This is a genomic window from Streptomyces ortus (assembly GCF_026341275.1).
GTDB classification, from domain to species: Bacteria; Actinomycetota; Actinomycetes; order Streptomycetales; family Streptomycetaceae; genus Streptomyces; species Streptomyces ortus.
Genome location: NZ_JAIFZO010000002.1, coordinates 5,387,828 through 5,618,513, shown reverse-complemented (window position 1 = coordinate 5,618,513; position 230,686 = coordinate 5,387,828). Strand labels below are relative to the sequence as shown.

The 230,686-nt window shown below is 71.6% G+C and carries 187 protein-coding genes, 4 tRNA genes and 5 pseudogenes (2 of these 196 cut by a window edge); 113 read left to right on the top strand and 83 right to left on the bottom strand.

What is annotated here, in order from left to right; all coding sequences use genetic code 11:
* The 3 genes in view from K3769_RS28205 to K3769_RS28195 are tightly spaced (each overlapping or abutting the next) and all read left to right on the top strand, a layout consistent with a single transcriptional unit that may run on beyond the window.
* A protein-coding gene (locus tag K3769_RS28205; protein WP_267029077.1) for a PadR family transcriptional regulator crosses the window boundary here: on the top strand, positions 1–47 show its final stretch. 523 nt of this gene lie to the left of the window's left edge; the window shows 47 of its 570 coding nt (coding positions 524–570); the start codon falls outside the window, past its left edge; the stop codon is at positions 45–47.
* Positions 44–775, top strand: a complete 732-nt coding sequence (locus K3769_RS28200; protein WP_267029076.1) for an ABC transporter ATP-binding protein — start codon at positions 44–46, stop codon at positions 773–775. Before K3769_RS28205 ends, K3769_RS28200 begins: the two co-directional genes overlap by 4 nt.
* Entirely contained in the window at positions 772–2,130 is a 1,359-nt protein-coding gene (locus tag K3769_RS28195) for an ABC transporter permease family protein (protein WP_267029075.1), read from the top strand. The genes K3769_RS28200 and K3769_RS28195 overlap by 4 nt, the downstream gene beginning before the upstream one ends.
* A gap of 72 nt (positions 2,131–2,202) precedes the next feature.
* Here K3769_RS28195 and K3769_RS28190 read toward each other — a convergent pair whose 3' ends face one another.
* Positions 2,203–2,739: an HNH endonuclease gene (locus tag K3769_RS28190; protein ID WP_107016193.1), complete on the bottom strand. Its 537-nt coding sequence runs from the start codon at positions 2,737–2,739 to the stop codon at positions 2,203–2,205.
* 282 nt (positions 2,740–3,021) lie between these two features.
* Here K3769_RS28190 and K3769_RS28185 point away from each other — a divergent pair, with 282 nt between their 5' ends.
* The 16 genes and pseudogenes from K3769_RS28185 (at position 3,022) to K3769_RS28110 (ending at position 24,517) form a co-directional block, all read left to right on the top strand.
* Positions 3,022–4,104, top strand: coding sequence for a mechanosensitive ion channel family protein (locus K3769_RS28185; RefSeq protein ID WP_267029074.1), 1,083 nt, complete (start codon positions 3,022–3,024; stop codon positions 4,102–4,104).
* 69 nt (positions 4,105–4,173) lie between these two features.
* A pseudogene (locus K3769_RS28180) lies at positions 4,174–4,605 on the top strand (DUF397 domain-containing protein); the annotation flags it as partial.
* A 147-nt stretch (positions 4,606–4,752) separates the two neighbouring features.
* Complete coding sequence (locus K3769_RS28175) at positions 4,753–5,883, top strand: glycoside hydrolase family 43 protein (protein ID WP_267029073.1); 1,131 nt, start codon at positions 4,753–4,755, stop codon at positions 5,881–5,883.
* Positions 5,884–6,114: 231 nt separating this feature from the next.
* Entirely contained in the window at positions 6,115–7,338 is a 1,224-nt protein-coding gene (locus K3769_RS28170; RefSeq protein ID WP_267029072.1) for an ROK family transcriptional regulator, read from the top strand.
* A 108-nt stretch (positions 7,339–7,446) separates the two neighbouring features.
* Entirely contained in the window at positions 7,447–8,775 is a 1,329-nt protein-coding gene (locus tag K3769_RS28165) for an ABC transporter substrate-binding protein (protein WP_372515176.1), read from the top strand.
* Between the two features lie 6 nt (positions 8,776–8,781).
* A complete protein-coding gene (locus K3769_RS28160) occupies positions 8,782–9,729 on the top strand; it encodes a carbohydrate ABC transporter permease (protein WP_267029070.1) in 948 nt (315 codons plus the stop codon).
* A gap of 4 nt (positions 9,730–9,733) precedes the next feature.
* Positions 9,734–10,651 (top strand): carbohydrate ABC transporter permease, encoded by a 918-nt coding sequence (locus K3769_RS28155; RefSeq protein WP_267029069.1) that lies wholly within the window; start codon positions 9,734–9,736, stop codon positions 10,649–10,651.
* 2 nt (positions 10,652–10,653) lie between these two features.
* Positions 10,654–11,919 (top strand): 6-phospho-beta-glucosidase, encoded by a 1,266-nt coding sequence (locus K3769_RS28150; RefSeq protein WP_267029068.1) that lies wholly within the window; start codon positions 10,654–10,656, stop codon positions 11,917–11,919.
* A complete protein-coding gene (locus K3769_RS28145; RefSeq protein ID WP_267029067.1) occupies positions 11,910–12,917 on the top strand; it encodes an N-acetylglucosamine kinase in 1,008 nt (335 codons plus the stop codon). The genes K3769_RS28150 and K3769_RS28145 overlap by 10 nt, the downstream gene beginning before the upstream one ends.
* Positions 12,918–13,118: 201 nt before the next feature.
* Complete coding sequence (locus tag K3769_RS28140; protein WP_267029066.1) at positions 13,119–14,588, top strand: GlnX family signal transduction membrane protein; 1,470 nt, start codon at positions 13,119–13,121, stop codon at positions 14,586–14,588.
* 14 nt (positions 14,589–14,602) lie between these two features.
* The gene (locus K3769_RS28135; RefSeq protein WP_267029065.1) at positions 14,603–15,619 is read left to right on the top strand and encodes a glutamate ABC transporter substrate-binding protein; all 1,017 of its coding nucleotides are present in this window, start codon (positions 14,603–14,605) and stop codon (positions 15,617–15,619) included.
* 116 nt (positions 15,620–15,735) lie between these two features.
* Positions 15,736–17,058, top strand: a complete 1,323-nt coding sequence (locus K3769_RS28130; protein WP_267029064.1) for a hypothetical protein — start codon at positions 15,736–15,738, stop codon at positions 17,056–17,058.
* Positions 17,055–19,853, top strand: coding sequence for a serine/threonine-protein kinase (locus K3769_RS28125; protein ID WP_267029063.1), 2,799 nt, complete (start codon positions 17,055–17,057; stop codon positions 19,851–19,853). Before K3769_RS28130 ends, K3769_RS28125 begins: the two co-directional genes overlap by 4 nt.
* Before the next feature lie 3 nt (positions 19,854–19,856).
* Positions 19,857–21,419 carry a PP2C family protein-serine/threonine phosphatase gene (locus K3769_RS28120; RefSeq protein ID WP_267029062.1) on the top strand — a complete coding sequence of 521 codons (1,563 nt, stop codon included), beginning with the start codon at positions 19,857–19,859 and terminating at the stop codon, positions 21,417–21,419.
* Positions 21,420–21,571: 152 nt separating this feature from the next.
* On the top strand, positions 21,572–22,918 hold the full coding sequence (locus tag K3769_RS28115) for a vWA domain-containing protein (protein WP_267029061.1): 1,347 nt from the start codon (positions 21,572–21,574) through the stop codon (positions 22,916–22,918).
* A gap of 168 nt (positions 22,919–23,086) precedes the next feature.
* Positions 23,087–24,517: an FHA domain-containing protein gene (locus tag K3769_RS28110; protein ID WP_267029060.1), complete on the top strand. Its 1,431-nt coding sequence runs from the start codon at positions 23,087–23,089 to the stop codon at positions 24,515–24,517.
* A 379-nt stretch (positions 24,518–24,896) separates the two neighbouring features.
* On the opposite strand, the gene K3769_RS28105 is transcribed toward K3769_RS28110, so the two are convergent.
* The gene (locus K3769_RS28105; protein WP_267029059.1) at positions 24,897–25,892 is read right to left on the bottom strand and encodes a methyltransferase domain-containing protein; all 996 of its coding nucleotides are present in this window, start codon (positions 25,890–25,892) and stop codon (positions 24,897–24,899) included.
* 159 nt (positions 25,893–26,051) lie between these two features.
* Between K3769_RS28105 and K3769_RS28100 the strand changes: the two genes are divergently transcribed.
* From K3769_RS28100 to K3769_RS28085, 4 genes are all read left to right on the top strand, one after another.
* Positions 26,052–26,465 carry a globin gene (locus K3769_RS28100; protein WP_267029058.1) on the top strand — a complete coding sequence of 138 codons (414 nt, stop codon included), beginning with the start codon at positions 26,052–26,054 and terminating at the stop codon, positions 26,463–26,465.
* A gap of 174 nt (positions 26,466–26,639) precedes the next feature.
* Positions 26,640–30,254 (top strand): FtsX-like permease family protein, encoded by a 3,615-nt coding sequence (locus tag K3769_RS28095; protein ID WP_267029057.1) that lies wholly within the window; start codon positions 26,640–26,642, stop codon positions 30,252–30,254.
* Positions 30,247–33,186: an FtsX-like permease family protein gene (locus tag K3769_RS28090; protein ID WP_267029056.1), complete on the top strand. Its 2,940-nt coding sequence runs from the start codon at positions 30,247–30,249 to the stop codon at positions 33,184–33,186. The genes K3769_RS28095 and K3769_RS28090 overlap by 8 nt, the downstream gene beginning before the upstream one ends.
* 150 nt (positions 33,187–33,336) lie before the next feature.
* A complete protein-coding gene (locus K3769_RS28085; RefSeq protein ID WP_267029055.1) occupies positions 33,337–34,341 on the top strand; it encodes an ABC transporter ATP-binding protein in 1,005 nt (334 codons plus the stop codon).
* 94 nt (positions 34,342–34,435) lie between these two features.
* Here K3769_RS28085 and K3769_RS28080 read toward each other — a convergent pair whose 3' ends face one another.
* From K3769_RS28080 to K3769_RS28050, 7 genes are all read right to left on the bottom strand, one after another.
* A complete protein-coding gene (locus K3769_RS28080) occupies positions 34,436–35,173 on the bottom strand; it encodes a DUF8010 domain-containing protein (RefSeq protein ID WP_267029054.1) in 738 nt (245 codons plus the stop codon).
* Positions 35,170–35,598, bottom strand: a complete 429-nt coding sequence (locus tag K3769_RS28075) for an acyl-CoA thioesterase (RefSeq protein ID WP_267029053.1) — start codon at positions 35,596–35,598, stop codon at positions 35,170–35,172. The genes K3769_RS28080 and K3769_RS28075 overlap by 4 nt, the downstream gene beginning before the upstream one ends.
* Positions 35,599–35,603: 5 nt before the next feature.
* Positions 35,604–37,268, bottom strand: a complete 1,665-nt coding sequence (gene ettA / locus K3769_RS28070) for an energy-dependent translational throttle protein EttA (RefSeq protein WP_267029052.1) — start codon at positions 37,266–37,268, stop codon at positions 35,604–35,606.
* 266 nt (positions 37,269–37,534) lie between these two features.
* Positions 37,535–38,950 (bottom strand): Cys-Gln thioester bond-forming surface protein, encoded by a 1,416-nt coding sequence (locus tag K3769_RS28065; protein WP_267029051.1) that lies wholly within the window; start codon positions 38,948–38,950, stop codon positions 37,535–37,537.
* Between the two features lie 274 nt (positions 38,951–39,224).
* The gene (locus K3769_RS28060; protein WP_267029050.1) at positions 39,225–39,794 is read right to left on the bottom strand and encodes a single-stranded DNA-binding protein; all 570 of its coding nucleotides are present in this window, start codon (positions 39,792–39,794) and stop codon (positions 39,225–39,227) included.
* A 243-nt stretch (positions 39,795–40,037) separates the two neighbouring features.
* Positions 40,038–42,002 carry a YfjP family GTPase gene (locus K3769_RS28055; RefSeq protein ID WP_267031584.1) on the bottom strand — a complete coding sequence of 655 codons (1,965 nt, stop codon included), beginning with the start codon at positions 42,000–42,002 and terminating at the stop codon, positions 40,038–40,040.
* Between the two features lie 5 nt (positions 42,003–42,007).
* Positions 42,008–43,615 (bottom strand): dynamin family protein, encoded by a 1,608-nt coding sequence (locus tag K3769_RS28050; RefSeq protein ID WP_267029049.1) that lies wholly within the window; start codon positions 43,613–43,615, stop codon positions 42,008–42,010.
* Positions 43,616–43,926: 311 nt separating this feature from the next.
* On the opposite strand from K3769_RS28050, the gene K3769_RS28045 reads away from it, so the two are divergent.
* The 4 genes from K3769_RS28045 to K3769_RS28030 all read left to right on the top strand — a co-directional run bounded on the left by K3769_RS28045 (position 43,927) and on the right by K3769_RS28030 (position 46,830).
* Positions 43,927–43,999: transfer RNA gene (locus tag K3769_RS28045), tRNA-Arg, on the top strand.
* A gap of 177 nt (positions 44,000–44,176) precedes the next feature.
* Positions 44,177–44,605 carry a VOC family protein gene (locus tag K3769_RS28040; protein ID WP_267029048.1) on the top strand — a complete coding sequence of 143 codons (429 nt, stop codon included), beginning with the start codon at positions 44,177–44,179 and terminating at the stop codon, positions 44,603–44,605.
* A 75-nt stretch (positions 44,606–44,680) separates the two neighbouring features.
* Positions 44,681–46,339 carry a serine/threonine-protein kinase gene (locus K3769_RS28035; protein WP_267029047.1) on the top strand — a complete coding sequence of 553 codons (1,659 nt, stop codon included), beginning with the start codon at positions 44,681–44,683 and terminating at the stop codon, positions 46,337–46,339.
* A gap of 224 nt (positions 46,340–46,563) precedes the next feature.
* The gene (locus K3769_RS28030) at positions 46,564–46,830 is read left to right on the top strand and encodes a chaplin (protein ID WP_267029046.1); all 267 of its coding nucleotides are present in this window, start codon (positions 46,564–46,566) and stop codon (positions 46,828–46,830) included.
* A 122-nt stretch (positions 46,831–46,952) separates the two neighbouring features.
* Here the strand turns inward: K3769_RS28030 and K3769_RS28025 are convergent, their stop codons facing one another.
* From K3769_RS28025 to K3769_RS27995, 7 genes are all read right to left on the bottom strand, one after another.
* On the bottom strand, positions 46,953–47,819 hold the full coding sequence (locus tag K3769_RS28025; RefSeq protein WP_267029045.1) for a tyrosinase family protein: 867 nt from the start codon (positions 47,817–47,819) through the stop codon (positions 46,953–46,955).
* Complete coding sequence (locus K3769_RS28020) at positions 47,803–48,318, bottom strand: tyrosinase family oxidase copper chaperone (protein ID WP_267029044.1); 516 nt, start codon at positions 48,316–48,318, stop codon at positions 47,803–47,805. The genes K3769_RS28025 and K3769_RS28020 overlap by 17 nt, the downstream gene beginning before the upstream one ends.
* A 41-nt stretch (positions 48,319–48,359) precedes the next feature.
* Positions 48,360–48,866: a hypothetical protein gene (locus tag K3769_RS28015; protein ID WP_267029043.1), complete on the bottom strand. Its 507-nt coding sequence runs from the start codon at positions 48,864–48,866 to the stop codon at positions 48,360–48,362.
* Positions 48,867–49,126: 260 nt separating this feature from the next.
* Positions 49,127–49,624, bottom strand: a complete 498-nt coding sequence (locus tag K3769_RS28010; RefSeq protein ID WP_267029042.1) for a DUF5949 family protein — start codon at positions 49,622–49,624, stop codon at positions 49,127–49,129.
* 321 nt (positions 49,625–49,945) lie between these two features.
* Positions 49,946–50,242: a hypothetical protein gene (locus tag K3769_RS28005; RefSeq protein ID WP_267029041.1), complete on the bottom strand. Its 297-nt coding sequence runs from the start codon at positions 50,240–50,242 to the stop codon at positions 49,946–49,948.
* Between the two features lie 285 nt (positions 50,243–50,527).
* Positions 50,528–51,343 (bottom strand): hypothetical protein, encoded by an 816-nt coding sequence (locus K3769_RS28000; protein ID WP_267029040.1) that lies wholly within the window; start codon positions 51,341–51,343, stop codon positions 50,528–50,530.
* A gap of 254 nt (positions 51,344–51,597) precedes the next feature.
* Positions 51,598–51,837, bottom strand: coding sequence for a chaplin (locus tag K3769_RS27995; protein ID WP_267029039.1), 240 nt, complete (start codon positions 51,835–51,837; stop codon positions 51,598–51,600).
* Positions 51,838–52,225: 388 nt separating this feature from the next.
* Here K3769_RS27995 and K3769_RS27990 point away from each other — a divergent pair, with 388 nt between their 5' ends.
* The 9 genes from K3769_RS27990 to K3769_RS27950 all read left to right on the top strand — a co-directional run bounded on the left by K3769_RS27990 (position 52,226) and on the right by K3769_RS27950 (position 63,185).
* Complete coding sequence (locus tag K3769_RS27990; protein ID WP_267029038.1) at positions 52,226–53,347, top strand: DUF3344 domain-containing protein; 1,122 nt, start codon at positions 52,226–52,228, stop codon at positions 53,345–53,347.
* 85 nt (positions 53,348–53,432) lie between these two features.
* Positions 53,433–54,647, top strand: coding sequence for a glycosyltransferase (locus K3769_RS27985; protein ID WP_267029037.1), 1,215 nt, complete (start codon positions 53,433–53,435; stop codon positions 54,645–54,647).
* Positions 54,644–56,137 (top strand): exopolysaccharide biosynthesis polyprenyl glycosylphosphotransferase, encoded by a 1,494-nt coding sequence (locus K3769_RS27980; RefSeq protein WP_267029036.1) that lies wholly within the window; start codon positions 54,644–54,646, stop codon positions 56,135–56,137. The genes K3769_RS27985 and K3769_RS27980 overlap by 4 nt, the downstream gene beginning before the upstream one ends.
* 4 nt (positions 56,138–56,141) lie before the next feature.
* Positions 56,142–57,494 carry an O-antigen ligase family protein gene (locus K3769_RS27975; protein ID WP_372515048.1) on the top strand — a complete coding sequence of 451 codons (1,353 nt, stop codon included), beginning with the start codon at positions 56,142–56,144 and terminating at the stop codon, positions 57,492–57,494.
* A complete protein-coding gene (murJ, locus tag K3769_RS27970; RefSeq protein WP_267029035.1) occupies positions 57,491–59,374 on the top strand; it encodes a murein biosynthesis integral membrane protein MurJ in 1,884 nt (627 codons plus the stop codon). The genes K3769_RS27975 and murJ overlap by 4 nt, the downstream gene beginning before the upstream one ends.
* Positions 59,358–60,194 carry a polysaccharide deacetylase family protein gene (locus K3769_RS27965; protein WP_372515047.1) on the top strand — a complete coding sequence of 279 codons (837 nt, stop codon included), beginning with the start codon at positions 59,358–59,360 and terminating at the stop codon, positions 60,192–60,194. Before murJ ends, K3769_RS27965 begins: the two co-directional genes overlap by 17 nt.
* Positions 60,191–61,327, top strand: coding sequence for a glycosyltransferase (locus tag K3769_RS27960; RefSeq protein WP_267029034.1), 1,137 nt, complete (start codon positions 60,191–60,193; stop codon positions 61,325–61,327). The genes K3769_RS27965 and K3769_RS27960 overlap by 4 nt, the downstream gene beginning before the upstream one ends.
* Entirely contained in the window at positions 61,324–61,980 is a 657-nt protein-coding gene (locus K3769_RS27955; protein WP_267029033.1) for a YveK family protein, read from the top strand. Before K3769_RS27960 ends, K3769_RS27955 begins: the two co-directional genes overlap by 4 nt.
* A gap of 71 nt (positions 61,981–62,051) precedes the next feature.
* Entirely contained in the window at positions 62,052–63,185 is a 1,134-nt protein-coding gene (locus K3769_RS27950; protein WP_267031581.1) for a GNAT family N-acetyltransferase, read from the top strand.
* Between the two features lie 58 nt (positions 63,186–63,243).
* Here K3769_RS27950 and K3769_RS27945 read toward each other — a convergent pair whose 3' ends face one another.
* Complete coding sequence (locus K3769_RS27945) at positions 63,244–64,620, bottom strand: glycoside hydrolase family 26 protein (RefSeq protein WP_267029032.1); 1,377 nt, start codon at positions 64,618–64,620, stop codon at positions 63,244–63,246.
* A 157-nt stretch (positions 64,621–64,777) separates the two neighbouring features.
* Here K3769_RS27945 and K3769_RS27940 point away from each other — a divergent pair, with 157 nt between their 5' ends.
* The gene (locus K3769_RS27940) at positions 64,778–66,079 is read left to right on the top strand and encodes a carboxylate--amine ligase (RefSeq protein WP_267029031.1); all 1,302 of its coding nucleotides are present in this window, start codon (positions 64,778–64,780) and stop codon (positions 66,077–66,079) included.
* Positions 66,079–67,338 carry an NAD(P)-binding domain-containing protein gene (locus tag K3769_RS27935; protein ID WP_267029030.1) on the top strand — a complete coding sequence of 420 codons (1,260 nt, stop codon included), beginning with the start codon at positions 66,079–66,081 and terminating at the stop codon, positions 67,336–67,338. Before K3769_RS27940 ends, K3769_RS27935 begins: the two co-directional genes overlap by 1 nt.
* Before the next feature lie 56 nt (positions 67,339–67,394).
* Here the strand turns inward: K3769_RS27935 and K3769_RS40745 are convergent, their stop codons facing one another.
* The 3 genes from K3769_RS40745 to K3769_RS27915 form a co-directional block, all read right to left on the bottom strand.
* Positions 67,395–68,276, bottom strand: coding sequence for a chaplin (locus K3769_RS40745; RefSeq protein ID WP_282566262.1), 882 nt, complete (start codon positions 68,274–68,276; stop codon positions 67,395–67,397).
* Positions 68,277–68,380: 104 nt separating this feature from the next.
* Positions 68,381–68,638: a chaplin gene (locus tag K3769_RS27920; RefSeq protein WP_282566261.1), complete on the bottom strand. Its 258-nt coding sequence runs from the start codon at positions 68,636–68,638 to the stop codon at positions 68,381–68,383.
* Between the two features lie 261 nt (positions 68,639–68,899).
* Positions 68,900–69,316, bottom strand: coding sequence for a rodlin (locus K3769_RS27915; protein ID WP_267029029.1), 417 nt, complete (start codon positions 69,314–69,316; stop codon positions 68,900–68,902).
* A 252-nt stretch (positions 69,317–69,568) separates the two neighbouring features.
* Here K3769_RS27915 and K3769_RS27910 point away from each other — a divergent pair, with 252 nt between their 5' ends.
* Both K3769_RS27910 and K3769_RS27905 read left to right on the top strand, forming a co-directional pair.
* Positions 69,569–69,982: a rodlin gene (locus tag K3769_RS27910; protein ID WP_267029028.1), complete on the top strand. Its 414-nt coding sequence runs from the start codon at positions 69,569–69,571 to the stop codon at positions 69,980–69,982.
* Between the two features lie 195 nt (positions 69,983–70,177).
* On the top strand, positions 70,178–70,588 hold the full coding sequence (locus tag K3769_RS27905; protein WP_267029027.1) for a rodlin: 411 nt from the start codon (positions 70,178–70,180) through the stop codon (positions 70,586–70,588).
* A gap of 36 nt (positions 70,589–70,624) precedes the next feature.
* Here the strand turns inward: K3769_RS27905 and K3769_RS27900 are convergent, their stop codons facing one another.
* Entirely contained in the window at positions 70,625–72,613 is a 1,989-nt protein-coding gene (locus K3769_RS27900; RefSeq protein WP_267029026.1) for an AMP-dependent synthetase/ligase, read from the bottom strand.
* A 182-nt stretch (positions 72,614–72,795) separates the two neighbouring features.
* Here K3769_RS27900 and K3769_RS27895 point away from each other — a divergent pair, with 182 nt between their 5' ends.
* Positions 72,796–74,421 carry a hypothetical protein gene (locus K3769_RS27895; protein WP_267029025.1) on the top strand — a complete coding sequence of 542 codons (1,626 nt, stop codon included), beginning with the start codon at positions 72,796–72,798 and terminating at the stop codon, positions 74,419–74,421.
* A 503-nt stretch (positions 74,422–74,924) separates the two neighbouring features.
* Here K3769_RS27895 and K3769_RS27890 read toward each other — a convergent pair.
* From K3769_RS27890 to K3769_RS27860, 6 genes are all read right to left on the bottom strand, one after another.
* Positions 74,925–75,815 carry an ABC transporter permease gene (locus K3769_RS27890; RefSeq protein WP_267029024.1) on the bottom strand — a complete coding sequence of 297 codons (891 nt, stop codon included), beginning with the start codon at positions 75,813–75,815 and terminating at the stop codon, positions 74,925–74,927.
* Positions 75,812–78,559, bottom strand: coding sequence for an alpha/beta fold hydrolase (locus tag K3769_RS27885; protein WP_267029023.1), 2,748 nt, complete (start codon positions 78,557–78,559; stop codon positions 75,812–75,814). Before K3769_RS27885 ends, K3769_RS27890 begins: the two co-directional genes overlap by 4 nt.
* A 258-nt stretch (positions 78,560–78,817) precedes the next feature.
* Positions 78,818–80,347 carry a CoA-acylating methylmalonate-semialdehyde dehydrogenase gene (gene mmsA, locus K3769_RS27880; protein WP_267031579.1) on the bottom strand — a complete coding sequence of 510 codons (1,530 nt, stop codon included), beginning with the start codon at positions 80,345–80,347 and terminating at the stop codon, positions 78,818–78,820.
* Between the two features lie 47 nt (positions 80,348–80,394).
* Positions 80,395–82,290, bottom strand: coding sequence for a 3D-(3,5/4)-trihydroxycyclohexane-1,2-dione acylhydrolase (decyclizing) (gene iolD, locus K3769_RS27875; RefSeq protein WP_267029022.1), 1,896 nt, complete (start codon positions 82,288–82,290; stop codon positions 80,395–80,397).
* Between the two features lie 443 nt (positions 82,291–82,733).
* Entirely contained in the window at positions 82,734–83,744 is a 1,011-nt protein-coding gene (gene iolC / locus K3769_RS27865) for a 5-dehydro-2-deoxygluconokinase (RefSeq protein ID WP_267029021.1), read from the bottom strand.
* Positions 83,745–84,011: 267 nt separating this feature from the next.
* A complete protein-coding gene (locus K3769_RS27860) occupies positions 84,012–84,782 on the bottom strand; it encodes an SDR family NAD(P)-dependent oxidoreductase (protein WP_267031578.1) in 771 nt (256 codons plus the stop codon).
* A gap of 193 nt (positions 84,783–84,975) precedes the next feature.
* Between K3769_RS27860 and K3769_RS27855 the strand changes: the two genes are divergently transcribed.
* Together K3769_RS27855 and K3769_RS27850 are read left to right on the top strand one after the other, a co-directional pair.
* Positions 84,976–85,590 carry a TetR/AcrR family transcriptional regulator gene (locus tag K3769_RS27855; RefSeq protein ID WP_267031577.1) on the top strand — a complete coding sequence of 205 codons (615 nt, stop codon included), beginning with the start codon at positions 84,976–84,978 and terminating at the stop codon, positions 85,588–85,590.
* Positions 85,587–86,102: a putative immunity protein gene (locus K3769_RS27850; RefSeq protein ID WP_267029020.1), complete on the top strand. Its 516-nt coding sequence runs from the start codon at positions 85,587–85,589 to the stop codon at positions 86,100–86,102. The genes K3769_RS27855 and K3769_RS27850 overlap by 4 nt, the downstream gene beginning before the upstream one ends.
* A gap of 45 nt (positions 86,103–86,147) precedes the next feature.
* Here the strand turns inward: K3769_RS27850 and K3769_RS27845 are convergent, their stop codons facing one another.
* From K3769_RS27845 to K3769_RS27835, 3 genes are read right to left on the bottom strand one after another with little or no spacing between them, the layout of a single operon-like run.
* Positions 86,148–87,188, bottom strand: a complete 1,041-nt coding sequence (locus tag K3769_RS27845) for an NAD(P)-dependent alcohol dehydrogenase (RefSeq protein ID WP_267029019.1) — start codon at positions 87,186–87,188, stop codon at positions 86,148–86,150.
* Positions 87,189–87,230: 42 nt separating this feature from the next.
* Positions 87,231–88,025 (bottom strand): SDR family NAD(P)-dependent oxidoreductase, encoded by a 795-nt coding sequence (locus K3769_RS27840; RefSeq protein WP_267029018.1) that lies wholly within the window; start codon positions 88,023–88,025, stop codon positions 87,231–87,233.
* A 7-nt stretch (positions 88,026–88,032) separates the two neighbouring features.
* Positions 88,033–88,722 (bottom strand): TetR/AcrR family transcriptional regulator, encoded by a 690-nt coding sequence (locus K3769_RS27835; protein WP_267029017.1) that lies wholly within the window; start codon positions 88,720–88,722, stop codon positions 88,033–88,035.
* A 325-nt stretch (positions 88,723–89,047) separates the two neighbouring features.
* Here K3769_RS27835 and K3769_RS27830 point away from each other — a divergent pair, with 325 nt between their 5' ends.
* Positions 89,048–89,248, top strand: a complete 201-nt coding sequence (locus tag K3769_RS27830; RefSeq protein WP_267029016.1) for a helix-turn-helix transcriptional regulator — start codon at positions 89,048–89,050, stop codon at positions 89,246–89,248.
* A 69-nt stretch (positions 89,249–89,317) separates the two neighbouring features.
* Here the strand turns inward: K3769_RS27830 and K3769_RS27825 are convergent, their stop codons facing one another.
* Positions 89,318–90,346 (bottom strand): zinc-dependent alcohol dehydrogenase family protein, encoded by a 1,029-nt coding sequence (locus K3769_RS27825; RefSeq protein ID WP_267029015.1) that lies wholly within the window; start codon positions 90,344–90,346, stop codon positions 89,318–89,320.
* A gap of 154 nt (positions 90,347–90,500) precedes the next feature.
* Between K3769_RS27825 and K3769_RS27820 the strand changes: the two genes are divergently transcribed.
* Together K3769_RS27820 and K3769_RS27815 are read left to right on the top strand one after the other, a co-directional pair.
* Complete coding sequence (locus K3769_RS27820) at positions 90,501–90,740, top strand: heavy-metal-associated domain-containing protein (protein WP_267029014.1); 240 nt, start codon at positions 90,501–90,503, stop codon at positions 90,738–90,740.
* 86 nt (positions 90,741–90,826) lie between these two features.
* A complete protein-coding gene (locus K3769_RS27815) occupies positions 90,827–93,112 on the top strand; it encodes a heavy metal translocating P-type ATPase (protein WP_267029013.1) in 2,286 nt (761 codons plus the stop codon).
* Between the two features lie 592 nt (positions 93,113–93,704).
* Here the strand turns inward: K3769_RS27815 and K3769_RS27810 are convergent.
* The 3 genes from K3769_RS27810 to K3769_RS27800 form a co-directional block, all read right to left on the bottom strand.
* Positions 93,705–94,994 (bottom strand): citrate synthase, encoded by a 1,290-nt coding sequence (locus K3769_RS27810; protein WP_267029012.1) that lies wholly within the window; start codon positions 94,992–94,994, stop codon positions 93,705–93,707.
* A 596-nt stretch (positions 94,995–95,590) separates the two neighbouring features.
* Positions 95,591–97,855 carry an SF1B family DNA helicase RecD2 gene (gene recD2 / locus K3769_RS27805; RefSeq protein WP_267029011.1) on the bottom strand — a complete coding sequence of 755 codons (2,265 nt, stop codon included), beginning with the start codon at positions 97,853–97,855 and terminating at the stop codon, positions 95,591–95,593.
* Between the two features lie 49 nt (positions 97,856–97,904).
* A complete protein-coding gene (locus K3769_RS27800; protein WP_267029010.1) occupies positions 97,905–98,702 on the bottom strand; it encodes an SAM-dependent methyltransferase in 798 nt (265 codons plus the stop codon).
* Between the two features lie 187 nt (positions 98,703–98,889).
* Between K3769_RS27800 and K3769_RS27795 the strand changes: the two genes are divergently transcribed.
* Entirely contained in the window at positions 98,890–99,558 is a 669-nt protein-coding gene (locus tag K3769_RS27795; RefSeq protein WP_267029009.1) for a Type 1 glutamine amidotransferase-like domain-containing protein, read from the top strand.
* On the opposite strand, the gene K3769_RS27790 is transcribed toward K3769_RS27795, so the two are convergent.
* A complete protein-coding gene (locus K3769_RS27790) occupies positions 99,471–100,238 on the bottom strand; it encodes an ImmA/IrrE family metallo-endopeptidase (RefSeq protein ID WP_267029008.1) in 768 nt (255 codons plus the stop codon). The genes K3769_RS27795 and K3769_RS27790 overlap by 88 nt on opposite strands.
* Before the next feature lie 324 nt (positions 100,239–100,562).
* Between K3769_RS27790 and K3769_RS27785 the strand changes: the two genes are divergently transcribed.
* The 6 genes from K3769_RS27785 to K3769_RS27760 all read left to right on the top strand — a co-directional run bounded on the left by K3769_RS27785 (position 100,563) and on the right by K3769_RS27760 (position 107,182).
* On the top strand, positions 100,563–101,612 hold the full coding sequence (locus K3769_RS27785) for a LacI family DNA-binding transcriptional regulator (RefSeq protein ID WP_267029007.1): 1,050 nt from the start codon (positions 100,563–100,565) through the stop codon (positions 101,610–101,612).
* Positions 101,609–103,180, top strand: coding sequence for a sugar ABC transporter ATP-binding protein (locus K3769_RS27780; RefSeq protein WP_267029006.1), 1,572 nt, complete (start codon positions 101,609–101,611; stop codon positions 103,178–103,180). Before K3769_RS27785 ends, K3769_RS27780 begins: the two co-directional genes overlap by 4 nt.
* Positions 103,170–105,149: an ABC transporter permease/substrate-binding protein gene (locus K3769_RS27775; RefSeq protein ID WP_267029005.1), complete on the top strand. Its 1,980-nt coding sequence runs from the start codon at positions 103,170–103,172 to the stop codon at positions 105,147–105,149. The genes K3769_RS27780 and K3769_RS27775 overlap by 11 nt, the downstream gene beginning before the upstream one ends.
* Positions 105,150–105,187: 38 nt before the next feature.
* Positions 105,188–106,087 carry a ribokinase gene (locus tag K3769_RS27770; protein ID WP_267029004.1) on the top strand — a complete coding sequence of 300 codons (900 nt, stop codon included), beginning with the start codon at positions 105,188–105,190 and terminating at the stop codon, positions 106,085–106,087.
* Positions 106,084–106,476 carry a D-ribose pyranase gene (gene rbsD, locus K3769_RS27765; RefSeq protein WP_267029003.1) on the top strand — a complete coding sequence of 131 codons (393 nt, stop codon included), beginning with the start codon at positions 106,084–106,086 and terminating at the stop codon, positions 106,474–106,476. Before K3769_RS27770 ends, rbsD begins: the two co-directional genes overlap by 4 nt.
* A gap of 166 nt (positions 106,477–106,642) precedes the next feature.
* A complete protein-coding gene (locus tag K3769_RS27760; protein ID WP_267029002.1) occupies positions 106,643–107,182 on the top strand; it encodes an NUDIX hydrolase in 540 nt (179 codons plus the stop codon).
* Positions 107,183–107,185: 3 nt separating this feature from the next.
* On the opposite strand, the gene K3769_RS27755 is transcribed toward K3769_RS27760, so the two are convergent.
* Entirely contained in the window at positions 107,186–108,496 is a 1,311-nt protein-coding gene (locus tag K3769_RS27755; protein ID WP_267029001.1) for an NsdA family TPR-like regulatory protein, read from the bottom strand.
* Between the two features lie 183 nt (positions 108,497–108,679).
* Between K3769_RS27755 and K3769_RS27750 the strand changes: the two genes are divergently transcribed.
* The 5 genes from K3769_RS27750 to K3769_RS27730 all read left to right on the top strand — a co-directional run bounded on the left by K3769_RS27750 (position 108,680) and on the right by K3769_RS27730 (position 111,682).
* A complete protein-coding gene (locus tag K3769_RS27750) occupies positions 108,680–109,093 on the top strand; it encodes an ATP-binding protein (protein ID WP_267029000.1) in 414 nt (137 codons plus the stop codon).
* A complete protein-coding gene (locus tag K3769_RS27745; RefSeq protein WP_267028999.1) occupies positions 109,081–110,193 on the top strand; it encodes a radical SAM protein in 1,113 nt (370 codons plus the stop codon). The genes K3769_RS27750 and K3769_RS27745 overlap by 13 nt, the downstream gene beginning before the upstream one ends.
* A 3-nt stretch (positions 110,194–110,196) precedes the next feature.
* The gene (locus K3769_RS27740) at positions 110,197–110,334 is read left to right on the top strand and encodes a hypothetical protein (protein ID WP_267028998.1); all 138 of its coding nucleotides are present in this window, start codon (positions 110,197–110,199) and stop codon (positions 110,332–110,334) included.
* Between the two features lie 79 nt (positions 110,335–110,413).
* A complete protein-coding gene (locus tag K3769_RS27735; RefSeq protein WP_267028997.1) occupies positions 110,414–111,223 on the top strand; it encodes an aminoglycoside phosphotransferase in 810 nt (269 codons plus the stop codon).
* 147 nt (positions 111,224–111,370) lie between these two features.
* Positions 111,371–111,682: a hypothetical protein gene (locus K3769_RS27730; protein ID WP_267028996.1), complete on the top strand. Its 312-nt coding sequence runs from the start codon at positions 111,371–111,373 to the stop codon at positions 111,680–111,682.
* Between the two features lie 63 nt (positions 111,683–111,745).
* Here the strand turns inward: K3769_RS27730 and K3769_RS27725 are convergent, their stop codons facing one another.
* From K3769_RS27725 to K3769_RS27715, 3 genes are read right to left on the bottom strand one after another with little or no spacing between them, the layout of a single operon-like run.
* A complete protein-coding gene (locus tag K3769_RS27725) occupies positions 111,746–112,543 on the bottom strand; it encodes a sugar phosphate isomerase/epimerase family protein (protein ID WP_267031576.1) in 798 nt (265 codons plus the stop codon).
* Between the two features lie 53 nt (positions 112,544–112,596).
* Positions 112,597–113,775 (bottom strand): dihydrodipicolinate synthase family protein, encoded by a 1,179-nt coding sequence (locus K3769_RS27720; protein ID WP_267028995.1) that lies wholly within the window; start codon positions 113,773–113,775, stop codon positions 112,597–112,599.
* Positions 113,772–114,923 (bottom strand): Gfo/Idh/MocA family protein, encoded by a 1,152-nt coding sequence (locus K3769_RS27715; RefSeq protein WP_267028994.1) that lies wholly within the window; start codon positions 114,921–114,923, stop codon positions 113,772–113,774. Before K3769_RS27715 ends, K3769_RS27720 begins: the two co-directional genes overlap by 4 nt.
* 355 nt (positions 114,924–115,278) lie before the next feature.
* On the opposite strand from K3769_RS27715, the pseudogene K3769_RS27710 reads away from it, so the two are divergent.
* Positions 115,279–116,310: pseudogene (locus tag K3769_RS27710) on the top strand (LacI family DNA-binding transcriptional regulator); the annotation flags it as partial.
* Between the two features lie 357 nt (positions 116,311–116,667).
* Here K3769_RS27710 and K3769_RS27705 read toward each other — a convergent pair.
* Positions 116,668–118,167, bottom strand: a complete 1,500-nt coding sequence (locus K3769_RS27705) for an oxidoreductase (RefSeq protein ID WP_267028992.1) — start codon at positions 118,165–118,167, stop codon at positions 116,668–116,670.
* 163 nt (positions 118,168–118,330) lie between these two features.
* Between K3769_RS27705 and K3769_RS27700 the strand changes: the two genes are divergently transcribed.
* The 4 genes from K3769_RS27700 to K3769_RS27685 all read left to right on the top strand — a co-directional run bounded on the left by K3769_RS27700 (position 118,331) and on the right by K3769_RS27685 (position 123,855).
* Complete coding sequence (locus tag K3769_RS27700) at positions 118,331–119,269, top strand: bifunctional helix-turn-helix transcriptional regulator/GNAT family N-acetyltransferase (RefSeq protein WP_267028991.1); 939 nt, start codon at positions 118,331–118,333, stop codon at positions 119,267–119,269.
* Between the two features lie 171 nt (positions 119,270–119,440).
* Complete coding sequence (locus tag K3769_RS27695) at positions 119,441–120,268, top strand: sugar phosphate isomerase/epimerase family protein (RefSeq protein ID WP_267028990.1); 828 nt, start codon at positions 119,441–119,443, stop codon at positions 120,266–120,268.
* 831 nt (positions 120,269–121,099) lie between these two features.
* The gene (locus tag K3769_RS27690) at positions 121,100–122,929 is read left to right on the top strand and encodes a glycoside hydrolase family 3 protein (RefSeq protein WP_308216407.1); all 1,830 of its coding nucleotides are present in this window, start codon (positions 121,100–121,102) and stop codon (positions 122,927–122,929) included.
* A 269-nt stretch (positions 122,930–123,198) separates the two neighbouring features.
* Positions 123,199–123,855, top strand: coding sequence for a hypothetical protein (locus K3769_RS27685; protein ID WP_267031574.1), 657 nt, complete (start codon positions 123,199–123,201; stop codon positions 123,853–123,855).
* Between the two features lie 41 nt (positions 123,856–123,896).
* Here the strand turns inward: K3769_RS27685 and K3769_RS27680 are convergent, their stop codons facing one another.
* From K3769_RS27680 to K3769_RS27640, 9 genes are all read right to left on the bottom strand, one after another.
* Complete coding sequence (locus K3769_RS27680; protein ID WP_267028989.1) at positions 123,897–125,348, bottom strand: S28 family serine protease; 1,452 nt, start codon at positions 125,346–125,348, stop codon at positions 123,897–123,899.
* 113 nt (positions 125,349–125,461) lie between these two features.
* On the bottom strand, positions 125,462–125,845 hold the full coding sequence (locus tag K3769_RS27675) for a hypothetical protein (RefSeq protein WP_282566259.1): 384 nt from the start codon (positions 125,843–125,845) through the stop codon (positions 125,462–125,464).
* Between the two features lie 130 nt (positions 125,846–125,975).
* Positions 125,976–129,716 (bottom strand): ABC transporter ATP-binding protein, encoded by a 3,741-nt coding sequence (locus K3769_RS27670; RefSeq protein WP_267028987.1) that lies wholly within the window; start codon positions 129,714–129,716, stop codon positions 125,976–125,978.
* Between the two features lie 92 nt (positions 129,717–129,808).
* Entirely contained in the window at positions 129,809–130,888 is a 1,080-nt protein-coding gene (locus K3769_RS27665; protein ID WP_267028986.1) for an esterase-like activity of phytase family protein, read from the bottom strand.
* A 99-nt stretch (positions 130,889–130,987) separates the two neighbouring features.
* A complete protein-coding gene (locus tag K3769_RS27660) occupies positions 130,988–131,836 on the bottom strand; it encodes a calcium-binding protein (RefSeq protein ID WP_267028985.1) in 849 nt (282 codons plus the stop codon).
* Between the two features lie 407 nt (positions 131,837–132,243).
* On the bottom strand, positions 132,244–133,026 hold the full coding sequence (locus K3769_RS27655; protein ID WP_267028984.1) for a M48 family metallopeptidase: 783 nt from the start codon (positions 133,024–133,026) through the stop codon (positions 132,244–132,246).
* 5 nt (positions 133,027–133,031) lie between these two features.
* Positions 133,032–136,589 (bottom strand): type I restriction endonuclease subunit R, encoded by a 3,558-nt coding sequence (locus tag K3769_RS27650; protein WP_267028983.1) that lies wholly within the window; start codon positions 136,587–136,589, stop codon positions 133,032–133,034.
* A gap of 263 nt (positions 136,590–136,852) precedes the next feature.
* Entirely contained in the window at positions 136,853–137,215 is a 363-nt protein-coding gene (locus K3769_RS27645) for a hypothetical protein (RefSeq protein WP_267028982.1), read from the bottom strand.
* Positions 137,212–137,352, bottom strand: coding sequence for a hypothetical protein (locus tag K3769_RS27640; protein WP_267028981.1), 141 nt, complete (start codon positions 137,350–137,352; stop codon positions 137,212–137,214). The genes K3769_RS27645 and K3769_RS27640 overlap by 4 nt, the downstream gene beginning before the upstream one ends.
* 349 nt (positions 137,353–137,701) lie before the next feature.
* Between K3769_RS27640 and K3769_RS27635 the strand changes: the two genes are divergently transcribed.
* Entirely contained in the window at positions 137,702–138,496 is a 795-nt protein-coding gene (locus tag K3769_RS27635) for a helix-turn-helix domain-containing protein (RefSeq protein ID WP_267028980.1), read from the top strand.
* Positions 138,489–138,704 (top strand): annotated as a pseudogene (locus K3769_RS27630) (DUF397 domain-containing protein); the annotation flags it as partial. The gene K3769_RS27635 and the pseudogene K3769_RS27630, both read left to right, overlap by 8 nt.
* Before the next feature lie 195 nt (positions 138,705–138,899).
* Here the strand turns inward: K3769_RS27630 and K3769_RS27625 are convergent.
* From K3769_RS27625 to K3769_RS27610, 4 genes are all read right to left on the bottom strand, one after another.
* Positions 138,900–140,102 carry a restriction endonuclease subunit S domain-containing protein gene (locus K3769_RS27625; RefSeq protein WP_267028979.1) on the bottom strand — a complete coding sequence of 401 codons (1,203 nt, stop codon included), beginning with the start codon at positions 140,100–140,102 and terminating at the stop codon, positions 138,900–138,902.
* Positions 140,092–142,698 carry a type I restriction-modification system subunit M gene (locus K3769_RS27620; protein ID WP_267028978.1) on the bottom strand — a complete coding sequence of 869 codons (2,607 nt, stop codon included), beginning with the start codon at positions 142,696–142,698 and terminating at the stop codon, positions 140,092–140,094. The genes K3769_RS27625 and K3769_RS27620 overlap by 11 nt, the downstream gene beginning before the upstream one ends.
* A gap of 125 nt (positions 142,699–142,823) precedes the next feature.
* Positions 142,824–143,501 carry an RloB family protein gene (locus K3769_RS27615; protein ID WP_267028977.1) on the bottom strand — a complete coding sequence of 226 codons (678 nt, stop codon included), beginning with the start codon at positions 143,499–143,501 and terminating at the stop codon, positions 142,824–142,826.
* Positions 143,501–144,754 (bottom strand): AAA family ATPase, encoded by a 1,254-nt coding sequence (locus K3769_RS27610; protein ID WP_267028976.1) that lies wholly within the window; start codon positions 144,752–144,754, stop codon positions 143,501–143,503. Before K3769_RS27610 ends, K3769_RS27615 begins: the two co-directional genes overlap by 1 nt.
* A 323-nt stretch (positions 144,755–145,077) precedes the next feature.
* Here K3769_RS27610 and K3769_RS27605 point away from each other — a divergent pair, with 323 nt between their 5' ends.
* The 3 genes from K3769_RS27605 to K3769_RS27595 all read left to right on the top strand — a co-directional run bounded on the left by K3769_RS27605 (position 145,078) and on the right by K3769_RS27595 (position 149,978).
* Positions 145,078–147,288 carry an ArnT family glycosyltransferase gene (locus tag K3769_RS27605; protein WP_267028975.1) on the top strand — a complete coding sequence of 737 codons (2,211 nt, stop codon included), beginning with the start codon at positions 145,078–145,080 and terminating at the stop codon, positions 147,286–147,288.
* Between the two features lie 248 nt (positions 147,289–147,536).
* Positions 147,537–148,340, top strand: a complete 804-nt coding sequence (locus K3769_RS27600) for an endonuclease I family protein (RefSeq protein WP_267028974.1) — start codon at positions 147,537–147,539, stop codon at positions 148,338–148,340.
* Between the two features lie 210 nt (positions 148,341–148,550).
* Positions 148,551–149,978, top strand: coding sequence for an FG-GAP and VCBS repeat-containing protein (locus K3769_RS27595; RefSeq protein ID WP_267028973.1), 1,428 nt, complete (start codon positions 148,551–148,553; stop codon positions 149,976–149,978).
* Positions 149,979–150,041: 63 nt separating this feature from the next.
* On the opposite strand, the gene K3769_RS27590 is transcribed toward K3769_RS27595, so the two are convergent.
* Genes K3769_RS27590 through K3769_RS27580 form a run of 3 tightly spaced genes read right to left on the bottom strand, consistent with a single transcriptional unit; the run spans position 150,042 to position 154,164 of the window.
* Positions 150,042–151,730, bottom strand: coding sequence for a thiamine pyrophosphate-binding protein (locus tag K3769_RS27590; protein ID WP_267028972.1), 1,689 nt, complete (start codon positions 151,728–151,730; stop codon positions 150,042–150,044).
* A complete protein-coding gene (gene speB / locus K3769_RS27585; protein ID WP_267028971.1) occupies positions 151,727–152,695 on the bottom strand; it encodes an agmatinase in 969 nt (322 codons plus the stop codon). Before speB ends, K3769_RS27590 begins: the two co-directional genes overlap by 4 nt.
* The gene (locus K3769_RS27580) at positions 152,692–154,164 is read right to left on the bottom strand and encodes a sodium:solute symporter family protein (RefSeq protein WP_267028970.1); all 1,473 of its coding nucleotides are present in this window, start codon (positions 154,162–154,164) and stop codon (positions 152,692–152,694) included. Before K3769_RS27580 ends, speB begins: the two co-directional genes overlap by 4 nt.
* A gap of 111 nt (positions 154,165–154,275) precedes the next feature.
* Between K3769_RS27580 and K3769_RS27575 the strand changes: the two are divergent.
* Positions 154,276–155,840 (top strand): annotated as a pseudogene (locus K3769_RS27575) (PucR family transcriptional regulator).
* 24 nt (positions 155,841–155,864) lie between these two features.
* On the opposite strand, the gene K3769_RS27570 reads toward K3769_RS27575, so the two are convergent.
* Both K3769_RS27570 and K3769_RS27565 read right to left on the bottom strand, forming a co-directional pair.
* The gene (locus K3769_RS27570; protein ID WP_267028969.1) at positions 155,865–156,827 is read right to left on the bottom strand and encodes a hypothetical protein; all 963 of its coding nucleotides are present in this window, start codon (positions 156,825–156,827) and stop codon (positions 155,865–155,867) included.
* A 151-nt stretch (positions 156,828–156,978) separates the two neighbouring features.
* Complete coding sequence (locus tag K3769_RS27565; RefSeq protein ID WP_267028968.1) at positions 156,979–157,416, bottom strand: hypothetical protein; 438 nt, start codon at positions 157,414–157,416, stop codon at positions 156,979–156,981.
* A gap of 108 nt (positions 157,417–157,524) precedes the next feature.
* On the opposite strand from K3769_RS27565, the gene K3769_RS27560 reads away from it, so the two are divergent.
* Both K3769_RS27560 and K3769_RS27555 read left to right on the top strand, forming a co-directional pair.
* Entirely contained in the window at positions 157,525–158,607 is a 1,083-nt protein-coding gene (locus K3769_RS27560) for a helix-turn-helix domain-containing protein (RefSeq protein ID WP_267028967.1), read from the top strand.
* Positions 158,608–158,810: 203 nt separating this feature from the next.
* Positions 158,811–159,608 (top strand): phosphatase, encoded by a 798-nt coding sequence (locus K3769_RS27555; protein WP_267028966.1) that lies wholly within the window; start codon positions 158,811–158,813, stop codon positions 159,606–159,608.
* Between the two features lie 4 nt (positions 159,609–159,612).
* On the opposite strand, the gene K3769_RS27550 is transcribed toward K3769_RS27555, so the two are convergent.
* From K3769_RS27550 to K3769_RS27540, 3 genes are all read right to left on the bottom strand, one after another.
* A complete protein-coding gene (locus K3769_RS27550; RefSeq protein ID WP_267028965.1) occupies positions 159,613–160,494 on the bottom strand; it encodes an acyl-CoA thioesterase in 882 nt (293 codons plus the stop codon).
* Between the two features lie 46 nt (positions 160,495–160,540).
* Positions 160,541–161,698, bottom strand: coding sequence for an acyl-CoA dehydrogenase family protein (locus K3769_RS27545; protein WP_267031573.1), 1,158 nt, complete (start codon positions 161,696–161,698; stop codon positions 160,541–160,543).
* Between the two features lie 128 nt (positions 161,699–161,826).
* Positions 161,827–162,480 (bottom strand): SACE_7040 family transcriptional regulator, encoded by a 654-nt coding sequence (locus tag K3769_RS27540; RefSeq protein ID WP_267028964.1) that lies wholly within the window; start codon positions 162,478–162,480, stop codon positions 161,827–161,829.
* A gap of 92 nt (positions 162,481–162,572) precedes the next feature.
* Between K3769_RS27540 and K3769_RS27535 the strand changes: the two genes are divergently transcribed.
* From K3769_RS27535 to K3769_RS27520, 4 genes are read left to right on the top strand one after another with little or no spacing between them, the layout of a single operon-like run.
* A complete protein-coding gene (locus tag K3769_RS27535) occupies positions 162,573–164,189 on the top strand; it encodes a carboxyl transferase domain-containing protein (RefSeq protein ID WP_267028963.1) in 1,617 nt (538 codons plus the stop codon).
* Positions 164,190–164,232: 43 nt separating this feature from the next.
* Positions 164,233–166,185, top strand: a complete 1,953-nt coding sequence (locus K3769_RS27530) for an acetyl/propionyl/methylcrotonyl-CoA carboxylase subunit alpha (protein WP_267028962.1) — start codon at positions 164,233–164,235, stop codon at positions 166,183–166,185.
* A complete protein-coding gene (locus K3769_RS27525) occupies positions 166,182–167,144 on the top strand; it encodes a hydroxymethylglutaryl-CoA lyase (RefSeq protein ID WP_267028961.1) in 963 nt (320 codons plus the stop codon). Before K3769_RS27530 ends, K3769_RS27525 begins: the two co-directional genes overlap by 4 nt.
* An 11-nt stretch (positions 167,145–167,155) precedes the next feature.
* Entirely contained in the window at positions 167,156–168,316 is a 1,161-nt protein-coding gene (locus K3769_RS27520) for an acyl-CoA dehydrogenase family protein (RefSeq protein ID WP_267031572.1), read from the top strand.
* A gap of 28 nt (positions 168,317–168,344) precedes the next feature.
* Here the strand turns inward: K3769_RS27520 and K3769_RS27515 are convergent, their stop codons facing one another.
* Positions 168,345–168,548 (bottom strand): hypothetical protein, encoded by a 204-nt coding sequence (locus K3769_RS27515; protein ID WP_308216406.1) that lies wholly within the window; start codon positions 168,546–168,548, stop codon positions 168,345–168,347.
* Between the two features lie 169 nt (positions 168,549–168,717).
* On the opposite strand from K3769_RS27515, the gene K3769_RS27510 reads away from it, so the two are divergent.
* The 8 genes from K3769_RS27510 (at position 168,718) to K3769_RS27475 (ending at position 176,454) form a co-directional block, all read left to right on the top strand.
* Positions 168,718–168,885 (top strand): Scr1 family TA system antitoxin-like transcriptional regulator, encoded by a 168-nt coding sequence (locus tag K3769_RS27510; protein ID WP_267028960.1) that lies wholly within the window; start codon positions 168,718–168,720, stop codon positions 168,883–168,885.
* Positions 168,882–169,097 carry a DUF397 domain-containing protein gene (locus tag K3769_RS27505; protein ID WP_267031571.1) on the top strand — a complete coding sequence of 72 codons (216 nt, stop codon included), beginning with the start codon at positions 168,882–168,884 and terminating at the stop codon, positions 169,095–169,097. Before K3769_RS27510 ends, K3769_RS27505 begins: the two co-directional genes overlap by 4 nt.
* A gap of 52 nt (positions 169,098–169,149) precedes the next feature.
* A complete protein-coding gene (locus tag K3769_RS27500) occupies positions 169,150–170,016 on the top strand; it encodes a hypothetical protein (RefSeq protein ID WP_267028959.1) in 867 nt (288 codons plus the stop codon).
* A 177-nt stretch (positions 170,017–170,193) separates the two neighbouring features.
* A complete protein-coding gene (locus K3769_RS27495; RefSeq protein ID WP_267028958.1) occupies positions 170,194–171,240 on the top strand; it encodes an ABC transporter substrate-binding protein in 1,047 nt (348 codons plus the stop codon).
* Between the two features lie 133 nt (positions 171,241–171,373).
* Entirely contained in the window at positions 171,374–172,822 is a 1,449-nt protein-coding gene (gene desA / locus K3769_RS27490) for a lysine decarboxylase DesA (protein WP_267028957.1), read from the top strand.
* Positions 172,806–174,098 carry a lysine N(6)-hydroxylase/L-ornithine N(5)-oxygenase family protein gene (locus tag K3769_RS27485; RefSeq protein WP_267028956.1) on the top strand — a complete coding sequence of 431 codons (1,293 nt, stop codon included), beginning with the start codon at positions 172,806–172,808 and terminating at the stop codon, positions 174,096–174,098. Before desA ends, K3769_RS27485 begins: the two co-directional genes overlap by 17 nt.
* Positions 174,095–174,670, top strand: a complete 576-nt coding sequence (locus K3769_RS27480) for a GNAT family N-acetyltransferase (RefSeq protein ID WP_267028955.1) — start codon at positions 174,095–174,097, stop codon at positions 174,668–174,670. The genes K3769_RS27485 and K3769_RS27480 overlap by 4 nt, the downstream gene beginning before the upstream one ends.
* Positions 174,667–176,454, top strand: coding sequence for an IucA/IucC family protein (locus K3769_RS27475; RefSeq protein ID WP_267028954.1), 1,788 nt, complete (start codon positions 174,667–174,669; stop codon positions 176,452–176,454). Before K3769_RS27480 ends, K3769_RS27475 begins: the two co-directional genes overlap by 4 nt.
* Before the next feature lie 83 nt (positions 176,455–176,537).
* Here K3769_RS27475 and K3769_RS27470 read toward each other — a convergent pair whose 3' ends face one another.
* Positions 176,538–178,160 carry a beta-N-acetylhexosaminidase gene (locus K3769_RS27470; protein WP_267028953.1) on the bottom strand — a complete coding sequence of 541 codons (1,623 nt, stop codon included), beginning with the start codon at positions 178,158–178,160 and terminating at the stop codon, positions 176,538–176,540.
* Positions 178,161–178,222: 62 nt separating this feature from the next.
* On the opposite strand from K3769_RS27470, the gene K3769_RS27465 reads away from it, so the two are divergent.
* The 3 genes from K3769_RS27465 to glmS all read left to right on the top strand — a co-directional run bounded on the left by K3769_RS27465 (position 178,223) and on the right by glmS (position 181,658).
* The gene (locus K3769_RS27465) at positions 178,223–179,080 is read left to right on the top strand and encodes a DUF4429 domain-containing protein (RefSeq protein WP_267028952.1); all 858 of its coding nucleotides are present in this window, start codon (positions 178,223–178,225) and stop codon (positions 179,078–179,080) included.
* Positions 179,081–179,571: 491 nt separating this feature from the next.
* Complete coding sequence (locus K3769_RS27460; RefSeq protein ID WP_267028951.1) at positions 179,572–179,829, top strand: hypothetical protein; 258 nt, start codon at positions 179,572–179,574, stop codon at positions 179,827–179,829.
* A gap of 11 nt (positions 179,830–179,840) precedes the next feature.
* Complete coding sequence (gene glmS / locus K3769_RS27455; RefSeq protein WP_267028950.1) at positions 179,841–181,658, top strand: glutamine--fructose-6-phosphate transaminase (isomerizing); 1,818 nt, start codon at positions 179,841–179,843, stop codon at positions 181,656–181,658.
* Positions 181,659–181,952: 294 nt separating this feature from the next.
* Here glmS and K3769_RS27450 read toward each other — a convergent pair whose 3' ends face one another.
* Positions 181,953–182,477, bottom strand: a complete 525-nt coding sequence (locus K3769_RS27450) for a universal stress protein (protein ID WP_267028949.1) — start codon at positions 182,475–182,477, stop codon at positions 181,953–181,955.
* Between the two features lie 358 nt (positions 182,478–182,835).
* Here K3769_RS27450 and K3769_RS27445 point away from each other — a divergent pair, with 358 nt between their 5' ends.
* From K3769_RS27445 to K3769_RS27430, 4 genes are all read left to right on the top strand, one after another.
* Positions 182,836–183,237, top strand: a complete 402-nt coding sequence (locus K3769_RS27445) for a hypothetical protein (RefSeq protein ID WP_372515044.1) — start codon at positions 182,836–182,838, stop codon at positions 183,235–183,237.
* A 377-nt stretch (positions 183,238–183,614) separates the two neighbouring features.
* On the top strand, positions 183,615–184,841 hold the full coding sequence (locus tag K3769_RS27440) for a helix-turn-helix domain-containing protein (protein WP_267028948.1): 1,227 nt from the start codon (positions 183,615–183,617) through the stop codon (positions 184,839–184,841).
* Positions 184,842–184,997: 156 nt separating this feature from the next.
* The gene (orn, locus tag K3769_RS27435) at positions 184,998–185,600 is read left to right on the top strand and encodes an oligoribonuclease (protein WP_267028947.1); all 603 of its coding nucleotides are present in this window, start codon (positions 184,998–185,000) and stop codon (positions 185,598–185,600) included.
* Positions 185,601–185,706: 106 nt separating this feature from the next.
* Positions 185,707–185,779: transfer RNA gene (locus tag K3769_RS27430), tRNA-His, on the top strand.
* Positions 185,780–185,855: 76 nt separating this feature from the next.
* Here K3769_RS27430 and K3769_RS27425 read toward each other — a convergent pair.
* Positions 185,856–186,911 carry a LacI family DNA-binding transcriptional regulator gene (locus K3769_RS27425; RefSeq protein ID WP_267028946.1) on the bottom strand — a complete coding sequence of 352 codons (1,056 nt, stop codon included), beginning with the start codon at positions 186,909–186,911 and terminating at the stop codon, positions 185,856–185,858.
* 438 nt (positions 186,912–187,349) lie between these two features.
* On the opposite strand from K3769_RS27425, the gene K3769_RS27420 reads away from it, so the two are divergent.
* The 4 genes from K3769_RS27420 (at position 187,350) to K3769_RS27405 (ending at position 192,144) form a co-directional block, all read left to right on the top strand.
* The gene (locus K3769_RS27420) at positions 187,350–188,672 is read left to right on the top strand and encodes an ABC transporter substrate-binding protein (protein WP_267028945.1); all 1,323 of its coding nucleotides are present in this window, start codon (positions 187,350–187,352) and stop codon (positions 188,670–188,672) included.
* Complete coding sequence (locus K3769_RS27415) at positions 188,669–189,697, top strand: carbohydrate ABC transporter permease (RefSeq protein WP_267028944.1); 1,029 nt, start codon at positions 188,669–188,671, stop codon at positions 189,695–189,697. The genes K3769_RS27420 and K3769_RS27415 overlap by 4 nt, the downstream gene beginning before the upstream one ends.
* Positions 189,694–190,611 (top strand): carbohydrate ABC transporter permease, encoded by a 918-nt coding sequence (locus K3769_RS27410; RefSeq protein ID WP_372515043.1) that lies wholly within the window; start codon positions 189,694–189,696, stop codon positions 190,609–190,611. Before K3769_RS27415 ends, K3769_RS27410 begins: the two co-directional genes overlap by 4 nt.
* Before the next feature lie 102 nt (positions 190,612–190,713).
* Entirely contained in the window at positions 190,714–192,144 is a 1,431-nt protein-coding gene (locus K3769_RS27405; protein ID WP_267028943.1) for a GH1 family beta-glucosidase, read from the top strand.
* 203 nt (positions 192,145–192,347) lie between these two features.
* Here the strand turns inward: K3769_RS27405 and K3769_RS27400 are convergent, their stop codons facing one another.
* From K3769_RS27400 to K3769_RS27390, 3 genes are all read right to left on the bottom strand, one after another.
* Positions 192,348–193,829: a glycoside hydrolase family 18 protein gene (locus K3769_RS27400; protein ID WP_267028942.1), complete on the bottom strand. Its 1,482-nt coding sequence runs from the start codon at positions 193,827–193,829 to the stop codon at positions 192,348–192,350.
* Between the two features lie 101 nt (positions 193,830–193,930).
* Positions 193,931–195,397 carry a sensor histidine kinase gene (locus K3769_RS27395; RefSeq protein WP_267028941.1) on the bottom strand — a complete coding sequence of 489 codons (1,467 nt, stop codon included), beginning with the start codon at positions 195,395–195,397 and terminating at the stop codon, positions 193,931–193,933.
* Positions 195,394–196,125 (bottom strand): response regulator transcription factor, encoded by a 732-nt coding sequence (locus K3769_RS27390; RefSeq protein WP_267028940.1) that lies wholly within the window; start codon positions 196,123–196,125, stop codon positions 195,394–195,396. The genes K3769_RS27395 and K3769_RS27390 overlap by 4 nt, the downstream gene beginning before the upstream one ends.
* 110 nt (positions 196,126–196,235) lie before the next feature.
* Between K3769_RS27390 and K3769_RS27385 the strand changes: the two genes are divergently transcribed.
* Positions 196,236–196,793, top strand: coding sequence for a hypothetical protein (locus K3769_RS27385; RefSeq protein WP_267028939.1), 558 nt, complete (start codon positions 196,236–196,238; stop codon positions 196,791–196,793).
* 40 nt (positions 196,794–196,833) lie between these two features.
* On the opposite strand, the gene K3769_RS27380 is transcribed toward K3769_RS27385, so the two are convergent.
* Together K3769_RS27380 and K3769_RS27375 are read right to left on the bottom strand one after the other, a co-directional pair.
* A complete protein-coding gene (locus K3769_RS27380) occupies positions 196,834–197,694 on the bottom strand; it encodes a spermidine synthase (RefSeq protein WP_267028938.1) in 861 nt (286 codons plus the stop codon).
* A gap of 260 nt (positions 197,695–197,954) precedes the next feature.
* Positions 197,955–198,332 (bottom strand): hypothetical protein, encoded by a 378-nt coding sequence (locus tag K3769_RS27375; protein ID WP_267031568.1) that lies wholly within the window; start codon positions 198,330–198,332, stop codon positions 197,955–197,957.
* A gap of 275 nt (positions 198,333–198,607) precedes the next feature.
* On the opposite strand from K3769_RS27375, the gene K3769_RS27370 reads away from it, so the two are divergent.
* Positions 198,608–200,131 carry an NsdA family TPR-like regulatory protein gene (locus tag K3769_RS27370; protein ID WP_267028937.1) on the top strand — a complete coding sequence of 508 codons (1,524 nt, stop codon included), beginning with the start codon at positions 198,608–198,610 and terminating at the stop codon, positions 200,129–200,131.
* Between the two features lie 61 nt (positions 200,132–200,192).
* Here K3769_RS27370 and K3769_RS27365 read toward each other — a convergent pair whose 3' ends face one another.
* Positions 200,193–200,786: a histidine phosphatase family protein gene (locus tag K3769_RS27365; protein WP_267028936.1), complete on the bottom strand. Its 594-nt coding sequence runs from the start codon at positions 200,784–200,786 to the stop codon at positions 200,193–200,195.
* Positions 200,787–201,036: 250 nt separating this feature from the next.
* Between K3769_RS27365 and K3769_RS27360 the strand changes: the two genes are divergently transcribed.
* From K3769_RS27360 to K3769_RS27330, 7 genes are all read left to right on the top strand, one after another.
* The gene (locus tag K3769_RS27360; RefSeq protein WP_267028935.1) at positions 201,037–202,032 is read left to right on the top strand and encodes a phosphatase PAP2 family protein; all 996 of its coding nucleotides are present in this window, start codon (positions 201,037–201,039) and stop codon (positions 202,030–202,032) included.
* Positions 201,956–203,251 (top strand): hypothetical protein, encoded by a 1,296-nt coding sequence (locus tag K3769_RS27355; protein WP_267031567.1) that lies wholly within the window; start codon positions 201,956–201,958, stop codon positions 203,249–203,251. Before K3769_RS27360 ends, K3769_RS27355 begins: the two co-directional genes overlap by 77 nt.
* Positions 203,248–204,903 carry a hypothetical protein gene (locus K3769_RS27350; protein WP_267028934.1) on the top strand — a complete coding sequence of 552 codons (1,656 nt, stop codon included), beginning with the start codon at positions 203,248–203,250 and terminating at the stop codon, positions 204,901–204,903. Before K3769_RS27355 ends, K3769_RS27350 begins: the two co-directional genes overlap by 4 nt.
* Positions 204,904–204,911: 8 nt before the next feature.
* Positions 204,912–206,246: an AAA domain-containing protein gene (locus K3769_RS27345; RefSeq protein WP_267031566.1), complete on the top strand. Its 1,335-nt coding sequence runs from the start codon at positions 204,912–204,914 to the stop codon at positions 206,244–206,246.
* Between the two features lie 119 nt (positions 206,247–206,365).
* The gene (locus K3769_RS27340) at positions 206,366–206,731 is read left to right on the top strand and encodes a DUF8844 domain-containing protein (RefSeq protein ID WP_267028933.1); all 366 of its coding nucleotides are present in this window, start codon (positions 206,366–206,368) and stop codon (positions 206,729–206,731) included.
* A 220-nt stretch (positions 206,732–206,951) separates the two neighbouring features.
* A complete protein-coding gene (locus K3769_RS27335) occupies positions 206,952–207,602 on the top strand; it encodes a bifunctional DNA primase/polymerase (RefSeq protein WP_267028932.1) in 651 nt (216 codons plus the stop codon).
* A tRNA-Lys gene (locus K3769_RS27330) sits at positions 207,593–207,666 on the top strand. Before K3769_RS27335 ends, K3769_RS27330 begins: the two co-directional genes overlap by 10 nt.
* Before the next feature lie 69 nt (positions 207,667–207,735).
* Here K3769_RS27330 and K3769_RS27325 read toward each other — a convergent pair.
* Positions 207,736–209,109 (bottom strand): M6 family metalloprotease domain-containing protein, encoded by a 1,374-nt coding sequence (locus K3769_RS27325; protein ID WP_372515042.1) that lies wholly within the window; start codon positions 209,107–209,109, stop codon positions 207,736–207,738.
* 396 nt (positions 209,110–209,505) lie between these two features.
* Between K3769_RS27325 and K3769_RS27320 the strand changes: the two genes are divergently transcribed.
* Entirely contained in the window at positions 209,506–211,563 is a 2,058-nt protein-coding gene (locus K3769_RS27320) for a putative bifunctional diguanylate cyclase/phosphodiesterase (RefSeq protein WP_372515041.1), read from the top strand.
* Between the two features lie 201 nt (positions 211,564–211,764).
* Here the strand turns inward: K3769_RS27320 and K3769_RS27315 are convergent, their stop codons facing one another.
* The 3 genes from K3769_RS27315 to K3769_RS27305 all read right to left on the bottom strand — a co-directional run bounded on the left by K3769_RS27315 (position 211,765) and on the right by K3769_RS27305 (position 214,900).
* Positions 211,765–212,682, bottom strand: coding sequence for a serine/threonine kinase C-terminal domain-containing protein (locus K3769_RS27315; protein WP_267028929.1), 918 nt, complete (start codon positions 212,680–212,682; stop codon positions 211,765–211,767).
* Positions 212,683–212,853: 171 nt separating this feature from the next.
* A complete protein-coding gene (locus K3769_RS27310) occupies positions 212,854–213,210 on the bottom strand; it encodes a hypothetical protein (protein ID WP_055516832.1) in 357 nt (118 codons plus the stop codon).
* A 55-nt stretch (positions 213,211–213,265) separates the two neighbouring features.
* Positions 213,266–214,900: an AbeC-like domain-containing protein gene (locus K3769_RS27305; protein WP_267028928.1), complete on the bottom strand. Its 1,635-nt coding sequence runs from the start codon at positions 214,898–214,900 to the stop codon at positions 213,266–213,268.
* A 142-nt stretch (positions 214,901–215,042) separates the two neighbouring features.
* On the opposite strand from K3769_RS27305, the pseudogene K3769_RS27300 reads away from it, so the two are divergent.
* Positions 215,043–215,464, top strand: a pseudogene (locus K3769_RS27300) (GNAT family N-acetyltransferase); the annotation flags it as partial.
* Positions 215,465–215,601: 137 nt separating this feature from the next.
* On the opposite strand, the gene K3769_RS27295 reads toward K3769_RS27300, so the two are convergent.
* The 3 genes from K3769_RS27295 to K3769_RS27285 form a co-directional block, all read right to left on the bottom strand.
* Complete coding sequence (locus tag K3769_RS27295) at positions 215,602–216,714, bottom strand: LLM class flavin-dependent oxidoreductase (protein ID WP_267028927.1); 1,113 nt, start codon at positions 216,712–216,714, stop codon at positions 215,602–215,604.
* Between the two features lie 189 nt (positions 216,715–216,903).
* Positions 216,904–217,635, bottom strand: coding sequence for a maleate cis-trans isomerase family protein (locus tag K3769_RS27290; RefSeq protein ID WP_267028926.1), 732 nt, complete (start codon positions 217,633–217,635; stop codon positions 216,904–216,906).
* Positions 217,632–218,420 carry a maleate cis-trans isomerase family protein gene (locus K3769_RS27285; protein WP_267028925.1) on the bottom strand — a complete coding sequence of 263 codons (789 nt, stop codon included), beginning with the start codon at positions 218,418–218,420 and terminating at the stop codon, positions 217,632–217,634. The genes K3769_RS27290 and K3769_RS27285 overlap by 4 nt, the downstream gene beginning before the upstream one ends.
* A 284-nt stretch (positions 218,421–218,704) precedes the next feature.
* On the opposite strand from K3769_RS27285, the gene K3769_RS27280 reads away from it, so the two are divergent.
* Complete coding sequence (locus K3769_RS27280) at positions 218,705–219,691, top strand: D-2-hydroxyacid dehydrogenase (protein ID WP_267028924.1); 987 nt, start codon at positions 218,705–218,707, stop codon at positions 219,689–219,691.
* 44 nt (positions 219,692–219,735) lie between these two features.
* The gene (locus K3769_RS27275) at positions 219,736–221,148 is read left to right on the top strand and encodes an amidase (protein ID WP_267028923.1); all 1,413 of its coding nucleotides are present in this window, start codon (positions 219,736–219,738) and stop codon (positions 221,146–221,148) included.
* Positions 221,149–221,283: 135 nt separating this feature from the next.
* Here K3769_RS27275 and K3769_RS27270 read toward each other — a convergent pair whose 3' ends face one another.
* On the bottom strand, positions 221,284–221,784 hold the full coding sequence (locus K3769_RS27270) for a DUF3830 family protein (protein ID WP_267028922.1): 501 nt from the start codon (positions 221,782–221,784) through the stop codon (positions 221,284–221,286).
* Positions 221,785–221,890: 106 nt separating this feature from the next.
* Here K3769_RS27270 and ehuB point away from each other — a divergent pair, with 106 nt between their 5' ends.
* The 6 genes from ehuB to K3769_RS27240 all read left to right on the top strand — a co-directional run bounded on the left by ehuB (position 221,891) and on the right by K3769_RS27240 (position 226,246).
* The gene (ehuB, locus tag K3769_RS27265; protein ID WP_267028921.1) at positions 221,891–222,817 is read left to right on the top strand and encodes an ectoine/hydroxyectoine ABC transporter substrate-binding protein EhuB; all 927 of its coding nucleotides are present in this window, start codon (positions 221,891–221,893) and stop codon (positions 222,815–222,817) included.
* Entirely contained in the window at positions 222,814–223,533 is a 720-nt protein-coding gene (ehuC, locus tag K3769_RS27260) for an ectoine/hydroxyectoine ABC transporter permease subunit EhuC (RefSeq protein ID WP_267028920.1), read from the top strand. Before ehuB ends, ehuC begins: the two co-directional genes overlap by 4 nt.
* Complete coding sequence (gene ehuD / locus K3769_RS27255; protein WP_267028919.1) at positions 223,530–224,180, top strand: ectoine/hydroxyectoine ABC transporter permease subunit EhuD; 651 nt, start codon at positions 223,530–223,532, stop codon at positions 224,178–224,180. The genes ehuC and ehuD overlap by 4 nt, the downstream gene beginning before the upstream one ends.
* Before the next feature lie 49 nt (positions 224,181–224,229).
* A complete protein-coding gene (ehuA, locus tag K3769_RS27250) occupies positions 224,230–225,000 on the top strand; it encodes an ectoine/hydroxyectoine ABC transporter ATP-binding protein EhuA (RefSeq protein WP_372515175.1) in 771 nt (256 codons plus the stop codon).
* Between the two features lie 269 nt (positions 225,001–225,269).
* Positions 225,270–226,028, top strand: coding sequence for an IclR family transcriptional regulator (locus K3769_RS27245; RefSeq protein ID WP_267028917.1), 759 nt, complete (start codon positions 225,270–225,272; stop codon positions 226,026–226,028).
* A 144-nt stretch (positions 226,029–226,172) separates the two neighbouring features.
* Positions 226,173–226,246 (top strand) — tRNA-Lys (locus K3769_RS27240).
* A 92-nt stretch (positions 226,247–226,338) separates the two neighbouring features.
* Here K3769_RS27240 and K3769_RS27235 read toward each other — a convergent pair.
* From K3769_RS27235 to K3769_RS27220, 4 genes are all read right to left on the bottom strand, one after another.
* Positions 226,339–228,009, bottom strand: a complete 1,671-nt coding sequence (locus K3769_RS27235; RefSeq protein WP_267028916.1) for an AMP-binding protein — start codon at positions 228,007–228,009, stop codon at positions 226,339–226,341.
* A gap of 140 nt (positions 228,010–228,149) precedes the next feature.
* Positions 228,150–228,794, bottom strand: a complete 645-nt coding sequence (locus K3769_RS27230) for a lytic polysaccharide monooxygenase auxiliary activity family 9 protein (protein WP_267028915.1) — start codon at positions 228,792–228,794, stop codon at positions 228,150–228,152.
* A gap of 147 nt (positions 228,795–228,941) precedes the next feature.
* Positions 228,942–229,673: a nucleoside/nucleotide kinase family protein gene (locus tag K3769_RS27225; RefSeq protein WP_267028914.1), complete on the bottom strand. Its 732-nt coding sequence runs from the start codon at positions 229,671–229,673 to the stop codon at positions 228,942–228,944.
* Positions 229,660–230,686, bottom strand: partial view of an SPFH domain-containing protein gene (locus K3769_RS27220; RefSeq protein WP_267028913.1) — the 3' portion only. 149 nt of this gene lie beyond the right edge of the window; the window shows 1,027 of its 1,176 coding nt (coding positions 150–1,176); the start codon falls outside the window, past its right edge; it ends in the stop codon at positions 229,660–229,662. The genes K3769_RS27225 and K3769_RS27220 overlap by 14 nt, the downstream gene beginning before the upstream one ends.

Below are 230,686 nucleotides of genomic sequence, written 5' to 3'. Positions count from 1 at the left end.
CCGCGGCCCGGCTCACCACTCTGACCGCGGAGGTCGACCCGACATGAGCAGTACGCACGAGGCCGCGCCGATCCTGGCGGCCCGGGGCCTGACCAAGGCACACGGCGGGACCCGGGCGCTGCGCGGCGCCGCCGTCGACCTGTACGCGGGCGAGATCCTCGCCGTCACCGGCGCGAGCGGCAGCGGCAAATCCACGCTGCTGCACTGCCTCGCCGGGATCGTCCGGCCCGACGAGGGCTCGGTCGTCTACGCCGGGCAGCGCCTCGACCGGCTCCCGGAGGAACGGCTGAGCGAGCTGCGGCGTACGGAGTTCGGGGTGGTGTTCCAGTTCGGGCAGCTGATCCCCGAGCTGACGGCGCTCGACAACGTGGCGCTGCCCCTGCTCCTCGCGGGAGCCTCCCGCGAGACTTCCCGCAGAGCCTCCCGCGGCGCCGCCCACGAGCAGGCGGGCGCCTGGCTGGAGCGCTTCGGCGTACGCGGCCAGGAGGGGCTGCGGCCCGGCGAGATGAGCGGCGGCCAGGCTCAACGGGTGGCACTGGCACGAGCGTTGGTGACGGGGCCCAAGGTCGTCTTCGCCGACGAACCCACCGGCGCGCTCGACTCCCTGGCGAGCGAGCAGGTGATGACGGCCCTGACGCACACGGCCCGGGAGACCGGCACGGCCGTACTGCTGATCACGCACGACGCGCAGGTGGCGGCGTACGCGGACCGTGAGGTACGGCTGCGCGACGGGGCCGTCTCCGAGGACGCGACGGCCCTGGGGGCGACCCGATGACCGGGGATCTCGGACTGGCGTGGCTGCTGACACGGGGCTCGGACCGCCGGGAGTGGTGGCGGGTGACGCTCACGGCGGTGGGGGCGGCCCTGGCCACCGGCCTCGGGCTCGCGGCGGTCGCGGTCGCCTCGGTGGAGGGGCAGGTGTCCGCGTCGTACTTCCACGGCCTCCTGAACCAGCCTTCGCAGCGCGCCGGCGTGGTCGTGACGCTGCTGCTCCTGTGGGTGCCGGTGCTCGGCTTCCTCGGCCAGTGCGCGCGTATCGGCGCCGTGCACCGTGACCGCAGGCTGGCCGGGCTGCGCCTCGCCGGGGCGACACCGGGGCAGGTGCGGCGCGTCGCGGCCCTGGAGTCGGGCCTCGCCTGCCTCCTGGGGGCGTCGGTCGCCGCGGTGTTCTGCGCGCTGCTCACGGTGAGTCTGCTGCGGCAGGGGCTGCCGCCGGCGGCGTGGGCCGGCTTCGTGCTGGTGACGCTCGCCGTGCCGCTCCTCGCCGTGCTGGTGAGCGTGGTCGCGCTGCGCCGGGTCGTGGCCTCGCCGCTCGGCTGGGTGCGCCGCGTACGACGGCCGGAGCACGGCAGGCCCGCCACGCTCGCCCTGCTGGTACCGGCGGTGCTGGTGGGGCCGGCCACCTTGCTGATCGTGGTGCGGAACACCGGACCGGGGGCCACCCCGCTGCCCCTGCTGGTGTTCGCCGCGGTGGCGCTGACCGGCACGGGGGCGGTGGCGGTCGCCGGGCTCACCGCCCGCGCCGTCGGCGGGCGGCTCGCCGCGCGGACCGGCAGCCCCGCGGTCCTGCTCGCCGCCGAACGGCTCCGCAGCGACCCGTGGGCCACGGCGCGCACCCACGCCGCGGTGCTCCTGGTGGCCGTGGTGGGGGTCGGCTTCGTGGGCGTACGGCAGGTCTTCCTCGACGCCGTGCACCACCCACGGGAAGGTCTGCCGTACGAGGCCCACGACGTGGCGTTCTACACCACCGGCGTCGATCTGACGGGCGCGGCCGTCCTGCTGGCGCTGCTGATCAGCCTGGGCGGGCTCGCCGTGGGCACCGCCGAATCGCTCGCCACCCGGCGCCGGGGGCTGGCCGCGCAGGCCGCGGCGGGCGTACCGCACCGGGTGCTCGGCCGGGCGCTGCTCCTGGAGACCGCGCTGCCGCTGGCCCCGGCGATGCTGCTCGCGGCGGCCGGCGGCACGGCGGTCCACCTCGCGTACGCGAAGGCCGCGGACGCCGTCGTCGTGCCGGTGCTGGTCCCGCTGCTCGTGCCCGTGGCCGTGTACGGGGCATGTCTGCTCGCCGCCGCCACCTCCCTGCCGCTGCTGCGCCGCACGCTCCGCCCGGCGGAACTGCGCTTCACGTAGCGGCACCCGGGCGGCTCCGGGCCCCGGGGGGCGGGCCCGGAGCCGGCCGGGGCAAACCAAAGGCCCGGATCGTCAGGCGGAGATGCCGTCGATCCGGGCCATCGCGTCCTCCGCGCCGTACGGCTGCAGGTAGGGCAGCCAGCGCGGGTCCCGGTGCCCGGTGCCGATGATGCGCCACGCGAGCCCCGACGGCGGGGCGGGTTTGTGGCGCAGGCGCCAGCCGATCTCGACCAGGTGGCGGTCGGCCTTGGTGTGGTTGCAGCGGCGGCAGGACGCCACCACGTTGTCCCAGACGTGCTGACCCCCGCGGCTGCGCGGGATGACGTGGTCGACGCTGGTTGCGACGCCACCGCAGTACATGCACCGGCCGCCGTCCCGGGCGAACAGCGCCCGTCGGGTCAGCGGAACGGGCCCCCGGTAAGGGACCCGTACGAACCTCTTCAGCCGGACCACGCTGGGCGCGGGGACGGTGACGGTGGCGCTGTGCATGAAGGCGCCGGATTCCTCAAGAGAAACTGCCTTGTTCTCAAGGACCAGGACGAGTGCGCGGCGGAGCGGTACGACGCCGAGGGGCTCGTACGACGCGTTGAGGACCAGGACATGCGGCACGGACGGCCTCCTTGTACGCCGGCGGCGCGTGGCTCGCGCCGGGACGATCTGCAGTCAGTCTCCCCTCATGCCTGGTGGAAGCGCCACCATGTCCCGGTAACGGGCTGGGAGTGTTTTCGACCACATCTCCTTCATCCCCACGTGAGCACAGTCTCTCCCTCGAACATTGCAACGATCCGCACACGGTGCCCCGTTAGTGTGGTGTTTCCGCCCGTAGGCATTCCACCAAATGTCCCCTTGTCCCCTGCCACGGGCGGGCCGCTACGCCTGGAGGTACCTGCCGTGTTCTTGTCCGTCCTGTCGGTCGCCGATCCCACCGAGGAACCGACGTCACCGACGCTCCAGGACGCCCAGGAAGGCGCCACCAACGCCGCAAGCTGGGTGGAGCAGAACTGGTCCACCTGGCTCAGCATCGGACTGCGCGTCCTGCTCATCGTGATCATCGCGGTGGTGCTGAGAGTGGCCGTGCGGCGGACCATCACGAAGTTCATCGACCGGATGAACCGAACGGCCCAGGCCGTCGACGGCACGGCGCTCGGCGGCCTCCTGGTCAACGTCGAACGCCGGCGCCAGCGCTCCCAGGCCATCGGTTCGGTCCTCCGTTCGGTCGCGTCCTTCCTGATAGTGGGCACGGCGGCGCTGATGATCCTGGGCACGTTCCAGATCAACCTGGCGCCGCTGCTGGCCTCGGCGGGTGTGGCGGGTGTGGCGATCGGTTTCGGCGCCCGCAACCTCGTGACGGATTTCCTCTCCGGCGTTTTCATGATCCTGGAGGACCAGTACGGCGTAGGCGACACGGTCGACGCGGGGGTGGCGTCCGGCGAGGTCATCGAGGTGGGCCTGCGGGTCACCAAGCTCCGCGGCGACAACGGCGAGATCTGGTACGTCCGCAACGGCGAGGTCAAACGCATCGGCAACCTCTCCCAGGGCTGGGCCACGGCCGGCGTCGACGTCACGGTCCGCTCGGACGAGGACCTGGACCGCGTCCGCTCGGTGCTCGCCGAGGTCGGCGAGGCGATGAGCAAGGACGAGCCCTGGAACGAGCGGCTGTGGGGCCCGATAGAGGTCCTGGGCCTGGACAGCGTGATCCTGGACTCGATGGTCGTCCGCGTCAGCGCGAAGACCATGCCGGGCAAGGCCCTCTCCGTGGAGCGCGAACTGCGCTGGCGCATCAAGCAGGCCTTCGACCGTGCGGACATCAGCATCGTGGGCGGCCTCCCGGCCCCGGCGGAGGACTCCCCGCCCGCGGACCCGACGGCGGGCATGGCACCCCCCTCGGCCTACTCGAACACCGGCTCGGCCCAGTCCCAGGCGGCGTCCCCCCTGACACCTCCGGCGGTCGTTCCGTCGGGTGGGGCGAAGTAGGGGCGAGAGGTTTCTCATACGGGCTCATGCGCGTGCGGGGCGGTTCCGGAAGCACTCCGGAACCGCCCCGCACGTGGCGAACAGCCGCTCCATGCGTACGCGGTCGTCCGGGAAGCCGCACTACGACAACTGGTCGGCGGACCCGCCGTGATGCGGGCCCAGTCGGAGCACCTGCCGCAAGTGGCCCAGCTTCCGAACGTACGGCTCCGGGTACTGCCGTTCCGCACGGGCGGCCACCCCTGCATCACCGGCCCGTTCAACATCGTCTCGTTCGCGGAGACGGGAGCCGTGGACGTGGTCCCCGTGGACGCCATCGCTGCTGCGGTGTGGGTGGAGAACCCGGCCGAGAACGGCACGTACAGCGACTTCTTCGACCGCACGGCCCGCCTCAAGGACCCCGACGGCCCGAAACTCCGCCTCTCCCCCACAGCGTGGGCGGAGTTCACCGCCGCACGGGGCCTCGACGGCCGCCGCAACGGTTCAGCGCGTTCGTTCGAGTGACGCCGGCGGCATCCTCAAGTCGTGCACGGCCGCCTGCCCCATGGTTCTGCCGAGGCAGCCGGCCTCCGCCGTATTGACGGCCGAGCACCGCCCCGAGATGATCCGAGAGCGCTCTCTGACGTGGACACGATCAGGAGGACCCATCTGATGCCTCCCCTCCGCCGTCGGCTCGCCCGGCTGATTCCGCTCGGGCTCGCGGCCACCCTCCTCCTCGCTCTCGGGCAGGCCGCGACCGCCGCCGGGCCCGCCGGGGCCGTCTCCGCGGGAGGCGTCGCGGCGACCGCCGACGCGCCCGCGTCCGTCCGGGGCCGCACCACCCTCGGCGGCGCCGACCCCAGCGTCATCAAGGTCGGTGACCTCTACGTCGCCGCCAAGTCCGTGGACGGCGGGATCGCCGTGCGGACGGCGGCCACCCTGGAGGGGATCGCGAGCGCGCCCAAGCAGCAGGTGTGGCGGGACACCGGCGGGCTCGGTGAGGTCTGGGCGCCCGAGATCGTCCACCACGACGGCGCCTACCGCATCTACTTCGCCGCCGGCACCGGCGCCGCCCACCGGATGTACCACATCAGCTCGGCCAGCCCGGCCACCGGCTACTCCGCCGCCACCAAGGTCGCCCTGCCCGGCGACAAGTGGGCCATCGACGGAGCCCCCTTCACCTTCAACGGCCAACGCTGGTTCGTGTGGTCCGGCTGGGCCGGTGACACCAACGTCGAGCAGAACCTGTACGTCGCCCGGATGAGCGGCCCCACCACCTCCACCGGCGACCGGTACGTCATCTCGCAGCCGCGTGAGTCGTGGGAGCGGATCGTCGGCAACCCGTACATCAACGAGGCGCCCCAGCCGATCGTGGACCCCAACGGGCAGCTGCACATCGCGTACTCCGCCAACGGCAGCTGGAGCGACCAGTACTGCATCGCCGACCTGCGCCTGCGGGCCGGCGGCGACCCGACCTACGTGTGGGACTGGTACAAGAGCAACGGCTGCCTCTTCGGCTCGCACGCCGCGACCATGATGCCGGGCTGGGACCCCACGCTGTACGTCGACGGCCCCGGCCACCACACGTTCGTCCTGCCGCGCGGCGACGCCACCGCCGGACCGCCGTCGGGCAACCGCTTCCCGACGATGTTCCACGCGGTCGCGAAGGGCACGCCGTACTCGTGGTCCAACCGCTACTGGTACACGGGCACGGCCGTCTGGTGGGGCAGCACCACCTACAGCCGCGCCAACGTCCCCGGCTCCCCCACCAACACCGGGTTCAGCCTCAAGTTCTTCGAGTGAGCCGCCACGGACGCCCTCGCACCGCCCTCGCACCACCCGCCCCCGCAGGTAACGACTCCGTTGCCGCGGGGGCAACCTGTTGACGTCTCCCCCACCCCCGGCCTACCTTCCTCCCATCGATAGGAAACTTTCCTAACAGTGACTCCAGCGGTGATCCCAGGTGATCCCTCGGTGGACTTTCCGGTAATCACACTGGAAAGCTGGGCAGCCGAAAGGCAGGTGGCGACCGTCATGGCGGGAACGGCAGGAACATCCGGCACACCGGGTACCCCTCGCGTGCTGCGCGCCATGAACGACCGCGCCGCGCTCGACCTCCTGCTGGAGCACGGCCCGCTCTCCCGCACCCGGATCGGCAAGCTGACGGGTCTCTCGAAGCCGACCGCCTCCCAGCTGCTCGCCCGACTGGAGGCGGCAGGGCTCGTCGTCGTCACCGGGACGAGCGAAGGGCGCCCCGGGCCGAACGCCCAGCTGTACGCGGTGAATCCGTCCGCCGCGTACGCCGCCGGGCTCGACGTCACCCCCGAGCGCATCCTCGCCGCCGTCGCCGATGTGACCGGGCGGACGGTCGGCGAGTACGAACTGCCCACCCCCGGCCGCCGTGCCGCCCACACCGTCGTACGACAGGTCACCGACGCCCTCGACGGCGCGGTGAAGGCGGCGGGGCTGGTCCGGGCCGACGTCCAGCGGCTCGTCATCGGCACCCCCGGCGCCTTCGACCCCAACACGGGCCGCCTGCGCTACGCCTCCCACCTGCCCGGCTGGCACTCCCCCGCCCTGCTCGACGAGCTCGCCGCGGCGCTGCCGATGCCCGTCGAGTACGAGAACGACGTCAACCTCGCCGCCGTCGCCGAACAGCAGCTCGGCGCCGCCCGGGGCCACGACGACTTCGTCCTGCTGTGGAACGAGGGGGGCCTGGGCGCCGCCCTCGTCCTCGGCGGACGGCTGCACCGCGGCTGGACCGGCGGCGCGGGCGAGGTCGGCTTCCTGCCCGTACCCGGCGCGCCCCTGGTCCGGCACGTCACCAAGGCCAACAGCGGTGGTTACCAGGAACTGGCCGGTTCCCAGGCCATCCCGAAGCTCGCCCGCGAACTGGGCATCAAGCCCATCCCGTCGGGCCCGTACACCGAGGTCGCCGCCGCCCTCGTCGAGCAGGCCGCCGACGTCGACGCGGGCCCGCACCGGGAACTGCTGAAGACGTACGCAACCGGGCTCGCCACCGGTCTCGCCTCGCTCGTCTCCGTCCTCGACCCCGAACTCGTCGTGCTCAGCGGCGCCTCGCTCAGCAGGGGCGGCGAACCCCTGCGCGCGCTGGTGCAGGCCGAGCTGGAGGAGCTGGCCGCGTCCCGGCCGCGCCTCGTCGTCGGCGACGTCCATGAACAGCCCGTGCTGCGCGGCGCGCTGGAGAGCGCGCTCGCCGCCACCCGCGACGAGGTCTTCGACACCTCGGCCCACTGACCGACCCCCGACCGGCCCGACGCAGGGCCACCGCACACCCTCTTCCCGGCTCCGCCCTCTTCCCCGTCCAGCCCGCCCTGCTCATAGGGAGACCCCGTCATGCCCGGAATGCCCCGTAAAGCGGTGCTCGCCGCCGCGTCGATAGCCCTCCTCGCCACCGGCGGTACCGGCTGTACCGGCTCGTCCGGCTCCGGCGCCACGGACGATCCGAACGCGAAGACCACGATCACGTTCTGGCACGGGTGGAGCGCGCCCGCCGAGGTGAAGGCGATCCAGGAGAACATCGCCCGCTTCGAGAAGGCGCACCCCAACATCAAGGTGAAGGTCGTCGGCAACATCAACGACGACAAGCTCAACCAGGCCCTGCGCGCGGGCGGTTCGAACGGGCCCGACGTCGTCTCCTCGTTCACCACGTCCAACGTCGGCAAGTTCTGCTCGTCGGGCGCCTTCGCCGACCTCAAGCCGTTCATCGAGAAGTCGAAGCTCGACCTCGACGCGATCATCCCGAAGCCGATGCTGGAGTACACCGAGTTCGAGGGCACCCGGTGCGCGCTGCCGCTGCTCGGCGACGCGTACGGCCTCTACTACAACAAGGACGCCTTCGAGGCGGCCGGCATCAAGTCGCCCCCGAAGACCTGGACCGAGTTCGCCGAGGACGCGAAGAAGCTCACCAAGTCCAAGGGCGACTCCTACGCGCAGCTCGGCTTCATGCCGAACTTCCACGGCTACGAGACGGTGGTGGACCACTACATGTCGCAGTGGGACCACTCCTACTTCGACAAGAGCGGCAAGTCGAACATCGCCGAGGACCCGGCCTTCGCGGAGATGTTCACGTACCAGAAGAAGCTCGTCGGCGAACTCGGCGGGTTCCAGAAGCTGGAGAGGTACCGCAACACGTTCGGCGACGAGTGGGGCGCCAAGCACCCCTTCCAGACCGGCCAGGTCGCGATGCAGCTCGACGGCGAGTGGCGGCTGGGGATGGCGAAGGACGCGGGGGTGAAGTTCGAGATCGGCACCGCACCCATGCCCGTCGCCGACGACGAGGTGGACGAGTACGGCAAGGGGTTCCTGTCCGGCACGATCATGGGTATCGCGCCGCAGAGCGAGAAGCAGAACGCGGCCTGGGAACTGATGAAGTACATGACGACCGACACCGAGGCCGTCGTGTCGTTCGCCAACGCCATCCACAACGTGCCGTCCACGTTCGACGCGCTCAAGTCGCCCGACCTGAAGGTCGAGGGGGGCTTCAAGACCTTCGTGGAGATCGCCCGGCACCCGGGGTCGAACACCCCGCCGGCCTCCGTCAACGGCGCGACGTACCAGACGACTCTGCAGGACTTCGGCTACCAGTACGAGTCCGGGAAGGTGAAGGATCTCAAGGCCGGTCTGAAGAAGACCGCCGACCAGATCGACCGTGACATCGAGCAGGCGAAGTAGCGCCCCATGGCCACCCTCACACCGACTCTGCGTACCAAACGCCGGAAACAGGCCCTGCGCACGGCCGCCTTCATGTCGCCGTGGCTGATCGGCTTCGGCGTCTTCTTCGCGTACCCGCTGATCTCGACCGTGTACTTCTCGTTCATGAAGTACGACGGCTTCGGTGTCCCCGAGTTCCGGGGGCTGGACAACTGGAGCTACGTCTTCAACGACTACCCCATGTTCTGGCCCGCCCTGCGCAACACCCTGTGGCTGGTGCTCGTCATGGTCACCTTCCGGGTCGTCTTCGGCCTGGGCATCGGCCTGCTGATCACGAAGATCAAGACCGGCGCGGGAGTCTTCCGCACGCTGTTCTACCTGCCCTATCTGGCGCCGCCGGTCGCCGCCACGCTGGCCTTCGTGTTCCTGCTCAACCCAGGTACGGGACCGGTGAACTCGGTCCTCGGCGACCTCGGTCTGCCGACGCCCGGCTGGTTCACGGACGCCACCTGGTCCAAGCCCGCGCTCACCATGCTGGCCCTGTGGGGCGTCGGCGACCTGATGGTCATCTTCATGGCCGCGCTGCTCGACGTACCGAGGGAGCAGTACGAGGCCGCCGAGCTGGACGGCGCGTCGGCCTGGCAGCGGTTCCGGTTCGTGACCCTGCCGAACATCTCGCCGATCGTGATGTTCGCCGTCGTCACGGGGGTCATCCAGACGATGCAGTACTACACACAGCCACTGGTCGCGGGGAAGGTGGCCTCCGGGATCATCGGCGGCTCGGGCCAGCAGTTCGAACCGGGCTACCCCGACAAGTCGACGCTCACCCTGCCCCAGCTCGTCTACAACCTCGGCTTCCAGCGGTTCGACTACGGCTCCGCGTGCGTGGTCGCGCTGGTGCTGTTCGCGCTGTCCATGCTGTTCACCGCGTTCCTGATGCGGCGCCGCGGCGGTCTCATCCAGGCAGGTGACTGAACCCATGGCCCAGACGACCGAAGTCCGCGTACCGGCGCGGCACGTGGACCCGGCGGCACCGAAGCCGCCCGTCACCCCCGCCGAGCGCACCGCCCGCCGCAAGGCGCTCCTGGAGTGGATCGCCGTGCACGCGCTCGGTGTCGCCGCCGCGCTGTTCTTCGTGCTGCCCTTCGTGTTCGTCGTGCTGACCTCGCTGATGAGCGACGACCAGACACTGACCAGGGACCTGGTCCCGGACACCTGGGAGTGGGGCAACTACACGAAGGTCTTCGACACCCCCGGCTTCCTCACCTGGTGGCGCAACACCCTCCTGTACGCGGGCGTGGGCACCGCGCTGACGGTCGCGTCCTCGATCCCGGTGGCGTACGCGCTCGCCAAGTTCCGCTTCCGTGGCCGGAACCTGTCTCTGATGCTGGTCATCTCGATGATGATGCTGCCGCCGCAGGTCATCATCATCCCGATGTACCTGTTCTGGGCGAAGCAGCTGGATCTGTCGGGCACGCTGTGGCCGCTGATCATCCCGATGGCGTTCGGCGACGCGTTCTCCATCTTCCTGCTGCGGCAGTTTTTGATGACGATCCCGAACGAGTACCTCGACGCGGCGAGGGTCGACGGCTGCGGGGAGCTGAAGACCCTGCTGAAGGTCGTGCTGCCGATGGCGAAGCCGGGAATCGCGGCCGTCGCGCTGTTTCAGTTCTTCTACGCCTGGAACGACTACTTCGGACCGCAGATCTACGCGTCCGAGAATCCCGCCGCCTGGACCCTGAGCTACGGCCTGGAGTCCTTCAAGGGCGCGCACCACACCGACTGGAATCTGACGATGGCCGCGACCGTCCTGGTCATGGCACCCGTGATCCTCGTGTTCTTCTTCGCACAGAAGGCGTTCGTCGAGGGCGTCACGCTCACCGGAGTGAAGGGCTGAGAATGAAACTCGCAGTAGTGGGCGGGGGCTCCACCTACACCCCTGAACTCATCGACGGCTTCGCGCGGCTGCGCGACACGCTGCCCGTCGAGGAACTGGTCCTCGTCGACCCGGCGCTCGACCGCCTCGAACTGGTCGGCGGGCTGGCCCGGCGTATCTTCGCCAAGCAGGGGCACCCCGGGCGGATCACCACGACCGACGACCTCGACGCGGGCGTGGCGGGCGCCGACGCGGTGCTGCTCCAGTTGCGCGTGGGCGGGCAGGCCGCCCGCAACGAGGACGAGACCTGGCCGCTGGAGTGCGGCTGCGTCGGCCAGGAGACCACCGGCGCGGGCGGCCTCGCCAAGGCGCTGCGTACGGTCCCGGTGGTGCTCGACATCGCCGAGCGTGTCCGGCGGGCCAACCCGGACGCCTGGATCATCGATTTCACCAACCCCGTCGGCATCGTGACCCGCGCCCTCCTCCAGGCCGGTCACAAGGCGGTCGGACTGTGCAACGTGGCGATCGGATTCCAGCGCAAGTTCGCCACCATGCTGGGGGTCGCCCCCACCGATGTGCATCTGGACCATGTGGGTCTGAACCACCTCACCTGGGAAACCCATGTGCGACTCGGCGGCCCCGAGGGCGAGAACGTCCTGCCGAAGCTGCTCGCCGAGCACGGCGACGCGATCGCCGGGGACCTGCGCCTGCCGAGCGGCGTCCTCGACCGCCTGGGCGTCGTGCCGTCCTACTACCTGCGCTACTTCTACGCGCACGACGAGGTCGTACGGGAGCTGGGTACGAAGCCGTCGCGGGCCGCGGAAGTGGCCGCGATGGAACGGGAGTTGCTGACGATGTACGGCGACCCGGCGCTCGACGAGAAGCCGGCGCTGCTGGGCAGGCGGGGCGGCGCCTACTACTCGGAGGCCGCCGTCGACCTCGCCGCCTCCCTGCTGGGCGGGGGCGGCAGCCCGTACCAGGTGGTGAACACCCACAACCGGGGGACGCTGCCGTTCCTGCCCGACGACGCGGTGATCGAGGTGCAGGCGGCGGTCGGGCGCTCGGGGGCCGCCCCGCTGCCCGTGGCGCCGGTGGACCCACTGTTCGCGGGGCTGATGGCGAACGTCACCGCGTACGAGGACCTGGCCCTGGAGGCCGCCCTGCGCGGGGGCCGCGAGCGGGTGTTCCGGGCGCTGCTCGCGCATCCCCTGGTCGGCCAGTACGCGCTGGCCGACGGTCTCACCGACCGGCTGATCGCGCACAACCGGGAGCACCTCGCGTGGGCGTGACGGTGACCGTGCCCAGGGACGGTGCGGGCGACGGCGGGACCGTCCTCGCCGTCGACGCGGGCAACAGCAAGACCGATGTCGCGGTCGTGGCGGCCGACGGGAGCGTGCTCGCCACGGCGCGCGGCGGCGGGTTCCGGCCTCCCGTCGTCGGCGTCCGGCAGGCGGTGGACACGCTCGCCGACGCCGTCGGCCGGGCCTTCGCCGCCGCGGGCGTCACCGCCGTCGGCCATGTCTCGGCGTGTCTCGCCAACGCCGATCTGCCGGTGGAGGAGGAGCAGTTGGCCGCCGCGCTGCACGCGCGCGCGTGGGGGACGACCGTGGAGGTCCGCAACGACACCTTCGCGATACTGCGGGCCGGTGTCGAGGAGCCGCGGGGCGTCGCCGTGGTGTGCGGCGCGGGCATCAACTGCGTGGGGATGCGGCCCGACGGCCGGGTCGCCCGCTTCCCCGCCCTGGGCCGCCTTTCCGGCGACTGGGGCGGCGGCTCGGGCCTCGCCGAGGAGGCGCTGTGGCACGCGGCGCGCGCCGAGGACGGCCGGGGCGCCCCGACCGAACTGGCCCGCGCCCTGCCCGCGCACTTCGGCCTGCCCACGATGTACGCGCTGATCGAGGCCCTGCACCTGGGCCGCATCGCGGACCCGCGGCGGCACGAGCTGACGCCGGTCCTGTTCGCCACGGCGGCGGACGGCGACCCGGTGGCCCGCGCGCTCGTCGACCGGCTGGCGGACGAGATCGTGAGCATGGCGGTCGTCGCGCTCACCCGCCTCGACCTGCTGGGCGAGGAGGCGCCGGTGCTGCTCGGCGGCGGGGTGCTGGCCGCCCGCCATCCCCAACTCGACGACCGCGTACGGGAGCTGCTGGCGGAGCGGGCCCCCAAGGCCGTGCCCCGGGTCGTCACCGCCCGGCCGGTCCTCGGCGCCGCGCTCCTCGGCCTCGACCGCCAGGGCGCCCCGGGACGGGCGCACGCGCGCGTGCGGGAGTTTTACGAGAGGGTCTGAGCACGCGGGGAACCGAACAGTTCGGGTTGGCGTATTCATGGGCAGGGGGTGCGGGATCTTCACCGGGCCGCAATCCGACCAAGATCGCGTCAAGACCTGGTCGGATGTCGGTCCCGGCGGGGATACTTGCGGCCGTGCGTCTCCTCCCGTGCTCCTCGGCGCCGGGCGGAGGTGACCGGCGACGACCATGGGGGAGGTCAGGTGACAGACCAGCAGCAGAGCACGGCGGTGCCACCGCGGGGGCGGGCGGGCGCGTCACCCGCGGTCCCACCGCAGGTCCCACCGCAGGCTCCGCCGCCGGGGCCGCGGGGCCGGCCGGGTACGCCCGGCGCCGGGCCGCCGCGGCGCACGGCGTGGGCGGAGGGCGTCGACCGGCTGAAGGCCGGGGCGACCACCGAGCCCGGCAGGCTGCGCATCATCGGCGCGGTCCTCGCCGTCCTGGTCGTCGCGTTCGGCGCGCTCACCGCCTGGGAGATGACGGAACGTTCGGCCGCCGCGGACGACGTGCTGCACAGCAGCCAGCCGCTGAGCGCCGACGCGGCGGACATCTACCGCTCCCTCGCCGCCGCCAACACGGCGGCGTCGAGCGGCTTCCTCGCGGGCGGCCAGGAGACGAAGACGTCCCGCGACGACTACGAGCGCAACATCGGCCAGGCCGCCGACAAACTGGTGACGGCGGCGGCCAACTCCCAGCCCGACTCCCCCTCGGCGAAGACCATCACCAAGCTGAACACGATGCTCCCCGAGTACAAGGGCCTGGTCGAGCGGGCCCGCGCCAACAACCGCCAGGGCTACCCCCTCGGGGGCGCCTACCTGCGGTACGCGAACGCGAAGATGCAGATCATGCTGCGGGACGCCGAGGATCTCTACACGGTGGAGAACCAGCGGCTGCGCTCCGACTACAACGACGCGACGCCCTATCCGTGGATCGCGATCGGCGCCGGCGCCGTGGCCATCGGCGGCCTCGGGTGGGCCCAGCGGCGCAACTACCGCCGGACGAACCGCGTGCTGAACCACGGCCTGGTCGCCGCCACGGCCGCGACCACGGTCGTCCTGCTCTGGCTGGTCGTCGGCCACACCGTCGCCCGCGCCGGCCTGAACGACTCGTACGACCACGGTGTGCGCTCCCTGAACACGCTCAACGACGCCCGGCTGGCCTCGCTCAAGGCCCGCAGCAACGAGAACCTGACGCTGGTCTCCCGCGGCGCGGAGACCATGGACCTGGGCTCGGGCGCCGACAAGAGGACCGTGGACACGTTCGACTACAGCTTCGAGCAGCAGATGAAGGTCCTCACCACGAAGCTGGCCGCCGCCGCCGAGCTCGCCGACGACAGCGCCGGGGTGAAGCCGGTCGAGACGGCGACCGGCAGCATGAAGGTCTGGAAGGAACGGCACGCGCAAGCCCGCGACCAGGACACGCTGGGCAACTACCAGGGCGCCCTCGCCAAGATCATCGGCTCCTCCGCGGACAAGCCGACGGGCGAGTGCTTCGACAGCGTGGACACGAACCTGGAGGCCGCGCTCAAGCACGAGCGCGCCGAGTTCGAGCAGGCGGCCGGTGACGGCCGGGGCGCGATGGACGGCCTCGTACCGGGCGCCGCGGTGCTCGCCGTGCTGGCCGCCGCCGGCGCGTTGCTCGGCGTCGGGCGCAGGCTGTCGGAGTACCGGTGAGAGGGGGCATGACGATGAACGCACGACGTCTGCGAGCCAGCCTGCGGGGCTGGGGCGGAGTGGGGGCCATGGCGGTCGTCTGCGCCCTGGCGGCGGTCTTCGCGCTGCTGCTGCCGGTGACCCAGTCACGGCAGACCGACACGGAGGCCCTCGGCGGGCCGGGCACGGCCAAGGGCGACCAGATCAGGGCTGCGAAGTGCCCGGACCCCGAGAAGCAGAGCCTGTCACCGTCCTCGGGCGACCAGAACGGCACGACGGTCCAGAAGATCAAGGAGCGCGGTTTTCTGATCGTCGGGGTCGACCAGAACAGCTACCGCTTCGGCTATCGCGACCCGAACAGCGAGTCGGACGACGCCGAGCTGGAGGGCTTCGACATCGACCTCGCGCACGAGATCGCGGACAAGATCGTCGGGGACAGGCCCGGCAACATCCGCTTCCGGGCCATCCCCACCGACCAGCGCGTCCCGGCGATCCAGGACGGCAAGGTCGACATGGTGGTGCGCACCATGACGATCAACTGCGAGCGGCTGAAGCAGGTCGCTTTCTCCTCGCCGTACTTCGAGACCGGCCAGCAGGTGCTCGCCCCGAAGAAGTCGGACATCACCGGCCTCGACAAGTCACTGGCGGACAAGCGCATCTGCACGGCGAAGAGCTCGACCGCCTGGGACGCGCTGGACGCGGCGAGGACGGCCGGCACCCTCCCGGCATCCGCCGACTTCAAGGACCGCACCGTGCCGAACCAACTCGACTGCCTGGTACGGCTGCAGCTCGGCGAGGCCGACGCGGTGGTGACCGACGGGGCGCTCGCCGCCAGCCAGGCCGCGCAGGATCCGACGGTCGGGCTCAAGGGCGAGCCGTTCACGGACGAGTTCTACGGCGTGGCGATGAGGAAGGGCGCCGACGACCTGGTGCGCCGGGTCAACGGGATCCTGGTGGACTACCGCAAGGACGGCTGGCAGAAGTCGTACGACAAGTGGCTCGCCGAGAGCCTCGGTGAGTCGTCCGGGCCACCCCCGGTCCAGTACAAATGACCATGACACTCCGGTAGTTCCGCGGGTACTTTCGCAGCGGGACGACGAGACGAGCGGCGCGGGACGAGCGGTATCGGCACAGACCGGCGCGGGCAACAGGAAACGAGGGGTGATCGATGGGCGTCGCGGGACCATCCGGGCCGGTACTGGACCGGGACGAGGTGGACCGTGCGCTGGCGCGGCTCGGCGCGGAGCACGAGGCCATCGAGACCTCGCTCCTCGCCCTCCAGGACCACGCGGGCCGCAGACTCCTCGAAGGTGCCGAGCTGACGGGCACGACCAAGGAGCGCTGGAGCACCGCCGAGGCGTCGATCACCCTGCTCTGGTCCTACTTCGACGCGTACGCCGACGCGCTGCGCACCGCGCGCGAGATCCGTTCCCGCAGACGCTGGTCGAGCCGCGACGACCTCGTCGAACTGACGGAACTGCTGCGCGGCGAGAGCGTCACGGTGGCCGGCAGCGCGACCGCGACGGCCGCCGCGCCCACGATGGCGGGCACGGGCCGACTGAGCGAGCGCTTCACCCTCGCCGAACTCGTCGAGCGGATGAACGAGCTGTACGCGACCTCGCTGGACATGGTCGTCACCGCCGACGCCGTCTGGTCGGCGCTGCCCGCCCGGATAGATTTACTGGCCGCGGAACTGCAGCGCACCCGCAGGCTCGCGCACTCCGTGGGCGTACGGCCCGGTGAGCACCCCTCGGGCGACGACCTGGAGCGGATCACCCGCACCCTGACGTCGTTGCGCGAGCAGGTGGTGTCCGACCCGCTGGCCTTCTGGGCGCCCGCGCAGGGCAGTTCGGCGCCGGGCGGCGGCCGGCCCGACACGACGCGCTACGACCGCGAGGCACGCGCCCTGGACGAGGTGCGCCGCGAGATCGACGCCGTGCTCACCGTGCGGCAGGACGCGGAGGCGCGGCTGGTGCGGCTGCGGGACGTGCTGAGCCGCGCGGACCGCACCCTGGCCGAGGCGCGGAGCGCGCGCGGCGAGGTGCTGGCGAAGATCGCCGCCTCCGAGGTGCCCGCGGTGAGCGGCCCGCCGACCGCGCTGCAGGAACAGCTGGCCATGGCCTCCGAGTACCGCAGGCACGCGCAGTGGCACCGCCTCTCACCCCTGCTGGAGTCCCTGGAGGAGAAGGCCGAGGACGAACTGCTGCGCGCCCGCGAGTCGTTGACCGCGGTCACCGCGCCGCTCGCGGTCCGCGCCGAACTGCGCGGCCGGCTCGACGCGTACAAGGCGAAGGTCGCCCGGCTCGGCTTCGCGGAGGATCCGCTGCTGGTGGAGCGGTACGACGCGGCGCGCCGCATGCTGTGGAGCGCGCCCTGCGACCTGCGCGTGGCGGAACAGGCGGTGCTGCGCTATCAGCAGGCAGCCGCCGAAGTACTGGTGCCGAGGGTCCCCGGCGACGGCGGACCGCAGGACCGGAGGGGGGAGTCATGAGTCAGCCGAACGAGAGCCGGCCGGGTCAGGAGAGTCAGCAGAAGCAGTGTCAGCGGCCCGGCTGCCCCGGGTCGTACGAGGACGTGGGCGGCGGCGAGCTGTACTGCGACACCTGCGGTCTGGCGCCGGTCGTCTCGTCGACCGGCTCGGTTGGTTCGCCGCCGACCGGGATCACGGCGGGCGGCCGGAACTCGCGCGGCTCCGGCAGCGGCAGTTCGCGCTCCGGCTCCCGTGCGTCGGCCCGCTCCTCGGCGCGCTCCTCCCAGTCCCGGCGGTCGGTGTCGGGCCGTCTCTCGCGGGCCGTCTCGGGGCGCTCGTCGGGCCGTTCGGTGTCGGTGCGCAGTTCCGGTTCGGCGGCCGGTTCCTCCAGCCGCGGGCGGCTCGGTGTCGGTCTCGTCCAGGTGCCGGACGTGCCGCGGCCCGATCCGCACGCGATGGTGCAGGAGAACCCCGAGGTTCCGGAGCGGAAGCGATTCTGCTCGCGGTCCGACTGCGGGGCGCCGGTGGGGCGTTCGCGCGGGGAGCGGTCCGGCCGCACGGAGGGTTTCTGCACCAAGTGCGGCCACCCGTACTCGTTCGTGCCGAAGCTGCGGACCGGTGACATCGTGCACGGCCAGTACGAGGTCATGGGCTGTCTGGCGCACGGCGGGCTCGGCTGGGTCTATCTGGCCGTCGACCGGGCGGTGTCCGACCGCTGGGTGGTCCTCAAGGGCCTCCTCGACACCGGCGACCAGGACGCCATGGCCGCCGCGATCTCCGAGCGCCGCTTCCTCGCCGAGATCGAGCACTCGAACATCGTGCGGATCTACAACTTCGTGGAGCACCTCGACCAGCGCACCGGCTCCCTCGACGGCTACATCGTCATGGAGTACGTCGGCGGCAAGTCGCTCAAGGAGATCGCCAACGACCGCCGCACCGCGACCGGCAAGCGGGACCCGCTGCCGGTGGAGCAGGCCTGCGCGTACGGCATCGAGGCGCTGGAGGCGCTGGGCCATCTGCACAGCCGCAACCTCCTGTACTGCGACTTCAAGGTCGACAACGCGATACAGACCGAGGACCAGCTCAAGCTGATCGACATGGGCGCGGTGCGCAGGATGGACGACGACGAGTCGGCCATCTACGGCACGGTCGGCTACCAGGCCCCGGAGGTCGCCGACGTGGGCCCCTCGGTCGCCTCCGACCTGTACACGGTCGCCCGCACCCTGGCCGTGATGACCTTCGACTTCCAGGGCTACACGAACGTGTTCGTGGACTCCCTGCCCGACCCCGACAACATCGAGGTCTTCCGCACCTACGAGTCGTTCTACCGGCTGCTCGTACGGGCCACCGACCCCGATCCGGCCCGCAGGTTCGCCTCCGCGCAGGAGATGGCCGAGCAGCTCACGGGTGTGCTGCGCGAGGTCGTCGCCACGCAGACGGGCCGGCCGCGGCCCGCGCTCTCCACCCTGTTCGGTCCCGAACTGCGGGTCACGGACACGGAGTTGTTCGGCAAGCTGAACGGCGATGTGTCACGGCTGGGCGTACGGGTGGAGTCCGTACGGGAGAAGCGGGGGAAACGGGAGAAGCGGGGCGCGGCGGCGGTGACCGCCGGGGCGAACGGCGCGCCGCGGCTGCCGGCCGGGACGAACGGGGCGCCGGCTTCGGCTTCGGCTCCGGCTTCGGCTCCGGCTCCGGCTCCGGCTTCGGCTTCGGCTTCGGCTTCGGCTTCGGCTTCGGCTTCGGCGACCGGAACGAACGGTTCCTCTCTTCCGGTGCCCGACCCCGCCTCCCTCATCAAGCCGCTGAACACCTCGGCCGCCTCGCTGGCGCTCCCGGTCCCCCATGTCGACCCCGGCGATCCGAACGCCGGGTTCCTGGCCGGCCTCATGACGTCCGCGCCCGGCGAGCTGATCAGCGCCCTGCGGTCGGCCCCCGCCGGCTCCCCCGAGCTGCGGCTGCGCGAACTGCGGGCCCGCCTGGAGCTGGGCGAGCTCGACGAGGCGACCAGCGCGCTCGAAACGCTGGAGAGGGACCACCCCGACGACTGGCGGGTCGTCTGGTACCGGGGCGTCGCGGCGCTCGCGGCCGGCGACCACGAGGTGGCGGCGGTGTCCTTCGACGCCATCTACGACGCGTTCCCGGGCGAGCCCGCGCCCAAGCTGGCCCTCGGCCTGTGCGCGGAGGTCCTCGGGCAGCTGGACAACGCCGCCGAGTACTACCGGCTGGTGTGGATCACCGACCCGAGCTATGTGAGCGCCGCGTTCGGCCTGGCCCGCGTCCAGCTCGCGGCGGGCGACCGCACCGGCGCCGTACGGACGCTGGAGTCGGTGCCGGAGTCCTCGATCCACTACACGGCGGCCCGGGTCGCCGCGGTCCGGGCACGGCTGAGGCAGCGGCTGGCCGAGGCCGCTCCGCGCCCGCCGGGAGCGCCGGGGGCTCCGCCCGGGGCCACGGGAGCCGCTGTGGCTCCTGGGTCTTCCGGGGGCGCTGTGACGCCGTTCCTGGACGAGCTGACCTCGGCCGCGGCCCAGGTCGAGGCGCTGGACGGGTACGGCCTGGACGCGGTGCGCCGCGAGCAGTTGTCCACAGAGGTCCTTGGCTGCGCCCTGGACTGGGTACTCTCCGGTATCCAGGGTTCCGCGCCCTCGAACACCGGTGCGCGGACCGTACTGCTCGGCAGTGACCTGGACGAGCGGGGCCTGCGCTTCGGACTGGAGCGTTCGTACCGGACACTGGCCCGGCTCGCCCAGGGTGGCGAGGAGAGGATCGATCTGGTGGAGCGCGCCAACCGCTACCGCCCCCGGACGTGGGTGTAATTCATGTCGCAGATGCCCCAACTGGCCGCCTGCCCCAGCTGTGAGGAACCGCTGGAGTCGGGAGACCGCTTCTGCGGTGCGTGCGGGTACGACCTGTCGGCCGTACCCGCGCCGCCGGACGACAATCCCACGATCACCATGAACGGCTCGGCGCCACGGCCGCCTGCGGCCGCGGCCGGGGCGCCCCCCGCGCCCCCCGCGACCGCCGCGACCGCCGCGACCGCCGCGACCGCCGTGGACTGGCCCGTCGCGCCCGAGGCGGACAGCTCGGGCACACCGGCGGCCGTGGTGCTGCCGACGGACATCGAGGGCCGCGAGTCGGGCGGCTCGGACGGCCCCGGCGTACGCTTCGACCGCCCCGGCGGGCCACCCGTTCCCCCGCACGCGCCACCGTCCGCCGTACCGCACGCGCAGTCCTCCGCCGTGCCGCACGGCCGGTCGCAGGCCCAACCGCCTGCCCGGCCGCAGGGGCCGGCGCGGGCGTCGGGCCACGCGACGGGCCATGCCGCGGCCGAGCCGGACGAGTACCCGCTCGCCGCCCCGCTGCCCCCCGAGGTGCCCGTGGACGAGTTGCCGACCGTCGAGGTCCCCACCGTCGACGCGCCGCTCGCCGATCCGCGGACGGCCGACCTCGCGACGCCCGCCGCGGGCCTGAAGGTCTGCGTGGCGTGCCGCGCGGGCCAGGTCGACCGGGACGGCTACTGCGAGAACTGCGGCCACGCCCAGCCGCGCGAGCGCGACCACATGGAGCAGGAGCTGGACGCGGTCGCCGCGGTCAGCGACCGGGGCCTGCGCCACCACCGCAACGAGGACGCGTTCACCGTCTCCGCGACCGCGCTGCCCGACGGTTCGCCCGCGGTCGTCGCGATCGTCTGCGACGGCGTCTCCTCGGCGACCCGCCCCGACGAGGCCTCCCTGGCCGCCTCCCGCGCCGCGAACGAGACGCTGCTCGCGGCCCTGCCCCGCGGCACGCACCCCCAGCAGGCCATGCACGACGCGATCCTCGCCGCCGCCGAGGCGGTCAACTCCCTCGCGGACCCCACCCCCTCGGCCCACGAGCACCAGCCGCACGTGAACGCCCCGGCCTGCACGCTCGTCGGCGCCGTCGTCACCCCCACCCTGCTGGTCGTCGGCTGGGTCGGCGACAGCCGCGTCTACTGGGTGCCCGTGGACCGCTCGGCGCCGCCCGCCCGGCTCACCGAGGACGACTCCTGGGCCGCCCAGATGGTCGCCGCGGGTCTGATGAGCGAGGCCGAGGCGTACGCGGACGACCGCGCCCACGCCATCACCGGCTGGCTCGGCGCGGACGCGTACGAACTGGAGCCGCACACCGCTTCCTTCAAACCCGACCGGCCCGGCGTGGTCGTCGTGTGCACCGACGGCCTGTGGAACTACGCGGAGGGCGCCGAGGAGATGGCCGAGGTCATCCCGCCCGACGCCGCCGACCGGCCGCTGCACAGCGCCCAGGTCCTGGTGGGCCACGCCCTGGACGGCGGGGGCCACGACAACGTAACAGTGGCCGTCCTTCCGTTCCCCACGCCGCAACAAGGGGCAGGATCGGCCTAAGAGGCCCAAGCGGTACGAAACGGTGGAGACGCCGATGAAGGTGGGGGCGACAGGGACGGCGGGGCCCCGGCCCGGTCGGGGCCGGAGGGGACCGGTCCGCCCACCGACATCACCCACGACCTGTGGGAGTCCTGAGGGGGAGCAGAGAACGCATGGCCAATTTCTCGAAGTCGAACGTGCCGCAGTTCTCGGTGGAGGTCTACCAGAACGAGTACCTGCCGGAGGGCGGTCGCGAGGTCAACGCGATCGTGACGGTGACCTCCACCGGCGGCGGCACGGTCGGGAGTGCCGTCACGGCACCCCATCTCTACACACCGGGCCAAAGCCCGGACGCGGCCGTGGCGATCATGGTCGACTGTTCCGGGTCCATGGACTACCCGCCGACCAAGATGCGCGGCGCCAGGGACGCGACGGCCGCCGCGATCGACGCCCTGCGGGACGGCGTGCACTTCGCGGTGATCGGCGGGACGCACGTGGCCAAGGAGGTCTACCCCGGCAACGGTGAACTGGCCGTCGCCGACCCGCAGACCCGCGAGCAGGCGAAGCAGTCGCTGCGCAAGCTCAGCGCGGGCGGCGGCACCGCGATCGGCACCTGGCTGAAGCTGGCCGACCGGCTGCTGTCCTCGGCGGACGTCGCCATCCGGCACGGCATCGTGCTCACCGACGGCCGCAACGAACACGAGTCACCCGAGGACCTCAAGGCCGCCCTGGACGCCTGCGCCGGCCGCTACACCGCCGACGCCCGGGGCGTCGGCACGGACTGGGAAGTGAAAGAAGTCACGTCCATCGCGTCCGCGCTGCTCGGCACCGCCGACATCGTGGCCGATCCGGCGGGCCTGTCCGCCGACTTCACGCAGATGATGGAGACGGCCATGGGCAAGGAGGTCGCGGACGTGGCGCTGCGGCTGTGGACCCCGGTCGGCACCTCCATCAAGTTCGTCAAGCAGGTCGCGCCGACGGTCGAGCCGCTCACCGACCGCCGCACGGAGGCGGGCCCGCGCGCCGGGGACTACCCCACGGGCTCCTGGGGCGACGAGTCCCGCGACTACCACGTGTGCGTGGAGGTGCCCGAGGCCGGCCTCGGGCAGGAGATGCTCGCCGCCCGGGTCTCCCTGGTGATCCCGCACGGCGACGGCACCGCCCAGACCCTGGGCGCGCAGGGGCTCGTACGGGCCGTGTGGACCGACGACATGACGGCGTCCACGTCGATCAATCCGCAGGTCGCGCACTACACGGGTCAGGCGGAACTGGCGCAAGTCATCCAACAGGGCCTGGATGCCCGTAAAGCGGGAGATGCCGACGGGGCGACGGCCAAACTGGGCCGCGCGGTTCAGCTCGCGAGTGCCTCCGGAAACGCGGATACGGCGAAACTGCTTGCGAAGGTGGTGGACGTGGTCGATGCCGCGGCGGGTACTGTGCGATTGAAGGCGAAGGTCGCGGAGGCCGACGAGATGACTCTCGAAACACGGTCCACAAAGACTGTTCGTGTAAAGAAGTAGAGCGAGACAGCACGTGAAGAAGTAGCGCGAAGCAGCACGGAGCGGCACGAAGCAGAGCACCGCTCAGGCACTCCGCACACGGTACGTAGCAGGGCGCGAGCACCACGCACGCGGTTCTGCACGATGACGGTCCTTGGTGGGCCGGACAGGAGAGGGGGAAGCGCCGACATGCCGACCTGCCCGAACGGACACCAGTCGGGTTCCGACGACTGGTGCGAGGTCTGCGGTCACCGCATGGCCGGTGCCGTACCCCCGCCCCCTCCGCCGCCGCCCCCGGCGGCCGGTTACGGCTATCCGCCGCCCGGCCCCGGCGGCAGGCCGCACCTCTCCGCGGTGCCCGACCCGGCGCCCGAGCCGGAGCTGTGCCCGCAGTGCCGTACTCCGCGCGAGGGCGGGGCGCCGTTCTGCGAGGAGTGCCGGTGGAACTACCTGACGAACACCGCGACCTCGTACACGCCTGCCGCGCCGCGTCCCCCGGGGCCCGGTCCCGGCGGTCCCGGCCCGGGTGGCCCGGGCGGCCCGGGTGGCCCGGGTGCGGGTCCCGGTGGGGGGAACCCCGCGCTCCGCTTCCAGCAGCCGCCTCCCGGGCAGTCGGGTCCGACCCACGGCGGCTTCGACTACCAGGGCTCCCGGCCCTCGCAGATGAACCGGCCCGCGGAGCCGATCCCGCCCTACGGCGAGGACCCCGCGGGCTTCCCCGGTGATCCGTCCCGACCGGTACCGCCGCCGCCCGGTCCCGGGGGTACGAGCCCCGGGGGTCCTGGCGGGTACGGCGGTCCCGGCCCCGGCGGACCCGGTCCCGGCGGACCCGGCGGCCAGGGCGGCCAGGGCGGGTACGGGGGTCCCGGAGGCCCCAACGGCCCCGGAGGTCCCGGCGGTCCCGGCGGTCCGGCAGGTCCTCAGGGGTTCCAGCAGCCGGGCCAGTCCGGTCCTCCCGGGCAGTCCGGTTCTCCCGGCCGGTCCGGTCCTCCCGCGTATCAGCAGGAGACCGCGTATCCGCCGGAGACAGGGCGTCCGCAGCCGCCCGGCGGTCCGTCCTTCGGGGGCGGCGCGGACGACTGGGTGATCTCACCGCCGTCGCCCGGCAGCCCCGGCGGCCCGCCCGCGCCCGGCGGCGGCTACGGCTACCCGCAGTCCGGCTCGACGCAGTCGCCCGGCGGGTACCAGCAGCAGCCGCAACAGCCCCAGCAGTCGTTGTCGTGGAGCATCACCATCGGGCCCGACCGTGAGTACTTCATGGCGATGATGCAGCGCTCGGGACCGGAGGCCGCGGGGCTGAACCTGCCCGCGTACTCACCGGAACAGCAGCGTCCGCTCAGCGGCAACCAGATCACGATCGGCCGCCGCCGCCACTCCACCGGCGACACCCCGGACATCGATCTGTCGGTGCCGCCGGAGGACCCGGGCGTCTCGCACCAGCACGCGGTGCTCGTGCAGCAGCCGGACAGCAGCTGGGCGGTCGTCGACCAGAACTCCACCAACGGCACCACGGTCAACGGCGCCGAGGACCCCATCCAGCCGTTCGTCCCCGTCCCGCTCCAGGACGGCGACCGGGTGCACGTCGGCGCCTGGACGACGATCACGATCCGGCGGGGCTAAGGGCTGTCCCGTAATTCCCGGTGGACCAGCGCGCGGCGTCAGATGCGGTGCATCGCAAGGCGCCGGGTCGCCCTCATACTGGGTGTATTCGGGCGATCCGGCAACGCCGCGAGGTGCCGTAGCTGTCGTCGTGCGCCCGCCGGGAGTTACGGGACAGCCCTTAGGGTCTGTCGACAATTCCCGTCGTCGCCCATAGGGCGGCTGCGCGGCGTCAGGTGCGTGCTCTCGGTGTGCCGGGCTGCCGGGCTGCCGGGCTGCCGGGCGTAGAGCCTCGTACTGGACGTACCTGGCTCTGCGCCCGGTGCGGCGAGAGTGCGTGCACGGCGTCGCGCGGCAGACGGGAATTGTCAGGCACCCCCTAGCGCCGCTTCGCCGGGAGTCACGGCAGCGGCCAGGTGTGCGGCCCCCCGGGGTCGTCCAGCCACGCCCAGGCGCGGTCGCCCGCGACCGTGATGCCGTACCGCTCGCGCGCCGGCCAGGCCTCGTGTTCCCACAGCGCGTGTGCCTCGTCCGAGGTGAGGCCGTCCGCGGTCAGGGTCAGCAGGAAGCGGAACAGTTCGTGCCCCCTGGCCCGGCGCGGCAGCCCGGCGAGATGCACGGCGGGGGCCTCCCGCTCGGCCCGGATGCCGCCGCGCAGGGGCACGAAGTACGCGGACGTGTGCAGGAAGCGCCCCTCCGCGTGCCCGGCGTCCCGTACCCGCAGGGCGATCAGGCCGGTGGCGAACGGGGCGAGGATCCGGGCGCCGGGGCGGCACTGCGCGAGCCAGGCACGCGGGACCGAGTCCAGCGCGCAGGTGGCGATGACGCGGTCGAAGGGGGCCCGGTCGGGGCAGCCGCGCGCCCCGTCGCCGGTGACGACGGCCGGCCGGTGCCCCGCGGCGGCCAGATGCCGCCGCGCGGACTCCGTGATCTCCGGGTCCAGGTCGACCGTGGTGACCAGCCCGTCGCCCAGCCGGTACGAGAGCAGCGCCGCGTTGTAGCCGGTGCCCGCGCCGATCTCCAGGACCGCGTCCCCCTCCCGTACCTCCAGTTCGGCCAGCATCTTCGCCATCAGGGACGGCTGGCTGCTGGACGACAGCAGTTCGCCGTCGCGCATGCGGGTGGCCAGGGGGGTGTCGGCGTACGCCCCGCGCAGCCACTCCTCGCGTCGGCTCGCGCTCGGGTCCTCACCCCATCTGCGCTCGTAACCGCCCTGCGGGCCCGGCGAGCCCACGTAGTAGTACGGCACGAAGAGGTGGCGCGGGACGGTCCCGAAGGCGGTCCGCCAGACCGGGTCGGCGTCCCAGGCGCCGCTCGCGTCGATCTGGCGCACCAGCGCCGCCCGCGCCGTGGCGGCGAGGTCGTCGAGTCCGTGGTCGACCGCGTACGCGCTCATACCTCCACTGTGCTGCCGGACGGGCCGGGAGGCGAGTGCCGGAGCCGCCCGATCCGGAACCGGCCCCCGCACCGGCCCCGGCCCCGGTCCGGCCCGGTCCGGCCCGGTCCGGCTTCGGAGGTCCTAAGTCCGGAGTCCTCGGTCGGCCCGTCTGAGACCATGGACGGTGTGAAAGAGATTCGGCGCGGCACGCTTCAGGAGCAGACCTTCTACGAGCAGGTCGGCGGCGAGGAGACCTTCCGGCGCCTGGTGCACCGGTTCTACGAGGGTGTCGCCGAGGACCCGCTGCTGCGGCCCATGTATCCCGAGGAGGACCTGGGCCCGGCCGAGGAGCGCTTCACGCTGTTCCTCATCCAGTACTGGGGCGGTCCGACCACGTACAGCGAGAACCGCGGCCATCCCCGGCTGCGGATGCGGCACGCCCCCTTCGCGGTCGACCGGGCTGCCCACGACGCCTGGTTGAGGCACATGCGGGTCGCCGTCGACGAGCTCGGCCTCTCCGAGGAGCACGAGCACACCCTGTGGAACTACCTGACGTACGCGGCCGCTTCGATGGTGAACACCGAAGGCTGACCGGCACCGTCCGCCAAGGACCGGACAAGGGCAGCCCCCGAGAGGTGTACAGAACCGGCTGACGCGCGGATTCCGGTCGCGCGTCGCCGGATTCCGGTCACGATCCGGTCAAACCCGGTCCTCAAGCGCTTACCCGGGCCCCCTCACCTCTGACAGCATGATCAGAGATCCGGGATGTCCGGCGACACGGCGGGGGGCCGGGTGACGGGGTTCGTCCTACTGCGTGTGCGAGCGCATCGTTTGCTGCTGGCCGCCGCGCTGCTCACCGTCCTGCTGACGACGGCCGTCCTCGCGACCCTCACCGCGTACTCGGGCGCGATAGGCGACGCGGCACTGCGTCACTCGCTCCTCGACACCTCGGCGGCCACGGCGGCCACGGCAGACGAGTCGACCACAGCAGGCGAGGAGGGCAAGGCGGGCGACACCGGCGAGGCCGACGCGCAGAGCGCCGCGGCCACCACGCTGGTCGTCAAGGCCGACGTCCCCGCGGCGGAGCGCGAGGCCGCCGACCGAGCCGTACGGGACGGGGCCGAGCGCACCTTCGACGGGCTGCCCGTGACGCTGCGGACGCTGACCCGGTCGGGGCCGTACGCCCTGCCGAGGTCCCTGCAGGAGCCCGCCGCCCGCTCGAAGGACCCCGATCTCACACACTTCGCGGCGCTGGACCCCTCCCAGGTGCGGACGGTCGAGGGACGCGCGCCCCGGGCCCCGGGCGACCCCGCCGACGGCCGCGAGATCGAGGTGGCCCTTCCCGAGACCGCCGCCCGCCGGCTGGCGGTCGAACCGGGCACGCGGCTGACCCTCACCGACCGCTTCGACGGCCCGAAGGTACGGGTCCTGGTGACCGGTCTCTACCGGCCCGTGCGCGTCACCTCGCCCTACTGGCAGTTGGACGACCTGCACGGACGCGGGGTCGTCAAGCTCGACTTCACGACGTACGGGCCGCTGCTGGCCGACCCGTCGGTGCTGGCGGCCACCGGGGACGGGCGGCGGGTCAGCTCCGGGCCGACCGCCTGGCAGGCGTCCGCCGACTTCTCGGCCCTGACGACCGGGCGGATCGGCGCCCTGCGGGAGGCGGCCACCACCGGGCCCCGTTCCCTGTCCAAGTCGCCCGCGCTGCACGGCACCACGGCCATCACGACATCGTTGCCCGAGGAACTGGAGCGGGTCGAGCGCTCGTTGCTGGTCTCCCGTTCGACGCTGCTGATCGTTGCGCTGCAGCTCGCCCTGCTCGCCGGTTACGCACTGTTGCTCGTGGCCCGGCTGCTGAGCGTCGAACGAGCCGGTGAGACACGGCTGTTGCGGGCGCGCGGCGCCTCACGCGGGCGGGTGGCCGTGCTCGCCGCGCTGGAGGCCTCGCTCCTCGCCCTGCCGGCCGTCGTCTGCGCGCCGCTGCTCGCCGGACCGCTGACGCGGCTGCTGGCGGGCCAGGGGGCGCTGGCACGGATCGGGCTGCGCCTGGACACCTCGGCGGCGGCCGGCGCGGTGTGGGCGACGGCCGCCGCGGTCGCGCTGGGCTGCGCGCTGGCGGTGACCGTACCCGCGCTGACCGCGCGCGAGGAGAGCGCGGAAGGCGGCCGTGCCCGCTCGCTTCCCGCGCCGGTACGGGCGGGTGCGGACGTCGGCCTGCTGGTCGTCGCGGCCGTCGCGTACTGGCAGTTGAGCCGGCAGACCTCCGGTGCCGTCACCTCCACGGGACCCGGCGGGTCGGCGGCGACGCCCACGGACACGCTCGGCATCGACCCCCTGCTGGTCGCCGCTCCCGCGCTGGCCCTGCTGGCCGGGACGGTCCTCACCCTGCGCCTCATGCCGCCGGTGGCCCGCCTCGCCGAGCGGCGCGCGGCGGGCGGCCGGGGGCTGCCGACGGCGCTCGCGGGCTGGCAGTTCAGCCGTCGCCCGATGCGTGGCGCCGGACCGGTCCTGCTGCTCGTCCTCGCCGTCGCCATGGGCATGCTCGCGATCGGCCAGGGCGCGTCGTGGAACCGCTCGCAGGACGACCAGGCGGACTTCCTGGCCGGCACGTCCGTACGGGTCCTGGCGGGCGGCGCGGACGGCTTGTCACGGGCCGGGCTCTACGCGGACCTCGACGGGGTCCGCGGGGCGGCGCCCGCGATGCGCACGTCACTTGCGCTGTCCGGCAACCGCACGGCCGCGGTGCTGGCGCTGGACACGGAGGGTGCCGGGGCGGATTCCGGCCAGGGCTCCGACGGCCGGTCGGGCAAGGGTTCCGACAGCGGCCCGGGCAACGGTTCCAGCGGCGGATCCGGGGGCGAGGCCGCCGCCGGGCTGCTGCTGCGCGGCGATCTGGCGGACAAGTCCGCCGGGCGGCTGCTGGCGGGGCTCGGTCCCGGCCGGGCGGGATCGGCGGGCGTGACCCTGCCGAAGGACAGCACGCGGCTGGAGCTGGAACTCCGCATCCGGGCGAGCGCGCAGTCCCCCGACGCGGCGGACGCGGACCCGTCGGCGTACCGCTCCAGGATGACGGCGGAGGTGACCGTGACGCTGGAGGACCGCTACGGCACCCCGTACCGCCTGTCCGCCGGTGACCTCCCCGCCGACGGGAAGGCACACCGCCTCACCGTGCAGCTGGCACAGGCCGAGCAGGCCCCGTCCGACCGCGCCGCCGAACCGCTCTCGCTGACGGGGGCGCAGCTGGACATGTCCCAGCCGACCGGCCGCGCGGAGGAACACCGGCTGTCCGTCGAGCAGTTGACGGCCACGACGTCCGACGGGACGCGGCGCCCGCTGTCGGCGCCCCCGTCCTGGCAGGTGACGTCCACGAACAACCAGACCTCCGCGGACCCCAAGGCGGGCAACACCCCGACGGGTCCGGACGTGGAGTCCGAGCGCCCGCTGACCGTGGCGTACGGAACCGGTTACATCCCGAAGGAAACCCCGTGGGAGACCTCGTCGGTGACGATCCGGCTGCTGGCGGAACGGCCCGCCGCACCCGAGGTCGAGGCCGTGGCGACCGACGACTTCCTGAAGGCCGCGGGGGCACGTGAGGGAGAACGGCTCGACGTCCCCTTCGGCGGCTCGGCCGTACCCGTACGGATCGTGGAGAGCGTGCGCGCGCTGCCGACCACGGAGGGCGCGCAGGGCACGCCGGGTTCCGATGCCGCGCAGAGTTCCGGCGGGGCCCTGCTGGTCGATCTGCGTTCCGTCAACCGGGTGCTGGAGGAGCGGTACGGGGAGAGCGTCGCGCCCACCGAGTGGTGGCTGCGCACCGAGCCCGGCGCCCAGGCGCGGGTGGCGGCCCAGTTGCGCGAACGGCCCGATGTCGAACCGTCGCAGGTCGTCGTGCGCGACGAGATCGCGGAACGGCTGCGGGACGACCCCTTCGGGGCCGGTCCGGAGGCGGCGTTCGCGGCGGCCTCCGTGGTCGCCGCCGCGCTGGCCGCGGTCGGTTTCGCGGTGAGCACGGCGGGCTCGCTGCGGGAGCGGGGCGCCGAGTTCGCGCTGCTCCGCGCGCTGGGGGCGCCCCGCCGCCAACTGGCCCGGCTGGTCGCCGCCGAGCAGGGGGTGCTGGTGGCGCTGGCCCTGGTGGTGGGGGTGGCGCTGGGGGCGGTACTGACCCGGGCGGTCATCCCGTTGATCGTGCTGACGTCCCGCGCCACCCGGCCGGTCCCGGAGGTACTGGTGGAACTGCCCCTCGCCCGCGTCGCGCTGCTGCTGGCGGGCCTGGTGGTCGCGCCGCTGATCGTGACCGGTGTGCTGGTGCTGCGGCGGGGCGACTCGGCCTCGTCGCTCCGGTCGTTGCGTTCGCTGCACGAGCAGGGGGGTGAGTGAGGTGGGCCGCCGGTGGACCTTCACGCGTCGGGGTGCCGAACCCCCCGTCGCCCCCTGGATCCGTACCCGGCTGCGCGCCGCGCCCGGTGCCGCCGTCGCCCTCGCCCTGCTGGTGCTGGCGACCGTCTGCCTCGCCGCGTCCTTCCCGCGTGCCGTCGACCGTTACGAGGACGCGGGTCTGCGCCGGGCGGTCTCCGACGCCACCGCCCTCAGGACCTCCGTGCAGATGTCGGCCCCGCCGCCCTCCCTCGGCGCCTCGCAGGCGGAACGCGAGTCGGTCCTGCGCCCCGCCTCGGTGCGCGAGCGCTACCAGCGCATCCTGAAGGTGATCGAGCACCCGCTGGTCGCCGACCCCGACCAGTCCGCGTACGGCGTGCGCACCACGAAATCCCTCGAAGCACCGGAGAAGTGGCTGCCGCGGCCGACCGGACTGCCCGCGCAGATGACCCTCGTCGCGCAGAACGGCCTCGCCGACCACGCCCGGCTGCGCGAGGGCCGTCTCCCGCGCGCCGACGGCACGGTGACCGCCGCGACGCCCGAACTGGAGGCCGCGGTCACCACGGAGACGGCCCGTCGCCTCCACATCAAGGTCGGCGCGGTGGTCCACGTCCCCGCCGTCGAACGCGCCCCGCTCGCCGTACGCGTCACCGGCATCGTCGCCCCGCGCGACCGGGAGGGCGCCTACTGGGCGACCCAGCCCGTCCTGCGCACCCCGTCCCTCGTGCGCCTTCCCACCCAGGGCGCCGAACCGAGCATCTACTGGCTCGGCGCGCTCCTCCTGGCCCCGGACGCCGCTCCGGCGCTGCTCGGCACCCCCGGCGCCCCCGCCCGCTACTGGCAGCTCGCTCCGGCCCCCGCCGCCCTGACCGCGAGCGAACTGCCCCGGCTGGCGAGCGCGATCGCCGCGCTGGAGTCCGGGCCCGGTCTGCTGAAGGTGCGCGCGCTCACGGATCCGGAGGCGGACGCGAGCACCGACCTCGACGACGTGCTCGCCTCGTACGCCGGCCTCCGCTCCGGCATCCGCCCCCTGGTCGCCGTCGCCGCCTTCGGCAGCGCCTCGGTCGCGGCCGTCGTCCTGCTCATGGCGGGAGGCCTCGCCGCCGACCGCCGCCGCGGCGAACTCGCCCTGCTCCGAGCCCGGGGCGTCTCCCTGCGCGGCCTGACGGCCCGGCTGTTCGCCGAGACGGCGGTGGTCGCGGTACCGGCCGCCGCGCTCGGTATCGCGGGCGCCCTGTTCGCCGTCCCGTACGGCCGCCTGTCGTACGCCGTCTGGACCGCCGCCGCGGTCGCGCTCGTCGCCTGCGCCATGCTGCCCGTGCGCGCCTGGCTCACCCACCGTGCCGTACGCGTCCACGGCGCCCGCGAGGACCTCGCGTCCGTACGCCCCTCGCGCCGCCGTACGGTCGCCGAACTCACCCTGCTGGTCCTGGCGTCGGCGGCGGTGTTCGCGCTGCGGAGCCGGGGTACGTCGGGCGGTTCCGCCGGGACGGCCGGTGCCGGCGACGCGGCGGACCTGGACGCCGCCGGTTCCGGCTCCGGTGACCAACTCGTCGCGCTGGCCCCGGTCCTGATCGGGGTGATCGCCGCGCTTCTGCTGGTGCGGCTCTATCCGCTGCCCCTGCGCTGGCTGGCCCGACCCGCCGGCCGGCTGCGCGGTGCGGTCGGGCATCTCTCGCTGGCCCGCGCGGGCCGCACCTCCGTCTCCACGGTGCTGCCCCTGCTCGCCCTTCTGACGGCCCTCACCACGGCCGCGTTCGGCGGGTCCGTCCTGGCGGGTGTCGCGGACGCGCGGGACCGGGCGGCCCTGCTGAGCCTCGGAGCCGACGCCCGCGTCGAGGTGATGGGCGCGCTGCCCGCCGGCCTCCCGGCGCAGCTCCACTCGGCGCCCGGTGTACGCGAGGTCACCCCCCTGAGCATCGGTTACCAGGCCAGGCCCGGAACCGGCGCGGAGACGGTGCCCCTGGTGGGCGTGGAGCCCGAGGGATACGCCCGGCTGGCCGGGAGCACACACCTCGGGGCGTTCTCGGCGGGCGAGTTGAAGGCACCGGCGTCCGCGACGGGAGCCGCGAAGGGCCCGGAGAGTGCGAAGAGCGGCGCGTCGAGCAGCCCGTCGAACGACGCGTCACACGAGGCGTCGAACGACGCATCGAACGACGCATCGAAGGGTGCGCCACTGCCCGCCCTCGCCTCCCCCGCCGTCGCCGCGCGGTTCGGCACGCAGCCCTTCCCGGTCCGCCTGGAGGACGGCAGTGACATCACCGTCCGTATCGCCGTGGTGCGCGAGCTGACCCCGGCCGTGTCGGGCGCCGAGTTCCTCGTCGTGGACCGCGCCGGCCTCGGCGCCGCCCCCGCCCGTCCGACGGCCCTCCTGCTGACCGGGGACGGGATGGACGCGGGTGCCCTGCACAAGGCGGCCGGCAGCGCCGCGGACGTACGCCTGCGGGCCGACGAACGCGCGCGCTACGTCGACTCCCCCCTCCAGTCCGGCGCCGAGCACGTCTACGCGGTGGCGGTCGCCGCCGGCTCCGGATACGCCGTCCTCGCGCTGCTGCTCGCCCTCGTACGCGCCGCCCCCGAACGCACGGCCCTGCTGGCCCGGCTGCGCACCATGGGCCTCACCCGGAGCCAGGGCCGCCGGCTGCTCGTACTGGAAGCGCTGCCGCAGGCCCTGCTCGCCGCGGTGGGCGGGGCCCTGACGGGCTGGGCGGCGGTACGCCTCCTGGCGCCCGGTGTCGACCTGACCGCCGTGGCCCTGGCCACCCCGGGCGGCAGCCCGCCTCCCGGCACCGCCGCACTGCACACCGACCCGGCCTCCCTGCTGCTGCCCGCGCTCGCCGTCCTCCTCGTCGCCACGGGTATCGCCGCGGCCCAGGCGTGGTGGACCGGGCGGCGCGGCTCGGTCAGGGAACTACGAGCGGGGGACGCCCGGTGATCCCGCCCGCAGCCGTGCGAAGCTGCCCGGTACCCCCTTCCCGGTACCCCCTTCCCGTTGCCACGCGAAGCCGCCCGGCGGGGACCACGACACGACCACGCCCACGACCGTCAGGAGCCACCGGATGACGACCACGAGCGGAGACGCCCGATGACGACCACCGACTCCGTCGGTCCCGCCGGTTCCCCCGGTCCGACTGGTCCGGCCGGTCCCTCCTTCGCCGACCTCGCCCAGCGTGCCGCCGACCGCCGCGACCGTCCCGCCTACGGCCATGACGCCCTGATCACCTGTGACCGGCTGGTCCGGATCTTCTCCACGGACGGGGTGGAGGTGCAGGCTCTCCAGGGCCTCGATCTCCTGGTGCGGGAGGGCGAGTTGATGGCGCTGGTCGGCGCGTCCGGCAGCGGCAAGTCGACCCTGATGAACATCCTGGCCGGTCTGGACACGCCCACCGCGGGCGCCGCCCGGGTCGCGGGGCACGACCTGCTGACCATGGGGGCGAAGGACCGGCTCAGCTACCGGCGCGAGACCGTCGGATTCGTCTGGCAGCAGACCGCCCGCAATCTCCTGCCCTATCTGACGGCCGCCCAGAACGTCGCCCTGCCGATGCAGCTCGGCGTCACCCGCAAGGGCCGCCGCGCGCAGGCGGAACGCGCACTGGAGCTGCTGGAGTTGCTGGAGGTCGCGGAGTGCCGGGGCCGGCGCCCGTTCCAGATGTCCGGCGGTCAGCAGCAGCGCGTCGCCATCGCCGTGGCGCTGGCCAACGACCCCGCCGTCCTCCTCGCCGACGAACCCACCGGTGAACTCGACTCGCACACCGCCGAGCAGATCTTCGCCGCGTTCCGCACCGCGAACGAGCGGCTCGGCACGACCATCGTGATCGTCACGCACGACCAGGCGGTCGCCAGCGAGGTGCGCCGGACGGTCGCCATCCGGGACGGCCGTACTTCCACGGAGGTCCTGCGCCGCACCGAGGTGGACGCCACCACCGGCCACGAGACGGTCGTCGCCCGCGAGTACGCGATGCTCGACCGGGCCGGTCGGCTCCAGCTGCCCGCCGAGTACACCGAGGCCCTCGGTATGCGCGACCGCGTCGCCCTGGAACTCGAACCGGACCACATCGGCGTATGGCCGGACGACAGCGAACACCGCTGACCCGCTCGCGACAGGGACGCTGAAAGGCCGGGGCAATGAGCGGGGGCGATAGGCAGCGGGGAATGAGCCGGTGGGCAACGAGCGGCCGGAACGCTCAGCGAACGCTGACGTCCAGCGCCCCGAGCCCCGCCTTGCGCACGGCGATCGTCCCGTACGGCGTCCGCAGCCTGAGCCACGCACCCGAGGAGAGCAGCCGCAACGCGGCCTCGTCCGATGTCGATGTCGATGCGGATGCTGACGCCGATGCGCCGGGCGAGGCGGCGGAAGTGGTGCGCGCGGGCCTGAGGAACCCCAGTGACTGAGCCGCGTGTGCGGCCCGTACCGGGAGTTCGGTGTCCCCGACCGGCCGGGACCAGATCTCCCGCCCGATCCCGTCGAGCGCGGCCCGCGTACGCCCCTCGGGCGCCAACGCGTCGGTTCGCGACCGGAATTCGGCGACCACCGCGGCCACCGCCGTGCGCACCGCGTCGAGCGCGGGAAGCCCCGGCTCCGGCCGCCAGCCGCCGCGCGGCGGCAGCACTCCGGCCCACGGCGGCCCGGTGACGGCGGCGGGCACGATCGCCGTGGCCGCCGCCTCGTCGAGGGACTCCAGGAGTTCACCGGCCGAGACCGTCACGTCGAGGGTGAGGTCGAGACCGTCCTCGTACGGCTTGGCGAGCCGTGCCGTACGGATCGCGAGCACCTCGAACGACGGCGGCCGGCCGAACACCGCGAGCGTCGTCCCCGACGCCTGCAGCCGCACCGCGGCGGCCCGGTCGTAGTGGATCAGCCGGGCCAGGAAGGCGGCGAGATCCGCCGCCTCCCCCTCGTCGGCGAGGTGCAGGGCCGTCATGCGGCGACGGCCCCCGAGGAACCGGTCCCGGCGCCCTCGTCGTCCGCGTACTCCTGAAGGAACTCGCGCTCCTCCGCGGTGATGCGGCGCGGCCTCTGCGCCTCGAAGTCGAACGGCACTATCACCGTCTGGGCCCGCACGTACACCTGGTCCGGGTCCTTGACCTCGTAGGAGATGGTGAACGAGGCCGCTCTGATCTGCGTGACCCACAGCTCGATGTCCACCGGGGTGTGCCGGTGCACCAACTGCTGCTTGTAGTCGATCTCATGGCGTGCCACCACGGACCCCTGCTGGAAATCCTTGTCCGGGCGGAACAGGAAGTCGATACGCGCCTCCTCCAGGTAGCGGAGGAAGACCACGTTGTTGATGTGGCCGTACGCGTCCATGTCCGCCCAGCGCAGCGGGCAGCGGTAGATGTGCCGCAAGGAGATCAGCCCCGGGTCAGCTTCTTGTAGGTGGCGCGGTGCGGGCGCGCGGCGTCGGCGCCGAGCCGCTCGACCTTGTTCTTCTCGTACGACTCGAAGTTGCCCTCGAACCAGTACCACTTCGACTCGCCCTCGTACGCGAGGATGTGCGTCGCGACCCGGTCCAGGAACCAGCGGTCGTGGGAGATGACCACGGCCGCACCGGGGAACTCCAGCAGCGCGTTCTCCAGCGACGACAGTGTCTCCACGTCGAGGTCGTTGGTGGGCTCGTCGAGGAGCAGCAGGTTGCCGCCCTCCTTGAGGGTCAGCGCCAGGTTCAGGCGGTTGCGCTCACCACCGGAGAGGACACCGGCCGGCTTCTGCTGGTCCGGGCCCTTGAAGCCGAACGCGGAGACGTACGCCCGCGAAGGCATCTCGACCTGGCCGACGTTGATGTAGTCGAGCTCGTCGGAGACGACGGCCCACAGCGTCTTCTTGGGGTCGATGTTGGCGCGGCTCTGGTCGACGTAGCTGATCTTGACGGTGTCGCCGACCTTGATCGCGCCGGCGTCCGGGGTCTCCAGGCCCTGGATCATCTTGAACAGCGTGGTCTTGCCGGCGCCGTTCGGGCCGATGACGCCGACGATGCCGTTGCGCGGCAGCGTGAAGCTCAAGTCATCGATCAGAACCTTGTCACCGAAGGCCTTGGACAGGTTCTGGACCTCGACGACGATGGAGCCCAGACGCGGGCCCGGCGGGATCTGGATCTCCTCGAAGTCCAGCTTCCGCATCTTGTCGGCCTCGGCCGCCATCTCCTCGTAACGGGCGAGGCGGGCCTTGGACTTGGTCTGCCGGCCCTTGGCGTTGGACCGCACCCACTCCAACTCTTCCTTGAGCCGCTTGGCGCGCTTCTCGTCCTTGCGGCCCTCGACCTTGAGGCGGGTGGCCTTCTTCTCCAGGTACGTGGAGTAGTTGCCCTCGTAGGGCAGGGCGCGACCGCGGTCGAGTTCGAGGATCCACTCGGCGACGTTGTTCAGGAAGTACCGGTCGTGCGTGACGGCGACGACGGCGCCCGCGTACTTCGAGAGGTGCTGCTCCAGCCAGTTCACCGACTCGGCGTCCAGGTGGTTGGTGGGCTCGTCGAGGAGCAGCAGGTCGGGCGCCTCGATGAGGAGCTTGCAGAGCGCGACGCGGCGCTTCTCACCACCGGAGAGGGTGGTGACGGGCCAGTCGCCGGGCGGGCAGCCCAGCGCGTCCATGGCCTGCTCCAGCTGGGCGTCGAGGTCCCAGGCGTTCGAGTGGTCGAGGTCGTCCTGGAGCTTGCCCATCTCCTCCATGAGCGCGTCCGAGTAGTCGGTCGCCATCAGCTCGGCGACCTCGTTGAAGCGGCTGAGCTTGCCCATGAGCTCGGCTGCGCCGTCCTGGACGTTCTCCAGGACCGTCTTGCTCTCGTCCAGCTGCGGCTCCTGCATGAGGATGCCGACGCTGTAACCGGGCGACAGGAACGCGTCACCGTTGGACGGCTGCTCAAGGCCCGCCATGATCTTCAGCACGGTCGACTTACCGGCACCGTTCGGCCCGACGACGCCGATCTTCGCCCCCGGCAGGAAGTTCAGGGTGACGTCATCAAGAATCACCTTGTCGCCGTGCGCTTTGCGCGTCTTGCGCATGGTGTAAATGAACTCAGCCAAGAGAAACCGTCCGGACGCTTGAAATCGGCAGTGGGCAGATACACCCCATCTTGCCGTACCGCCACCCCTCGGGGGAAACGCGTATGGCGTAGGGCTGTGAGCTGGGAGTCGGTGGTTGGCCCCGCATGGTCGGCGGCACAATGAGTGCGCACCTGATGACTCGCTGTTCACTTTTCAAGGTGCGGTTTCCCGGTCCGGGGGTCGCGTTCATCCCGCTCGCACGGCTTGAGCCACGCGCCCGGGGTTCGGCCCCCCGCTCCGGGCATTCAGTCCTGCGCGGGCGTCTTCTTCTTGCGGATGAAGAGGATCGCGGCGCCGCCGACGAGGACCAGGCCTATCGCGATTCCGGCTATCAGCGGGGTGGCGCTCGACGCGCCGGTCTCGGCGAGGTCGGTGGTCGTGGCGGAGGTGCCGCCGACCGTGGCGGGGCTCGGCTCGTTCAGCGTCTGGACCCTCTTCTCGGCGGCGGCAGCGCTCTGCGTCTTGCAGTCGAGTACACCCTGGAACCGCTTCTCGTAGCCCCCCGGCCCCTCGACCGTGAAGTCGTACGCCTGGCCCTCCCCCAGCGGAACCGTCACGGTCTGTGACGAGCCCGCCTCGACAGTGTGCTCGGTGCCCATCAGCTCGAAGGTGAACGCCTCGTCGCCCTCGTTCACCGCGGTGACGTCGAGGCCGACCTCGGCGCAGTTCTTCTCGGCCGACAGCGCGGGTATCGCTCCGGTGACGGCCCAGTTCGCCGTCGCCGCCGCGGAGACCGTCGACTCGCTGGAACCGGCCAGGATCTGGGTCTGGCTCCTGGTCTCCGAGGCGAAGGCCCGACCGACGGGCACGGTGGTCGAGGCCTGCACCGTCAGCGCGGCCGAACCGTCCGCGGCGTCATCGGCCACGTCGAAGAACAGCTCGCTGCCGTCGGTCGCCGACGTGATCTCCTTGCCGTCCCGGCCGACGACCTTCACTCCGCTCGTGACGTCGGCGAGCGGCGTCACCGTCACGGCGGACGCGTTGGTGCGCACGGTGACCGGGCCGAGCAGTTCGCCCGGGCGGCCGGAGACCGCGGGCGGGTCCAGCTGCAGGGACGCCGCGGGCTCCGCCAGGTCACGTGCGCTGCGCTGCAGGTAGTCGGCGAGCTTCTCCGCCTGAGGGTCCACGGCGTCCACGTCGGCGCCGTCCGAGTACCGCCAGATCGCCACCTGCGTGCCGACCGCCGCGTCCTGCTGGGTGAGGCCCTTCGCGCCGGCCTTCGCGGCCAGCGCGGCGAGGTCGTTGACCTGCGGGTAGGAGTTCTGCAGGATCCAGCGGATCCGGCCCGCGTCGGGGTTCCCGTTCAGTGACGTGCCGCTCCAGGGGGTCTCCTGGTACTTGGCGTCCTTCTGGGTCGGGCTGTAGATGTCGACACAGTAGGTCTGCAGGGTGCCGCCGTTGTCCACGGACATCTCGAAGAGCCCGGCGGAGACCTGCTTGTCCCCGCCCTCCTCGTGGATGACCGCGGGCCCGGACGTTTTCAGGCCGCCTATCGTGGCCGTCGCACCGCCCTGGCTCAAGGGGACTTCGTCCGCGACAGCCGCACCGGCGGTGGTCACGGCGCTCACAGCGACGAGGCCGGACACGAGGGCCACCGCAGCCAGGCGGGCGGCGGCGGCACCTCGCCCGTGCACGGACGGCGCAGAGAACGAAGAAAGCACAGAATTCCCTTTCGAGCGGGACCCGTTGAACTGGAGGGTTACGGTCCCACCAGCGGAATCAGCAGCCCCGAGAGCTATGCCCGGCATCCTAAGGACGGGGCGCACCTCCCTCCCCGGTCATGTCATCCGATCAGTGATCCGAATCGGAATCGTTATCGCCAGGGCCGGTTACGGGCCGCGCTTGTCGACAAATCCACTGGGACCGTTCGTCACGCACGCACCGATAAGCCGCACTTCGGTCAGTCCGGGGTTTCAGCACGCACCGTCACCACGGTCACACCGCGAAAGCCGGTTCCTGCCGCCGCGAAGCCGCCTCGGCCCCATCGGCCGCCCCGGCCGCCCCGGCGGCCTCGTCGGTCGTCTCGGCCCCATCGGCCTGATCCGTCCGACCGGCCGGCTCCGTCTCCCAGCTCGGCTCCGGATGGGCCGGCCCGCCCGGCGACCGGCCGGACACCTGATCCGCCGCCTGATCCGCCGCCTGGTCGCCCTTGAGAGTCCTGCGGAACGCCGCGGTACCGCGCGCCAGATCGTGCCCGATCGCCGAGGCCTCGATGTCCGCGCCCGTCCACGACTGCCCGTCGCGCTGCTCGGAGCGCACCTTCAGGCGGCCTCGCACCATCAGCGGTTCCCCGAGCGACACGGACGCCTGCACATTCGCCGCCAGCGCCCGGTTGGCCCACACCGTGAAGAAGTTGGTGTGCCCGTCCCGCCACGCGTTCTTCTCGCGGTCCCAGAACCGCTGCGTGACCGCCAGCCGGAACCTCGCCGACGGCCCTGCCGCCGTCTCCCGGAACACGGGCTGTGTCGCCACGTTCCCCACCACGCACACCGTCGTCTCGTTCATCGCGGAAGCCCTCCCTGCCCACGCGCACGGGCTCGTCCCGTGCGGCTGCGTCCGTCTCTCCCGGCGGACTCGACGTCCCCATCACGTCGTGTCCGCCGGGATCTCAGACTGCCTCCGCCGGCCCGAACCCGCTGAGCCCTGTGGGCCGCCCCCCGGTTGTGGACAACTCGGCCACCCGAACGAGAGCCTCCCCCCTCTTCTGTCCCGGCCCCTCTCCTGTCCCGGCCCCTCTCCCTCCGCACCTCACCCCGCCGACACCGTGACTCCCGAAACCCGCAGGAACTGCTCCCGCACCTCCCGGTACCGCAGCAACTCAGCCGCCACCGGATCGAGGACCCGGGCCCGGCCGCATCCCGACGCCGCCTCCCGCAGTCTCCGTTCCGCCTCGGCCCCGTACCGCCGTGCGGGCCCGTTCGCCGCGAGTCCGCAGGCCCACTCGACCGCCGGGCCGCCCACGATGCCGATGACCATCAGCAGCACGGGCACCCCCAGGTTCGGCGACATGATGCCGATGACCTGGGCCAACAGCCACAGGCCGCCCACGACCTGAAGAATCGTCATGGCCGCCTGCGCGAGTACCGCGGCCGGCCACCAGCCCGGCCGCGGCGGCCGACCGACCGGCGTCCCGGCCCGTACCGCCAGTTCGTCCAGGGCCTCGCACAGACCCTGCGACCCCCGTACGGCCGCCTCACGGACCGCCTGCGCCCAGGGCACGGGCAGTCCGTCGGTCGCCTGTTCGGCCACCGTGCGCACCGCCTGCTCGACGCGCTGCCGGGCCGTGGCCTCCTCGTCGTCGTACGTCCGTACGGCCAGTCGTCCCGTCGCGGGCTCGCGCCGGTCCTGGTACCAGCGCCACAGCCGCAGCCAGGGCGTGCCGCACGCGCGGTTGGCGTTGCGGCGCCACGCGCGCTCGGCGGCCTCGCCCGCCGCCGTGGCGCCGACCGCGTCGGCGAGCCGGTCGGCGAACTCGTCGCGTGCCTCCTCGCTGAGCCCGGCCTGGCGCCGGTTGGCGTAGACGGGCCACAGGCGCGCCGCGGTGGCGTCCACGTCGGCCGCGATCCGGCGGGCCGCCGCGCCCCGCTCCGCCACGAAGTGACCGAGCACCTCGCGCAGTTCCGCGATGCCGTCCCCGGAGAGCGCGGACAGCGCGAGCACGGTCGCGCCCGGCTCGCCGTACTCGCCGAGCGCGATCCCGTCCTCGTCGAGCAGCCGCCGCAGGTCGTCGAGGACCTGGTCGGCGGCTTCCCCGGGCAGCCGGTCGACCTGGTTGAGGACCACGAAGGTGACCTCCGCGTGGCCCGCCATGGGCCGCAGATACCGCTCATGGAGGACCGCGTCGGCGTACTTCTCCGGGTCGACGACCCAGATGACGGCGTCCACCAGCGCGAGGATCCGGTCCACGTGCTCCCGGTGCTGGACGGCCGCCGAGTCGTGGTCGGGCAGGTCCACCAGGACGAGCCCGCGCAACTGCGCCTCGGCCTCGGCACTCTGCAGCGGCCGTCGGCGCAACCGGCCCGGAATGCCGAGCCGGTCGATGAGTCCGGCCGCGCCGTCGCTCCAGCTGCACGCGATGGGGGCGGCGGTGGTCGGCCTGCGCACCCCGGTCTCCGAGATGGCCACTCCGGCGAGCGCGTTGAAGAGCTGCGACTTGCCGCTTCCGGTGGCTCCCGCGATGGCGACGACGGTGTGCTGCCCGGAGAGCCTGCGCCGCGCCGCGGCCTCGTCCAGGACCTGCCCCGCCTCGGCGAGGGTCCGGCTGTCGAGCCGCGTCCTGGAGAGCCCCACCAGTTCGCGCAGCGCGTCCAGACGGGATCGCAGCGGCCCGTCGTACGCGAGGGGAGGCACCGCGGGCGGCCTGTGGTCCACGACGGTCTCCGGTACGGGCCTGCTGTGCCCCTCGGCCGTGGCGGACACGCGCCGCGCGATCAGCCCGTCGTCCCAGCCGCCCACCGCGTCAGCGGAGTCGGCGGCGCCCCCGGGTCCGGAGTCCACGGCATCCGCGCCTCCGGAACCGGAACCGGGGTCGACGCCATCGCGGGAGTCGGAGCCCGTTCCAGCGGCCCCGCGCCCGGACCTCCCCTTCTCCTTGCGCCCGTCTTCCCTGTCGTGCCTCTCCTTGCGCACGATTTCCCTGTCGGGGCCCTTCTTGCGGGCGTCGTCGTCCCCCGGCTGGTCCGCGTGATCCGTGTGGTCCGTGACGGCGGTCACCGCGGTCACCTCTCCTTCTGCAGTACCGACAGCGCGGCGATGAGTTCGGCCTGGGGTTCCGGATGTACGTCGAGTGCGTCGAGCGGGGCGAGCCGCCGCTCCCGTTCGTCGTGAAGTGCCTTGTCCAGGTATTCGGTGAGCAGCCGGCCGGCCTTGTCCCGCAGGCGCAGCGCCCCGTGCGCACCGATCCGCTCGGCGAGCCCCTCCCCCGCGGAACGCGCCCGCCGGCCGCCCAGGAGCGCGGTGGCCACCAGCGCGGCCACCACCTCGGGATCCGGCGCGACGCTCTTCTCCAGGGCGCGTACCTCGTCCTCGGCGTACTCCTCCAGGACGCGGCGCCAGCGCCGGACCGCCATCCCGATGCGGTGCTCGGCGCTCTCCAGCGTCGGATCGCGGTCCGTCAGCCCCGGGGCGCCCGCGGCGGGTTCGCGCCGCCACGCCTCGTCGACGCGCTCGTCGGCCGCCGTGACGGCGCACAGCAGCAGTGCGGCCAGGCTCTCGACGAGCGAGTCCAGCAGTTCACCTGCGCTGGAGTCCAGCGGGTAGCTGCGCCAGCGTTTGAGCGCGCCCCCGGCGAGGACGGCCCCGGCCTGCAGCCGGCCCCGCAGCCGGGTGTACTCACTGTCGTACGCCCCCTCGACGGCCGCGGTGAGCCGCAGCGCGGCGGCGTACTGGGCCGCGGCGGCGGAGGCCAGCTCGGGCATCCGCGACTTGAGCGAGTCGAGCGCCCCGTACGCGGTACGTGCCATCACCCGGTGCCGGGTGCCCGGGTCCTGGGCCTGCTGGGCCAGCCAGGCGCGCAGAGGTGCCACGGCGGTGGCCGGAAGCAGCCCCCCGCCCCAGGCCGACTCGGGCAGCTCGGGCACGGTGAAGCGGGGCACCTCGCCCAGTCCCGCCTTGGCGAGGAGCGCGCCGAACTGCCGCGAGACCTCGGACACCACCTGGTGGGGTACCCGGTCGAGCACGGTGACGAGCGTCGCGTCATGGTCCTTCGCGGTACGCAGCAGATGCCACGGCACCGCGTCGGCGTACCGTGCCGCCGTGGTGACCATCACCCAGATGTCCGCCGCGCACATGAGTTCGGCGGCGAGCACCCGGTTTCCGGCCACCAGGGAGTCGATGTCGGGCGCGTCGAGGAGGGCGATCCCCCGGGGGAGGGTGTCGGCGGTCTCGATGCGCAGGACACGCAGATCCTCCTCGCCGGGCAGCAGGGGATCGTCGTCGACGTCCTGTTGCGGCATCCACACGCGCGTGAGGTCGGGCAGTACGCGCATCCCGCTGAACCAGTGATGGTCCTCGGGATGGCACACGAGCACCGGGGTACGCGTCGTGGGACGGAGCACCCCGGCCTCGCTGACCCGCCGCCCCACAAGGGAGTTGACCAGCGTCGACTTGCCCGCCCCGGTCGATCCTCCGATCACGGCGAGCAGGGGCGCTTCAGGTTCTCTCAACCGGGGCACGAGATAGTCGTCGAGTTGCGCGAGCAGTTCGTCGCGGTTCGCACGCGCGCGTGGAGCCCCCGCCAGGGGCAGCGGGAAGCGTGCGGCGGCGACACGGTCGCGCAGGGCGGAGAGTGCGTCGAGCAGCTGGGGCCGTACGTCCAAGGTCACCACATGCGAAGAATGCCCAATTTTGCAGGCTTTCTAAAGCATATGGGCATGTCTGCGCGCCGATTGGACACACGGGGCCTAAGGGACGACTGGGGCGCAGGCATAACGAGTGCACAACACCCGGGGCGTCAGACGCCAAAAGCGATGCACGATTCGTACCTGCCTGCGATTATCAGGACCGCTTCACTGAACCTCCACATCGAGCCACGGAGGTGAAGCGCGAAGCACAGGGACCCAGGAGCTCTATCCTTGTCCCCGGCAAGGTCACAGCCCCGCCCATACCCGGGCACCAGCACCACAGGCCACCACACCCGGCCCCCGTAGCTCAGTGGATAGAGCAGGCGCCTTCTAAGCGCTTGGCCGCAGGTTCGAGTCCTGCCGGGGGCGCAAACAGCCTCTACGGGCAGCCCTTCCCGGGGCTGCACCGCGTCGTGGCAGAGGCATCTCGCGGCTTGATCCCGACGGCCGCCGACACTCCCTCCCGGCGGTCGTGCCCGCCGGCCCTCCCTCCGCGCCAAGAGCACGCTGGTGACATCGCGCGGCACGCGCCCCTACGGTGGCCGGATGACGTCGGTCAAGAAGTTCCAGGTCACCTTCGACTGCGCGGAACCCGAGCGCCTCGCCCGCTTCTGGTGCGAGGTGCTCGGGTACGTCGTACCGCCGCCGCCCGGGGCGTTCGCCACGTGGGACGACTACAAGCTCTCGCAGCCGGCCGAGGAGCGGGACTCCTGGTTCGCCTGCGTCGATCCCTCCGGGGTGGGCCCGCGTCTCTACTTCCAGCGCGTCCCCGAGGGGAAGGCCGCCAAGAACCGGCTGCATCTCGACGTGCGGGTCGGCACCGGACTCGTGGGTGCGGAGCGCCTCGCCGCGCTGGAGGCCGAACGCGCGCGACTGGTCCCGCTCGGCGCGGTGCACGTGCGGACGCTGTACGACGGTACGGAAGCGTGCATACCGATGCAGGACATCGAGGGCAACGAGTTCTGTATCGACTGAGGACCACTCCCCGCCTGCGCCTTCCACCCACGCTCCCCGTCGGCCCCGCCCGCCGGCCGCACTAATCTGTCCGCCATGAACGCACCGGGGGACATGGTCGACAGTCGGTTCGAGCTGGTCGAACGGCTGGGCAGCGGGGGCATGGGGACGGTGTGGCGGGCGCGGGACAACGTGCTGCACCGGCAGGTCGCCCTCAAGGCCGTACGGCATGACGCGGCGGCCTCCGAAGCCGTCCGCGAGCGGGTCCTGCGCGAGGCACGGGCGCTGGCCCGGGTCAGCCACCCGAACGTGGTGATGATCCATCACATCGTGCACGACGACCCGCACCCCTGGCTCGTGATGGAACTGGTCGAAGGCGTCTCGCTCCAGGAGCGGCTCGCCGACGGCCCGTTGTCGCCCACGGAGGCCGCCCGGCTTGGCCGCCAGGTACTCGGCGCCCTGCGCGCCGCCGACGCGGCCGGGGTCCAGCACCGGGACGTCAAACCCGCCAACATCCTGCTGCGCACCGACGGCTCAGCGGTCCTCACCGACTTCGGCATCGCGGCACTGCAGGGCTCCACCGCGCTGACGGCGACCGGCGAACTCATCGGCTCACCCGAGTACATCGCCCCCGAGCGGATCCGCGGCAACAACGACGACCCCGCGTCCGACCTCTGGTCCCTCGGGCTCGTCCTGTACGTGTGCGTCGAGGGCGTCAGCCCGCTGCGCCGCGGGACGACCCTGGCCACCCTGGCCGCCGTGCTCGACGAAACCCTGCCCCCGCCGGTGCGCTCCGGCCCGCTGACACCCGTACTCCAGACCCTGCTCGTACGGGATCCGGCGGCCCGCCCCGACGCGGCACGGCTGGACGCGATGCTGGCGCGGGCCGAGTCGGGTACGACGCCGGACTGGGCGCCGCCGACGACACCCGCCCGGCTGCCGCCCGGCCCCACGACGACCCCGACCCACGTCCTGGGCGGCGCCCGGTCCGCACACACCGACCGCAACGGTCCCAGCGGCCTCGGCGGTCCCAGCAGCCTCAACGGCCCGACACCCGCCGAAGCGCCCGTGGAAGCGTCCACCGCAGCGCCCGTGGAAGCGCCCGCCGGCACGTCCGCCGAAGCGCTCACCGAAGCGTCAGTGGCCGCACCGGGTGAAGAGCCCACCCGCGTCGGGGACCACCCCCCGCCCGGACGCGAAGGGCGTACCGCGCTCGTCGCCACCGTCGCCGTCGTCGTGGTCGCGCTCGTGACGGCCGCGACCGCTCTCGTGCTCACCCTGGGCGACCGGGGCGGCGACGGCGACGGCAAGAAGGACCGCGCCCAGGGCGGCGGCAACCCGGCCGCCACATCACCCTCGCCGAGCCGCACGCCCACTCCGAAGTCCTCGGCAGAGCCCTCCGCCGCCGGCTCCTCACCCGCCTCCGGAGGACGGTGGATCGCCCAGCTCTTCTCCGAACCCGTCGGCTCCGGCACGGCCGCCCGCGACCGGCGGCTCGCCGCCGTCCGGAAGTCCGTCCCCGAGGCCGTCTACCTCCGCAGCGACGACTACGCGTCCCTGCGCCCCGGCTACTGGGTCGTCTACGCGCCGGGCCCCTTCACCGACGGCCGCGACGCCCTGGCCTTCTGCGAGGAACGCGGCCGAGCCACGCCGACCGACTGTGTGGGCCGGTACGCGAGCACGAGCGCGGACGACTACAAGCTCCAGTGCCGCCCCCCGGCCGCCTACCCGACGGGCCTCTGCACACGCACATGAACCACCTCGGCCCGTGAACCACCCCGGCCCATGAACCGCACGCACGCGTCACGCACGCGTGGACCCCGTCAAACCAAGCAGTTCATATGACCTATGGCCCGATATGACACATCTTGGTGAATGATGTCACGTTCAGCGCCGTTACCCGCTGTCAGTCCTGGCGTTGAAGGTGCAGTGCGGTCGCGTTCGTGCGCCCGCGCTCACCGATTCGAAGGAGAAACGTGATGTCTCGCATCGCGAAGGCAGCCGGCGTCGTTCTCGGCACGGGCGCCGTTGTGCTCAGTGGTGCCGGTCTGGCCATGGCGGACGCGGACGCCGCGGGCTCGGCCGTCGGCTCGCCGGGCGTGGCGTCGGGCAACGTCGTCCAGGTCCCGATCCACATCCCGGTCAACCTCTGCGGCAACACCGTGAACGTCATCGCCCTGCTGAACCCGGCGTTCGGCAACCAGTGCGCCAACATCGACGACACCCACGAGGGTTACGGCCGCTGAGTCGCCGCACCACCGACGCGAAGGCCCCCGGCGGTATCCACCGCCGGGGGCCTCCTCGTAATCCACGCACCCCACGCACCCCACGCGCCCCGGGCGCCGCGCCGCCGCCCGCGCGGGCACCTCTACACGTACCGGTAGATCCGGCTGTGGTCCTCCAGCTGGTCCGGCGTCACACCCCACGGCGGCATCTCCTCGTGCCGCGCGACGATCCGCCCGTACGCCCGCTCCCCCAGTTCCGGCGGTGACGCCGGCAGATACCGCGCGCCCTGATGCCGCTTCTGCCAGCGCGTCCAGAGCAGGTCCACGAAGGAGTGGTGCAGCCAGAAGACGGGGTCGTTGACGGAGCCCCCGCCCAGCATGTGCCCGCCGACCCACCGGTGGACGCGGTTGTGGTTGCGCCAGGCGTCGTTGCCCCGGCCGGTCCCCCACCCCTCCAGCTTGTTGCGGAAGCCGCGGCCGGAGGTGGAGTCCCAGGGGGCCGTGTCGTACACCGGGTCGTCGAGGGCCGTGGCCAGCTCCCCCGCGGTGGGCAGGGACAGCGGATCGCGGGGTCTGCCGAAGTCACGCGTGAGGTAGTCGCCGTCGGTCATCGACTCCTTGACGACCCATTTCTTGTGCCGCCGCGCGAACGGGCCGGTCGTCACCTGGTGGTCGGACCGGCGCCCGTTGCCCCCGAGAAGGTCCTCGCCCCACAGCGAGGCGGCGGGCGTGCGGTCCTTCGTCCAGTCCCAGTACGGCACCGAGACCCCGGAGTCCACCCTGCGCAGCGCCCGCTCCAGGTCCAGCAGGAACCGCCGGTGCCAGGGCAGGAAGGAGGGGGTCATATGGGCCGCGCGCAGCCCGTCGTCACCGTCCGACACGTAGTGGTCGATGTGCATACGGACGAATTCGTCGTACTCGCCGGTGCGTTTGATCTCCAGGAACGCGCCGACGAGCCTGCTCTTCTCCGAACGCGTCAGCGCGTTCACGTTCTTACGCGTGTACACCATGCCCGTGCCCCTCCCCCCGGTCTTCCCCCTGGCCCTCCCCCATGTCGGCCGCGCGCAGCCGCAGGGTGCCGCCCAGTTCGTCCACGGCGGCGCGGGCGGCGGCCAGCGGTGTCGGGTACGCCCGGTAGTGGTCGATCATGGTCAGAAAGCCGCCGTCGGCCCGCCGCATGAGGTGCAGCGGCCGGTCGTCCACCGTGACCCGCCAGAGCCCACCGGGAGCCGTACGCGCGCCCCCGGCCATACGTGCGTGGCCCGCCGCCCCGTCCTTGCGTCCGCGGATCCGGCGTCCGCCGTACATCTCGTCGAACCCGGCGACGAACCGCGCCTCAAAGTCGGCCAGTTCGCGCGACGGCCCATTGACGGGGCCATCCGGCGCGTCCTGCTCCCCGCGCGTCGGTCTCGACGCCCCGACGAATGGCGCCACGGCGACCGCCACGGCCGCGGCGAACACCCCTCTCAGGACGTCACGCCGCCTGCCGTTCCCCACTCTCACCCGCATTTCCCGCCCCCTTGAATACGTCCTGTCCGCGCTGCCGGTGCCTACAGGCCCGGAGCCAGGCCCAGGGTCGCCCCCGGTGCCGCCTGCAGGACCGGCGTCAGGAGCGCCACCTGGGGCAGCTTCGCGGCCGGCAGGCCGAGCATGTCCGCACGCGGCGCGGTCAGCGGGGCGTCCAGCGAGGCGCCGGGCGTCAGTGCGCGCAGCTCGGAGGCGGGCGTGCTGGCGGCGAGGTGGTCGAAGGTGTCCCCGAGCACGCGCGGCAGCGGCGTACGCAGGTCGAGCGAGGGCAGGTCGCTGGTGACCGGCAGTTGCGGGAGGGCCCGCTCGGGCAGCAGCCGGCCCTCGACGTACCGCGGCCCGTCGGGGCTGCCAGGCGTGATCAGCGGCACGGTGCCGCTGATCCTGGGCATCTCCATGTTCAGGGAGTGCTCCACACCTTCCAGGGGCACGGCGACCGGAACCCCGTCGGCCGCGACGGCGGGCGTCGCGACGGCGGCCGCCACACAGGTGACGACGGCGGCAAGAGTTCCTCGGGTGGTCGACTTCATCTCAGGCACGGGCCTTTCGGGATTCGTGAGGGTGCGTCCGAAACGGGTAACGACCCGGCGCACGGGATCCGGTCAAAATTCCCCCGGTCGGTGCAATTTTCAGCTCGTCCATAAGTCCCAAAGTCCCAAAGTCCCACCGCAGCGCCGACGCGAGCCTCCCGGGCCCAGGCGGCCCGGCGGCCCCGGCGGCCCAGGCGACCCCGGCAACCCCCGCAGCCCCGGGTGGCGTGAGGGGCGCGGTAGGGCGGCGGTACGTGGGGTCAGGCGCGCAGGCTGCGTGCCGGGACGAGGGCGTGTGCCGCCCTGTTCAGTGTCTCCTCGTCACCGGCGAAGGCGGCCAGCGCCGCCGGCTCGACGGGCTTGCCCGGCTCGGCCTCGGGCCACGGGCGGGTGGTGAACAGGAAGTAGGCGTACCCGCGTTCGCCGACCGCGGCGAGCCATTCCGGCGGTACGGGGCACTGGGCGTTGAGCTGGGTCATGCTGACGACGGCCTGACCCGACTCGACCAGGAGGCGGACCGGGAAGCTCGGCTGCCGGGTGGCGTCGACGACCTCGTCGCCGAGGGGCAGTCCGTTGGCCTTGAGCAGCTGCTCGACGGCGGTCGCGGAGCCCTCGGGGCCGTTCGCGCCGTCGCCGAGGGAGTAGGCGAGGAGATAGGGCATGTCGCCGTCGGGCTGTTCGCCGCTCCACGCCATGACGACGAGGGTGCCGAGGTCCGCGGCGGGGAAAGGGCGCGTTTCGCTGGAGGTTGAGGTCACCGCGGAACCGTATCGACGTGTCGGAATGCGTCCGCTCCCTTTCTCACCCGCCCGGGGGATTCCCTTGAAGGTCTCCACACGAACGAGGGACGGGGTCGAACGGACGGGAAGAGGGAAACCGCCCGGACCGGACGCGGAAAAGAAACAGCCCGAGCACGGAAAATGGCCGCCCGGGCCTTGACCGTGATGCTCGGGTGGCCGGGGACCGACGCGAAGGGCCGGTCCGCGCTGATGCGCAACCGGCCCGGCGTCACTTCCGTACGACCCCCGCGTCACTCCCGGTCCGTACGGGCTCGCGAGTCGTTCGCGTACGGGCCCGCGTCACTTCTGGAGGGGCAGCCCGCCCAGGAGGTCGGTGGGTCCGCCCGCCGAGTTCAGGGCGTCCGTCACGTCGTTGAGGGTGCTGAGCGCGGAGTCCTGGTTCTCCGTGTCGAGCGCCCTCGACTGCGACTGCAGGGGCATGGCGTCCACCGGCTGCGTGGTGAGCTGGGTGAGCGCCGAGTTGAGGCCGCCGTTGAGGCTGCTGGGGGGAGTGAGGTCGGCGGCAAAGGCGGGCGCGGCCACACCAGCGATGGCCATGGACCCTGCTACGACAGCGGCGGCCTTCAGGGACTTCATCGTGTTCCTTTCATCGGTGACTCGCGTCACCCGAGGGAATTCTCAGTGTTCAGGCACCGTGCATGCCTGCTCTCGCACTGCTTCCTGCCCAACGACACCTCGTCTGGACGGAAACCCCGAACGCGGAAAATTCCTGGAACCCACCCGATTGAAGCTGTGTTTCATCACCCAATGGGATCCCTCATATGAGAACCCGGAAATATTGTGCAAACGGGGTGGGAGACAGCCGTCGGGCCGGCCCGGGTGGCGGGCCGGCCCGACGGCCGGGACGGTGGCTGCTTCGCCTCAGCCGCCGGTCCCCGGCTGTGCGGGCACGTTCGAGGGCAGCTTGGGCAGGCCCGGCAGGTTCGGTGCGGGCAGGCCGCCGCCCACCGCCACCGCGGCGACGAAGTTGACCAGGCCGGTCACGGTCTGCTTCGCGGCCGTCCCCAGAGCGGTGGCGTCTCCGGCGGTGGCGGCCTCGACCAGGGAGTCGACCGAGCTCTGCAGGGCCTTGAGCGCGTCGGCCCTGAGGTCGGGCGCGGCCACGCGGCCGGCCGCACCCGGCGCGGGGAGCGCGGGGGCACCGGGAAGCGCCGGCAGGATCGCCGGCGGTGCGGCCGGAAGCTCGGGATCGACCGGGCTCTGCGGAACGGCGGGGCTCTGCGGAACGGCCGGCGTGTTCGCCTCCGTCGGCGTCTTCACCTCCGTCGGCGTCTGCGGCACGGTGGGCGTCTGCGGCACGGCCGGTGTCTGCGCCGGCGGGGTCTGCGGAGCGGCCGGGGCCGACGCGGTGGCCTTGGCGACGGCCTCCTTCACCGCGTCGCCGAGCTTCGTGGCATCGGCGGTCGGCAGCTTCCCGCCGTCGGCCTTGAGCGCCGCGGTGAGCAGGTCGGTGACCGGCTTCAGCACTCCGGCGACCTCGCCCAGAGCGGTGGCCTGAGCCAGCAGGGCGTCCGCCTCGGGCACCGGCGCCCGGAGCGCCGTGCCGGGGGCCGTCGCGGCACGGGCGTCCTGTGCCGGGCCGTGGTCGGCGGCCACGGCGGCGGGTCCGGCGATCCCCAGCAGGAACGTGGCGCAGAGTGCGGAGGTCGCGATACGCCGCGCGGGCAGAGCACGCATGGAGGGTCCTTTCGATGGTGCGTCGGGGTCCTGTGCCCACCGTGGAATCGGTGACCGCCGCCTGCAACCGATCGCACGCGCACCACGGCGGTCCGTGCCCACGGTCCGTACCTACCGCCGTGGCCGTTGTCCCTGATGAGCCGCCATGCCCGGCCCCGCCGACAGCACTTGCCGCCCCTCCCTCCATTCGGGGCAAACGCGGATCGGCCGTCCTCCCCGGGGGAGGACGGCCGATCAGGAGCCGGACTTCGACGTCAGTCGTTGGCGCACACGTTGCCGAACGCCGGGTTCAGCAGCCCGATGACGTCCACGGTGTTGCCGCACAGGTTGATCGGCACGTGGACGGGGACCTGCACCAGGTTGCCCGACAGGACACCCGGGGAGTTGGTGGCGGCGCCGTGCGCGTCACTGTCGGCGGCGGCGATGCCGGCGGTGCCCGCCATGGCGGCGGCGGCAACGGAGGTAAAGACCAGGCCCTTCGCGATACGCGACATGGAGAGGTGCTCCTTGGGATTGAAACAACAACCGGGCGGGATGCCCGGCTCTGGAATCAACGCGCGGCACGGGCGCGGGTTGTGCCTCCAAAAGAGTGACGCTCCGAGCCGTTACCAGAAGCGAGCCCGGGGGTTATTCCAGGGCATGCACACGATTCCGACACACTTGACAGGTTTCACCGTTAAATACGGATAGCGGCTACAGTTGCGTTCCTCCTCAGATCAGCACAGACCATCCCAGAGCGCCTCACATCGCTCAAAACAGACGGGGAGTCATGTCGGCACCCGTGTGATGTCCGCGTCCCGCCCGCCGATGTCCCCGTCTCGTCCGCCCGCAAGGGCCAGAACCTCCGCCGCCGAGACTCCCCCCGAAAGGGCAACGCCGGTCATGCGCAATTCCCTGGGTCTTCTGCTGCGCCGTGGGATGGTGGGTGCTTTTTCCCTCGCCTCGCTGTGGGTGCCGGGCGGACCGGCGGCGGCCGTCCCCGACCCGCCGGACACCACGCTCGCGCCGCCCGCCGCCGAGGCGGAGAGCCTGACCTTCGCCCAGCGGTACCGCGCGCTCGCGCACGGAGGGATCGTCCGGGCCGCCAACGCGTCGATCACCTGCCGTACGCCCCTCGCACCGACCGCGGTGTCGTGCCCCGCCGCCCGCGCGGGCGCACCGGTCGCCAACGACGGCTTCGACATGTTCTACACGGACATCGACAAGGACCCGAACACCTACAACTCCAGCAGCGCCGAGGTCCGTCTGCCGTCGGGCGCCCGCGTCTCGTACGCGCGGCTGTACTGGGGCGGCAATCTGCGGGTCGGCGAGCAGAAGCCGCCCAAGGACAACGGACGGGTGCTGATCGCCGAGCCCGGCGGCCGGTATCAGGAGGTGCTCGCGGACACCCTCGTCGGGCATCGGGTGGCGCACGGGGCCGACGCCTTCCAGGCCTCGGCGGACGTCACGCGGCTGGTGCGGTCGAGCGGCGCGGGCGCGTACACCGTGGCGCAGGTGAATGTGGCGATGGGGCACTCGGCGGCCGGCGCGTGGGGCGGCTGGACGCTGATGGTGGCGTACGAGAAGGAGTCGGAGCCGCTGCGGCATCTGGCGATCTGGGACGGCTTCGGCCCGCTGGGACCGGACGACGAACAGGCGATCCGGGTGGACGACCTGCCGTTCCCGGAGGGGGCCGCGGGCCGCGTGGGGCTGGTCGCCTACAACGGCGACCGCGGGCGGACCGGCGACTCGCTCACCGTGTCGGACGGCTGGGGCGAGGCGGTCCCTCTCGGCGACAGCGCCAATCCCCGGGACGACGTACTGAATTCGACGATCGGCGAGTCCGGCGGGACGGCTTCCCGGCGGACGCCCGCGTATCCGAACACGCTGGGGTACGACTCCGACGTCCTCGATCTCCGCGAGGGTCTGCGGCGCGGCGGGGACCGACTGGACTTCCGGCTGCGGTCGCGGCGGGACACGGCCTGGGCCGGCGCGCTGTTCGTCGCCGTCGACGCGAAGCGCTGATGCCCTTCCCCTCTTCTTCTTCCGGCCCCGCCCGAGTTCCCTCCGCGCTCCCTCCGAGCGCGGCCCGTGAGCAAGGAATGCCCGTATGCGACTGTCACCGACGCGACTGTCACCGACCGGTCCAGGACCGAGGTCCCGGGTCCTGCACGTCTCCCAGCCCGTCGAGGGCGGAGTGGCCCGTGTGGTCACCGACCTGGTACGGGCACAGCTGACCGCCGGCGCCGACGTCACCGTCGCCTGCCCCCCGGAGGGCGGCCTCGCGACGGCGGCCGAGCTCCTGGGCGCGGACGTACGGCACTGGCACGCGACCCGCTCGCCGGGGCCATGGCTCGCCCAGGAGGTACGGAGTCTGCGTCAGGTCGTTCGGGAGGTGCGGCCGGACGTCGTGCACGCGCACAGCGCCAAGGCGGGGCTCGCGGCCCGGCTCGCCGTACGCGGGCGGGTGCCGACGGTGTTCCAGCCGCACGCCTGGTCGTTCGAGGCCGTCGGCGGGGCCACCGGGCTCTTCGCCCTCAACTGGGAGCGGCTGGGCGCCCGTTGGGCCTCGCGGGTGGTGTGCGTCAGCGAGGCCGAGCGGCGCACCGGGCAGCGGTCGGGCATCCGGGGCCGGTGGAGCGTCATCCCCAACGGCATCGACACCCGCAGCTTCCACCCGGCGCCCGTGGACACCGTACGGGCCGGGATCGCGCTGCTCGACGGGGTCGACGCGGCGGCACCCCTGGTGGTGTGCGTCGGGCGGCTGTGCCGGCAGAAGGGGCAGGACGTCCTTCTGGAGGCGTGGCGGGAGGTTGACCGGCGGGTGCCGGCCGCGCGGCTCGTGCTGGTCGGCGACGGGCCGGACGCGGAGGCGCTGCGGTCCGTGGCTCCGCCGTCCGTGCTGTTCGCCGGGGCCGTCACCGACGCCACGCCCTGGTACCAGGCCGCCGATCTGGTCGTCCTGCCGTCCCGCTGGGAGGGCATGGCACTGGCGCCGCTGGAGGCCATGGCCTGTGGGCGGCCCGTCGTGATCACCGATGTGGACGGGGCGCGCGAGAGCCTGCCGCCCGGCCAGGGGCCACGCTGCCTGGTGCCGTCCGAGCGGCCGGACGCGCTGGCCGGGGCCGTCGCCGAGCTGCTTCTCGACCCGCTGCTGCGCGAGTCGCTCGGTCATCAGGGACGCCGGTACGTAACGACCACGCACGACGTGCGGCGCACGGCCGCGGCCGTCGCCGACGTGTACCGCGATCTGATCGGCAGCTGGCCGACCGGGCGGGACACGGGCGTGGACCACACCGAGTACAGGGAGTCCATCCACACGTGACTGCGGAAAGCACCGTCCCCTCCCCCGGCGGCCGGCCGCGGGCGGCGGACCACGGATACACGTCCGTCTCAGCCATCCCGTCCGTCGCATCCGGCGCGCCCGTCTCGGTCATCCCGCGGCGTCGGCGCGGGGCCGTCGGCGGCCTCAGATTCCCGAGCGGCAGACGGCCCTTCGCCCGGCGGCCCTCACGGCTGCCCCTGCCCGCCGTGGACATCGGCGCGGCGCTGGCCGGGGGCGCCCTGGCACTGCCCTGGACGCATCCGATTCCGCTCGCCGTACTGGTGCTCGCGGTGCTCCGGCTCAACGCGCACGCCTCGCTGTACCGTGCCGCGTCCACCCCCGCCGTACCGGCCTTACTGGACGAACTGCCCGCCGTCTGCGCCCGGATCGCGGTGGGCTGGTGCGCGCTCGCGGCCCTGCTGGCCGCGTACTCCCCGGGGCACGCGCTGTCCGCCCGCGCCCTGGTCCTCGGCTGCGCGGCGCAGTCGCTGGTGAGCTGTGCGGGCCGGGGCGTCGTGCACGGGCACCGGCGCCGGGCGCAGCTGCGGCGCCCGCGCGCGGCTCTGGTGGTCGGCCGCACCGTCGACGCGCAGCGGGTGGCGGCGGCCTTCCTGCGGCATCCGGGCTGCGGGGTACGGCCGGTGGGCGTCGTCGCCGACGAGACGAGCGACGGCGAGGGGCTGCCGGTGCTGACCACCGGCGAGGAGGTCCAGCGGGCCCTCATCCAGAACGGCGTACAGGACGTGCTCGCCGTGGGATCCTCCGCCGGATGGCCCGAACAGGCCTCGCTGCTGCGGGCGTTGGGCGAATCGGGCTGCGCCGTGTGGGAGGTGCGCGCGGACTCCTCGGCGTACGGGCGGGCCGACCGGCTCGCCGGGTTCGCCTGCCGTCGGCTGTCCCTGGGCCGCCGGTACGGAAGCGCGGGGAAGCGGCTGCTCGACGTGCTGGTCTCCGGGGTCCTGCTCCTGCTGGTCAGTCCGGTGCTGCTGGTGTGCGCGATCGTGCTGCGGGCCGTCGACGGGCCCGGGGTGGTGTTCCGGCAGGAGCGCATCGGCAAGGACGGGCGGCCGTTCACCCTGCTGAAGTTCCGTACGCACCGGCCGGTCGACGCGCACGAGGCGGCGACCCGCTGGAGCGTGGCGAACGAACACGAGATGGTCTGGTTCTGCCGCTTCCTGCGGCGCACGTCGCTCGACGAGCTGCTCCAGCTGTGGAACGTCCTGCGGGGCGACATGAGCCTGGTCGGGCCGCGCCCCGAACGGCCCTTCTTCGTCGGCCAGTTCAGCCAGACGTACCCCGGTTACGCGGCCCGCCACCGGATGCGCACCGGGATCACCGGGCTCGCGCAGATCCACGGGCTGCGCGGCGACACCTCGATCGAGGACCGCTGCCGGTTCGACAACGCGTACATCGACGACTGGTCGCTCTGGCAGGACCTCTGCATCCTGGCGCGCACCGCGGTCTCCCTCGTGCGTCCCACGGGGAGCTGAACCGGTGACCCAGGTCCTGCCCGCCCCGCCCCTGGTCGCCGTCGTGGCGGCGGCCCCCCGCCGCTTCCTTCCCGTGCTGCCCGTGATCGCGCTGATCGTGACGCTCGCGCTGCCGGTCTCGGGCGACGGCGGCGGCACCCTCGCCGACGCCGTGTCCGGGCTGGTCGTGCTGTGCTGCGCACTGCGTCTCGTACGGTGCCGCCGGCGCCCCCTGTCCCGTACCGCGGCCGTCGTGCTCGGGCTGCCCGTCGCCGGGGTCGCGGTCGCGGCGACCGGCGCGGCCTCGGCCGGGGTGGCGGCGGAGGGGCTCGGCCGCTATCTGCAGATCTTCGTGCTGGTACCGGCGGCGGTGCTGCTGCTGATCCGCGACCGCCGTGACGCGCGCCTGGTCGCCTGGTCCCTCGTCGGGCTCGCGCTGTGGCAGGGGGCGATCGGGGTCCACCAGTTCGTGACCGGGACCGGGGCCTCGTACCAGGGCGAGATGATCCGGGCCGTGGGCACGTTCGGGGCCACGGACATCATGGGCATGGCGGCCGTGGTGGCGTTCGGGCTGGTGTGCGCGCTCGGGCTCGCGCTCGGGTCGGGGCCCGCTCGGCAGCGGACCGCGGCGGCGGTGTGCGCGCTGGCGCTGCTGCTGCCGCTCGCGCTGTCGTTCAGCCGGGGCGCGTGGATCGCGACGGCCGTGACCTGCGGGGCACAGCTCGTACTCGCCGGACTGCGGCGGGCCGTACGGGTGTTCGCGGCGGTGGCCGCGGTCGCGGTGGTCCTGGTGGGCGGGCTCGGGGTGGGCTCCGCGATGCTCCAGGAGCGGATCAGCAGCATCACGCAGGTCGCGGACGCGCCGGACCAGTCGGTGACCGACCGGTACACGATGTGGACGGCCGCCGTCGACATGTGGCGTGACCGGCCGCTGACCGGGGTGGGGCTGAAGGGCTTCCCGGACCACCGCGACGGGCACGCCTCGCTCGCGCTGTCCTCCGGCAGTGACACGGACGGGGCGGGCGCGGGTTTCCGGCGTCAGCCGCTGCTGTCCCCGCACAACATGTATCTGCTGATCCTCAGCGAACAGGGTCTGCTGGGGCTGCTCGCGCTGGCCGGGAGCTGGCTCGCGCTGCTGGCTCTCGGGCTCCGAAAGCTCCTGCGCGCACGGCGCTCCGCGCACGGCCTCGACTGCGCGCTCGTCGCCTGCGGACTGCTGGTCTGGCAACTGGTCGACTTCGTGTACGCCGACATCGGCGGCCCCTCGACCGTACTGACCGCGCTGGTACTCGGCTTCGCCGCGTGGTGGGCGCTGGCCGACGAGGGCACCCACGGCCGGGCCCCCGGGGACGCCCACGAGAAGGCGGGGGACCGATGACGGTGACGCCTCCCCGGGCCGGGGACGAGGGGACGACGGCGCGCGGCGCGGGCGCCACAGCCGGGAGGCACCGCGAGGCCGGGGCCGGAGGCGGGGGCGCGGACGAGGTCCTGCTGCCCGGCGCCCGCGTGGCGGCAGCCGAGACCGCCCGCCCCGCCACCGAAGCCCCCGGTGTCGGAGCCACCACCGGGACCGGGACCAAGAAGAATCCTCCAGCCGAAGGCGGGCCGCCCACCCGTGGGTTCCTCGCCAAGGCCACGCTCGTCACCGCCGCCCTCTCCATCGCGGGCGCCCTGCTCGGGCTCGGCCGGGACCAGGCGCTCGCGCATCTCTTCGGGGCCGGGACCGAGACGGACGCCTTCCTGGTCGCGTGGACCGTGCCGGAGGTCGCGGCGACACTGCTGATCGAGGACGGGATGGCCTTCGTGCTGGTCCCGGCCTTCAGCCTGGCCGTGGCACGGCGGGCGAGCCGGACCGGCGGCAGCGGTGGCAGTGGCGGGGACCCCGTCCGTGCGCTCGTCGCCTCCACATTGCCCCGCATCGCGCTGGCCCTCGTAGGGGTCTCCGCACTGCTCATCGCCGGGGCGCCCTACCTGGTCGCGGGGCTCGCGCCGGGCCTGCCCGACCCCCGGCTCGCGGTCGACTGCACGCGGCTGACGGCGACCTGCGTCCTGAGCTTCGGCCTCGCCGGCTACTGCAGCGCGGCACTGCGCGCGCACCGCCGCTACCTGGCCCCGGCCGCCATCTACGTCGCCTACAACACCGGCATCATCACGGCGATGTTCGTCCTCGGCGGCCACTGGGGCGTACGGTCGGCGGCCATCGGTGTCGCGCTGGGCGGCTGCCTGATGGTGGCGGCACAGACCCCGTCCCTCGTACGGCAGCTCTTCGGCCGCCACCGCTCGGCGGCCCCGACGGCGACCACCCCCGAAAGCCCCGCGACCGAGCACTCCGGGCGGTCCGAGCAGTCCGAACAGTCCGGGCAGCCGTCGGTGACGCACTCGGTGAATCTCGCCCTCGTCACCCCGGTCCTGCTCTTCGCCCTGTGCCGGCAGTCCCAGGTCCTCATCGAGCGCTACCTCGCCTCCAACCTCCCCTCCGGAGCCATCTCGCACCTGAACTACGCGCAGAAGGTGGCCCAGATCCCGATGACCCTCTCGCTGATGCTGTGCACGGTCACCTTCCCGGTGCTGGCGCAGGCGCTCGCCGAGGGCGACACCGAACGGGCCCGCAACCGGGTCGAGCACGACGTCTCGGTCGCCGCGTGCATAGTCCTGCTGGGCGCGGCGGCGGTCTTCGCGTGCGCACCGCAGATCATCGAACTCCTCTTCCAGCGAGGCGCGTTCACAGCGCGGGACACGGCGGCGACGGCGACCGTCATGCGGGTCTACTCGGTGGGGCTGCTCGGCCACACCCTCGTGGGCGCGCTCGTCCGGACGTACTTCTCGGCCGGCCGCCCCACCTGGTACCCGCTCGCCGCGATGGCCGCGGGCATCGTCGCCACCTCGTGGATCGGCGCCGCGACCGTCGGCGCCTGGGGGGTGTCCGGGATCGCCGCCGCCAACGCGGTCGGGATCACCCTCACCGCGGCGCTGCTGCTGTCCGGCATGAGCGCGCGGCGCAGCGTGCCGATCCGTACCCGCCGGGTCGTCCACGAGCTCAGCAAGCCGCTCCGCGCGGCCGGCTGCGCGGCCGTGGCGGGCGCCCTGTGCGCGAGCCGCTTCGAGGCGCCCGCACTCGCCCTGTGCGCCGGTGGTACGACCGTCGCCCTCGTCTACGTACCGCTGCTCCGGTTGCTCGGCGTCCAGGCCGTCGCACCCGCCTTCCGAACCGCCCTCCGCTCCGTCACCCGAAGGCTGCCGCATGCCCGTTTCCGCTGACCCGGCCGACCCGATCGGCCCGACCGACGCCCCCCGTACCGAGAGCCGCACCCGCGCGGAGAGACCCGCCCGGCCCGGCACGGCGCCCCTGTGGGTGGCGATGTACCACTCGGTGGGCGACTGTTCCGACGACCCGTACCGCATCACCGTCTCCCCGGGCCGCCTCGACCGGCAGCTGGGCTGGCTGCACCGCCGGGGTCTGCGCGGGGTGGGCATGGCGGACCTGCTCGCGGCCCGCGCCCGGGGCGAGGGCCGGGGCCTGGTGGGCCTCACCTTCGACGACGGTTACGCGGACTTCGCCGACAACGCCCTGCCCGTACTGCGGCGCTGGGGTTTCGGCGCGACGGTGTTCGTCCTGCCGGGCCGGCTCGGCGGGACGAACGAATGGGATCCGCTCGGCCCCCGCAAACAGCTCCTGACCGCCGACTCCATCCGCCGCCTCGCGGACACCGAGGGCCTGGAGATCGCCTCGCACGGCCTCACCCATGTCGACCTCACCCTGGCCGACGACGCACTGCTCGGCGCCGAGATCGGCGGCAGCCGGGCCCTGCTCGCGGAGCTGACGGGCCGTGAGGTCCCGGGCCTGTGCTACCCGTACGGGACGGTCGACCGGCGGGTCGCCGACGCCGCCCGGGCCGCCGGTTACCGCTACGCGTGCGCGATCGACCCGGGCCCGCTGACCGGCGCCTTCGCCCTTCCCCGGGTCCACGTCGGGGAGAACGACACCGCTGGGCGGCTGTGGCTGAAGTACCGCCTGAACCGGCTGCGCCGACGTCCGGTGCCCCTGGCGGCCGGCCCGGTGACGGAGGCGGCCCGGTGAAGGCCCTGCACGTCATCACCGGGCTCGGGGTCGGCGGGGCCGAGCAGCAACTTCGGCTGCTGGTGCGCAACCTGCCCGTCGAGTGTGACGTGGTGACCCTCACCAACCCGGGCGCGGTCGCCGAGGGCCTGGCCGCGGACGGCGTGCGCGTCACCCACCTCGGCATAGGGGGCAACCGTGACCTCGGAGCGCTCCCGCGCCTGGCCCGGCTGATCCGCCGTGGCCGCTACGACCTCGTCCACACTCACCTCTACCGGGCCTGCGTGTACGGCAGGACGGCCGCGCGGCTCGCCGGGGTGCGGGCCGTCGTGGCCACCGAGCACTCGCTCGGCGACTCGCAGATGGAGGGCCGCCGCCTCACCCCGGGCGTCCGGGCGCTCTATCTGGCCAGCGAACGCCTGGGCCGCTCGACGGTCGCGGTCTCGCCCACGGTCGCCGAACGGCTGCGCCGCTGGGGCGTGCCGGGCCCGCGCATCGAGGTCGTGCCGAACGGCATCGACGTGGACCGCTTCCGCTTCGACGCGGCCCGCCGCGAGAGCACCCGGCGCCGGCTGGGGCTGCCGCAGGGGGCGTACGTCGTCGGCGGTGTCGGGCGCCTCACGGCGGGCAAGCGGTTCGAGGTGCTCGTCCGGGCGCTGGCCGAACTCCCGGACGACGTCTGGCTGCTGCTGGTCGGCGGGGGCCCCGAGGAGAGCGTGCTGCGGCGGGCCGCGCAGCGCACAGGGGTCGCCGACCGGGTGCTGTTCACCGGCGAGCGCCCCAACGGTCCGGCGCCGCACGGCGGTGCGGACGGCCTCGACCTGCCGTCCCTGACCGGCGCCATGGATCTGCTCGCCTCGCCGTCCGCGGAGGAGGCGTTCGGGCTCGCCGTCGTGGAGGCCCTGGCGGCAGGACTGCCGGTGCTCTACGTCTCCTGCCCGGCCGTCGACGACCTCCCCCGGGACGCGGCGCCGTTCGCCCGCCGGGTGCAGGGCGGCGCGGACTCCTTCGTACGGGCCGTGCGGCAGGTCCGTGCGCAGGGTCCCGGGCCGCGCTCGGCGCCGGAGGCCGCCCATCACTACAGCATCGCCCGCAGTGCCGACCGGCTCATGGACATCTACACGGCCGCAACTCTGGGAGTGAGTTCCACATGACCGACAACCCCATCCGTACCGCCGGGCGGCCGGGAACGGCACTCGCACGGGCCAGGGCGCTGCCGCCGTGGTCCCTGCTCGCCGCGGGCGCCCTCCTCGGCGGCGTGCTCGGCGGCTCGTACGGCGTCCTGAAGACACCGGAGTACACCGCCACGAGTTACGTCATCGCCGTCCCCACCGAGCAGTCGGACCCGGCGGCGGCGCTCGGCTTCGCGCAGGCCTACGGGCGGGTCGCCACCCAGCTCGCGGTGCTGGGGGACGCCCAGGTGTGGGCGGGCGTACCGGTGTCGACCCTGCGGGAGAGCGTGCGGACGGCGACCTCGCCGGACGCGCCGATGGTCGCCGTGACCGCCACCTCCACCCGGCCCGACCTCGCCGCGGACATCGCCAACGCCGTGTCGCGCTCGCTGACCCGGCACGCGAACGACACCGAGGGCAGCACGCATGTGGAGCTGCTGCAGTTCTCCCGGGCGATCCGGCCCACCGAGGCCTCCTCGGCGTCGGCGACGGTGACCGGTCTCGTCGGTGCGAGCGCCGGCGGACTGCTCGGCGGGCTCGCGCTGCTGGTCCGGCCGCGCCGCTCCCCCGGGGCCGCGCCCACGGCCTCGGTGCCGGGCCCCGCCACCGCCGCCGACGTCCACGGACAGCTGTGAGAGCCGCCGCGCCGCCCGGGCGGCGGCGGACCGCGCCACGTACGCAACCGCGCACGGAACCGCGCAAGGAACTGCGTACGGAACTGTGCACGGACGAAGGGGAGTTCGGGCGGCTGGCCGAGCAGTGGGGAAGGCTGTACCGGCGGTGCGGCACGGCGACCCCGTTCCAGAGCCACGCGTGGCTGCACTCGTGGTGGCTCTCCTACGGCACCCCCGGCCGGCTCCGGCTCGTCCTCGTCCGGGACGGCGCCGACCTGGTGGCCGCCGCCCCGCTGATGCTCGTACGGCAGCCGTGGCCGGCCCTCGTGCCGCTCGGCGGGTCGATCTCCGACTTCGGGGACGTGCTGATCGAGGACGGCGAGCGCGCCGACCGGGCGGCCACCGCCCTGGCCGACGGGCTGGCCCGGGCCGCGCGCACCGCGCTGATCGACTTCCGTGAAGTGCGGCCCGGAGGCGCGGTCGAGCGGTTGTACGCGAGCTGGCGCGGGCCCAGGCGGCAGGTGCCCGACTCGCTGTGCCTGGAGCTGCCGGCCGTGCCGATGGACGACCTGATCGGGCGGCTGGCGACGGCCAAGGCCCAGCAGCGGGTCCGCGCCAAGCTGCGCAAACTGTCCACGCTGGGGGTCGAACGGCGGGCCGTACGCCCCGACGAGGTGGACGCGGCCCTGCGCAGGCTGCTGGAGCTGCACCGGCTCCAGTGGCAGGGGCGGAAGGTGACCGCCGAGCATCTGCAGGATCGCTTCGCCGAACACCTGATCCGTTCGGTGGGGCCGATGGTCCGGGCCGGGGACGCGGTGGTGACCGAGTTCCGGGTGGACGGGACCGTGGTGGCGGTCGACCTGACGCTCCTGTCGGACCGGCTGGCGGGCGGCTATCTGTACGGGGCCCATCCCCAGCTGCGGGAACGCAAGGCGGATGTGGCGACGATGCTGCTGCACGCCTGCGCCCAGCACACCGGAGCGGGCAGCGGGGCGGGCAACGGAACGGGCGGGCGCCGGGTGCTGAGCCTGCTGCGCGGCAACGAGCCCTACAAGCACCACTGGCGCCCGCAGCCCGTCGTCAACCAGCGTTTCCTGCTGGCCCGGCGGCGGACGGCACCGCTGATGTCCGCCGCCGTCTGTGACGTGGCCGCCCGCAGCCGGGGCAAGAAGCTGCTGGACCGGTTCCTCGGCTGGCGGGAACGCGGCGGTGGCGGCAGGCCGTGACCGGCCCGCCGCCTCCGCCACCTCCCACCTCTCGCGTCCCGCGTCCCGCGTCCCGCGGTCAGCGGTTGCGCGACCACCAGTCGAAGCGCAGGCAGAGCTTCCCGCCGAGCCAGTACTCCACCCAGTCGCCCAGGGCCACCGGCGAACAGTTCGACGGCCGCTCGGGCGTCGGGTCGGTGGGCTTGGGCGGGACCGGGGGCTTCGGCGGATCGGTCGGTGCGGGCGTCGGGTCCGTCGGCTTCGGGGGCTGATCGGTGCGGCCGAAGAGCACGGACCGGTAGATCGCGGAGGCCTCGGGGTTGTCGTCGCACTGCCACACACCGTGCGGGCAGTAGTCGGTGAGCGTGTTGTACAGCGGCTTGTGCTCGTCCAGCCAGGCGAGCATGCGCTTCATGTAGGTCGCGTTGTCGCCGTTTCGGAAGAGCCCCCATTCAGGATAGGAGATCGGCTTTCCGTGCGCTTTCGCGAAGTCGACGTGCGCCTGGAGCCCGTAAGGCTCCGAAACGGCCTCGTCGAATGACTGTCCGCGCGGCTGGTCGTACGAATCCATGCCGATGACGTCGACCGTCTCGTCGCCCGGATAGCACTGGGTCCAGGGAATGGCGTCACGGCCGCGGTTCGGAGTGAAGTCGAAGCGGAATTTCTGCCCCGGCACCGCTCTCATGGCCGTGACGATCCTGTCCCAGTACTTCTTCCAGGCCTCCGGGTCCGGCCCGCAGCGATGGGTGTACGTGATGCCGTTCATTTCCCAGCCGAGCACGATGACGGTGTCGGGCACCCGCAGCTCGACGAGCCGCTCGGCCAGCTTGCGGAAGTGGTGGTCGAACTCCCCGGCCGCGCCGCGCCGCAGCAGCCCGCGGACCTCCCGGTCGGAGACGCCCTCCTCGTTGCGCTCCAGCATGGGGACGTTGAGGACGAAGAGCCGGTCGGCCTCCGCCCGCCGCCAGTGGGCCCAGGCGTCCAGGAAGCCGGGCAGGCCCTCGATGTTGCTCCAGCGGTCGCCCGGCAGATACGTGTGCGCCACGCGCAGGTCGGCGCCGCCCAGCCAGCGGCTGAGCTCGGCGATCCGGGCCACCCCGCGGGGCCCGTAGTCCAGATAGGCGCCGAAGGCCGGGTTCCCGGGGCTCTTCGGCGGCGCGGGCTCGGGGCTCACCCGCCCGGGAACGGCCGGAGCGGTCGGTGCGGCCGGAGCGGTCGGTGCGGTCGGTGCGGTCGGTGCGGTCGGTGCGGTCGGTGCGGTCGGTGCGGCAACCGGTGTCATCGGCGCCACGACGCCGGCGGGCACGGTCGGCGGCGGGGTCGGCGGCTCCCCCGCCCTCGCGGCCGTCGCGTACCCCGTCCCGGACGCGAGGGCGGCCGAGGCGAAGAGTCCGGCGGTGAGTACGGCGGCGACGTACGCCGGCCGTCTGGTTCGGGTCCTCTGCAGTGGGGCCATGTCCACTCCTCGCTCCTCAATTCCACCGTCCACTGACACTCAGTCATATGAATGCGCGTTGCGCCAACCGAGGCCGGGCGCCGGGAAATGCCCGCTCACTCGCACGAGTGAGAAACCAGAAGCGAAGAATCAGAAACGATCCCGAGGAAACATGCCCATGCCGTCCTTCGACACCCGGGTGCCCGCCGTTCTGCTGCGCACCGACCGGAATCCCTTTCACCACGGCACGCTCGGAGCCGTACGCTCGCTCGGCCGGGCCGGAATCGACGTACACCTGGTCGCGGATTCCACCGGAAGTCCGGTGCGTGCCTCCCGTTTCGTGTGCCGGATGCATCCGCCGCCCGCTCCCGGGGCCCCGCCGTCCGAGATCGCCGCGACATTGCGCCGAGTGGCCGCGCGGGTGGGCCGGCCCGCCGTACTGATCCCAATGGATGACGCGAGCGCCGTGGCCGTGGACCGACTGCGGGCCGAGCTCTCACCCCGCTACCTGCTGCCCCTCGCGCCCGCGGGTCTCGCCGAGCGGGTGGCGGACAAGGAAGAACTGGCCGCGCTGTGCGCGTCCGCGGGGATCCCGCACCCGGTGACGCTGGTCCCGGACGGTCCCGCGCAGGCCGCCTCGGCGGCCTGGCGGCTGGGGCTGCCGGTGGTCGCGAAGTGGAGCCGCCCCTGGCTGCTGCCCGCCGGTTCGGACCTGCGCAGCACGACGGTACTGACCTCCGCCCAGGAGGCCCGGACCCTGTGCCGGCGGGCCGAGGAGGCGGGCAGCCGCCTGCTGCTCCAGGCGTTCCTGCCACCGGGCCCCGACCGGGACTGGTTCTTCCACGGGTACGTGGACCGGTCCGGGGCGGTGTGCGGGGGCGGCACGGGCCGCAAGCAACTGGCCTGGCCGCGCGGCGCGGGTCTGACCGCGGTGGGCCGCTGGACGCCGAACCCGGCCGTGCGGGCGTCCGCCGAGCGGCTGGTCGCGCACCTCGGCTACCGCGGCATCCTCGACCTGGACTTCCGCCGCGACGGCTCGACCGGCGCGTACCACCTGCTCGACTTCAATCCGCGGCCGGGCGCGCAGTTCCGGCTGTTCGCCGACGGGGCGGGGCTCGACGTGGTGCGGGCCCTCCACCTGGACCTGACCCACCGTCCGCTGCCGTCGCCCGTCGCCCTGCCGGGCCGGACCTTCGTGGTGGAGAACTACGCGCCGCTCCCGGCCGCCTTCCGCCGCGGGACCGAACTGGCCTGGCACGCCCGGGACGACCTCGCGCCCGGTGCCGCCCTGTGGGCGCTGTGGTCCCGGCACATGGGCCGGCACGCGGCCCGGCGGCTGCCGGCCCCCCTCCGCCGGACGGCTCCGGCGCCGGTCGCCGACGCGTGCCCGGCCCGGCCGACCGCGCCCGTCGTACGGCCGACGGCGCCCCCTCCTCAGCTGAACCCCCTGTCCGACGACGAGAAAGCGAGCAGTCACTGATGTACGACCTGCTGGTGGTGGGAGCCGGCCCCTACGGCCTGTCCATCGCCTCCCATGCCGCCGCGGCCGGGCTGAGCCTGCGGGTGTTCGGCCGGCCCATGGCCTCCTGGCGCGACCACATGCCCCGCGGGATGTTCCTCAAGTCCGAACCGTGGGCCTCCAACCTCTCGGACCCCGAGGGCCGTCTGAGCCTGGCCGCCTACTGCGCGGAGCAGGGCGTGGAGGCCCGGCACGGGGCACCCATCCCGGTCGAGGTGTTCGCCGCGTACGGGCTGTGGTTCGCGCGGCACTCGGTCCCGGACGTGGACGAGCGCACGATCGCGCACATCCACCCCTGCCCCGGCGGTTTCGAGGCGGTCACCGAGGACGGCGCGAGTGTGCGCGCGAGGACGGTCGCGCTGGCGGTCGGCGTGCTCCCCTTCACCGAAATCCCTTCCGCTCTGCGGGAGTTGACGCCCGAGCACGTCTCGCACAGCAGTCATCACAGCGATCTGGACCGGTTCGCGGGCCGGGACGTCACCGTGGTCGGCGGCGGCCAGGCCGCGCTGGAGACGGCGGCCCTGCTCGCCGAACAGGGCACCCGCGTGCGGATCGTGGCCCGGGCCCCCGGCCTCTCCTGGAACGACGTGCCGCCGCCCTGGGAACGCCCGTGGTGGCGGTCGGCCCGCGCCCCGCACAGCGGCCTCGGCCCCGGCTGGCGCAACTGGTTCTACGCCGAACGCCCCGGCGCGTTCCGCCGCCTGCCCGAGCCGACCCGCGCCCGGATCGCCACCACGGCGCTCGGCCCCGCGGGCGCCTGGTGGATCCGCGACCGGGTCGAGCCGTCCGTGGAACTGCTGCTGGGCCACGAGATCGCGGCGGCGTACGGGTCCGGCGGCGGCGTACGCCTCGATCTGCTCGGCCCGGCCGGGGGGCTGACGTCCCTGGACACCGAGCACGTCATCGCGGCCACGGGGTTCAAGCCGACCGGTGACCGGCTGGGAATCCTGACGGCGGACGTGCACCAGGGCCTGGGCGCGTGTCCCGACGGATCCCCCTATGTGGGCCGGGACTTCGAGTCGACCTGGCCGGGGCTCTTCATGGCGGGCCTGGTCACGGCGGCCGGCTTCGGACCGGCGATGCGGTTCGTGCACGGCGCCTCGTTCACGGCCCGCACCCTCGTACGGGGGGTGCGGCGCCGGCTCCGTACGGGACCGGCCGTCCTGCCCGTGCCCGGCGCGCGGGAGCGGCGCGGGGTACTGGGGGCGGCGGGACGCTGACGGCGTGGGGCGCCGGGGCCGGACTCCGGCCCCGGCGCTTCGTCACCGGCGCGTCGTCACCGGCGGGACGCCGGCCGGTTGCGTCGGTACAGGACCGCCCCGCCGAGCAGCAGACCCGTGCCGGCGGCCGAGGCCGCGAGCATCCCGTCGACGCCGGTGTGCGCCAGCTCCGGCCAGCGGCCCGTGCCCGAGGAGGGCGGGGACTGATGCGGCGCTCCCGGCGGACCCGTGGTGGGCGGGACCGTCCCCGGCGGGCCCGTCTCGGGGGGCGTGGTCGCCGGCGGGGTGGTGTGCGGAGGCGTGGTGTGCGGCGGGGTGGACGGGGGTCCGGCGGGTGGCTCGGACGGCGGGGTGTCGTCGTCGCCGTAGCCCTTCGGCCCGTCGGGGCCCTTCGGCCCGTCGGGCCCGCACCTGTCGCCGAACGCGGGGTTCAGCAGACCGACCACGTCCGCGCTGTCGCCGCACGCGTTCGCCGGCGCGTCCACCGGGGCCTCGCCGACATTGCCCGACCCGACGCCGGGCGCGTCGTGCGTGCCGCCGTGCGAGGAGGAGCCGCCGCCGTGGTGGTCCGAGCCGTAGCCGTCCCCGGAACCGCCACCGTGGTCCGAGCCGTAGCCATGGCCGGAGCCGCCGTGCTGCGAGCCGTGGCCGGCCGGGGTTCCGTGGCGGGGGCCGTCCGGCTTGCGGTGCTTGCCCGTGGGGGTCTCGCAGGAGTTGCCGAACGACGGGTTGAGGCCGGCCGCCGCGTTCGCGGAGTTGCCGCACGCGTTCACCGGCACGCCCACCGGCGCCTGCACGTTGTTGCCGGACAGCACTCCGGGCGAGTCCGCCGCCACCCCGTGCGCGTCCGAGTCCGCGAACGCCTGGGAGCCGTACAGGGACAGGATGCTCGTCGCGGCGGCGGCCGCGACCATTCCCTTGCTCAGGGTCTGTCGCAACGTCGTTGTCTTCTCTGCTGGTAGAAGTGGGAAAAGCCGGCCTTGGCACCGGAATGCGGTCCAAGGCCGGCGTGACTCAGCCGTTCGGCTGGTGCGTTACGACGTCAGTCGTTGACGCACTCGTTGCCGAACGCCGGGTTCAGCAGGCCGATCACGTTGATCGAGTTGCCACACACGTTCACAGGAATGTGGATGGGCAGCTGGACCACGTTGCCGGAGAGGACGCCGGGGGAGCCGACAGCGGCACCCTCGGCCTCGGAGTCGGCGAAGGCCGGGGCGGCCATGCCCATGGCCATGATCGCGCCGGCGATGACGACGGCACTCTTCTTGTGCTTCACGTACTTCCCTTTCTCTGCGGTCATGCCCAATGACGGCCGAAACCGGACGAGCTCAGCCTGAACGGCTCGCACCATGACCTGCGGGCTGTTGAACGAGGGGGCGGGGGACGAAGAAACTACAGAAAGTGCGACTCTCCGGTATTTCACCCGAACGCCCGGGACGGAATGGGTGGAGAAACGTCACTTCACAAAGACAGAAAAGGAAAACAGAAAATAGTGCGACCCGTCCGGACGGCCCCGCCGCACAGCGCGACGGGGCGGCCCGAGCAGGCTTCGTGACGGCGATCAGCTGCCCGAGGCGCCGTTGCCCGAGAGCACCGGGATGTTGTCCAGGACGTGCGAGATCGGCTCGTCGCCCTTGCCCTGGGTGGAGTTCTCGGCGCACTGCTGGTTCTGCGGCGCCGACAGGACCGGCACGTCCTGCAGCACGGTGACCGGCACCAGGACGCCCACGAGGGAGGCCAGGTTGGCCTTGACGGGCACCCCGAGGCAGAGCTTGTTGAGCGAGCCCTGCACGAGCTGGCCCTGGGGGCTCATGTCGCCCTCGGCCTTGGCGTTGCCGTACACCTGCTCGGCGTGGTTGCCGTTGGCGGTGGTGACGCCGCTGTCGTTGCCGATGGCAAGCGCCTGCGGGGCACCCGCCGCCGAGACACCGACGACAGAAGCGGCGACCGCCGCCGTGGCCATTGCCTTCTTGAGCATTTCTCCGGTCCTTTCATGTGCAGAGACGCGTGTTCCTGCTCCCGCAACAACCGGAGGCGGGCCGATTGGTTTCGAGGAGTCACCCGGTTGGCCCGTTCGGCGGCCCGCAATTCGCGGAAAGTCCCGCGCGCGTGCGTAGTACAAACGGTCTTCCGAAATGGGCCATCGGAGTGAATCGGAGCAACTATGCGGGCCGGGGGCAGTTGTCCAGGTCGCTCCGGTGGACGGGGTTACTCCAGAAGGGACCAGCAAGTGATCAAGAAGGTTATGGCTGCCGCGGCGGTCGCCGCTTCCGTCGCCGGTGTTTCGGCTGCCGCCGCCCCCTCGGCGATGGCGATCGGCAACGACAACGGCGTCACCACCGCCAACGGCAACCACGCCGCGCAGATCTACGGCAACCAGGCCACCTACGGCGACATGAGCCCGCAGATGGCGCTCATCCAGGGCTCGCTCAACAAGCCCTGCATCGGCCTGCCGGCCAAGGCCAACCTGGCCTCGCTCGTCGGCCTGGTGCCGATCACGGTCGCCCAGGACGTGCCGATCCTGTCGGCCCCGCAGAACCAGCAGTGCACCGAGAACTCCACGCAGGCGAAGGGCGACGAGCCCCTCTCGCACATCCTGAGCAACATCCCGGTGCTCTCGGGCAACGGCGCCTCCGGCAGCTGATCTGCCGCGTCACCCAGTGGGCCGCCGGCCTTCCCGGCGGCCCGCTCCCCCTGCCACGTCAACGGCGGCGCGTAGCTCCGGTCCCGAGGAAAGCCTGTGGGCCAATCGGGGCAAACCCCGCAACCGCACCGTCCACCGCACTGTTGATGAATATGCGGCTCCGTTACGGGGGCCACTCTCCGAAAGGGAACGAAAATGAAGAAGCTGATGGCGACCGCGGCCCTTGCCGCCTCTGTCGCCGGTCTGTCGGCCGCCGCCGCGCCCCAGGCGCTGGCCATCGGCAACGACGACGGCGTCACCACCGCCAACGGCAACGGTTCCGTCCAGAAGTACGGCAACCAGGCCACGCACGGCAAGATGAGCCCCCAGCTCTCCCTCGTGCAGGGCTCGCTCAACAAGCCGTGTGTCGGACTGCCGGTCAAGGCCAACCTGGCCTCGCTCGTCGGCCTCGTGCCCGTCACCGTCCTGCAGGACGTGCCGATCCTGTCGGCTCCGCAGAACCAGCAGTGCACCGAGAACTCCACCCAGGCGAAGGGCGACGAGCCCCTGTCGCACATCCTGGACAACATCCCGGTGCTCTCGGGCAACGGCGCTGCCGGAAGCTGACCTTCCGGGCTCAGCCCAGCTCCGCGAAACAGCGGGTCACCCCTCGGGGGTGGCCCGCTGTTCCCGTATGCGCTGTTCCGGTGTGTGCTGTTCCCGTGCGGGTGACGGGTTGTCGTAGAGCGCGTCGATGTCCCGTGCGTAGGCCGCCGTCACCGCGTGCCGCTTGATCTTCAGGGATGGGGTCAGCAGGCCGTTGTCCTCGGTGAACTCGTCCTCCAGCAGCGCGAAGTCGCGGATCGACTCGGCCCGGGAGACGGCCTGGTTCGCGTGGTCGACGACCTTCTGGACGTCGGCGCGCAGCCGGGGATCGCCGACCAGCTCGGACAGCGGGGTGTCGGCCGGCATCCCGCGGACGTAGAGCCAGTGGCCGAGGTCCTCCCGGTCCAGGGTGATCAGGGCGGCGACGTAGGAGCGGTTGTCGCCGACGACCAAGCACTGGCCGACGGGGGGCCGGCTGCGCAGCCGGTCCTCCAGGACCGCCGGGGAGACGTTCTTGCCGCCCGAGGTGACGAGGATGTCCTTCTTGCGGCCGGTGATGGTGAGGTAGCCGTCCTCGTCGAGTGAGCCCAGGTCGCCGGTGGCGAACCAGGCGTCGCTCAGGGCGGCGTCGGTGGCGGCCGGGTCGTTCCAGTAGGCGCCGAAGACGATGCCGCCCTTGATGAGCACCTCCCCGTCGTCGGCGATACGGACGGCCGTGCCCGGTACGGGCAGGCCGACCGTGCCGGGGCGGGGCCGCAGGGGCGGCACGATCGTCGCGGCGGCGCTGGTCTCCGTCAGTCCGTAGCCCTCGTAGACGAGGATCCCGGCGGCGTAGAAGAAGAGGCTGAGCTCGCGGTCGAGGGGGGAGCCGCCGCTGATGGCGTACCGCGTACGGCCGCCGATCTCCTTGCGGATACGGCGGTAGACCAGCAGGTCGTAGAGGGCCCAGGCGGCGTAGAGGCCGGGGCCGGGACCCTTCCCGCGGCCGAGGACCTTGTCCAGGTGCAGTTCGCCGAAGCGGACGGCGACGCGGTGGGCGCGGTCGAAGGAGGCGCCGCGGCCGATGCGTTCGGCGGTGGCGCGGCCGGTGCCGTGGATCTTCTCGAAGAGGTAGGGCACGCCGACCAGGAAGGTGGGCCGGAACTCCCGCAGCGCCGCACGGAGTTCGTCGGGCTTGATGCTCGGGAAGTGGCCCAGCTCGATCCGGGCCATCAGGCAGGAGATCTGGAGGGTGCGGCCCAGGATGTGGGCGAGGGGGAGGAAGAGGAGGGTCGAGGGCTGCTGGCCGGTGACCTCCTTGAAGACGGGGTGGAGGAGTTCGACGGTGTTCGCGGCCTCGGCGTACAGGTTGGCGTGGGTGAGGACGCAGCCCTTGGGCCGGCCGGTGGTGCCGGACGTGTAGCAGATCGTCGCGACGCTGTCGGGGGCGAGGGCGGTACGGCGCTTGGTGACCTCCTCGTCGGGGAGGTCGCGGCCGAGGGCGGTGAGTTCGGCGACGGCGTCCGCGTCGAGCTGCCAGAGATGCGGGGGTGCCGGGTGGTCGGCGGTGCCGGTCGTGACCGCCGTCGCGTTCTCCGGTGTCTCGACGACGACGAAACGGGTGGCGGAGTCCCGGACGATCCACTCGATCTGCTGGGGCGAGGAGGTGGGATAGACGGGGACGGACAGACCGCCCGCGGCCCAGATCGCGAAGTCGAGCAGCGTCCATTCGTAGCGGGTACGGGACATCACCGCGACGCGGCCACCCGGTTCCAGGCCCGCCGCGATCAATCCCTTGGCGACGGCGGTGACTTCATGGGCGAAGGCGGCGGCGGTCACCGGCTGCCATCCGCCGGGTCCCCTCCGGCGGAGGACCACGGCGTCCGGGGCCTCGGCCGCGTTGGTGAAGGGCAGGTCGGCGATGCTGCCGGTGGTGGCACTCGGCGCGAGGGCGGGCATGCGCGCCTCACGGACCGCGCCGCTCCCGTCCCGCGTGAGCTCGACCTGGACGCGGCCTCTCGGATCGGTGCGCTTCTTCGCCTGCTTCAGTTCCCTGCGTACGCCCATGAAGGCTCCCGGTGGCGGCTCGCGATGCGTGCGGTCGGTGCGGTGCGGTGCGGTCGGTGCGCTTGTTCGTTGCACTTGTTCGTTGCGGTGACGCTTACTTACTTCAGAGTAAACTTACTCATGCGTAGGGGATTTTCAACCGGCACGTCAAGCTCGGCCGGAGCGGGGCCGATGAACGGTTCATGACGTCGACGCACTCCCCCGCCCGCCCCTCGTTCTTCCTCTCCGGCAGGAGCAGTCCGCCCTCGTCGTCCCTCCCGGCGCCGCCGCCCGGTACCGCGTGGGAGGGCCGGCTGCGGGTGGCGGTGTGGGTCGTGCCCGCGCTGCTGATCGCGTACGCGGGGTTCCGGCGGCGGTGGATGTCCGACGACGCCTACATCTACGTACGGACCGTGCGGCAGGTGCTCGCGGGGAACGGGCCCGTCTTCAACGCGGGTGAGCGGGTCGAGTCGTCGACCGGGACCCTGTGGCAGTGGCTCCTCGTCGCGGCCGGGGCGGTGGGGGTCGAACCGGCGACGGCGGCGGTGTACGGGGGGTTGCTGCTGACCGCGGCCGGGTTCGCGCTGGCGGGGATCGGCGCGCTGCGGACGTACGGCGGGCGGACGGCCGTGCCACTGGGGGGGCTGGTGCTGCTCGGGCTGCCGCCCGTGTGGGACTTCGCGACCTCGGGGCTGGAGACGGGGCTCGCGACGTGCTGGATCGCGGGGGCGTGGCTGGCGCTGACGGCGCGGCCCGCCTCGCCGGTCACGTCACTAGTCATCGGGCTCGGGCCCCTGGTGCGGCCCGATCTGGGGCTGGTGACGGTGGTGTTCCTGGGGGCGCAGTGGCTGCTGGTGCGGCCGTCGTGGCGGGGGGCGTTCGCGGGGGCGGGGGCGGCGGGGGCGCTGCCGGTCGCGTACGAGGTGTTCCGGGCCGGGTACTACGGGCATCTGGTGCCGCTGCCCGCGGTGACGAAGGAGGCCTCGCAGAGCCTGTGGGGGCGGGGGCTGATCTATCTGGGGGACTTCGCACAGCCGTATCTGCTGTGGGTGCCGGCGCTGTTCGTGGCGGCGGCGCTCGTGCCTGCCCGCGGCGGGCGGCGGGCGCCGGGGGTGGTGCGGGTCGTTCCCGCGCTCGCGCCGGTCGTCGCCGGACTGCTGTGCTGGCTGTACGTGGTGAAGGTCGGCGGTGACTTCATGCACGGGCGCATGCTGCTGCCCGGGCTGCTGTTGATGCTGCTGCCGGTGTTCGTCGTCCCGGTGACCCGGGTGGGCGCACTGGCCGCGGTCGGGGTCGGCCTGTGGGCGGTGGTCTGCGCGGGCTGGCTGCGGATGCCGTACGGCGGGCAGATCGGGCCGGCGGGGATCGCGGACGAGCGTGGTGTGTACGTGCGGCACAACGCCGATCCGCATCCTGTACGGCACACCTTCGCGGGGGCGCCACACCATCTGCGGTACGCGCGTGCGGTGGCGGCGGCCGGCCGCTCGGGGAAACCGGTGCTGGGGCTGGGCAAGGACGGGTGGGTTCGGGGGGCTTCGGGCGGGGTGACGGCGAGCTATGTGGTCCTGGGGTTCAACGGCTCGGTGGTTCCACTGGACGGGGCCGCGCTGGATCCGATCGGGCCCGCGTGCATCCCCTGGCGGCGCACTCCGAGCGGGTCGGGGCGGGGCAGGTGGGCCACGACAAGCACCTGCCGGTGGCTTGGCTGGTGGCCGACCGGGGTGGGGAGTGCCGCCCGCCCGGGTCTCACCCGCCGAGGTGGGCGCTGCGCGGCGGGCGCTGCGGTGCGGGCTCTGGCCGAACTGGAGGGGCGGTGCGGGGGCCGTTGACGGTGAGGCGGTTCGTGCGGAACGTCGCGGGGGCGTGGGAGCGGACGTCGTTCCGCTTTCCCTGGCGACGCGGGGCGGGCGGAGAGGAGCTGTGCGGGTGACCTCCGGTCGGGGTGGGCGGGGGGGCGGGGGTGAGTGAGAGCTTGCTGCGCCGTTCCCCCGCGCCCTGGGGGTGGGGATGCGCGCCGGGGCTTGGAGGTGCGGGTGAGTGAGGGCTGGGTGCGCCGTTCCCCGCGCCCCTGAAGAAGGTGGGGAAGGGGGGCCGGGGCTTGGAGGTGCGGGTGAGTTGGGGGTGGGTGCGCCGTTCCCCGCGCCCCTGGGGGTGGGGATGCGCGCCGGGGCTTGGAGGTGCGGGTCAGTGGGGGTTGGCCGCGCCGTTCCCCGCGCCCCTGAAGAACGTGGGGAAGGGGGACCGGGCCTGGAAGTGCGGGTCAGTTGGGGGTGGGTGTGCCGTTCCCAGCGCCCCTGAAAAAGGGCGGGAACGGCGCTTCGGCGCGCTGGGGTTACGACACCACGTCCTTGCGGGCGAAGCCTCGGAAGGCCAGGGCGAACAGTATGAGCGCGTAGGTGACGGAGACCGCCGTGCCCTGGATCATGCCGCCCCACTCCGGGGTGGGCTGCACCGCGTCGGCCCACGCGAACTGCCAGTGCGCGGGCAGGAAGTGGCGCCAGTCGCCGAGTGCGGTGACCGCGTCCAGGACGTTCCCGACGATCGTCAGGCCGACCGCGCCGCCCACCGCCCCCAGCGGCGCGTCGGTCTTCGTCGACAGCCAGAACGCGAGCCCGGCGGTGACCAGTTGGGACGCGAAGATGAACGCGATCACGACGACGAGGCGCTGGGCCGCCGTGCCCGCGGACAGCGCGCCGCCGGTGGGGATCTCCAGCGGGCCCCAGCCGTACGCGACCGAGCCCACCAGCAGCGCGACGACCGGCAGCAGCACCATCGCGGCGAGGCTGAGCCCGAGCGCGACCACGAGCTTGGACCACAGGAGGCGGGCCCTGGGCACGGGTGCGGCGAGCAGGTAGCGCAGGGAGGACCAGCCGGCCTCCGAGGCGACGGTGTCGCCGCAGAACAGCGCGACCGGGATGACCAGCAGGAAGCCCGCGGAGACGAAGAGGTTCACCGCGGCGAAGTTGGCGCCCGACGCCGTGGCCGTGTCCATGAGGGTGACCCGGCCCTCGCGGCCCTCCGGCTGGCCGCCGATCGCGAAGGCCACGACCAGCACGAACGGCAGGGCGGCGAGGATCGCCCCCATGATCAGCGTGCGGCGCCGTTTCAGCTGACGCATCAGCTCGACCCGCAACGGCAGGGTGCGCCCGGCCCGGTAGCCGTTCGCGACCTCGGTGCGCTCGACGGAGTCGGCAGACTCGGCTTGTTCGGCAAGGGTGCTCACGCGGAGCCTCCGATCAGGGTCAGGAACGCGTCCTCCAGGCGGCGGTGGGGGCCGAGGGAGGCCACCGGTACCTCCAGCCGGACCAGCTCCACGAGGAGCCGGGCGGCTGCCGCGGAGTCCTCCGCGACCGCTCCGGGAACCGCTTCCCCCGGGTCCGCAGCCGTCGTGCTCCGTGCCGTCAGCCGTATCAGCAGGCCGTCGTCCGTCCGGATCGCCGTGTCGATGTCCGGGAGCGCCGCCACCTTCTCCACCAGCGGGTCCGTGATGTCGGCCGCGAGGCCGACGAGGAGGGTGTCGCCGGAGCCGATGATCTCGTGGACCGGGCCGGCCTGGACCAGTCGGCCGCGGTCCATGACCACCAGATGCGTACAGGACTGCTCGACCTCGGCGAGGAGGTGGCTGGACACGATGACCGTGCGGCCCGCGGCGGCGTAACGGATCATCACCTCGCGCATCTCGCGGATCTGCGGCGGGTCGAGGCCGTTCGTCGGTTCGTCGAGGATCAGCAGGTCGGGGAGGCCGAGCATGGCCTGGGCGATGGCGAGCCGCTGCCGCATGCCCTGGGAGTACGTGCGGACCGCGCGGGCCAGCGCGTCTCCGAGGCCCGCGATCTCCAGCGCCTCCTCCAGATGCGCGTCCTCGGCCGGACGTCCGGTGGCCTGCCAGTACAGGTCGAGGTTCTCGCGGCCGGACAGGTGCGGCAGGAAGCCCGCGCCCTCCACGAAGGCGCCGACCCGGGAGAGGACGGGTGAGCCCGGCCGGATCGCGTGCCCGAAGACCCGGATCTCACCGCCGTCGGGCTTGATGAGGCCCATGAGCATGCGCAGGGTGGTGGTCTTGCCCGCGCCGTTCGGGCCGAGCAGACCGAGTACCTGGCCCTTCTCCACGCGGAACGACAGGTCCCGTACGGCATAGCGGTCCGACGACTTCGCGTACCGCTTGCTCAGGTCGGTGATCTGCAGGGGGACCTCGGCGAGCGCCGGGTCGGGCGGGGTCATGGTGGTCCGGCGACGGCCCGTCAGGAGCAGGGCCGCCGCGGTCAGCGCGCCGGCGATCGGCAGCCACCACACCCAGGCGGGCAGCCCGGCGCCCCCGGTCGTCACGCCGGGCGCGGTCGGCACGGCGAGGTCGCTCTTCAGGGACACGGTGTACGTGGCCGGGGTCAGCGGGGACGCGTAGCCGAGGTCGGTCGAGGCGAGGACCAGGCGCAGGTGGTGGCCCTCCCGCACCTCGTGGTCGATGGCGGGCAGGGTGAGGCGCACGTCCTTGCCGCTGCCACCGCCGTTCTCACCGCTCCCGCCGCTGTCGCCGGTCGCGACGCGGACCGGGGTGACCAGTTGCGACGGCAGGACCTGCTGCCGGCCGCCGGGCCCGACGTCGTACACCTTGGCGAAGAGGACGGCCTCGTCGGTCGTCGACTTCACGTTCACCGTCACGGTGGGCGAGCCGGTGATCCGCAGGTCCCTGGTCACGGCCTTGGAGTCGAAGCGCGCGAACTGGCCGGGGAAGTCGAGCGACACCCCGACGCCGAGCGAGGACAGCTGGGAGAGGCCGCCGGCACCGCCGAGCCCGGGGAGGGCCGAGACGCCGGGCGGGCTGGCGCCCGCGGGGTTGGAGAACTTCTGCTCGCGTCCGCTCAGCGCCACCTTCCGGTCGCCGCCGGTCAGGCCCGGGTAGCTGTCCCCGTCGGCGCCCCGCAGTTGGGCGCCGCCGTCGGTCGAGTCGATGCCGCCGGTGCGGGTGACGCGGAACGCGGGGCCCGTGTCGGCGTTCTTGTCGTCCTTGAGGTAGCGGTCGAACCAGGAGGTCACGCGTGCCTGTACGCGGTCCGCCTCCATGTCGCCGCCGTCGTGGCCGCCGGCGATCCAGTCGACGTCCACGGGGGCGCCGTTGGCCTTGACCGCCTTGGCCATCTCGTCGGCCTGGCCGAGCGGGAAGAGGGAGTCCGTCTGACCCTGCATGATGAGCGTCGGGACCTTGATGCGGTCGCCGACGGCGGAAGGGCTGCGCTCCTCCAGGAGCTTCATCGCCGCGGCGTCGGGCTTCCCGGACTCCGCGACGCGCTCGTACATCTGGCAGAGCTGTGTCTCGAACTTGGTGCAGCCGCCGCCGGAGTTGATGAACATCCCGGCCCACAGCTTCTTGAACACGCCGTTCGGAAACAGGGCGTCCGCGAGGTTCCAGTACGTGATCGCCGGGGCGACGGCGTCCACGCGCTGGTCGTAACCGGCCGCGAGGAGCGAGACCGCGCCGCCGTACGAGGCTCCGGCCACGCCTACGCGGGGGTCGCCGGCCTTGTCGAGCTCGACCTCGGGGCGCTTCGCGAGCCAGTCGATGAGCTTGGAGACGTCGGCGACCTCACCCTTGGGGTCGTTCAGGCCGATCTTCCCGGTGGACCGGCCGAAGCTGCGCGAGGACCAGGTCAGGACCGCGTAGCCGTCGCGGGCGAGGTCCTCCGCCTGCTTGCGTACGTCCCCCTTGTCGCCGCCGAAGCCGTGGGTGAGGAGGACGGCGGGGCGGCGGGTGCCGGAGCCGGCGGAGCCGGAGGTGAAGTACGACGTGTCGATTTTCACGCCGTCCGCCGTGGGGAGGACGCGGTCGGCGCGGTGCACCGCGGGTGCGCCGTCGGAGGCGACCGCGGTCCATGTCCCGGCGCCGGCGAGCACGGCGACGAGGGCCGCGGCGGTCCACCGGCGTGGGCCTCGCAGCCATCGTCGTGGTGCTGCGGGCATTCGAAGATCCATGGTTCAACGGTACGGGGCCCTGCGGGGCGGGGGTGCGGTCGGTGGGGGGAGGTCGGCGGTATCCCGTAGGACTACGCGTACCGTGCCGCGTACCGCGGGTGCGGTACGCGGTCCTGGGGGCGGCCCCCCGAAGAGCTGACAGACTGCGCCGTTCCCCGCGCCCCTCAAGGGCAAAGACGAAAGACTGCGCCGTTCCCCGCGCCCCTGAAAGGCAAAGACGAAAGACTGCGCCGTTCCCCGCGCCCCTTTCGGGCGCTCTCAGTGGTTTCGGGGGAAGCCCAGGTCCACGCCTGTCGGGGTTTCCGAGGGGTCCGGCCAGCGGGTGGTGACCACCTTGCCCCGGGTGTAGAAGTGCGTGCCGTCGTTGCCGTAGATGTGGTGGTCCCCGAAGAGGGAGTCCTTCCAGCCGCCGAAGGAGTGGTAGCCCACCGGCACCGGGATCGGCACGTTCACGCCGACCATGCCCGCCTCGATCTCCAGCTGGAAGCGGCGGGCCGCGCCACCGTCCCGGGTGAAGATCGCGGTGCCGTTGCCGAAGGGAGAGCCGTTGATGAGGGCCACCCCCTCGTCGTACGTGTCCACGCGCAGCACGCACAGCACCGGGCCGAAGATCTCGTCCCGGTAGGCGTCCGAGTCGACGGGGACCCGGTCGAGCAGCGAGAGGCCGATCCAGTGGCCGTTCGCGTACTCGGGACGGCCCTCGACCGTGTAGCCGGTGCCGTCGAGGACCACCTCGGAGCCCTGGGCGGCGGCCCCCGTCACGTACGAGGCGACCTTGTCGCGGTGGGCCGCGGTGATCAGGGGGCCCATCTCGGAGGCCGGGTCGTCGCCCGGACCGATCTTGATCTTCTCGGCCCGCTCGCGGATCTTCGCGACCAGTTCGTCGCCGATCGCGCCGACCGCGACGACGGCCGAGATCGCCATGCAGCGCTCGCCGGCCGAACCGTAGGCGGCGGAGACGGCCGCGTCGGCCGCCGCGTCCAGGTCGGCGTCCGGGAGGACCAGCATGTGGTTCTTGGCGCCGCCGAGGGCCTGGACGCGCTTGCCCCGGGCCGAGGCGGTGGTGTGGATGTACCGGGCGATCGGCGTGGAGCCGACGAAGGAGACCGCCTTGACGTCCGGGTGCTCCAGGAGGCGGTCGACGGCCACCTTGTCGCCGTGGACGACGTTCAGCACGCCGTCCGGAAGGCCCGCCTGAGCGAACAGTTCCGCGAGCCGGACGGCCGCCGACGGGTCCTTCTCGCTCGGCTTGAGCACGAAGGTGTTGCCGCAGGCGATGGCCAGCGGGAACATCCACATCGGCACCATCGCCGGGAAGTTGAACGGCGTGATGCCCGCGACGACCCCGAGCGGCTGGCGGATCGAGGCCACGTCGACCCGCGAGGCCACCTCGGTCGACAGCTCGCCCTTCAGCTGGACGGTGATCCCGCACGCCAGGTCGACGATCTCCAGGCCGCGCGCGACCTCGCCGAGCGCGTCCGAGTGGACCTTGCCGTGCTCGGCGGTGATCAGCGCGGCGAGCTCGTCGCGGTGGGCGTCGAGGAGTGCGCGGAAAGCGAAGAGGATCGCGGACCGCCTGGCGAGCGAGGAGGTGCCCCAGCTCGCGTAGGCGTCCTTCGCGGCGGCGACCGCGGCGTCCACCTCCGCGACGCCCGCGAAGGCGACCTTCGTGGTGACGGCGCCGGTCGCGGGGTCGGTGACCGGCCCGTACGTGCCCGCCGCGCCCGCGGCGCTCTCAGCGCTCTCGACGGGCTTGCCGCCGATCCAGTGGTTGACGATCTTCGTCATGCCCGAGAACTCCTTGTCATGCCCGAGTGTCATGCCCGGTAACTACGTCACAGATGGCGGCGCCGGGTGGAGGCCAGCCGTTCGTACAGCGCGCGTGCCTTGACCGCCGACGGTCGGGTCGCGGTCTCGGCCACAGGAACATCCCACCAGGCCTGCGCCGGGGGCGCGCCCGACACTGTGTCTGCCGTTTCGGTCTCCACGTAGACACATGTGGGAGTGTCGGCGGCCCGTGCCTGGACGAGGGCCTCCCGCAGGTCGCTCACGGTCTTGGCACGCAGGACCCGCATGCCGAGGCTCGCCGCGTTGGCGGCCAGGTCGACGGGCAGCGGGCGCCCGGTGTACGTGCCGTCCTCGGAACGGTGGCGGTAGGCGGTGGCGAACCGTTCGCCACCCACCGTCTCGGAGAGGCCGCCGATGGACGCGTACCCGTGGTTCTGCAGGATGACCACCTTGATGGCGATGCCCTCCTGGACCGCGGTGACGATCTCGGTGGGCATCATCAGGTACGTGCCGTCGCCGACCAGTGCCCACACGGGCCGGTCGGGGGCGGCGAGGCGGACACCGATCGCGGCCGGGATCTCGTAGCCCATGCAGGAGTAGCCGTACTCGACGTGGTACTGGTCGCGGGACCGGGCGCGCCAGAGTTTGTGCAGGTCGCCGGGGAGGGAACCGGCCGCGTTGACGATGATGTCGTCGCCGGTGACCAGGGCGTCGAGCGCGCCGAGGACCTGCGGCTGGGTGGGCCGCGCGTAGGGGTCCTCCGCCTCGAAGGCCGCGTCGACGCGGTACTCCCAGCGCTCCTTATCGTCGGTGTACTCGGTGACGTACGCGGGCCCGGCCCGGTGACCGTGCGGGGCGAGGGCCGCGGTGAGGGCCTCCAGCGCGGTGCGCGCGTCGGCGACCAGCGGCTGCCCGGCCATCTTGTGGCTGTCGAAGGAGGCGATGTTGATGTTCAGGAAGCGCACGTCCGGGGCGGCGAATAGGGTGCCGGAGGCGGTGGTGAAGTCGGTGTAGCGGGTGCCGACGCCGATCACCAGGTCGGCGGTGCGGGCGAGTTCGCAGGCGGTCGCGGTGCCCGTGTGCCCGATGCCGCCGACGTCCGCCGGATGGTCCCAGGCGAGCGAGCCCTTGCCGGCCTGCGTGGAGGCGACCGGGATGCCGGTGGCGTCGGCGAACTCCCGCAGCGCGTCCTCGGCCTCGCTGTGGTGGACCCCGCCGCCCGCGACGACCAGGGGCCGCCTGGCCGTCCGTACGGTCCGGACGGCGGCGGCCAGTTGGACGGGGTCGGCGACCGGACGCCGTACGGTCCACACGCGTTCGGCGAAGAACTCGCCGGGCCAGTCGAAGGCCTCCGCCTGGACGTCCTGCGGGAGCGCGAGGGTGACGGCGCCCGTGTCGAGCGGGTCGGCGAGCACACGCATCGCCTGGAGGGCGGCCGGGATCAGGGCCTCGGGGCGGGTGATCCGGTCGAAGTACTTCGACACCGGGCGCAGGCAGTCGTTGACCGACACATCGCCCGCGTACGGGACTTCGAGCTGTTGCAGGACCGGGTCGGCGGGGCGGGTCGCGAAGACGTCGCCGGGCAGCAGGAGCACCGGGAGGCGGCTGATCGTGGCGAGGGCGGCGCCCGTGACGAGGTTGGTGGCGCCGGGGCCGACGGAGGTGGTGACGGCCTGGGCGGAGAGGCGGTTCGACTGACGCGCGTAGCCCACCGCCGCGTGCACCATGGCCTGTTCGTTGCGGCCCTGGTGGTACGGCATGGCGTCGCCGTACTCCACGAGCGCCTGGCCAAGGCCGGCGACGTTGCCGTGGCCGAGGACGCCCCAGGTGGAGTCGATCAGGCGGCGCCGCACACCGTCACGCTCGGTGTACTGGACGGCGAGGAACCGCACCAGCGCCTGTGCGACCGTCAGCCTTGTCTTCGTTGACCCCGGCTCTGTCATCGGTAGCCCTCTGTGCTCTCTACGTGTCACGGGTGGAATCACGGATGGAAGCTGATCCGCCACGTCATACGTCCGAACGGGCCCTGCGTCTCTACGTCCGGCCCGCCGATCCGAACCGCGTCACCGCGTACGGGTGGGTCGCCGCGTATGGATGGGTCACTGCGTCGCCGCGTCCGGGCGGGTCGCCTCGTCCGGGCGGGTCGGGAACCTCCGGCGCGGAGCCGTAGCGGGCGGGGAGTCGTCGCTCGCACTTCGCTCCTGCCAGGGCGAAGCGGACTTCCGCGCCGGAGGCGATCTGTGCCCGGGCGGCACGGGGGCATGACCGAAGCCGGTGGCCTCGGCGAACACGCGCTCCCCGCCCAGGTGTTCACACACTTTGCCCTCTTTATTCCCCTCTGTGCGCACCGTACAACCACTGCCCGGTGGGCGCACGGCACTCGCGGTCACCGCGGCACCGCCCCGGTCGCGAGGGCTTCCTCGACCTCGGTGAGCGTCGGCATCGCGGAGGAGCACTCCGGCCGGGAGGCGACGACGGCGCCCGCGGCGCTGGCGTGGCGCATGACGCGCTCCAGGTCCCAGCCCGCCAGCAGGCCGTGGCAGAGGGCGCCGCCGAAGGCGTCACCGGCGCCGAGGCCGTTGAGGACCGCGACCGGGAGCGGCGGGACCTCCGCGAAGTCGCCGTCGCGGTGCACGGCCAGGACGCCCTTGGGGCCCTGCTTGACGACGGCCAGTTCCACGCCCGCGTCGAGGAGGGCGCGGGCCGCCGCGTGCGGTTCGCGCAGGCCCGTGGCGACCTCCACCTCGTCGAGGTTGCCGACGGCGACCGTGGTGTGGCGCAAGGCCTCGGCGTAGAAGGGGCGGGCGGCGGCGAGCACGGCGGCGGTCGGGGCGGCGGCCGCTCCGGCCGCTTCCTTCCAGAAGACCGGGCGCCAGTCCAGGTCGAAGACCGTGGGGCCGGACCTGGCGCGGTGGGCCAGCGCCGCGAGCGTCGCCGTGCGGCTGGGCTCCTCGCTCAGGCCGGTACCCGTGACCCAGAAGATCCGGGCGTCCCGGATGGCGTCCAGGTCCAGTTCGTGGGCGTCGATCTCCAGGTCGGGCGCCTTCGGCTGCCGGTAGAAGTACAGCGGGAAGTCGTCCGGCGGGAACACCTCGCAGAAGGTGACCGGCGTGGGGAGTCCGGGGACCGGCGTCACCCAGCGGTCGTCGACGCCGAAGTCCCGCAGGGCCTCGTGCAGATACGTGCCGAAGGGGTCGTCGCCGGTCCGCGACACCACGGCCGTACGCCGTCCGAGCCGGGCCGCCGCGACCGCCACGTTGGTCGCCGAGCCGCCGAGGCACTTCCCGAAGGACGTCACCCGCGAAAGGGGCACTCCGGTCTGCAGCGGGTAGAGGTCCACGCCGATGCGCCCCATGGTGATGAGGTCGTACGCACTGGACTCCGCTGACTCGGCCATCGAGTTCCCTCCGCATCGGTGGACCCCAGGTGTAGCGGCGCCGATAGAGCCCTGTCAATTGGTTGTCCGGACATTCTGACCAAGGCTTGACACGTAGTGCTGCCGCACGGTTGGGCGGGAGGGGCCGCCGGACTGCGTCGCGGGTGTCTTGACGTGGCTCGACCGGGGAGGTCCCCCGCCGGCCGGGGTCTGGTGGCGGCCCCGGCCGTGCGTCCCGTTTCAGCCGCGTCCCCTTTCAGCCGCGTCCGTGTCAGCCGCCTCCATGTCTCATGCGGCGATGACGGCGACCGCGGTCCGGCCCCCGTCGACGTCCACCACCGTTCCGTGTACGAAGGACGCCTCGTCGCTCGCCAGCCAGAGCACGGCGGACGCGATGGCGTCGGGCGTGCCCACGCCGCCGGCCGGGGTGCCCTTCATCATGATCTCGCCCGCGCTCGGCTCGGTGCCCGCCGGCGCCGGCGGCAGGATCACGCCCGGCGACACGGCATTGACCCGTACGCCCAGCGGGGCGAACTCCGCCGCCCAGGCCCGCGTGAGCGTCTCCATCGCCCCCTTGGTGGAGCTGTAGAGCGCCCCGCGCGGGACGCCGAGACGCGCGATCCACGACCCGAGGTTGACGATCACCCCGCCGCCGGAGTCCGCCATGGCCGGGACGACGGCGGCGGTGAGGAAGAACGGCGCCTTCACGTTCACGCCGTAGACCTGGTCGAACGTCTTCTCGTCGGTGTCGGCGGTACCGGGGGACGGATAGATCCCGGCGTTGTTGACCAGGATGTCGATCCGTCCGCCCAGGGCCGCCCGGGCCCGCTCGGCGAGGTCCTGGGAGGCCTCCGCGCCGCCGGCGAGGTCGGCCGCGACGAAGTCCGCCCGGCCGCCCGCCGCCCGGATCCCCTCGACGACCCGCGCACCCCGTTCCCCGTTGCGCCCGGACACGACGACGTGGGCGCCCTCGGCCGCGAACGTCTCGGCGATCGCCTGTCCGATGTTGCTGGTCGAGCCCGTGACCAGCGCTGTCCTGTTCCGCAGCCGCTCACCCATGACGTGATCTCCCTTGTCTTCGTCGTGCACGTCGTCGTTCTTCTCTTGGTGCTTCTCTTGGTGCTTCTCGTCGCGTTCTCCGTCGTGCGCGGACCACTGTGCGCCGCATAAAATGGACCAGCAAGTCCAGAAACCCGGTACGGTCGGACAGCGCGGGCAAGGACACGACGACTGGGCGCACGAGGAGGCCGGGATGCCGGGAGCGGTGACCGTGAAGGGCCGGGCCACCCGGGCCCGTATCGTCGAAGGGGCGGCCGAGGTGCTGCGTGAGCAGGGCGTCGCGTCCGCGACGCTCGACGACATCCGCGACCGCACCGGTACGAGCAAGAGCCAGCTCTTCCACTACTTCCCCGGCGGCAAGGACGAACTGCTGCTGGCGGTCGCCCGGTTCGAGGCGGACCGCGTCCTGGCGGACCAGCAGCCGCACCTGGGGCGCCTGGACTCGTGGGAGTCCTGGCAGCGGTGGCGGGACGTGGTGGTGGAACGGTACGAACGACAGGGCGACCACTGCCCGTTGGCGGCACTGTTCCTTCAGGTGGGGCGGGATCGCCCCGGCGCCCGGGCGATCGTGACGGAGCTGATGCGCCAGTGGCAGGGGGAACTCGGCCGCGGAATGCGCGCCCTGCAGGCGAAGGGCCTGGTGTCGACGGCCCTCGATGTGGACAGGGTGGCCGCGGCACTGCTGGCGGGCATCCAGGGAGGTGTGGCCATCATGATGTCCACGGGCGACTCGGCCCACCTCAGGGCGGCGCTCGACACCGGGATCGACCATCTGCGGGCGGCGGCGCCCGCGGAGGTGCGGTCGTGATCCTTCCGAAGGTCCGGGACCCCCGCTTCACGACGATCCGCCGGGGCGGGACGCTCACCGACGCGGATCACCGTCGGCTGGCCCTGTGGGCCGCCCTGTGCGCGGAGCACGTCCTGCATCTCTTCGAGGCGGCCCGGCCCGCGGACCCGCGACCGCGCGAGGCGATCGCGCACGCCAGGGCCTGGGTGCGCGGCGAGGTCGGGATGATGCGGGCGCGCGCGGCGGGCGGCCATGCGATGGGGGCGGCCAGGGACCTGCGCGGAGCGGCACGGCATGCCGCGTACGCCGCCGGGCAGGCCGGGGCCGTCGCTCACGTCGCCGCCCATGAACTCGGCGCAGCCGCCTACGCGATCAAGGCCGCCCGCGCCGCCGCCCCGGAGGGCGAGGGCGAGACCGCGGGGCGGCGTGAGTGCCGGTGGCAGCGGGCGCGGCTCCCGGCGGAGATCCGCGAACTCGTACTGGACGACCAGCGGCTGCGCAACGACATCTGCTGGTCGGTGTTCACACCCTGACCGGCCTGACCGGCCTGACCGCGCCGGCGACCCCGTGATACCGGGTCAGCCGTGCGGGAGGATCACCGCTCGGCCGTTGATCCTTCCCTCGTGCAGACGCTCGTAGGCGAGCGGTGCCTCGTCCAGGGAGAAGGTCTCGGTGTGCACCGACACGGCGCCGGAGCGGGCCAGGGCGAGGACCTCGACGAGTTCGCCGCGGGTGCCCCAGTAGGGGGCGCTGACCGACACCTCGAAGGGCAGCTGACCGAAACCGACGGGGAGCGTTCCGCCGCCGATGCCGACGATCGTGATGTCGCCCTCGACCGCGGCGACGGCTCCCGCGGTGGCCAGCGTGGGCTGCGCCCCGACGAAGTCGAAGACCGCCTCCGCCCCGACGCCGCCGGTGAGTTCACGCACCGTGCCGGCCGCCCGCGCGTCGGAGAGGACCGCTTCATGGGCGCCGACCTCGCGGGCCAGCCGCAGCTTCTCCTCGCTCACGTCGAGGGCGACCACCCGGGCCGGGGACATGGCCCGCAGCAGTTGGATGGCGACGTGCCCGAGCCCGCCCGTGCCGATGACCACCGCGGTCGAACCGGGTACCAGCTTCGGCAGCGACCGCTTGATCGCGTGGTACGGCGTCAGCCCCGCGTCCGTCAGCGAGACCGCCGCGGCCGGGTCGAGCCCGTCCAGCGGCACCAGGTGCCGGGGATCGTCCACCAGCAGGTACTCCGCCATCGAACCGGGCGCCCCGAGCCCTGGCGGACGGATACCGAGCTCGTCGGCGCGCAGGCAGTAGTTCTCCTTGCCCTCCGCGCACTTGGCGCAGCTGCCGCAGCCCCAGGGGCCGTACACGGCGACCGCGTCGCCCTCGCGCACACCGGTCACACCCGCGCCGAGCGCGGCGACCGTGCCCACGCCCTCGTGGCCGAGGGTGAGCGGCAGCTCGTACGGGAATCCCTCGGCGGGCCAGCTCATCACGGCGATGTCGGAGTGGCACACCCCGGCGGCCGTGACCTTCAACAGGACCTGTCCGGGGCCGGGTTCGGGGTCGGGGACGACCACGACCTCGGGGGCGGCGCCGATGCTGCGGTACTGAAGTGCCTTCATGATGCTGCTTCTTTCTCCACTGCTTCCTGTACTGCTCGGTCCTCAGACGGCGGTGTAGGCGCCGTCGACCAGGTGGTAGCCGCCGGTCACGAAGGAGGCGCGCCCGGACAGCAGGAAGGCGATCAGTTCGGCGACCTCCTCGGGGCTGCCGAGCCGGCCCGCGGGGTGCAGCGCGACGAGGCCGTCGTAGGCCTCCTTGTCCATGGTCCGCAGCAGCGGGGTCTCGATGAAGCCGGGGCCGACCGCGTTGACGCGGATGCCCTTGGCGGCGTACTCGGCGGCCGTGGTCTTGGTCAGGCCCACCACGCCGTGCTTGGCGGCCACGTACGCGGAGGAGCCCGCGAAGCCGACCGAGCCGAGGATCGAGGCGACGTTCACCACGGCGCCGCCGCCGGCCGCCTCGATGGCGGGCAGCTCGTGGCGCAGGGAGTAGAAGACGCCGTTGAGGTTGGTGGCGATCACGCGGTCGTAGGCCTCGATGTCGTACTCGCCGGTCGGCGCGCTCGGGCCGCCGATACCGGCGTTGTTCACGGCCAGGTGCAGCCCGCCGAAGGTGTCGACGGCGAAGGCGACGGCCGCCGCGACGGAGTCGGGGCTCGTCACGTCCACCTCGACCGCGGCGGCCTCGAAGCCCTCGGCGCGCAGGTCGGTGGCGGTTTTCTCGGCGCCCTCGGCGTTGTGGTCGGCGATCACCACGTTGGCGCCGCCGGCGCCGAGGCGGCGGGCGGTGGCCAGGCCGATGCCGGAGGCGGCGCCGGTGACCAGCGCGGTCTTCCCGGCGAACTCGGTGGCGTAGTCGGTGACGGGCGCGTTGCCGGAGACAGGGGTGGTGCTCATGGTGCTCTCACTTCTCGGGGGTGTCGTACGAGACCGCGGACGCGGCCTCTCGGGTCAGGGCGTCGTAGGCCCGTTCCACCAGGGCGGCCAGGTCCTCGGCCGCCGAGTCGTGGCCGGACCCGCCGCGCGCCCAGATGCGCAGCGCGGCGGTGAGGACTCCGGCGGCGGCGTCGACCACGACGGCGGCCCGCACGTCCGGTATGCCGTCCCGTACCTCGTCCCGTACCTCGTCGGGGCCGAGGCGGTCGGTGAGGATGCGGACCGAGTCCTCCTGGGCGTCGACCCTGATGCGTTCGTACGCCGCGAACAGGGCCGGCTCGCTGTCGAGCAGGGCCAGCAGCCGCCGCATGCGGGGGCGCAGGTGCCAGGCCGGGTCGTCCCGGTCGGCGAGCCAGTCGCGCACCGCCCGCCGGTAGGCGAGCAGCGGCGGTTCGGCGGCGGGCCGCTCGCGCAGCAGCGCGTTGATGCGGTCGCCGTCACCTCGTACGAAGTCGAGGGCCGCGTCCTCCTTGCCGGCGAAGAGCCGGCTGAAGGTGCGGCGGGTGACGTCCGCCCGCTCGGCGATCGCCTCGACCGTGGTGGCGGCGAGTCCGCGCTCCAGGATCAGGTCGACGGCGGCGGTCGCGAGGGCGTTACGGGTCTGCCGGGCCTTGCGCTGCCGGCGGTCCTCGGTGGTGCTGGGCTCCGTTGCCTCCATGCCCTCAGAATACTCCTTCATGTCCCAGTGGGACATATTTCCCACCGAGACGTGTTTCCCGTTGGGACATTTCCCTGCTGGAACCCGTTCAGCCGGAGCCTGTTCCTATTGGGGTCCAATGCGTCACCCGTGTCACAAAAGACCCCTTCCTGTCACACATGTCACGCATACGCGGGTCTTGCGTCACACCCGCGCGACAGCCCCTGCCGCGTTGTCACTCTGCGTCGTTCACCGAGCACAGGCTTGTGATCGCCAGCGCAGTGCCCGGCTCCCCCGACGGCCACCCCCCGGCCGCCGCCGCGGCACGCGCAGGGAGGTGCTACTGATGACCGACCGAAGGCTCTGGTCGTACAAGGAGATCGCGGCGCACATCAAGGTGCAGCCGGACACTGTGCGCTCCTACCGCAAACACGGACTGCTGCCCCCGCCCGACCACGTGGAGAGCGGCAAGCCGTACTGGTACGCCGACACCGTCCGCGACTGGGTCGCCTCCCGGCCGGGCAACAGAGGCCGCCGGGACCGCTGAACAACCCGCCACGACTCCCTGCGCGCGAGGGGGCCCCGCACCTCACCGTGCGGGACCCCCTCACACTCGTCAGGGCTCGATCACCGTGACACCCGCCCCCGGCGCCTCCCCCATCGCCGCCAGGGCCGCGGGGGCCGCCTCCAGGGAGATCGTGGACGTCACCAGGAGGTCGGGGCGCAGCAGTCCGGCCCGTACGGACTCCAGCATCGGCGGGTAGGCGTGCGCGGGCATGCCGTGGCTGCCGAGGAGTTCGAGTTCGAGGCCGATCACCCGGGACATCGGCACCTTCGGGTCCTCGGGCAGCAGGCCCACCTGGACGTGCCGGCCGCGGCGGCGCAGGCTCGCGACCGACGCCGCGCAGGTGACCGGGGAACCGAGGGCGTCGAGGGACAGCTGGGCGCCGCCGCCGGTCAGGTCCCGGACCGCCGCCCCCGTGTCGTCGGTCCGGGACGCGTCCACGCCGTGCACGGCGCCGAAGCGCCGCGCCAGCTCCAGCGCCTGCGGCGAGAGGTCGACCGCGACGACCCGCGCCCCGGCCGCCGCGGCGATCATCACCGCGGACAGCCCGACCCCTCCGCAGCCGTGCACGGCCACCCACTCCCCCGGTGCCACCCGCCCCTGCGCGACCACCGCGCGGAACGCCGTGGCGAACCGGCAGCCCAGCGAGGCCGCCGTACCGAAGGACAGCTCCTCCGGCACGGCGACGAGGTTCACGTCGGCGTGGTCCAGGGCGACGTACTCGGCGAAGGATCCCCAGTGCGTGAAGCCGGGCTGGGTCTGGCGTTCGCACACCTGCTGGTCGCCCGCAGCGCAGGAGGCACAGCTTCCGCAGGCGCAGACGAAGGGCACGGTGACGCGGTCGCCGGGGCGGTGGCGGGTCACCAGGACGCCCACGGCCTCGACGGTTCCGGCGAGTTCGTGTCCGGGCACGTGCGGCAGCTCGATGCCCGGGTCGTGGCCCTGCCAGCCGTGCCAGTCGCTGCGGCAGAGCCCGGTGGCCCCGACGCGGACCACCACCCCGTGCGGTGCGGGCGCCGGGTCCGGCACCTCCCGTACCTCCGCCGCCTCCCCGAACCGCTCGAACACCACTGCCCGCATATCCGTCACCTCTCCGCCGTCACCGACACTTTGAAAGTACCCCCCAGGGGTATAGGGTGAGTACCGTGGAAGCCCGTGGACCTCACACGGGTCCCCGGTATCCCACGGCCACACGCACCGCACACGCCCCATACGCCTCGACGAGGAGAACGACATGACCGCCGACACCGACACCCCGGGCTCCGTCACCACCGTCTACCAGGTGAGCGGGATGAGCTGCGGACACTGTGAAGGCTCGGTCTCCGGCGAGATCTCCGAGATCGCGGGCGTCACCTCGGTGAAGGCCGTCGCCTCCACCGGCGAGGTGACCGTGATCTCCACCGCCCCGCTCGACGAGGAGGCCGTCCGCGCCGCCGTCGACGAAGCGGGCTTCGAGCTCGCCGGCCAGGCCTGAGGCACGCCTTTCCCCACTCCACACCGGGCCGTACCGACCAGCTCATACTGGCTCCGTACGGCCCGGTTCATTCCCTGGAGCAGGACATGACCAGCACCACCGAAGCTCCCGCGTCGCAGGTCGAGCTGACCATCGGCGGGATGACCTGCGCCTCCTGCGCGGCCCGGGTCGAGAAGAAGCTCAACCGCATGGACGGCGTCACCGCGACGGTCAACTACGCGACGGAGAAGGCGAAGGTCGCGTACGCGGACGGGGTCGAGGTCGCCGACCTGATCGCCACCGTGGTCAGGACGGGCTACACGGCCGAGGAACCCCCGCCGCCGCTGCCGCCCGAGCCCGCGGAACCCTCGGCGGACCGGGATGCCTCCGACGAGGACGCGACGCGCACGCCTGACCCCGAACTGGCCGCGCTGCGTGAACGCCTCGTCGTCTCCGCGCTCCTCGCCACGCCCGTCGTCCTGCTGTCGATGATTCCGGCGCTCCAGTTCGACAACTGGCAGTGGCTCGTACTGACGCTGGCCGCGCCGGTCGTCGTCTGGGGCGGGCTGCCCTTCCACCGGGCCGCGTGGACGAACGCCCGGCACGGCGCCGCCACCATGGACACCCTTGTCTCGACGGGCACGCTGGCCGCGTTCGGCTGGTCCCTGTGGGCCCTGTTCTGGGGCGACGCGGGCATGGAGGGCATGCGGGACGAGGGCTTCTCCCTCACCGTCTCCCGTGAGCAGGGCGCCTCGGCGATCTACCTCGAAGTCGCCGCCGGGGTCATCGCCCTCATCCTCCTCGGCCGCTATCTGGAGGCCCGCTCCAAGCGGCAGGCGGGCGCCGCCCTGCGCTCCCTGATGGAACTGGGCGCGAAGGACGTCTCCGTCGTACGGGAGGGCCGTGAGGTCCGCGTTCCGGTGGCCGCGCTGGCCGTGGGCGACCGTTTCGTCGTACGGCCCGGGGAGAAGGTCGCCGCCGACGGCACGGTCGTCGAGGGGACCTCGGCCGTCGACGCGTCGATGCTGACGGGCGAGTCCGTGCCGGTCGACGTGACGGTGGGCTCGGCCGTCACCGGGGCGACCGTGAACGCCGGCGGGCGGCTGCTCGTCGAGGCGACCCGGGTCGGCACCGACACCCAGCTCGCCCGGATGGCGCGGCTCGTGGAGGACGCCCAGAACGGCAAGGCCCAGGTGCAGCGCCTCGCGGACCGCATCTCCGGCATCTTCGTACCCGTGGTGCTGCTGATCGCGGTCGGCACCTTCGGGGTCTGGCTCGGTGTCACCGGGGACACGGCCGCCGCGTTCACCGCGGCCGTCGCCGTGCTGATCATCGCCTGCCCGTGCGCCCTGGGGCTGGCCACCCCGACCGCCCTCATGGTCGGCACGGGCCGCGGCGCCCAGCTCGGCATCCTCATCAAGGGCCCCGAGGTCCTGGAGTCCACCCGCCGCGTCGACACGGTCGTCCTGGACAAGACCGGCACGGTGACCACCGGCCGCATGACCCTCCAGGAGGTGTACGCGGCCGACGGCACCGACACGACGCGCGTACTGCGGCTCGCGGGCGCCCTGGAGCACGCCTCGGAGCATCCGATCGCCCGGGCCGTCGCCGCGGGCGCCGAGGAGCGGACCGGGCCCCTGCCGGCCGTGGACGGCTTCGAGAACGTGCCCGGGCTCGGTGTCCGCGGCACGGTCGAGGGCCACGCGGTGCTCGTGGGCCGCGCACGCCTCCTCGAAGAGGCCGGGATCCCGCTGCCCGACTCGCTCGCCGCGCTGCGGACACGGGCCGAGGAGGAGGGGCGTACCGCCGTGGCCGTCGCCTGGGACGGCGCGGCGCACGGTGTCGTGACCGTCGCCGACGCGGTCAAGGAGACCAGCGCGGAGGCGGTCCGCGGGCTGCGCGCCCTGGGGCTCACCCCGGTGCTGCTGACCGGGGACAACCGGACCGTCGCCGAGTCCGTGGCCCGCTCCGTGGGCATCGACCCCGCCGAGGTGATCGCCGAGGTGCTGCCCGAGGGCAAGGTCGACGTGATCAGGCGGCTGCAGGCCGAGGGGCGGGCGGTGGCGATGGTGGGCGACGGCGTCAACGACGCCGCCGCGCTCGCCACCGCCGATCTCGGCCTGGCGATGGGGACGGGCACGGACGCCGCGATCGAGGCGAGCGACCTGACCCTCGTCCGCGGGGACCTGCGGGCGGCGCCGGACGCGATCCGGCTGTCCCGCAGGACCCTCTCCACGATCAAGGGAAACCTCGTGTGGGCCTTCGGTTACAACGTGGCGGCGCTGCCGCTCGCCGCGGCCGGGTTGCTGAACCCGATGATCGCGGGGGCCGCCATGGCGTTCTCGTCCGTGTTCGTGGTGACGAACAGCTTGCGTCTCAGGGCATTTTCATGACGAAGAGGTAGGACTCCCCTAGAGGCCGGCACACGTCTTCACATAAGCTCTTCACAAGGCTCGCGCATCATCCTTACGCTAGGGCCCCGATAGTCATATCGGGGCTCTTGTGTATCTTCAGGACATACACGAGAGACGCAGATCACAGTGCTGTGAACGTAACCATCGAAGGGGTTCGTGAGTCTAGATTGACGATGTCAGACACGTCTTGGGGGGCGTTTCTGGCATCTGGGGATGTCTTGGGGGACGTTCCCGGAAACGCGTTGCCGGGGCACGTACGACGGGGAGCTTTGAGCGGCCCTCCCGTACGTACGGGTCCCGGCAGACCGCACACGCAGGAAGTGGTACGCGGTAGGTAGTACGCAGTAGGCAGAATTTTTGTTCATTCTGCTCGTTTTGCTCGCAGCGATTCAGGCGCTGCCTTCATACGCCCGGCCGGATCCCGTGGGGGGAATCCGCACCGGGACATGGGAAGGCGCCCCGACTCCGGCCCGTGGGGGGACCGGCAGCGGGGCGCCTTCTTTATTGCTTCGTACGTCTGGAGCGCTCCGTACGTCTGGAGCGCTCCAGACGTCTGGAGTGCTCCGGGCGCCTAGCGCTCCTCGACAGGGGTGAAGTCGCGCTCGACGACACCCGTGTAGATCTGGCGCGGACGCCCGATCCGGGAACCGGGCTCCTTGATCATCTCGTGCCACTGGGCGATCCAGCCCGGCAGCCGGCCGAGGGCGAACAGGACCGTGAACATCTCGGTAGGGAAGCCCATGGCCCGGTAGATCAGACCGGTGTAGAAGTCGACGTTCGGGTAGAGGTTGCGCGAGACGAAGTAGTCGTCGGAGAGCGCGTGCTCCTCCAGCTTGAGCGCGATGTCCAGCAGCTCGTCGGACTTGCCGAGGGCCGACAGGACGTCGTGCGCGGCAGCCTTGATGATCTTCGCGCGCGGGTCGAAGGACTTGTACACCCGGTGGCCGAAGCCCATCAGGCGGACGCCGTCCTCCTTGTTCTTCACCTTGCGGATGAAGGAGTCGACATCGCCGCCGTTGGCCTTGATGCCTTCGAGCATCTCCAGCACGGACTGGTTGGCGCCGCCGTGCAGCGGGCCCCAGAGAGCGCTGATGCCGGCGGAGATCGAGGCGAACATGTTCGCCTGCGACGAACCCACCAGACGCACGGTGGAGGTCGAACAGTTCTGCTCGTGGTCCGCGTGCAGGATGAGCAGCTTGTCCAGCGCGGAGACGACGACCGGGTCGAGCTCGTACTCCTGCGCCGGCACCGAGAACGTCATGCGCAGGAAGTTCTCGACGTAGCCGAGGTCGTTGCGCGGATAGACGAAGGGATGACCGATCGACTTCTTGTACGCGTACGCGGCGATCGTCGGAAGCTTCGCGAGGAGCCGGATCGTCGAGAGGTGGCGCTGCTCCTCGTCGAACGGGTTGTGGCTGTCCTGGTAGAACGTCGACAGCGCGGAGACCACCGAGGACAGCATGGCCATCGGGTGGGCGTCGCGGGGGAAGCCCTGGAAGAACCGCTTGACGTCCTCGTGCAGCAGGGTGTGCTGCGTGATCTCGTTCTGGAAGGTGGAGAGCTCGTCGACCGTGGGCAGCTCGCCGTTGATCAGCAGCGAGGCCACTTCGAGGAAGGTGGAGCTCTCGGCGAGCTGCTCGATCGGGTACCCGCGGTAGCGGAGGATGCCCTGCTCGCCGTCGAGATAGGTGATGGCGGATTTATAGGCGGCGGTGTTCCCGTAACCGCTGTCCAGCGTCACCAGACCGGTCTGGGCGCGGAGCTTCCCGATGTCGAAGCCCTTGTCGCCGACGGTGCTGTCGATCACCGGGTAGGTGTACTCGCCGTCGCCGTACCGCAGTACTACAGAGTTGTCGCTCACGTCATCCCTCACCGACGTTGTGCCTCTTCTTCGAGGTGCCCTGACTGTCTCTACCATCCCCCATTTGGCGCAGGAGAGTGCACTCGGGGTCGACCATTGGGCCTATTGGCGGCACTCAGTGCCGCCAACCTGTTCATCCTGCCCGCTTCCCCGCCCTTCCGAAAGTGCCGTGTGAGGTTTCCGACTCATTTGATCGATCATTTTTCCCGGTTGACCGGACGGCTCGCTCGGCCGGACGGCCCGAACGGCCGGACGGCCCGAACGGCCGGACGGGTCGGTCGGGTGCGGGCCGGTGCGGGTCGGTGCGGGTCGGTCAGGGCCGGTGGGGGCTGGTCGCGCAGTTCCCCGCGCCCCTAAAAGACTGCGCCGTTCCCCGCGCCCCTAAAAGACTGCGCCGTTCCCCGCGCCCCTAAAAGACTGCGCCGTTCCCCGCGCCCCTAAAAAGCGGGGCTGCGCCCCGGCTTTTGCCCCTTGAGGGGCGCGGGGAACTGCGCGGGCGACTCCCACCGGCCCGCACCAGGTATACGACCGCCGCCTCCACCCCCTAAGGGGCGCGGGGAACTGCGCGACCAGCCCCACCGGGGCCGCGGACAGGCTCACGCAGGGACGCGGGTGCCGGTTAGGCGGAAGGCCAGTGCCGTGCAGCGGCGGCCCGCGGACACCGTGCGGACCGCCTGCGCCAGCGCCTTCCGCGACCCCACCAGCACCACCAGCCTCTTCGCCCGCGTCACCGCCGTGTAGAGGAGGTTGCGCTGGAGCATCATCCACGCCCCGGTCGTCACCGGGATGACGACAGCGGGGTACTCACTCCCCTGCGAGCGGTGGATCGTCACCGCGTACGCGTGCGCCAGTTCGTCCAGCTCGTCGAACTCGTACGGCACCTCCTCGTCCTCGTCCGTCAGCACCGTCAGCCGCTGATCGTCGACGTTGAGGGACGTCACCACCCCCACCGTGCCGTTGAAGACGCCGTTCTCGCCCTTCTCGTAGTTGTTGCGGATCTGCGTGACCTTGTCGCCGACCCGGAAGACCCGCCCGCCGAACCGCTTCTCGGGGAGGTCGGGCCGGGCCGGGGTGACGGCCTGCTGGAGCAGGCCGTTGAGCGCGGCGGCCCCCGCGGGCCCCCGGTGCATCGGCGCCAGCACCTGCACATCACGCCGCGGATCGAGCCCGAACTTCGACGGGATGCGCCGCGCCGCCACATCCACCGTGAGCCGCCCCGCCTCCTCCGTGTCGTCCTCCACGAAGAGGAAGAAGTCCTTGAGCTTGTCGGTGAGCGGCTGCTGCCCCGCGTTGATCCGGTGGGCGTTCATGACCACACCCGACTGCTGGGCCTGCCGGAACACCCGGGTCAGACGGACGGCCGGCACGGGCCCGCCCTCCGCCAGCAGGTCGCGCAGCACCTCGCCGGCCCCGACACTCGGCAACTGGTCCACGTCCCCCACGAACAGCAGATGCGCCCCCGGAGGCACCGCCTTGACCAGCTTGTTGGCGAGCAGCAGGTCCAGCATCGACGCCTCGTCGACGACGACCAGGTCGGCGTCCAGCGGCCGGTCCCTGTCGTAGGCCGCGTCGCCCCCGGGCCGCAGTTCCAGCAGCCGGTGCACGGTCGAGGCCTCCGCCCCGGTCAGCTCGGCGAGCCGCTTGGCGGCCCGGCCGGTCGGTGCCGCGAGGACCACCTTCGCCTTCCTCGCCCGGGCCAGCTCCACGATCGAGCGGACCGTGAAGGACTTGCCGCAGCCGGGCCCGCCCGTGAGCACCGCGACCTTCTCGGTCAGGGCGAGCCGCACGGCCTGCTCCTGCTCGGGCGCCAGCTCCGTGCCCGTACGCCCCTTGAGCCAGGCCAGGGCCTTGTCCCAGGCCACGTCCCGGAACGCCGGCATCCGGTCCTCGTCGGTACGCAGGAGGCGCAGCAACTGGGCGGACAGCGACAGTTCGGCCCGGTGGAAGGGGACGAGGTAGACGGCCGTCACGGGCTCCCCGCCGTCCGGGCCCGGCACCCGCTCCCGTACGACGCCGGGGTCCTCGCCCTCCTCGGGCGGGGCCGCCAGTTCCGCGAGGCACTCGATGACGAGGCCGGTGTCCACCTGGAGCAGTTTCACCGCGTCAGCGATCAGGCGTTCCTCCGGGAGGAAGCAGTGGCCCTGGTCGCTGGACTGCGAAAGGGCGTACTGCAGACCGGCCTTCACCCGCTCCGGGCTGTCGTGCGGGATGCCCACGGACTGGGCGATCTTGTCGGCGGTGAGGAAGCCGATGCCCCAGACGTCGGACGCGAGGCGGTAGGGCTGGTTCTTGACGACCGAGATCGACGCGTCGCCGTACTTCTTGTAGATCCGCACCGCGATGGACGTGGACACCTCGACGGTCTGGAGGAAGAGCATGACCTCTTTGATCGCCTTCTGTTCCTCCCAGGCCTCGGCGATCTTCTTGGTGCGCTTGGGGCCGAGTCCCGGCACCTCGATGAGCCGCTTCGGCTCCTCCTCGATGATCTGGAGCGTGTCGAGGCCGAAGTGCGTGGTGATGCGGTCGGCGAAGACCGGGCCGATGCCCTTGACCAGGCCGGAGCCGAGGTAGCGGCGGATGCCCTGGACCGTCGCCGGGAGGACGGTCGTGTAGTTCTCCACGGTGAACTGCTTGCCGTACTGCTGATGGGAACCCCAGCGGCCCTCCATCCGCAGGGACTCCCCGACCTGGGCGCCGAGCAGCGCGCCGACGACGGTGAGCAGGTCACCGCCGCCGCGGCCGGTGTCGACGCGCGCGACCGTGTAGCCGTTCTCCTCGTTGGCGTACGTGATCCGCTCCAGCACGCCTTCGAGCACCGCGAGGTTCCGCTCCCCGCTCCCCGCCCCCACCTGATTGGCCATGATCCGACGCTACCGCCCCCCTCTGACACCGCGGAGCGGCACCGGCGGCTCAGCCCTGCTTGCGGGCCACGCCTCCGTAGAAGCCGATCTCGCCGGACCGGGCCGGCGGCTCGGTGTCGGGGCGCCAGAACGGGACCTGCGCCAGGCCGGGTTCGACCAGGTCGAAGCCGTCGAAGAAGCGCTCGATCTCGGCGCGGGACCGCAGGTTCAGCGTGGCGGTGGCCTTGCGGTAGACGGCCTGCGCGTCGGTGCGATCGGCGAAGTCGCCCGTGGCGTGCGAGAGGACCAGGAAGCTCCCGGGCGCCAGCGCGTCGCGCAGGGTGGCGACGATCTCCTCGGGCTCCTCCGCGTCGGTCAGGAAGTGCACGACGGCGACGAGGAGCAGGGCGACCGGTTCGTCGAAGTCGATGACCCGGCGGACGTCGGGGTGCTCCACGACGCCCCGCGGGTCGCGCAGGTCGGCGAGGACGATGCTGTTCGCGCCGGTGCCGTTGAGCAGCGCGTCGGCGTGGGACCGCACGATCGGGTCGTTGTCGACGTACGCGACCCGCACGTCCGGCGCCACCTCGTCGGCGGTTTCGTGCACGTTCGGCGAGGTGGGCAGCCCGGTGCCGATGTCGAGGATCTGGCGTACGCCGCTGCCGACGACGTACCGGACGGCACGCCGCATGAAGGCGCGGTTGGCCCGCACCCCGATCCGCACCTCGGGTGCGACGGCGGCCAGCGCGTCGCCGGCCTTCTCGTCCACCTCGTAGTGGTCCTTGCCGCCGAGCAGGTAGTCGTAGATCCGCGCGGGGTGTGGCCTGCTGGTGTCGACTTCACTGGCCCACAGACCGTCCTGGCTCACGCTACGCACTCCTCCCGACCACCACCGGACCCCTGCGCCACGGCGACTACCACCAGCTTTCCACACCAACTCCGCTGTTCGGTACCTCAGTTGACGGGGGAGGCCCGGTCGGTGCGGCCCCACCAGGGCGGCGCGGGTGCGTTCCGAGCTCGTTGCGCGCGCCCGTCCGCCATGTTTGGCTCGCCCGATGAACTTCTTGTTGACCGCGAGCGGTCTGTCCAACGAGACGCTGCGGGACGCGCTGCAGGACATGCTGGGAAAGCCGTTCGAGTCGGCGAACGTCGTGTACGTCCCCACGGCGTCGATGGCCGAGCCCGGGGACCACGGATGGATCCTCGCGGACATGAACCGGGTGCACGGCCTCGGCTGGCGGGAGTTCGACGTCCTGGAACTGAACGGCCTGCCCCGGCAGCTGGTGCTCGACCGGCTGCTCCACGCGGACGTCATCCACGTCGGGGGCGGCAGCCACTACCACCTCGCGCGCAGCATCACCGGCAACGGCCTGGCCGACGGGTTCCTGAAAGCGCTGGAGGACCGGGTCTACGTGGGATTCAGCGCCGGGTCGATGATGTTCAGCCGCCACCTCACCGAGCACTCCGCCGACGTCATCGGGGACACCGCCGACCTCCATGTGCTCGGCGCGACGACGGTGGAGCCGCCGTTCGGCCTCTTCGACTGGTACCTCAAACCCCACCTGTACTCACCGGACTTCCCCGAGCGGGACGACGCCTGGGCCGACCGCATCGTCGAGCGGGCGGACTTCCCGATCTACTTCCTCGACGACGAGACGGCCGTCCGCGTGAGGGACGGCGAGGTGGACGTCGTCTCCGAAGGGCGCTGGCGGTTCCACCCGTGACATGACCCGCGTCGGTCGCCGCCCCACGGGGCGACCGGGCGGAGTTGGCCCAGCCGGGCGCTCAGCGCGCTGGGCGAGACCTTGAACGCCACGACCAGCTCGGAGAACGCCTCGGCGGTGAGCCGGCCGTGTCCGTCCGCCACCTGGCGGAACCGGTCACGGATCTCGGGCGCGGACATCAGCGGGTTGGCGGCGAAGACGTTGGCCCGTACCTCGGTGAGATCCTTCTGCCGTCCCGGGGCGACATGTGACTCGACGACGAGCTCCTGGGCGTCGCGGGCCAGGATGTGGCCCAGTTCGTGAGCCAGGGTGAACCTCTGCCGGGTCCATGTCTCCGTCGGCCCGATGAGAACGAGCCGGAACGCGTCCGTCTGCCAGGTGAGCCCGTCCACGGCGGCAGGAAGACACGTGACCGCGACGTCCACGCCGAACATCCGCGTACCGGCCGTGATCAGCACGTCGGTCTCCAGACCGGCCACCGTCCGATGGCCTTCCGCCGCGGTGAGCACGCCGACGGCGTCCTCGGCCAACTGCCTTCCCTGGTCCACGAAACGCTTGGTGTCCGGACGCACCGAGGGCATCGGCGGCAGTTCGGGCGGCCTGCCCAGCAGCTCCAGCACCTCGTACGCCGCCGCGAAACGGTCCGCGGCATCGCTGACGCGGCCCCGCCGGGGCGTCACTCCGGCAGTGGTCCGGGCCGCGAACGCCGGACACAGCGGCTCGCGCCTCGGCCTGGGTCACGGAGGCCGCCTCCATCACTCTGCGGACACGGGTGATTACAGACTCGGACACGCACTCGCCGTAACCGCGCCTTGCGAATATCGCAACGCCCCGACCGAAGCATCCGCAGGACACCTCCCCCGGCCCCCTCCATCACGATCCGGTCTCACCCCTTGCCCCACCCCCGTGTAATCGATTCCAATCGCTTCAGCAACACGCATGTAATCGTTTCCACACGTGATTCACGCATGACTCAAGATGATCCACAAGGAGGTGGAGCGTCGATGGCGAGCATCAAGGATGTCGCCGCCCAGGCAGGTGTCTCCGTCGCCACGGTGTCGCGGGTTCTGAACGACCACCCGTCCGTCAGCGCGGACGCCCGCGCCCGTGTGCTGGCCGCCGTCGACGCCCTGGGCTACCGCCCGAACGCCGTCGCCCGCTCCCTGCGCACCGACCAGACCCACACCCTCGGCCTGGTCATCAGCGACGTGCTGAACCCGTACTTCACCGAGCTGGCGCGCTCCGTCGAGGAGGCGGCCCGCGCCCTCGGCTACAGCGTCATCATCGGCAACGCCGACGAGCGGCCCGACCTCCAGGACCACCACGTCCGTACGCTCCTCGACCGCCGTATCGACGGCCTGCTCGTGTCCCCCACGGACGGCGGCTCCCCGCTGATGCTGGACGCCGCCCGGTCGGGGACGCCGATGGTCTTCGTCGACCGGTGGATACCGGGCGTGGACGTGCCCGTCGTCCGGGCCGACGGGCGGAGCGCCGTGCGCGATCTCGTCGCCCACCTGCACGGCCTCGGCCACCGCCGGCTCGCGATCATCGCGGGCCCGGCCGCCACCACCACCGGCAGCGAGCGCGTCGACGCCTTCCGGGACGCCCTGCGCGCGTACGGGCTGCCGCTCCCCGACGCCTACATCGGGCAGGGCGACTTCCAGGCCGCCAGCGGACGGCGCGCCACCGAGGAGTTCCTCGACCTGGCCGAGCCGCCCGAGGTCGTCTTCGCGGCCGACAACCTGATGGCGCTGGGCGCCCTGGACGCCGTACGGGCGCGTGGCCTGCGCGTGCCCGACGACCTCGCGCTCGCCGCCTTCGACGACATCCCGTGGTTCGTGCACACCGATCCGCCGGTCACGGCGATCGCCCAGCCGACCCCCGAGCTGGGCCGCGCCGCCGTACGCGCCGTCGTCGACCGCATCGAGGGAAGGCCCCCGCAGTCGGTGACCCTCTCCGCCACCCTCGTCGTCCGCCGCTCCTGCGGTGAACCGCCCGCCCCGCCCGCCCCGAACACCTCCGAAGCGAACGTCACTCAAAGGAGCAGCCCGTGAGCAGCAGCCCGGACGAGTTGCTGCGTATCGAAGGGATACGCAAGACCTTCCCCGGTGTGGTCGCGCTCGACAGTGTCGACTTCGACCTGCGCCGCGGCGAGGTGCACGTACTGCTCGGTGAGAACGGCGCCGGCAAGAGCACCCTCATCAAGATGCTGTCCGGCGCCTACCGGCCCGACGCCGGGAAGATCGTGGTCGACGGCGAGAAGGTCCGCATCCACGGCGCGCAGGACGCCGCGCGCCTCGGCATCGCGACCATCTACCAGGAGTTCAACCTGGTCCCCGATCTCACCGTCGCCGAGAACATCTTCCTGGGCCGCCAGCCGCGCCGCCTCGGGATGATCGACCGGAAGAGGATGGAGGCCGACGCCGCCGTGCTCCTGGAGCGGGTGGGCGTCGAGGTGTCGCCCCGCGCGCGGGTGCGCGAACTGGGCATCGCCCGGCTCCAGATGGTCGAGATCGCCAAGGCGCTGAGCCTGGACGCGCGCGTCCTGATCATGGACGAGCCGACCGCGGTGCTCACCTCCACCGAGGTCGACAAGCTCTTCCGGATCGTGCGCACGCTGCGCGAGGACGGTGTGGGCGTCGTCTTCATCACGCACCACCTGGAGGAGATCGCCGCGCTCGGCGACCGCGTCACGGTCATCCGGGACGGCCGGAGCGTCGGCCAGGTGCCCGCGTCCACGCCCGAGGACGAGCTGGTACGCCTCATGGTGGGCCGCTCCATCGAGCTGCAGTATCCGCGCGAGCGGCCGGACGGCGGCGACCCCCACGAAGCTGCGCTGCTCACCGTCGACGGGCTCACCCGCGACGGTGTCTTCCACGACATCAGCTTCGAGGTGCGCGCCGGTGAAGTGGTCGGTGTCGCCGGCCTCGTGGGAGCCGGACGGACCGAGGTCGTACGAGCCGTCTTCGGCGCCGACCCCTACGACAAGGGCTCGGTGGCCGTCGCGGGCAACCCGCTTCCCCGCCACGACGTCAACGCGGCGATGACCGCCGGGATCGGGCTCGTCCCCGAGGACCGCAAGGGCCAGGGACTGCTGCTGGACGCCTCCGTGGAGGAGAACCTCGGGCTGGTCACCCTGCGGGCGGCCACCCGCGGCGGCCTGGTCGACCTCAAGGGGCAGCGGACGGCCGCCGCGAAGGTCGCCGAGCAGTTGGGCGTACGGATGGCCGGGCTCGGCCAGCACGTGCGCACGCTCTCCGGCGGCAACCAGCAGAAGGTCGTCATCGGCAAGTGGCTGCTCGCCGACACCCGGGTGCTGATCCTCGACGAGCCGACCCGCGGTATCGACGTGGGCGCCAAGGTCGAGATCTACCAGCTCATCAACGCGCTCACGGCCGCGGGCCACGCCGTCCTGATGATCTCCAGCGATCTGCCCGAGGTGCTCGGCATGAGCGACCGGGTGCTGGTGATGGCCCAGGGCCGGATCGCCGGCGAACTCTCCGCCGACGAGGCGACCCAGGACTCCGTGATGGCCCTGGCAGTCAGCACCCCCACCAACTCCGTCACCCCCGTTACCCCCGTTACCCCTGTTACCGCTGTGGAGGACCCCCGTGGCCACTGACACGCTCAAGAGCACATCGGGCGCGAGTGGCGCTCCCGGCGGTAGTGCGCCGGGCGGCCTGCGCCGGCTCCTGCTCGACAACGGCGCGCTCACCGCGCTCATCATCCTCGTCATCGCGATGTCGGCCCTGTCCGGCGACTTCCTGACGACGGACAACCTGCTCAACATCGGTGTCCAGGCGGCCGTGACCGCCATCCTCGCCTTCGGTGTGACCTTCGTGATCGTCTCGGCGGGCATCGACCTGTCGGTCGGTTCCGTCGCCGCGCTGTCGGCCACGGTCCTCGCCTGGACGGCGACCTCGGAGGGCGTACCGGTCTGGATCGCGGTGATCCTCGCCATCGCCACCGGCATAGCGTGCGGACTGGTCAACGGCGTCCTGATCTCGTACGGGAAACTGCCGCCGTTCATCGCGACGCTCGCCATGCTGTCGGTGGGCCGCGGGCTGTCCCTGGTGATCTCGCAGGGCTCCCCGATCGCCTTCCCCGACTCGGTCTCCCACCTGGGCGACACGCTCGGCGGCTGGCTGCCGGTCCCGGTCCTCGTGATGATCGTGCTGGGCCTGGTCACGGCCGTGATCCTCGGGCGTACGTACATCGGGCGCTCCATGTACGCAATCGGCGGCAACGAGGAGGCGGCGCGCCTCTCCGGGCTGCGGGTGAAGCGGCAGAAGCTGGTCATCTACGCGCTGTCGGGGCTCTTCGCCGCCGCCGCGGGCATCGTGCTCGCCTCCCGGCTGTCCTCCGCGCAGCCGCAGGCCGCACAGGGTTACGAGCTGGACGCGATCGCCGCGGTCGTCATCGGCGGCGCCTCCCTCGCGGGTGGTACGGGCAAGGCGTCCGGGACGCTGATCGGCGCGCTGATCCTCGCGGTGCTGCGCAACGGCCTCAACCTCCTGTCCGTGTCGGCGTTCTGGCAGCAGGTCGTCATCGGCGTGGTCATCGCGCTGGCGGTGCTGCTCGACACCGTGCGCCGCAAGGCCGGGGCGACCCCGGTGACGTCCGGTGCCGGGGGCGCGGCGGGCCTGAGGGGCAAGGGCCCGCAGGCGCTCAAGTACGGGCTCGCCGTCGTCCTCGTGGCGGCGGTCGTCGGTGGGCTGAGCATCTTCAACAACGGCTCGTCGTCCTCCGAGAAGCCGAAGGTCGGCCTGTCCCTCTCCACCCTGAACAACCCCTTCTTCGTACAGATCAAGGCGGGTGCGCAGGCCGAGGCGGAGAAGCTCGGCGCCGATCTGACCGTCACCGACGCGCAGAACGACGCCTCGCAGCAGGCCAACCAGCTGCAGAACTTCACCAGCGAGGGCGTCGACTCGATCATCGTCAACCCGGTGGACTCGGACGCGGCGGGCCCCTCGGTGCGCTCCGCGAACAAGTCCGACATCCCCGTCGTCGGTGTCGACCGTGGCGTCAACAAGGCGAAGACGGCCGCGCTCGTGGCCTCGGACAACGTCGAAGGCGGACAGCTCGGTGCCAAGGCGCTGGCCGAGAAGCTGGGCGGCAAGGGCAAGATCGTGATTCTGCAGGGTCTGGCCGGTACGTCCGCGAGCCGTGAGCGCGGCGCGGGCTTCGAGGAGGGCCTCAAGGCCTACCCGGACATCAAGGTGGTCGCCAGGCAGCCCGCCGACTTCGACCGTACGAAGGGGCTCGACGTGATGACGAACCTGCTCCAGGCTCATCCGGACGTCCAGGGCGTCTTCGCCGAGAACGACGAGATGGCGCTCGGCGCGATCAAGGCGCTCGGCTCCAAGGCGGGGAAGTCGGTCCAGGTCATCGGCTTCGACGGCACACCGGACGGGCTGAAGGCCGTCGCGGACGGCACGATGTACGCCTCCGTGGCCCAGCAGCCGAAGGAGCTCGGCAGGATCGCGGTGGAGAACGCGCTGCGGGCGGCCGACGGCAAGAAGACCGAGCGGACGGTCAAGGTCCCGGTGAAGGTGGTCACGTCGAAGAACGTGGCCGACTTCACCGGCTGACCCGGCCTCCGTATCGCGCACTCCTAGGGAGAGAGTCCATGTTCGAGTACGACCTGCTGGTCGTCGGGTCGGCCAACGCCGATCTGGTCGTCGCCGTCGAGCGGCGGCCGGGCGCCGGGGAGACCGTGCTCGGCTCCGACCTGGCCCTGCACCCGGGCGGCAAGGGCGCCAACCAGGCCGTCGCCGCCGCCCGGCTCGGGGCGCGTACGGCGCTCCTCGCCCGGGTGGGCGACGACGCGCACGGCCGGCTGCTGCTCGACTCGCAGCGGGCGGCGGGGGTCGACACGTCCGGGGTCCTCGTGGGTGGCGCGCCGACCGGGGTCGCGCTGATCACGGTGGACCCGTCCGGCGACAACAGCATCGTGGTGTCGCCGGGCGCGAACGGCCGCCTCACCCCGGACGACATCCGGGCGGCATCCGCCCTGATCACGGCCTCCCGCGTGGTCTCGACGCAACTGGAGATCCCGCTGGAGACGGTCGAGGAACTGGTACGGGGTCTGCGCCCCGGCACCCGCTTCGTACTGAACCCGTCCCCGCCGCAGGAGTTGCCCGCGGCCGTCCTCGCCGTCTGCGACCCGCTGATCGTGAACGAGCACGAGGCGCGGGTGGTGCTCGGCGCGGACGCGGGCACGACGCCCGAGGAGTGGGCGGGCGCGCTGCTCGCGCTCGGCCCGCGCTCGGTGGTCGTCACCCTGGGCGACGAGGGCGCGTTGGTCGCCGACGCCTCGGGCACCGCCCGGGTCCCGGCCGTGAAGGTGACCGCCGTGGACACGACCGGTGCGGGCGACTCCTTCACGGCGGCGCTGGCGTGGCGGCTGGGCGCGGGCGGGTCGCTCACGGCCTCGGCGGCGTACGCGGCCCGCGTGGGCGCCGTCGCCGTCACCCGTCAGGGCGCGCAGGCGTCCTTCCCCACCGCCGAAGAGGTCGCCGCCGTATGAAGAGGACCGGAATACTGAACCGCCACCTCGCGGGCGCGACAGCCGAACTGGGCCACGGCGACGGCGTACTGATCTGCGACGCGGGCATGCCGATCCCGGCCGGCCCGCGGGTCGTGGACCTGGCGTTCCGCGCCGGGGTGCCGTCCTTCCAGGAGGTCCTGGAGGGGCTGCTGGAGGAGCTGGTGGTGGAGGGCGCGACGGCGGCGACGGAGATCCGCGGGGCGAACCCGGCGGCCTCCGCCCTGCTGGACGGGCACTTCGGGGCCACGCTGGCCCACGTCCCGCACGAGGAGCTGAAGTCGCTCTCGGCCGGCGCCCGCCTGATCGTACGAACCGGCGAGGCCCGCCCGTACGCGAACGTGCTGCTGCGCTGCGGGGTGTTCTTCTAGGAGCCTTCCAGGGCCGTAGCTGCGCGTAGGTCCATAGGGTGACAGCTGCGGACGCTCGCACTGAAGTGTCTCCCTCGCCGGCGTCGGGGATGATGCCCGACCCGACGGACGAATTCTCGTCAGAGTGACATGCTGGATGCCTCACTGGAACAAGGGAGTTGAGCTCATGCAGTGGACCGTCCATGGCGAGCGGCAGATCTACGACAACCCGTGGGTGAACCTGTGGCTCGTGGACGTGCAACAGCCTGACGGCCGGCGGTGGGAACACCATGTGGTCCGAATGCGCCACCTTGCCGTAGCGGTCGTGGTCGACGATCAGAAGCGCGTGCTCATGATGTGGCGGCACCGGTTCATCACCGACACCTGGGGCTGGGAGCTTCCGATGGGTCTGATCGAGGCCGAAGAGACCCCTGAGCAGGCCGCCGCTCGCGAGGTGGAAGAGGAGACCGGCTGGCGGGTGGAGAGCGTCAAGCCGCTGGTCTACGCGCAACCCGCCAACGGCATCACGGATTCCGAGCACTTCGTCTTCCGCGCTGAGGCCGCCTCGTATGCGGGCCCGCCGACCGAGGTGAACGAGTCCGACCGGATCGAGTGGATCCCGATCTCTCAGCTCCGAGGCATGATCGACCGCCGTGAGGTTGTCAGCAGCGGCAGTCTCGTCGGCCTGCTGTATCTGCTGCTGGACGAGGCGACCGGCAGCGCGTAGGGGTCAACCGAGGGCATCGCGCATACGTTGTTCGAAAGCGAGGACCGGAGCCTCGCGTGCGTAGGGCAACATCCGGCGGTGCAGTTCCTGGACGTGGCCGCTCACCCGTGGCGAGTCAATGGCTGCGGTGAGGTCGAGGGCGAGGCCGGCGTTGGCGCATGCCTCATCGAGTTTGCTCAACTGGAGTTGGGCGCTGGCCAGCCAAAAGGCATGGAAGGCGCGGCCTCGCCGCTGGTCGGCATTCTCTCGACGCAGGCCCTCAGCGATGAGGGGTTCTGCGCGGGCTGATTCGCCGAGGCGCGCGTAGGCGATGCCGGTATCGACGAGGAGCTTCGTCTCGTCGAAGTAGTGGACCCAGACAGGTGCTTCAACTTCGTGTCCACGCGAGCGTTCGTACTGGACACGGGAGCGATCCACGGCATGGTGGCAAGCCTGGGCGTCTCGGAGGATGGCGTGGGCGAACGCCTCGCGCAAGTGCAGCATCGACATGACGAGCGGCTGTTCACCGGCGGCGCGGGCCGCATCCTGGGCACGGCATGCAAGGGCCACGGCATCGTTCGGATTGCCGTCATAAGTGGCCAACAGACTCATGCAGGACAGCACATTTGCCATGAACAGCCTGTCGCCCTGCGTGTGGGAGAGTTTGAGCGCCTCGGTGAAGTACGTGCGCGCGGTGCTGTACTGGCGAGCGTCGAAGTACGCCCAGCCGGAGAGCCGTGCCAGCTCGGCTGCGATCCCTTGAAGGTCGTGACGTAAGCCGGCCTCGGCAGAGTCGAGGAGGCGGCTGACATAGCGCAGGTGCCCCACGACGGCCGGTCGCAGAGTCGCGCCACCGTGCGCGTTGTCCCGCCGCCAGTAGTCCTGTACCGAGGAGCGCAGGGCCGTAAGGGTGGAACGGGTGGCACGGCCGTCGACCAGCGCGAGAAGGTCGTCCAGTTCGCCCCTCGAACCGATGCGTTGAGGTTCGTCCGATACCACAGGACGGGGCTCGGGCAGCCTCTCCCCGATGCGAGGCGGGACAGGAATCTCCCAGGGCCGGTGAGCCAGGCCGAGCATCGCACCGGGGATGCCCAGGCCGTCGGCGACTCGTTCGATCACGTCGATGTGCGCCAAGCCGCGCCGTCCCGCCATGATCTCGCCGACTCTGCTCGGCGTCATGCCGCACAGTGCGGCGATCCGTGACGGGTAGATCCCGGCCTTGCCTTTGACCAGCCGGAAGATACGGGCGAAGTCCCGGCCGCGACAGGCTTCCTGCCATTCCGCGCTGGCCAGCAGTTCGGCGGGCAGCGCCCGGTGAGCCTGCGAGCGTGCCACTCATCCTCCTCACTCGCCCGTCCAGGCGGTCCGGCTCGGTACCAACTGATGACGACATTAACCACGTTGGGTAATCAGTGTGACCTGATTCCGTGATCACCGCAGCGGTGCACTTGTGTCCCACAGCCCGCCCGTGACGAGGGGACGCGATGCACGCTAAGACGACACTCCGACACTGCTCCGTTGCGATGGCAGACGCAGTTCAGCCCCCTACGCAAGTGCGTACCTTTGGCCCGCAGCCTCGTCTCCCAGACGCTCGCGAGCTGGGGATACGCCCAGGAGGACATCGCGCGGGTGGTCCTCGTCTGCGGAGAGCTCTCCGCCAATGCCGTCGAGCACGGCGGCAGGCCAGGACATCTCTTCGAAGTTCGGCTGACTGTTGACGGCCCGAGCTGCCTGGTCGAGGTCTCCGATGCCGACCGAACCCCGCCCCGCCGCATCAAGGCCGGAGAAGACGACGAAGGCGGCCGTGGCCTCCTTCTCGTCGACCGGCTCTCCGCGGAGACCGGCCACCACGACCGCCACCCGATCGGCAAGACCGTCTGGGCCCGCCTGATCCTCGACAGCCCGAATGAGGAGTCCGTATGCACGAGCTGATCGCAGCCCCGTACCTCGACCACCACCTTCTCGTACGGCCGGGCAGTCCCAAGGCAGCACGCCTTGCTGTTCACAGGTACGAGGAACTGCGCACCACATCGAGCACCTCGACAGCACCCACCTGGCTGGCCGACGTGGCCCGCCGGGTCTGGGAAATCGATCTGGCCCACCGCCGTATCGATGAGACCGTGCTGGTCCGCGCCCGCTCCCCCTACGGATACGGACGCGCCTCGTACGAGTTGAACCTCGGCTGCAACTACGACTGCGAGCACTGCTACCTCGGTCTGAAGCAGTTCGCCGGCCTGGGCTGGCCGGATCGTGAGCGCCTGTTGCACGCCATCCGGGACTCCGGGGTTCTCTGGCTCCAGCTCACGGGCGGTGAGCCAATGATCGACAAGCTGTTCCCCGAGACGTACCGACTCGCGCACGAGCTGGGCATGATGGTCGAGATCCTTACCAACGGCTCGCGCCTCGCCGCAGCGAAGAACCTCGCCCTGCTGACCCGCCGGAGGCCGAACCGGATCACACTCAGCCTGTACGGGGCCACCGCGGAGTCCTACGACGGGCTGACTCGGCGTCGGGGCGCGTACCGCATGTTCGTCAGAGGACTGGACGCGGCCCAGGAAGCCGGATTGCCTCTCGACCTGGCTCTGATCATCACGCGGCACAACGCACATGAAGCCGACCTGATGCGCGGTTTCGCCGATCGCCATGGGCTGCCGTACCGCGAGTACACCCATATGTCGCCGACCATCTACGGCGGCGCAGAAACCCTTGCCGCCCAGGCCCCGGACCACCTCGCGGATCGAGATCCCTTCAACGGCTGCAACGCCGGCCACACCTTCTTCCACGTCGACCCACACGGCATGGTCTCCATCTGCAAGGTCGGCCGCGACGAGGCGATCCCCCTCATGACCACGGGAGTCGAGGGACTGAGCCGCCTCGGCGGCATCGCCGACTCCCTGATGCTTCGCACCGGTGGCTGCACCGGCTGCCGGCTGTCCGGCACCTGCCGGGTCTGCCGGCCGCTGGCCAAGGTCTACCAGGAGGCGAAGGCACCACTGGACAGGTACTGCCAACACGCGACAACAAGGAGCTGAACCATGACCGCAACAGCAGTGGAGATCACCCCCATCCACCCAGTGTCCGAGCCCGATGAGGAGATCATCCTTATCGAAGACCTGGACGCCTTCGCGGCGGACACCACGCCCGGCTGCGGGGACGACAACCCGTACAACTGACCGCCCGGCCGGAGGGCTTCTGGCAGCACCTCGTGCCGGAAGCCCTCTGCCTGCGCGTACATCTGAAAGCCTGACGACCATGCCCGCGCCCCCCATCACCTTCGACGGTCTCCCTCTCGGCATGCGCACCGCCATCGAGGCAGAGACCGGTCAGATCCTCAAGGTCGACAACGTCAGCACCGGTTTCAACAGCTCACTCTCCGCACTCGCGCACACCACCGGCGGAGTCGTCTTCCTCAAGGGCCTGCGCACCGACCACCGCTGGGTCTGGACGCAACGACGCGAGGCGGACATCAACCCGTACGTGACCCCGCTCGCCCCGCGCCTGCTCTTCCACGTCATCGCCGACGGCTGGGACGTCCTCGGTTTCGAGACCATCCACGGGCATCACGCCGACTACTCCCCGGGCTCCCCCGACTTGCCCAAGGTCTCGGACGCACTCCAGGAACTGGCCGCCCTGCCCTGTCCGGACGTCGAACTGCGCCATGCCGAACAACGCCTGGCCGCCCATGTCGACCACCCCGGTGACGCGGACGTCTTTCGAGGCGACGCACTGCTCCACACCGACTGGAACAACCACAATGTCCTTGTCACCGACAACCGCGCCCACCTCGTCGACTGGGGCTGGGCCACCCGTGGCGCGGCCTGGCTCGACCCCGCTCACTGGATCATCTGGCTCGTTGCGGCAGGTCACACACCGGCCGCCGCCGAAGCGCTGGCCGCGCGTCTCCCCGCCTGGGCATCAGCGCCCCCACAAGCCGTGGACACTTTCGCCCTGGCCAGCGCCGGCCTCTGGGCCGACATCGCAGGAACCGCCCCGGACGACTGGACACGGAGTCTGCTCGCTGCCGCACGGCTGTGGCAACGACACCGGCACGACCGCGCCTGACCGGCTCGACCCTGCAAGCTGCCGGGGGCTGCCGGAAAGCCCGTGCCAGTCGTCGAGTGGGCTACGGGGTCGGCGGGTACCCGTGGAGGTGTCGTGATCGGCGGCCGGGGCCGATCTGGTCGCTCGCGGACACCCGAAGGAGAAACCGTGGAGCTCCTTCGTCTCACCGCCCGGAAGAAAACCGACTTCTGGCCCACCGGCGCCGTGATGATCGTCGTCCTCACCGTGATCTCGGCGGGGATAGGTATCTGGCGGATCCGCAACGAGAAGAAGGGCATCGGTGGTCCGGGCAAGTGGAGGACATATTTCGAGGGGCCCGGTCCGTCGACCGGGCCCCTCGGTCCCCTCCCCCAGATCAGAACCCCCGCGATCCCCCCGGATCCCCCTCCAAAGGTTCTGATGCCAGGTACGACCCGCGAGGTGGGGAGAGGGTTGCACGGTTGCTTGAGATTTTTTTGAGCTTTTTTCGAGGCGGGGCGGGTACCGCCGTCGAGTGGGGGCGGGGGCCCGTGTCCGGGCTGATCAGGCCGTGTGTTCCGTGAAGCGTGCGGCCGTCTCCGCGAGGACCTCTCGGCCGTTCCTGGCCCACAGGCCGTCGTTGAAGAGTTCTACTTCGATGGGGCCCGTGTAGCCCGCCGCCTCGACGTACGCCTTCCACTCGCGCATGTCGATCGAGCCGTCGCCGAGCTGGCCGCGGCCGTTGAGGACGCCCTCGGGGAGCGGGGTCGTCCAGTCGGCGAGCTGGAAGGTGTGGATGCGGCCGGCGGCGCCCGCGCGGGCGATCTGCTCGGGGGCCCGGTCGTCCCACCAGATGTGGTACGTGTCGACCGTGACGCCGACCTGGTGCGCGGGGAAGCGTTCCGCGAGGTCCAGGGCCTGGGTGAGCGTGGAGACCACGCAGCGGTCGGCGGCGTACATCGGGTGGAGCGGTTCGATGGCGAGTCGTACGCCGCGCTCCTCTGCGTACGGGCCCAGTTCACCCAGTGCGTCCGCGATCCGTTCCCGGGCGCCGTGCAGGTCCTTGGAGCCCGCCGGGAGGCCGCCCGAGACCAGGACGAGCGTGTCCGTACCCAGGGTGGCCGCCTCGTCGATCGCCAGGCGGTTGTCGTCCAGCGCCTCCGCCCGCTCGGCCGGGCCGATCGCCGTGAGGAAGCCGCCGCGGCAGAGGGTGGTGACCGTGAGGCCCGCGTCACGGACCAGCTTGGCCGTCGCGGCCAGGCCGTACGTCTGGACGGGGGCCCGCCACAGGCCCACCGCCGGGACGCCCAGCGCCACGCACGCGTCCACCAGTTCCGGCATGGACAGCTGCTTGACCGTCATCTGGTTGATGCTGAAGCGGGAGAGGTCCGCCGCGGCCGGCAGGGTGCTCGGGGTCACTGGTTCACTCCGTAGAGGGAGAGCAGGGTCTTCATGCGGGCCTCCGCGAGCGCCGGGTCGGGGAACAGGCCCAGGCCGTCGGCGAGTTCGTACGCCCGGGACAGGTGGGGCAGCGAGCGGGCCGACTGGAGGCCGCCGACCATCGTGAAGTGGGACTGGTGGCCCGCGAGCCAGGCCAGGAACACCACGCCCGTCTTGTAGAAGCGGGTGGGGGCCTGGAAGAGGTGGCGGGAGAGTTCGACCGTGGGGTCGAGGAGCGAGCGGAAGCCGTGTACGTCACCCGTGTCCAGGGTCCGTACAGCCTCTGCGGCGAGCGGGCCCAGCGGGTCGAAGATGCCGAGCAGGGCGTGGCTGAAGCCCTGGTCGTCGCCCGCGATCAGCTCGGGGTAGTTGAAGTCGTCGCCGGTGTAGCAGCGCACCCCGTCGGGGAGCTTGCGGCGCAGGTCGATCTCGCGCTGCGCGTCCAGCAGGGAGACCTTGATGCCGTCGACCTTGTCGGGGTGGGCGGCGATGACCTCAAGGAAGGTGCCGGTGGCGGCGTCCAGGTCGGTGCTGCCCCAGTAGCCGTCGAGAGCCGGGTCGAACATCGGGCCCAGCCAGTGCAGGACCACCGGTTCGGCGGCCTGGCGCAGCAGGTGGCCGTAGACCTCCAGATAGTCCTCGGGGCCCTTGGCAACGGCGGCCAGCGCGCGGGAGGCCATCAGGATGGCCTGCGAGCCGGACTCCTCGACGAGGGCCAGCTGCTCCTCGTACGCGGCCCGTACGTCGTCCAGCCCGTACGAGCCGTACGGGTCCGCGGTCCCGGTGGCCGGCAGCTGGTCGGTGCCCACGCCGCAGGCGATCAGGCCGCCGACCGCCTTCGCCTCGGCCGACGAGCGGCGGATCAGCTCGGCCGCGCCCGCCCAGTCGAGGCCCATGCCGCGCTGAGCGGTGTCCATGGCCTCGGCGACGCCCAGTCCGTGGGACCACAGATGGCGGCGGAAGGCGAGGGTGGCGTCCCAGTCGACGGCGGCGGGCGAGTCGGGTGAGACGTCCGCGTACGGGTCGGCGACCACGTGGGCCGCCGAGAAGACCGTACGGGCGGCGAAGGGGGCGCCGGTGGTGACGGGGAGGGGGTCGGGGCGGGGGGTGTAGGTGTGCGACCTGCCGTCGGCGCCCGGGAGTTCGATGGTCACAGGGAGATCTCCGGGACGTCGAAGCGGCGGCCTTCGGCGGAGGACCTCAGGCCCAGCTCGGCGAGCTGGACGCCGCGGGCGCCGGCCAGGAGGTCCCAGTGGTAGGGGGCGTCGGCGTAGACGTGGCGGAGGAACAGCTCCCACTGGGCCTTGAAGCCGTTGTCGAACTCGGCGTTGTCGGGCACCTCCTGCCACTGGTCGCGGAAGACCTCGGTGGCGGGGATGTCCGGGTTCCAGACCGGCTTGGGGGTCGCCGAGCGGTGCTGGACGCGGCAGTTGCGCAGTCCGGCGACGGCCGAGCCCTCGGTGCCGTCGACCTGGAACTCGACGAGTTCGTCGCGGTTGACGCGGACCGCCCAGGAGGAGTTGATCTGGGCGATCGCGCCGCCGTCGAGTTCGAAGATGCCGTACGCCGCGTCGTCGGCGGTGGCGTCGTAGGGCTTGTCGCCCTCGTCCCAGCGCTGCGGGACGTGGGTGGCGGTGAGCGCCTGGACCGACTTCACGCGGCCGAACAGTTCGTGCAGCACGTACTCCCAGTGCGGGAACATGTCGACGACGATGCCGCCGCCGTCCTCGGCCCGGTAGTTCCACGAGGGGCGCTGGGCGGGCTGCCAGTCGCCCTCGAAGACCCAGTAGCCGAACTCGCCGCGGATGGACAGGACACGGCCGAAGAAGCCGCCGTCGATGAGGCGCTTGAGCTTGAGCAGTCCGGGGAGGAAGAGCTTGTCCTGGACGACGCCGTGCTTGATGCCGGCGTCGTTCGCCAGGCGGGCCAGGGCGAGGGCGCCGTCGAGGCCGGTGGCGGTCGGCTTCTCCGTGTAGAGGTGCTTGCCGGCCGCGATCGCCTTCTTGAGTGCCTCCTCGCGGGCCGAGGTGACCTGGGCGTCGAAGTAGATGTCGACGGTCGGGTCGGCGAGGACGGCGTCCAGGTCGGTGGACCAGTGCTCGATGCCGTGCTGGTCGGCGAGCGCCTTCAGGGCGTGCTCGCGGCGCCCCACGAGGACCGGTTCGGGCCAGAGCACGTCACCGTCGCCGAGGTCGAGGCCGCCCTGTTCGCGCAGGGCGAGGATCGAGCGGACGAGGTGCTGGCGGTAGCCCATGCGTCCCGTCACGCCGTTCATGGCGATGCGCACCGTCTTGCGTGTCACGTCATTCCCTCCGTACGCGTCCCGCGCCGCGTACGAACTGGCGAGCGTCGCAGCAAGCGCTTTCTATGTAAGAAGAAGCTAGCCTCTGTGCAGCGGATCGGACAAGACCGCGGGGGTGGCGAGTTGTTCGAGGGGGCGAACAGGGCGGGCTCGTGGCCGTAGGGTCAGCACGAGCCTGAACCCGGGGGCGGGGCCGGGGCCGTGTGGGCCGTGCCGCCCCCTGGCCGTGAGGTCTGCGTCACTCGGGGCGCGGGAGCGGCGCCGACGGCGAAGCGGTCCGGCGGTGGAGTGGGACGGCGCCGCGGTGGTGCGGCTCTGAGGACGATGACGAGATGCGCGACCGGAGGACTTCGAGATGACGGTGACCCTGGCGGACGTGGCGGCCCGCGCGCAGGTCTCGCCCGCGACGGTGTCGCGCGTGCTGAACGGCAACTACCCCGTGGCGGCCTCCACCCGTGAACGGGTGCTGCGGGCCGTGGACGACCTGGACTACGTGCTCAACGGCCCCGCCAGCGCGCTCGCGGCGGCCACCTCCGACCTGGTCGGGATCCTGGTCAACGACATCGCCGACCCGTTCTTCGGGATCATGGCGGGGGCGATCCAGTCCGAGATCGGGGGGCCCGGGGGACGGGCGGGCGGGGAGCGGCTCGCCGTCGTGTGCAACACCGGCGGCTCTCCGGAGCGCGAACTCACCTACCTCACGCTGCTTCAGCGGCAGCGTGCGGCGGCGGTCGTACTGACCGGTGGGGCCGTGGAGAACACCGCGCACGCGACGGCCGTGGCGACGAAGCTGCGCAAGCTCGGTGAGGCGGGGACGCGGGTGGTGCTGTGCGGGCGGCCTCCCGCGCCGGCGGACACCGACTCGGTGGCGCTCACCTTCGACAACCGGGGTGGCGGAAAGCTGCTCACCGAGCATCTGATCGGGCTCGGGCACCGGCGGATGGGGTACATCGCGGGGCCGGAGGAACGGACGACCACGCGTCATCGGCTGGAGGGGCACCGGGACGCGCTCGCCGCGCACGGCATCGCGGATGATCCCGGGTGGACGGTGCACGGGCGGTACGACCGGCGGGCGGGGTACGAGGCGACGCTCGAACTCCTGCGCCGTGAACCGGGCTTGACTGCTGTCGTGGCCGCGAACGACACGGTGGCGCTGGGTGCTTGTGCGGCGTTGCGGGACTCCGGGTTGCGGATTCCGGACGATGTGTCCGTGGTCGGGTTCGACGACCTGCCGTTCAGCATCGACGCGGTGCCGGCGTTGACGACGGTGCGGTTGCCGTTGGCCGACGCGGGGGCGCGGGCGGGGCGGATCGCCATGGGGCGGGAGGGGGTTCCGCCCGGGGGGATCGCGGTGATTCGGGGGGAGTTGATGGTGCGGGGTCCGTCGGCGGGCCGAGGGAGTCTTGAGGGGCTGGGGGCTTGGGGTGGGGGTGCTTTTCGGGTGCGGGTAGGTGGGGGTGTTGCGCCGTTCCCCGCGCCCCTGGGTGGGTTGGGGGCGGCCGCGCTTTTCCGCTGCGGCCCGGTGAAGGCTGAGTGCGCTTGTCCCCGCGCCCCTGGGTGAGTGGCGGGCAGCTCCTGGCTTTCCACTGCGGCCCAGTGGAAGTTGAGCGCGCAGTTCCCCGCGCCCCTGGGTGAGGGCGGGCAGCCCTGCTTTCCGCTGCCGCCCAGTCGAGGCTGAGTGCGCCGTTCCCCGCGCCCCTTGGGGAGTGGGGGGCGGGCGGGTTTAGTCGGGGCTGTTGGGGGGTCAGGTTTTGTTTAGGGAGCGGGTTATGCCTGCTACCACTGCCGTTGTCAGTAGCCAGCCCGCCGCGATCAGCGCGTACGAGAGGCCCATGACGGCCGGGTCCTTCCAGTGCCAGGAGCCGCGTTGGCCGAATCCGCCGATCGGGATCAGCAGGTCCAGCGTGTAGGCCAGGGCACTGAACGGCGGCCCCTCGCCCTCCTTGTTCGGTGTGGGCGTGTGGGCCCGGAAGACCAGCGTCCCGATCAGCGACAGCAGGATCAGCCAGCCGCCTGCCCGCCAGGGGCGGTAGCCGTAGCCGACCGTGGCGTCGAAGACGCGGCCCCAGAGCCGGGCGAAGGGGTGGAGCGTGCCGCGCCGGTGCCGCTGCTTCTCCAGCAGCACGAGGCGGGCGTCGTCGTCGTGACCGATGAGGCGGTACCAGCCGGCGAGCTGCTCGTACGGCTGCGGGCTGTAGCCGGGCGAGCGGCGCAGCCACGCGACCCTGCGGGCCGCCCCGACGCGTTCGCCGGGTCCGGCGGGCGGCGCGTCGTCCGCGTGCAGGGACGCGTAGACGAGCCCCTCCAGTCGCACACGCGCCGTCCGGCAGGTCTCGTTGTCGCGCAGGACCTCGACGCGAGCGCTGCGCAGGTCGATGCCGCCGGGCGGGGCGACCGCGGGCGTGAGGTCGAGCTCGGCCACCTGCAGCCGGGCGAGGTCCAGCGCGGCGCCCGCCTCGCCGAGGGCCGCGCCCCGCACCGACAGCCGGTTCGTGATGTGCGCCCCGCGCAACCGCACGGCAGCGGTGGCGCTGAACCCGTCGGTCAGCTCCAGCGTCTTCACGGTGGCGGTGTCGGCGAGCAGCGCCTCACCCTCCGGGTTCTCCAACCGCGCCCCGCCCAGGAACAGCCCGCCGGACAGCTGGGCCCCCAGCAGCCGGAACCCTCCCCTCGCGGTGAGCCCGCGGCAGAAGACCGCCCCCTCCGCGACGAGCCCGCCGGCGAACAGCGCCCACTTGCCCTCGGCCTCCAACGTCGCCCCGTTCAGGACCAGTTCTCCGGAGACATGGGCGTTGGTGAGCGCGATCCGGCCGCCCCGCAGGGTCGTTCCGCGCAGGTCGAGGCGGCCTTCGATACGGGCCATCTGCGCATTGATGTCCAGGACGCGGCAGTTCCTCAGCCGGATCGTCCGGGTGGCGCTGCCGCGCACGTTCACGGTCTCCTCCAGCCTGCACGACGCGAGGTGGACCGTGTGGGCGATGTCGCCGCCCTCCAGGTCGAGGCTGCCGACGATCCGCGCGCCGGTGAGGTTCAGTGCCGCGACGGCTCCCGGCCGGACCTGGTTCGCCCCCAGCAGCAGGGCCGTCAGGACCTCGGCCCGGACCGTGCGCCCGGAGCCCCACGCGCTTTCGCCGACGGCGTCGTCCTCCTCCAGGACCCCGCTGCGCAGGTCCACGAGCCGGCCCTCGGGAAAGGCATCCCAGACGGCACGTTCCACGGGCGTCAGATCGTCGTACTGCAGCACCTCGGAAGGCTATCCGGGCCGTCGCGCAGGAAACCGCCAAGGGGCCTGGTCGAGAATCGCCCGCAGCAGGCATAATCCCTGACTAAGTCAGCAATCTCGCAATGCCCTCGCCGTCACCGTCACCGTCACCGTCGCCGTCACCGCGAGACAGGGGTCATGTGTCATGACCGTTCCGGAGATCCGCGCCTTCAACCGCTTCTACACCAACCTCATCGGCGCGCTGGACTACAGCCGTCGGCTCCACGCCCCGTACACGCTCACGGAGTCCCGCGTGCTGTACGAGCTGGCCCACTCCCCCCGTACGGACACCGCCGACCTCCGTACCGAACTCTCCCTCGACTCCGGCTATCTGAGCCGGCTGCTGACGAAGTTCGAGAAGGACGGGCTCATCGAGCGGACGCCTTCGGAGAAGGACACCCGGCGCCGCAGCGTCACCCTCACGGCGCGCGGGCGGGAGACCGCCGACCTGCTGGACGAGCGCTCGCGGGACTCGGTCGGCTCGCTGCTCTCGACCGTGCCGCCCGAGGACCGGGCCCGGCTCACCGGGGCGATGCGGGACATCCGCGAGATCCTCTCGGACGCGCGACTCCGGCCTCCGCGCCGCGAGGACGTCCTGCTGCGCGAGCCCCGGCCGGGCGACCTCGGCTGGATCGTGCAGCGCAACGCGGCGCTCTACACCGCCGAGCACGGCTGGAACACGGACTACGAAGGGCTGGTCGCCCGGATCGTCGCCGACTTCGCCGAGGACCACGACCCGCACCTGGAGCGGGTGTGGATCGCGGAGGTGGACGGCCGTCAGGTCGGCAGCGTGATGTGCGTACGCGACGAGGCACCCGGCACCGCCCGGCTGCGCCTGCTGCTCGTCGAGCCGGACGCGCGCGGCCTCGGCATCGGCGACCGGCTGGTGAGCGCCTGTGTCGGGTTCGCCCGGGGGGTCGGCTACCGGGAGATGGTCCTGTGGACGAACGACGTCCTGACCTCCGCGCGCCGCATCTACCTGCGGCACGGTTTCGTCCTCGTCGACGAGAAGCCGCACCGCTCCTTCGGCGCCGATCTCGTCGGCCAGGACTGGCGGCTGGACCTGCTCGGAACACAGGAGTGACACGGAAGTGAGAGAACGCGAGCGGCGGGTAGGGTCCGTTTCGTGGCGCACCGTCCCGGGCGCGTTCGGGGCTCCCGGCACCGCCGGCACTCCGGCCGGAACGACCCGCGGACACACCCGCGCCCGTAGTCCTGACTCGCCCGCCTCGATCGACAGCGAAGGTGCGATTTCGTGAAACTGGCCTTCTCCACCCTCGGTGTACCCGGACTCCCGATCAGCGACGTGGTGCGACTCGCCGCCTCCCACGGCTATCACGGCGTCGAGTTGCGTACGCATCCCGAGGAGCCCGTGCACACCGGCCTCGACCTCACCGCGCGGGCCGAGGTGGCCGCCGAGTTCAAGACGGCGGGCGTCGAGATCCTGGGCCTGGCGGGGTACGCGCGGGTGGCGGCGCCGGGCGACGACGAGCCCGTGCTCGCCGAGATCCGCGATCTCCTGCTCCTCGCGCGGGACTTGGGCGCGCCCTTCATCCGGGTCTTCCCCGGCGGCGACTCCGGTCCCACGACGCCCGGACAGGACCCCGGGCAGAGCGCCGAGGAGGCCGACGCGACGGCCGCCCGGCGGCTGGGCACGGCGGCCGAGTACGCGGCCGACCTCGGTGTACGGATCCTGCTGGAGACCCACGACTCGCACCGCACCGGCGCCGACGCGATCCGCGTCCTCGGGCCCGTCGGGCACCGTCAGGCGGGGGCGCTCTGGGACGTCATGCACACGTGGCTCGGTGGGGAGCAGCCGTCGGCGAGCTTTGCGGCGCTGTCGCCGTTCCTCGGCTATGTCCAGGTCAAGGACATCGCGTCGGCGGACGACACGACTCCGCTGGCGCTCGGGGCGGGGGTCCTTCCGCTCACCGAGTGCGTCGATGTGCTCTCCCGCGAGGGATGGGACGGCTGGCTGTGCTGGGAGTACGAGAAGCGCTGGTACGAATCGGCCGCCCCCCTGGAGGGACTGCTGTCGGCGGGCCACAACTACCTCTCCCAACTCCTGAACGAGGCGGCATAACCCACACCCCCCCGCAATTTCACCCCCGGCCCCCCTTCCAGGGGCGCGGGGAACGGCGCAGTCTTTTAGGGGCGCGAGAAACGGCGCAACCCTCCGGGGACACGGCGAACGACCCACCCCCTCAGGGGCGCGGGGAACGGCGCAATCTTTTAGGGGCGCGAGAAACGGCGCAACCCTCCGGGGACACGGCGAACGACCCACCCCCTCAGGGGCGCGGGGAACGGCGCAATCTTTTAGGGGCGCGGGGAACGGCGCAACCCTCCGGGGCACGGGCACGGGCACGGGCACGGGCACGGGCGCACGGCGCGGGCCCTGCGGGTCGGCCGAACCGCAAGCCCCCGGGGGCCACGCCACGCACTCCCGCCCTCCCCCGTCCCGACTTGGCGCCAATCCAACGGTTCCCGGGAACCCATCCCCCCCGCCCCCCGTCCAATTCGCATGCTGCCGGATGAGTCTCCGCAGTGCGGTGTCGGCCTCGCTGCTGGCTGCGATCGCTGACTACCCTCTCCGCCGTCTGCGGCCGGCAGCACGCCGTCACCGGCGCGCGCCCCTCCAACAGCGCCGGTGACGGTCCCTCCCCCGGCGCCATCGCGAGGCCCCCGGCGCCATTCCGGCGCGACCCCGGCGCCACCCACCGCGTCGTCCGTCCGCGCTATTGACTGGCAGTAATTTCCCGGATATCCGTGACTCCTTGGCAGTTTTCTTCAAGGATCCTTCGGGGATCTATCGGGGATCCACCCAAGGACTCCGCAGGACTCCGCAGGACTCCGCAAGGGTTCATTCCTGCTCGCCCCTCCACGGGTCCCCGGGCCCTCTCCGGAAGGAGCGCACGTGCACACCTCCAGACGTACGCTGCTCGCTGCCACCGCGGGCGCGGCGGCAGCCGTCGCCGGCGCCACCCCCGCCCTGGCCGCCGCCAAGCACGAGGACAAGAAGCGCGAGGACAACAAGCACGAGGACAAACGGCTGAGGGCCCTCATCTCCCGTATGTCGCTCGAAGAGAAGGTCGGACAGCTCTTCGTGATGCGGGTGTACGGGCACTCGGCCACCGCACCCGACCAGGCCGACATCGACGCCAACCTCGCGGAGATCGGCGTACGGACGGCCGCCGAGCTGATCGCGAAGTACCGGGTCGGCGGGATCATCTACTTCGGGTGGGCCCACAACACCCGCGAACCGCACCAGATCGCGGACCTGAGCAACGGCATCCAGAAGGCCTCGCTCGAACAGCCCCGCGGCCTCCCCGTGCTGATCTCCACCGACCAGGAGCACGGCATAGTGGCCCGGGTGGGCACGCCCGCGACGCTCTTCCCCGGCGCGATGGCCCTGGGCGCGGGCGGTTCGCGTACCGACGCCCGCACCGCCGGGCGCATCGGCGGCGCCGAGCTGCGCACGATGGGCATCCTCCAGGACTACGCCCCGGTCGCCGACGTGAACGTGAACCCGGCCAACCCGGTCATCGGCGTCCGCTCCTTCGGCTCCGACCCCCAGGCCGTGGCGGGCCTGGTCGCCGCGCAGGTGAAGGGCTATCAGGGTGCCGGGGTCGCCGCCACCTCCAAGCACTTCCCGGGGCACGGCGACACCGAGACCGACAGCCACTACGGCTTCCCGGTCATCGCGCACACCGAGGCGCAGTGGGCCGAGCTGGACGCGCCGCCGTTCAAGGCCGCGATCGCCGCCGGCATCGACTCGATCATGACCGCGCACATCATGGTCCCGGCGCTCGACCCGGCCGGCGACCCGGCGACCCTCTCCCGCCCGATCCTCACCGGCATCCTGCGCGAGAGGCTCGGCTACGACGGGGTCGTGGTGACGGACTCGCTCGGCATGGAGGGCGTCCGCACGAAGTACGGCGACGACCGGGTGCCCGTACTCGCCCTGAAGGCCGGCGTGGACCAGCTCCTCAACCCGCCGAAGCTGGACATCGCCTGGAACGCCGTCCTGGCGGCCGTCCGCGGCGGCGAGCTGACCGAGGCCCGCCTGGACGAATCGATCCTGCGCGTCCTGCGGCTGAAGGCGAAGCTGGGACTGCTGAAGGACCCGTACGTCACGGGGCGGGGGGTCGACCGCACGGTCGGGATCCCCTCCCACCTCAAGGCCGCCGACCGTGTCGCCGAGCGGACGACGACGCTGCTCGTCAACTCCGGCGGCCTGCTGCCGCTGTCCCGGCGTACGCACCGGAAGGTGCTCGTCGTCGGGGCCGATCCGGCCTCGCCCTCCGGCACCACGGGCCCGCCCACGACCGTCCTGGCGAACGCCCTCACCGAGCTGGGGTTCGTCCCGACCGTGCTGTCCACGGGCACGGCGCCCTCGGCCGCGACCGTCGCGAAGGCCGTCGCGGCGGCCCAGGACGCGGACGCCGTGCTGGTGGGGACGTACAACGTCACCGCCGCCTCCGCCCAGCGCACCCTGGTCAACCAACTGCTCGCCACCGGCCGCCCGGTGGTCGCGCTCGCCATCCGCAACCCGTACGACGTGGCTCAACTGCCGGACGTCAGGGCCTACTTGGCGTCGTACTCGTGGACGGACGTCGAGCTGCGGGCCGCGGTACGGGTGCTCGCCGGGCGGGTCGGTCCGCGCGGCAGGCTGCCGGTGCCGGTGCAGCGGGCGGACGATCCGGCGGTGGTGCTGTATCCCGTGGGGCACGGCCTGACCTACTGACGCCCGCCCCTCCCCTTGGCGGGGGCGCGCGTCCGGGCCTGGCGTACCGGGCCTACGACGTGCGCCCCCGTCCGCATCCCCAAGTGACGCAAAGCGCCCCGTACGCCTGGCGGGGCCCGCCCCGGCGGGTCACGCTGGGCTGGGGATGATCGGGGGGAGGTGCCATGCGCGACGCACGAAGCGCGGGCGCACGCGGCATGGGTGCACACGGCACGGGGGCGCACCGGGCGCGGTCCGTCGGCAGGAAGTCCGCCGACGCGACGGCGGTCATGCTGTGCGCGCCGCTGGTGTGCGCGCTGCTGATGCTGGTGCTGGCCGCCCTCACCGGATGCGCGCAGTCGTCCGGGACCGACGGGAACGGCAACGGTGACGGCGAGGGCGAGGGGAACGGTCACGCGCGGCGGACGCCTCCCGGTCCGGTTCCGACCCGGGCCTCGGGGTACGGGCTGGTGTTCCTCGGGATCGACGAGTGCAGTTCGTTCGGACGGGAGTCGTTCGCCGAGGTGCCCTGCACGAGCGAGCGGGCGGCGGCGCGTGTGCTCGCGCGGCACGACGGCGGGGCACGCGGCGGGCAGCCCTGCCCCGCCACCACGGACTTCGTGCTGCACATCAGCGAGCGGCGGCCCTCCGCCGACGAGGACGGCGACGGCGCGGTCCCGCAGGGGTACGCCTGTATGCGCAACCTGGAGCCCCCGCACCCCGGCGACCCGGGCGGCGGCGGAGGCCCGCGCACGATCGTCGGCGACTGCGTATACGGCGCGGGGGCGGGCGAGGTCCGCGAGACCGCGTGCGACGGCACGGCCGAGAACGTCCCCGAGTACCGGGTGACGGCGGCTGTCGCGAAGCGCCCCGACTGCCCCGCGTCCACCGAGCTGTTCGTCCAGCTCGGTGGAGCGGAGCCGGTGGGCTGCGCCCGCCCGTTGTAGCCCGACGGACGGGCGCAGCACCACATGTGCGGCCGGAGCCGCTACGGGCGGAGCTGACGCTCGACCGTGCGCTTGTCCAGCTTCGAGTCGTACTTGGCCAGCGGCTTCGCCTTCTCCGGGTCCGCCTGGACCGCGGCCGTGGCGACGCCCGCCCACTCCAGGATGCGGGCCGTGGCGAGCGCCTTCTGGTCGGGGACGAGACCCGCGACGTTGGCGCCGTGGTTCATGCCCGGGGCGGTGAAGACGTACGAGTCGCGCGCGCCCTTGCCGAGGCGGAACTGCTCGGCGCCCCACGGGTCGTTCTGCCCGTACACGAACAGCATCCGGTTCGCGTTGTGCTTGACCCAGGAGTCGACGCTGCGCATGACACCGGGCTGGAACTTCATCTTGATGTCACGCGGCACGAAGTTGCGCGGCGGCTGGTAGCCGTAGCGGATGTACTTCTTCTCGATGTGCGGGAAGACGATCGTCGGCGCACCGAGCTGCGTGCCCGCCTGGTAGTAGTACGGCGTGTAGGGCGAGAGGCCCTGGTCCGTGTAGAACGAGAAGCCGGAGATCGTGTCGATCGACGTCCAGATCTCGTCGTCCGTGGCGTTCTTCGCGTCCGCCGGGATCGTGTCGCAGTCGGCGAGCAGGCTGTACTGCCAGAAGCCCCAGACGTAGTCGAGGACGACCGCCTCGTACGCCCGGTCCAGGCTGCCGATGGTGTTGAAGGTGTAGCCCTCGGCGGCTGCCACCTCCTTGTACTTCTTCTCCAGCGCGGTACGGCGGACGAGCGCCTCGCGCTGCACCGCGTTCAGCCGGGTGCGGCACTCCTTGGTGCCGACCTTGGCGAAGAAGCGGTCGTACGCCGAGTCCTCGTTGTTCACGACGTCGTTGGGGGCGACGTACGCGACGACGCCGTCCATGTCACGCGGGTAGAAACGCTCGAAGTACGTGGCGGTCATGCCGCCCTTCGAACCGCCCGTGGAGACCCACTTCTTGTCGTAGATCGGCTTGAGGGCCTTGAAGATGCGGTGCTGGTCGCTGGCCGCCTGCCAGATGTCGAGCTTCGACCAGTCGGCGGGGGCGGGCCGGGACGGAGTGAAGTAGCGGTACTCCATCGAGACCTGGTTGCCGTCCACGATCTGGGTCGGCTCGCGGCGGCTCGGCGTCGTGGAGACGTTGTAGCCGCCGGTGTAGAAGACCGTCGGACGGGCGGTGTCCTTGTGCAGCACGGTGATGCGCTGCTGGAAGGTGCCCTTGGACGGGTGCCGGTGGTCGACCGGCTGGGTGTAGTTGAGGACGAAGAAGCGGTAGCCCGTGTAGGGCTTCTCCTCGATCAGGCTCATGCCCGGTATCGCGAGGAGACGGTCCTTGATGTCCGCCGACTCGTCCGTGACGAGGTGGGTTGCGGTGGCGGCGTCCGGCTGGGCGGCGGTGGCCGCGCCGGCCGTGCTCACGGTGCCTATGAGCACCACGAGGGACAACAGCCATCTGAGCGTCTTGCGCATGCGTTCTCCCCTGAATACGCAGATGTCCGCCGGAACTTAGCTCAGCAACAGCTGCCACACCAGGGGATGTTCGGGACATGCCGCACAAGTCGGCAAATGAACCGCCGGACAACTCAGCAGAGGATCCAGCCCGTGCTGACCGAGCCCGAGCCGACGGCCCCCTTGATCCGTACGCAGCGGTGGCCCGCGTGCACCCGTACCGGGCCCGCGTACCGCACGAACCTGCCCGCGTTCGGCACGCGCTCGCTGCCCCGGGCCTGCACGCTCACCATCATGTAGCGGCGGGCGCCCACCTTCTTGGCGTAGGTCACCGCGCACACGTAACCGCGCTTCTTGTGGACGTCCACATGGCCGGTGGAGAAGGGCAGCGTGCGCACCTTCCGCCCGGCGCACGGGGACGCCGCCGAGGCCTCGCCCACCGGGCCCGCGAGTGCCAGCAGCCCGGACGCCGTCAGCACGGCGGTGCCGAGCGTGAGGCGTCGGCGTATCGCGCCCATGTCCACTGGTGTCCCTCCACGGCCCACGACAGGTGATGCCCTGCTTCGACGTACTGCTGTACGGACGCATGGCGTACGGGGAACGGTTGCCCTACCCGTCGGTTGCGGCTTTTCCGCGTGTTCGCGTCGGTCAGTTCCCGGTGCCGACCGGGTCCGGCTCCCCCACGAACGTCCGCCAGAGCCGCGCGTACCGGCCGCCCCGGGCGAGCAGTTCGTGGTGCGTGCCGTCCTCCGCGACCCGCCCGTCGGCCATCACCACGACCCGGTCCGCGCGCGCGGCCGTGGTCAGCCGGTGTGCCACGACCAGGGTGGTGCGGCGGCCCGCGATGCGGTCGGTGGCCTGGTTGACCTGGGCCTCGGTGGCCAGGTCGAGCGCGGCGGTGGCCTCGTCGAGGAGCAGGATGTCCGGGTCGACCAGTTCGGCACGGGCCAGCGCGATCAGCTGGCGCTGGCCGGCCGAGAGGTTGCGGCCTCGCTCTGCGACCTCGTGGAGGTAGCCGCCGTCCAGCGTGGCGATCATGTCGTGCGCGCCGACCGCGCGGGCCGCCGCCTCCACCGCCGCGTCCGTGGCGTCGGGACGGCCGTACGCGATGGCGTCCCGGACGGTGCCCTGGAAGAGGTACGCCTCCTGCGGGACGACGCCGAGCCGGTGCCGGTACGAGGTCAGGTCCAGCGAGCGCAGGTCGGTGCCGTCGACCGTGACCCGGCCGCCGGTGGGGTCGTAGAACCGGGCCACCAGCTTCACCAGGGTCGACTTGCCCGCGCCGGTCTCGCCGACGAACGCGACGGTCTGCCCGGCGGGGATGGTCAGCCGCACCCCGCTGAGCGCCTCCTCGCTCTTCGTGGCCCCGTGGGCGGCCCCGTACGCGAAGTCGACGTCCTCGAAGGCGATCTCGCCGCGCAGGGACGGCACCTCACGGGGCGCGGCGGCGGCCTTCGTCGAGGTCGGTTCCTGGAGCAGTTCCTGGATCCGGCCGAGGGAGACGGTCGCCTGCTGGTAGCCGTCGAAGACCTGCGAGAGCTGCTGCACGGGCGCGAAGAACAGGTCGATGTAGAGGAGGTAGGCCACCAGCGCGCCGGTGGTGAGCGTGCCCGCGTCGACCCGGCCCGCGCCCACGACCAGCACGGCCGCGGCGGCCACCGAGGACAGCAGCTGCACGAACGGGAAGTAGACCGAGATCAGCCACTGCCCGCGGATGCGCGCCTGGCGGTAGCTGTCGCTGCCTTCGGCGAACCGCCGCCCGCCCGAGCCCTCGCGCCTGAACGCCTGGAGGATCCGCAGTCCCGACACCGACTCCTGGAGGTCCGCGTTCACCACGGACACCCGCTCACGGGCCAGTTCGTACGCCTTCACGCTGGACCTGCGGAAGAAGAACGTGCCGACGATCAGCGGCGGCAGCGTCAGGAAGACGACCAGCGCGAGCTGTACGTCGATGACGAGCAGCGCGGCCATGATGCCGAAGAAGGTGACGACGGAGACGAAGGCGGTGACCAGGCCGGTCTGCAGGAACGTGGACAGCGCGTCCACGTCCGTCGTCATCCGGGTCATGATCCGGCCGGTCAGCTCGCGCTCGTAGTAGTCGAGCCCGAGCCGCTGGAGCTGCGCGAAGATCTTCAGCCGGAGCGCGTACAGGACCCGTTCGCCGGTGCGGCCGGTCATCCGGATCTCGCCGGTCTGCGCCGCCCACTGGACGAGCACGCTGATCAGGGCGATGACGGAGGCCGCCCACACCCCGCCGAGCGCCATCTCGGAGACGCCCTCGTCGATGCCGTGCCGGATCAGGACCGGCAGCAGCAGGCCCATGCCCGCGTCGACGGCGACGAGTCCGAGGCTGACGAGCAGCGGGAGCCCGAAGCCCCGCAGCAGGCGCCGCAGCCCGTACGACTCCTCCGGGGTGACCGCGCGCGCCTCGTCGACGGCGGGGGTGTCGGTGGCGGGCGGCAGGGCGTCGACCTGGGCGAGGAGGCCGGGGGTGGCGGGCATCCCGGCCAGCGCGGTGTCCTTGGGTTCGCGGTCGCCGGTCCACAGGCGCGGGGTGACACCGCGCTCGGCGTCGAACTCGGCGTCCAGCTCGTCCCGTACGGAGGTGTCCTCGGGCGGACAGGACGGCGGGCAGGTCAGCTCGGGGTGGCCGGGCGAGACTCCGCCCAGTTCGTCCGGGTCGGTGAGCAGGCGGCGGTAGAGCGGCGAGCGCTCGGTCAGCTCCTCGTGGGTGCCGATGTCGGCGAGGCGGCCGTCTTCGAGGACGGCGATGCGGTCGGCGAGGTTCAGGGTGGAGCGGCGGTGGGCTATGAGGAGGGTGGTGCGGCCCGCCATGACCCCGCGCAGGGCCTCGTGGATCTCGTGCTCGACCCTGGCGTCGACGGCGGAGGTGGCGTCGTCCAGGACCAGCAGGCGCGGATCGGTGAGGATCGCGCGGGCCAGGGCCACGCGCTGGCGCTGGCCGCCGGAGAGGGTGAGGCCGTGCTCGCCGACCTTGGTGTCGTAGCCGTCGGGCAGCGCGGAGATGAAGCCGTGCGCCTGGGCGGCGCGGGCGGCGGTCTCGATCTCCTCCCGGGTGGCCTCGGGGCGGCCGTACGCGATGTTCGACTCGACGGTGTCCGAGAAGAGGAACGAGTCCTCGGGGACGAGTCCGATGGCGGCCCGCAGCGAGTCGAGGGTCAGCTCGCGCACGTCGAGGCCGCCGATGAGGACCGCTCCGCCGCTCACGTCGTAGAAGCGGGGCAGGAGCAGGGACACCGTGGACTTGCCGGAGCCGGAGGAGCCGACGACCGCGAGGGTCTCGCCGGAGCGGATCTCGAAGCTGAGGCCGTCCAGGACCGGGCGGTCGTCCTCGTAGGAGAAGGACACGCCGTCGAACTCGACGGTCGCGGGCGCGTCGGCCGGCAGGTCCTTCGTGCCGTCCTCCATCGAAGGGCGGGTGTCGATCAGCTCCAGGACGCGTTCGGCGCCCGCGCGGGCCTGCTGGCCGACGGTGAGGACCATGGCGAGCATGCGCACGGGCCCCACGAGCTGGGCGAGATAGGAGGAGAAGGCGACGAACGTACCGAGGGTGACCTCGCCCTTCACCGCCAGCCAGCCGCCGAGCGCCAGCATGGCGACCTGCCCGAGCGCCGGGACGGCCTGGAGGGCGGGGGTGTACTTGGAATTGAGCCGGATCGTGCGCAGCCGCCCCGCGAAGAGCCGTCGGCCGATCTCGCGCAGCTTCCCGGTCTCCTGGTCCTCCTGCCCGAAGCCCTTCACCACCCGTACGCCGCTGACCGCGCCGTCCACGACCCCGGCCACCGCGGCGGCCTGCGCCTGCGCGTACCAGGTCGCCGGGTGCAGCTTGGAGCGGCTGCGGCGGGCGATGAACCAGATGGCGGGGGCGACGGCGAGCGCGACAAGGGTGAGCGGAAGGGACAGCCAGGCCATGATCCCCAGCGAGATCAGGAAGAGGAGGATGTTCCCGATCGTCATCGGAAGCATGAAGAGCAGACCCTGGATGAGCTGGAGGTCGCTGGTCGCGCGGCCCACCACCTGGCCGGTCGACAGCTCGTCCTGGCGCCGGCCGTCGAGGCGGACGATCGTCTCGTACATGTCGGTACGCAGGTCGTGCTGGACGTCGAGCGCGAGCCGGCCGCCGTAGTAGCGGCGGATGTAGGTGAGGACGTAGACGAGGACGCCGGCGCCGATGAGCGCGCCCGCCCAGGGGGCCATGTCGCGGGTGTGGTCGCCCACCACGTCGTCGATGATCACCTTGGTGATGAGCGGCACGAGGGCCATGACGGCCATACCCGCGAGGGAGGCGCCCAGCGAGAGCACGACGTCCTTCGGGTACCGCCACGCGTACCCGGCCAGCCGCCGTGCCCATCCCCGCTGCGTTGTCACTCCTGATGCCTTCCCTCGTCCCGGCCTGATCGTCCGGAAGGCACCAACACGGATCGAAGCGGATTTCATCCCTCCGCAACAATCGGCGTTCCTCAGAGGCGCACGCGGAGGGAGTAGAAGCGGGTGGTCTGGGTGGCGCCCTGGTTGTCGTCACTGACGAGGAGGACACGCAGGGCACCTCGGGTGGCGCCGCTGGTACCGGTAGCGCCGGTGACAGCCATGCCCTCGATGTTGTCGAGGAGCGGGTTGGGCTGGGGCTGCTTGGCGGTCGCGCCGAGGGAGGGGCAGTCCGCGAGGTCGGCGAGGAGGGTCTTGCGGACGAGGCGTACGCCGTCCTGGCCGGTCAGCGCCTCGACACGGGAGGTGTCCGTGGCGTGCCGGAGGTCGGCCAGATAAAGCCGGACGGTGTTGCCGACCCCGGCGGTGAAGCCGCGCTCCAGGACGAGGAGGCGCCCGTCGGGGACGGCGGCGGCCTCGACGAGCCCGAGACCGCTGTCGGTGCGGTAGCCGTACTGATGGCCGAGCCGGAAGTCACGATGACTGTCACGCTGCCAGGTCTGGAGGCGCACGAGACCGGGGGTGTCTCCGGCCAGGGCCCCCTCCATGCCGGCCAGCAGGGTGCGTCCGCCGGGGAGGAGGGTCAGCGCCTCGAAGGTCTGGTTGGCGGTGGCGCGCCCGGCCGGGGCGACGCGCAGGGCGTCCGGCACGGGGAGGCGCCCGAGGAGGGTGCCGTCCCTCCCGTACCGGCGCACCGACGGCTCGGTCTCGGAGGACACGAGCCGGCTGCCGTCGCGATCGACGACGAGCCCTTCGGAGTCCAGCGCGGCGCCGCTCTCGTCGGCCAGCGGGACGACGGAGCGCGGGCGCAGGGTCGTCGGGTCGAGGGTGAAGAGGGCGGACCGGTCGGACAGGGCGGCGATCGCCCCGTCCCGGTCCACGGCCAGCGCGGAGAAGTTGCCGACGACCGTGCCCTCGTACGTCGTCTTGTCGAGGGCGTCGGAGAAGCGCTGGACGGAGACGGCGGGCGAGCAGGCCCCGCCGCGCGGCTGGGCGGGGGCGGGCCCGGCGACGGCGGGGCCGGCGGCGGTGAGGCAGGTGGCTGCCGCCAGGCCGGCGGCGAGGGCGGCGAGTACGGATCTCAGGCTCGCGGGCATGGGCATGGGCATGGGCATGGCGTCACGGTAGGAGGAACGGGTGGAGAGGGAGGGTCCTGCCCGTGAATTCCGGACAGCGGGCACGCGGTGCGCGTGCCCGCCGCCGTCTCGTGGGACTCAGTCCTGGTGGACCTTGTTCACGCCCGCGCCGCCGGAGAGGGTGTCGTTGCCCGCGCCGCCGTACAGCGTGTCGTTGCCGGTGTTGCCGTAGATGGTGTCGTCGCCCGCGAGGCCGTACAGCGTGTCGTTGCCCTTGCCGCCGTAGAGGTAGTCGTTCCCCGTCGTCCCGCGCACGATGTCGTCGCCGTCGTCGCCGTACAGGGTGGTGTAGCCCCCCTCGTCGTCGCTGACCGCCGTGAGCCTGTCGTCACCCGCGCCGCCGTTGCAGCTGTAGTCGCAGCTCGCGAGGATGGTGTCGTTGCCGGCACCGCCGTCGGCGCCGCGGATCCAGGAACCGTCGATGCCCTCGATACGGTCGTCGCCGGCTCCGCCGCTCAGCTGGTTCGCGTACCGGCCCCTGAGGACGTCGGCGCCGTCACCGCCGCGGATCGTGCCCTGCGCACTGCCCGTGCCGATCGTCGCGGTGTCGTTCCCGTCGCCGAGGTCGACGTCGTACTGGTTCAGGTCGTCGGAGCCGAGGGGGGTGGGTTCCGTGCACTGGACGACGGTGTGGTCGGCCGGGGAGGGGTAGGTGCACGCGTCGTGGCCGATGGTGATGTCGACCTGGTCGCGGAAGGTGATGAGGTACTGGTCCTCGTCGCCTTCGGGGTCGACGTCGACGTACTCGACGGAGACCTTCAGGTCGTTCACCTGGCCGGGGGCGGCCCTGTACCAGATCGAGCCGTCCTCGCGGGTGACGGTCGCCGCGGCCACGGTGTCCGCCTGGGCGGTGACGGGGGCCAGGAGGGCGGCTCCGGCGAGGGTGAGCCCGAGGGCGGTGGCGGAGAGGAACCGTGAAGTGCGCATGCGGAAGGAACCCTTCGGGTGGGGTGTGTACGGAGGTCGGAGTGAGGGCGAGACGGTTGATCAGGCCGCCCGCCGGGGTCTGTGAGACCAGTGGGACAGGTGTTGTTCCCACTCACCCGGTGAGACCCCGGACCCGGGAGGGTGGTTGTACGGAGACCGGCTTCCTCTTCCAAAAAACTCGCAGGTCAGAGCCGCTATTAACCCTCTCCGATGAGCACTGCCCGACATCGGCGTGAACGCTCCCCGTCATCGTGCGGACGTTCGCGCGATGCCAGAACTGACCGATCCTCTCGATGACCCCTTCTTGATCGTCATCGATGCCTTCAGACTGCCGGCCTTCATGGCGTCGTCCAGTTCGCCGGCGATGTGTTCTTGCGCTTACCGGGACTCAACCGGGGTGTCGGCCTTCAGCGGATCTCGCCCATCCACATGCGGCGGCCCAGCTCGTCGAGTTCCGCCCGGCGCTCCTCGTACTCGGGCAGCGCGAGCCGCACCAGCCGCCAGAAGTCCGCGCCGTGCCCGGAGACTTTCACGTGGGCCAGTTCGTGCGCGATGACGTAGTCGACCAGATGCATGGGAAGTTGGAAGAGCGGCCACCCCAGACTCATCCGACCCGGCTCCCCCATCCCCTCACCGGGCCGGTACGCGCCCCACTTGTGCCCCAAGTCCCGTACATCCAACTCAGGTTCGCCGACCGCCATGCGAGCGGCCCACGGCTGGACCCGGTCGACGGCCCATGCCCGGCCCGCCCGGCAGTACCAGTCGACCAGCGCAGCACGCCCCTCCGCCTCGTCCTCGGCCTGTCTGCGGGCGATCACCAGCCGACCGGCGACCAGCCGGATCCTGCCGTCTGCGGGTGCGCTGTCCGACACCGCCAACCGGTACGTCCGCCCCAGGTAGCGGAAGACCTCCCCCTCGGTCAGCCGTTTCGCGGGGTTCAGCGGGCGAGTCCGCTCGCGCTGGCCGAGTTTAGCGACCACCCACTCCCGGTGCGCCCGTGCGAAGTCCTCCGCCTCCGTCTTCGGGCGCCCTTCGGGAACGTGCAGGGTCAGGGTCGCGTCCGGCTCCACGGTGAGCGCGAACCGCTTCCTGCGGGCACTCACCCGCACGCGCATGGAGATGCCGTCGACGGTGACCGAGTCACCGTCCACGGGTGTCTCGGCCTGGCGGTTGTCGGCAAGCGCGGTCACGCGCTCTATTCTCCCCTGGCCCGGCTCAGGAACTGCTGCCGGTTGATCTCCGCGTATGCCGCGAGTCGCTGGGAGACATGGGTCAGCGGCCCCCAGTCGGCGGATGCGGGCCTGAGGCCGCTACGAATCAGCTGTGTCTGGATGCCGTTCGCGAGACGGTTGATGTCCTGGTGCTGCCCCTGGTAGGAAGCCTTGGACATCGTGCTCGCCGCGGTGTCACACACGGCGACGACCAGAGGTCGCGTGTCCTCCTGGCCACCCTCGATTCCCGGGTTGTCCTCAAGGAGCTGATCCAGAAGCCGGTGGACACGCTGCTCCAGCAGGCTGAGCCCTGCGAGGGCGGGGTCCTCCTCGTCCTCCTGCCTGGCGTGCTCGATGAGCATCTCGAACTCCTCGACCTGCTCCTCGAAACGACCGGGCATCTGCTTCAGGATCTCCTCCAGTCGCCTGGAAAGCCTGTCGTACTTCTCCGGGTCCTCCCTCTTGACCCGCTCCTCCAGATGGAACCGGAGGGCATGCCCCATCTCGGCCGCAGCCTCGCGCGGAGGCAGCTCACGCACCATGTCGTCGAAGACGGGTGAGGTGAGCGAGACGGGCGGGATGACCTGCTCGATCTCCGGTCCTTCCAAATGGTCGGCAATCATGGCTCGTACCTTGCGTCCGTACCGGCGCAGGGTGAACGTCCCGCCCGTGTCGTCCCGGTACAGACGCCGGACACGCTTCTGCAGCATCCCCCAACGCCGGGCGTCGGCAAGGTGGTCCAACGCGTCCTCGTGCGGAAGTACCCGTTCCAGTACGGCGAGGAACTCGTGGAACACCTCGTCGAAACGGAGACGGACGGTCTCGTCCTCGAAGGACAGGACGGCCTCGCGCAGTCGGGCGAGGTCGGTGAGGTCCGCGTCCGTCACACCCTGCTCGCTCAGGAACGCGCGTACCCGCGCGGCGGCGGGCGCGAGGGCTTTCACCTCCGTGGACAGACTTCGCATGGTGTCGTCGACGTCGGCCTGCCGGTAGTCGGCCAGCGCACTGGAAAGGTGCTCGAACACGCCGTAGTAGTCCACGACGTACCCGACTTTCTTACCTGGCGCGGGCCGGTTGACGCGGGCAACGGCCTGGAGCAGCTCGGCGTCCCGGATGGGCCGGTCGAGGTAGAGCACCTGCTCGCGCGGGGCATCGAATCCGGTGAGAAGCATCGACTTCACGATCAGGAAGGCGATGGGGCTCTCCGGATGTACGGGGTCGGGAACCTCGGTCTTCGATGGTCCCGGCTCCGGCTGCCCGGTCGGCATGTCGGACCAGGGAGTGTCGGCGCCGAGGCCGTTCCCGTGGATGACCGGCTCCGGAGCGTTGAAGGGCGTGGCGGCGACCCAGTCGGGCTCGGGCGGCAGCTGTGGGAACGCTTCGTGGAAGCGATCGATGTACGCCTTCTGACGGCTCGGGTCGGTCCAGTGAAGCCACTTGCGGCGCTTGCGTTCCGCTCCCGGGGAGACGACCGGCACGAAGTCGATGCGGCGCAGGATCGCCCGGAACTCGTACGCCTGGTAGAGGTAGCGGAGATGCCGTGGAAGCTCTTTGAGCGGGATCCCGTGAACGGACTCCGGCCTGAACTCGACGAGTTCGGAAAGGAGTTGGTCGCGAGCCCGGCGCAGTGCGTGGTGGTACTCGACGGCCGCCTTCCGGCTCACGGCCGCCACCTGGGCCTTGAACCCGCCCGAGGGCAGCACCCAGCACACCCAGTGCTCCAGCATGTCCTCGGCCTTGGCACAGATCATCGGCCACGACTCGGCGACGTCCCGTTCGGTGGGCCACCGGTTGAGGAGGGTCGCCCTCTCCTCGTCCGTGCGGTCGCGGATCAGGTCCTCGAAGGAGCGATCCAGACCTTCCTTGTCATAAACCCTTCCCTCACCGGTGCGCCCTTCATAGCGGATGCGCACGACGACGCCGTCGTGCTCGGCCTCCTCCATCCGGTACTCGTCCAGGAAGCCGCTGTCCGGGCCGCCGCTGAAGATCCGGCGGGTGTCGGAGGCCTCGCCGGTGATGATCGGCGTACCCGTGAAACCGATCTTCGCGGCGTTCGGGATGGCCTTGCGCAGGGCCGCGTGCAGGACGCTGGTGTGCGAGCGGTGCGCCTCGTCGACCAGGACCAGGATGTCCGACGAGGTGTTGCACTCGGGGAAGTTCGGGACGGGCGGCGGCCCCTTGCGCCGTTTGCGGCCCTTTCCGGCACGCTCGGCGTCGTCGTACTCCTTCGTGAGATCACGGTCGTCGGCGTCACCCTCGGCTTCGGCGGCGAAGGTGAACCCGCCCCCGTACTTCTGGATCATCGCGAAGACGACGCGTCGGCCACCGTCCCTCAGCAGTCCCTCCATCTGCGTACGGGTCTCGGCTCTCTCGACATCCGACTCGCTCAGCTTCAGGGTCTTGGACAGCTGGTCCTGGAGCTGGGTGCGGTCGGTGACGATCACGACCGTGAACTCGCTGAGCTTCGGGTGCAGATGGACCCGGCGCACGAGGAAGGTCATGGTCAGACTCTTGCCGGAGCCCTGGGTGTGCCAGATGACACCGCCACGCTCGTCGTCGGGCACCGGCCCGCCGCGCGGACGGCCGGAGAGCAGCTTGCGTACAGCCTTCTCGGCGGCCCGGTACTGCTGGTGCCGGGCGACCGCCTTGACGGTCCGGACCGCCCCGGACTCGGTCTCCACGGGCAGGGGGATGACGTAATGGCGTACGAAGTTCAGCAGGGCGGCAGGCCGCAGGACGACACCCACGAGCTTGTGCTGCTCGGTCAGCTTGCCGGTGCCGTCCGGCAGCTCCTTCCTGAGCGTGCTCTCCCTCTCCGGGCTCACGCTGCGCCACGGATGGAAGCGCTCGGGCGAGGAGGTGACGGTGCCGAGATGGGCGGTCTCGCCGGTCGCCGCGACCAGCAACTGCACGGTCCGGAACAGCTCGGGTACGCCGCCCGGGAGCGGCAGGTCGGTTCCGGTGCGCTCGTCGTCGTCGATCGGGTCGCCGGCGTAGTGCCGCAGATCGAGTACGGCGCTGCGGACGGGCTCGGCGAGGTCGGGGCTCTTGCACTCGACTGCGACGAGGGGGATGCCGTTCACGAAGAGGACGATGTCGAGTATCGACACGTCCCCGGAACGGTTCTTGACGCGGAGCTGGTCGACGACGGTGAAGTCGTTGAGCGTGACGTGGTCGGGGTGCCATTCGATGTACTGGACGGTGGCGGAGGCACCGCCGTGCGCGGCGGAGGGCCCTGTGAGGACGCATCCGCTGAGCAGCAGGTCGGTGGCGGCGAAATTGGCCTGTACGACGCCCTTCCCGAGTGGGACGGATGCCAGTTCCGCGATGGAGCGGGCGACATCGGTGTCGTCCATCCAGGGTTCGCGGTCCGCCGCCCGGACGTTGATGCGCCGCAGGGCGGCCTTGAGCTCCTCGGCAAGGACAGGCGTACCGGCGTCGAGCGTACCGACCTCCGTACCGGCCACGTGCGTCCAGCCCATGGCGGTGAGCTGCTGGACGAACGGCCGCTCCACCTCGTCCCGTTCGACCTGCACCGCCATGTGCCGCGCCTTCCGCCCGCTGTCCCTGCCCGCCGAAGTGATCCATTCTGCGCCTTGGGCGGGGCGGAGGGGAGGGATCCGGCCGGACGGGGTGGGCGAGGACGAGGACGCGGGCGTCTGGAGGATTCTGGTGGGCGACCAGGGATCCCCGCCTCTCCTCCTCGTGGTGCGCGACGGACCGGGGCGTACGCGGAGGAGGTGAAGTACGCCCCCGGTCAAGGTGTGCAGGGTGTGCGGGGGGGGCGCCGGTTGGCGCGGGCGGATCAGGATCCCGGTACGAGGTTCTCGGCGTCGCCGGGCTCGTCGGAGTCGTCGATCCCGTCAAGGTCGGCGCACTCGGCATCGGGTAGACGGGCGCCCCGGCTCTCCGCGATGCGGTGGACGTCACGCAGCGCCTCGGCCATCCGAGCCGCCAGGAAACGAAGCTGCACGGAGGTGGACTTGTCGTCCGCGAGCATGTGGGCGGCGTGATCGAGGAGGTCGCCCGCCATGCCGAGCTGCACGCTCTCGACTCTGTCGGCGACCCGGGAGAGATGACCGCTCCCGTCGCCGACGAGGTAACAAGGCTTGCCTTCCGGGCCGGACCACGGAAGCAAGCGGGCGGTTTCCGTCCGGTTGCCGATCACACGGTCACCTCCACACCATGGATGACCTGCGGCCCGATGTCGACGCCGTGCACGGCGAGCCACAGGGCACGCCTCCGCCCCCGTTGCCGCCGCGCTTCCTCGCGCTCATGGGCGACGAGATAAGGACGGACCGTCACGTGGTCCTCACCCCGCAGGGAACGCGAGCCGACCCGGGTGGAGGTAGCTCCCTCGCCACAAGAGTAGGGGGACACGCGCACGCACCCACCGGAGCAGTGACCGGGCGACGCCTGCGCCCCGTTCCGGGAAAGAGCAATCGCAGCAGCGGTTCGAAGAGGCGGGCGACACGGTGACTCATGTCGTCAACTCCGTTGGGTTCGTTGATGGCCATGCCACGGACCGGTCGTACAGGTCGCACGGTCGCGGGGGTCTCGCATTCTGTAGCCATTCACTTACAGAGTGAGACGGCCCGGTCTAGGCTCGCCAGAGGGTCGGGTGTGACCAGTCATTTGTCACAAAGGAGAGGCCATGACCAGCACGTACGGTGACTGGCTCAAGCAGCAACGCGAGACGGCAGGGCTGACACAGCAGGAGTTGGCCGACGCGGCGGTCATGACTCGTTCGCACATCTCGCACATCGAGGCGGGGCGGCGCGTTCCTTCCAAGGAGGACGCCCGGCGCCTGGATAGGGTCCTGAACACGGGAAATGTGCTGAGCAGTTTCCTGCCAGCGGAGGACGCGGCGGTCGCCAGCTACTTCGAGGCGGCTCGGCTGCTCGAACAACAGGCGGTGATGATCCGGGAGTTCGCCCTGTCGTTCGTACCGGGCATCCTCCAGACGGAACGGTACGCACGTGCGGTTCTGGGCACGTCGTTCCCTCCTGTGGGTGAAAGGGAATGTGACAGGCTCGTTGTCACACGGCGTGAGCGCGCGAAGATCCTTGACGATCCGGTGACGCCGGTAGTTTGGGCACTGCTGGACGAGGCGGTGTTGCGGCGGGTCGTGGGCGGGCCCGATGTGATGGCGGAGCAGATCATGCACATGGTTCGCCTTGCAGAGAGGGGCCGGGTACGGGTCCATGTGATGCCGTTCAGCCTGGGCTTCCACCCGCTGATGGAGAACATGCTCAGCCTGATGTGGTTCGACGACCAACCGCCCGTGGCGTACAGCGAGGGCCTGCGCATGGGGAAGATGCACGACTCCCCGTCCGTGGTTCGGGAGTTGCAGGGCCGCTACGATCTCGCGATGAGCGACGCAGTGCCGCTAAAAGATTCATTGGCCCTACTGAGGGCGACAGCGAAGGACTACGGACACCATGACTGACCGAATAATCCCGAACGCTGCAGCACTGCGAGGCTGGCGGAAGTCGTCCTACAGCAACAGCGAGGGAGGCAGTTGCATCGAGGTGCTGGATGACCACCCCTCGGGCGTCCCTGTCCGCGACTCCAAGATCCCGCACGGTCCCGCGCTGGTATTCCCGGCGGCTGACTGGTCATCGTTCGTCACAGCCGTCAAGGACGGCAAGTTCCCCGCATGGACAAGGACTCCCTCTCTCCCGGCGACCAGCCCCTGTCGTGTGACGGGGGCCATGTCACATCGTCGACCGCCGGCACCGCCATTGCCGCGACATCGAAGTTGAGGCGTGAGCCCCTGGTCGGTGCCGACGGCGCCTGTCTGCGGGATCGGTCTTGCGGAAAAGAGCTAGCAAGCCAACGCGGGCCGATATTCAGACGCTGACGCGGCGATCCAACAACCCATCCATGATCCCCTGCTTGAGTTTCCTGAGCTTGACCAGCTCACCATTCTCAAATCGCTGCTGCCCTCTGACCGCTGCAAGTCGATCTAGAAACTCCAACTGTTCAGCAATATGAAGTTTCGGGAACGGGCAACTACGCACATCACTGCCATTGATACTGGCTTGCGAAATTGCGCTCTTAGCGCGTGCACGGAAGTGCGCCTTCGCCGTTCTCCCTCCCAGCCACGTTTCAACAAAAGCAGGAACAGCTCGATCGGCACGCAACTTGCACCGCATCATATTCGACTCAAAAACCGTCGATTCCAGCACCTCGCCTACAGCAGTTGACTTTCCAACCAGTTCCGGGGTGTTCACCCGGTTGATCAGAACGTCACCGGTGACAAGCTTATAGCGCTCGACCTCCTCGTTGGCCACCGCAACACGGAGGAGGTTCCGGGTAAAATCCGATGGGCCACCTCTAAAGCTGTCAATACGAACGATCGGTGTCCCCTCAAGCCCATAGGAGGATCCAGGCTTGTAGATCCCGTTCTGTGGACCAAAATCAAGGACATCATTTAGCGTTCCGCACTCCAGGTCCGCGAGTTCCGCCATCACACCACCACTGAATGCTTCCAGCTTCGCGATCGACGCCTCGATGGCACGCTCCTGCGCCGACACGGTTTCGATCACGTCGACGATCCGCCGCTGCCCGGCAAGCGAGTGCACAGGAACCGGCATGGCTTTCAGCTGTGACGAGCTGATCGAAGCCAGATTCGTTGTCTGCTTAGCAACACGCAAGAAGAAAGATTTCCCCTCACCGGAAGCCATGTAAAGCGATAGAAACTCGGGCAAGAGTTTCGCCCGATCGCACCGCACCTTGAAAATGTGATTTTGATGCAGGCAAGGATCGATCCGACCGTCCCAAACAGCGCCCCGGCCAAGCTTGTCGAGATCCCCGCCCTCAGTCAGCAGAACGTCTCCGCGCATCAGACGAAATCGCCTAACCGCACTCGCGGGCACCCCAACTGTCTTGACGTCGTGCGTATCGATGTATCCGTCTTGGACATTCGCTACGCGCAAATAAGGCAACTCGACAGCACCGCCTGGAGCACCTCCGCCAAGGGCTACACCACCCGTGATCTCAGCAAGGGCCTCAAGAGGCAGGAAACGAGTGCCACTCACGTCAGCCGACATAGCCAAGCTCCTTCAGAAACCCGTCCAGCGTCTCCGCCGCCTTCTCCCGCCCAGCCCGGATCTCCCTCAACGACACCGCGTACTTCGACTCCCACACCCCGTACGTATCCGCCAATTCCCGACGCCGACGCACCACATGACCATCCAGCTTCCCGACCAGGTCGTCTCGCAGCAGGTCCAGCACGACCCGCCGCTCCCCCTCCGGGCTCAACGCGGCCCGAGCCCGGAACAACCGCGGCTCCTCCTCCCCCAACCGGGACTGCCCCGCCGAAGCAGCAGCCCGCTCGAACCAGAAGTCCCCCTCAAGCCGCTTGATCAGCGCCCCTACCTTCGTGCGGTCCTTCTTCACCTGGGCGATTTCCGCCAGTTGCTCCACGCTCAGGGTCACGGCCTCCCGTGTGACAGCGTCCTCGTCACGTTCGTCGCCCTCACCGTCCTCCGAAGCATCCGGCTCCGCGTTCAGCTCCTTCCACCGCGCGTCCAGCTCCGCCTTCCGCGCGTCCGCCGCCGCCAGCTCCTCCAGGAAGTCGGGCGCGATGGCCGCGACCACCTTGTGGTCGTACGCCTGCCGCCGCTCCGCCGCCGTCCGCTTCTTCAGCTTCCGCGTCTTCGGGTCCTGCTCGGGCGCGAGCATCGTCTCGACGTTCTCGACCCAGCCGTCCACAACCCCCGCGAACCCGTTCTCCGACAGCGCGAGCAGGTCGTACTTGGCCTCGTACCACCAGCCGGCCACCGCTCCCGCCAGCGCGTACCGGTCCAGCAGGCCGACCCCTCGCAGTTGCTCCACGAACGACTCCATCAGCGAGCCGCGCACCGCCATCAGCGCGGCCTTGCGCTCCGAGGGCGTCAGGTCCGCCAACCGCTCCGGCGTAGCCGCAACCGCCTCCAACTGTCGCGCCTCAGCGGCCCACCACTTGTCGAACGCCGTCCGCAACGCGTCCTCGCGCGGGCGGGCCAGCTCCCCCAGCCGCGCCGCGTCCGGCCTCTGCCCCTCCGGCAGGAAGTCCACGTACTTCTCGTCGGCCGGGTCCCGCTCCGCGAACAGGTCGGTCAGCACCAGCTCGTACGAGTCGAGCAGTTCCTTCTTCGCCTCGATCTCCGCACGCGGCATGCCTCCCACCAGGTGCGCCCGCACGTCCTGCGGCTCCGGCGGCGGTGTGTTGTCCACGTAGCGGCGGATGTTGAGGTTGTCGTCGTTGTCCCGCAGTTCTTCGCGGCTGACGACACGCGAGAAGGCGGGCACCTCCGCGTACTCATGGAACGCCGACGTGATCTTCTCGGCGTGCTCCGGCAGCAGCACGTTCTGCGCCCGCTCCGCATGGAACTCGCGGTCCGCGTTGACGAACAGCACCTTGCCCGCCCGCGCCGAGTCCTTCATGCCCGGCGGACGCAGCACCAGGATGCAGGCCGGGATGCCGGTGCCGTAGAAGATGTTCGGCGCGAGGCCGATGACCGCCTCGACGGCGTCCTCGTCGAGCAGCTTCGTACGGATCGCCTGCTCGCCGCCTCCGCGGAACAGCACACCGTGCGGCATGACGGTGATGACCATGCCGCCGCGGCCTTCGCGCTTCGTCTCCCACAGCATGTGCTGGAGAAACATCAGGTCGGCCTTGCCGCGTTCGCTGGTCACCCCGTAGGTCGTGCGCTGCGCGCCGTGCGCCAGATCGTCGAGCACGTAGTCCATGGAGAACGGCGGGTTGCTGAGCACGCCGTCGAAGCGGTCAGCGTCCGACCTCGGCACATGTGCCGGTTCGGCGAGCGTGTCGCCGGTGTGCAGGTCGAAGCGGCGCACTCCGTGCAGGACCATGTTCATCGTCGACATGATCCAGGAGCCGCTGTTCGCGTCCTGGCCGGCGAAGAACATGTCCGACGTGTCGCCGCCGTGCTCCTCCACGTACTCCTTGGCGTGGATGAGCATGCCGCCCGAGCCGACGCACGGGTCGTAGATCCGCATCCCCTGGCGGGGGCCCAGCAACTCGACCATCATGCGGACCACCGCGCGCGGGGTGTAGAACTCACCGCCCTTGCGGCCGGCCGAGTCCGCGAACTCCTTGATCAGGTACTCGTACGCGGCACCGATCAGGTCGGGGAACTCGAAGTCGTCCGTACGGAGCCGGATGCGCCCGAAGTGCGCGATGAGCAGCTTCAGCCGTTGGTCGGCGAGTCTGGCCGCGCCCGCAGCCGCTCCGGAGCCCCCGATGCGGTTGAAGTCGAGGTGGTCGAAGAGACCTCGGAGCTTGGCGTTCTGTCCCTCCAGCGCCTGCAGCGCCGGACGCAACCGGTCCTCGGTGATGTTGTGGGTGGCCGAGGAGATCCACTTCCAGCGGGCGTTCTTCGGTACGAAGAGCACGTCACGCTCGCTGTACTCGGACTCCTGCTCAAGGAAACCGGACAGCATCTCGTCGGTCAGGCCCAGTTCACTGCTCGCGTACTGCCTGATCTCCTCCCGCGCCGCTTCGAACTCGTCGTTGGCCCGCTTCAGGAAGAGCAGCCCGAAGATGTAGTCCTTGTACTCGGAGGCATCCATCGTCCCCCGGAGGATGTCCGCTGCGGCGAACAGATGCCGCTCCAACTGCGCGAGCGTGAGCTTGGCCACGTACGACTCCCTACGACCTGACGAGTGACGTAGGAACCCTATGGCCGCCGCGGCCCCCGCCGAAATCCGCTTGTCGGGTGTCGGCCGGGATGCACGTCCGCCGGACGCACAACGGCCGGAAGCGGTCAGTACGAGGCGATCCCGAGCCCCTGCTCCACGAATTCGTGCACGTCGGTGTACGGGTCCCGGTTGACGAGAGCCACATGGTCACCGTGCTGTGCGTTCATCTGGAGAGCGCGTTTCCTGGCGTCCAGATAGCCTCCGGAGACCTGGTGCGGCAGCACCAGCTTGATGTTCGACGCGTCCTTCGGAGTCTTCGCGAAGGGCAGTCTCACCGTCACCTGGCCGCACACCCCTGCGAACGTTCCGGTGACCGACTTGTGGTGCAGCAGCCGCCAGACCTCGAAGCAGGGATGGGAGAAAGCGACCCTGACGTCACCCTCCCGTGCCTGCTTCAACGCGGTCTCGATGCCCTCGTGCTCGTCCCGGTCGAAGACGCACCAGACCTGCGGCAGGTACTTCTTCTCCAGCCCGCTGCGCTTCGCCTGCCGCTGCTCGTCCCGCATCAGCCGGACAGCCGCCTCGACCAGCTTGAGCGGCTTGCGCTGCGAGCCGGGGGCGGAGGCGTTCGCGATGCGCACCTCCACGGTCATCGCGGGATCCGCCGGGACGCCGTGCTGTTTGACGATCTCGATGTACGAGGGTTCCGTGACCAGCCCCTCGGTGAAGACATGGACGACCCTCTTGCGCCGCCCGCGACGCTGCGTCGGACCCAGCGAGTCCTTCCCCCTCGTCCTCGCCATCAGCCCTGTTCCACCTCGTCCTCGGCGTACTCACCGGCGGCCAGCAGCCGTCGGGCGATCTGCCCCTCCATGAGTGACGGGACCGCGCCGAAGGCCCCGGCGAGATACGACTTCATCAGGTCCTCGCCCTCGCCCGGGGACGCCGCGGTCAGCGGGTAGAGATCCGTCGCCCCGTCCTTGCCCTTCTCCGCCAGCCACACCTGAGCGGGCTCCAGCAGTCGCCCACCGCTCGGCGTGGTCAGCACTGACGGGTCGTGCGAGGTGAATACCAGCTGCGCGCCGTTGGGGTTGGCGTAGGGGTCGTGGAAGAGCCGGACGACTTCGGCGGCGAACCGCGGATGCAGGCTCGCGTCCAGCTCGTCGACCAGCAGCACCGCGCCCTCGTCCAGGGCCAGGAGCAACGGGCCGAGCAGAGCGAACCAGGAGCGGGTGCCGAGTGACTCGGCCTGCCAGTCGAAGGCGACCTCGCCCGTCATCGAACGGTGGACCAGCTTCACCGTCGACCGGCCCTTGCCCTCATCGACGAGTTCGGTGCCTGTGATGCCGAGGTCGGCCACCCGCAACAGCTCCTCGATGCGGCGGGCCCTGGCTCCGGAAAGTTCCTGTCTGGTGAACGCCTCACGCTGCGCCCGCGCGTCCTCCGGGTTGATCAGCCACAGGTTGCGGCGGAACCAGTGGAAGAGAGGGGACAGCTGCGGGTGGTTGTCCGTCCCCGCGGTGGAGAGCAGAAGCGCGTTCGGGCGAGTGCGCCGCACGAGCTGCGCCCGGTCCTTGACCCGGGCTCCCGGCCATTCGTACACCTCTGCCCGGGAAGCGTCGCGGTCGAGCCACACCTGCCGGTGACCACGCGGATAACTGTGCAGCCATTCGGCTTCGACCTGGGTCCCACCGAGTTCGAACCCGTACGTCCAGCGCACGCCGTCCATGACGAGATCGACCTCGAAAAAGCTCGGCTCGCTCTGCCCTTTCGGGTCGAGTGCGAAGACAGAGCGCGGAATGCCGTCGTACGAAGCCCAGCGGGCGTAGGAGTTGAGGACAGCGGTACGCATGTCGACCATCGCGGCCAGCACATTCGACTTGCCCGACGCGTTGGCGCCGAAAATGCCGATCAGGGGAAGCACGTCCACCGACCGGCCGCCCGCCAGCTCTGCTGGACGGGCTGCCCCGCTCGTCCCGTCCTCGGACCCGACGAAGGACAGCTCCTGTTCATCACGCAGCGACCGTACGTTCGCGACACGGAACCTCAGTAGCACGCTGTCCTCCTCTCCGGGCTCAGGGTAGCCGCCGGGTCCGACAGTGGCCCGGCCGGGGACGGCTGTGGCCTCGGGAAACATATCGTCCACCGGAGGCAACGGACGGCCGAACGAGTGATCCGCACGTGTCGGTACACCGGCACGGCATCGGCCTCAGCGCCGGGCGCGACCCCGTCGAAACTCCGCGGGGCGCCCCGTTCTTCGGCGAGGCCGTCGTGCACCTCTCGCATGCATACGCGACCGCGGGTCACCCGCCAGGCGCTCACAGGTGAGGCCCAGGTTCAGCACAGCCCCCGCCAAAACCGGCCGCGCACGATGACCTCGTGACATCTGCCACCGATCCGTACCCCCACGCCCCCGAGGCCGTCGCCTCCACGCCGTCCGACGAGCCGGTCGCGCGGCCCGACAAGGCGCCCCGCTGGTCGCTGCCCGTGCTCGGCGCGATCCTCGTCCTGGCCGGGGTCCTGTACTCCTGGAACCTCTCCTCCTCCAGCCTGAACAGCTTCTACAGTGCCGCCGTGTTCAGCGGTACGCAGAGCTGGAAGGCGTGGTTCTTCGGCTCGCTGGACGCCGGGAACTTCCTGACCGTGGACAAGCCGCCCTTCGTCCTGATGGTGATGGGCCTGTCCTGCCGCGTCTTCGGGTACGGCACCTGGCAGATGATGCTGCCGCTGGTCGCCGCCGCCCTCGGCACGATCTGGATCGTGCACGCGTCCGTCAAGCGGATCTGGGGCCACGGCGCAGCCGCCGTCGCCGCGCTCGTCCTCGCGCTCACCCCGATCACCGTCGCCATCAACCGCGACAACAACCCCGACACCCTGCTGGTCCTCCTGATGGTCGGGGGCGCGGCCCTGGCCCTGCGCGCCGTGCGCGACGGCAGGCTGCTGCCGCTCGTCGGCGCGGCCGTGTGCTTCGGGTTCGCCTTCAACACCAAGATGCTCCAGGGCTACATCGCCCTGCCCGCCGTCTTCGCCGTCTACCTGTACGCGGCGAAGGGCGGCTGGATCCGGCGCGTACGCAACCTCGCCGTCGCGGCGGTCGCACTGGCGGTCTCCAGCTTCTGGTGGGCCGCCGCCGTGTCGCTCGTGCCCGCCTCCTCGCGCCCGTACATCGGCGGCTCCACGGACGGCACCGCCTGGGACCTGATCATGGGCTACAACGGCCTCGGCCGCGTCCTCGGCGGCGACGGCAACCGCGGAGGCGGGGGTGGCGGCGGCGGTGGCGGTTTTGCCGGGACCGCCGGGATCGGGCGGATGTTCAACGACGTGCTGGGCGGCCAGATCTCCTGGCTCCTCCCCTTCTCCGCGATCGCCCTCGTCGGCGGCCTCGTCCTGCGCGGACGCGCCCCCCGTACGGACCTCACGCGCGCCGCGCTGATCCTGTGGGGCGGCTGGACCGTGCTGCACTACCTCACCTTCAGCCTCGCCGAAGGCACCATGCACCCGTACTACACGACCGCCCTCGCGCCCGGCATCGCGGCGCTGTGCGGAGGCGGCGGCGCGATGCTCCTGCGTGCCTTCCGTACCGGTGACGCCAAGCGCTGGTCCTGGGTGCTGCCCTTGGCGTTCGCCGCCACCGGCGTCTGGGCCGTCGTCCTGCTGCGGCGCGCCTCCGGCTGGAACACCTGGCTGTGGCCAGCCGTCGCGGTGGTGATGGTCCTGGCGATCGTGGGCCTGTTCCTCTTCCGGTCCGGGCGCCGGGCGCGCTTCCTCACCGGCGCCGTGGCCGCCGCCGTCGTCGCCTCCCTCGCCGGGCCCGCGGCCTACGCCGCCTCGGTACCCGCGAGTTCGGGCGGGGGTATGAGCGGTACGAATCCGACGGCGGGCCCCACCACGGGCGGCGGCATGGGCGGCCCCGGGGGCGACGGAGGCCGGGGCGGCTTCCCCGGCGGCGGTGGCGGCCAGGCCCCCGGCGGTCAGCAGGACGGTCAGCGGCAGGGCGGTCAGCGACAAGACAGCGGGCAGGCCGGCGGCGAGGCCCCCGACGCCAACGCCGACGGCCAGATGGGCACGCCCCCCGGCGGAGCCCCCACCGGAGCCCCCAGCGGCACCCCGCCCACCGGCGCGGGTGGCGGCATGGGCGGCGGAATCGGCGGCATGGGCGGTGGCGCCGACACCGCCATGACCTCCTATCTGGAGAAGCACCGCGACGGCGCCAAGTGGCTGGTCGCCGTCTCGAGTTCGCAGAGCGCGGCCCAAATGATCGTCAGCACCAAGCAGCCCGTCATCTCCATGTGGGGCTGGTCCGGCAGCGACAAGGCCATGACCCTCGCCAAGCTGAAGGAACTCGTGAAGAAGGGCGAGCTGCACTACATCGTGCTCGGCGGCGGGGGCATGGGCGGAGGCGGCGGCCCGGGCGGCGACTCCGACAGCGTCAGCTCCGAGGTGACCACCTGGGTGCAGAAGCACGCGACAGCGGTGAAGGCGAGCGAGTACGGCACCGACTCCTCGGCCGACTCCAGCGGTTCCGCCGACTCCCAGGGCACCCAGAGCACCCAGTCCCTCTACCGCCTCGACGCAAAGGACGTCAACTAGGGCCTCCCCTGACCCAATTGGGGAAAACCCTCCCCCTCCGCAGCCCCCGGACCGGAATCGGCCGGGGGTTGCGTCGTATGCGAGAACGTCACACGAACGACTCCTCCTCGTTACGCAACTGACCTCATGTCCATGCCACTCTCCCGATTGAACGACCTGTCAACACGCGTAGAACGCGGGACCGTTGCCACCCACGACTCCGGGCCCCGCGCCCCCGCGCGTGCCGTTCTCGGGAAAGGGCACCCCCCATGTCCGTAACGCACGCAGGCAAGTGGAAGGCGCTGGCAGCCGGCGTTTCCGCCCTCCTCGTCGGCCTCACCCTCCCGACGGTCGCCGCGACCCCCGCCGCGGCCACCACCACCGCGTACGACGACACGTACTACGCGAACGCGATCGGCAAGACCGGCACGGCCCTCAAGGGCTCGCTGCACACGATCATCAAGAGCCAGACGAAGATCTCGTACTCCGCCGTCTGGGAGGCGCTCAAGGTCACCGACCAGGACCCGAACAACAGCGGCAACGTGGTCCTGCTCTACTCCGGCATCTCCCGCAGCAAGTCGCTCAACGGCGGTGACGTCGGTGACTGGAACCGCGAGCACACCTGGGCCCAGTCCCACGGCGACTTCGGCACCTCGGCCGGCCCCGGCACGGACCTGCACCACCTGCGGCCCGAGGACGTCCAGGTCAACAGCATCCGCGGCAACAAGGACTTCGACAACGGCGGCAGCAGCTTCACCAACAGCGGCGGCAGCCTCACCGACTCGAACTCCTTCGAGCCGCGCGACGCCGTCAAGGGCGACGTCGCCCGGATGATCCTGTACATGGCCGTCCGCTACGAGGGCGACGACTCCTGGCCCGACCTGGAGCCCAACGACGCCGTCACCAACGGCAGCGTCCGGTACCACGGCCGCCTCTCGGTGCTGAAGCAGTGGAACGACGAGGACCCGCCCAGCGCCTCCGAGACCCGCCGCAACGAACTGATCTACAGCACCTACCAGCACAACCGGAACCCGTTCATCGACCACCCGGAGTGGGTGGAGGCGATCTGGTAGACCGACGGTGAACGGCGCTGAACTCCCGGTGACGAACAGGGAGTTCAGCGCCCCATCCGTCCCCCCGCCCGTCTCCCCATCCGTCTCCTCGGTTACAAAGCCATGACATCGGGGTGCACAACCGGAGGCGCCCGGATCGAGTCGAACTGAGTGAACGTGGCAATCCGCACGCAGAAGCGGAACCCGAACGACTCGAAAGGCTCCCGTTCTATGTCCCGAGCACACGGCAGGACCCGTACGCGCCTCACCGCACCCCTGGCAGCCGCGGTACTGCTCGCCGGAGGGTTCGGCGCGATGGCCCTCACCGGAGCCTCGGCCCAGGCCGCCACCACCGCCGCAGGCTCAGCGGACGCGCAGGACGACTTCAACGGTGACGGCTACGCCGACCTGGTCGTCGGCGCCCCGGACGGCACGATCTCGAGCAAGGCCAAGGCCGGTTACGTGGCCGTCACCTACGGGTCCGCCGACGGCGTCTCCGTCGACAACAAGAAGCTCATCAGCCGCTCCACCAGCGGCGTTCCCGGCTCCGCCACCGCGAGCCAGCGCTTCGGGTCCTTCTTCAGCAAGGGCGACCTCGACGGCGACGGTTACAGCGACCTCGTGATCGCGGGCGGCAAGGCCGGCTCCGTCATCCTGTGGGGCTCCGCCTCCGGGCTCACCGGCGGCACGGCGATAGCCGGGTACGCGGCCCCCACCACCGGTGACTTCGACGGTGACGGCAAGACGGACCTCGCCCTGTTCACCCACCAGGACGTCCAGGGCGACGACCCCGAGGAGGCCACCGGCACCGTGTGGAAGGGCCCCGTCTCGCGGGCCGGCACGCCCGCCTCCACCCTGCCCCTCCTGAAGTCCGGCGAGTCGGTCAGCGGCCCCGTCCGCTCCACCGTGGCCGGCGACGTCAACGGTGACGGCAAGGACGACATCGTTGCCTACCACTACGAGGGCGACGGCGTCTGGGGCAACCGCCTGCTCCTCGGCGGCGGCAGCGCGGGCTTCAAGGGCGCCTGGGTCCCCGGTGCGGCGGCGGGCAACAAGATGGGCACCGGCATCGGTGACGTGAACAACGACGGCTTCGACGACGTCGTGGTCGGCAACGACTGGGGCGGCGGCAACGTCAAGGTCGCCCTCGGTTCGGCCGCCGGCCTGTCCGAGGACCGCGTCCAGACCTTCAACCAGGACTCGCCCGGCTTCCCCGGTGCCGAGGAGGAAGAGGACGAGATCGGCGGGTCGGTCTCGGTCGGCGACGTCAACGGTGACGGCTTCGCCGACATCGCGCTCGGCATCCCGGGCGAGGACGTCGGCGAGATCTACGACACCGGCTCGGTCGCCCTGGTCCCCGGTAGCGCCGCCGGTGCCACGGGTGCCGGAACGCAGGTCTTCCACCAGGACACCGCCGGAGTTCCCGGAGCCGCCGAGAACAGCGACGAGTTCGGTGTGAGCACCGCCCTCCTCGACCTCGACGGCGACGGCCACCGCGACCTCGCGGCCGGCTCCACCGCCGAGAACGAGCAGAACGGCGCGGTCTGGATCCTGAACGGCACGGCGAGCGGCCTCACCGCCACCTCGTCCATCGCGTTCGGCGCCAGCAAGCTCGGCGCCCCCGCCACGGCCGCCCACTTCGGCGCGTACCTGCGCTGAGCGATCGGTCCGAGAAGCGGGTGTGGGGCGGCCGGGCGCCGCCCCACACCCATATCCAGTTGTTCAGTCCAGGTGCGTCGGTGCGAACATCCGCAACAGGGCCGGCAGCACGACCACCGAGGGGCCGGGCGTGCCGAGGGCCTTGGCGAGGTCGGCGGCGAGGGTGTCCGGGGTGGTCCGTACGCCCGGGACGCCGAAGGACTCCGCGAGCGCCACATAGTCCGGGCGGGTCAGTTCCGTGGCGGTGGACCGGCCGAAGGCGTCCGTCATGTACTCGCGCAGGATGCCGTAACCGCCGTCGTCGACGATCAGCCAGGTCACGTCGAGGTCGTGCTGCCTGGCGGTGGCGAGTTCGGCGATGGAGTAGAGCGCGCCGCCGTCGCCGGAGACCGCGAGGACCGGGTGGGTGGGGTCGGCGACCGCGCCGCCGATCGCCGCCGGGAAGGCGTAGCCGAGGCCGCCCGCGCCCTGGGCGGAGTGCATGGTGTTGGGGCGCCGGGCGTCGAAGGCGGACCAGGCCCAGTAGGCGAGGATCGTCATGTCCCAGAAACTGGCCGACCGGTCGGGCAGGGCCTCCCGCACCGCGGCCAGCACCTGCTGCTCCAGGGTGAGCTCCTGGGCGTCGATCCGCTCGCGGACGAGGTCGAGCACGGTCCGTACGCGGTCGGCGGCCGTCGCGTCCTGCCGCTTCTCCGTGATGGTTTCGAGGAGCGCCGACAGGGCGAGGCGGGCGTCCGCGTGGATGCCGAGAGCGGGGTGGTTGGACTCCAGTTTCCCGAGGTCGGCCTCGATCTGGATCACCCGGCCGCGCGGCTTGAACGTGTAGTAGTTCGAGGAGAGTTCGCCCAGCCCCGAACCGACCACGAGGACGACGTCGGCGTCCTCCAGGAAGTCCGTGGTGTGCCGGTCCTCCAGCCAGGACCGCAGCGAGAGCGGATGGTTCCAGGGGAAGGCGCCCTTGCCGCCGAAGGTGGTGACGACGGGCGCGTTCAGCCGCTCGGCGAGCTGCCGCAGCTTGCCCGACGCGTCGGCGCGTACGACTCCGCCGCCCGCGATGATCACCGGCCGGGCCGCGTTCGCGAGCAGGTCGGCGGCCACGGCGGTCAGTTCGGGGCGCGGCGGAAGATCGTGGGGCGCGGCGTCCACGGCGGTGACGGCGGGCAGCGCGGTCTCGGCGAGCAGCACGTCCTGCGGGATCTCCACCCAGACTGGCCCGTGCGGGGCGGTGAGCGCCGACTCCCATGCCTCGGCGATCGCGGAGGGGATCTGCGACTGCGTACGGACCGTGTGGACGGACTTCACCACGCCCCTGAACGAGGCCTGCTGGTCGGGGAGTTCGTGGAGGTAGCCGTGCCGGCCGCCGCCGAGCCCCGCGCCCGGGATCTGGCTGCTGATCGCGAGGACGGGGGCGCTGGCGGCTGCCGCCTCCTGGAGCGCGGCCAGCGAGGTCAGCGCGCCGGGCCCGGTCGACAGGAGCAACGGGGCGGCCTCGCCGGTGATCCGGCCGTACGCGTCCGCCGCGAACCCGGCGTTGTTCTCGACCCGCAGCCCGATGTACGTGAGGTCGGAGCGGCGCAGCGCGTCGAACATGCCGAGCGCGTGCTGGCCGGGCAGCCCGAAGACGGTGGTCGCGCCGAGACCGGTGAGGGTCTCCACGACCAGGTCTCCGCCGTTGCGGCCGGGCGGCGGGTCGAGCGCGGCCTCCGTCTGCTCCGGGGTCGGGCGGAGCACCAGGTCGTGGTCGTGGGTCACTGCGCTCGGGCCTCTGCAATCTGGCGGGACATGATGGTCGTGAGCTCGTACGCCGTGTGGGAGGCGGCGACGGAGGTGATCTCGGCGTGATCGTACGCGGGGGCGACCTCGACGACGTCCGCGGAGACCAGGTGGCAGGAGGCGAGTCCGCGCAGGATCTCCAGGAGTTCGCGGGAGGTCATGCCGCCCGCCTCCGGCGTCCCCGTGCCGGGCGCGTGGGCCGGGTCGAGGCAGTCGATGTCGATGGAGATGTAGAGCGGACGGTCGCCGATGCGCTGCCGCAGCTGGTCGGCGACCTCGTCGGCGCCGCGCCGGTAGATGTCGGCGGAGGTGACGATGCCGAAGCCCAGCTTCTCGTCGTCGGTGAGGTCCTGCCTGCCGTACAGCGGCCCGCGCGTACCCACGTGGGAGAGCGCCTCGGTGTCGAGGATGCCCTCCTCGACGGCCCGCCGGAACGGGGTGCCGTGCGTGTACTCGGCGCCGAAGTACGTGTCCCAGGTGTCGAGGTGCGCGTCGAAGTGCAGCAGCGCGACCGGGCCGTGCTTGCGGGCCACCGCGCGCAGCAGGGGCAGCGCGATGGTGTGGTCGCCGCCGAGGGTCATCAGCCGGGCGCCGGTGCCGAGGAGTTCGTCGGCGGCGCCCTCGATGGTCTCCACGGCCTCGTTGATGTCGAACGGGTTCGCGGCGATGTCACCGGCGTCCGCGACCTGCGCGAGGGCGAACGGCGAGGCGTCCTGCGCCGGGTTGTAGGGCCGCAGCAGCCGGCTCGCCTCGCGGATCGCGTTCCCGCCGAAGCGGGCCCCGGGCCGGTACGAGACACCCGCGTCGAACGGCACGCCGACCACGGCGACATCGGTGGTGCCGACCTCGTCGAGGCGGGGCAGCCGGGCGAAGGTCGCCGGGCCCGCGTACCGGGGTATGCGGGACGAGTCGACGGGCCCGCGGGGCGTCTCGTTGCTGTTCATCGGGTGACACTCTCTTTCTCGAATGCGGAGGCGGGTTCGGAGCCGCGGCCCGCGAGGCGTTCGCGCCAGGCGGCGAGCACGGCCGCGTCGGTGGCGGGCGTGCGGAGCGAGACGATCACGTAGACCGCGAGGGAGGAGAGGAGGCCGTAGTAGACGGGCTCGTTGGCGAGGATCCCGTACGTGGCCATCAGGCCGACGACCGCGAGACCGCCGACCGCGACGGCGGCGAGGGCGCCCTGGGCCGTCCCGCGCTTCCAGAGGAGCCCGCCGAGGATGGGCACGAGGAGACCGCCGACGAGGAGGTTGTAGGCGACGGTCAGGGCCTCGACGACGTTGTTGAGCGCGATGGCCGTACCGATCACGGCGAGGCCCATGACGAGGATGAAGGCGCGGTTGCCCCTGACCTCGTCGTGCTCGCCGGTGTCGCCGTCGCGCCGGACGACTCCGCGCAGCCGCGACCAGATGTCGTTGTTGGCGACGGTCGCACAGGCGATGAGGGCTCCGGAGGACGTGGACATCACGGCCGCGAGGGCGGCGGCGAGGACCAGCCCCCGTACACCTACCGGCAGTTCGTCCTTGACGATGGTCGCGAAGGCGTCGTCCGGGCTGGCCAGCTTCGGGTAGAGGACCTTGGCCGCCGTGCCGATGACGGCGCCGGCGAGCGCGTACACCAGGCAGTAGGTGCCCGCGACGGTGCCGCCCCACTTGGCCGTCCTGTCACTGCCGGCGGTGAAGACGCGCTGCCAGATGTCCTGCCCGATCAGCATGCCGAAGGTGTAGATGAGCACGTACGTGAAGATCGTCTCGCCGCCGATGCCCAGCGGGTCGAAGTAGCCGGTGGGCAGCGAGGCCTTCATCTCGCTGAACCCGCCGGCCTTGACGGCGGCGATGGGCAGCAGCAGAAGCAGCACGCCGATGGTCTTCACGACGAACTGGACCATGTCGGTGAGGGTGATCGACCACATGCCGCCGAGCGTCGAGTACGCGACGACGATCGAGCCGCCGAGGATGATCGCGACCGTCCGGTTCATGTCGAAGAGGACGTCGAAGATGGTGGCGTACGCGATGGTCGACGTCACCGCGAGCATGAGGGTGTACGCCCACATGACCAGGCCCGAGATCACGCCGGCCCGGCCGCCGTAGCGCAGGTCGAGCATCTCGGAGACGGTGTAGACCTTCAGCCGGGCGATGCGCGCCGAGAAGAAGAGGGACAGGGCGAGGAGCCCGAGGCCGATGGTGACGACCATCCAGGCCCCGGAGAGCCCGTACTGGTAACCGAGGCCGACGCCGCCGATGGTGGACGCGCCGCCGAGGACGATGGCGGCCATCGTGCCGGAGTACATCGTGGGACCGAGGCGCCGTCCGGCGACCAGGAAGTCGCTCTTGGACTTGGCGCGGCGCATGCCCCACCAGCCCATGGCCAGCATCCCGGCGAGATAGACGACGATCACTGTGTAGTCGACGGCCATGGGGCCCTCCTCGCTCTCTCGGTGGCCACCCTGACGTTAGGTGGCCGGAAAGCGGCACTGAAGTGTACGTTTCATCCACCCTCACCGGATCCGATGGAGGAAACGTCCATCATGTCGGACGCCGCAGTCCCTGCCTCCCCAGCCTCCCCCTCCATCCCTGCCGTCCCGCCGACCCCGCCCGTCCCCCTCGCCGCCCTGCTGGCCCGGGAGGATCTCGGGCTGCGGCAGATCGCGGGCCCGGTCGAGCCGGCCACGGTGATCCACTGGGCGCACACCTCGGAGATGGCGGACCCGTACCCGTACCTGCTCGGCGGTGAGCTGCTGCTGACGGCCGGGGTGCACATTCCGGAGGCGGCGGGTTCGGATGGGGGCACCCCCGGTCGAGCGAAGCCGGGACCGGGGGAGTACTTCGACGCCTACGTGTCCCGGATCGTCGAGGCGGGCGGCGCGGCGCTCGGCTTCGGGGTGGCGCCGGTGCACGACACGGTGCCGCGGGCCCTGGTCGAGGCCTGCGACCACTACGGGCTGCCGCTCGTGGAGGTGCCGCCCCGGACGACGTTCTCGGGCGTGGCGCGGGCGGTCTGGCAGCTCATGGCCGAGGCCCGGCACACGGAGCTGCGCCGTGTCACGGAGGCCCAGCGGAGCCTGGCCGCCGCGGCGGCCCGCCCCGACCCGGTCCCTTCGGTCCTGCGGCAGCTCGCCCAGCGGGTGGGGGGCCGCGCCACGCTGTACGCACCGGACGGCGGGGAGGTGGCCTCGGCGGGGCGGTGGCCGGGGGCACAGGAGCGGGTGGGGGCGGCGCTGGCCGGACTGGCGGCGGTGGTGCGGCCCGCCACCGACGGCGGCTCCGGCAAACCGGCTCCGTCCTCCGCCAGTGACACGGTGGCCGGTGCGCATCTCGCCGCGTACGCCCTCGGCACCGGCCAGGGCTTCGTCCTGGGCCTGGCCGCCGCCCGCCGCGAGCCGGGCGACCACACGATCGCCTCCGTCGGCGCGGTCCTCCTGTCCCTCCTCACCGGCGAGCACCGAGCAGCACGGGCGCGGCCCGCTCCTCCGCACTCGTCCGCCTGCTGCTGGGGGCCTCGCCGGAAGAGGTCGCGCCGCTGCTGGCCGCGGGCGAGCGGTGGATCGTCGTGCACGCGCGGCCGGAGACCGCCGCCGCGCCGGACGCCGTCGCCGCGTCGGCACTGGGGGCGGCGCTGGGCTCGCCGCTGGTCGACGTGGCGGGCGGCGCCGTACGCGTCCTCGTCCCCGCCGGCCACCGCGCACTCGTCGCCCAGCCCGGGTGGACGTGCGGGGCGAGCGCGGCCGTCGTCCCGGGCGAGTGGCGGACCGGCGACACCCAGGCGGCGCGCGCCCTGGCCCGGGCCGTGGCCACCCGCGCGGGGCTGGTCCGCCACGGTGACCGGCCGGGGCTGGCCGGGCTCGTCCCGCCGGCCGAGGCCGCCGCACACGCCCGTACCGTCCTCGCGCCCGTCGCCGGGAACCCCGCCCTCGTGGAGACCTTGCGGATGTGGCTCTCCCTGCACGGCAGTTGGGACCGTACGGCGGTGGCGCTCTCGGTCCACCGCAACACGGTCCGGCAGCGGATCGCGCGCTGCGCGGCACTCCTGGAAACGGACCTGGACGACCCGGACGTCCGCATGAACCTCTGGTTCGCCCTGCGCGCGGAGTGACGTAAGGGGGCCGCGGGGCCGCTCCTACCGCTCTCCGGAGTCCTCCAGGACGCGCCGGGCGGCCGTGTCCTCGCGGTGCCGCAGGGTCCGCCACTCGGAGGCGGGTTCCTTGTTGTCGTCCAGCCAGCGCTGCTGCGTGACGGCGAGCCGCGCGTAGGCCTTTACCAGGTAGCCGGTGCGTTCCTTGCATGCCACGTCGGCCCGTGCCGTGGGGTCGGTGGCGGGATCGGCGGTGACCGGCAGGTCGGCAGCGAGCCGGCGGGGGTCCTTCGCGGTGACTCCGGCGCGACCCATACACGTCTTCCAGCGGCTGGTCGCGGCACGGAAGGCCGGGTCCTTCTCCAGTTCCGCCAAGGCGTCCCGCTCGCCCTGGTCAAGGCGCATCCGGAGTGCGAGGTCCCGGACCCGCCCGTCCTCGCCGAGCAGCCTGGCCTGGGACTCGGCGAGGCAGCCGGTGGCGGGCCGGCTCACGCGGAGCACCTTGTTGCGGGCGGAGATCTTGCGTTTCGGATCGCCGTAGAGCGCGCGGTCGAACCCTTTGCCGCGCGGCCGTTCCGCCGGCGCCGGCTGCGACTCGGGGGTCAAGGCGTCCCCGGGCGCACCGAGGCTCTCGAACCCGAACAGGGCCGGGCTGGTCCCGGACGTCCCGGAGGCCCCGGAGCCACCGGAGCCACCGGAGGCCTCGGGGGCCGCGGGCGCGGGGGTGTAGCGGAATCCGCGGGCGCTCATACAGGCAGCCACCAGCAGTTGTTCCGCCTCGTGGACCCGGCGGGAGGTCTCGGTGGTTCTGCGGAGCAGGGCGGAGAGCGGCAGCCCGTTGCGCAGGGCGGTGAGCACGGCCTGCCGGGCGGCGGGCTTCGCGGCGGTGCCGGTGTCGGCGGCAGGGGCGGCGGAACGGTCGTTCAGTGCCCACGCCGCCGTCAGAGCGAGCACGAGCGACGCGAGCGCCAGCACGGCGATGCCCGCACTCCGGCGCGGTCTGGCCATCAGCAAGGCGGACCTTCTCTCCGGGATTCGTGACCGTGACCGGGAGGCGGCACTGTGCACACCGCCCCCCGGCGCGTGGCGCTTGGCACTTGGCGTGTGGCGCTTGACGCGTGGCGCTGGGCACTTGGCGCTAGGTGCTTGGCGCGACCGGTCAGTAGCAGCTGACGCTGGTCGTGCCGCGCAGGCGGAGGGAGCTCGCCCTGTTCTGGAGGCTGCTCGGCAGGTAGTCGACGGAGGAGCCGGGGTTCACGCAGAACAGGAAGCCCTCCCAGTCGCTGCCGATCCCGGTGTAGTAGTGGCTCTCGTACCCGCCGGTGCTGGAGTTGCTGGCGGAGTCGACGTTGTTGTGCACGGTCTGGTTGCCGCCGTTGCGACCGGTGAGCTGGTTGAAGGTGTCGTTCCGGAAGTCGGTGTCCGTGTCGAAGTAGGAGTGGCGGGCGGAGTCGTTGATGCCCAGGTAGAACACGCAGTGGTTGCCACTGGCGCAGTTGGGGCCGGCCGAGGCCGGGCTCGCTCCCATCAGGAGCCCCGCGGACGCGGCCATGACGGCCAGACCGGCGACAGCGGTCGATCTCTTCCGTAAGCGCATGAGTTTCTCCCTTGTCGGCTTGATGTCAGGTTCTGCTCAAGCGGCAGCTCTGGCACGGTCATTTGAACCAGGTGAAAAGTCGCTGGTGGGGGAAGTAAGAGGGACAGGATGCTCCGCTTTCACTTCACGGCCGAGGATCTGACCAGGATCCGGGTGGCGAGGGCGCCCGATCCGTTGTGGGAGGTCGCCGTCAGCCTGCACAGGTTCCAGACCAGGGACGGACGCTGGGCCTACGCGCACTGGTACCGCACCGCTCGCCTCCGGCTCCGGGAGGCCGGGCTCGACCACGCGGTACGGAACTTCCTGCTGCCGGTCTTCCCGCGGGCGAGCTACTTTCCCGACTTCCTCACTCCGGCGGAGGGCGAGCAGGGCCTGGACGCCGGACTGGACGCCGTGCTCGCGGCGCCCCGAGGACAGGTGGCCGAGGAGGCGGCCAGACTCGCCGTCAGCGTCGGAGCCCCGAGCTGGGTCTCCCGCCTCGCCGACGACGACATGCGGGGCCGGCTGGTCCGGACGCTGCGCGCCTACCATCGGGCCGTGATCGCCCCATACGGGGAGCAGGTCGACGCGTGCGTGCAGGCGGAGCGGATCCGTCTCGCCCGGGCCCTGCTCGACCGTGGCACCGGGGGGCTGCTCGGCAGCCTCGCCCCCACGATCCGCTGGCGCCACCCCGTCCTGGAGGTCGCTCCCTACCCCGAGGAACGCGACGTCCATCTCCACGGAATGGGCCTGCTCCTGATCCCCTCCTACTTCTGCTGGAAGAGTCCCATCGCCCTGGCTGACGCCGGCCTGCCGCCCGTGATCGTGTACCCGCTCCAGCGGGACCCGGTTCCGGCCCCGGTGCCGGGTGACGGACAGCCGCTGGCCGCGCTCCTCGGCCGCACCCGCGCAGGCATCCTGCGGGCCACCGCCACCGGGGCGACCACCTCGGAGGCGGCTCGGGGTGCCGGGGTCTCGGCGGCGACCGCCACCCATCACACGGCGGCCCTGCGGGACACCGGCCTGATCACCAGCACCCGCTGGGCCAACACGGTGCTGCACACCCTGACCCCCCTGGGAGCAGCCCTGCTCACCACAGAAACCAAAAGCAAACCCCCAACGGCGCAGGGACGCAGCCTCACGCCGACAGGGGCGCGGGGAACTGCGCGGCCAGCACCGACCAACCCGCACCAGACAACGCCCCCGGCGTAGGGGCGCAGCCCCACGCCGACAGGGGCGCGGGAACTGCGCGGCCAGCACCGACCAACCCGCACCCGCCCACCCCGGCGCCCGGGGCGCACCCCCACCCCAACCCCGCCACCCCAGGAGGTACCCACCCCAAACCCCCGAGTGACGCAAATCCCACGCTTCGATACCCCGCACCACCCAGCGGAGCGCACCGGCAGAATGGGGGTATGCCGATACCCGCAACCCCCAGCCGCGCCGACCTCCTCGACCACCTCGTACAGACGCGTATCGCGGGCGACGTGGCCACCCCCCGCGAGAACAACCTCTCCCACTACCGCAAACTGGCCAACGGCGACCGCAACTACTGGCTCGGCCTGGAGCTCGGCGACCGCTGGACCGACGAGCAGGACGTCCTCGCGGTGATGGCCGAGCGGTGCGGCGTGAACGACGACCCGGAGTACCGGTACGGCCAGGACACCATCGACCCGGAGCTGACCGTCGACGCGCTGGAGCGCATGGCGGGCCGCCTGCGCAAGGCCGCCGCCGGCAGACAGCGGGTGCTGTTCGCGACGGGCCACCCGGGCGGCCTGCTCGACGTGCACCGCGCCACCGCCGCCGCCCTGCGCTCGGCCGGGTGCGAGATCGTCGTCATCCCGGACGGCCTGACGACGGACGAGGGCTACGTCTTCCAGTTCGCCGACGTCGCCGTCCTGGAGCACGGCGCGACCCTGTGGCACACCCACTCGGGCGAGCCGATGCGGGCGATTCTGAAGGCTCTGGAGGGCGAGGGCCGCCCCCTGCCCGACCTGGTCGTCGCGGACCACGGCTGGGCGGGCTGCGCGGGCCAGCTGGGCGTGGACTCCGTGGGATACGCGGACTGCAACGACCCGGCCCTGTTCCTCGCGGAGGCGGAGGGCACGGTCCAGGTGACCGTCCCTCTGGACGACCACGTCACGAGCCCCCGCCACTACGACCCGATGACGGCATACCTGCTGAACGCGGCGGGCCTCACCGGCGGCGAGTGAGCCGCTAGCGCGGGATCCGGACCACACCCTCCTGGATCACCGTGATGGCCAGCCGCCCGTCCCGCGTGTAGATACGTGCCTGCCCGAGCCCCCGCCCCCCGGACGCCGACGGCGACTCCTGGTCGTACAGGAGCCATTCGTCGGCGCGGAACGGGCGGTGGAACCACATCGCGTGGTCCAGGGAGGCCCCGACGACGTCCCCGGTGACCCAGCCGCCGCGCCCGTGGGCGAGCAGCACGGAGTCGAGGAGCGTCATGTCGGAGACGTACGTGGCGAGGCAGACGTGCAGCAGCGGCTCGTCGATCGCGCCGTCGAGCTTGCCGTTCGTGCGGAACCAGACCTGCGAGCGCGGCTCGCGCGGCTCGCCGACGCTCGCGAACGGCGGCGCGTCGACATAGCGCAGGTCGACGGCGGCCCGCGCCTCCAGCATCCGCTGCGCGACCTTCCGGTCGCCGTACGCCTCCAGGTACCGCGGCAGCATCTCGGCCGTGGTCTCCAGCGTCTCCGGATCGGGCGCGGGCGGCATGTCGGCCTGGTGGTCCATGCCCTCCTCGTACGTCTGGAACGACGCGGAGAGATGGAAGATCGGCTGTCCGTGCTGGACGGCGACCACCCGGCGGGTCGTGAAGGACCGGCCGTCGCGGATGCGGTCGACGGTGTAGACGATGGGCGCGCCCGGGTCCCCGGCCCGCAGGAAGTAGGCGTGCAGCGAGTGGGCGTGCCGGTCCGCGGGGACCGTACGCCCCGCGGCGACCAGCGCCTGCGCCGCGACCTGCCCGCCGAAGACGCGCGGGACGACGGCGAAGCGCGACTGGCCGCGGAAGATGTCCTGCTCGATCCGCTCCAGGTCGAGCAGATCGAGCAGTCCCTCAAGTGCCTGACTCATGCGTCAGTTGTACCGTGCAGTCGTTTCCCGGAGGTTTTCGCGGGCCCTACAGACCCATGTTCTTGGCGATGATCGACTTCATGATCTCGCTGGTGCCGCCGTAGATGCGGTTGACGCGGTTGTCCGCGTACAGGCGGGCGATCGGGTACTCGTTCATGAAGCCGTAGCCGCCGTGCAGCTGGAGGCAGCGGTCGATGACGCGGTGCGCGACCTCGGTGCAGAAGAGCTTCGCCGACGCCGCTTCGGCGGCGCTGAGCTCACCGGCGTCCAGGGCCTCCAGGGCGCGGTCGGCGACCGCCTGCGCGGCGTCCACCTCGGCCTGGCAGGCGGCCAGCTCGAACTTGGTGTTCTGGAAGTGCGAGACCGGCTTGCCGAAGACCGTGCGCTCAAGGACGTACTCCTTGGCGAAGCGGACGGCCGCCGCGGCCTGGGCGTACGCGCCGAACGCGATGCCCCAGCGCTCGGAGGGCAGGTTGCCGCCGAGGTAGTAGAAGCCCTTGTTCTCCTCGCCGAGGAGGTCCTCGACGGGCACTTTCACGTCGACGAACGCCAGCTCGGCGGTGTCGGAGGTCTTCAGGCCGAGCTTGTCGAGCTTGCGGCCGACCGAGTAGCCCTCGGCCTTGGTGTCCACGGCGAAGAGGGAGATGCCGAAGCGGCGGTCCTCGGCCGTGGACGGGGAGGTGCGGGCGCAGACGATCACGCGGTCGGCGTGCACACCACCGGTGATGAAGGTCTTGGCGCCGTTGAGGACGTAGTGCGTACCGTCCTCGCTCAGCTTGGCGGTGGTCTTCATGCCCGCGAGGTCGGAGCCGGTGCCCGGCTCGGTCATCGCGAGGGCCCACATCTCCTCACCGGAGACGAACTTCGGCAGGAAGCGCTTCTTCTGCTCGTCGGTGGCGAGCGCCTTGATGTAGGGCAGGCCAAGCAGCACGTGCACACCGGAGCCGCCGAAGGAGACACCCGCGCGGGCGGTCTCCTCGTACATCACGGCCTCGAACTTGTACGAGTCGATGCCGGCGCCGCCGAACTCCTCGTCCACGCGGATGCCGAAGACACCCAGCTCGGCGAGCTTGTAGTAGAAGTCGCGGGGCGCCTGGCCCGCCGCGAACCACTCGTCGTAGACGGGCACGACCTCGGCCTCGATGAAGGCGCGCAGGGTCTCCCGGAACGCCTCGTGATCCTCGCTGAACACCGTACGGCGCACCGCCGCCACCTCCGCCTGGCTCAAGTTTCCATGTCCGAGCGCATACCTAAGCGCTTGCTCAGGCCTACGTTACCGGCCGGTCACGACCATCGTCCAGACCAGGACCCGCAGCCTCCCCGAGACGCTCGTCACGCCCCGGCGACTCCACCCGCTCCCTCCGCTCCGGCAGATCCGGTCGCCCCGTTCGCTCCGGGCGCCCCCGCTGCCGCGAACGCGCCCCTCGCCATACGGTGCAACAGTTCCGCCGTGCCCGCCCGTCCGGGCAGTGACCCGGAGCGCCCCAGATGCGGTGTGGAGTTCAGCAGGCCGAAGACCGAGTGCACGGCCGAACGGGCGCTCGGCTCGGCCAGCGCGGGGTGGATCCGCCGCACGACCTCGACCCACAGCTCTACGTACTGCCGCTGCAGCTGCCGTACGAGCTTGCGGTCGCTGTCGCGCAGGCGGTCCAGCTCGCGGTCGTGCAGGGTGATCAGCGGACGGTCGTCGAGCGCGAAGTCGATGTGCCCCTCGATGAGCGAGTCGAGGAGCGCCTCCGGGTCCCCGCCGGACTCCGCCACCCGGCGCTTGCCGCCGGTCAGCAGTTGCTCGCTGATCCCCACCAGCAGCTCGGCGAGCATCGCGTCCTTGCCCGCGAAATGGCGGTACAGACCCGGCCCGCTGATGCCGACCGCCGCGCCTATCTCGTCGACGCCGACGCCGTGGAACCCCCGCTCGGCGAAGAGCCGGGCGGCTTCACGGAGGATCTGCTCGCGCCGGGTGGGGGCGTCGGTTCTCGTGGCCATGCGGGCAATTCTAGACAGGACGGTTAGCGCTCGTTAACCTGAACGGAAAACGCGTTAACGCTCATTAACTTGTTGCGTGAGGGGACCGCAGGATGCACGAGGCACCGGAGCTCCACAGCGCGGCCGATCCCGCGTCGGAGGCCTGGCGGAACAACGAGGCGGCACACCGCGCCCTCGTCGACGAGCTGCGGCACAAGCTCGCCGCGGCCCGCCTCGGCGGCGGTGAGCGGGCCCGCGCCCGGCACACCGCCCGCGGCAAGCTGCTGCCGCGCGACCGCGTGGACACGCTGCTCGACCCCGGCTCGCCGTTCCTGGAGCTGGCCCCGCTGGCGGCCGACGGGCTGTACGAGGGCCAGGCCCCGGCGGCGGGCGTCATCGCCGGCATCGGCCGGGTCGCGGGCCGCGAGTGCGTGGTGGTCGCCAACGACGCCACGGTCAAGGGCGGCACGTACTACCCCATGACGGTGAAGAAGCACCTGCGCGCCCAGGAGGTGGCGCTGGAGAACCGCCTCCCCTGCGTCTACCTCGTGGACTCGGGCGGCGCCTTCCTGCCCATGCAGGACGAGGTCTTCCCCGACCGCGACCACTTCGGCCGGATCTTCTACAACCAGGCCCGGATGTCCGGAGCCGGGATCCCGCAGATCGCGGCGGTCCTCGGCTCGTGCACGGCCGGCGGGGCGTACGTCCCGGCGATGAGCGACGAGGCCGTCATCGTGCGCGGCCAGGGCACGATCTTCCTCGGCGGCCCGCCCCTGGTGAAGGCCGCGACCGGCGAGGTGGTGACGGCGGAGGAGCTGGGCGGCGGCGAGGTCCACTCCCGGATCTCCGGTGTCACGGACCACCTCGCCGAGGACGACGCCCACGCCCTGCGCATCGTCCGCACGATCGTCTCCACGCTCCCCGGCCGCGCCCCCCTGCCCTGGTCGGTCACGCAGGGAGTGGAGCCGAAGGTCGACCCGGCCGGCCTGTACGGCGCGGTGCCGGTCGACTCCCGCACCCCCTACGACGTACGCGAGGTCATCGCGCGCGTGGTGGACGGCTCGCGCTTCGCGGAGTTCAAGTCCGAGTTCGGCCAGACCCTCGTCACCGGCTTCGCGCACATCCAGGGCCACCCGGTGGGCATCGTCGCCAACAACGGCATCCTGTTCTCCGAGTCGGCCCAGAAGGGCGCGCACTTCATCGAGCTGTGCGACCAGCGAGGCATCCCGCTGGTCTTCCTGCAGAACATCTCGGGCTTCATGGTGGGCCGCCAGTACGAGGCGGGGGGCATCGCCAAGCACGGCGCCAAGATGGTCACCGCGGTGGCCTGCGCCCGCGTACCGAAGCTGACGGTGGTGGTCGGCGGCTCGTACGGGGCGGGCAACTACTCGATGTGCGGCCGGGCGTACTCCCCCCGCTTCCTGTGGATGTGGCCGAACGCCAAGATCTCCGTGATGGGCGGCGAGCAGGCAGCCTCCGTCCTCGCGACCGTCAAGCGCGACCAGCTGGAGGGCCGGGGCGAGTCCTGGCCGACGGACGAGGAGGAGGCCTTCAAGGCCCCGATCCGCAGCCAGTACGAGACCCAGGGCAACGCCTACTACGCGACGGCCCGGCTCTGGGACGACGGCGTGATCGACCCGATGGAGACCCGGCAGGTCCTGGGTCTGGCCCTGACCGCCTGTGCGAACGCGCCGCTGGGCGACCCCCAGTTCGGCGTCTTCCGGATGTAAGGGGACGCATCGTGAGGGACGGATCGTGAGGGGACCCAGGACAATGTTCGACACGGTTTTGGTGGCCAACCGGGGCGAGATCGCCGTCCGGGTCATCCGGACACTGCGGTCGCTGGGCGTGCGCTCGGTGGCCGTGTACTCCTACGCGGACGCCGACGCCCGGCACGTGCGCGAGGCGGACACGGCGGTACGCATCGGCCCGGCCCCGGCCGCCGAGAGCTACCTCTCGGCGGAGCGCCTGCTGGAGGCCGCCGCCCGGTCGGGCGCCCAGGCGGTGCACCCGGGGTACGGCTTCCTCGCGGAGAACGCGGACTTCGCGCGGGCCTGCACGGAGGCGGGCCTGGTCTTCATCGGCCCCCCGGCGGACGCGATCTCGCTGATGGGCGACAAGATCCGCGCCAAGGAGACGGTGCGGGCAGCCGGGGTCCCGGTGGTCCCGGGCTCGTCGGGCAGCGGCCTGACCGACGCCCAACTGGCCGCCTCGGCCCGGGAGATCGGCATGCCGGTACTGCTGAAGCCCTCGGCGGGCGGCGGCGGCAAGGGCATGCGCCTGGTGCGGGACGCGGCCGTGCTGGCGGACGAGATCGCCGCCGCGCGCCGGGAGGCCCGCTCCTCCTTCGGCGACGACACCCTCCTCGTGGAGCGGTGGGTCGACCGCCCCCGGCACATCGAGATCCAGGTCCTGGCGGACGGCCACGGGAACGTGGTGCACCTGGGTGAGCGCGAGTGCTCCCTCCAGCGCCGGCACCAGAAGATCATCGAGGAGGCGCCGAGCGTGTTCCTCGACGAGAAAACGCGGGCGGCGATGGGCGAGGCGGCGGTCCAGGCGGCCCGTTCCTGCGGCTATTCGGGCGCGGGCACGGTGGAGTTCATCGTCCCCGGCGACGACCCGGCTTCCTACTACTTCATGGAGATGAACACCCGCCTCCAGGTGGAGCACCCGGTGACGGAGCTGATCACGGGCCTGGACCTGGTCGAGTGGCAGCTGCGGGTGGCGGCAGGCGAACGCCTGGACTTCGCCCAATCCGACGTCACACTCACCGGTCACGCGGTGGAGGCCCGCATCTGCGCGGAGGACCCCGCGCGCGGCTTCCTGCCGTCCGGCGGCACGGTCCTGCGTCTGTACGAGCCCGAGGGCGACGGCGTACGCACCGACTCCGGTCTCACCGAGGGCACGGCGGTCGGCTCGCTGTACGACCCGATGCTGTCGAAGGTGATCGCGTACGGCCCGGACCGCGCGACGGCCCTGCGCCGCCTGCGCGGCGCCCTGGCCCGGACGGTGACGCTGGGGGTACAGACGAACGCGGGCTTCCTCCGCAACCTGCTCGCGCATCCGGCGGTGGTGGCGGGTGAGCTGGACACCGGGCTGGTGGAGCGGGAGGTGGAGGGGCTGGTGCCGGGCGAGGTCCCGGCCGAGGTGTACGAGGCCGCGGCAGCCGTACGCCTGGACGCGCTCGTCCCCGCCGCCGACGCCGACGGCTGGACCGATCCCTTCTCCGTGCCGGCCGGCTGGCGGCTCGGGGGCGAACCGGTCCCGCCTGTCTTCCACCTGCGGGTGACAGGATCTGAACCCGTCACTCTCCGGACGCGTCCCGGCGCCGAGGTCACCCCTTCGCGGGTCTCGGTGACCCACGAAGGCGTACGCCACACCTTCCACCGCTCCGGCACCTGGCTCGGCCGCGACGGCGACGCGTGGAACGTCATGGACCACGACCCCGTCGCCGCCTCCCTCACCGGCGCGGCGCACGCCGGAGCGGACTCCCTCACCGCCCCCATGCCCGGCACGGTCACCGTCGTGAAGGTCGCCCTCGGGGACGAGGTGACCGCGGGGCAGAGCCTGCTGGTCGTGGAGGCGATGAAGATGGAGCACGTCATCTCCGCCCCGCACGCCGGCACCGTCACCGAGCTGGACGTCACCCCGGGCACGACGGTCGCCATGGACCAGGTCCTGGCCGTGATCGTCCCGCAGGAGAAAGCGCCGGAGGAGCAGGCATGACGACCCCCGAACTGGGCCTGCCCATGGCCGTACCGGCCGCCGAGGGCCTGCCCGCGAGGGTCCGTGTCCACGAGGTGGGCGCCCGCGACGGCCTGCAGAACGAGAAGGCGACCGTCCCGACGGCGGTGAAGGCGGAGTTCATCCACCGCCTCGCCGCCGCGGGCCTCACCACCATCGAGGCCACGAGCTTCGTCCACCCCAGGTGGGTGCCGCAACTGGCGGACGCGGAGGAACTGTTCCCCCTGGTACGGGAACTGGGCGCCCCCCATGGCACAGCGGCCCTCCCCGTCCTCGTACCGAACGAGCGGGGCCTGGACCGCGCCCTGTCCCTCGGCGCGACCCGGATCGCGGTGTTCGCCAGCGCCACGGAGTCCTTCGCCAAGGCCAACCTCAACCGCACCGTGGACGAGGCCCTGGCGATGTTCGAGCCGGTGGTGGCGAGGGCCAAGGCCGAGGACGCCCACGTCCGCGGCTACCTCTCCATGTGCTTCGGCGACCCCTGGGAGGGCCCGGTCCCGCTCCCCCAGGTCGTACGCGTCTGCCGGGCCCTGCTCGACATGGGCTGCGACGAGCTGAGCCTGGGCGACACGATCGGCGTGGCGACGCCCGGCCACGTACGGGCCCTCCTCACCGCGCTCAACGCCGAGGGAGTGCCGACGGCGGCCCTCGGCGTGCACTTCCACGACACGTACGGCCAGGCGCTCGCCAACACCCTGGCCGCGCTCCAGCACGGCGTGACGACCGTGGACGCGTCCGCGGGCGGCCTCGGCGGCTGCCCGTACGCGAAGAGCGCCACCGGAAACCTCGCGACCGAAGACCTCGTGTGGATGCTGACGGGACTCGGCATCGACACCGGGGTCGACCTCGGCCTCCTCACCGCCACCAGCGTGTGGATGGCCGGACAACTGGGCCGACCCAGCCCGTCCCGCACCGTCCGCGCCCTCTCCCACAAGGAGTGACCACCATGCCTCTGGACCACCGCCTCTCCCCCGAGCTCGACGAACTGCGGCGCACGGTCGCGGAGTTCGCCCGCGACGTCGTCGCCCCGAAGATCGGCGACTTCTACGAGCGGCACGAGTTCCCGTACGAGATCGTCCGCGAGATGGGCCGGATGGGCCTGTTCGGGCTGCCGTTCCCGGAGGAGCACGGCGGCATGGGCGGCGACTACCTGGCGCTGGGCATCGTCCTCGAAGAACTCGCCCGCGTGGACTCCTCGGTGGCGATCACCCTGGAGGCGGGGGTGTCGCTGGGCGCGATGCCGATCCACCTCTTCGGCACCCCGGAACAGAAGGCGCAGTGGCTGCCCCGCCTCTGCTCGGGCGAACTGCTCGGCGCGTTCGGCCTGACCGAGCCGGACGGCGGCTCGGACGCGGGGGCGACGCGTACGACGGCCCGCCTGGACGAGGCGACGAACGAATGGGTGATCAACGGCAGCAAGTGCTTCATCACCAACTCGGGCACGGACATCACGGGCCTGGTGACGGTCACGGCGGTGACCGGCCGCACCGACACGGGCAAGCCCCTGATCTCCTCGATCATCGTCCCGTCCGGCACACCGGGCTTCACGGTCGCCGCCCCTTACTCGAAGGTCGGCTGGAACGCCTCGGACACCCGCGAGCTGTCCTTCACGGACGTCCGCGTCCCAGCCGCGAACCTGCTCGGCGTGGAGGGCCGCGGTTACGCGCAGTTCCTGCGCATCCTGGACGAGGGCCGCATCGCGATCGCGGCCCTGGCGACGGGCCTGGCCCAGGGCTGCGTCGACGAATCAGTCAAGTACGCGAAGGAACGCCACGCCTTCGGCCGCCCGATCGGCGCGAACCAGGCGATCCAGTTCAAGATCGCGGACATGGAGATGCGGGCCCACACGGCCCGCCTGGCGTGGCGCGACGCGGCGTCCCGCCTGGTGGCGGGCGAGCCGTTCAAGAAGGAGGCGGCCCTGGCCAAGCTCCACTCCTCCACGATCGCGGTCGACAACGCACGCGACGCCACGCAGATCCACGGCGGCTACGGCTTCATGAACGAGTACCCGGTGGCCCGCATGTGGCGGGACTCCAAGATCCTGGAAATCGGCGAGGGCACGAGCGAGGTCCAGCGCATGCTGATCGCCAGGGAACTGGGCCTGCCAGGCTGAGGCGACCACCCGTGCCGCGGCCGGACGTTCACGCGTCCGGCACGCCCTCCGCATTCCCGTCGACCGCACGGACGAAGAACCCGGACGTGTCCAGCTCGAAGTCGAACGGCGGCGGCACGCGCAGCGACTCCCCGAAGGGAACGGTGTGCCGGGACCGGTAGCCCTTGGGCGACGGATCCCAGAAGGCGGTGATCTCCTGGACCTGCATGTCGAGCACCAGGTACACCGGCACGACCCGGCCGTACGTGTCCAGCTTGTCGAGCCAGTCCGCGTCCTTGGTGGAGTCGGACGCCGGCTCCGCGACAAGGGACAGAGCGGCTCCGTCGGCATGACGGCCGGCTTCGCCGAAGGCCGTCTCGTTCCCGACCGCCGGGCAGGGCGTCGACTACGCCCATGGGCAGGTGACCGCCCTGGACACCGCCCAGTTGGACACCAGCCATGGCAGCGAACTGATCGACGCGGTAGGGAAGTTGGAGACGTACCGGCTGATCCTGGACCGCATGGAGGAAGCCGCCCTCCAACCCGCCGGTTCCCACGACCTCATCGCAACCATCGCCAAAAGCATCTGACGAGGAGCACCGTCAACACCCCACACTGGCAGAAGTCCACCCACAGTGAGGAGGCCTCCTCCTGCGTCTACATCGCCACCCCCGCCGCCGGAACGGTCCTCCTCCGGGAGAGCGACGACCCGGACACCATCCTCACCACCGGCCCGCGTCAGCTCGCGGCCCTGATACGCACCCTTGGCATAGGCCAGAGGCAAAATCACTCGTACGACTGAACGCCTGCCGTTCAGCCGTCCACCGGCAGCGCAGCTCACTACGTTCCGTCGCATGGTCAGCTCACCACATGAGGCGATGCACCAGATCTTCAGGGAGGATCCCCGGCTGTTCGCCCGGGCCCTCCCGAAGGCCGGCATCACTCTCCCCGAACCCACGGACGTCCAGCTCCTGGACACCGATCTCACCGAGATCAGGCCCCTCGAACGACGCGTGGACACCCTGTTACGGGTCGACACGGCGAACAGCGGAAGCTACCTGCTCGCCATCGAGATGCAGGGGCGACGGGACCCGGACAAGCTCAACAGCTGGAGGTACTACCTGGCGCACCTCTACGCCAAGTACGAACTGCCCCCGGTCCTCCTCGTCGTCTGCCAGGACAAGTCCACCGCGTCCTGGGCGGCCGAGCCCATCCGCATCGGCCCGCCCACCCACACCAGCATCGCCGTCTTCCCGCTGGTCCTGGGGCCCGACAACCTCCCCGCGATCATCGACCCGGACGAGGCGGCACAAGACCTGGGCCTCTCGGCCTTCTCAGCACTCACACACGCCAAGGATCCCGCCCTCCCTGCGATACTGGACGCTCTGGCGACGGCAGTCGTCGACACCGGCGGCCAAGCCGCGAAGGACTGGGCGGAATTCATCGAGATCGGTCTGGGCGACCCCCGGACGCGCGCACTATGGAGGAACTTGATGGCCACATACACCAGTCGCTTCCCCGGCAGCGGGACCATCATCGAGGAGACCCGCATCCAGAGCCGGAGCGAGGACATTCTCCGTCTCCTCACCCTGCGCGGCATCGACGTCCCCGAAGCCGCCCAGGAGCGCATCACCGGATGCACCGACCTGGAGACCCTCGGCACCTGGTTCGACCGGGCGGTCACGGCCACCGGCGTGGAAGAGCTGTTCGCGCAGCGGTAAGCCACCGCCACCGACCCGCACAGCGGCGTCAACCCCAAGGGCTGCGGCAGGCAACCGTGAGGCAAGGAAGCTCGATCCTCCTCGCCTCGCGGGCCGCCTCGCAGGTGCTGAGGTTAGGCTAACCTACCTTCGCATCTGTCCGGTGGGTCATCCGCCCTGTTCGAAAGCAGTCACGCCATGTTCAACGCCCGTGCCACCCACCTCACCCGACGCGGCGTCCTCGCCGCCGGCGGGGCCGTCGGACTCGGGGCCGTGCTGGCCGCCTGCGGTGACGACGACGCGAAGAGCGGTGGCTCGGCGGAGAAGACGAACGCCGCCGGGTCCGGCCCCTGGTCGTTCAAGGACGACCGCGGCGAGACCGTGAAGCTCGACAAGGCCCCCGCGAACATCGTCGCGTTCACCGGTGTCGCCGCCGCCCTCTTCGACTACGGCATCGAGGTCAAGGGCGTCTTCGGCCCGACGAAGACCAAGGACGGCAAGGCCGACGTCCAGGCCGGCGACATGGACGTCAGCAAGGTGACCGTCCTCGGCAACGTCTACGGCCAGTTCAACGTCGAGAAGTACGCCACGCTCGCCCCGGACGTGCTGATCTCCACGATGTTCGACGACGCCGGCACCCTCTGGTACGTCCCCGCGGAGTCCAAGGACAAGATCGCCAAGCTCGCCCCGAGCGTCGGCATCTCCGTCTTCGACCGCCAGCTGCCGGGGCCGCTGGAGCGCATGCTCGCGCTCGCCGAGTCGCTGGGCGCGGACGTGAAGGCCGCCAAGACCGTCGAGGCGAAGAAGAACTTCGAGAAGGCCGCCGAGCGGTTGCGCGCCGCCGCCAAGGCCCGCCCGGAGATCAAGGTCCTCGCCGGTTCCGCCAGCCAGGACATCTTCTACGTGTCCGGCTCGAACCTCTCCATCGACCTGGAGTACTTCAAGGCCCTCGGCGTGAACCTCGTCGAGCCGCCGGCCAAGGTCCTCAAGGCCAGCGGCGGCTGGTTCGAGAACCTGAGCTGGGAGAACGTCGACAAGTACCCGGCGGACGTCATCATCATGGACGACCGCACCGCGACCATCCAGCCCGCCGACATCACCGAGGCGACCTGGAAGAAGCTGCCCGCCGTCAAGGCCGGCCAGGTCATCGGCCGTACCCCGGAGCCGATCCTCTCCTACGCCAAGTGCACCCCCATGCTCAACAACCTCGCCGAGGCCATCGAGAAGGCCAAGAAGGTCGCCTGAGCCCAGAGCCCCCCCGGGGGGACCGCGGAGGACAGGGACACAGGAACTTAGGTTAGGCTAACCTAAGTTAAGAGCCGCCCCCCAGGGCTCTCCCCTGCGCCCGTCCCTCTCCCGCCCCCCGGAGGCCTCCCCCATGCGCTCCCGCTCGCACCTGCTCAATGACACGACCGCGGACCGGTACCGCCGTTCCGTGACCGAGGGGATAGAGCGAGTGGCGGCCAAACTCGCCACCACCGAGCGTCCGTTCACGGGTGTCACGGTCGACGCCCTCGCCCCCCGCATCGACCGCGTCGACCTCGACAAGCCCCTGCACGACACCACCGCGGTGCTCGACGAGCTGGAGGACGTCTACCTCCGGGACGCGATCTACTTCCACCACCCCCGCTACCTCGCGCATCTCAACTGCCCGGTGGTCATCCCCGCGCTGGTGGGCGAAGCGGTCCTCTCCGCCGTCAACTCCTCCCTCGACACCTGGGACCAGTCGGCCGGCGCCACCCTCATCGAGCGCAGGCTCATCGACTGGACCAACGAGCGCATCGGCTTCGGCCCCTCCGCCGACGGCGTCTTCACCTCCGGCGGCTCGCAGTCCAACCTCCAGGCCCTGCTGCTCGCCCGGGAGGAGGCCAAGAGCGACGCCTACGCCGACCTGCGGATCTTCGCTTCCGAGGCCGGCCACTTCAGCGTGAAGAAGTCCGCGAAACTGCTCGGGCTCGGCCCCGACGCCGTCGTCACCGTCCCCACCGGCAACGACAAGCGCATGCGGACGGTCGCGCTCGCCCACGAGCTGGAGCGCTGCGAGCGCGACGGCCTCGTCCCCATGGCGGTCGTCGCCACCGCCGGCACCACCGACTTCGGCTCCATCGACCCGCTGCCCGAGATCGCCGAACTGTGCGAGCAGTTCGGCACCTGGCTGCACGTGGACGCCGCGTACGGCTGCGGCCTGCTCGCCTCGCTCAGGAACCGGCACCGCATCGACGGCATCGAGCGCGCCGACTCCGTGACCGTGGACTACCACAAGTCCTTCTTCCAGCCCGTGAGTTCGTCCGCCGTGCTCGTCCGCGACGCGGCCACCCTGCGGCACGCCACCTACCACGCGGAGTACCTCAACCCGCGGCGCTCGGTGCAGGAGCGCATCCCCAACCAGGTCGACAAGTCCCTGCAGACCACCCGCAGGTTCGACGCCCTCAAACTGTGGATGACACTGCGGACGATGGGCGCCGACGGCATCGGCCGGCTCTTCGACGAGGTCTGCGACCTGGCCGAGCGGGGCTGGCAGCTCCTTGCCGCCGACCCGCGCTACGACGTCGTGGTCGCCCCCTCCCTCTCCACCCTCGTCTTCCGCTACATCCCGGCCGCCGTCACCGACCCCGCCGAGATCGACCGCGCCAACCTGTACGCCCGCAAGGCCCTGTTCGCCTCCGGCGACGCGGTGGTCGCGGGGACGAAGGTCGGCGGCCGTCACTTCCTGAAGTTCACCCTGCTCAACCCCGAGACCACGACGGACGACATCGCCGCCGTGCTCGACCTGATCGCCGGCCACGCCGAGCAGTACCTTGGAGAATCCCTTGACCGCGCTTCCTGAATCCGCCGAAACCACCGTGCACACGCACGACTTCATCGGCATCGGTCTCGGCCCCTTCAACCTCGGCCTCGCCTGCCTCACCGAGCCGATCGACGAACTCGACGGTGTCTTCCTGGAGTCCAAGCCGGACTTCGAGTGGCACTCCGGGATGTTCCTGGAGGGCGCGCACCTCCAGACGCCGTTCATGTCGGACCTGGTCACCCTGGCCGACCCGACCTCCCCGTACTCCTTCCTCAACTACCTGAAGGCGTCGGGCCGTCTGTACTCGTTCTACATACGCGAGAACTTCTACCCGCTGCGCGTCGAGTACGACGACTACTGCCGCTGGGCCGCCTCGAAACTCTCCAGCGTCCGCTTCAGCACGACGGTCACGGAGGTGACGTACGAGGAGGGGCACGAGGTGTACGTCGTCCGGACCACCGCCGGTGACGCGTACCGCGCCCGGCATCTGGTCCTCGGCACCGGCACTCCCCCGTACGTCCCGGAGGCCTGCGCGGACCTCGGCGGGGACTTCATCCACAACTCCCGCTACCGGCAGCACAAGCGCGAACTGCAGGCCAAGAAGTCGATCACGCTGGTCGGCAGCGGGCAGTCCGCCGCCGAGATCTACTACGACCTGCTGAGCGAGATCGACGTCCACGGCTACCGGCTGAACTGGGTCACGCGCTCCCCGCGGTTCTTCCCGCTGGAGTACACCAAGCTCACCCTGGAGATGACCTCCCCGGAGTACGTCGACTACTTCCACGCGCTGCCCGAGCGAACCCGCTACCGCCTCCGGACGGAGCAGAAGGGCCTGTTCAAGGGGATCGACGGGGAGCTGATCGACTCGATCTTCGACCTGCTCTACCAGAAGAACCTCGGCGGCCCGGTCCCCACCCGCCTGCTCACCAACTCGGCGCTGACAAGGGCGGATCACGAGAACGGCACGTACACCCTCGGCCTGCGCCAGGAGGAGCAGGAGACGGAGTACGAGCTGCAGTCCGAGGGCCTGATCCTCGCGACCGGCTACCAATACGTCGAGCCCGCGTTCCTGAAGCCCGTGCGCGACCGCATCCGCTACGACGGGCACGGCAACCACGACGTGGCGCGCAACTACGCCATCGACACGACGGGCCGCGGCATCTTCCTGCAGAACGCGGGCGTCCACACCCACTCGGTGACGTCACCGGACCTCGGCATGGGCGCGTACCGCAACGCGTACATCATCCGGGAACTGCTCGGCACCGAGTACTACCCGGTGGAGAAGTCCATCGCGTTCCAGGAGTTCGCCGTATGAGCGCCGCCAAGACCGGCGCCACCGTGGGCACGCTGACCCTGCGCCCGCTCGACCCCCTCAGGGACGCCGAGCTGCTGCACTCCTGGGTGACCCACCCCAAGGCGGCGTACTGGATGATGCGGGACGCGAGACTGCAGGACGTGGAGCGCGAGTACATGGCCATCGCGGCGAGCGAGCACCATCACGCGTATCTCGGCCTGCACGACGGCCGGCCCGCGTTCCTGATGGAGAAGTACGACCCCCGGTACATCGAACTCGTCGGGCTGTACGAGCCCGAGCCCGGTGACGTCGGCATGCACTTCCTGGTCGCCCCCACCGACCGGCCCGTGCACGGCTTCACCCGGGCCGTCATCACCGCCGTGATGGACGAGCTGTTCGCCGACCCCCGCACCCGCCGGGTCGTCGTCGAGCCCGACGTCACCAACGAGGCGGTGCACGCGCTCAACGAGGCAGTCGGCTTCGTCCCGGAGCGCGAGATCGACAAGCCGGAGAAGCGTGCGCTGCTGTCCTTCTGCACGCGCGACCAGTTCCTGAACCGGCGCAGTCCGGCCAGCCGAGGAGTTTCCCCGTGACCCTGTCCGACGCCGTGGCGCATCTGTCCCCCCACCGCTGGGCCCGGGCCAACCGCCTCCTGATCCGCAAGGCCCTCGCCGAGTTCGCCCACGAGCGCCTGATCACCCCCGAGCCGGTCACGGACGGCAGCGACGACGGCACGTACGCCGTACGCAGCGACGACGGCCGGACCAGCTACCGGTTCACCGCCGTCCGCCGCTCCCTCGACCACTGGCAGGTGGACGCGGAGTCGATCACCAGGCACCGCGACGGGGAGGGCGAACTCCCGCTCGCCGCCCTGGACTTCTTCATCGAGCTGAAGAAATCACTCGGCCTGAGCGACAAGGTGCTGCCGGTCTACCTGGAGGAGATCTCCTCCACCCTCTCCGGCACCTGCTACAAGCTCACCAAGCCTCAGCGCACCTCTCCCGAGCTGGCGGAAAGCGGCTTCCAGGAGATCGAGACGGGGATGACGGAGGGCCACCCCTGCTTCGTCGCCAACAACGGCCGGCTCGGCTTCGGGATCCACGAGTACCTCTCGTACGCGCCCGAGACCGCGAGCCCCGTACGGCTCATCTGGCTGGCCGCGCACCGCTCGCGGGCCGCGTTCACGGCGGGCGTCGGTATCGAGTACGAGTCGTTCCTCCAGGGCGAGCTGGGCAAGGAGACCGTGGACCGCTTCCACGGCGTCCTGCGCGACCAGGGCCTCGACCCGGCCGACTACCTCTTCATCCCGGTCCACCCCTGGCAGTGGTGGAACAAACTGACGGTGACCTTCGCCGCCGAGGTCGCCCGGCAGCACCTGGTGTGCCTGGGCGAGGGCGACGACGAGTACCTGGCGCAGCAGTCGATCCGGACGTTCTTCAACCGGAGCGAGCCCGAGAAGCACTATGTGAAGACCGCCCTGTCGGTCATCAACATGGGCTTCATGCGCGGCCTGTCCGCCGTCTACATGGAGGCGACCCCGGCCATCAACGACTGGCTGGCGCAGCTCATCGAGAACGACCCGGTGCTCCGCTCGACCGGCCTGTCGATCATCCGCGAGCGCGCGGCCGTCGGCTACCGGCACCTGGAGTACGAGGCCGCCACCGACCGCTACTCCCCGTACCGCAAGATGCTCGCCGCCCTGTGGCGCGAGAGCCCGGTCTCCTCGCTCCGCGACGGCGAGTCGCTGGCCACCATGGCCTCGCTCGTCCACGTCGACCACGAGGGCTCCTCGATCGCCGCCGCGCTGATCGAGCGCTCGGGGCTGACCCCGGTGGAGTGGCTGCGCCGCTACCTCCGCGCCTACTTCACCCCGCTGCTGCACAGCTTCTACGCGTACGACCTGGTGTTCATGCCGCACGGCGAGAACGTCGTCCTCGTCCTCAAGGACGGGGTGGTCGAGCGGGCGATCTACAAGGACATCGCCGAGGAGATCGCCGTCATGGACCCGGACGCGGTGCTCCCGCCGACGGTCGAGCGGCTGCGCGTCGACGTCCCCGAGGACAAGAAACTCCTGTCGATCTTCACCGACGTCTTCGACTGCTTCTTCCGCTTCCTGGCGGCGAACCTCGCGGCCGAGGGCGTCATCGGGGAGGACGACTTCTGGCGGACCGTCGCCGACTGCGTACACGACTACCAGGCGTCGGCGCCCGAACTCGCGGACCGGTTCCGGCAGTACGACATGTTCGCGCCCGAGTTCGCGCTGTCCTGCCTCAACCGGCTGCAACTGCGCGACAACGAGCAGATGGTGGACCTCGCCGACCCGGCCGGAGCCCTCCAGCTCGTCGGCACCCTGAAGAACCCGATAGCCGGGCTGTAGCCGGTCACCCGTTCGCGGCCCCTCAAGCAGGCGGGCGCCCCCATGTACGGTCCCAGGGGCGCCCGCCGTCGTACTCACCTCAACTAGGCGGCCGGCCAGGGCACTTGCGGTGACCGGTAGTAGTCGATGCCCAGCGCGTCCCAGCGGGGCGCCTGCGCGGCGAGCCGCACCTTGTAGGTGTCCCAGTCGTGCGTCGAGGCGGGCGACCAGCCCAGCTCGGCCACGCCCGGCAGCCGCGGGAACGCCATGTACTCGATGTGCTCCGAGGTGGACAGCGTCTCCGTCCACAGCGGCGCCTCGACCCCGCGCACGGCCGAACCGGTCACGCCCGGCAGGTAGTTGCCGGGGTCCCAGTCGTACGACCGCCGCACCTCCACGAGCCCGGCCCAGGCCTGGCCGAGGGGTGTGTCGGCGGTGTACTTCATGTCGAGGTAGACCCGGTCGGCGGGCGAGAGGACGATCCCCGTACCGCCGCGCGCGGCTGCCGCGACCTGCTCCTTCTCGGCGGCGCTCGTGTCGTCGAGACCCCAGTACTGGGCCAGCGCGCCCTTCGCCGGACTGGCGCCGGTCAGCTGGTGCCAGCCCATGACCTTCTTCCCGTACTTGGCGACGATGGGCTGGACCTTCTCCATGAAGGCCACATAGTCCTCGTGGCTGGTGGAGTGCGCCTCGTCACCGCCGATGTGGAGGTACCTGCCAGGGGTGAGCGCGGCCAGTTCCCGCACCACGTCGTCCACGAAGTCGTACGTCACCGGCTTGTCGACGCACAGCGAACTGAAGCCGACCTCGGTGCCGGTGTAGAGCGGCGGGGCGACACCGTCGCAGTTCAGCTCGGCGTACGAGGCGAGCGCCGCGTTGGTGTGACCGGGCATGTCTATCTCGGGCACGACCTCCAGATGCCGTGCGGCGGCGTACCGCACGAGGTCCTTGTACTGGGCCTTCGTGTAGAAGCCGCCCGCTCCGCCGCCGACCGACGTGGACCCGCCGTACGTGGCCAGGCGCGGCCAGGAGTCGATGGCGATGCGCCAGCCCTGGTCGTCGCTGAGGTGCAGGTGGAGCGTGTTGATCTTGTAGAGCGCGAGCTGGTCGATGTAGCGCTTGACCTGGTCCACGGTGAAGAAGTGCCGGGAGACGTCCAGCATCGCGCCGCGGTAGCCGTAGCGGGGGGTGTCGGTGATGGTGCCGCCGGCGACCGCCCAGGGTCCCGGCTGCTTCGAGTCCCGCTCGGCCGCCGCCGGCAGCAGCTGCCGCAGGGTCTGCACGCCGTGGAACAGCCCGGCGGCCTTGCGGGCGGTGATCGTGACAGCACCCTTCCCGCTGGTCAGCCGGTAGCCCTCGGCGCCCAGGCGCGCGGTGTCCTTCTGACTGATCCTGAGCCGGATGCCGTCGCCGCCCGGGTCGTCGGTGACGGGAAGCCGGTAACCGGTCGACGGCCGCAGCACCCCGGCGAGATACGAGCCGACGTCCCGGACCCCCTTCGACCGGTCGACGCGGATGCGCGTACCGCTCGTGATCCGGTACGGCGAGCCGCCGGGGTCGACGGAGGCGGGGGCGGGCACGACCCGGCCCAACGGGGTGGCTGACGGAGTACGTGACGGAGTGACTGTGCGGTCGGCCGCGGACGGTGCCGCGCCGACCGCGGAGATACCGGCGGCTGCCACGAGCAGCAGCGTACCGAGCAGACGGGGCGTTCTGTGCTGTCTCACATGCGCTCCCTTCGAATGGGTATAGACCACTCTCCCGCAGAGCCGGTGAAACAATCCCCCTCATGGCGGAAATCATCCAGCGGGACGGCACGTGGACCTTCGACGGTGACGCCCTGCGGCTGGTGCCGGGCCGCGACAAGAACGTGGGTGTGCTGCGCAAGTCCCTGGGTGAACTGGCTCTGCCGCTCGGCGCGTTGGCGGGGATCTCGTTCGAGCACGGCAAGAAGTCCGGGCGGCTCAGGCTGCGGCTGCGGGACGGCGCGGACCCGCTGCTGCACGCGACCGGGGGCAGGCTCACGGACTCCTCCGACCCCTACCAGCTGGCCGTCGAGTCGGACCGTTACGGCGTCGCCGAGTACTTCGTGGACGAGATCCGCAACGCGCTGCTCCTGGACGAGGTGCCGACCACCGCCGTCGACCGCTATCTGCTGCCGGGGCCCGCCGTGCCGCTGTCGGTCTCCGCCGGGGACGGCACCGCGAGCTTCGACGGGGAGCGGGTCCGGCTGGAGTGGAACTGGAAGACGGAGGAGGCGAAGTCGGCGGCGGGCGCCCGTACGCTCGCGCTGGCCGACATCCAGGCCGTGGAGTGGCAGCCGTCGGTGGGGCTGGAGAACGGGCATCTCCGCTTCACGGTGCGGGGTGCGCCCACGAAGGCGCCGCCGAAGTACGACCCCAACGCGGTGGAGCTGTGGGGCTTCAAGAAGGACCCCCTGATGGCGCTGGTGGCGGCGGCGGTCCAGGCCCGCCTCCCCCACCCGTCGGCCCCGGCCGAGGCCCCCGCGAAGCAACTCACCCCCACGGAGGTGGACCACGACGCCCTGCTGCGCCGCCTGCGCGAACTGGGTGCGCTGCGCGACGCGGGCGTCCTGACGGACGAGGAGTTCACCCTGGCGAAGCAGGCGATCCTGCGGGGGATGTAGACCCCCTTCCAGGGGGGAATGGCTGGGGCAGGGTCAGAGTGCGGCCCGGTGGGGGCCGGCCGCGCAGTTCCCCGCGCCCCCTAAAAACCCACCGCGGGCCCGTGACGGCCAGTGAGGGCGGTGAAGGCTGGGTGCGCAGTTCCCCGCGCCCCTAAAAGCCCACTGCGGTCCGGTGGCGGCCAGTGAGGGCAGAGAAGGCCGGCCGCGCCGTTCCCCGCGCCCCTGAAAGCGGGGCTGCGCCCCAGGAGTCAGGGCGGGGACGGCGGCCGACACAGCACCCCGCCCCAGGGACGCGGGCAGGCGCAGCCCGCCCCGAGGGGCGGGGGAACTGCGCGGCCGACCCCACTCACCCGCACCCGACACACCTGCCCCGCCCATTCTCACCCCGGTCTCCCCCCTTCACCCGGCGAAGTGAAAGTATCCGCACCGACTCCTGCCCGAAATCGGGCAAGATTCTTGCGATCCCCCTCGCTTTAGCCCAGGATCAACCCGTGCACGACGACCTGGTTGATCACCTGACACGCTCCTCGGCCCTCACCCGGGGCGAGGCACTGCGGGTGATCCAGGACGTGCTCGCCTACTTCGACGAGACGACGGAGGACTACGTCCGTCGCCGCCACCGGGAGCTCCAGGCCCAGGGCCTGGTCAACTCGGCGATCTTCGAACGGATCACGGCGGACCTCAAATACCGCGCGGTCGCACCTCCGGAGCTCACGCTCCGCCAGGTGCGCCGCATCGTCTACGGCTAGGAACCATCTGTATGTGCGGAATCGTGGGATACATCGGCAGGCGCGACGTGGCGCCGCTGCTCCTGGAGGGCCTGCAGCGCCTGGAGTACCGCGGCTACGACTCGGCCGGTCTCGTCGTGACGTCACCGAAGACGGCCGGCCTGAAGATGGTCAAGGCCAAGGGCCGGGTCCGTGACCTGGAGGCCCGCGTCCCCAAGCGCTTCGCCGGCACCACGGGCATCGCCCACACCCGCTGGGCCACCCACGGCGCCCCCTCCGACGAGAACGCGCACCCGCACATGTCGGCCGACAACAAGGTCGCCGTCGTCCACAACGGCATCATCGACAACGCCTCCGACCTGCGCAAGAAGCTGGAGGCGGAGGGCGTCGAGTTCCTCTCGGAGACCGACACCGAGGTCCTCACGCACCTCATCGCCCGCTCCCAGGGCGAGAAGCTGGAGGACAAGGTCCGCGAGACCCTGCGGGTCATCGAGGGCACGTACGGCATCGCCGTGATGCACGCCGACCACGCGGACCGCATCGTGGTGGCCCGCAACGGCTCCCCGGTCGTCCTCGGCATCGGCGAGAAGGAGATGTTCGTCGCCTCGGACATCGCCGCGCTCGTCACCCACACCCGCCAGATCGTCACACTCGACGACGGCGAGATGGCGACCCTGAAGGCCGACGACTTCCGTACGTACACCACCGAGGGCACCCGTACGACGGCCGAGCCGACCACCGTCGAGTGGGAGGCCGCCTCCTACGACATGGGCGGCCACGACACGTACATGCACAAGGAGATCCACGAGCAGGCCGAGGCCGTGGACCGGGTGCTGCGCGGCCGGATCGACGACCGGTTCTCGACCGTGCACCTGGGCGGGCTGAACCTGGACGCCCGCGAGGCGCGCAAGATCCGCCGCGTGAAGATCCTGGGCTGCGGCACCTCGTACCACGCGGGCATGATCGGCGCCCAGATGATAGAGGAGCTGGCCCGTATCCCCGCGGACGCCGAGCCCGCCTCCGAGTTCCGCTACCGCAACGCGGTCGTCGACCCCGACACCCTGTACGTGGCGGTGTCCCAGTCCGGTGAGACGTACGACGTGCTGGCCGCCGTGCAGGAACTGAAGCGCAAGGGCGCCCGGGTGCTGGGCATCGTGAACGTGGTGGGTTCGGCGATCGCCCGCGAGGCGGACGGCGGCATGTACGTGCACGCCGGCCCCGAGGTCTGCGTCGTCTCGACCAAGTGCTTCACGAACACCACGGTCGCCTTCGCGCTGCTCGCCCTGCACCTGGGCCGCACCCGTGACCTGTCGGTCTCCGACGGCAAGCGGATCATCGAGGGCCTGCGCAAGCTGCCCGGCCAGATCACGGAGATCCTCGACCAGGAGGACGAGATCAAGAAGCTGGCCGAGCAGTACGCCGAGGCCCGCTCGATGCTCTTCATCGGTCGCGTACGCGGCTATCCGGTGGCCCGGGAGGCCTCGCTGAAGCTGAAGGAGGTCTCGTACATCCACGCCGAGGCCTACCCCGCCTCGGAGCTGAAGCACGGCCCGCTCGCGCTGATCGAGCCCGCACTGCCGACGGTCGCGATCGTCCCCAACGACGACCTGCTGGAGAAGAACCGCGCGGCCCTGGAGGAGATCAAGGCCCGCAGCGGCAAGATCCTCGCGGTGGCCCATGAGCACCAGGAGAAGGCCGACCAGACGATCCTCGTCCCGAAGAACGAGGACGAACTGGACCCCATCCTGATGGGCATCCCCCTCCAACTCCTCGCCTACCACACGGCCCTGGCCCTCGGCCGGGACATCGACAAGCCGAGGAACCTGGCCAAGTCGGTGACGGTGGAATAGCCCCGAACAGGGGCACGGCGCACCACGTGCCCCCACCCCGCCCCGCCCGCGCAACGGACCCCCGCGTGTCGCCACCAGACACGCGGGGGTCCGTTCACGCGCCGGGGCCGCCCAAAACCCCGGCCGGCTGCCCACCACCGGTAACCGTCACGCTCCGGCCGGCAGCACACCGCACAACGACGGCAAACCTGCTGCCTATATGCCCTTCACAAGCACACAAACACATCTACGCATGAGTAGTTTTGCCATGCCACGAAAGGGAGTTGCCCCGTCCCGGGACCCACACCACCCGGGTTACGGGATGACGACCACGGGCCGCTGCGCCCGCTTGGCCAGCCGCCCCGCGACCGACCCGAAGAGGCGCCCGACGATCCCGTGCGTCGACCCCACCACGATCGCGTCGGCCTCGTACTCCCGCCCCACCTCTTCGAGTTCGTGGCAGATGTCGCCACCGCGCTCGACGAGGATCCACGGAACCTCGGCCAGATAGTCCGCACAGGCCAGTTCGAGACCGAGCACCTCGGTGCGGTGGTCCGGCACGTCGACGAAGACCGGCGGCTCGCAGCCGGCCCACACCGTGGTGGGCAGCCGGTTGGCGACGTGCACGATGATCAGGCCGGATCCGGAGCGGCAGGCCATACCGATCGCGTACGCGAGGGCGCGCTCACTGGACGTCGAGCCGTCGAAGCCCACGACGACACCGTGCTTGAAGGCTGGGTCGCAGGACTGGCGCGTCTCTTCCGCCGCCAAGGGCTCGGCCGCCGTGTGATCGGCGACGGGGCGCTTGCGGTCCGCGGGTTCGAATTCGTGACCGGCCATGGATGTCTCGGCGTTCGGATCCTCTTGGGTGGGCCGACAGGAGCTGCGGAGCTGTGTCCGGGAATCATCTTCCCAACCCCATACCCCCAAGGGTACGGCGGCACGCCTCCTCTGCCCAGATCCCGCTCTCGCCGCGGGAGGGTTCCCCGGAGCATGCCCGAGGGATGCCCGTAACGCAATGGTCGCTGCCCCGTACAGCCGTCTCCCCCACCGAGGGAACCGGCGCACCCACTCGCATCCAGGGGCGCGGGGAACGGCGCAACCACCCCACCCCCGTGACCCCCGCTCGAACAAGCGTTGAACCCACACAGCCCCACAGCCACACAGCCCCCGCACCCCGCCCCAGGGAGGAGCCCCCGTGCCCAGCCACCCCACAACCGCACCCACCCTCCCGCCACCCAAGGCACAGGCACCGGCACCGCCCCCACCCCTGCCCCCTGCTCCCGCCCCCGGCAAAAGCCCCGCCCAGGAGACGGCCACGGACGTAGTCCGCTGGTCGGCCTTCAGCTGCGTCCTGGTTCCCGTCGTCCTCGTCGGGTACGGGACCTCACTGGCGGGCGCGGCCGGCACGGCCCTGGGCCTCGCCGCGGTGACGGGCGCCTGCCGGGTACTCCTGCGCCGCTCCGAGCGCGGCGCGGAGCACCTGCGCGCGGCGGAGCGGACACCGCATCATGGGCAGCACGCCAGGGCCGACGCCGGTCGCCGCCACGGCGACCGCCACGGAGGCCGGCACGCCGGTGGAAATACGCCGGTTGACTGACCGGTTTGTGCGCACGCGCCCGCTGCTTTTCAGCCAACTTCCATGCCCTGCGTACCCCTTGGCCGAACCACCCCCCAACCCCCGTTCGACCTGCACCGAAAGGGTCCAGTAGGGTGCCCGCACCCTACGGGGACCGGCCACGGGGACGAGGCGCACTTCCCTGTGCGGCCCACGAGTGCAACGCTTCGTGATCGAATGCTTCACGCCAAGTTGCCATGTCGACAATCTGCCGAGTGCCGAACTGGCCACCTCGGCACCTGACGACACAGTAGATTCGATCTTGACGTCTTACGGCGGGGGACTCGTGCAGGACCGAGGGGAAACGTGCAGGAGCGACACAACCGAGGAGCCGCGACCACCGAGGGGGGCTTAGCAGGATGAGCCACGACTCCACTGCCGCGCCGGAAGCCGCAGTCCGGAAACTGTCCGGGCGACGGCGCAAGGAGATCGTCGCGGTGCTGCTGTTCAGCGGCGGCCCCATCTTCGAGAGTTCCATACCGCTGTCGGTGTTCGGTATCGACCGCCAGGACGCCGGCGTGCCGCGGTATCGACTACTGGTGTGCGCCGGTGAGGATGGCCCACTGCGGACCACAGGGGGCCTCGAACTCACCGCGCCCAACGGGCTGGAGGCGATCTCCCGGGCAGGCACCGTCGTCGTGCCCGCCTGGCGGTCGATCACCTCACCGCCACCGGAGGAGGCGCTCGACGCGCTGCGCCGGGCACACGAAGAAGGCGCCCGCATAGTCGGGCTGTGCACCGGCGCCTTCGTGCTCGCCGCGGCCGGACTGCTGGACGGCCGTCCGGCGACCACACACTGGATGTACGCACCGACGCTGGCCAAGCGCTATCCGTCGGTGCATGTCGATCCCCGCGAGCTGTTCGTGGACGACGGCGACGTGCTGACGTCGGCGGGCACCGCGGCGGGGATCGACCTCTGTCTGCACATAGTGCGGACGGACCACGGGAACGAGGCGGCCGGGGCACTGGCCCGCCGTCTGGTGGTCCCGCCCCGGCGCAGCGGCGGTCAGGAGCGCTATCTCGATCGATCTTTACCAGAGGAGATCGGCGCCGACCCGCTCGCGGAGGTCGTCGCCTGGGCGCTGGAGCACCTCCACGAACAGTTCGACGTGGAGACGCTGGCGGCACGCGCGTACATGAGCAGGCGTACGTTCGACCGCCGGTTCCGCTCGCTCACCGGGAGCGCTCCCCTGCAGTGGCTGATCACGCAGCGGGTGCTCCAGGCGCAGCGGCTCCTGGAGACGTCCGACTACTCGGTGGACGAGGTCGCGGGCCGCTGCGGCTTCCGTTCGCCGGTGGCGCTGCGCGGGCACTTCCGCCGTCAGCTCGGCTCCTCCCCGGCGGCGTACCGCGCCGCGTACCGGGCGCGCCGCCCGCAGGGTGAGAAGCAGAGCGACCCGGACGGTCCGCCGCCACCGGCGCCGCCGGTGCTCCAGCAGGAGCAGCCCGTGCCGTTCCAGACCCGTCGTACGGCGGCCCACGCGGTCGGCGCGACCGCCTCGTCCCTCTCGGACGCGGGACGCCCGGGCGCGGAGCTGTACGTGGCCGGGCGGCACAGCCTGCCGGGCCAGCGCAGCGCGCCGTAGCGCCCCGCGGTGACGTCGTACGCCGGCCCCGGACCCTCCACGGTCCGGGGCCGGCGCCGTTCGCGGACCCCTCCCCGCAGGCCCGCCGCCCCGCCTGTCACGACTGCCGAGGTCCCGGGCCTGCCCGGGCGGGTGAGCGGGCCGTAGGGTGAGCCCATGAACGATCGCATGGTGTGGATCGACTGCGAGATGACCGGTCTCTCGCTGTCGGAGGACGCGCTCATCGAGGTGGCCGCGCTGGTGACCGACTCGGAGCTCAACGTGCTCGGCGAGGGGGTGGACATCGTGATCCGTCCGCCGGACGCCGCGCTGAAGACGATGCCCGAGGTGGTGCGCACGATGCACACGTCCTCCGGGCTCCTCGACGAGCTGGCCGCGGGCACGACGCTGGCCGCCGCGGAGGAGGAGGTCCTCTCCTACATCCGTGAGCACGTCAAGGAACCGGGCAAGGCCCCGCTGTGCGGGAACTCGGTGGGCACGGACCGCGGCTTCCTGCTGAGGGACATGGCGACCCTGGAGGCGTACCTCCACTACCGGATCGTGGACGTCTCCTCCGTGAAGGAGCTGGCCCGCCGCTGGTATCCCCGGGCGTACTTCAACAGCCCCGACAAGAACGGCAACCACCGGGCGCTGGCCGACATCCGCGAGTCGATCGCCGAGCTGCGCTACTACCGCGAGGCGATCTTCGTCCCGCAGCCGGGACCGGACTCGGAGACGGCCCGTTCCATCGCCTCGAAGCACGTCCTGCCCGCTCGGTAGCCCCGCCGTAAAGACGGGAGCGAGCACCCCTTCGGACCCTGTACACTTTTTCTCGTCCGGTCGGTGAACCACTTCAGGTGAACCAAGCGCAGGATCGCCGGTCATGGTGGGTGTAGCTCAGCTGGTAGAGCACCTGGTTGTGGTCCAGGATGCCGCGGGTTCAAGTCCCGTCACTCACCCTGATGATCAGAGGGCCGAATCGCGGAAGCGGTTCGGCCCTCTGGCGTTCCCCTCCCCCACGGCGGGCGTGGCGGGTCACGACGACTGCCGCGCCACCAGCTCCGTGGGAAGCACCAGCTGCCGGCGCTCCAGCCCCCGGGAGACCGCCGGGCGGCGGTCCGCGATCTCGTCCATCAGCAGGTCGAGCATCGCGCGGCCCATGTCCTCGATCGGCTGGCGCACACTCGTCAGGGGCGGGTCCATGTGGCGGGCGATCGCCGAGTCGTCGTAGCCGACGAGGGCCACGTCGTCGGGTATGCGGCGGCCCACCTCGCGCAGGACCTGGCGGGCGCCGGCCGCCATCACGTCCGATCCGGCGAAGACCGCGTCCAGTGTCGGGCAGACGGCGAGCAGGTCCGTCATCGCGCGACGGCCGCCCTCCTCGGTGAAGTCCCCGGGCACGATGAGGCGTTCGTCGACCTCGTGGCCCGCGTCGCGCAGCGCGGCGCGGTAGCCGTCGACGCGGCGCTGGGCGCCGAACACGTCGAGGCGTCCGGCCAGGTGGGCTATGGTCCGCCGGCCCTGGGCCAGCAGGTGCTCGACGGCGAACCGGCCGCCGCCGAAGTTGTCGGAGTCCACGGACGGCAGCGTCTCGTCCGCCGACCTGCGACCGCTGATCACGGCCGGGATCTCCAGCTGGGCCAGCAGGTCGGGCAGCGGGTCGTCCGCGTGGACCGAGACCAGCAGGACGCCGTCCACCCGGTGCGCCGCGAGGTACTGGGCCAGCCGGGCCCGCTCCCGGTCGCTGCCCGCGAAGATCAGCAGCAGCTGCATCTCGGTGTCGGAGAGGGCCGTGCCCACGCCCCGCAGCATGTCGGAGAAGTACGGCTCGGCGAAGAAGCGGGTCTCGGGCTCGGGGACGACCAGGGCGATCGCGTCGGTGCGGTTGGCCGCGAGGGCGCGGGCCGCCGTGTTAGGCACGTACCCCAGTTCCGCGACGGCCGCCTCGACGGCCGCCCGGGTGGCGTCGCTGACCCTCGGTGAGCCGTTGATCACGCGGGAAACCGTGCCGCGGCCCACACCGGCCCGCGCGGCGACCTCTTCGAGGGTCGGCCTGCCGCCGCTCCGGCTCCGCGCTCCGTGGACTGCCATGGTCCGCCTCCCGTCCGACGCGGTCACCACCGCGTTTGGCCTGGAATCTAACAGCCGTGATCGGGGCCGGGCCCGCGGAGAGACCGCCTCCACTTCTCGGACGCCGTCCCCCGGCGTCCCCGGGGCCACTCCGAAGCCGATCCGGAGCCTTCCCGAGGCCGTCCCGCAACCGTCGGAGACCTACTCTCGCCGTCTCCGCCGACGTCAAGGGCCGTCCCGTAGCTAACAGCCCGATAACTGAAGACACGTCTCTGCGTCCTCTCCCTTGACACCCCCGCGCCGAGCGACGAACCTTCAACACATCACCTGTGGGAGCGCTCCCACAGTACCTGACACATACACATCCCGCACGTTCCCCGCCCGAGCCGCAGCATGAACAAACGGGCCCAACAACGCAGTTGGCCGGGGGGTCGGCACGTCAGGCAACAGGAGGACGCAATGCGCACGAGTACCCGAGGGTCCCGCAGGCTGATGGCCCTCGCGGCCGTGGCCGCGCTGACGACGGGGCTGCTCGCTGGCTGCGCCGAGGACTCGGACGACGGGTCGTCGGACTCGGACGGCGGCAGCGGCGGTGGCAAGACCACGCTGACCATCGGCACGTTCGGGGTCTTCGGCTACAAGCAGGCCGGCCTCTACGACGAGTACATGAAGCAGCACCCCGACATCACGATCAAGGAGAACGTCACCACTCGTACCGACGTGTACTGGCCCAAGACGCTCACCCGTCTGCAGGCCGGTGCCGGTACCGACGACATCCAGGCGATCGAGGTCGGCAACGTCGCCGAGGCGGTCCAGACGCAGGGCGACAAGTTCGTCGACCTCGGCAAGGACGTCGACAAGTCCCAGTGGCTGGACTGGAAGACGGCACAGGCCACCACCAAGGACGGCAAGACCATCGGGCTCGGCACCGACATCGGTCCGATGGCGGTCTGCTACCGCAAGGACCTCTTCAAGGCGGCGGGCCTTGAGACGGACCGCACCAAGCTCGCCGCGCAGTGGAAGGGCGACTGGTCGAAGTACGTCGACGTCGGCAAGGACTACATGAAGAAGGCGCCCAAGGGCACCAAGTTCGTGGACTCCGCCGCCTCGGTCTACAACGCGGCGCTCGGTGGCGAGAGCGAGCGGTACTACGACAAGGACGGCAACGTCGTCTGGGACAAGTCCGACGGCGTGAAAACGGCCTGGGACGCCTCGATGAAGGTGGCCACCAGCAACATGTCGGCGAAGCTGAAGCAGTTCGACAAGCCGTGGGACCAGGCCTTCGCCAACGGCGGCTTCGCGACGGTGGCCTGCCCCGCCTGGATGCTGGGGTACATCCAGGAGAAGTCCGGTGACTCCGGCAAGGGCAAGTGGGACGTGGCGGCGGCTCCCACCGCGGCCAACTGGGGCGGCTCGTTCATCGGTGTGCCCACGGCGGGCAAGCACCAGAAGGAGGCCGTCGCGCTGGCGAAGTGGCTGACCGCCCCCGAGCAGCAGGCGAAGGTCTTCGGCAAGCAGGCGAGCTTCCCGTCCACCCCGTCGGCCTACGCGAGCCTGAAGCCGCAGGCCGCCACCACGACGTTCTTCTCGAACGCGCCGATCACGCAGATCTTCTCCGACTCGGCGAAGACCATCCCGACGCAGATCTTCGGCGTCAAGGACCAGCCGATCAACACCGCCATCTCGGACATCGGCATCCTGCAGGTCGAGCAGAAGGGCAAGACCCCGGAGCAGGGCTGGGACGCCGCCTCCAAGGAGATCAAGGACGTGCTCGGCCAGTGACCAGCTCCAAGCAGGCTCTCGCGCGATCCGCGACGAGCGCCGACGCCGCGCCCGGCTCCCAGCCGGGCGCGGCGCGCCGCGCGGACGGTCGCGGTACACCGCCCCCGGGCCCCGGCTCCTGGCGCAGCCGGCTGTACCGCTGGGACATGAAGGCGTCGCCGTACGCGTTCGTCGCCCCCTTCTTCATCTTCTTCGGTGCCTTCGGGCTCATCCCGCTGCTGTACACGGCCTGGTACTCGCTGCACAACGTGCAGCTGTCCAACCTGGACCAGCAGACCTGGGTCGGCCTGGACAACTACAAGAACCTGATGTCCTCGGACTTCTTCTGGGGGGCGCTGCAGAACACCTTCACCATCGGTGTGATCTCGACCGTGCCGCAGCTGCTCATGGCGCTCGGCATCGCGCACCTGCTCAACTACAAGCTGCGCGGCTCGACCGTGTGGCGGGTGGTCATGCTCACTCCGTACGCCACCTCGGTGGCGGCGGCGACCCTGGTGTTCGTCCTGCTGTACTCGTGGGACGGCGGCATGATCAACTGGCTGCTGCACTTCATCGGGGTCGACCCGGTCAACTGGCGTGAGTCCACCTGGGGTTCACAGTTCGCCGTCTCCTCGATCGTGATCTGGCGGTGGACCGGCTACAACGCGCTGATCTACCTCGCGGCGATGCAGGCGATCCCCGCCGACCTCTACGAGTCGGCGTCCCTGGACGGCGCGGGGCGCTGGCAGCAGTTCCGCCATGTGACGATCCCGATGCTGCGGCCCACGATCCTGTTCACGGTGGTCGTCTCCACGATCGGCGCGACACAGCTGTTCGGCGAACCGCTCCTGTTCGGCGGGGTCAGCGGTTCCAAGGGCGGCTCCGAGCACCAGTACCAGACGCTCGGCCTGTACATGTACGACCAGGGCTGGATCATCGGCAACCTCGGCAAGGCGTCCGCCATCGCCTGGACGATGTTCCTGATCCTGCTGATCGTCGCCGCGATCAACCTGCTGATCAACCGACGGCTGAGGAAGACCCAATGACCACTAGCGAACTGACGCCCCCTCAGGCGCCGATGGACGCGGCGGAGAAGACCGCCCAGGTCGGCTCCGGGCGCCGCCGGCTGATGGGCGCGGGCAAGCAACTGCACGCGGGTCCGCTCACCTACGTCGTCCTGGCCGTCTTCGCGCTCGTGTCGCTGGCACCGCTGCTGTGGACGATCGTCGCGGCCTCGCGCACCAATCAGCGCCTCGCCGAGACACCGCCACCCCTGTGGATCGGCGGCAACCTCTTCAAGAACCTCCAGAGCGCGTGGGAGGAGGGCGGCCTCGGCACCGCGATGGTCAACAGCACGATCGTCGCCGGAACCATCACCGTCGGTACGGTCCTGTTCTCCACGCTGGCCGGTTTCGCCTTCGCCAAACTGCGGTTCAAGTTCTCGAACGTCCTGCTGCTGCTGACCATCGGCACGATGATGATCCCGCCGCAGCTGGCGGTCGTACCGCTGTATCTGTGGATGAGCGAGCTGGGCTGGTCCAACCAGCTGCAGACGGTCATCCTGCCGACCCTGGTCAGCGCCTTCGGCACGTTCTTCATGCGGCAGTACCTGATCCAGGCGCTGCCCGGTGAGCTGATCGAGGCGGCGCGGGTCGACGGCGCGAGCAGTCTGCGCGTCGTGTGGCACGTCGTCTTCCCGGCGGCACGGCCGGCGATGGCGGTGCTCGGACTGCTGACGTTCGTGATGGCCTGGAACGACTTCCTGTGGCCGATCATCGCGCTCAACCAGCAGAACCCCACGGTGCAGGTCGCGCTCAACTCGCTCGGCACGGGTTACGTCCCCGACCAGGCGGTGATCATGGCGGGCGCGCTCCTCGGCACCCTGCCGCTGCTCATCGCCTTCCTGCTGTTCGGCAAGCAGATCGTGGGCGGGATCATGCAGGGCGCGATCAAGGGCTGACCCGCCGCCCCGCGCCCACGGGGGCGAGCCGCCGCCTCGCCCCCGGTCCCCGACCTCATATTCCCCGGTCTCCTACGACCTTCCTCCCATGGGAGCGCTTCCATGCCCGAGCCCGAAACGCCCGCCACCTTCCCGCCCGCCTTCCTCTGGGGCTCCGCGACCTCCGCCTACCAGATCGAGGGGGCGGTGCGGGAGGACGGCCGTACGCCGTCGATCTGGGACACCTTCAGCCACACGCCCGGCAAGACGGCGGGCGGCGAGAACGGTGACGTCGCCAACGACCACTACCACCGCTACCGCGACGACGTGGCGATGATGGCGGACCTGGGCCTGACCGCGTACCGCTTCTCGGTGTCCTGGTCGCGGGTGCAGCCGACGGGCCGCGGGCCCGCCGTGCAGCGCGGTCTCGACTTCTACCGCCGCCTGGTCGACGAGCTGCTCTCCCACGGCATCAAGCCCGCGATCACCCTCTACCACTGGGACCTCCCCCAGGAACTGGAGGACGCGGGCGGCTGGCCCGAGCGCGACACGGCCCTGCGCTTCGCGGAGTACGCGCAGATCGTCGGCGAGGCACTCGGGGACCGCGTCGAGCAGTGGATCACGCTCAACGAGCCCTGGTGCAGCGCGTTCCTCGGGTACGCGTCCGGTGTGCACGCCCCCGGCCGCACCGACCCGGAGGCCTCCCTGCGGGCGGCGCACCACCTCAACCTGGCGCACGGCCTGGGCACCAAGGCCCTGCGCACCGCGATGCCCGCCCGTAACTCGATCGCGGTGAGCCTCAACTCCTCGGTGGTCAGGCCGCTGACCCAGGACCCCGCCGACCTGGCGGCGGTCCGGCGCATCGACGACCTGGCCAACGGCATCTTCCACGGCCCGATGCTGCACGGCGCGTACCCGCAGACCCTGCTCGCGTCGACGGCCTCGGTGACGGACTGGTCGTACGTGCGCGACGGCGATCTCGCCCTGATCAAGCAGCCGCTGGACGCGCTCGGCCTGAACTACTACACGCCGACGCTGGTGAGCGCCGCCCGCCCGGACGCGGCGGGCCCGCGCGCGGACGGCCACGGGGCGAGTTCGTCGTCCCCCTGGCCCGGCGCGGAGGACGTGGCCTTCCACCAGACGCCCGGCGAGCGCACCGAGATGGGCTGGACGATCGACCCGTCGGGTCTGCAGGACCTGATCATGCGCTACACGCGCGAGGTGCCGGGGCTGCCGCTGTACATCACGGAGAACGGCGCCGCCTACGACGACAAGCCGGACCCGGACGGCCGCGTCCACGACCCGGAGCGCATCGCGTACCTGCACGGGCACCTGCGCGCGGTCCGCCGCGCGATCGCCGAGGGCGCGGACGTACGCGGCTACTACCTCTGGTCCCTGATGGACAACTTCGAGTGGGCGTACGGCTACGGCAAGCGCTTCGGCGCGGTGTACGTGGACTACGCGACGCAGGCGCGCACCCCGAAGTCGAGCGCCCTGTGGTACCGCGAGGCGGCCCGCACCGGCGAGCTGCCGCCGGTCAGCCCGGTCGAGTGAGCGGGCCGAGCGCGTAGCCGCCCCTCCTGGGGGAGGCGGGCGTACGCGGGGCGCGGCACGAGGGGAGTGCCGCGCCCCGCGTACGTGTGTACGCGCGCCCCGGCCGGGTGGGGGGAAGGCCGGCCGGGGCGCGCGACCCCCGCGCGGGCATGACCTCCTGCGGGGGCGTTCGGGGAACCTCTCGGGGAGGTCCGGGGCGGGGGTTACTTGTAGGCGGCGAAGGCCTTCGAGAAGGCGTTCGCGTCCTGGAGCACCGAGCTGCAGGTGGCGTCGGCAGTGGGCTTGGTGCCGCCCGCGCACTGCTTGTCACGGGTGGCGGACCACAGGGAGAGCCAGCCGAGCCCCTTCGACTCGGCGAACTTCACGAGCTGGGTGGCGTCCTCGACCTTGAAGATCTCCGACGCGACGTCGTTGACGCCGATCATCGGGGTGACGGCGACCGCCTTCCAGGCGGCGGAGTCGGAGAGCCCGAGGACTCCCTTGATCTGCGCCTGGGTCGCGGTGGCGGCCTGCTCGGCGTAGGTGCCCATGTCGTCGCTGTACGCGGGCCCGTAGTCCATCGCCATGATGTTGACCGTGTCGATGCCGACGCCGTTCGCCCTGGCGTCGGCGAGCAGGCTCACGCCGTCCTGGGTGAGGCCCTCCGGCATGACGGGCAGGGTGAACGAGACGTCCAGGCCCGGGTGCTGGTCCTGTAGCTTCGCGATCGCCTGCGCCCGGCGGGTGTTGGCCGCCTTGTCCGGGAGCGCGCCGCCCTCCACGTCGAAGTCGACCTTCGTCAGGTCGTACGCGTCCACGGCCTTGCCGTACGCCGCCGCGAGGGCGTCCGCCGACGAGCAGTTCAGCGCCAGCTCGGAGCCGGCCGCGCCGCCGAACGAGACGCGGACGTCGCCGCCCTTGGCGCGGAGTGCGCCGATCTGCGCGGCGACCGCGTCACCACCGAGGTCCGTCACCCCGCCCCACTTGGGGGTGCAGCCGCCGCCGTCCGTGACGAAGGCGAGGTTGTACTCCTTCACGCCGGTGGCCGCGGAGTGCGCGAGCAGGTCGAAGGCGGGGTAGAGCGAGGTGTCGACGTAGGGCGCGAAGCCGGCGGTGGCGGCCGTGCCGCTGCCGGTGCTCCCGGAGGGTGTGGGGCTGGCGCTCGGGCTCTTGGTCGCGGTGGCCGTGGCCGTCGGGGTCGCGGTGGCCTTCGTCGGTTCCGCCGACGGGGACGAGGTCGGCGTCTGCGTCGGACGGCCGGTGGGCTCCGGTGTCGCGCCGTCGTCCACCGAGCACTTGGCGCCGTCGACGAGACAGCCGGTCGGGTCGCCGGAGCCGCGCACCACGAAACCGACGGTCACCGTCTCGCCCTTGGCGAGCCCGTCCTTGTCCCAGGACGGGGGCTTCACGGTGACGTGCTGACCGCTCACCTTCGACTCCGCGTTCCACAGCGAGCTGAGCTTCGCGCCCGCCGGCAGGTCGAACTCCAGCGTCCAGTCCGTCTTCGCCCCGGCGCCGTCGTTGGCCACGACGTACTGCGCGGTGTAGCCCGTCGACCAGTCGCTGGTCTTCGTGTACGCGGCACCGACGCCCGCCGCCTGGGCCGTACCGGAGAACAGGAACGCCCCGCCGCCGACCACGGCCGCGGCGACCACGCCGCCTATCGCCTTGTTCCTGCCACTGGCCATGCGCCGGTGCGTGCTCATCGCGTGCCTGCCTTCCGAGGTGGGGTTGCGGCAGCACGCTAGCGAGCCGGAAACCGGCAAAACGCCTGATCCGGACGGGACTTGCGGTTCTTAGGGTGCGCTTAAGGAAGGGATCGGGGACGGTTAAAGGTCGAGACCGATCTGGCGGGCCGGCGCCGTCGTACCGAACCCCGGTGGCCGCGCCGCTCGGGCTCGCGCCCGTCCAGCTGGATCCAGATCCTGACCTCGGTGCCGCCCAGCACGGAACGGCCGATCCGCACGTCCCCGCCCGTCGACTCCGCGAGCCGGCTCACGATGTCCAGGCCGAGACCGGTCGAGCCGTCGGCACCGGAGCCGCGGCCCCGGGCCATCGCGGCCTGCGGGTCGGCTATCCCCGGGCCCGCGTCCGAGACCAGGACGATCACCGCGTCGCCGCCGTTGTGCACGTCGACCGCGAAGGCCGTGCCCTCGGCGGTGTGCCGGAACACGTTGCCGAGCAGCGCGTCGAGCGCGGCGACGAGATCGGCGCGGGCCACCGGTATCCGTACGGGCCGGTCGACCCCGGCCACCCGCACCTTGCGGCCCTCGTCCTCCGCGAGCGCCGACCAGAAGTCCATCCGCTCCCGGACGACCTCGGCCGCGTCGCAGCCGGCGCCGACGCCGACCGCCGCGGTCTGCGGCTTGGCGTCCCGGGCCGTGCGGATGATCGTGTCGACCTCGCGCTCCAGTTGCGCGACGGCGGCCCGGGTCTGCTCGGCGGCGGGTCCGTCCCCGAGCGAGGCCGCGTTCAGCCGCAGCACGGTGAGCGGCGTACGCAGCCGGTGCGAGAGGTCGGCCGCCAGCTCCCGCTCGTTGGCGAGGAGTTGTACGACCTGGTCGGCCATGGAGTTGAAGGCGACCGCCGCGAGCCGCAGCTCGGTCGGCCCCTCCTCGGGCACGCGCGCGCCCAGCTTCCCCTCCCCCAGCTCGTGCGCGCTCTCCACCAGGCGCTGCGCGGGCTGCACCATCCGCACGCCGAGCCGGTCGGCCACCGCGACCGAGCCGACGATGAGCGCGACCCCGACCCCGGCGAGGACGGCCCAGGCCGTGCCCAGACCATTGGTGACCTCCGCCTCGGGGACGTACACCTCGACGACCGCGATCTCGCCCGAGCTGAGCGCGACGGGCTGCAACAGCGTGGAACCGCCGGGCACTTCGGTGGTGGAGGCCCGGCCGAGCTTCCGGGTCGTGGCGATGTCCTTGTCGGCGGCGCGCTGCCGCCCGATGTCGAGGGCCTGCTGCTTCCCGCTGCCGCTGCCGTTGCCGTTGCCGTTGCTGCTGCCTCCCTCGTCCTCGCCGTCACCGCCGTCCCCGGCGGGTATGTGCACGGCCATTCCCGTGTCCGAGGCGGCCGAGGCGACGACCCGCTCCAGCTCGGCCCGGTCGGTGGTGATCGAGAGCGCGGGGGCGACGGCCGCCGCCTCCCGCTCGGCGTTCGAGAACGCGCGGTCCCTCGCCATCTCCCTGATCACCAGCCCCAGCGGGACCGCGAAGGCCACCACGACCATCGTGGTGACGGCCACACAGACCTTGACGAGCGCCCACCTCATCGCGCCGGCTCCGTGCCCGCCGGACCGAGCGGCCCGCCCTGCCCCGGCGGCTCCAGCTTCACGCCGACCCCGCGCAGGGTGTGCAGATAGCGCGGCCGGGCCGCCGTCTCACCCAGCTTCCGCCGCAGCCAGGACAGATGCACGTCGATCGTCTGGTCGTCCCCGTACGACTGCTGCCACACCTCGGCCAGCAGTTCCTTGCGCGCCACGACGACACCGGGCCGCCCCGCGAGGAAGGCCAGCAGGTCGAACTCGCGCCGGGTCAGATCCAGTCGTACGCCGTCCAGTTCGGCCTGGCGGCGCAGCGGGTCGATGGCGAGGCCGCCGACCCTGAGCTGCGGCGAGGGCTGCGGCTCCGAGGCCGAGGACCGGGCCCGGCGCAGGACCGCCGCCATCCTCGCCGACAGGTGCTCCACCGAGAACGGCTTGGTCAGGTAGTCGTCCGCGCCGTCGTTCAGCAGCCGGACGATCTCCGTCTCGTCGTCGCGGGCGGTCGCCACGATCACGGGCACGTCGGTGATGCCGCGCAGCATCTTCAGCGCCTCCGACCCGTCCAGGTCGGGCAGGCCGAGATCCAGGATCACGACGTCGAATCGGAAATGGGCGACCTCGCGCAACGCCTCAAGGGCCGTACCGACACTGCGCACCGTGTGCGTGGCCTCGGTCAGATGCCGGATGAGGGCGGAGCGTACGAACTGGTCGTCCTCGACCACGAGCACACTTGCCATGAGCGGCACCGTACGCCATACGGGGAGGGCCGGTCCGGGGCCTGTGGACAACTTTCAAGCCTGTGGACACACGGGACACGGACGGGGCTCGTGGGGCAGGATGGCCCGCGATGCGCAGAGGACTCGTACACGTACTGGCTTGGTCGCTCGCCACGGGCGCGGCGGTCACGCTGTCGTGGTGGGGTGTGCACACGGTCATGACCGGGACGGCCTACGATCCGCCGCGGGCGCTGCCCATCTCGGCGGGCGGGACCACGCAGGGGGCGAAGCCGCTGTCGTCCTCGACGAGTCGGCCGGAGTCCCCGGCGGGATCGACGGCCTCGCCGTCGAAGAGCCGGTCGTCGCGTGCGAGCGGTTCGGATCCGGCCGCGCCCTCGGTCTCGCCGACGCCGTCGCCGTCGCGTTCGAAGCCGGCGGGCGCCGCCTCGCCGCGTGCGGGCGCCTCCGGTGAGGTGAAGAGTTACGACACCGACGGCGGGCGGGCCGTCTTCGACCTCGGTACGTCGTCGGCGTCGCTGGTGTCCGCGACGCCCGCGTCCGGGTGGTCGATGCAGGTGTGGAAGACGGAGACGTGGATCCGGGTGGAGTTCTCGTCCGGGGCGGACCGGGTGACGGTGTTCTGCACGTGGCACGACTCGGCGCCGAAGGTCGAAGTCAACACCTACTGACGGCCTCCGGATCACCGACGACCCCGGACCACCGACGGCTCTACCGGAAGACGGAGGGCGGCGGTGCGGGGGACGCCACGGCCGACGCGTCCGTCACCGGGATCGCTCCGCCGGTGAAGTCCGTGAGTGCCTTGCCGTGTTCGACCCTGGCCGGGTGGGGGTCGGAGGCCGCGCGGCGGGTCAGTTCCGCCACGGGCAGGGGCCGGCCGGAGGCGACGAGGACCGCGTTGCCGAAGCGCTTGCCGCGCAGGACCGTGGGGTCGGCGACGAGGGCGAGTTCGGGGAAGACGCCGGCCGCGGTGGCGATCTGGCCGCGCAGATGCGCCAGGGGCGGGCCGTCCGCAATGTTGGCGGCGTACAGACCGTCGGCCTTCACGACCCTGCGCACCTCGGTGAGGAACTCCCCGGACGTCAGATGCGCGGGCGTGCGCGCTCCGCTGAACACGTCCGCGATGACCAGGTCGGCCCAGCCGTCCGGCACCTTGGCGAGCCCGTCACGCGCGTCGACGGACCGCACCCGGATCCGGGCGTTCGGGTCCAACGGCAGTTCGCGCCGGACCAGTTGGACGAGCGCCGCGTCCCGTTCGGCGACCTGCTGGGTGGAGCGGGGGCGGGTGGCGGCCACGTACCGGGCGAGGGTGAGGGCGCCGCCGCCGAGGTGCACGGCGTGCACGGGCCGGCCGGGCGGGGCGACGAGGTCGATGACGTGCCCGAGGCGGCGCTGGTACTCGAAGCCGAGGTACGCCGGGTCGTCGAGGTCGACATGCGACTGCGGAGCCCCGTCGATGAGCAGGGTCCACCCCCGAGCCCGCTCCCGATCGGGCACCAACTCGGCCACCCCACCATCAACCTCACCGACAACGCCCTCACGCGCCCCCCGCCGACTCTTCCCCTTACCCATCCCCCCATTATCGACCCCCCGAAAAGGGGCGCGGGGAACGGCGCAGTCTTTTGCCTTCCGGGGCCGCAGCCCCCTAGGGGGCGCGGGGAACGGCGCAATCTTTTGGTCTTTAGGCGGCGCAGCCCCAAGGGGCGCGGGGAACGGCACAGTCTTTTCGCCCTTCGGGGGGCGCAGCCCCCAAGGGGCGCGGGGAACGGCGCACCCGGCCACGACGCAGCCGCACCCCACAGCGAACCCCAAGCCCCACTCCCTCCGCCCCCTCAACGGCAGTTGTCCGCCGCCTCGATCAACCGCGCCGCCTCCCCCAACGCCGCCCGCAACACCGCAGGATCCGTCGCCAGCTCCGCCTCCCCCGGCGGCAGCAGCCAGTCCGACCCCTCGACGGGCGGCTCGGGCGCCAACCGCACCCCCCGCCCGTCGGTCCGCGTACACGTACTGCCCGGAACGTCCCAGGCGGAAGCCGTACCGGGCGGCACGAGAAACCCGACGTTGGCGCCGTCGTCGTCGTGCAGAACGGGCCCCACCGCCTCCGCGGGAGCGCCCCTGCGCAGGATGTCGGCGGCCTCGAGCCCTTGCCGGGCGGGCACGGTGACGAGGTCACAAGGGTCCCCGCGGCCTTCGCTCTGCCTGGTCTCCATCATGGCCTCCACCACGGAACCCTCCTCGATCGAGCACACCACATGGTTCAACGCCGCACAGCGTCAACGGCTACGGCGAAACTCGGCCGCAAAGGATGGCAGTTCATGGCGGATCAGGGATGAGATATCCGTTTTGTAGCCAAACCCCGCGTGGTGGCCCCATCACAGCAGGTACGTTCATGCCCGCCGGAATCACAGGTGCGGCTCGATCGCGCTCATGATCGACCCGCTCCCGCCCCGGCATGGTTCGACGGTTCGCGAGAGAGGGCCCGGCCATGGCGTCGTCACCGACGACCTCGTCGTCCCAGTCACCTCGGCCGCCTCGGCCGCCTCGGCCGAATCTCGCCTTCCGGCGCCTGCGCGGACAGCGCTCGCCGGGCGAGTTCGCCGCCGCCGTGCGACGGGCGGCCCGGGAGATCGACGAACGGGTCAGCTGCGACGCGCGCTACATCGGGCGGGTCGAGGCGGGCGAGATCCGCTGTCCCAACTACGCGTACGAACGGGTCTTCCTGCACATGTTCCCCGGCCGTACCCTGACCGACCTGGGTTTCGTGCCCCGTTCGGCGGTGCGTGGACGGGGGGCGCGCGCCGCCGAGGTGGCGCCCGCTCCACACCCCACGAGCCCGCTGCCCGCCCCGCATGAGACGGACGGGGCGGGTGAGCCGTATGCAACGACACACGACCCGCGTGCGGCTCACCACCCGAGCGATCCGCACGAGCCGCACCACTTGCACGACCCATACGGGATCGACGATCAGAACCGCGAGGAGAGCGACGTGCAACGTCGCGCATTCATGAGCGGCGGCACCGCCACGGTGGCGGCCGCCTCACTGGGCCCCTGGGGGCTCGCGTTCGGCGGCACGGCCGAGGCCGCGCCGCGTGCCGTGCGCCGCGCCGGCGAGGCCGAGGCGAGGGCGCTGGAGGAGGCCGTCCGCAGGATCCGCGTGCTGGACGACCGGCACGGCGCCGACGGGCTGTACCGCAGGGCGGCGGCTCCGCTGCGGGCCGCGTACGCCCTGCTGGACGCCGGTGCGGCACGGCAGGCGACCACGGACCGGTTGCACACGGGGGCCGGTGAACTGGCCATCTCGGTCGGCTGGCTGGCACACGACTCGGGGCGGTTCGACGACGCCCGCTCGCACTACGCGGAGGCGCTCGCGACGGCCCGGGTGGCCAGGGACCCGGCCCTGGAGGCGCACGCCTTCTGCAACACGTCCTTCCTCGCCCGGGACGCGGGACGGCCCCGCGAGGCGGTACGGGCGGCTCAGGCCGCGCAGTACGCGGCGCGTCCCCTGGGCTCGGCCCGGCTCCTGTCGCTGCTCGCGCTGCGCGAGGCGGGCGGCTGGGCGGGGCTGGCCGACCGGACGGGCTGCGAGCAGGCGCTGACCCGGGCGCAGGCCCTGTACGGGCGGGGGCCCTGTGACGCCGACCCGGAGTGGATGAGCTTCTACGGAGACGCCGAACTGGCCGGCCTGGAGGCGCAGTGCTGGTCGACGCTCGGCGACTGGCAGCGCGCCGCCCACCAGGCACGCCGGGCGACCCGGCTCCAGGACCCGCACTTCACCCGCAACCTCGCCCTGTACACGGCCGAACTCGCCGACGACCTGGCCCGGGCCGGGCACCCCGACGAGGCCGCCGCGGCCGGGCTGCGCGTCCTGGCCCTGCTGGACGAGGTCCAGTCGTCCCGGGTGCAGACCATGCTGGCGGGGACGGCCAGGGTCCTGCTGCCGCACCGCCGCGCGTCGGGGGTGTCGGACTTCCTGGCCCGGCACAAGGCCGCCCTGCCACGGCCGGCCTAGGGCGTTGCGCCAGATCTCGCACCGGACCTCGCGCCAGGCCCTGTCTTCGTCCCCGCCCGGGCTAGATCAGGTGGCCGCAGTCGTTCCAGGTCTCGATCGCGGGCTCTCCGTAGGCCCAGCCCAGGACCGACAGGGACGTGGGGTTGAGGCGGACGCGGGCCGCGAAGTCGATGTCCAGGCCGAGCCAGCGGGCGCCGATCGACCGCAGGATGTGGCCGTGGGCGAAGACCAGCACGTCGCGCTCCCCGGCGCGGACCCGCTCGACGACCTCGTCCGCGCGCGCGGAGACCTCGGCGAGGGTCTCACCCCCGGGCACACCGTCCCGCCAGATCAGCCAGTCGGGGCGGTCGGCCCTGATCTCGTCGGGGGTCAGCCCCTCGTACGCTCCGTAGTCCCACTCCATGAGCGCGTCCCAGGGGGTCGCCCGGTCGCCGAAGCCGGCGATCTCGCACGTCTCACGCGCGCGTGCCAGCGGGCTGGTGAGGATCTCCGCTCCGGGGAGCCCGTCCAGCGGCGCCCGGTGCAGCCGCTCGCCGAGCAGTTTCGCGCCGCGTCTGCCCTCCTCCAGGAGGGGGATGTCGCTCCTGCCGGTGTGCTTGCCGGACAGCGACCATTGCGTCTGTCCGTGCCGGGCCAACAGGATGCGCGGTGCCATGAAAGGGCCTTTCGGGGAAACTCGGGCGGTGAACCGCGGAAGAACTGCGGTGAACCGCGGAACAACGACGGACGGATCATTGGATTGATCACGGAATGGGCCGATCCATCATCGCGCATCCGCCCGAGAGGCAACCCGGCGGGCGATCTCCGCGTCTTTGAGCACCGGGGGCGCCCCCACAGGGGAAGCGCACAGACCGTACATTGGTCCGCGGCACTGCGGGCGGGGGAGCAGGAGGGGGAGGAATCGGATGCTGCGGACCGATGCACCAGTCAGCGAGGCGGCACCACGAACCCGCCTCCGCTGGTGGACCGAGCTGCCCCTGATCCTGCTGGTGTACGGGGCGTACTCGGGGGGACGGCTCCTCGCGCGCGGGGACGTGACCCACGCCGTCGACCACGGTCTGGCGATCCTGCGGGTGGAGAAGTTCTTCTTCCTGAACGCCGAGCACCCGCTGAACCGCCTGTTCACCCGTGAGCCCTGGATCGGCATCCCGGCGGACTTCTGGTACGCGTCGCTGCACTACATGGTGACGCCCGCCGTCCTGATCTGGCTGTTCCGGTCCCGCGCGGTGCGCTACCGGGCCGCCCGGACCTGGCTGATGACGTCCACGTTCATGGGCCTGATCGGTTTCACCCTGCTGCCGACCTGCCCGCCGCGGCTGCTGTCGGCGAGCCACGGATTCGTCGACACGATGGCCCAGTACAGCGACTACGGCTGGTGGGGCGGCGAGGCGAGTGCGCCCCGCGGCCTCGGCGGCATGACGAACCAGTACGCGGCGATGCCGAGCCTGCACTGCGGCTGGGCGCTGTGGTGCGGTGTGATGCTCTGGATGTACGGCGGCACGCGGCTCACGAAGATCGCGGCTGTCCTGTATCCGCTGATCACGACGATCGTGGTGATGGGCACCGCCAACCACTACTTCCTCGACGCGGTCGCGGGCTTCGCCGTCATGGGCGTCGGATTCCTGCTCACCCGGCCGGTGCTGCGGCTCGCGGACACCTTCCGGGCACGGTTCGGGATCCGTCACTTCGCCTCGGCCCCCGTGGGTCTTCCGGCCGCTCCCCCGGTCGCCTCGCACGACACAAGTTCCTCAATTGTCAGTGCGGGGTGCCAGACTTCGGCGGGTGAGCGACTTCCCCGACAACGCAAGGTCCCAGCCACCCCGGGTGCCGCCGAGCCGGGAGCCGAACCGGCAGTCAGTCCCATCGACTCGGGGGACGAGACTCCGGCAGCGGCTCGCTGAGCTGCGCGGCCCGGCCGTCCCGCCGCAGCCGCTGGACGCGCGGGCCCTCGCGGCGCTCGCGGCGAATCCGGGGTGCCGCAGGCGCGCGATCCTCGACGGCGCGGGCGTGAACAAGGCGGTGCTGGCGAGCGCGCTCGGCTCGCCGTCGGCCTTCGGGCAGTCGCAGTTCGCCTTCATGCGGGGCAACGCCTTCGAGGCGCGGGTCAAGGCCGACGGGGGCGCGGAGCTGCTGCGGCTCGTGCACGAGAAGCTGGACGCGGGAGCCGAACCACCCGCGGGGGGCGCCGTTCCCGACCTCGGCGCCAGCGGCCCCGAGGGACGCACGGCCCGTACGGCGCTGGCGCTGCGCGAGGCCACCGCGGCGGGCGGCTGGACGCTGCTCGACCACCCGCTGCTCGCCCTGGAGGTGGCGGGCTCCCCCGCCTTCCTGGAGCCGGACGCGGTGGTCGTGCACCCCGACGGCGGCTGGACGGTCGTCGAGATCAAGAGTTTCCCGATGCTGGACGGTTCGGCGGACCCGGCCAAGGTCGGCGCGGCGGCGCGGCAGTCCGCGGTGTACGTCCTGGCCCTTGAGCAGGTCGCGGCCCGCCTCGACCCCGCGCCCGAGGTCCACCACACGGTGCTGCTGGTCTGCCCGAAGGACTTCTCCAACCTGCCCACCGCGTCGGCCGTGGACGTCCGCAAGCAGTGCTCGGTGACCCGCCGCCAGCTGGACCGCCTCACCCGTGTCGAGGACATCGCCGACGCGCTCCCCGAGGGCACCTGCTTCTCCCCCGACCTGCCCGCCGCCGACCTGACGGCGGCGGTGGAGTCGGTCCCGGCGACCTACGCCCCCGAGTGCCTCGCCGCCTGCGAGCTGGCCTTCCACTGCCGCTCCCGCTCCCGCGCGGAGGGCGCGGTCACCTCCCTGGGCCGCTCCCTGCGGGCGGAACTGGGCGCCCTGACCACCGTCTCCGACGTCCTCTCCGCAGCCCGGGGCCACACCGGCGACCCGACGGACCCCACGGTCGAGGCGCTCCGCAGAGCGGCAGCCCTCAGGGCGGAGGCCCTGGCCGCCCCCCAAGGGAGCGCGGGGAACGTCGCGGCCGGCCGCGACGACGCCGCAGCACCCGACGACCGGCCCCAGCTCCCGCCGCCCGCGCAGCGAAGTCCCGTTGAGCAGCGAAGTCCCGTTGAGCAGGGTGCCGCGCAGCGCGGTGGGCGATCGGGGCCGTCATGACCCTGATCACCACACTCGCCAGGCTGGAAGCGGTCGACACCGGCCGCGCCCAGCCCCTCGCCACCGTCCGCCACCGCCACCTCACCGACCACCCCCTGGTCCTCGTCCCGCTCACCACCGCGGGAGAGGCCGGCGCCCCGCTCGGCGCACTGGTCGGCACCGACCGCGACGCGCCCCGCCTCCTCGTCGTGCCGCAGCCCCGCGACCGCGACCTGCGCTTCGCGTTCCTCACCGAGCTCGCGGACATCGTCCTGCCGTACATCGACGCCTACGCGGACGACGTGGAGGCCGCCGAGCGCAACGAGACCGAGCCGGAGACCGGCAAGCGGGTCAAGGTCGAGGTCGAACTGTGCGCGGACGCACCGCAGTTGATCGTCCCGGGCCGGGCCGGCATCGAGCTCGTACGGCTGCTGGGGCGTTCCATGCGGTTCCGGCGCACCGCCGAGCAGGACCCGGAGACGCCGTATCCGGCGCCGCCGCGCGTGCCCCTGCTCGGGCGGTGGCTCACGCACTACGGGGAGCGGGCGCGGGTACCGGGTTCGTCGCTCCTGACGGCCCTCACCGACGTCCTGTCCCGGCACTGGGCCACCGGTCAGTCCTCCCTGGAGGACCAGCACCTCGGCGCGCTGCTCGCGTGGATCGACCCGCCGCGGGGCGAGTCCGGCGCCGAGGCGGCGCTGCGGGCCGAATTGCAGCGGGACGCCCAGGGCCAGCTCGTCTGCCCGCCCGCGGGACCGGCCACCGACCCGGCCTTCGACAACAAACTGCTCGCCCCCGCCATCGAGCGCTACGACCGCGCGCGTACGGCGTTCGCCGCCGCCGAGGACGGTGTCGAGGCGGACGACCGGCTCGGTGAGCTCACCGCGGCCGAGCGGCACATCCGTGAGCTGGTGGCCAGCCGCACCCGCCCCACCTGGGACGCGGTGTGGCACGGCCTCGACCTGCTGCGCGCCCTTCCCGAGGGACCGCGCGCGGCCGACCGGTGGACCCGCGACCGCTGGTCGTTCACCGGCCACCGGGACCGGGTCCTGGCCGGTGAGCCGCCGCAGCCGCGCCGCGACGACGCGGTCACGGCGGCGAACAAGCTCGCCACCCGCGAGCGCGAACAGGCCCGCCTGGAAGCCCAGGAGGCTCTCGACGACCCACTGATCATGGCCGGGCGCCGACTCTCCGGGGAAGCCTTCGCGGGCGAGGTCACCGATGTCGTCATGGCGTACAGCGAAGGGAAGCGGGCCGCCCCGCGCCCGCTGGTGACCGTGCGGACGGACGACCGGCCGCATCTGGGCGAGCGGGCGAAGGTCTACCGCTCGCTCGGCGGAAAGCCGCAGTCGGCCGAGTTCGTGGGGTACGAACGGGACGAGGGCCACGACCCCACCGGGCAGGACGGCGGCTCCATCGACCCCGAGGCCGGATCAGGCGGCATCTTCGTCGTGCTGCGGATCCTGGACAAGATGGGCCGCGGCAAGGAGCCCGAGCCAGGATCCGTACCGGAGAAGGGCGATCCGCTGTGCTTCACGCTCTTCGAGCACGAGCAGCGGGGCGGCGCGAAGCTGCCCGACCCGGAGGACACGCCGTGGACGCACGGCGGGCCGCCGGGAGAGACCGCGACCGCCCCGCAGCCCGACGCCGTGACCGAAGAGGACGTCCTGTGACCAGCCCTGTGACCAGCGTGTTCGATCCCGGGGCCGAGGCCGCCCGCGCCACCGACGCGATCCTGCGCGACACCCTGCACGGGACGCACCGCGGGGTCGTGGTCGACTCACCGCCCGGCGCGGGCAAGTCCACGCTCGTCGTCCGGGCCGCGCTCGAACTGGCCGAGGCCGGGCGCCCGCTGATGGTCATCGCCCAGACGAACGCCCAGGTGGACGACCTGGTGCTGCGGCTCGCCGAGAAGAACCCCGAGCTGCCCGTCGGCCGGCTGCACAGCAGCGACTCCGACCCGTACGACAAGGCGCTCGACGACCTGCCGAACGTCCGCAAGTCGGCGAAGGCGGGCGACCTCGCCGGGCTCGACGTGGTCATCTCGACGGCCGCGAAGTGGGCGCACGTCAAAGGGGTCGAGCCGTGGCGGCACGCGATCGTCGACGAGGCGTACCAGATGCGGTCGGACGCGCTGCTCGCCGTGGCCGGGCTGTTCGAGCGGGCGCTGTTCGTGGGCGATCCCGGCCAGTTGGACCCGTTCGCGATCGTCGGCTCGGAGCAGTGGGCGGGCCTGTCGTACGACCCGTCGGCCTCGGCCGTGACGACCCTCCTCGCGCACAATCCGGAGCTGCCGCAGCACCGGCTGCCGGTCTCCTGGCGGCTCCCCGCCTCCGCGGCGCCGCTGGTCTCGGCCGCGTTCTACCCCTTCACCCCGTTCCGCAGCGGTACGGGCCACGGCGACCGGCGGCTCACCTTCGCGGTGCCGTCGGACGGTTCGGGCCCCGACCGCGTCATCGACGAGGCGGCGGAGTCGGGCTGGGGCCTGCTGGAACTGCCCGCCCGGCACACCCCGCGTACGGACCCGGAGGCGATCCGGGCCCTGGCCCTGGTCGTACGCCGGCTGCTGGACCGGGGCGGCGCCGCGACCTCGGAGCGGTCTGCCGACGCGGCCCCGCTGACGGCCGACCGCATCGCCGTCGGCACGGCCCACCGCGACCAGGCGGCGGCCGTCCGCGCGGCGCTGGCCGAGCTGGGCGTCCCGGAGGTGACGGTCGACACGGCGAACCGGCTGCAGGGCCGCGAGTTCGACGTGACCGTCGTCCTCCATCCGCTGTCGGGGCGCCCCGACGCGACGGCCTTCCATCTGGAGACGGGCCGCCTGTGCGTGCTGGCCTCGCGCCACCGGCACGCCTGCATCGTCGTGTGCCGCGCCGGTGTCACCGACCTCCTGGACGACCATCCGTCCACGGAGCCGGTGCAGCTGGGCGTGACGGTGAAGTTCCCGGACGGCTGGGAGGCGAACCACGCGGTGTTCTCCCAGCTGTCTGAACACCGCGTGGGGTGGGAGTCGTAAGGGAGCGCGTAACCGGAAAGCCGAAGCCTGTGGCCCGGCGCCCTCTTGCGCGGTCAAGGGACAATGGACGGTGGCCCGCCCTCAAGGACGGGCCGACCGCTGTACGAGGAGGAGAAGTCATGGCGGAGCCCACGCCGCGTCGGAACGAGCCGCGGCTTCGCCCCGCGCCCCTGCTCTTCGAGCCGGCGGAGGCGGCGACCGATCCGGAGCACTTCTTCGATCTGGAGTCGATCGACGATCCGCTGGCGCTGCTGGCCCGTTCCACGGAGTTGGCGCTCGCGTTCCGGGCGGCGACCGATCGGGCCGTGGAGTTCCAGGCGATGGCCGCGGCACAGCTGGCGGATCCTCGGCGGTTCGACCGGCTCACCCCGGCGGAGGTCGCCGCGCGGGCGGCGTGGACCGAGGACTACGCGAAGAAGATGGTGGAGTTCGGGCGGGAGTTGCTGCGCGGGGCGGATGCGGAGGGGTACGCGGATCCGCTGTGATCCACCTCGCGCGGTGAGGGGCGGTCGCGCCGTTCCCCGCGGGCCCCTGGGGGCTGCGCCCCCCCTCAAGGACAAAAGATTGCGCCGTTCCCCGCGCCCCTTGAGGGGCCACCCTGCTGGCATATGCCAGGTGGGCAAGATACTCCACACTGTCCTCTCCTGTCCCGGGTTCCCGCAACTCTGTGGGGACAAGTGGTCACGGCGGGTAGATCTAGATGGCATGAGCATCGATGGGAACTGCGGCGGGGCCGAGGTCACCGGGGTCACTCCCGAGGGCGCGGCCTGGCTCGCCTCGGCAGGAACGTATCCGCGTAGCACCCGGGTCCTCTGGGACGACCAGCCCACCGCCCCGGTGGTCCTCGCGTGCGGCTCCGCCTTCGACGTCGTCAGCGCACCCGCCCTGTTCGGACGCCAGATGCTGGACCGGCTGTGGGACGAGGGCCCGGGGTCGGGCCCCGTGGCCGCCCACCGGGGCCGGATGCTCCTGTTCGCCGCCCCCGGCACGGCCCAGCGCCTGCCCTCGCTGCTGGAGTGGGAGGAGTGGGGCTCGGGCGGCGCCTCGGAGCGGGGCCGGGCCATCCCGCCGCTCCTGTGCCACGGCACCGGGGACGCGGTGACCGTCCCCGCCCCGACCCTGCTCGCACCGCCGGCGCCGGCCGCCCCCGCGCACCTCGGTTCCCGCTGGCTGGTCGCCCCCGACACCCGCGCCCCCTGGCTGCCGGGCCCGGAGATCATGCTGTGGGCGGCGGTACGGGCGGCCCGGTCAGCGGCCCGGCGACAGCTGTCGGAGCCCTCCCGAGCGGTGCCGATATCGATTTTTCCTCCCGCCGATCAGGATGCTAAGGTCTACGACGTCAGCAGGCGCCGCTAGCTCAGTTGGTTAGAGCAGCTGACTCTTAATCAGCGGGTCCGGGGTTCGAGTCCCTGGCGGCGCACAGACGGTGAAAAGCCCCTCGCACAAGCGGGGGGCTTTTCGCATGCCCGCGCCGCCCGACCCGCGCCGTCTAGCCGGCGCCGTCCCGCCCAGTGGAGATCGTCACCGTCCACGCGCCCGACGCCGTCCGGTCCGCCACCTCGACCCGTACGCCCTCCCCGGGCACGGTGAAGCTCTCCCCGAGGGCGACCGGCGCGTCCGCGAGGGGGGCGTAGACCGAGTCGTCCCAGCAGGTCCCGGAGCCGGGGTGCGCGTCGACCACCTCGATCGGGCCGCGGCCGGACTCCGCCCCGCCCCGCACCCGGTAGACGAGGACGCCCTGCGAACAGGTCTCCTCGTCGTTGCCGGCCGGCCCCCGCACCTCGAAGGCGAGTGCGCTGTCGCGTGCGGTCCGCACCACCGCCAGCTTCGTCCCGCCCGCCGTCCCGGGCCCCGCCCACCCGGGCCCGGACGCCGGTTCCGAGCCGGGCGCGCCCATCCCGGCCCCGCCCGCCGCGACCGGCACGGAGCCCGCCGCCAGCGGCTCCAGCGTCAGCCGCGTACCGCGCTCGCCCGCATCCCGTACGCAGGACACCTGACGTGGTTCCAGCCACCCGAGTTTCCATTTGTGCCAGCCGAAGAGATCGGGGGCGAGTCCGAACTGGCTGCCCATGAGGTCCCAGTCGCCGACGTACGTGTCCCAGTCGCCCTTGCCGTCCATGGGCCGGTGGTAGAGGTCGGGCAGATCGAAGACGTGGCCGGTCTCGTGGGCCAGGACCAGCCGGTCCGGCGGGTGCTTCTCGAAGACCGTGACGACCCGGCGGATGTCCGTCCCGTCGGCCCGCAGCGGCACGTCCATGTTCACCACCTTCGTCGCGTCCGAGTCGACCCCCGGGGCGTCGGGGTCGGCGACGAAGTAGACGACGTCGTAGCGGGAGAAGTCGACGCGGCTGTCCGCCACCGCGAGGGCGTCCCGCAGATACGCGGAGCGCGACGCCGCGTTCCAGTCGCGCTGTATGGCGTACGCGGTCGACGGCCGCGGCATGCGGATCCATTCGCGCAGCGGGTGCGGGCGCAGCCGGAACCTGCCGTACGAGGCGCGTTCGAAGAAGCGGCTGGTGGCCGGGAAGTAGTCGGCCGTCAGCTCGGCGGGCCTGGTCAGCGGTGTGGCGTCGGGGAAGGAGAGGAAGACCATCACCGCGTCGAGGCGGCGGGCGGGGCGCGGATAGGCGGCGTTCCAGGTGTCCACGCCCTCGGAGTGGTGGGCCGCGGTCCGCTTGAGCGCGCACGGCATGGAGAGCGGTACGGCGGCCGTGGGGACCGCCAGGGAGGTGGCCGCGAGTGCCGCCATGGAGGTGAGGACGGCCGCGGGCATCCGCCATCCGTACCCGGTCCACACCCGCCCGTTCCTACGGGGTCGGACCCCGCCACGGGTGAGCCCCTCGGGGGGCAGCAGACGCGGCACGTCGACCTCCGGATGCGGAATTCGGGATACCGCAACCAGCCTGTGACGATTTGTTCCTCTATGCGCTGTTTATCTGATCCAAAGGAGTGAGAGGGCCGACATCCGACCGAGTACATCGGGGAAGCATCAGGGGGGCGCCCGGATGTGCCGACACCCCGAGCACTCACGGAACGTCACAAGTGATCGGCCGATGAAGGAACCTGTCCAGGTGCGGGCAGAAACGATCTGTCAGAAAGGGGCGACTGTCCGGGACACTGGACGGTAGCTGGAAGGCCTAACGGCCAGCCTCTATGATCGGCACACTTTCCTGCGCGGACACGGCTGGAGCGGCCGTCGACCACCGGCCGACCCCCGACGAGACCTGTACGACGAACGAGTGCACAGCGGGAGCGAACGGTGAGCGGAACGTCCGATGGACCGGCGCCCATGGCAGACCTCGTTCGGTCGGCCGTCACAGAGAGTCATGTCACGAGCTCTCTTCGTGCCGGGACCCTTTCCCCCGAAGAACGGGCTCGACGGGTCGAGCCCCTGGTAGAGCCCCTGATCGACACCCCGGTCGAGCTGTCGGCCGGACTCCAGGTCGGCCTCTCGTCCAAGTTCCCGGTCGGTCTGGCCGCGGGACTTCCGGCGAAGCTGTCGGCCGCCGCCCCGGCGGGGCTCCCCGCGCACCCGGAAAGCGGGTCGGGAGCCGGAACTGACGTCGACGGCCGTACGTTTCGAGCCACTTTCGGCGCCGCGCCCCTCGCGATGGCCGTCGTGGACCGCGAGGGCCGGGTCGTCACGGCCAACGACCCGCTGGCCGCGCTGCTCGGCACGGGCTCCGACGGTGAGAGCCTGGTCGGCCGGATCGCCGCCGACCTGGTGGACCTCGCCTCCGACGCCCGTACATGGCACGCGTACCGCGAGGTGCTCCGCGGCCGGCAGGCCCGGCTGCGCTGCACCCGGCGCCTCAAGCACCCCGACGGTCACTCGCTCTGGGCGCAGGTGACGGTCAGTCCGCTGCCCGAGGAGGAGCGGGCCGTGCTGATCTCCGTCTCCGACATCAGCGGTCGCCGGGAGCTGCAGGCGCGGCTGCGGCATCTGCAGATGCACGACCCGGTGACCCGGCTGCCCAACCGCACCCTGTTCTTCGAGCGGCTCTCGGCCGCGCTGGAGGCCGAGGCGTACGAGGAGTCGGGCACCGGCCGGATCGGGCTGTGCTACCTCGACCTGGACGGATTCAAGGCCGTCAACGACACGCTCGGCCACCGTGTCGGCGACCGGCTGCTGGCGGCCGTCGCCGAACGGCTGACCCGCTGCGCGAACGAGGCGGGGTACGCGAGAACGGCCACCCCGCTGGTCGCCCGGCTGGGCGGCGACGAGTTCGCGCTGCTGGTCGAGGACTCCACGGGTACGGAACAGCTCGCGGACCTGGCCGATTCCGTGCTCAAGTCCCTGCAGGTGCCCTTCGACCTGTCCGGGCAGCGGCTGTCGGTCTCGGCCTCGATCGGTGTCGTGGAGCGGCACGCGGCCGGCACCACCGCGACCGGGCTGATGCAGGCCGCCGACACGACGCTGTACTGGGCGAAGGCCGACGGCAAGTCCCGCTGGACGCTCTTCGACCCGGAGCGCAACGCCCACCGCATGACCCGGCAGGCGCTCTCCTCCACGCTGCGCCCGGCGGTGGAGCGCGGGGAGTTCGCCCTGGAGTACCAGCCGCTGGTCTGCATGGAGGACGGCGTGGTGCGCGGCGTCGAGGCGCTGGTGCGATGGAACCATCCTCAGTTCGGCACACTGACGCCGAATCGGTTCATCGGACTGGCCGAGGAGGACGGGTCGATCGTGCAGCTGGGCCGCTGGGTGCTGGCCACGGCCTGCCGCCAGGCCCGCCGCTGGCAGCTGGAACGCCCGGACGCGGAACCGATCTTCGTCAGCGTCAACGTGGCGGTGCGCCAGGTCTGGGACTCCGACCTGGTGTCCGACGTGGCGGCGATCCTCGCGGAGACCGGGCTGGCCCCGCACCTGCTCCAGCTGGAGCTCACGGAGTCGGCGGTGATGGGCTCCGCGGGCCGGCCGCTGCAGGCACTCCAGGCGCTCAGCGACATGGGCGTGGGCATCGCCATCGACGACTTCGGCACGGGCTACTCGAACCTCGCCTACCTCAGCCGGCTGCCGGTCTCGGTGCTGAAGCTCGACGGGTCGTTCGTCCGGGGCTTCCAGTACGAGAGCGGGGAGTACGAGGGCGCGGACGGCGCCGGCGCGCCGCCCAACCCCGCCGACGAGGTCGTCGTCGAGGCGATGATCCAGCTGGCGCACCGGCTCGGCCTCACCGTCACCGCCGAGTGCGTGGAGACGGCGGGCCAGGCGACGCGGCTGCGGCGCATCGGCTGCGACACCGGCCAGGGATGGCTGTACTCCCGGCCGGTGGCACCGGACCGCATCTCCGCACTCCTGTCGGCGGCGGCCTGCCCTTAGGGCGTTTCTGATCCATCAGAAGCGCCCTAGGGTCTGTCTGACAATTCCCGTCGTCGCCCGTAGGGCGGCTGCGCGGCGTCAGGTGCGTGCTCTCGGTGTGCCGGGCGTAGAGCCTCGTACTGGACGTACTTGGCTCTGCGCCCGGTGCGGCGAGAGTGCGTGCATGGCGCCGCGCGGCAGACGGGAATTGTCAGACAGCCCCTAGTCCAGGGAGACTGGCTCGCAGACGTGTGGTGGGCAGAAGCTCTCCAGCGCGGTGTCCAGCAGTTCCAGTTCGTCCGTGCCGCCGTTCGCCTCCGGGCCGTAGACGGCTATCGCGAACCTGTCGCCGCCGTCCACGACGAAGCGCGCGTCGTAGACGTGCCAGATGCCCACGTCGGGGGCGTTCTTGACGGAGTCCGCGAGGTACTCCAGCCGCAGGCCGGTGAACCGGCCGTCGGCCAGGGGCTGGAGGTCGAGCTCCCGGAAGCCGGGTGCCTTCGCGACCCGGGCGGACAGGAACTTGTCGAAGGACGCCTTCGGGGTGGCCTCCTCCACCTGGTACACCTGGATCCGGTGCTCGCGGTCGGGGCTGTCGTAGGTGACGACCGCGATGCCGAACTGCGACGGCGCGGTCTCGCGCGACCACCCGACGGGGAGCCCGACGCGGAAACCCTCCTGGTCGTCGTACAGCTCGTACCCGGCGTCCAGCTCGGGCACCGAGGCGGACGCCCCCACGGTCGGCTCCTCCGATACCGATGCCGATGCCGACGCCGATGCCGACGCCGTGTACGGATCGCTCTGCTGCGAGGCGGTGGCCACCGACGACGAACTCGCCGCGGTCGACGGCTTGTCACCGCCCCCGACAACAGTCGTCAGCACCAGCGCCACGGCGACCACGACAACGACGGCTCCACCGACGACGGACCACACGAGCCGGCGGTTGCCGCCGCCGGCCGCCGGGGCCGGTCCCGGGACGAAGGCGGGCTGCCCGACGATCGGCTCGTCCGGCGACCAGATGCCGTCGGAGCCGTCGTGGGCCCTCGGCCCCTGCCAGGTGCTCCCCTCAGCGGTTCCGGGCCAGTCGGCCGAAGGAGGAGGCGGGGACGCCGACGGGGGCGGGGGGACGATGCCTGCCACGGCCCGCTCGGCGAGGGCGGTGCGTACCCCGGCCGGCTCGGTGGCGGTGTCGGCGGCGCCGCCGACCCGCCCCCGCCGTCGCCCTCCTCCCAGCGCTGGGTCTCATCGTTCCAGTACCGCGCTCCCCCGCCCATCCCGTCCCCCCTCGCTCCGCGCCGGCAGCAGGCCGGCCTACATCCCCAGCAGCCCGGCCACCGCCCCGGCCGACGCGACCAGGCCCACCAACGCCTGTGAGTCGTCGAGGAGTTGGCGCAGCCGCTCTCGCCGCGTCGGCGCCGCCCGGCCGGTCGTGACGATCTCCTCCTCCGTCTCCGCGAGGGCCGTGTCGAGGGCGGCCGTGGCGTCGGACGCCCGCAACCTCGTGAGATCCGCGCGGAGTTCTCGTACGGCGATCAGGAGCTCCTCCGCGGCCTGGTCCCGGGGGACGGCCGCGCCCTGGTTCATCTCGGCGCGCGCGTGGTTGCCGACGGCGAACGCGCTGCCGTGCACCCCGCCGCTGATGTGGATGCCCGGTTCGTCCCTGGCCATCGCTACCGGCCCCCTTCCGTGACGCGGCCCCGTGACACGACTCCCGTGCCGCCGCTCATGAGTTGAAGATCGCGGTGGCCCCGTCGCCCGCCGCGAGACTGCTGTTGTGCACGTCGCCCTCGTTGTAGATGCCGTAGTTGTGCACGACCTTCTGGACGAACTCGCCGGTCTCGTAACCGCATTCGGCCAACGCGGTCGTCACTCCGTTCGCCACCCGGTCCTGGATGCTCCGGAGGTAGCGGGTGCGGTCCATCCCCTGGAAGAGCGACGAGTCCTCCGCCGCGCCCAGTTCCCTCACCGACAGCGCCGGACCGTCGGGCAGCGCGCCCGCGTACCCGCCGGTCAGCAGCCGCCACACGAAGCCGAGCCAGCGGCCCAGGACGACGAGCGAGCGCACCGCGGACCCGGGCACCCGCACCAGGGCCCAGACCGCCTTGCCGAGCTCGTTGTTGTGCCGGTGGTTGTGTGCCGTGCGGTCGGCGTCCTTGAAGTCCTGGCGGACCGGCAGCAGTACATGCGGGGCGATCTCCAGCATCAGCATCTGGCCCTGGGTGTGCACGCGCACGAACACCGTGATGACCAGCTCCTCCTCCCAGCCGCCGACGCGCACCCGCAGGAAGTGCCGGCGGCGCTCGCCGCCCTCCTCGACCGCGCGGGCCCGGTGTTCCTCGAAGACCTGCGGGTGGTACGGCGCCTCCTCGCGCCGGCGCAGCCCCTCGACGGGCAGGAACACGCACTCGTCGACCTCCAGCCGACGCAGCCGGTCCCGGACCGGATACCCCGCGAACTCCGAGGGCAGCCGCAGCTGTTCGAGCAGCGGCCGGATCTTCTCCAGGATCGCCCGGTTGTTCAGGGGCAGTTGCTCCTTCTCCTTGGCGGGCTTCAGCTCGACGGCGATCACCCAGGTGTCGAAGGCGAGCCCGGCCCCGCAGAAGGGGCGCTGCTCGTGGTACATGACCAGCGGGGCGTGCTGCTCGATCCGGATGCGCTCCTTGAGGCGCTGGAACCGCGGCGACTCGTCCTGCTCGGCCGGGTCGCCGGCGATGTCCGGGAAGCGCCGCGGGGACAGCTCGGCGTCCAGCGCGCGGGCGAACCGGCCGCGCTGCACGGCGATGCACAGGGCGATCAGCGCGAAGAGGACGAGCACGAGCCAGGCCCGCCAGACCTCGATCCCTCCGGCCGCCTCGGCCAGGACGCGGAGCAGCGCGTCGACCCAGCCGTCCACCTCGCCGCCCGACGAGTCGTACGGATCGTTCTCCTTCCCGGCCCCGAACGCGGCGACGAGGGTGACGAGCAGGAAGAACGCGAAAGTGAACCGGCCCGACCAGCGGAGCCAGAGAGCGGGCAGCCGGCGGTACAGCGGCGGCTGCGCGGCACGGCCCCGGATCCGGGAGGCGAGGGCGAGCATCAGGCTGGGCACGAGGAACATGAACAGCAGTGCGCCGATCAGCGGCAGCCCGACCATCCACAGGCCCAGGATCAGCACGGCCCACAGCAGCTCCTGGCGGCGGGCGCGCAGGGCGTGGGCGAGGACGCGGGCCGCGTCCAGGCCCAGCGAGGGCGCCACGATCCGCTGTTCGTTGAGATGCAGTTGCTCGATGACCTGGTCGCGGTACCGCGGATCCAGGTAGGTGCCCGCGCAGAGCAGCCTGGTCGCCTCGCTGGCGTGTGGTGGTGGTGTGGTACTCACGCCGCGTCCCCCGATGCGTGCGAAACCTCAGACCAACAGTGTGTTTGACGAACCATCAGCATAGGGCGGCGGGCCGTCCGGGGGCACCGGCTCGACAACCCTATTCCTTTGACTAAAGCCAAAGGAATAGGGAGCCAGTGAGGCCCTCGACGACCACTACCTCGGCCAGGACCGCCCGCTCGGCGAAGCACGGCTGCTGTTCGAGATCGGCGACGGGGCCTCGCTGCGCGAGCTCAGGGGCCGGCTGGGCTGGGCGCCGGACATCTGAGCCGGATGGCCAGGGCGCTGGAGGCCCAGGGCATGGTCCGGCTGCGTGTCCATCCGCGGGACGGCAGGCTGCACATGATCGAGCCGACCCCGACCGGCCGCACGGAGGTCGCGGAGGTCGCGGAGGTCGCGGAGGTCGCGGAGCAGAACAGACGTGCCGATGTCCTCGCCGCCGGCCTCCTCGACGGGCTCACCGCCGCGCAGCGCGACCGGCTCACGGAGGCCATGGGCACCACCCGGCGCCTGCTCCGCCTGGCCGCCATCACCGTCACGAAGGTTGACGGCGCCCACCCCGACGGACCGCGTCGCCACGAGATACGACAAGCTCGCGGTCCGCCACGAGGCGACCGTGCTGGTCGCAGTCCTGAACGAGTGGCTGCGAACAGCACTTTCGCGACAGGCCCAGGGCCTGTGGGTTACGTCGGCTGTGTCGGCTAGGCGGTGGGCAGCCCGTACGCGTCCGCGATCAGTTCGTACGAGCGCAGGCGTACGGCGCCGCTGTGGGCGTTGGCCGTGAGCATCAGCTCGTCGGCGCCGGTGCGCTTCTGCAGGTCGTCGAGGCCCGAGCGGACCTCGTCGGCCGTGCCGTGGACGACGTTCGCGTTCCAGGAGTCGACGAACTCGCGCTCCATCGGACTGAAGTCGTACGCCTCCGCCTCCTCCGGGGTCGGGACCAGGCCCGGACGGCCGGTGCGCAGACGGACCATGTTCAGCGCGGCGGCCTCGACCTGGCGGCGGGCCTCCTTCTCGTCGTCCGTCGCGAGGGCGGAGACGCCGATGAGGGCGTAGGGCGCGTCGAGCACGGCCGACGGCCGGAAGGACTCCCGGTAGAGGTCGAGCGCCGGGACGGTGTTCTGCGCCGAGAAGTGGTGCGCGAAGGCGAAGGGCAGGCCGAGGGTGGCGGCCAGGCGGGCGCTGAAGCCGGAGGAGCCGAGCAGCCAGACCGGCGGGCGGTGCGGGGACTGGACACCGCCGGGCGAGGTCGCCTGGACGGGTCCCGGGACCGCGTGGATACGGGCGTACGGATGGCCGTCGGGGAAGTCGTCGTCCAGGAACCGGGTCAGTTCCGCGAGCTGCTGGGGGAAATCGTCGGCGCCCTCGTTCAGCCGGTCCGAGCGGCGCAGCGCGGCGGCCGTGGCGCCGTCCGTGCCCGGAGCCCGGCCGAGGCCGAGGTCGATACGGCCCGGGGCCATCGCTTCGAGCGTGCCGAACTGCTCCGCGATGACGAGGGGGGCGTGGTTGGGCAGCATCACGCCGCCGGAGCCCAGGCGGATGCGGGTTGTGGTGGCGGCGAGGTGGGCGAGGATCACAGCCGGTGAGGAGGAGGCCACGCCGGGCATGGAGTGGTGCTCGGCCACCCAGTAGCGGTGGAAGCCGCGGGTGTCCGCGAGGCGGGACAGCTCGACCGCGGTCCGCAGGGACTCGGTCGCGGTGTGGCCCGCGCCTACTGTGACCAGGTCCAGGACGGAGAGGGGGACGGGGGCGGTGCCCTTCGCCTCCGCTCGGATGTCGCTGGTCTCGGTGGACGTCTGGTCCGGTACCGCCACGGTGTTCCTCCTGCTAGTACGCACGCTTCTCCTCGCCGCAACAACAGGAGGGTGTCTCCGCTTATTCCTCCGCCCGTCACGTGCTCAGGGGCTCCGCCCCCGAACCCCCGGTCCTCAAACGCCGGACGGGCTGAAAGACATGTCTTTCAGCCCGTCCGGCGTTTGAGGACAAAGGGGGCGAGGGAAGTTCTACGCCTGCACGGGGTCGTGCCTGGTGAACAGCGTGCCCAGGGCCGGCGCGTTCGCCCGCCGGTCGGCGAGCCGCAGCGCCTCCCACACCGTGACCTGGTTGGCGGTCAGCACCGGCTTCCCCAGCGCCGCCTCCAGCGAGGGAAGGAAGGACGCCGTGTGCAACGCGGTGTCCGGCAGCACCACCACCTCCGCCTCCGCGTGATCGGCCGCCCGCGCCAGCGCGAGCACCTCCCCCTCCCCCCACGTCCCGACCTCGGCCGCGGTGACGACCCCCGCCCCGCGCACGGACACCACCTCGCACCCCCCGTCCGTCAGGAACGACGAGAACAGCCCGGCCACGTCGTCCGGATACGTCGCCCCGACCGCGACCCGCTTCACCCCCAGCTCCCCCACCGCGTGGACGAACGCGAAGGACGTGGAGGAGGCCGGCAGCCCCGCCGCCAAGGCCAGGGTGCGGACCTGGTCCTGGGCGCCCTGCCAGCCGTACACGAAGCTGCCGCTGGTGCAGGCCCAGACCACCGCCTCGGCCCCCGACAAGCGCAGCTCCTCGACCCCCGCGGCGAGGCGGTCGGCCGCGCCCATCTCCAGGAGGGCGTCCACCCGGTGGGCGTCCTCGCCGATGTCCGTGTGGACGACCTGGAGGCGGATGTCGCTGCCGAGGAGCTGCTCGATGCGCGGGTAGTCGTCCTCGGCCGAATGGCCCGGGTAGAGGAATCCGAGAGCCGTCATGCCCAACCTTCCTGTTCTTCCGGCAGTACGGGCGGTACGGGCCGCGCTCGCGCCGACACGTCGATCAGCGCCTGGTACGGCCCCACCGCCCGGGTACCCAGGTGGCGCAGGGCTGCCCACATCGTGACCTGGTTGGCCGAGATCACCGGGATGCGCAGCTCGGCCTCCAGCTGCGGGATGACGTCGTACGTCGGAAGGTTGGTGCAGCTGATGAAGAGCGCGTCGGCGGCCCCGCGCACCGCGCCGCGGGCCATGTCGACGACATCGCGGTACGGGACCTTCCAGATGTGCCTGGTCAGACCCATGTGGGCGCGGCCGGTGACGGTGATGCCCGCCTCGGCGACGTACTCCTCCAGTGACCGGGTGACGGAGTCGGTGTACGGCGTGACGAGCGCGATCCGGTGTACGCCCAGCTCCCGCAGTGCCTCCAGGAGGGCGCCGGACGTGGTGACGGACGGCAGCTCGCCGGCCCGGGTCATGGCCTCGCACATCGCGCGCTCGCCGGCGATCCCGCCGACGAAACTGCCGGACGTGCAGGCGTAGGCGACGACCTCGGGCCGGACGGCGTTCAGCGCGCGCACCGCGTCGCCGAGCGTCTCGTGCTCGCTGACCAGCCGTGCCAGGTCGAGGCTGACCTCGACGGGCACGAACGGTGTACGGGTGAGGTGGAGCGACACCTCGTCGGGCACCCAGCGCCACAGTTCGCGGTCGAGGGCGAAGTCGAAGGGGGCGACCACGCCGACCCCGCGCTGGGGGTGCGGTCCACCTAGGAAGGAGACGTCCATGAGCAGCCCCAAACCCGGATCGGGCGAGTGATGGAGACGGAAGCCGGCGCGTGCCGGGACGTCGGGACAGGGACGGGCGGCGCCCCGCAATCCCCGGGGTACGAGCCCGTGTTGACGAAGGTAGGTTCGGGTGCGAGCGTGGTCAATCCGCCCATCTCAGACGACGTGTCCCATGTCCCGCGGCAGTGCTCCGGAGCTTTGCCCCAGCCCCAGCCCCAGCCCCCGCCTCAGCCTCAGCCTCAGTTCAGAGAAGCGGACCCTCGTTGCGAAACGGTTTCACCCCGATGACCACTCCCCCGTCGCCTCCCCCGTCCCCGAACATGGCCGAAAAGCCGACGCTGCTGGTGCTGGGCTCCGATCCGCCGCCACGGCTCGGCCGGCTCACCGGGCGGGTCCGCGTCGCGTACGCGGACGACGCGACCCTGGCCGCGCTGCTGCCCACCGCCGACGCGCTCCTGGTCTGGGACTTCCACTCGCGCGCGCTGCGCCGGGCCTGGCCCGGCGAGGGGCCCCGGCCGCGCTGGGTGCACACGGCGAGCGCGGGCGTGGATCACCTGCTGTGCCCCGAACTGACCGCGTCCGACACGGTGGTGACGAACGCGCGCGGTGTCTTCGACCAGCCGATCGCCGAGTACGTGGCCGCGCTCGTCCTCGCCCTGGCGAAGGATCTGCCGCGCACGCTGGAGCTCCAGGGGGCGCGTGAGTGGCGGCACCGCGCTACGCGACGCGTCGCGGGTACGCGTGCGTGTGTGGTCGGTTCCGGGCCGATCGGCCGGGCGATCGAGCGGACCCTGGCGGCGCTCGGTGTCACGACGGCGCTCGTGGGGCGCACCGCACGCGACGGCGTGCACGGGCCCGAGGAGCTGGACCGGCTGCTGGCGCGGGCCGACTGGGTGGTGTCCGCCGCGCCGCTCACCGAGGAGACGTACGGGATGTTCGACGCGCGGCGGCTGGCCCTGCTGCAGCCGTCGGCGTGCTTCGTGAACGTGGGCCGCGGGCAGCTCGTCGTGCAGGACGCGCTCGTCCGGGCCCTCCGGGAACGGTGGATCGCGGGGGCGGCGCTCGATGTCTTCGAGCGCGAACCGCTGGGCCCCGACAGCCCGTTGTGGGAGGTCCCCGGCCTGATCGTGTCACCGCACATGAGTGGCGACACGGTGGGCTGGCGGGACGAACTAGGGGCGCAGTTCGTGGAGTTGTACGAGCTCTGGGAGGCGGGTGAGCCCCTGCCGAACGTCGTCGACAAGCGGCGCGGATACGTACCCGGCCCCTGACGTCCGTCGGGGGCACACGTGGAGGGCACAGGGTGGAGGGGCGGATGACCGAGCTCACCGAACTGACGGCCGTACGACTCGTCGAGGGGTACCGCAAGGGCGAATTCAGCCCCGTGGACGCGGTGCGGGCCGCGCTGCGCAGGGCCGAGGAGATCCAGCCCGCGGTGAACGCGTTCGTACGCCTCGACGAGGAGGCGGCGCTCGGGCGGGCCGCGGAGTCCGCCGAGCGGTGGCGGCGGGGTGAACCGGCCGGTCTGGTGGACGGGGTGCCGGTCTCGGTGAAGGACATCCTGCTGATGCGGGGCGGGCCGACGCTGCGGGGTTCGCGGACCGTGTCCGCGTCCGGTGCCTGGGACGAGGACGCGCCGGCGGTGGCGCGGCTGCGCGAGCACGGGGCGGTGTTCCTGGGCCGGACGACCACTCCCGAGTTCGGCTGGAAGGGCGTCACCGACTCGCCGGTGTCCGGGGTGACGCGCAATCCGTACGACCTGTCCCGCACCTCGGGCGGGTCGAGCGGTGGGAGCGCGGCGGCGGTGGCGCTGGGCGCGGGTGCGCTGTCCCTGGGCACGGACGGGGGCGGCAGCGTCCGTATCCCCGGCTCGTTCTGCGGGATCTTCGCGCTGAAGCCGACGTACGGGAGGGTGCCGCTGTATCCCGCGAGCGCGTTCGGGACCCTCTCGCACGTGGGGCCCATGGCGCGGGACGCCGCGGACGCGGCGCTGATGATGGACGTGATCAGCGGCCCGGACCCCCGGGACTGGTCGGGGCTCGGTCCGGCGGCGGGCTCGTACGCGGACGCTCTGAGCGGTGGGGTGCGGGGGCTGCGGGTGGCGTACTCGCCCTCCCTCGGCGGGCAGGTCGCGGTGCGGCCCGACGTCGCGGCGGCCGTGCGGCGCGGGGTGGAGGGGCTGGCGGCCCTCGGCGCGTACGTGGAGGAGGCCGATCCCGATTTCACGGATCCCGTCGAGGCGTTCCACGTGCTGTGGTTCAGCGGGGCGGCGCGGGTGACGCAGCGGCTCGGGGCGCGGCAGCGGGAGCTGCTCGATCCGGGGCTGCGGGAGATCGTCGGGCTGGGTGAGCGGTTCAGCGCGCTGGACTACCTGGCGGCGGTGGACGTGCGGATGGAGCTGGGGCGGCGGATGGGGCGCTTCCACGAGACGTACGACGTGCTGGTGACGCCTACGGTGCCGATCACCGCGTTCGAGGCGGGGGTGGAGGTGCCGGGTGGGTCCGGGCTCCGCCGGTGGACGGGGTGGACGCCGTTCACGTACCCCTTCAACATGACGCAGCAGCCGGCGGCGACCGTTCCCGTGGGGGTGGACGGGGCGGGGCTGCCGGTGGGGTTGCAGGTGGTGGGGGCGCGGCACGGGGACGGGGTTGTCCTGCGGACGGCCCACGCGCTGTACGCGGCCGGGGTCGGCGGGGTCGCCCCTCCGCGCAGTTCCCCGCGCCCCTAAAAAACCTGCGCCGTTCCCCGCGCCCCCAAAAGATTGCGCCGTTCCCCGCGCCCCCAAAAGACTGCGCCGTTCCCCGCGCCCCTGAAAGACTGCGGGCGCGGGGAACGGCGCAGACCGGCTGCGGCGGGCCCCGACCTACGCCCGGCTGAAGGTCAGGGTCTCTCCCACCGCTCCCGCCCGCCACAAGTCCCCGCATGCCTCCGCCATCGCGGCGAGCCCCTCCACCACCTGGCCCCACACGATGCCCGGCACCCACCCCACGTCACCGTTGAGCAGCAGATTGTTGCGTTCGTAGAACAGGGCCAGGTCGATCACCGGCGTCCCCGCGCGGACGCCGGACGCGCCCCCGTACCCGTACGACTGCGCACCGAGCTGCGTGCCGGAGAAGGAGAAGTAGCAGAGGTCGCCCGGGATGGGCGTGACGGTCGGGTTCTCCAGGGGCGGCTCGGCCGGCGCGAAGGCCGGGAACAGGGCGTAGATCTCGTTGCGGGCGTACTTGGCGTGGTAGACGTCACCGCCGAGCGGCAGCGCGTTCCAGACGGCCTCGCAGGTGAGCGGCGCGCGGTCGTCGAGGAGCTTCGCCGTGCAGTGGACTCCGCGCTTGGACAGGGACACGTCGAGGTAACGGTCGGCCATGGGTTCCATGGTCCGCCTGGGCCACCCGGGGTCAATACCGCCTCCGTCCGGATCGGGGCGTGAATTAATCCGAATAATTTGCATTGGTTGGGGTAGCCGCGCGCCCATGGCTCCACCAATTGGGAACGACTCTAAGGAAGCTTCGCCGGGCAGAGGCGATCGCGGCCCGAACCGCCGGTCACTGCTGGCGGGTGTGACGGCACTCGGCGCGCTCGGTGCCGCCGGCTGCAGCCGCGTGGCCACCGCGTCGGGCGAGAACGGCGGTGATCTCCTGGACCGGCTGAAGGCCCAGGGCGTCGTACGCCTCGGTATCGCCGGTGAGATCCCCTTCGGTTACATCGACAAGGACGGCGAGCTCACGGGCGAGGCCCCGGAACTCGCGCGGGTCATCTTCAAGCGGCTGGGGGTGGAGCGCGTACAGCCCGTACCGACGGAGTTCGGCTCGCTCATTCCCGGTCTGAAGTCCCAGCAGTTCGACGTGGTCGCCGCCGGGATGTACATCAACGCCGAGCGCTGCGCCCAGGTGATCTTCTCCGACCCCGACTACCAGATGCTCGACGCCTTCATCGTCCGCAAGGGCAACCCGAAGAACCTGCGCGACTACAAGGACGTCGTGAAGTCGGGGGCGAAGTTCGCGACCGGAACGGGATACGCGGAGATCCAGTACGCGGTCGAGGCCGGGTACAAGGAGAGCGACATCCTGATCGTCCAGGACCAGGTCGCGGGCATGAACGCCGTCGAGGCGGGCCGGGTCGACGTCTTCGCCGGAACGGCGCTGACCACCCGCGAGGTCGTCAAGAAGTCCCGCAAGGTGGAGTCGACCGAGCCGTTCGCGCCCCTCGTGGGCGGCAAGCCCCACACGGACGGCGGCGGTTTCGCGTTCCGCCCGACGGAGACGAAGCTGCGGGACGCCTTCAACGTGGAGCTCAAGAAGATGAAGGACAGCGGCGAGCTGCTGCGCATCCTGCGGCCCTTCGGCTTCACCAAGAACGAGATGACCGATTTGACCGCGAAGGAGTTGTGCGGCGGATGACATCGGGACTCTGGGAACTCGTACTCAAGGGCATCTGGGTCACGGTCCAGCTGCTGGTGTTCAGCGCGCTGCTGGCCGGGGCCGTCTCCTTCGTGGTCGGCATCGCACGCGTCCACCGCCTGTGGATCGTCCGCTTCCTCGCGGGCTTCTACACCGAGGTGTTCCGGGGCACCTCGGCACTGATCATGATCTTCTGGGTGTTCTTCGTGCTGCCGGTCGCCTTCGGCTGGCAGCTCGTCCCGATGTGGGCGGGCACCCTGGCACTGGGCCTGACGTACGGGGCGTACGGCTCCGAGATCGTGCGCGGCGCCCTGAACTCCGTGGACCAGGCACAGGTCGAGGGCGGTATCGCGCTCAGCTTCACGCCCTGGCAGCGGCTGCGGCTGATCCTGCTGCCGCAGGCCGTGCCGGAGATGATCCCGCCCTTCTCCAACCTGCTGATCGAGCTGCTGAAGGGCACCGCCCTGGTGTCCGTGATGGGCATGGGCGACCTGACCTTCAGCGGAAACCTCGTGCGGCTCGCGCTGCAGGAGAGCGCGGAGATCTACACGTACATCCTGCTGATCTACTTCGTGATCGCCTTCCTGCTCACTCGGCTCATGCGCGGGCTGGAGAAGAAGCTCAAGGCCGGAGTCGGAGAGGTTCCCGAGAAGGGTGTGTCCCAGGCCGAGCTGCACCGCCCGGAGACCACCGGAGTAGGCGGAGGTGCCGTATGACATGGGACTGGAGTGCCGTCGGCGACTTCATGCCGCACTTCTGGGACGGACTGCTGGTCACCCTGCAGGCCCTGGTGCTCGGCTCGCTGATCTCCTTCGTCCTCGGGCTGGTGTGGGCGCTGCTGATGCGCACGCCGACCCGCTGGGTGCGCTGGCCGGTGGGGGTCGTCACGGAGTTCATCCGCAACACCCCGCTGCTGGTGCAGCTGTTCTTCCTCTTCTACGTGCTGCCCGAGTGGAACATCACGTTCTCCGCGATGACCACCGGTGTCGTCGCCATCGGGCTGCACTACTCGACGTACACGATGCAGGTCTACCGGGCCGGTATCGAGGGTGTGCCGGCCGGCCAATGGGAAGCGGCCACGGCACTGAACCTGCCCATGACCCGGACGTGGACCGCGGTGATCCTGCCGCAGGCGATCCGCCGGGTGGTGCCCGCGCTGGGCAACTACGTCATCTCGATGCTCAAGGACACGCCGCTGCTGATGGCGATCACCGTCCTCGACATGCTCGGTGAGGCACGGCTGTTCTCGCAGCAGAACTTCCAGTTCACCGAGCCGCTGACGGTCATCGGCGTGGCCTTCATCCTCATTTCCTATCCCGCTTCCCTCCTCATGCGAGCCCTGGAGCGACGTCTTGTCCGCTGACACCCCCCTGACCAAAGAGTCCGACGCCTCCTCCGCCGCCAACCCGGCCGTGGACGGCAGCGAGCTGATCCGGTTCGACAAGGTCACCAAGCGCTTCGGCGACAACGTCGTCCTCGACGACCTCGACTTCTCCGTCGCGTCCGGCAAGCACGTCACCCTGATCGGCCCGTCCGGCTCCGGCAAGACGACGATCCTGCGGCTGCTGATGACCCTGCTCAAGCCCGACGAGGGCACGATCAAGGTCGGCGGCGACTACCTCACTCACGAGGAGAAGAACGGCAAGCTGGTCCCGGCCGGCGAGAAGCACATCCGCGAGGTCCGCAAGAACATCGGGATGGTCTTCCAGCAGTTCAACCTCTTCCCCAACATGAAGGTGCTGCGCAACATCACCGAGGCGCCGGTCACCGTGCTCGGCATGTCCAAGGACGCCGCCGAGGAGCGGGCCCGTGAGCTGCTCGACCTGGTGGGCCTGGCCGAGCACATCGACAAGTACCCGAGCCAGCTCTCCGGCGGGCAGCAGCAGCGCGTCGCGATCGCGCGGGCGCTCGCCATGCGCCCGCAGGTGCTGCTCCTCGACGAGGTGACGTCCGCGCTCGACCCCGAGCTGGTCGCGGGCGTCCTCGACGTGCTGCGGGACATCGCCCGCAGCACCGACATCACGATGCTGTGCGTGACCCACGAGATGAGCTTCGCCCGGGACATCTCCGACCAGGTGCTGATGTTCGACTCCGGGCGGGTCCTGGAGTCGGGACCGCCGGAGAAGATCTTCGGCGACCCGGAGCACGACCGGACCAGGGAGTTCCTCGGCGCGGTGCTGTGAACCGATGGCCCGGCCGGGTCGGCAGGCCCGGCCGGACCGGACCATCGAGCGACTGGCGCATCCCTATGGCATATGCCAACGGGATGCGCCACTGCTTACGGGCCCGGATCGCCCCACCGGACCCGCCACCAATACCGCCGACAACCCCTCCCTGCCCCCTCCCCGACGGCTATCGTGGAGGGGCCCGGCTGTCCGGGCCGCGTTGATGTGCGGGCCGGTGCGCGTGACGTCGGCCCGTGCGCCGGGCCGGAAAGCGCAGGGGGATCACCGTGGCGCTGAAGCGCGAGTCGACCGCTCCGTACCACTCGGCCCAGGACGCCCTGCGCGTCCTGGAGACCGTGGCACGGCACACCACCGGCATCACCGACGTCGAACTGGCCCGGCACACCGGCCTCAACACCGAGCGCCTCACCGCCCTGCTGCGCATGCTGCGCCGCGAGGGGTACGTGGAACAGCAGGCGGACGGGGCGTACGTCAGCGGTGAGGCCTTCGGCCGACTGGGCTCCGAGCGCGAGCGGGACGAGGCCCTGCGCGGCCAGCTCCAGCGGAACCTCGACCGGCTGCGCGACTCGGTCGGCGCCGCCGTCTACATGAGCCGGTACGTGGACGGGGAGATCCACGTCACCCAGTGCGCGGAGGGCCCGGCCACCCCGGCGGTCAACGAATGGGTGGACTTCCGCTCCGCGGCCCACGCCAGCGCCATCGGCAAGAGCCTGCTCGGCCAGCTCGACCTGAACGGGCGGCGCGACCACCTCTCCCGCCACCGGATGGCGCGGCTCACCTCGCGCACCATCACGAACGAGCGGCTGCTGCTGTCCCGGCTCGACGCCCAGGCACCCACCGTGCCGGTGCTCGACCTCCAGGAGTACGCGATCGGCACGGTCTGCGCGGCGGTCCCCATCACGGCCGGTTCCGCCGTGGGCTGCCTCGCCCTCTCCCTGCCCGTGGAGCACGCCCACCGGCTGCGCGAGGCCGCCGACACGCTCAACCGGGGCGCTGCACCGGTGCTCCTCTCGCTGGCCATCTGAGCGGCGCCCCGCCGGTGCTCCGCCCGCGCCCCGCCCGTGGTCCCGCCCGTGGTCCCGCGTGGTCCGCCGGTGGTCCGGAGCACCCCTGCGGACCAGGTAGTATTTTCCATGTCGCCAGCCGCGAAAGCGGAAGGCGGGAGTCACGCGCCGCTAGCTCAGTTGGTTAGAGCAGCTGACTCTTAATCAGCGGGTCCGGGGTTCGAGTCCCTGGCGGCGCACAAGAGATATAGACCAGAAGGCCTCCGTGAGAGCGGGGGCCTTCTGCGTTGCCCACACAGCCCCGCCCGCCCCTGCCCGTCCCAGCACCGCCTCACCTCGACAACAACTCCTCGCGCCCCCGCGCCCGGTACCGCTCCAGCAGCGCCTCGACGTCGGCCCCGCTCAGCAGCCGGTACCCCCTGCGTCCCGGCTCCCCCGCCGGCCGCCACCACACCGGATCCGCGCAGCGGAAGCCCTCGCGGCGCAGCCCGGCCCGGTGGATCTTGTTGGTGGCGGTGACCGGCATCCGGTCGAGGACCCGTACGAAACGGGGGGCCATCTTGGTGCCGAGGTCCGGCTGGGCCCGCAGGAAGGCCTCGAAGGCGAGCGGGTCGAAGGTGCCAGCCACGGCGGCCATGACCTGGTCGCCCGCCACCGGATCGGGGACGGCGTACACGGCCACGGCGTCCGCGCCCGCGTAGCGGGCGAGGATGTTCTCGATCACCGCGGCGGCCAGGTTCTCGCTGTCGACGCGGAGCCTGTCATCGGTGCGGCCCGCGAAGTACAGGAATCCGTCGGCGTCCCGGTAGAAAAGATCGCCGGTCCAGAACCAGCCGTCCCTGGCCCGCGCCGCGTCCGCCGCCGGATTGCGCCAGTAGCCCTCGAAGGGGTTGGGGCCGCGGTTCACCAGCTCGCCGATGGCCTCGTGCCCGTTGAGCAGCACGCCGTCGGGGCCGAAGACCGCCGCGGGGCACTCGGCGCGGGTCCGCGGATCCAGCACCGCGAGGTCGTCGCCGGGTGCCGCCCGGCCGGTCGCGCCCCTCGGCGTGCCGGGCGACCACTGGATCGCCGCCCCGCCCTCCGACGATCCGTAGCCCTCGACCAGGCGTACCCCGAACCGCTCCTCGAAGGCAGCGGCGTCCACCGCGCCCGCTTCCGTCCCGAAGCCGGTACGCAGCGGGTGGTCTCGGTCGTCGGCGCGGGCCGGGGTCTGCAGGATGTACTGGACGGCGCGGCCCACGTAGGTGAAGTACGTGGCCCCGTAAGCCCGTACGTCCGGTAGGAAGCCGGAGGCGGAGAAGCGGCGCCGCAGCGCCACGCCCGCGCCGGCCGCGAGGGCGGGTGCCCAGTCGGCGATCACGGCGTTGCCGTGGAACATCGGCATGCAGACGTAGTGGACGTCGTCCGCGCGCACCCCGAAGTGGCCGACGAGCGACTGCCCGGCCGCCGCGAGCCGCCCCTGCGAGCAGATCGCCGCCTTGGGCGCGCCGGTCGAGCCGGAGGTGAAGTAGAGGAGGAAGCGGGTGCGCGGGGTGACGGGTCCCGGTTCCGGGCGGGCGTCCGCGTACGGCGCAAGCAGGTCCTCGTACGCCTGCGTGTCGGTGACCAGGACGCGGACGCCCGGGAGTTCGAGGCCGTCGAGGAGCGGGAGGTGGGCCCGTTCGGTGATCAGGACGCGGCATTCGGTGTGCAGGATGTCGCGGGCGAGCTCGGGGCCGCGGCGGGTGGGGTTGATCCCCGCGACGGCCGCGCCCGCGAGGGCCGCGGCGCTCAGCCAGAGCGGGAACTCGGGGGTGTTGTCGAGCAGCACGCCCACATGCGGCTGCGCGCGGGCGGGCAGCAGGTCGGCGAAGAGCGCGGCCCGTGCCGCCGCACCCGCGGCCACCTCGTGGTGGGTCAGGGTCCGCTCCTCGCACCACAGTCCCGGCCGGTGGTCGCCCCACCGCGCCTGTACGAGTTCGGCGACGGTACGCGCGCTCGTGCCCACGCTGCTGGCTCCCATGAGGGCGCACCATAATTGACGGAGCGTCAGATGAGGAGGGGCTGCGCGGACACGACCCGGAACGGTACAGCTCCACGCACGCCGCCATGATCACGCCGACGTGCGTGGAACCTACCCGTGGGGGGTGGCAGTGCGGTCACTCAGAAGGTGACGTCCGAACAGGCGTAGAACGCGTTGCTCGTATCGGCGATCGTCCACACCGCGAGGATCACGTGGTGTCCGCTCCGGCCCGACGGCAGGGTGCCGCTGTGCGAGAGCGTCGCCGGGGGCTGACCGCTGTAGGGGACGGTCAGGAACGGGGTGGTGTCCAGCGCGGACCGGGTCAGCGGAGCGTTCTGGTTCCAGCCGTTCTTGGTGATGTAGTACTTGAAGTCGGTCGTCGAGTGCCGTGCCGTGAACTGCCAGCGGAAGGTGTAGCTCTGCCCTCCGTTCACCTTCGTCGTCGGCCAGGCACCGCCCGAGGGCGTCGTCGCCTTGTCGAGCGCGCCGAAGTTGCCGTGGTTCCCGGAACAGATCTGACCGTCCGCGGGTCCGGCCGCCGGGAAGCCCTTGGGGCCCTCGACGCTCTGCGGCTCCCACTGGATGTCACCGCAGTTGGCCACGCCGCCGTTCTGGCAGAGCTTCTGCCGGCTGACGGGGAGATCGGTGTAGCCGTGTCCGGTGGCCCCGCCGCTGGAGAGCACGATCGCTCCGGTGGTGGCGAGTCCGACGGCGGCGGCGTACCACTTCAGCCGCTTTCGGGGTGGGGGAGTTGGCCGGAGGGTGGGCTGGGGAGTCTCTCGCATGCTGCCGCTCCTGGAGAACGTGGGGGAAGTTCCGTGAGCCGTGCGTGCGCATCGCGATGCGTGAAGGTGAAGCCGAGACGATGATTCAGGTCTAGACCAAGTACCAGATTATTGCCAGGACTTGGCTGTGTCCATATCAAGTCCCCGTCAAAAGCCGGATGGGTCCATACCAATCGTGGAGAGGGTCCGGTGGCACCGGTCCCGCGACTTCTCCACCAGCTGTCCGTTCGGGTCGTCGTTGGTGGCGACCCAGTCCCGCGCCCGCGCCTCGTCCCTCCCACCCGCCAACTGGCGCTCCACCAGCCTCTCCTGCCGCACGCCCCACGGCGTGTCCACGTACCAGCACTCCCCCATGAGCACATACGCGTCCCGCCATCCCGGCAGATCGCAGGCGAGGTAGTTCCCCTCGGTAACGACGAGCCGGGCCGCCGGAGGCACCAGATGGCGTGCGGCGACGGGCTCGTGGAGCGTGCGGTCGTAGTCCGGTACGTAGATGTCGCGGACGGTCTCGTCGAGGACCCGGCGCAGCAGATCGACGTATCCCCATACGTCGAAGCTCGGCTCGGAGCCTTTGCGTGCGCTCAGGCCGAGGCGGTCCAGCTGGGCGTTGGAGAGGTGGAAGCCGTCGAGCGGCAGATAGGCGGCGCCCGCGCCGAGGTGCGCGACCAGGGCGCGGGCGAGGGTGGACTTTCCGGCGCCGGGCGGCCCCGCCAGCCCCAGTACGGCACGCGGGGTGCCCTCGGTCAGACTCCAGGCGTCCGCCGCGAGACCGGCGAGGGTGCGGGAGCCGGCGTCGAAAGCCGCGGTGTCGGCGGCGGAGGTGCCGGTGGTGGGGGTGTGAGGGCCGGTGGTGGGGGTGCGGGGGTCATCGATCTCCATGCCCCGTATAGAACGCCACCGTCAGGTCCTTCACCAGGGCCTTGCGCTCGTAGTCGTCCAGCTCGACGAGACCGCGCGAGGTCAGCCGGGTCACCGTGTCCTCGACGGAGTCGACGACCGAGGTGAGGACCGTGTCGCGGTGCTGGGCGTCCAGGGCCGCGATCCGGCGGCGCTGCATCACGGCGGCGATCTCCGGCGCGTACTCCACGCCGAGCGGCTGCGCCGAGTACACCTGGAGGCCGACCGCCGCCGCCTCCGCCGCGACCAGCCGGGTCAGCGCGTCGCTGACGGCCTCCGTGTTGCGCAGGGTCGCGGAGTCCGCCGCGCCCGGCGCGTTCGGCGAGAGGTCGGCCGGGAGCCGTGCGAGCACCCGGGCGAGCGCCGCCTCCACGCACTCGCGCAGATACAGCTGGTGGTCCTCGACGCCGAGCACGGCGCGGGCGGTGTCCCGCACCCGCCAGACGACGAGCACGACGACGCGCAGCGCGACCCCGTTCGCGTCGACCGCGGGAATCGCCTCGCTGCGCCAGTGCCGCAGCCGTACGTCGACACGGCGGCGCAGCACCAGCGGGTTGACCCACATGAGTCCGGTGCGCCGGACCGTGCCCCGGTAGCGGCCGAAGAGGCCGAGCACCCAGGCGCGTCCGGTACGGCCGCGGGCCAGCCCGCCGAACCCGAACAGCGCGAGCGCGCCGCACCCCGCGAGCGTCGCCCACTGCGGGCCGCCGAGCCCGGCACCGGCGTGGACGGGGAGTCCCAGCGCGTCCACGGCGAGCGGTGGCAGGACGCCCGCCCACCAGGACGCCAGGACGCAGCCGGTCGCACCGAGGGCACCGGCCAGCACTCCGGCCGTGCCCGGCAGCACCCGCGCGGGCCGCTCGACGAGGTCGGGGTCGACCTCGGGAGTGGGCCTCGGCCGCAGCGGGGCGGGAGCGCGCCGCGCGATCCGCGGCTGTTCGCCCGTACCGCGCCGGCGGTTCACCACCGCGGGTGCCAGCGCCACGGACAACGGT

Coding starts and splice junctions, on each gene's coding strand:
- K3769_RS27650 (WP_267028983.1), bottom strand. CDS start 136,589: ATGGCGGTGCAGGTCGAACGGGACGAGGTGGAGCGGCCGTTCGTCCAG.
- K3769_RS27410 (WP_372515043.1), top strand. CDS start 189,694: ATGACCACTAGCGAACTGACGCCCCCTCAGGCGCCGATGGACGCGGCG.
- K3769_RS28080 (WP_267029054.1), bottom strand. CDS start 35,173: ATGACGGCCCTGCACCTCGCCGACGAGGGGGAGGCGGCGGATCTCGCC.
- K3769_RS27480 (WP_267028955.1), top strand. CDS start 174,095: ATGAGCGCCGCCAAGACCGGCGCCACCGTGGGCACGCTGACCCTGCGC.
- K3769_RS27555 (WP_267028966.1), top strand. CDS start 158,811: ATGCCGATACCCGCAACCCCCAGCCGCGCCGACCTCCTCGACCACCTC.
- K3769_RS27660 (WP_267028985.1), bottom strand. CDS start 131,836: ATGCGCACTTCACGGTTCCTCTCCGCCACCGCCCTCGGGCTCACCCTC.
- K3769_RS28120 (WP_267029062.1), top strand. CDS start 19,857: ATGTCGCAGATGCCCCAACTGGCCGCCTGCCCCAGCTGTGAGGAACCG.
- K3769_RS27955 (WP_267029033.1), top strand. CDS start 61,324: ATGACCGACAACCCCATCCGTACCGCCGGGCGGCCGGGAACGGCACTC.
- K3769_RS28040 (WP_267029048.1), top strand. CDS start 44,177: ATGACGTCGGTCAAGAAGTTCCAGGTCACCTTCGACTGCGCGGAACCC.
- recD2 (WP_267029011.1), bottom strand. CDS start 97,855: ATGGCCAATCAGGTGGGGGCGGGGAGCGGGGAGCGGAACCTCGCGGTG.
- K3769_RS28200 (WP_267029076.1), top strand. CDS start 44: ATGAGCAGTACGCACGAGGCCGCGCCGATCCTGGCGGCCCGGGGCCTG.
- K3769_RS27380 (WP_267028938.1), bottom strand. CDS start 197,694: ATGGGTAAGGGGAAGAGTCGGCGGGGGGCGCGTGAGGGCGTTGTCGGT.
- K3769_RS27550 (WP_267028965.1), bottom strand. CDS start 160,494: ATGAGTCAGGCACTTGAGGGACTGCTCGATCTGCTCGACCTGGAGCGG.
- K3769_RS27335 (WP_267028932.1), top strand. CDS start 206,952: ATGAGCATCGATGGGAACTGCGGCGGGGCCGAGGTCACCGGGGTCACT.
- K3769_RS27900 (WP_267029026.1), bottom strand. CDS start 72,613: ATGGGCGTACGCAGGGAACTGAAGCAGGCGAAGAAGCGCACCGATCCG.
- K3769_RS27700 (WP_267028991.1), top strand. CDS start 118,331: ATGACCGTTCCGGAGATCCGCGCCTTCAACCGCTTCTACACCAACCTC.
- K3769_RS27820 (WP_267029014.1), top strand. CDS start 90,501: ATGACCGCCGACACCGACACCCCGGGCTCCGTCACCACCGTCTACCAG.
- K3769_RS28115 (WP_267029061.1), top strand. CDS start 21,572: ATGGCCAATTTCTCGAAGTCGAACGTGCCGCAGTTCTCGGTGGAGGTC.
- K3769_RS27625 (WP_267028979.1), bottom strand. CDS start 140,102: ATGTCGGCTGACGTGAGTGGCACTCGTTTCCTGCCTCTTGAGGCCCTT.
- K3769_RS27725 (WP_267031576.1), bottom strand. CDS start 112,543: ATGACGGTCAAGCAGCTGTCCATGCCGGAACTGGTGGACGCGTGCGTG.
- K3769_RS27530 (WP_267028962.1), top strand. CDS start 164,233: ATGTTCGACACGGTTTTGGTGGCCAACCGGGGCGAGATCGCCGTCCGG.
- K3769_RS27230 (WP_267028915.1), bottom strand. CDS start 228,794: ATGCGAGAGACTCCCCAGCCCACCCTCCGGCCAACTCCCCCACCCCGA.
- K3769_RS27340 (WP_267028933.1), top strand. CDS start 206,366: ATGGCGGAGCCCACGCCGCGTCGGAACGAGCCGCGGCTTCGCCCCGCG.
- K3769_RS27375 (WP_267031568.1), bottom strand. CDS start 198,332: ATGGAGACCAGGCAGAGCGAAGGCCGCGGGGACCCTTGTGACCTCGTC.
- K3769_RS27365 (WP_267028936.1), bottom strand. CDS start 200,786: ATGGCACCGCGCATCCTGTTGGCCCGGCACGGACAGACGCAATGGTCG.
- K3769_RS27395 (WP_267028941.1), bottom strand. CDS start 195,397: ATGAGGTGGGCGCTCGTCAAGGTCTGTGTGGCCGTCACCACGATGGTC.
- K3769_RS27895 (WP_267029025.1), top strand. CDS start 72,796: ATGACGTCGACGCACTCCCCCGCCCGCCCCTCGTTCTTCCTCTCCGGC.
- K3769_RS27795 (WP_267029009.1), top strand. CDS start 98,890: ATGAACTTCTTGTTGACCGCGAGCGGTCTGTCCAACGAGACGCTGCGG.
- K3769_RS28095 (WP_267029057.1), top strand. CDS start 26,640: ATGTCCGGCGACACGGCGGGGGGCCGGGTGACGGGGTTCGTCCTACTG.
- K3769_RS27685 (WP_267031574.1), top strand. CDS start 123,199: ATGCTGTGCGCGCCGCTGGTGTGCGCGCTGCTGATGCTGGTGCTGGCC.
- K3769_RS28130 (WP_267029064.1), top strand. CDS start 15,736: ATGGGCGTCGCGGGACCATCCGGGCCGGTACTGGACCGGGACGAGGTG.
- K3769_RS28125 (WP_267029063.1), top strand. CDS start 17,055: ATGAGTCAGCCGAACGAGAGCCGGCCGGGTCAGGAGAGTCAGCAGAAG.
- K3769_RS28060 (WP_267029050.1), bottom strand. CDS start 39,794: ATGAACGAGACGACGGTGTGCGTGGTGGGGAACGTGGCGACACAGCCC.
- K3769_RS28085 (WP_267029055.1), top strand. CDS start 33,337: ATGACGACCACCGACTCCGTCGGTCCCGCCGGTTCCCCCGGTCCGACT.
- murJ (WP_267029035.1), top strand. CDS start 57,491: ATGACGGTGACGCCTCCCCGGGCCGGGGACGAGGGGACGACGGCGCGC.
- ehuB (WP_267028921.1), top strand. CDS start 221,891: ATGGCTCCACCAATTGGGAACGACTCTAAGGAAGCTTCGCCGGGCAGA.
- iolC (WP_267029021.1), bottom strand. CDS start 83,744: ATGGCCGAGTCAGCGGAGTCCAGTGCGTACGACCTCATCACCATGGGG.
- K3769_RS28035 (WP_267029047.1), top strand. CDS start 44,681: ATGAACGCACCGGGGGACATGGTCGACAGTCGGTTCGAGCTGGTCGAA.
- K3769_RS27845 (WP_267029019.1), bottom strand. CDS start 87,188: ATGAAGGCACTTCAGTACCGCAGCATCGGCGCCGCCCCCGAGGTCGTG.
- K3769_RS27390 (WP_267028940.1), bottom strand. CDS start 196,125: ATGGCAAGTGTGCTCGTGGTCGAGGACGACCAGTTCGTACGCTCCGCC.
- K3769_RS27290 (WP_267028926.1), bottom strand. CDS start 217,635: ATGACGGCTCTCGGATTCCTCTACCCGGGCCATTCGGCCGAGGACGAC.
- rbsD (WP_267029003.1), top strand. CDS start 106,084: ATGAAGAGGACCGGAATACTGAACCGCCACCTCGCGGGCGCGACAGCC.
- K3769_RS27565 (WP_267028968.1), bottom strand. CDS start 157,416: ATGCGCTTACGGAAGAGATCGACCGCTGTCGCCGGTCTGGCCGTCATG.
- K3769_RS27835 (WP_267029017.1), bottom strand. CDS start 88,722: ATGGAGGCAACGGAGCCCAGCACCACCGAGGACCGCCGGCAGCGCAAG.
- K3769_RS27280 (WP_267028924.1), top strand. CDS start 218,705: ATGACCACTCCCCCGTCGCCTCCCCCGTCCCCGAACATGGCCGAAAAG.
- K3769_RS27285 (WP_267028925.1), bottom strand. CDS start 218,420: ATGGACGTCTCCTTCCTAGGTGGACCGCACCCCCAGCGCGGGGTCGGC.
- K3769_RS28030 (WP_267029046.1), top strand. CDS start 46,564: ATGTCTCGCATCGCGAAGGCAGCCGGCGTCGTTCTCGGCACGGGCGCC.
- K3769_RS27855 (WP_267031577.1), top strand. CDS start 84,976: ATGCCGGGAGCGGTGACCGTGAAGGGCCGGGCCACCCGGGCCCGTATC.
- K3769_RS27815 (WP_267029013.1), top strand. CDS start 90,827: ATGACCAGCACCACCGAAGCTCCCGCGTCGCAGGTCGAGCTGACCATC.
- K3769_RS27840 (WP_267029018.1), bottom strand. CDS start 88,025: ATGAGCACCACCCCTGTCTCCGGCAACGCGCCCGTCACCGACTACGCC.
- K3769_RS28160 (WP_267029070.1), top strand. CDS start 8,782: ATGGCCACCCTCACACCGACTCTGCGTACCAAACGCCGGAAACAGGCC.
- K3769_RS27940 (WP_267029031.1), top strand. CDS start 64,778: ATGCCGTCCTTCGACACCCGGGTGCCCGCCGTTCTGCTGCGCACCGAC.
- K3769_RS27905 (WP_267029027.1), top strand. CDS start 70,178: ATGAAGAAGCTGATGGCGACCGCGGCCCTTGCCGCCTCTGTCGCCGGT.
- K3769_RS27945 (WP_267029032.1), bottom strand. CDS start 64,620: ATGGCCCCACTGCAGAGGACCCGAACCAGACGGCCGGCGTACGTCGCC.
- K3769_RS27400 (WP_267028942.1), bottom strand. CDS start 193,829: ATGAGCACGCACCGGCGCATGGCCAGTGGCAGGAACAAGGCGATAGGC.
- glmS (WP_267028950.1), top strand. CDS start 179,841: ATGTGCGGAATCGTGGGATACATCGGCAGGCGCGACGTGGCGCCGCTG.
- K3769_RS27915 (WP_267029029.1), bottom strand. CDS start 69,316: ATGCTCAAGAAGGCAATGGCCACGGCGGCGGTCGCCGCTTCTGTCGTC.
- K3769_RS28110 (WP_267029060.1), top strand. CDS start 23,087: ATGCCGACCTGCCCGAACGGACACCAGTCGGGTTCCGACGACTGGTGC.
- K3769_RS27450 (WP_267028949.1), bottom strand. CDS start 182,477: ATGGCCGGTCACGAATTCGAACCCGCGGACCGCAAGCGCCCCGTCGCC.
- K3769_RS27350 (WP_267028934.1), top strand. CDS start 203,248: ATGACCCTGATCACCACACTCGCCAGGCTGGAAGCGGTCGACACCGGC.
- K3769_RS27785 (WP_267029007.1), top strand. CDS start 100,563: ATGGCGAGCATCAAGGATGTCGCCGCCCAGGCAGGTGTCTCCGTCGCC.
- K3769_RS27830 (WP_267029016.1), top strand. CDS start 89,048: ATGACCGACCGAAGGCTCTGGTCGTACAAGGAGATCGCGGCGCACATC.
- K3769_RS27635 (WP_267028980.1), top strand. CDS start 137,702: ATGACCAGCACGTACGGTGACTGGCTCAAGCAGCAACGCGAGACGGCA.
- K3769_RS27360 (WP_267028935.1), top strand. CDS start 201,037: ATGCTGCGGACCGATGCACCAGTCAGCGAGGCGGCACCACGAACCCGC.
- K3769_RS27370 (WP_267028937.1), top strand. CDS start 198,608: ATGGCGTCGTCACCGACGACCTCGTCGTCCCAGTCACCTCGGCCGCCT.
- K3769_RS27985 (WP_267029037.1), top strand. CDS start 53,433: ATGCGACTGTCACCGACGCGACTGTCACCGACCGGTCCAGGACCGAGG.
- K3769_RS28005 (WP_267029041.1), bottom strand. CDS start 50,242: ATGAAGTCCCTGAAGGCCGCCGCTGTCGTAGCAGGGTCCATGGCCATC.
- orn (WP_267028947.1), top strand. CDS start 184,998: ATGAACGATCGCATGGTGTGGATCGACTGCGAGATGACCGGTCTCTCG.
- K3769_RS27235 (WP_267028916.1), bottom strand. CDS start 228,009: ATGGGAGCCAGCAGCGTGGGCACGAGCGCGCGTACCGTCGCCGAACTC.
- K3769_RS27735 (WP_267028997.1), top strand. CDS start 110,414: ATGCCCGCGCCCCCCATCACCTTCGACGGTCTCCCTCTCGGCATGCGC.
- K3769_RS27740 (WP_267028998.1), top strand. CDS start 110,197: ATGACCGCAACAGCAGTGGAGATCACCCCCATCCACCCAGTGTCCGAG.
- K3769_RS27385 (WP_267028939.1), top strand. CDS start 196,236: ATGCGCAGAGGACTCGTACACGTACTGGCTTGGTCGCTCGCCACGGGC.
- K3769_RS28135 (WP_267029065.1), top strand. CDS start 14,603: ATGAACGCACGACGTCTGCGAGCCAGCCTGCGGGGCTGGGGCGGAGTG.
- ehuD (WP_267028919.1), top strand. CDS start 223,530: ATGACATGGGACTGGAGTGCCGTCGGCGACTTCATGCCGCACTTCTGG.
- K3769_RS27425 (WP_267028946.1), bottom strand. CDS start 186,911: ATGGCAGTCCACGGAGCGCGGAGCCGGAGCGGCGGCAGGCCGACCCTC.
- K3769_RS27525 (WP_267028961.1), top strand. CDS start 166,182: ATGACGACCCCCGAACTGGGCCTGCCCATGGCCGTACCGGCCGCCGAG.
- ehuC (WP_267028920.1), top strand. CDS start 222,814: ATGACATCGGGACTCTGGGAACTCGTACTCAAGGGCATCTGGGTCACG.
- K3769_RS28105 (WP_267029059.1), bottom strand. CDS start 25,892: ATGAGCGCGTACGCGGTCGACCACGGACTCGACGACCTCGCCGCCACG.
- K3769_RS27675 (WP_282566259.1), bottom strand. CDS start 125,845: ATGGGCGCGATACGCCGACGCCTCACGCTCGGCACCGCCGTGCTGACG.
- K3769_RS28195 (WP_267029075.1), top strand. CDS start 772: ATGACCGGGGATCTCGGACTGGCGTGGCTGCTGACACGGGGCTCGGAC.
- K3769_RS28150 (WP_267029068.1), top strand. CDS start 10,654: ATGAAACTCGCAGTAGTGGGCGGGGGCTCCACCTACACCCCTGAACTC.
- K3769_RS27995 (WP_267029039.1), bottom strand. CDS start 51,837: ATGTCGCGTATCGCGAAGGGCCTGGTCTTTACCTCCGTTGCCGCCGCC.
- K3769_RS27495 (WP_267028958.1), top strand. CDS start 170,194: ATGTTCAACGCCCGTGCCACCCACCTCACCCGACGCGGCGTCCTCGCC.
- K3769_RS27310 (WP_055516832.1), bottom strand. CDS start 213,210: ATGGCCAGGGACGAACCGGGCATCCACATCAGCGGCGGGGTGCACGGC.
- K3769_RS27570 (WP_267028969.1), bottom strand. CDS start 156,827: ATGGCCAGACCGCGCCGGAGTGCGGGCATCGCCGTGCTGGCGCTCGCG.
- K3769_RS27615 (WP_267028977.1), bottom strand. CDS start 143,501: ATGGCGAGGACGAGGGGGAAGGACTCGCTGGGTCCGACGCAGCGTCGC.
- K3769_RS27500 (WP_267028959.1), top strand. CDS start 169,150: ATGGTCAGCTCACCACATGAGGCGATGCACCAGATCTTCAGGGAGGAT.
- K3769_RS27665 (WP_267028986.1), bottom strand. CDS start 130,888: ATGCCCATGCCCATGCCCATGCCCGCGAGCCTGAGATCCGTACTCGCC.
- K3769_RS27405 (WP_267028943.1), top strand. CDS start 190,714: ATGCCCGAGCCCGAAACGCCCGCCACCTTCCCGCCCGCCTTCCTCTGG.
- K3769_RS27680 (WP_267028989.1), bottom strand. CDS start 125,348: ATGCGCAAGACGCTCAGATGGCTGTTGTCCCTCGTGGTGCTCATAGGC.
- speB (WP_267028971.1), bottom strand. CDS start 152,695: ATGAACAGCAACGAGACGCCCCGCGGGCCCGTCGACTCGTCCCGCATA.
- K3769_RS28100 (WP_267029058.1), top strand. CDS start 26,052: ATGGACGGTGTGAAAGAGATTCGGCGCGGCACGCTTCAGGAGCAGACC.
- K3769_RS27760 (WP_267029002.1), top strand. CDS start 106,643: ATGCAGTGGACCGTCCATGGCGAGCGGCAGATCTACGACAACCCGTGG.
- K3769_RS28175 (WP_267029073.1), top strand. CDS start 4,753: ATGCCTCCCCTCCGCCGTCGGCTCGCCCGGCTGATTCCGCTCGGGCTC.
- K3769_RS27885 (WP_267029023.1), bottom strand. CDS start 78,559: ATGGATCTTCGAATGCCCGCAGCACCACGACGATGGCTGCGAGGCCCA.
- K3769_RS28020 (WP_267029044.1), bottom strand. CDS start 48,318: ATGCGGGTGAGAGTGGGGAACGGCAGGCGGCGTGACGTCCTGAGAGGG.
- K3769_RS27440 (WP_267028948.1), top strand. CDS start 183,615: ATGAGCCACGACTCCACTGCCGCGCCGGAAGCCGCAGTCCGGAAACTG.
- K3769_RS27275 (WP_267028923.1), top strand. CDS start 219,736: ATGACCGAGCTCACCGAACTGACGGCCGTACGACTCGTCGAGGGGTAC.
- K3769_RS27465 (WP_267028952.1), top strand. CDS start 178,223: ATGGCGGAAATCATCCAGCGGGACGGCACGTGGACCTTCGACGGTGAC.
- K3769_RS27595 (WP_267028973.1), top strand. CDS start 148,551: ATGTCCCGAGCACACGGCAGGACCCGTACGCGCCTCACCGCACCCCTG.
- K3769_RS27535 (WP_267028963.1), top strand. CDS start 162,573: ATGCACGAGGCACCGGAGCTCCACAGCGCGGCCGATCCCGCGTCGGAG.
- K3769_RS28170 (WP_267029072.1), top strand. CDS start 6,115: ATGGCGGGAACGGCAGGAACATCCGGCACACCGGGTACCCCTCGCGTG.
- K3769_RS27965 (WP_372515047.1), top strand. CDS start 59,358: ATGCCCGTTTCCGCTGACCCGGCCGACCCGATCGGCCCGACCGACGCC.
- K3769_RS27560 (WP_267028967.1), top strand. CDS start 157,525: ATGCTCCGCTTTCACTTCACGGCCGAGGATCTGACCAGGATCCGGGTG.
- K3769_RS27420 (WP_267028945.1), top strand. CDS start 187,350: ATGCGCACGAGTACCCGAGGGTCCCGCAGGCTGATGGCCCTCGCGGCC.
- K3769_RS27860 (WP_267031578.1), bottom strand. CDS start 84,782: ATGGGTGAGCGGCTGCGGAACAGGACAGCGCTGGTCACGGGCTCGACC.
- K3769_RS28015 (WP_267029043.1), bottom strand. CDS start 48,866: ATGAAGTCGACCACCCGAGGAACTCTTGCCGCCGTCGTCACCTGTGTG.
- K3769_RS28155 (WP_267029069.1), top strand. CDS start 9,734: ATGGCCCAGACGACCGAAGTCCGCGTACCGGCGCGGCACGTGGACCCG.
- iolD (WP_267029022.1), bottom strand. CDS start 82,290: ATGACAGAGCCGGGGTCAACGAAGACAAGGCTGACGGTCGCACAGGCG.
- K3769_RS27745 (WP_267028999.1), top strand. CDS start 109,081: ATGCACGAGCTGATCGCAGCCCCGTACCTCGACCACCACCTTCTCGTA.
- K3769_RS27920 (WP_282566261.1), bottom strand. CDS start 68,638: ATGACCGCAGAGAAAGGGAAGTACGTGAAGCACAAGAAGAGTGCCGTC.
- K3769_RS28165 (WP_372515176.1), top strand. CDS start 7,447: ATGCCCCGTAAAGCGGTGCTCGCCGCCGCGTCGATAGCCCTCCTCGCC.
- K3769_RS27270 (WP_267028922.1), bottom strand. CDS start 221,784: ATGGCCGACCGTTACCTCGACGTGTCCCTGTCCAAGCGCGGAGTCCAC.
- K3769_RS27770 (WP_267029004.1), top strand. CDS start 105,188: ATGTTCGAGTACGACCTGCTGGTCGTCGGGTCGGCCAACGCCGATCTG.
- K3769_RS28000 (WP_267029040.1), bottom strand. CDS start 51,343: ATGCGTGCTCTGCCCGCGCGGCGTATCGCGACCTCCGCACTCTGCGCC.
- K3769_RS27540 (WP_267028964.1), bottom strand. CDS start 162,480: ATGGCCACGAGAACCGACGCCCCCACCCGGCGCGAGCAGATCCTCCGT.
- desA (WP_267028957.1), top strand. CDS start 171,374: ATGCGCTCCCGCTCGCACCTGCTCAATGACACGACCGCGGACCGGTAC.
- K3769_RS27990 (WP_267029038.1), top strand. CDS start 52,226: ATGCGCAATTCCCTGGGTCTTCTGCTGCGCCGTGGGATGGTGGGTGCT.
- K3769_RS28025 (WP_267029045.1), bottom strand. CDS start 47,819: ATGGTGTACACGCGTAAGAACGTGAACGCGCTGACGCGTTCGGAGAAG.
- K3769_RS27825 (WP_267029015.1), bottom strand. CDS start 90,346: ATGCGGGCAGTGGTGTTCGAGCGGTTCGGGGAGGCGGCGGAGGTACGG.
- K3769_RS27935 (WP_267029030.1), top strand. CDS start 66,079: ATGTACGACCTGCTGGTGGTGGGAGCCGGCCCCTACGGCCTGTCCATC.
- K3769_RS27225 (WP_267028914.1), bottom strand. CDS start 229,673: ATGGAGATCGATGACCCCCGCACCCCCACCACCGGCCCTCACACCCCC.
- K3769_RS27580 (WP_267028970.1), bottom strand. CDS start 154,164: ATGGCCGTCGACTACACAGTGATCGTCGTCTATCTCGCCGGGATGCTG.
- mmsA (WP_267031579.1), bottom strand. CDS start 80,347: ATGACGAAGATCGTCAACCACTGGATCGGCGGCAAGCCCGTCGAGAGC.
- K3769_RS27600 (WP_267028974.1), top strand. CDS start 147,537: ATGTCCGTAACGCACGCAGGCAAGTGGAAGGCGCTGGCAGCCGGCGTT.